The sequence below is a fragment of the Vibrio sp. AND4 genome (genome assembly GCF_000171815.1).
In the GTDB taxonomy this organism is placed as follows: Bacteria; Pseudomonadota; Gammaproteobacteria; order Enterobacterales; family Vibrionaceae; genus Vibrio.
The window spans coordinates 115,344-346,029 of the sequence record NZ_ABGR01000001.1 but is presented as its reverse complement, the minus strand read 5'-3'; the positions used below and the strand labels follow the sequence as shown (position 1 = coordinate 346,029).

Below are 230,686 nucleotides of genomic sequence, written 5' to 3'. Positions count from 1 at the left end.
CCCGTTTGTGCTTGCTGCTTAAAGATGGCGCTATTGCGTAAACTTTGCGTAATGATGCCACCCGTCAAACCAAAGCGTGTATCGTTAACCGTAGCAATCGCCTCATCGAGGTCAGACACACGAATGACACTCGCCATTGGTGCGAATACTTCTTCTTGATTCACTTCCCAGCTATTCTGCGTATTAAGGAACAGGGTTGGTGACATGTAATAGCCTTCGTATTGCAGATTTAAACGCTCTCCACCAAAACCAAGCTCAGCACCACATTGGCGAGCCCGTTCTATCCACTCGAAGTTAGCTTTTAATTGATTACCATCGACGACAGGCCCCATGAAAACCCCCTCTTCTAATGCGTGGCCAATTTTGAGCTGACTCATGCGCTTAATCAGCGCTTCAACGTACGCATCGTGAATCCCGTCCATAACCACTAGACGGGACGAGGCAGTACACTTCTGTCCAGCCCCAGAGAAAGAGCCCGCAATTGTCGCCTCAACGGCTATTTGGATATCAGCATCATCAGCAACGACAAGCGCATTTTTGCTGCCCATTTCTAGTTGGCAACGTACGAAGTTCGGTGCCGTTGCTGCTGCAACTTTACGTCCGGTATCCACAGAACCAGTAAAGCTCACGCCGTTCACATCTTTAGAGTGAATTAGAGTATTTCCAACGTGAGAACCACTGCCTAACACCAAGTTAAATGTGCCTGCTGGTAAACCCTGACGGTGGATAATCTCTGTTAGCGCAACTGCACTCGCTGGTGTTAAATTCGCCGGTTTCCAAACCACGCTGTTACCAAACGCAAGCGCTGGCGCGATTTTCCAAGCGGCGGTTGCAGTTGGAAAGTTCCATGGAGAAATAATGGCGACGACGCCAACGGCTTCACGAGTTACCTCTACGGAAACGCCTGGACGGACAGAAGCCGCGTTATCACCAATTTGACGCAATACTTCAGCCGCAAAATATTGGAAAAATTGACCAGCACGGTAGATCTCACCTCGACCTTCAGCAAATGGCTTGCCTTCTTCGCGTGAAAGCAGTGTACCTAGCTCGTCACAACGAGCGATTAACTCATCACCAATCGCTTGTAATACCGATTGTTTACGCTCAATTGGTGTTTTTTCCCATTCAGGCTGCGAGGCTTTCGCTGCCAAAATAGCTTGTTCGACTTGTGCTTCACTCGCCTGAGCAAAATCACCTAAATTTTCACTGATGTCTGAAGGGTTAATATTCGTAATAGTGTTAACACCAGATTGCCACTCACCAGCAATATAGAGGGATTTTTCTGCTTGAACATTATTTATAAAAGTCATTGTTCTGTCCTTGTTCTTCTTAAAGCCGAGTGGCCTTTCACCAACTCATACGTCTCACTGAATTAACTAAATTTGGTTGCGTGTTTTTACTCTTTAATCGGTCTGACTCGCTGAGGCGTATACCACAAACTCCACCAACATTTCCTCACGAGCGAGGCCTGCAACAACCATGGCGGCACGATTGGGATAAGGTGCTGAGAAATACTCGGCATACACCTGATTTACCGTCTGTAGATATTCTCGATCCGTTACGTAGATCAATACCTGTAAAACCGAATCAAGAGACTCGCCTGCGCATTCAAGCGTGTGAACCAGGTTATTAAAGGTTTGGCGTGTTTGTGCCTCAATGCCTCCTTCAACCACTGCGCCAGTGTCATCAATTGGAATTTGCGCTGTGTATAATGTGCCATTGTTAACAACGGCCCATTCCAGTGGTGCTTTAGAAGCGAACAGTGATGTCTTCACTGGGTGTTTTTTCGTCGTAGTAGTCAAATGCCTTCAACCTTTGTTATCAGCTTGTTTAAATATAGTTAAATACTGCACATTGACAGACGATAAATCTAACGGTAAATTTTTTACATTTGATAAATAAAATCTATCATTTTAGACAAAATCAGGTAAATAAAGGGATGACAGGGGTTAGGTCATGAGCATAAAGCTTCAACAATTAAAGCATTTTGTGATGGTGGTCGAGGAAGGTGGTTTTCGAGCAGCATCGCATAGAGCAAATCGTTCACAAGCGGCACTTTCGACGTCAATTAAAGAATTGGAAAAAAATCTCGGTCAAATACTGTTTGAAACCGGCAATAAATCTAATCTCACGCCCTTTGGTGAAATCTGTTTGCCCAAGATCGTCCAGTTTCTCAACATCTATGACATGCTAGATAACGACTTAAAAGCCGCCGCCGCTGGCCAGCAAGGCCGCGTACGAATTGCCAGCGTCCCCTCTGTCGCAGCCAAGCTGATCCCAAGTGTTTTAGGCGCATTTTGCGAGCAGTACCCGAACGTAGAAGTCAGCCTAATTGATGACAATGCAGCAGGGGTCGAGGCTCGCTTGCTATCTGGCGAAGTTGATTTGGCCCTCGGCAATCCCTCACATTTAGATGAGAGGGGGATTGAATTTACCCCTTTAATGTCCGATCCCATTGGTGTGGTATGTTTGAAAGACAATCCTATTGCTCAGGCGTCTGAAGGGATTGAGTGGCACACTTTACTAGAGCAACCCTTTATTCGAAACGGGACTTGCACCCTACTCGATCCCACGCCTGCGCGCACGCTCAGCGATCAAGCATTGTATTCTGTTGAGAACATCACATCTTTGTTCTCTGTCTTAACGCTCGGTATTGGCGTGACAACACTACCGAAACTGGCATTCCCGACCAATGAAACCCGCTTAGTTTGGCTCCCTTTGATCGATCCGCCTTTGGAAAGACAAGTGGGTATTTTTACTCTGACGGATAGAACGATTTCCCCTCAAGCAAAAGCGTTTCATGACCTGTGTGTCCAATATTTGAAGCATCAACAAGAAGTGAAAACCGACTAGGTACTCTTGGTAATCAGCAAAGCCCCTAATTCACGAAGTATTAGAGGCTTTTAACCTGCCATATCGTGTTACTTTCTGCGCTTGTAAACCACACAAAAGTTACCGCGCTTAGTACGGCACTTGGAGCAGCGTTCGCAATCCACCTCAGCACGGTTACCGTCTTTCCAACGCTTGATCAATTTCGGTTCTGCCAGCAGTGGACGAGAAAGCGCAAAGAATTGAATCTTGGTATTTTCAGCCAACTCTTCAATCGCACCAAAGTCGTTTAAACCACCCACGGTAATGACTGGTACATTCACATCTTGGCTGATCACTTGGCCATATTCGTGAAAATAGCCTTCGTCTTGTAGCGTGTAACCGTCAAAAGATTCACCTACCATGGTACTTGCGTTGCCATGAATATTGCCTGATATGACGATCGCGTCTACGCCGATTTCTTCAAGTTTTTTAGATATGATGCGCGTCTCATCAAACGTTAAGCCACCATCAAAAAACTCCGACGCTGTCAGCTTCACTAGAATTGGGAAATCTTCACCGACTAACTTACGTGTTTCAGAATAGATCTCCACAAGGAAACGCATACGATTTTCTATGCAGCCACCATATTGGTCATCACGGCGGTTGTAATATGGACTTAAGAACTGGTTGATCAGGTATGTGTGCGCCGCATGGACTTCTACGCCATCAAAACCAGCATCTTGTGCACGTTTGCTTGCTAGTGCGAATGCCTTAACGATGTAGTCAATCTCGCCTTGAGTCATCGCTTTGCCTTCCGTTTTGGTGCCGCGCTCTGACACTTCACTTGGTGCAAAAATTACCCGTTCGCCTACGTTGAAGGTCGTTTTTGTGCCGCCGTATGCGATCTGCATGACGATCTTGGAATCGTTCTCATGGACAAGGTCAGTCAACTTTTGGTATTCATCAATGAAAGAGTCATTATAGATCCCCATCATACCCGCATTCGGCTTCTCTTCTTCTACGATGTTTGCGTAGCCAGTAACAATCAGACCTACTTCACCTTTAGCAAGTTCTTCATAAATATCGTACAACTTCTCGGTCATATGACCATCTTCCGTTGCCATGTTTTCCCACGTTGCACTGCGTATAAAGCGGTTCTTTAATATCATGTTGCCAATGCGGCCTTCTGAAAACAAAATGCTCAAGTCCAGTCCTCTTAATTGGTTCTATTTATCACTGACGAACAGCAACAAAAAAGGAACAGCGACACACAAAGCATGGCTGTTCCTTTTTGAATTTTTGTTCAGTGCAATGATCGACGCGAACCTTATCGCTGAAACTATGGTAAAACCTTAATCTGGATTAACCTTTAGTGAGATAAATTACCGATTTATCATTCATTGCTTTTTTAGTCAGCATAACTAATGATGATATCAATCGTTCACTCAGCTAACTTTCTTCTAATGAATAAACGGCAGTGGAATCAACTCTAAACCAAGTACCCCACTGATGCCCATGACCACCAGTAACGACATCTTAAACACCGATTTAGACCATTGAACATAATTGTTGTAATCCACTTTTTGGAACGTCACGCGAGTCCACATAAAACATACCGCCGCCGAAACCGCTAAGTACTGGTAACCTGCTTCACCCACCATAAACAACCCAATGGCGACCAGACTAAAAGCAACCACGTATGCTTTCATATGTTGATGCGCTTTAGTAATCCCCTCTTTAACTGGAAGAACAGGAATGCCTGCATCACGGTAATCTTGCATGCGGAACATCGCAATCGCATAGGAATGCGGCATCTGCCACAGACAGAACATGATGAACAGCAATATTGCTTCCAAGCTGATGTAGTTGGTCAGCGCAAGATAACCCACCAGAGGCGGTACTGCGCCAGAAAGACTGCCCACTAAGGTACCGTAAACCGAATTCCGCTTGTACCACATGGTGTAGAAGAAAACATAAAAAATGTAACCCAAGAGTACAACCACGGCAGAGAGCGGATTGACCATTTGAAATAGCATCACAGTGCCGATAAACAGCAATATCAAAGCGTAAACAAAGGCCGCATCTGTGCTGATGTTACCCATCACTAATTCACGATTTTGTGTGCGCTTCATCTTTTGATCAATATCGCGGTCAAAAATGTTATTCACCACGCATCCTGATGCAATCACCAGACCTACGCCAACTAACGTTGCGAGTAGCAACAAAAAGTTAGCGGGTTCCGATTTTGCGGCGAGAAAGAATCCCGCCGCAACAGAAATCAGGTTGCCGAAAATGATGCCCGGTTTAGTAATAGACAAATATTTTTTCAGCATACCTTAGCCTACAACTTCATGTTGACGTTCATGTTGTAGATAATCCAAATCGAACCTGCGATAAGAATCAAAACCACAATGGCGGTGAACATCAGTGAAACGAAGTTCCACTGGCCTTCTGGCGTTTTCACTTCCATATGCAGGAAGTACTTAAAATGCACGAAGATCTGAACAAGTGCACAACCAAACAGCACAACATAAGTCGCGGCATCTGGCAGTACTTTCGCCCACACACAGTAGAAAGGAATCACCGTCAGGATCAGCGACGCAATGAAGCCTTTTACGTAATCAGAAGCACCGGTATCTAGATGGCTTTCCATTACATAACCCCCAGTAAGTAAACGATGGTGAATACGCAAATCCAAACGATGTCTAGAAAGTGCCAGAACAAGCTTAGACACTGGAATCGCATCGACATGTTGTCGTTCAGGCCCTTAGTTGATAGCTGGTGGTAACCCACTGCCAGCCAGATCAAACCAAAGGTCACGTGCAGACCGTGAGTACCCACCAGAGTAAAGAATGCCGACAGGAACGCACTTTCTTGCGGTCCGTAACCTTCTTCAATGAGGTGATGGAACTCATACACTTCCATACAGATAAAGCCAAGCCCAAGCAAGAAGGTGACTTTTAACCAACGTTTTAGGCCTGCGACATCTTTGCGCTTCATTGCAATCATGCCAAAGCCAAACGTGATACTACTAAACAGTAGCAACATGGTTTCTACAAATACGAACGGCAGTTCAAAGATATCTTTACCTGTTGGGCCCGCGATAGAGCCACTTTCAAGTACTGCGTAGGTTGCAAACAAGGTCGCAAACAATACACAGTCACTCATTAGGTAAACCCAGAAACCAAACAACTTGTTGCCGGCCGAGTCATGATGATGATCGTGGTCGTGAGCGGCTACATTAGCTTGCATACGTCACCTCCAGATCGTCTTTTTTCTCGTTGTCTTTCACTTCGTTTTTCTTCGCTTCTTCAAGTTGAGCTCGACGCTCCGCTTCAATCGCTTTGATTTCTTCAACTTCAACGTAGTAATCCACATCGTCGTTGTAGCTGTGTTGAATACAAGTCACGATGATGCCAACAAAACTTGCTGCTGCAAGCCACCAGATGTACCAAATCATCGCGAAACCAAACACTAATGCCCATGCAGATACGTAGATACCTGTTGGTGTGTTCTTCGGCATATGGATACGCTCGTATTCCACTTCTTTGGTTGGATCGAATTCGCCACTCTGTTTTTGGTACCAGAACCCATCTAGAACATCGCCTTTTGGTAGATGCGCGAAGTTGTAGAACGGCGGTGGTGAAGACGTCGCCCACTCGAAAGTACGACCGCCCCACGGGTCACCCGTTAGGTCACGGTTTTGCTCACGGTCACGAACACTCACGTAGATTTGAATGAACTGACAAGCCACGCCAAGCGCAATCACTGCCGTGCCTGCTGCGGCAACCGCCAACAGTGGGAAGTACTCTGGGTTAAGATCTTGGCTGAGACGACGCGTCATGCCCATAAAGCCCAGCGCATAAAGTGGTAGGAACGCCATTAGGAAACCGACAATCCAGCAAATGAATGCGCGCTTGCCCCATGCTTCATTCATGGTGAAGCCAGTTGCTTTCGGGAACCAGTAAGTGATTGCTGCGAAACAACCGAATACCACACCACCGATGATTACGTTATGGAAGTGCGCAATCAGGAACACTGAGTTGTGCAGAACAAAGTCTGCGCCCGGTACTGCCATCAGAACGCCCGTCATACCACCTACAGAGAAGGTAATAAGGAAGCCAACCGTCCACATCATTGGGGTGGTAAAGCGGATTCGGCCTTTGTACATGGTGAATAGCCAATTGAAGATCTTCACCCCGGTCGGGATAGAGATAATCATGGTGGCGATGCCGAAGAACGCATTCACATTCGCACCTGAGCCCATGGTGAAGAAGTGATGCAGCCAAACGACAAACGCCAAAATCGTAATCACGATGGTTGCCCATACTAGCGAGGTGTAACCAAACAGTTTCTTGCGTGAGAAGGTTGCGGTTACTTCAGAGAACACACCAAAGATAGGCAAGATCAAGATGTAGACTTCTGGGTGACCCCATGCCCAAATCAAGTTAACGTACATCATAACGTTGCCACCAAGATCATTGGTGAAGAAGTGCGTGCCGATGTAGCGGTCCAACGTCAGTAGCGCGATGGTTACCGTTAGGATTGGGAATGAAATAATGATCAGGATATTGGCACACAGGGATGCCCAGGTGAACACGGGCATCTTCATCATTGGCATCGACGGTGTACGCATGCGCAAGATGGTTGCAAAGAAGTTCACGCCCGTCAGCGTAGTTCCCACACCAGATATTTGCAGCGCCCATATCCAATAATCCACCCCGACTCCGGGGCTGGCTTCAATACCGGACAGCGGCGGATACGCCAACCACCCCGTGCGACCAAACTCACCCAAGCCAAGTGACATGTTGGTTAAGATCACCCCCACCACAAACAACCAAAAACTCAAGTTGTTTAAGTAAGGGAACGCCACATCTCGCGCACCAATTTGCAGCGGTACGATGATGTTCATCAAACCAATCACCAATGGCATTGCCACGAAGAAAATCATGATCACGCCGTGGGCAGTAAAGATTTGGTCGTAGTGGTGTGGTGGTAAATAACCGCTCTCACCTGCCGCAGAAAGCAGCTGCTGGCTACGCATCATGACCGCATCAGCAAAGCCACGAATCAACATCACCATTGCGACGGCGATGTACATAAAGCCTAATTTTTTGTGGTCTACTGAAGTAAACCATTCATTCCATAAGTATTGCCACTTACCCGCTTTGGTTATCGCCGTAACGACAGCCAAGCCAACAATCGCGATCATCGTTAGAGTGATGACAATAATCGGCTCGTGATAAGGGATTGATTCAAGTGTTAATCTTCCAAACATTGCGATTATCCTAGATTTTCCGGCAAACAGTTCATTGAACCCGGATGCTGGGTCACGACGTCGGTGAACAAAAATGGTGGAACGCTAGAAAACAGCTTCACCGGCTCTGCTACTGTTGGTGATGCAAGTGAGCGGAATTGCTCCCAGTCTTCAATGCGATCTGGGCTGGCTTTCACTTGTTGCACCCAGTTTAGGAATGCCGTGCGATCTTCCATTGCCGCTGCGGTGAACTTCATTTGCGAGAAGCCCTTACCGCTGTAGTTAGAAGCAAAACCTTTGTAATCACCAGTGTGATTTGCAATTAGGTTCAACTTGGTCACCATGCCCGGCATTGCGTAAATCTGTGTTCCCAAGCGTGGGATGAAGAACGCGTTCATGATGTTGTCCGAGGTCAATTTGAACTGAACCGGAACATCTTTAGGAAATGCCACGTAGTTAACCGTCGCAATGTTTTCTTCTGGGTAAATGAATAACCATTTCCAGTCGAGCGACACCACTTCGATGGTGATCGGTTTGACATCACTTTCGATTGGCTTAGATGGCTCTAACTCATGAGTAGAGCGCCAAGTGATGGCGGCGAGAATCGCAATGATGATGATTGGAATAGTCCATACCACCACTTCGATCTTGGTCGAATGTGACCAATCCGGCGCGTATTCCTCGCCTGTATTTGACTCACGGTAGCGGTAGGCAAAATAGATTGTCATAAGAATCACAGGAATCACGACAATCAGCATCAGCAAAAGAGCGGTGATGATCAGCTCTTTTTCCTGAACACCAATACTACCTTTGGGGTCAAGTAAAGCAGAGTTACACCCTGAGAGCATAAGGATGGTCACCACCAAACTTATTCTCGATAAGATGCGCGTATATCTTGAAGCTTCCATTAACTTTCTCGATGGTTAGCCAACATCAGAGCAAGCCCTGTTATTGGTTGTCTTTGTCATTAGAATATTTTTGTATTGAGCTTGTGCAGCAGTGGACTTCTCAGTGGGTGGGCATCAAGTTGTTGATGGTTAAAACCACACTAACAACGTGATTTTATTGTTACACTTTGAAATACATTGTTACATTGAGGCGCATTATGCGGAGGTGAAAAGAAAAGCTCATTAGCCACAAATGAAAACTAATGTTTCATTTGTGAAAAAACAACATTGATAAATGAATAACAACATAGATGCACACTGTTAGTCTAATAATTAATATATTCCATTACATTCAATAACTTAAAAAGAGATAGCAAGGAATGAAATCAGATGAGTGTGCTACGCTAAAATGTGGGCTACATTAGAAATCACGAATTAAGCAAAGCGTGACCAGTATCATAGTTATGAATTCACATACTATTTACATGGCATTTAATCAACTTGTGGAATAACCAATCAAGAATAATATGAACCTTGGTCAGCTTTTTATTTACATTCTTATCCCTCCATCCACTTCAAGTACTCGCCCTGTAAAATAGTCGTTTTCGAAAATATATTTAACTGCGTGAGCGATCTCGCTTGTCTCCCCCATCCTACCCACGGGTATCATCTTTTGTAATCGATCTATGGCTTCTGGTTTCATTTGCTCGGCCATGGCGGTTTTTATTACACCGGGTGCAATCGCCGCAGCACGGATACCGTATCTGGAAAGCTCCCTTGCCCATGTTGTTGCCATGGTTGCAACGGCAGCCTTCGAAGCAGAGTAATTGGTTTGTCCAATATTGCCTGCTCTCGCCACACTGGAAATATTGATAATTGCGCCTTTCGAGCCACTCTCGATCATTTTGACTGCCGCTTCTCGACCGCACAAGAAAGTGCCAGTAACATTGACGTTCATTACTAGGTTGAACTGCTCAAGCGACATCTTGGTGATCTCACCGTCTTTGGCTTTGACTAACAACCCATCGCGCAATACACCAGCATTGTTGACTAAGCCATTAAGCTGCCCAAAATCTTGCGTAATCTGATCAAAGGTACTTTCCACTTCAGATTCGTTGGTTATATCCAGCTGGTAAATCAACGCCTTAGCACTGAGCATTTGGCATTGCTGCCGGGTATTTAAAAGCCCAGTCTCGTTGACATCAAGCAAAGCTAAATCTGCTCCTGCCTGAGCTAGGCTTATCGCCATCATCTGACCAAGTCCCTGACCCGCTCCTGTGATTGCAATAACACTGTTTCTTAAATCCATTTATTTACTCCATGACTTCCATGCTTAAACGCTTGATAGGAATCTCGCTTTTAGCCCTTCTGGTTCTTATAGAATTCAAACAAGCTTGAGAAATCGAGTTCTGCATTTCCACTGGCATTATGAAAGGCATATAGATTACGCGCCAAGGACCCCATTGGGACTGAAGAGTGGGTTTGCAGTGCCGCGTCCAAACCCAAACCAAGATCTTTCAGCATGAGCTTACTCATAAAACCAGGGTTGTATTGATGACTAGCCGGTGCAGAATCCATTACCCCGGGACAGGGGTTATAAAGCTCCAGCGCCCAGTTTCGGCCCGAGCTTTGCAACATGATGTTAGACAACACTTTTGGGTCGAGTCCGTGGTCGATACCTAGATTTAGCGCTTCACAGGTTCCCGACATTAAAATACCTAACATCAGGTTGTTACAGATCTTCGCCATCTGCCCATCACCCGCTTTACCAGCATGAAACACGTTCTTACCCATATATCGCAAAATCGCATTCGCTTTGGAGAACGCTTCATCCGAACCACCAACAATAAAAGTCAGCGTGGCAGCTTTCGCACCCGCCACACCACCAGATACCGGAGAGTCAACAAACAACAAACCTTTGTTTTGTGCCTCGCTTGCTACCAGACGTGCGGAATCGGGATCAATAGTCGAGCAATCAATCAGCAGAGTATTGTTCTTCACCAAACTGAGCAGACCGGCACCACAGCGTAAATCCCCCAAATACACATCTCTAACGTGCGCTCCTGCTGGTAGCATGGTGATGACTGTTCCTGCGCCATCTACCGCTTCTGCTAATGTAGTGGCAACCACCGCGCCAAACGGTTCGAGTTGCCTGGCGGCATTATCCTCCACATCAAACACTTGAACGCGAAACCCTGATGCCAATAGGTTTTGTGCCATTGGACTGCCCATGTTGCCCAAGCCAATAAATGCAATGGTACTCATGTTGTTTCTCCTTAATGACCTAGCCCTGCAAGCGGATGTGCCTCTTCTGACCAGAGCGAGGTGAATAACGTATCGATCACACTTTCATCCACCTCGCTGACGCTGTTAAACATCCATCTCGGATTACCGTCTTTATCAACTAATCGAGAACGCACACCCTCTTCAAATTCCCCAAGCAGTGCACTGCGGACCGATAAGCTAAGCTCCAGACGAAAACAATCTGCTAATGATAAACGGTGGTACTCCTTAACTTGTCTAAAACAAATATGCGCCGTGATCGGACTGCCTGAAACAAAAGACTTCTGTGCATTTTCGAGCCATTGGGTACTGCCTTCCATCGCTTGAATACGTTGAGCAATCTGATTTAGGTTCGTACCTCTGCACGCTTGTTTAATCTGATTGACATAAGGACAAATTTCCGTGATCGGCTTGCTATCGATAACTTGGTCTTCCATCAATTGAAGCAGACCACTCACCAGCGATTTTGCATCAGCGGAATCCCATTCAACTCGTTTTAATTCCTCGAGTAACACTGGATATTGCTCTTCCAACAGCAACCACTCTGCCAAACCAATAGTGACAGCGTCACTTGAATTAACTATTGCACCAGTGAGTCCGAGAAACAAACCCACTTCTGGGTCGATTTGGCTTAAGAACCAAGTGCCACCCACATCTGGGTAAAGCCCGATATTGATCTCTGGCATCGCAAGACGAGATTTCGGTGTGACAACCCTGTGGCTGGTTCCCATGAATAGCCCCATGCCACCGCCCATCACAATGCCCTCGCCCCAGCCGATAATTGGCTTTTGATAGGTATGAATCAGATAATCGCATTCGTATTCAAGCGAGAAGTAGTTGGAGCAGAATTCCGCAGTTTCCTCTTTGGTCTTGTCGTGCATGACGTGATACATGGTTCGCACATCTCCCCCAGCACAAAAGGCTTTTTCACCCGCTCCATTGAGGATGACACAAACCAAGTCAGGGTTATCTTGCCATTCGATAAGCTGATCGTTGAGTTCTGCTAACATGTCGTAAGTCAACGCGTTCAATGAGGCCGTGTTGTCTAACGTCGCGATGCCAATTCGGTGCACACCGTCTAAGCAATCTATTTCGCTGATGGTTACTTTCCCTGCCATGCAACCTCCTATTGATTCTTCCAGTTGGGTTGGCGTTTTTCTAAGAAGGCTCGAACCCCTTCGGTTTGATCTTCGGTATCAAACAAGTCTAGGAACAATTCTCGCTCTTTAATCAAACCATGTTTGAGTGGCGCTGAGCGCATGTTTTGAATAAGCGCTTTACATGCGGTTACCGAGGAAGGCGATTGATTAGCCACCGATTCTGCAAGTTTGATGGCTTTATTAAGTGCTCCACCTTTTGACACCACTTCTTCTGCGAGTCCGAGTTCTCTTGCCTGCGCGGCTCCGACTTGTTCACCACACAATATGATGCGTTTCGCCCATCCCTCACCCACTAATGCAGTCAGGTTTTGTGTACCACCAGCACAAGGCAATAAGCCGACTTTTGCTTCCGGCAGTGCCAGCACAGCTTGTTCTTCCACCACACGAATGTCACACGCCAAGGCGACTTCTAACCCCCCTCCCATGGCGTATCCATTAATGGCAGCAATCGACACGCCCCGAAATGCCGAGAGCGTTTCAAAAGCTTCACCGAAAAGGCGTGCCATCGATAGTGCAACCGCTTTATCACCATCGGCGAACAACTTGAGGTCTGCACCCGCAGAGAAAAACTTCTCACCATTCCCCGTTAGCACTAAGGCGTATACGTCTTTGTTATCGTTTAATGCCAGCACCAATTCTTTCAATGCCGTTAAGCTTTCTGACGTCCAAGTATTGGCGGGGGGATTGTTCATGGTCACCACCGCTACATGATTGTTGATGGTGTGTTGGATCGCTTGTTGTTGTGCTAATGACATATCTTTGAGTCCTTTCTCGATGAAAATGACTTGGCCCTGTTAATAAACGAATTTGTGTGGGCACATTTATAGCAATGAAGATTCTTCTGCGAGCAATCGACGCGCGATGATCAAGCGCATAATCTCGTTGGTGCCTTCCAAGATTTGGTGCACTCGAACATCTCGGAAGTGGCGCTCCAAAGGGTATTCTTTGATGTAGCCATAGCCACCGTAAAGTTGCAGTGCTTGGTCACAGACTTGAAAGCCGACATCGGTTGCAAAGCGTTTTGCCATCGCACAATAAGTCGTGGCATCTGGGTCACCTCGGTCTAACTTGCTTGCAGCGTAACGCACCAGTTGGCGAGCAGCGACCAGCTCGGTTGCCATGTCTGCCAGCTTGAATTGCAAGGCTTGGAATTGGGCTAATGATTTACCGAACTGGTTACGCTCTTGCATATACTGCGCCGCTTGATTTAACGCTTGTTGAGCCGTACCGACAGAGCAGGTAGCAATGTTGATGCGCCCGCCATCCAAACCTTTCATGGCAAACACAAATCCTTGCCCTTCTTCTCCGAGCAAATGTGACGCAGCGATAGAAACATTGTCGAAAGTTACCGCGCGTGTCGGCTGACTGTTCCAGCCCATTTTCGGCTCTTTACGTCCGTAGCTAATCCCGTCTGCATCGGCCGGGACAACAAATGCAGATACGCCTTTCGCACCCGCATCGCCGGTTCTCGCCATTACGACTAAAACGTCAGTCTCGCCCGCGCCAGATATAAAAGTTTTGCCGCCATTGAGTATGTAGTTGTCGCCTTGCCTAGTCGCAGAAGTCGTCAGCGAGGCCGCGTCAGAACCCGCGTTGGGCTCAGTCAAACAGTAGGACCCGAGAAATTCACCCGTAATCAGTTTAGGACAAAACGCATCTTTTACTTCATCGGTCGCAAAGCTCGCTACCATCCAAGTCACCATGTTATGAATGGTCATAAATGCGGTGGTCGACGTGCACCCCATGGAGAGATGCTCAAAGATGATAGATGCATCCAAACGGCTTAAGCCCAAACCGCCTTGCTGTTCAGGAGTGTAAAGGCTTAAGAAACCGAGCTCTCCCGCCTCTTTTAAAACGTCCTTTGGAAAGATTTGTTTCTCGTCCCATTCCGCCGCCATTGGCGCTAAACGCTCTGCAGCAAACTGCTGAGCAGTGTCGACAAACATACGTTGTTCTTCATTGAGTTCAAAATCCATATGAGCTCCTTACTTCGTTAGCGCAGGTTAATGGTGAGGTTTGGGCCGGATAGGATATCGTCATCAAACCAACGAGCCGTCACGGTTTTGGTTTCGGTGTAGAAGCGCACCGCTTGTTTGCCGTAGGCGTGTAAATCACCGTAAAAGCTGCCGCGCCACCCCGTAAAAGAGAAAAATGGTAAAGGCACCGGGATAGGAACGTTAACGCCGACTTGTCCAACTTGAATCTCATGTTGATACTTTCTCGCCGCCGCACCACTCGCAGTAAAAATAGAGGTACCGTTTCCGTATGGATTGCGATTCACGAGCTCAATCGCTTCTGGTAAAGTATCGACCTCAATACAGACCAAAACTGGGCCGAAGATTTCTTGGGTGTAAATCGACATCTCGGTGGTGACGCCGCTGAACAAGGTTGGACCGACCCAGTTACCTTCTGGGAAGCCTTCCACTTCACATTGTCTACCATCAAGTTCACATACCGCCCCTTGTTGTTTGCCTTCTTCAATCAAACCGATCACACGCTGTTTTGCTTGTGCACTGATCAAAGGACCATACGCGGCATTCTCATCATCCCAAGCACCCGGATGCACTTTCGCCATTTCTTGCTTTAAATCGGCAATCCATTCTTTCGAACTGCCTACAAACACAGCGACGGATATCGCCATACAACGTTGCCCTGCTGCACCAACTGAAGAACCAACTAGGTTATTCACCACTTGGTTTTTGTTTGCATCTGGCATGATCACCATGTGATTTTTCGCCCCAGCAAAGGCTTGAACACGTTTGAAGTTTTGCGTGGCTGTGGTGTAGATGTACTGTGCTACGGGGACAGAGCCCACAAAAGAAACCGCTTGAATATCGGGGTGTTTCAATAGAAAATCGACCTGCTCTTTTCGACCGTGCACAATTTGCAAAACGCCTTTCGGTGCGCCAGCCTCTTCAAACAGCTCAGCCAAACGAATGGACGTCAGCGGTACTTGTTCGGATGGCTTAAGAACAAAAGTATTCCCGCTCGCAATCGCAATTGGGAACATCCAGAGAGGGATCATGGCGGGGAAGTTAAATGGTGTGATACCACAACACACGCCAAGCGGCTGAATGAGCGAGTAGCTATCGATATCTGTCGCAACATTCTCAACGGTTTCCCCCATCATATTGCTGGCAATATTGGCGGCTTGTTCGACAACTTCAATACCACGCCAAACATCCCCTTTCGCATCGATGAAGATCTTACCCGTTTCGTGAGAAAGCAGCGTCGCCAATTCATCGTGATGTTCTTTGAGCAGATGCTGGTAGCGCAGCATTAAGCGCGCACGTTCAGACACAGCGACGTCTTTCCAACAGTCAAAGGTGGCTTTTGCACTTTCAATTGCCGCCTTCATCTCTTGATTCGTGGCACATGGTAAGCGTGCAATCACATCCTTGGTGGCTGGGTTTGTTACGTCTAGCCAATCTGTCGCTAGAGATTCACGAAACTCACCGTTAATAAATAAGGGAACCGTGCGCATCATAATCGAGTCCTTCTTAACGTAATTTAAAGGGGTATTAATTTGTGCCAGCAATAAGAAAAAACAGTAACCGCTCTAGAATCTTCTAAAGTGGAATTTCGATACCAATAGCAGTGGCCTCACCACCCCCGATACAAAGTGACGCAATACCCCGCATCACTTTTTTGTTGTTCTTATCACCGTCGACACCGAGCAATTGCAGTTGGCGTAAGCTGTGAATTAGAGTGACTAGAATACGCGCGCCACTTGCGCCAATCGGATGACCAAGTGCGCATGCGCCGCCTTTGATGTTGACTTTATCTGTATCAATGCCCAACTGACGCACCGCGATTTGCGTCACAACGGCAAAGGCTTCGTTGATCTCCCAAAGGTCGACTTCGTCTATCGACCAATCGAGTTGAGATAACAGCTGTTCTATTGCGAATACGGGGGCAAGGGTGAATTCAGCGGGCTTTCTGGCGTGGGTGGAATGTCCTTTGATCACGGCTATGGGCAACAAGCCGCGATGCTGCGCAGCTTGTGAGTCCATCAATACCAAAGCCGCAGCGCCGTCGGATATTGCACTAGAATTCGCAGCGGTTACCGAGCCATTGTCATCGAACGCAGGTCTAAGTTGAGCGATCTTATCAAGCTTAATCGAACGAGGATGCTCATCGTAATCCAAAGTAGAGACGCTATGACGAGTCGTAATTTCTATTGGCGAGATTTCGTCATCAAACAAGCGTTGGTTCTGTGCTTCCAGCGCTCTTGTCGCGGATAAGGTCGCCCATTCATCCATTTGCTCCCGAGTAAACGCTAAGCGGTCGGCAACCTGCTGGGCATACACTCCCATCAAATGCCCTTCATACGCGTCTTGCAAGCCATCAAGAAACATATGATCGTGGGTGGTTTGATGCCCCATCCGCATGCCGTTGCGCGATCCTTTTAGTAGATACGGTGCGTTGGTCATGCTTTCCATTCCACCAGCCACGGCACTGCGGATACTGCCTGCTTTGATGAGGTCGTATGCCAGCATGACGCTCTTCATGCCCGACCCACACACTTTATTGATGGTGGTGCAGCCTATGTCATGAGGGAGGCCAGCACCCAGCGCCGCTTGTCTTGCTGGCGCTTGACCGCACCCCGCAGGCAATACGCAGCCCATGTAGACTTCATCGACTTGGTTAATTCTGCTGGCATCCATTGCTGCTTTGATCGCAAATGCCCCTAATTGAGGCGCTGAATACCCTTGCAATTGACCTTGAAAGCGCCCTATTGGCGTGCGCTTTGCACTGACAATCCAGATGTCGTTACCCATGATTTCGTCCTTTTGACGATAGCTCACAGCTTTGCAAATCACCCTTCTCACCAGCTACCACGAAGCTTTTACATAACGTGTGTTTTCACTCCAGCCTTTCATGAAGTCATGAATTTTCGCACTGTGATTTCTTGACGTTTACGTAAGCATAGCACTAACATTTACGTAAACGTAAACACACAAACAAATAACAATATAATTTTTTCTCCTGCTTTTTGCGAAGACCTTATTCAGGCCTTTTCAACAGAAGCTTAGCCGGACTTTAAGAAGCCAAAAATTTTCCAAGAGGGGCAAGCGAGTGGATATATACAAGATTAGTGATCTCGCCAAGGAGTTCGACATCACGACCCGAAGCATTCGTTTTTACGAAGATGTTGGGCTAATCGAGCCTGAACGGAGAGGCAACATTCGTGTTTATCAGCGCAGAGACAAGACTCGTCTCAAGTTGATTTTACGTGGCAAGCGCTTGGGTTTTTCGCTCGCTGAAATTCGAGAATTGTTTGAGCTTTACGACACTCATCAAAGCGATGGGCAATTACTGAAAATGCTGACCATCATCGATGAAAAACAAGCGCATTTACAACAGCAACTCGATGACATTAGCGTTGTAATGAAGGAATTGGAAACCGCTAAAGAACGATGTAAACAATCATTGAACAATAAAACGGTTAACAGCCAATAATGACAAACCAAAAGAAGTATTCAGCTATAAAAAACAATAAATTTCAAGCTCAAGCAGTGTAACTCGAACCTCATCAGTATTGATAACGACAGTACTTTCAACAGGGAGATGTTATGAAAAGCAGCTATACCCCACTCAACTTTGGGCTTGGAGAAACCATCGATATGCTTCGATACCACGTTAACGCGTTTGCGAGCGAGCATATTGCCCCTATCGCCGCAAATATCGACCGCGATAACCAATTCCCTAATCACTTATGGACTAAGCTCGGAGACATGGGCCTACTCGGCGTGACCGTCGACGAAGCAAATGGAGGTTCAGGTATGGGCTATCTTGCTCACGTTGTCGCGATGGAGGAAATCAGTCGAGCTTCGGCGTCCGTCGCGCTCAGTTACGGCGCGCATTCGAACCTTTGTGTGAACCAAATCTTTCGTAATGGCTCTCCTGTCCAACGTGAAAAGTACCTGCCCAAATTGATCGATGGTTCTCATGTTGGCGCACTCGCCATGAGTGAACCAAATTCAGGTTCCGACGTGGTCAGCATGCAGCTTCGCGCCGAAGACAAAGGCGACCACTTTTTAATGAACGGCAGTAAAATGTGGATCACTAACGGGCCCGATGCCGATACCATAGTGGTTTACGCGAAAACAAACCCAGAGGGCGGTTCTCATGGCATTAGCGCCTTCATCATTGAGCGAACATTTGATGGTTTTAGCCATGCGCAGAAACTCGACAAACTTGGCATGCGCGGCTCCAATACCTGCGAATTGGTGTTCAAAAATTGCCTAGTACCAAAAGAGAATCTCTTGGGAGAGTTAAACCGAGGCGTTGAAGTACTGATGAGCGGGTTGGATTATGAGCGCGTAGTATTAGCTGCAGGGCCCCTTGGTATCATGCAAGCGTGTCTGGACGAGGTCGTTCCATATGTTCATGACCGCAAACAGTTCGGCAAATCTATCGGTGAATTCCAATTGGTACAGGGAAAACTCGCCGATATGTACTCACGTATGAACGCTGCTAAAGCCTATGTTTATGCCGTCGCTGCCGCATGTGACCGAGGTGAATGCATGCGCAAAGACGCCGCTGGCGTGATCCTTTACAGCGCCGAACTTGCCACACAAATGTCGCTCGATGCCATACAAATCCTAGGCGGCAATGGCTACATCAACGAATACGCGACCGGGCGATTACTGCGCGACGCCAAACTGTATGAAATTGGCGCTGGCACCTCTGAAATTCGCCGCATGCTGATTGGGCGAGAGCTGTTCGAAGAATCTCGCTAACTCACTGACAAGGAAGTCACTATGGCAATTATCAAAAGTAAAGCCAAGCCAACCGGCGAGCTGTTCTTGTCAAACAAAACAGCCATGACTGAGTTGGTACAAAACCTGACTGCCAATATCCAAGCAATCAAACAAGGTGGCGGACAAAAAGCCATTGACCGCCAAAGACAAAAAGGAAAGCTGCCTGTTCGCGAACGCGTCCAACACCTGTTAGACGAAGGCAGCGAGTTTCTCGAAGTGGGGCTCTTTGCCGCTTGGAACGTCTACGAAGAATCAATCCCGTGCGCAGGTGTTGTCGCTGGTATTGGCACCATTGAAGGCATCCAATGCATGGTGATCGCCAATGACCCATCTGTAAAAGGTGGCACCTATTACCCACTTACCGTGAAAAAACATCTGCGTGCGCAAGAGATCGCTCAACGTTGTCAATTGCCTTGTGTCTATTTGGTGGACTCTGGTGGCGCAAACCTTCCTCACCAAGCCGATGTTTTTCCGGATAAAGAACACTTCGGACGGATCTTTTTCAACCAAGCCAGAATGTCGGCACAAGGCATACCCCAAGTTGCCGTTGTCATGGGCCTGTGTACCGCAGGCGGGGCCTATGTACCTGCCATGGCAGACGTTTCGATCATGGTCAAAGAACAAGGCACCATATTTTTAGCCGGACCACCACTGGTCAAAGCCGCAACTGGTGAAATTGTAACTGATGAAGAGTTAGGCGGGGCCGATGTGCATTGCCGCAAGTCTGGCGTTGCTGATTATTACGCGCAAAACGACCAGCATGCATTGCAACTCGCGCGTGAAGCCATCTCAAATACAAATCAGCCCACACCTATTCAAAGCGACAACCCCATCTTACCACCACGTTACGACGCCGAGGAAATGTACGGTATAGTCAACGCTAATCTGCGCCTCTCTTTTGATGTACGAGAGATCATTGCTCGTATCGTCGATGACTCAGACTTCGATGAGTTCAAAGCGCTTTACGGAAAAACGCTCGTATGTGGCTTTGCGCGAATCCAAGGCAGCCTGATCGGCATCGTGGCCAACAATGGCATCTTGTTTTCAGAATCTTCGCAAAAAGGCGCGCACTTTATTGAGCTGTGCGCCAAACGCAAGCTTCCCCTGCTCTTTTTGCAAAACATTACCGGCTTTATGGTCGGTAAAAAGTTTGAAGCGGAAGGCATCGCAAAACACGGGGCGAAGCTGGTAATGGCAGTCGCGTGCGCAGATGTCCCCAAGTTTACCGTGATTATTGGCGGCTCTTACGGTGCAGGCAACTACGGTATGTGCGGTCGTTCTTATGATCCCACCATGATGTGGATGTGGCCCAACGCTCGCATCTCAGTCATGGGCGGAGAGCAAGCCGCTGGGGTACTGACCCAAGTACGCCGAGAAGTGAAAAAACGTCGTAGTGAAGACTGGCCTGAAAAAGAAGAAAGTGCGTTTCGCGATTCTATCATAGACTTGTATGAGTCTCAGGGGCATCCCTATTACGCCAGCGCACGGTTGTGGGACGACGGTATTATTGACCCTAAAGAGACGCGCCATGTGTTAACTCTAGCTTTAAAAGCAGCGCGCACTGCGCCAATTCCTGACAGTAACTTTGGCATATTCAGAATGTAAAATTAAAGGACGCCGTATGAAGGGTCATCAACCGAGTATCACCCCCAACAACAAACGACAAGATGAAGTGCTTTGGAACGTCGATGAATCCGGCGTCGCAACGCTCACACTCAACCGCACAGAAAAACACAACGCGTTTGACGACTGTATGATTGATTTGCTGATCCACAGACTGGACTACCTTGCATTGCGTACTGACGTTCGATGTCTTGTGCTAAGGGGGAAAGGCAAACACTTTTCTTCTGGCGCGGATTTAAGCTGGATGCAATCCATGGTCAACAGCACCAGAAAACAAAATCTTGAAGACGCGCAAAACCTAGCGCGCTTAATGCTTACCTTGGATGCTTTCCCTCAACCAACTATTGCCGTTGTCCAAGGTTCTGCTTTCGGTGGCGCATTGGGCTTAGTCTGCTGTTGTGATATTGCCATCGCTGCGCACGATGCGAACTTTTGCTTGAGTGAGGTAAAACTTGGACTTGTTCCCGCAACTATCTCACCCTTTGTGATAAGAGCAATGGGCAACCGCCAAGCGCGTCGTTATATGCTCAGTGCAGAAGTAATTAACGCTGATCAAGCTGAGAAGTTTGGCATTGTGCATGAGGTGCACAAGCTGAATAACATTGAAACCGTCGTAGAAAACTTGATTGATTCGCTGTTACTTAATAGCCCAGACGCAATGCGAAAAACCAAAGCTCTGTGCCATCAATGCCACCAAAATCCAATTGATGGCCAACTTATCCAATACACTAGCCAACTGATCGCTGACATTCGCGTGTCACCGCAAGGGCAAGATGGCTTACATGCCTTTCTTGAAAAAAGAGAACCAGACTGGCTCATTAAGCCAGCTAAGGCCAAGCGATGAATTTGCCAAGCAAAGTCAATATCGTCGAGGTGGGCGCAAGGGACGGACTACAAAACGAATCAATGGTGTCCACGCAAGCGAAAATTCGCCTTATTGACCTGCTCTCTGAGACGGGGCTGAGTCATATCGAGGTTGGCTCTTTCGTCTCGCCAAAATGGGTGCCTCAGATGGCAGACTCTTTTGAAGTAATGAAGAACATCACCCGCCGCCCACAGATCGTTTATTCCGCTTTAACGCCCAACACACAAGGTTTCGAGAAAGCGTTAGAAGCTGGAGCCAACCAAGTCGCAATCTTCACCTCTGCATCGGAAGGGTTTTGCCAACGAAATATCAATTGCTCGATCGCGCAAAGCCTCACTCGCTTCGAACCTGTAATGGAGTTAGCCAAAAAACATCATATTATCGTACGTGGGTATCTGTCTTGCGTTGTAGATTGCCCGTACGAAGGGTCAACCAGACCAGAGCAAGTAGCGACCATCGCTTATCTGCTCAAGGAATTAGGATGCTATGAGGTTTCACTCGGTGACACCATAGGCACAGCAACACCTATTCGTGTCGCTAGAATGTTAGAAGCGGTGCAAACCAAAGTCCCGATAGACCAGCTCGCCGCACATTTTCACGATACATGGGGACAAGCGTTGGCAAATATATATCAAGCTTTAACCATGGGCATACTCACCATCGATAGCAGCGTAGCCGGTCTCGGAGGCTGTCCTTATGCTCACGGCGCATCGGGTAACGTAGCGACGGAAGACGTACTCTACCTGTGTAAAGGGTTAGGGATAGAAACTGGCGTCGACTTGACGATGCTTGCAAAAGCCGGATGGATGATTAGCCGAGAGTTAAACCGCCAGCCGAGCTCAAAAGTCTCGCTGGCGCTATCAGAACTCGTGGAAAAATAGGCAGATGATCTCGATTCAATGCTTGAAAAGCGTAACAAAACCAACTTCTGTCCAAATAATTAATAGTGTCCGCCGACTTCAATGATTTTAATTCGGTATGGTGATGGGTAGATAAATGTCACTCGGTCCTTTTGAGTTAAACGTATTGAGTAAACTGGATAAGTTTCAAACTTCACCCCTCTCAACTGCTCATAATGGGAGTCCCCAACGGCTATTGCTGCCTCTTTTGGCGAGTAAAGCCCGCTAACAATCATTCTGCGCCATTCATGATACTTTTTCATGCCGCACGAACCCACTTTAACGTGCCTACCTCTTTTAAAACGTGCTCTCTGGTTACTGTCATCAAACTCATACACCATTACAAAAACCCTTAAATTCAATTATTTACCAATCAAAGACTGAACAGTTTCAACTAATGCCAACGGCACTCAGACAAAACCACTCTAACGAAATAATGAATTTATTAATAATGATAAAATGTAAGGTAAATCCTACAAAGTAAAACAGTATTCACTTCATTTTCAATAGCAATATGGGCATTTATTAAACGAAACAATTTTATCAATAGTTAAATTGAAGGTTTAAGTACATATGTAATGTTTTGATTCTGTGATCGAACTTCCACAAACATCTTAATGTTCGTTTTTTCAAGTTCTCATAATCTTTCAACGCACTTGCTGAGTGCCATACACCGTTTTCAATTTCTCCTGTTCTTTTTAAAAACATCACATAAATAACCAAATCACATAGACCTTGCTGTTTTACAAACACGAAGAGCTAACCACCTATTTTCACTTTAGTTTTATTGTCATCGATTTTGTCCAATCCAAAGCATCGGCACGTATTAATATTAAATTCATAATTAAAGCGGCTCTTACATAGCGAATTAGCCATTACCTGCTTATTATTTAATGTATAAATACAAAAAATTAACACCTCAGGTAATAGAAAACGCATTTAATTTACTAGGAAACAGTGATGAGATTAAATAAAACCCATTGCATAATCGCGGCTTTCAAAATGGCTCTGGTTGCCGCTTTAGGCTTCTCTTCCTTCACTCTCGCGACGGAAAAAAACGTCGATAAACAGTTTGAGGTCGGCAAAGAGAAAGCAAAAGTATGTATGACATGCCATGGCGCTGACGGCATCTCAACCATTGACGCCTACCCAAATCTTCGCGGTCAAAACAAGACATATTTGATCTCGTCTTTGAAGGACTACAAAACTCGGGAGCGAACCAGTGGCCTTGCTGTGCTAATGCAACAGCAAGCTGACGCACTTACAGACCAAGATATCGAGGATATCTCTCATTACTACTCACTGCTCGGAAGTGAGACTTCACCAGCAGTTAACGAGCCCCAGCCTTAAACGAGGACTTTCCCTATGGAACAAGCAACTACTCAATACAACACCCAAGTTGTTAAGTATTTCGTGTTGGCATCGTTGGTTTGGGCTGTTGCAGGGATGATCATCGGCGTCATTCTCGCTGCGCAGTTGTACTGGCCTGCTCTCAACTTTGACTCGCAGTATTTTCAGTTTGGTCGCCTTAGACCGCTCCACACTTCTGGCGTGATATATGGCTTTGTCGTCAATATTCTAATGGGTACATCACTCTATATTGCTCAGCGTACTGGTCGATGTCGCCTTTTTAATCAGAGCCTATCCTGGATGGTGTTCTGGGGGTGGCAGTTGGTACTTCTGTTAGCACTGATAACCTTACCCGCAGGCTATACGACCTCAAAAGAATACGCCGAATTAGAGTGGCCTATCGACTTGCTGATTGTCTTAGTATGGGTGCTTTATGCGGTGCTTTTCTTTGGCACTATCGCCAAGCGCAAAGTGGATCATATCTTTGTAGCAAACTGGTTCTTTGCCGCCTTCATCATAGTGATCGCGATGATATTCGTCGTAAATAACTTGGCGATGCCAGTTTCGATGATGAAATCTTACTCAGTATTTGCTGGGGCTCAGGACGCGATAGTCCAATGGTGGTGGGGCCACAACGCAGTAGGTTTCTTGCTAACCGCTGGGGTGATCGGGATGAACTATTATTTTATTCCGAAAGCGGCTGACCGTCCGATATACTCTTATCGCTTATCTGTTATTCACTTTTGGGGCCTAGTCGGCTTTTACACTTGGGCCGGTACTCACCACCTCATTTACTCGTCGGTCCCTGTTTGGGTTCAGAATATAGGGATTATCATGTCACTTATTCTGTGGCTCCCGTCATGGGCTGGTGCTTTCAACAGTGCGATGACCCTTCTGCAAAACAAAACCAAGCTCAAGTCAGACTATATATGCCTGTTTTTCTTCTCTGCCATCCTTTATTACTGCTTAGCAACCTTTGAAGGGCCGTTGTTGGCGATCCGTTGGTTTAACATGATGGCCCATAATACCGAGTGGGTAATTGGTCACGTTCACTCCGGCGCATTAGGTTGGGTAGCCATGTCAGGCATAGCGGTTTTCTATTACTTTATTCCACGCCTGTGGAATAAAACAGAACTGTGGTCGAATCGACTCATCAAATGGCATTTCTGGCTTGCCCATGCAGGCGTCGCGATTTATGCCATCGCTCTTTGGGTTGCTGGCATTGGTGAGGGCTATATGTGGCTCACTCAAAACGAGAATGGTGAGCTGGTGTACAGTTTTGTTGAAGCAATGAACTTCAAAGCACCTTGGTTGTTCCTACGTTTCTTTGGTGGTGCACTGTTTGTACTCGGTTTATTCCTGATGGCTTTCAACCTCTACAAGACCGTGCGTTCACCGGCTGTACTCGTGGTGAAGGAGGCATAAAATGAGCAAAGACTTTACGCATTCGGTGGTTATCCTAATCATCACAACTTTCGTTGTTGCTGCCTTCTCCTTTGCGGTGTGGGTAGTGCCCAATATCCTGCGCACTGACGACATAGCCAAAGGTAGCTTAGCGAAGCCGTTAACCGCGCTTGAGCTTGCAGGTCGCGATATCTATATCAGTGAAGGTTGTCATGTGTGCCACACACAAATGGTTCGCCCACTAGAGCCAGAAATCAAACGCAACGGCCGCGCTAACAAGGAGTCTGATGACATTTACGAGTTTCCGAACTTATGGGGCTCTAAACGTACGGGCCCAGATCTGACCAATCTTGGTCGCAAATATTCAGACCAATGGCATGTGTTGCATTTAGTCAATCCACGCCAAGTTGTGCCGACATCTATCATGCCGTCGTACCCTTGGTTGTTTGAGCAGACATTATCTGGCAACGCTATTGGTAATAAAATGGAAACACTGCGCATGCTGGGCGTGCCCTACACTGACCAAGAAATATCTGATGCGCGTTTGCAAGTTCGTGGAAAAACTAAAGCTGAGGCTCTGATTCGTTATCTTCAAAGTCTTGGCCAAGACACAGCGCAGGAGGTGGCACAATGAGCACATTCTGGAACTGGTGGGCGATTGCCACCACCATTATCTTCTTCACATTGATGGTCGCAGTTGTCGTCAAATACTGGCGTAACAACCACAAAGCAGACCAAGACCATACTATTGCCACCTTCGACGGCATTGATGAAAAAGATGCACCACCACCCAAACTGCTGTTTGTAAGTTACGCTGTCGCGTTTTTGTTATCAGCGGGTTATTTAGTTTTATATCCGGGCTTAGGTGAGTGGAAAGGGTTAACGAATTACGACCAAAGTGATGACAAACTTAGCTCACCAACCACCACCCTAGATGAACAATTTAGTCGAGTCACAGACACTTCACTTAGTGCACTGGCGCAAAATATGGATATCGTGCGTTCTGGCCATATTCTTTTCAAAACCCATTGCGCAGCGTGCCATCAAGACAACGCTCAAGGCCAAAAACATTTTCCGAACCTAATTGATAACGAATGGATGTACGGTGGTGATGACGACGCCATCATTCATTCTATCGCAAAGGGCCGGAACGGTGCCATGCCGGGATGGGTTGAAGTCATGCGGAAAGACGAAGTTGACAAGGTGGCATACTACCTCGCCTCTCTCAATCAACGTCACAGTGACGTACCAGAAGTGAAGGTGGAGCTCGGAAAGACCTTGTTTGCTGAACATTGCTCCTCTTGCCATGGCGACGGTTCTATCGCAAATAAACAAACAGGTGTACCCGACTTATCAGACAATGTCTGGCTCCATGGCGGTAGTATTGAGGAGATCCAGCACACCATCAATTACGGATTAAACAACTTGATGCCAGCGTTTGAAAATCAACTCTCTGAACATGAGATCCTCGCACTTGGTGCCTACATTCGTAAAGCGGGCGAAAAGGAAAAGCTGAAACTTGCAGAGCTTGATGCTGAGGCCGTCAAACGTGGTGAGTATCTGGCTCATGCCGGAGACTGTGTGGCTTGTCATAGTGCGGAAGGTGGTGAACCCTTTGCGGGGGGGCTGCCGTTTGTCACCCCATTTGGCACCATATATTCTACTAACATCACCCCCCATGCCAGCGCAGGCATTGGCGAGTACAACTATTTTGATTTTCGCGATGCACTCGTGAAAGGCAAAGGCAAACACGGTTACCTGTACCCAGCAATGCCCTACACCTCCTATCAGTACCTAACGGAAGAAGATATAGAGGATTTGTGGGAGTTCATGCAATCTATCCCTTCGGTTGCTCGTCGTAACGACGAAAACCACATGATGTTCCCATCAAACATCCGCCTTGGTTTACTCGGTTGGAACATTGTCTTTATGGACACGGATCCAATCGACTACAGTTTACCAGACGAGCTTAAAGGTCAAGTCGATGATGTTGAGAAATGGCAAAAAGGCAAATACTGGGTAGCTGGCCTAGGGCACTGCTCTGAGTGTCACACGCCGCGTAACATTGCCCAAGCCCTGATACCGGAGCGAATCTTCCAAGGGAATCTGATCGACGGCTGGAATGCACCGGATATCACATCGACAGAGTTGTATGTTGACGGTTGGGACGAAAAAACACTCACGGACTTCTTGCACACCGGTCACTCAGATAAAGGAACTGCATTTGCTGGTATGGCTGATGTGGTCAAGAACAGTTTGAGCTTGATGACACGAGAAGACGTCGAATCTATGTCTTACTACCTACTCAATGGTGATGTGAACAACTTTATCGCTGTCGACGCTGTACCACTTGAGCCAAAAGGGTTCGATGATGCTGCCTACCAAGATCCGATATATACCGTCTACAAACAAACCTGTGGTGCTTGTCACGGCAACGATGGTAAAGGACGAGACCCAATTGCACCAACCTTATTGGACAACGGTATCATCATGCACAGCGATCCATTCAACACGATTGCGGTTACTGTCCGTGGCTTACAACCGACTTATATCGATCCAGAGCGTAATTTCATGCCGATGGCAAGCTTCGAGGACATCCTCTCTGATGCTCGTCTGGCAGAGCTGATTACCTTTGTACGTAAACACCTCGGAGACCAGCAAGAAGTTGTCACCGCTGCTGATGTGCAGGAGGTACGTGAAACATTAGAAGCCGCTGGATACGCAGGGGGGCTTCACACCACACCTGATATGTACGACAGACGAGACAATAACATTAATATCCGCTAGCTGTTTTTGAAGCTCAACGCGGTCAAGTGGAGTGGTGATTAATACAAGGTAGCAAAGTGACCTGATAACACTTTTCGCTGACAAAAAAGCCCTTTCCAACCGGAAAGGGCTTTATTTTTATTCCCAAAATGTCTGCCGTTTTACAGCAGTTCTACCGACTGTTGAGCGATAACCCACTCTTCATTGGTAGGAATCACTAGCGCTTTCGCACTGAGTAACTCAGATGTAGCAATAACACCTGCGTTACCAAATCGTGCCGCTTCATTGCCTTTCACATCTTCAACGAAACCCAGCAGTTTTAGGTTGCCAAGGATTTCACGACGAATTGGCATAGAGTTTTCACCGATACCGCCTGTGAATATGATGCCGTCGAATGAATCAAGAGCCGCAAGGTAAGACGCAATGTATTTAGACACGCGGTATGTGAAGACTTGGAATGCTAAAGCTGCGCCCTCATGGCCCTCTTCCATCGCTTCCAAAATACCGCGCGCATCACTTGTTAGGCCAGACACACCTAAAAAACCAGAAGCTTTGTTCAATGAGTTAAACACTTTTTCTTGAGACCAACCTTTCTTTAGAAGGTACTCAATGATGCCTGGGTCAAGGTCGCCACAACGTGTACCCATCATTAAACCAGACAGTGGCGTGAAGCCCATAGACGTATCGACAGATTCGCCGTTGTTGATTGCACAAACAGAAGCACCATTACCAAGGTGAACAGAGATGAAGCTCGATTTTTCAACTGGCTTGTTAATCATCTTCGCCGCTTCACGACTGACAAAATAGTGGCTAGTACCGTGAAAGCCGTAACGACGGATTCCAAAGTCTACGTAGAGTTCCTTCGCGATAGCACCTGTGAACGCGCGTTGAGGCATGGTTTGGTGGAATGCAGTGTCAAACACAGCAAACTGAGGAAGGCTTGGAAACGCTTCAATAGCCGCGCGTATACCGATAGCACCTGCAGGATTGTGAAGTGGCGCAAGATCCGCAAGCTTTTCGATTTCAGCAGTGACTTCTTCTGTAATTCGAACGGTTTGAGTAAACTTCTCACCACCGTGAACGATACGATGGCCAACAGCGACAATTTCTTGAGCCAGACCTAAGTCTTCGGTCAAACCAACCAGCTTACCAATCGCAATCTTATGATGGTTATCATCACCTTCGATTGCGATATCCTTTTTCTCACCGTTGAATTTCCAGCTCATACGAGCGTCTGATAGACCAAAGCATTCACCCAGACCACTTAGGACAGCATCGCCTGATTGGGAGTCGATGACTGCAAATTTTAGTGATGAGCTACCTGAGTTAATCACCAGTACGAACGAATTAGACATGAAATAGTTTCCTGTTGTGGAGCTGAGATTTTGTAGTTACGCTTGCGCGCTGAGTACTTTTTATTTGTGTCTTCTATTATTCAATAACTTTTGAATCTTTCAACTATTTTTAAGTATTAGTTATCTAATTGGACATTTTTTGTTGATCTACCACAAGTTTAGATTTTATTTGAAGACTAAAAAAAACATCTGCTCAAAAACAAACGTGTCTGGGTAGATAGTACTGTTGTTTTAGTTAACCGAGTGAACCATCACAAAGAAGCCTCCCCATATTCGACATGCATAAAAAAACCGAGCACTGGCTCGGTTTTTAAATCATCTAGTGGTTAAGCAATTATGCTTCTTGTGTGCGACGACCACGGCCGTGACCACGTTCACCACGGTATGCACCGCGGTTATCACCACCACGATTGCGGTCGAAACGACGTTCGCCACCCTCACGGTTGCCACGGTTACCACCCTCACGGTTACCACGGTAACCGCCGCCATCACGACGGCCACCTTCACGGCGACCACGAGACTCGCGGAAGTCATCGAAATCACATACGACAGCACCAACGTCTTTTTGACGAATACGTAGCTTGCTTAGCTTGTTTGCAGCATCTGAAGTCATCGCTTTAGGCAGCTGAACAAATGTGTGACCTTGCGCCAGTTTGATTGCACCGATAGACCCTTTGCCTAGGCCTAATTCGTTTGCAAGAGCACCAACGATGTCTTTAACTTGAACGCCTTGCTCACGACCAACTTGAAGCTGGTAAGTATCCCAATCTTGGTTGTTGTAGCTGCGACCGCCTTCACGACCACCTTCGCGGCCACCTTCACGACGATCTTTACGACGTTGCTTGTCACGCTCAATCGCTTCAACCATTGGGTCTTCACCAACATAAAATAGAGGGCGCTTGCCTTGCTGACGCTTAAGAAGCATTGCAGCTAGTGTCGCTGGTTCGATTTCTAGAGACGTTTGTAGCTTCTCTACAAGATCAACGAACTTGTCCAGTGCTTTATGTTCTTTCTCTGCTTCCAATTCGGCTGCAAGCTTGTTTAGACGAGCCTCGGCAACTTGGTCACGTAGAGGAAGTTGAATTTCTTCCATCGATGACTTAGTTACGCGCTCGATAGTACGAAGCATACGAATTTGGTTAGTACGAACTAGGAGGATAGCCTTACCTTTACGTCCAGCACGGCCAGTACGACCAATACGGTGGATGTAAGACTCAACATCAAATGGGATGTCGTAGTTAAATACGTGGTTGATACGAGGTACATCAAGACCACGAGCAACAACATCAGTCGCAACTAGAATGTCAATAACACCTTTTTTGATGTGATCAACTGTACGCTCACGTAGAGACTGAGGAATATCACCATGCAGTGCAGCAGCTTTAAAGCCACGAGCAGAAAGCCAATCTGCTAGACGTTCCGTATCTTGACGAGTACGTACGAATACAATTGATGCATCAGTTTCTTCGGTTTCAAGAAGACGAGACATAGCTTCATCTTTCTCTACGCCCTTCACTACCCAAAACTGTTGTTGAACTTTATCTACAGTGTGGTTTTTACCAGCAACGTCAACCGTTACAGGGCTACGTAGGAAGCGTTCACAAATGCTTTTTAGCATCGGAGGCATAGTTGCAGAGAACAGAACGCGTTGAGCTGAATCAGGAGAGTGCTCCATGATTGCAGTTACATCGTCCACGAAACCCATGTTTAGCATTTCGTCCGCTTCATCAAGTACGAAAGTTTTCACTTCGTCCAAGTGCAGGCGTTCACGGTTGATAAGATCTTGAACACGGCCAGGAGTACCAACAATAACGTGTGCACCGTTTTTCAGCGCACGCATTTGGTCTACGATAGAAGCACCACCGTAGATTTCTAGAACTTTAAGACCCTTGATGTTTTTACCAAGGTTTTTCATTTCAGCAGCAACCTGAATCGCTAGCTCACGTGTTGGAGCAAGTACGATAGCTTGAGGTTTGCGTTGATCAAGGTCTAACTTGTTTAGTAGAGGCAGAGAGAACGCTGCCGTTTTACCTGTACCTGTTTGAGCTTTACCTAGCGCGTCAGCACCTTCCAATAGGTGTGGAATTGCCGCAGCCTGAATTGGAGTTGGTGACACGAAACCCATTCCGTCTAGAGCAGAAAGGATAGAATCATTCAGAGATAAATCTCTGAATTGAATAACAGAATCTTGCATTGGGATCCTACTTAATTAAACAAAAAAACAGTCCCATATACTCTTCCAATTCGATACTGATCCATCCAGTTACTAATCCGTTCAGCAGGAGCTAGTACAGTACACAACCGCGATAAGCCATTAGGGACAACTAAGAGAGGCGGATTATTCCTTAAAAGCATAAAAAAAGCCAGAAAAAATTGAATTACATCACAATTTATTCTCAATAATGGCATTTTTTGCATAATATTCCACCTAACCCCCGATTCTCCGAAGAGAAAAGCACCAATAAGCTGTTTAATTCACCAATAATTCACAGCGAATTTCTGTGCTTTAGGTAGTAATAATAGCTCGCAATGATTATAGTGTGGACAATTCCATTGGTAAGTTAAGAAAAGATGTTTCAAGATAACCCGCTGCTAGCTCAGCTCAAGCAAAAAATCCAAGAAAACCTGCCTAAAAAAGAAGGCTCAATCAAAGCAACCGATAAAGGTTTCGGCTTCCTGGAAGTAGACAGTAAAACCAGCTTCTTCATTCCACCAGCGTACATGAAAAAATGCATGCACGGTGACCGAGTGGTTGCCATCATACGCACTGAAAACGAACGTGAAGTTGCCGAACCGCAAGAGCTGATTGAGCAAGCTGTGACTCGCTTTATTGGCCGAGTAAAAATGTTTAAAGGCAAGCTAAATGTCGTTCCTGATCACCCACAGCTTAAGAAGCTTTCTCTTAAAGCGAAACTGAAAAAAGGTCTAAAACCGGATGAGTTCGCAGAAGGTGACTGGGTTGTTGCTCATCTTATTCGCCACCCACTGAGCAGCGACAATGCTTTCTTAGTCGAGATTTCCGAGAAGATTACAGATTCAAACGACAAGATTGCACCATGGTGGGTAACGCTTGCGCAAAACGACCTACCAAACTCTGAGCCGGCAGGCATCGAGAACTGGGAGCTAAAAGATGATAGTGATCTAGAGCGAGCAGATATGACTCACGTTCCTTTTGTGACTATCGATGGTGAATCAACCAAAGACATGGATGATGCTCTTTACGCAAAGAAAACCGAATCTGGCGATTTTGAATTGACGATTGCAATCGCAGATCCAACGGCGTACATCACACCTGAAGACGATATGGACAAAGTCGCGCGTGAACGTGGCTACACTATCTATTTGCCGGGTCGTAACATCCCAATGCTGCCTCGAGACCTAGCAGATAACCTGTGCTCTCTAATCGAAGGTGAAGTCCGCCCTGCTATCTGTTGTAAAGTAACCGTAGATAAAGATGGTGTGATCGGTGATGACATCAATTTCTTCGCAGCAAACATCAAATCACATGCTCGCCTGGCATACAATCACGTTTCTGATTGGCTAGAAAATGGCAACTCAGAAGCATGGCAACCGTCAGAAGAAATCGCAACCATCGTTCGTGACCTATACGACTTCTCTCTTGCCCGTGCTGATTGGCGTGAAAAGAACGCGGTAGTGTTCCCAGATCGTCCTGACTACCGCTTTGAACTCAGTGAAGACAACGACGTTGTGGCAATTCACGCTGATATGCGTCGTAGCGCGAACCGTCTAGTTGAAGAATCCATGATCACGGCAAACATCTGTGCAGGCCGCACGTTACGCGATAAATTCGCAACTGGCGTATTCAATACACATGCAGGTTTCAAAGCAGAGAAAATCGAAGAAGTGGTTGAGCTAGTGAACCCAGAAAGCACGTTAGCGTTCACAGCCGAATCCATCGCAACACTAGATGGTTTTGCAGAACTTCGTCGCTGGTTAGGTACCCTAGACGCTTCATACCTAGATAACCGCATACGTAAATTCCAAACGTACAGTGAAGTGGGTAATCAACCCCTCCCTCACTACGCAATGGGCCTTGATATCTACGCGACTTGGACTTCACCGATTCGTAAATACGGTGACATGATCAACCACCGCATGCTAAAAGCCGTGATTTTGAACAAAGAACCCGTTCAAAAACCAGACAATGAAGTTGGCGAAGAACTCGCTCTGCACCGTAAACACCATAAAATAGCAGAACGAAACGTCTCTGACTGGCTATACGCTCGCACGCTTGCGGAAGAGCCAAGCAAGCAGACACGTTTCACAGGTGAAATTTTCGATATTAATCGTGCAGGCGCACGTGTCCGACTTCTCGAAAATGGCGCCGCTGCCTTTATTCCTGGTAGCTTGATCTTGAATAATAAAGAAAGAATTGAGTGTAATGGTGACAATGGTACTATTTCTGTCGATAAAGAAGTGGTATTCAAATTAGGTGACACATTGGAAATCGTTCTAGCGGACGTTAACCAAGAAAACCGTAGCATCGTTGCAAAGCCAACTCAGGTATTTGCTGATAAATCAGTGGCAAAAACAGAAGAAACGGTGAGCAAGTAATACCGATTGAATTTTAAAGGCGCTCATAAGAGCGCCTTTTTTATAAGTCATTCAAGAAAGACAAGAACAAATATGCCGAACATTGAGATCATGCGCTTTAATCACTTCGCTGCGCGCAAAAGTGAACGCTACACCGCCACTCACAATGGTTTATATATTGTTGAGGAAGGCTCACTTATCATTAGCCAACCATGTGGTGAGAAAATTGAATTAAATGCTGGAGACTTTATCCTTTACAACTCCACAGATCTGAGCAATGCCGAAGCCAAGCCCGGTCCATTTAGGGCGTTAGCTCTTGTGTTTGATACTGGCTTATTCGGCGAGTTTAAATCTGCACATTCAGGCATACCTGCAGAAACAAAAGAACGCCGCTTCTACCCTTTCTCTTCAAAAAGCCTTTCTCCTATCACCAAACTATTAGACGTGTTAATTGGATTAGCGGATTGCCATGCACCTCAATACGCTCAGGGTCATATTGCGCTTTCGCTACTCTCACTCATGAGCGAAGTTCAGCCGGACGTTCTATCTATTATTGATGACGCAAGCAGCCTTAATGCGTCACAGAAAGCGATTAAATACATAGAAAAGAATATCGAGAAAGACATCACGCTAGAGGTTTTAGCAACGCACATGAGCATGTCTATCGCGACCTTGAAACGTCGACTGGCAGCAGAAAACCTATCATTCTCGCAGATTTTGAAGGTCAAACGCATCAACCACGCAGCAACGCAACTGCGCTTATCGCGGAAATCCATTACTCAGATTGCGTTCGAATCAGGCTTTAAGAGTGCCGCACACTTCAGTACAGCATTTAAATCAATTTACAACGTGACACCAAAAGCGTTTCGAACCCAAGTTTCAAAGTGATAGTTTGTGACACTAAAAGCTCGTACTAAACGAAAGAAACTTATCACCCATTCATTGATATACAAAAAATGAGCGGAACAGGGAGCCTGTTAATCCCAGAAGCACGCTTGTGGATCGCTTTCTAGTTCAGCGAGTAGGATCTCAAGAGTTTCACTGTGAGGTAGCTTTTCATAAGGCACCCAAACCAGCTCTTCCTTATGATATATCGGCACGTAAAAGCGCCAAAGTTGGGTTCTTGTATCAAATAGAATCTTTGCAATGGGGTTGGTATATTCGCTGTGTTGAGAATCCAGTAAAAAGTGCGCGTGATAAAGCTCAACACCATTCTCTATTGGCTCATATAAGCACTTCCCTAACGCTTCTACTGGCAAATTGACATTTCGTCTAGCGCAAAGTGAATGAATCAACTTATGCAAGCGGCTGGTCGCCATTTGAGATACTGACATGAACCTACTCCTGATATGTTGTTCTTAGTATATACCCAAGTGCCAGAGAGAGAGGTAGAAATCACCTAACAGATACGCTCTCTAAAGCTCAGAATAGCACCCAACTTGATGCGTTGAAGCGAGCAGCATCACCCCTTCATTCCCCAACAAGTAAAAACCACTCGTCCCACTGTATTGATAGTCACTTGCTGAAAACGAGATCAATCGAACATTCAATATTCGTCTCAATCCACGTTCACAAAAGTGTAACCTAGAGGAAATATGATGAGCGCTGCTTTAAACCGTATTTGGAGTTCAATATGTTACGTCTCTCTGTGGCGGCCTCTGTGGCGGCCATACTCGCCATAGCCTGCTCTCTTCCTTCTGCTATGGCAAAAGAAGTAAATATTTCTGGTTCTACCTCTGTTGCCCGGGTGATGGATGTGCTGGCTGAAGAATATAATAAAACCCACCCTTCCGACTATATTGCTGTTCAAGGTATTGGCTCAAGCGCTGGCATCACAATGGTCAATAAAGGGGTCGTAGAGATTGGAATGAGCTCGCGATACTTAACAGAAAGTGAGAAAGGCGAAGACCTCAACGTATTTCCTATTGCTTACGATGGCCTAGCTGTTGTTGTTAACCTTAAGAACCCAGTTGCAAACCTCTCGGAACAACAACTCTATGATATCTATAAAGGTAAAATCAACAACTGGAAACAAGTCGGCGGCGCAGATAAGCCCATCGCAGTGGTAACACGTGAGGCTTCTTCAGGCTCGCGTTACAGCTTTGAAAGCTTACTAGGCCTGACTAAGATCATCAACGACCGTTTGGTATCGGATATCAACCCAAACAACTTAGTCGTCAACAGCAACAGCATGGTAAAAACCATAGTTAACCACAACCCACATGCTATCGGCTTTATCTCTGTCGGCTCAGTAGATCGCTCAATAAAAGCGATCCAGTTTGAAGGTACCGATCCCACCGCGAGTAATATCGCCAACCACAAGTACAGGCTGGCGCGTCCGTTTTTGGTTTTTTACAAAGTAGATGGATTGGGCAAAGCGGGTAAAGAGTTCGTCACATTCCTGAAATCAGCGCAAGGCCAAGAAGCCATTGCGGATTACGGCTACACACCAGTGAAAAGCTTTAATCAATAAAACGCAGACATAAAAGAAGAGAGCCGAATTTGCTCTCTTTTTTTGAAGTCTTTCAAATTAGAAATGCAACTGAATCACGGAAACCACGACAGCACCAGGGCGACGTACACCTTCGATTTCAACTTTGATTTCACGTTCGATCTCAAGGCCTTTCTTTATCGGCGTAATCTTAGTTAGCTTACTTGACGCGCGAACATTGTTGCCAGCTTTTACTGGGTATGGGAAACGTACTTGGTTCAAACCTAGATTTACGACCATTTTTGCAGTTGGAAACATTGGTTTTTCTGGATCAACGGAATCAGTCAGCTTAGGCAATAACGATAGTGTTAGGAAACCATGTGCAATCGTGGTTTTGAACGGCGATTCAGAAGCCGCACGCTCAGGATCTGTGTGGATCCATTGCATATCTTCAGTTACAGAACCGAATTGGTTAATACGCTCCTGCGATACATGAACCCAATCACCAACGTGGATGACTTCACCCACTTTGTCGCTTAGCTCATCGAATAGAACTTGCGCTTCGGGCTTAAGCACGATTGGCTCAGGCTGCGGGATTACCTCTTCGTTAACCGCTGGTTTCTTGTGATCACGCACATTAGAGAACAAGAAACTGCTTTGTGCTCGACCTAAGAAGTCACTCCAGTAATCGCGAAGCGTTGGAGACATCCAATTCATAAACTCTGATTGGTTAGCAGAAATCGAACCAACTTTGTCTTTAAATAGATTTGTGACTTTCATAAAAACCCTTAGATAAATTCAGCACAACTGGCTATACCAGTGAATTTTGAATTACTTCACAATACGTTGCAAACACTTTCGGGCGAACACCTGTTTACTCAAAGCCACTTATTCCATTTAAATCAACCAGATAACAATAAAACACTATTTTATTAAGCAAGCTCCGCATAAAGTAAAAACTCTATAAAACACAATTACACCAGACTTTTATTGTTTCACAATATCAATTTCATCTATAAGCATGTACATAAAACAACCAATCACTTCTTTTGCATCAAAACAATGCTTTACAACATTCTTGCCCATCCCTATCATACGCTCGTAAAGGAGAGATGGCTGAGTGGTCGAAAGCACCGGTCTTGAAAACCGGCAACCGTTAATAGCGGTTCTAGGGTTCAAATCCCTATCTCTCCGCCACATTTAAAAAGCCCGTTGAGAAATCAACGGGCTTTTTAGTATTTGAATGGTTTAAAGAGATTACCAAAATCCCCCCTTAAGCGAGGCCATGCAATCGGCCACATGCGGTAGCTCGTGAGAAATAGCTCTTGAGAACATCAAAAGATTCTCCGGATAACGCATATGCCTTTAAGAAGCTTGTGTGCGGGCGATCACTTCTTTATAAGGGAGTGGCTTGGCGTACAGGTAGCCTTGATGAATACGTACCCCTAGCGCCTGTAAGTGGTTTGCCTGCTCTTTTGTCTCTACGCCCTCTGCGATCAGACCAACGCCCAAGTCATTACCCAAACTGACAATTGCGTTTAGTACTGATGAGTTAACACTCTCGATCCCAATAGTGTCAACAAAGCACTTGTCGATCTTTAGGTAGTCAACTTTCATGTGTTGCAATACGGCTAAGGCGGTTTGCCCTGTACCAAAATCATCGATAAGCACCTGAATACCGTGTAATCGCAGATCTGCGATGTGCTGAATGGCGTTACTATCAATCAGCTGCCTCTCCGTAATTTCGATCCCTAACTCGACGTTAAACTGCTTCAATGTATGGTGAATCGTCTCTATTTTTTTCATGACATGAGACTCTGACAAACAACCGGCCGGAAGGTTGACGCCTAGATGTATTTTGTCTTCAAATTTAAGATTCGAGAAATCTTCACAAGCTCTATCTAATACCACTTCGGTCAGGCTTTCTACTAACCCCTTATCTTCGGCCATGGGTACAAATTCGTTCGGCGAGATCAAGCCCCTTAGCTTATGAGGCCATCGAACCAAAGCTTCATAGCCAAATATTTTTCCTGTATAAACATCAACTTGAGGTTGATAATAGAGATATAACTCACGCTTCTTGATGGCCTTTTTCAACTCGTATAACAAATGGCGCTGCGGATCGATAAGGCGACGTAAGAGGAAAATGAGGAAGTAGAAAACCAGTAAAACGGGAATAGAGGAGAATAGGTATGAAAAACGTTTTTGTTCAACGTAAAAGTCACTCGCTTCAATTAAGGATTGATAGTCGAACCTCTCAGAATGATTAAGTGCGATCTGGTTCTCACCACCTTTTGTCGAGTTAATAGGTGCAGAGGCATCGCCAACAAAAAGCGCTGTACGTTTTAGTCTGGGGTCATTACGGTAACCTATCGTTGTACCAAAATAGTTTCGGTCGATGATGGCGACCGCTTGGTATTCAGGTTGCGATTTGCTCGTGGTGCTCATGAACAAAACTTGATCAAGATAGCCATTCACGTGACCAAGTGACAGCTTATCCGAACGGTACATTTGGATGTAATCGTCCTTGGGACGGGATATCGCACCGAGCTTCGACGAACAAACAATTTGCTCACCTTTGATAATTAACATCTCATCAATATTACGTTCGAACATTAAGTTTTGTTGTAATGCTTCACAACGCTCAGGACGCAGCAGTGCAGTTCGACTTTCTGCATCAATCTGATGAAAAATTTCATCTGCGACTTGATTGATACCAATAAGGATTTGTTCAAGATTCCGTTGAATGCTCTGATTTGCCAAATAGAGCGACTCCGCCGCAACGAATAGTAATGGCAGAAAAAATATAATGGCTTTTTTCAAAAGCTCTTTATTTATCATTTATATATTGTCTCTTCTGATTAAAATCAAGTAGCGATAGAGCCACTATCAATCACTTGAGAGCTCATTTATAAAAACGGACACGCCAAGCTCATATCTTGAAGTCACTTGAGTACAGTATGGTTAACAAAACACCAAGTTGAAAAATAACAATGAATTATTATTAACTCTATTACTTCATATCCTGAGTGTATCAACTTTCTCTGCTTTCAGGGCTGTATTGAAAAAAAATTGACAAGAACTTATCTCGCATTCTGCTTGTTACCCCTGCCCCTCCATTTCATGTTCGTTATTCGAAGTTAACGCCTACCCCCTCATTTTGACCACATAAAAAAAGCGCCTCTTGATAGAAAAGCGCTTTTCGCAAATTGTATTGATTTAATAAATCGTTATCAGTTTGAAGAACGGCGTGCTTTTAAGCGTTTTACCATCGCTAGACGACGCTCTGCGGAACCCTGATCTGTTGCCGATTGGTTCGGGTTATTGCGTCGACCCTGACGGTTCTTAAACGCTGGCTTTGAATTTAACTTCTCGATGTAAGATTCACGCTGCTTTGGCTCGTAACCCGCAAGCTCGATACGGCGAATACGTTGTTGGATCAGATTTTCAACCTGTACAACGGTCAGTTCTTCTTCACGGTTAACAAACGATACCGCGTGTCCTTGTTTGCCCGCACGACCAGTACGGCCGATACGGTGAACATAGTCCTCTGCTAGAAACGGCATGTCATAATTCACCACGTGAGGCAGATCCTCAATATCTAGACCACGGGCAGCAACGTCGGTCGCGACCATCACGCGGGCCTTACCCGTTTTGAACTCTTCTAACGCGCGACGGCGAGCGCTTTGAGCACGATCACCGTGGCACACAACCGCTTTAATACCATCTAATTTAAGCTCTTTCACCACATCGTTTGCGGTTTCTTTGTAGTTCACGAACACCAAGACTTGCCTCCAGTTCTTGCGACCAATTAGCTCAGAAAGAAGCTCTGTCTTGCGTTCTTGATCCACTGGGTAAAGTACATGCGCAATAGTTTGTGCTGTCGTATTTGCGCGCTCTACCTCAATACGCTTTGGCTTGTGAAGGATATCTTTCGCCAGTAAATTTAACTGGCTAGATGTTGTTGCTGAGAACATCATAATTTGTGGATTTGTGTCCACGTCCAACATGATCTTACGAACCGCATGAATAAAGCCCATATCAAGAATACGATCTGCTTCATCGAAAACCAGAAAATCGATGTTTGCTACCGAAACATTACCTTGCTCGATGTGTTCTTCAAGACGACCAGGAGTCGCAACAAGGATATCGACACCACTCTCTAGTGCAGAGATCTGAGAAGACATTTTACGACCACCAAAGATCGCCGCAACCGAGAGATCTGTGTACTTAGTGTATGCTTTGATATTGTCTGCGATTTGCTCTGCGAGTTCACGTGTCGGGGCCATGACCAATGCACGTGCCGTTTTGCGAGATACGCTGCGACTGGACTCCAACAACTGTTGAATCATAGGTAAAGAGAATGCGGCAGTTTTACCCGTTCCCGTTTGCGCAGTTGCAAAGATATCAAAGCCTTTACGGGCCATTGGAATCGCCTTCTGTTGAATTGGCGTTAACTTCTCATAACCGCATTCTGCCAGAGCTTTAACCACTTCTGGCGCAAAACCTTGAGATGAAAATGACATTGAGCGTATTCCTTAAAAATCACTAAGTAGCTATAAAATTTAGCGGTGAACTATACCCGAATTCAAGTGACTTATCTCACTTTTTTCAGTATCTAATCCACTAAAAATGTCACATTGTTTCAAATTCCACACTAAGGTTATTTCTTATCAATTCATAAATTGGCATTGTATTACGTATTGTTTCGTAAAGCTTATCGCTTGATATATATCAAACTAATCATTCAGTTATAAATATAAACTTCACACATTCCATCAAAAAAAACAATCTAACATAGAGAATAGAATCATGAAAAAGTGTTTGCTGGCTCTCACACTCGTCTCTTTAAACTCTTTTGGCGCAAACGTTTCCGTCAGTTGGACAGGTGTCGTACCTCCCATCGCCCCAGTACCAAGTAATATTACTGTCGAACAAGAAACCGTCCACTATGAGCTTCATGGAAAACAGGTTAAGTTATCAGTTACTGATTTATTAGACGGTCCGATTATTATCACTGGTTCAGATATTCCGACATTAGCCTTAAACCTATAATTGTTTTTCTGAGGAGTGGAAGCTCTGTTCTTTTTCGTCACTTTAATTCTTACCCAGAACCTTCCTCCTATGAAATTTAAAGGTCACATGACGGTACGGACGTCAAGCTTTGAGGACGGAACTGTCTATGATTCCAGCACGACTATCATGATACGCTCAGAATTAAATTCATTGGCTGTATTGTAAAGACATAAAGCAGAATAGGCGCATTCAAAAAAGCCCAAGCACTTGCTTAGGCTTTGTTCTATGCCGATCGGCGTTGACTCTTAAATGCGGCAAAGTTTGAGTAAGATCGCCTCTAGCTGATCCCAAGGCATCAATTGTGAGTCGATGACTTCAAGACGCGATTCAAAACCCTCTAAGCTCATTTCGTTGACTGATACTACGCCATTGGCAACGTTAAACGCGTAACAGCCTTGATCGGTGTTCATCACTGCTTTTACCCTTTCAGCCGTCAGCTCAGACAGCATCGAAAACAATGCGTCAAAGTTGAAGGAGTATTCCGCACCAAACAACCAACCGCAGCTGTAATATCCCTGCCCTTTGTTCTCTTTACGAATGAAGGCTTCACCAGGGGGTAATTGAAATTGCGGCTCTTGATGGGCGTGATCATGGTGATGAGCTTCAATATGAGAAGATGCACTGCCGTATACACGTTCGATATCTAACACTTCTATCGGCAAATCACCATTGTGAATCAATTTACTGAACACTTTAGAAGGCGTTTGATCAGTCACCCAGTCGTTAAATACATCAATGTCGTGGCTTGTACACTGGTCAACTTTACTACCAATGACCACGTCTGCACTATCAAGCTGGTCGACAAAGTTAGCGTTAGAGAGAAACTTTTCGTTACTTAGATTACGCGGGTCCACCAACGCAATCGTCGCTTTAAGATCCACATACGGCAAGTATTGCTCAGAAGTGAGTGTCGCTATCACTTGCTTTGGATGGCCCAAGCCCGTCGGCTCGATCAGAAGACGATCCGGTTTTTGACGCAGCAAAGCGGTAATACCGACAGACATAGGTACACCCGCCGTGCAGCACATACAGCCACCCGGTACTTCTTTGATCATCGCACCTTGATCGGTCATCATCGCACCATCGATACCTATTTCACCAAACTCATTGACTAATACCGCCCAATTTTCATTTTCTGGTTTGTCTTTTAATAATTTCAGAATAGTTGTGGTTTTACCGACGCCCAAAAATCCCGTCAGTATATTAGTAGGTACTCGATGTGACATGTGTTTCTCCGACAAGCTTATGCTTTAGTGCTTTCTCAAAGTATACGGAGAACGTGACATGCTTCAACGATTTTTGTCTTGAGAGCCTTCGCCTTTGCGTTGTGATTCCGCTTCTGTTGGTTGCATTGGTTCTTGATAAGCTTGTTGAAAATAACCCAATACATCTCCATTGGTGACTCCAGAAAGGTGCATGCTAGTATGAATCACACAAATAAAGAATGCGACAATTGCTACAAGGATAGGAAACAGTCCGAGGGTATTTTCAAATTTTAATCCGATAATAGACAAAGCGAAAACAAACGCAGAAGAGAGTGCAATGAGCTTACTTCTATTGCTTTTCATAATAGTTCACCTTATTTGAACGAGAGACCAAATGAATCCGGGTTACTTCTCTACTTCAAAGCGCAATGCTACTCTTTTCAAACGCCACAAAATTTGAGCGACTTAACAGTACCGAGCATAATCATAGATCGGTGTAGTTGTGCACCCAATTCGCCCAGAGATGCTTGGGCGAATTCTGCTGTTAACAAATTTGACCAGCAGCAACCGCAATGTCAGATTCATGATCAATCGTTGCTTGAGCTAAGATCGCTAATCCTTCCACAATAACATCCAGCGACATGGTTGGCTGAATACCTAAAACGTTTTGCTCGGGTAGAAGAGGGATATGTACAAAGCCATGGCGAATTGTTCGATAACGTAAGTAATGCCCAATACCATAAAACAAGTGGTTACAAACGAATGTCCCCGCCGTATTTGAGACATGACATGGAATACTTACCTTTTGCAAAGCACGCGTTATTGCCTTAATGGGTAAAGTGGTAAAATACGCGTCTGGTGCGTCTGGGATAACTGGCTCGTCAATGGGCTGATTACCAGCGTTATCAGGAATACGAAAATCATCCACATTGATTGCCACACGCTCCGGCGTAATCGCAGCGCGCCCTGCCCCCTGGCCAACTGTAATTACAATGTCCGGTTGATACCGCTCTATCGCCCTCACCACCTTATCGATTGATTCGTAACGAACGACCGGCACTTGGCAAATAACCACTTCCCCACCATCGAGTTTCCTGCCATCAAGTCGCTTTACAGCTTCTAAAGCAGGGTTGATGGATTCCCCCCCAAATGGCTCAAAGCCTGCAATTAACACTTTCTTCATCGGACGCCGCTCTTAATAATATGACACCATGGTTGGGTTTTAAATTTACAACAGCATAGTGTCACAAATCTAAGTATTCTGTATCAAAATGGAGCACATCCCACATCACAACTGATATCAAGTCAATAACCTGTTGTTTGGTGTTCTTCTGCGTAAATCCTAACTTGGTTTCTAGCGGTAAGTTAGGTAGAGTACGCGACCATTAAATATCTGTAATTCGAAGAGGTTGAAGACAATGGATATTGATAATCACATTATCGAAACATTGGAAGAGCTGGAAGCATTCCTACACCTAATTGAAAGTGGCGCTCTCGGTCTTGATGGCGTCACTGGCGTAGCATTGGCAACGACCAATTCGGATAGACGTCCATTTGTGGCAGTAATGGATGACAAGCATCAATTGGTGCTTGGCCGTTGGGTTTCTCAACACGTTTACGAACATGGAAAAGACATCGTTCGAAACGGACCACAGCGTAAGCATTGATAGCGCATTTAAATGAAAAAAGCTCGCCTACATCGCGAGCTTTTTTATACCCTCAGCCAAGTGATACCATCTATCTTTATTATACTAGCTGACTCTCTTTGCCACTATTGTTCAAAAACAAGCTTGATTTATGATGAATTAGTACGACCAGCATAATCTGCAGCACAGAGATAAAGCGGCGTCATAAGCAAAAGGCCACCTTGTAACAAGGTGGCCTTTTTTAATTATATCGCCATATGAAGATAGGTATTTTTAAGTAACACTGCTTGGTTCATCGGCGAAATACTCGCTAGGTCCAAACCGCTACCAAAACCAATAATTCTAGACTCATTCTCATCTAGTGTGGCTTTCATTCTTCTGTAAGAACGAGGGCCAATTGCGACAAAATCGTTACAAACCGTTCCATCATAGAATGCTTTTCTACATATTAATCTATCGTCAATATCTAGTTCAAAAACAGCACTCTCTCTGATTGTATCGTACTCGACGCCACTGCTACTAACGGTAAATAGTTGGGCTTGACTCGACGTCCCACCGTGCAGTGGGGTAAATCTTATTATTAGGTGCGCAATATCCCCAGCCGCATAAAGCTCGACGCTATGGATGTTTTCCTCTTCCGTCAGCGGAGTCGAGTTAATTTTTTGGACTCTCCAGTTGTTAGTTGCTCGGTATAAATTCTTCTTGGTAGCAATTAAAAGTACCGTTTCGTTTTGATCATTGATTGCAGCAATATCTTGAATATCATTATCACCTTCTTCAAAGCCTTCCAGTTGATGTCGCGGACTTTCATCTAGACCATCTGTCATGTAGACTGCTGATTTATTGTAATCCAATTTGCACCAAAATAGTGCTCGTGATTTAGTAGCACCAAACAGGCTTGTTGACTCGACGGCGGCAATAACAGCCCTAACTTCGCTGCTAGGTGTCCAATCCATTTTGTTCTTAAAACCGTTTTCACATACTGCGTTATAGTCTTCATAACAAGCACGGTGATTATCAGGGTTAATGTAACCATCAAAGGAATATACAACACCATACCTATCTGGATTCATTGAGATAGAGACAGCTCGCGGGTATTCCATCCTTTCATCAAGCTCGTATGATTCATTATTTTCTGAATCCAGTTCTAACGTTTGCAAAGATGTATTTTTAAGGTAATAAAATCCTCTAGTGTCTTGTACAACCGTAAGAAACTTACCTATTTCATCAAACATATAACCGTGTTTCTTGACGACCTGGTTTGTAAATTCCTCAATTCTAGTATCTTCATATTCAGGTTTGGTTGCATCATAGACCCATCTTGCAATCATAAGGAGAGCAGTAACACCGAGCACAGCTAGGCCTACAGGCCCTGCAAATGCAGCTCCGATTAATGCTCCATACCCTGCAATCACTCCTACCGTCGATACAACAACATTGAGTGCTTCGAATACAATATCTACTGTATTCCCAGAATACCCGGCTTCAACCATAGCCGTGATGCCAAAACCTAAACTCACCAATGACAAGGCAAATGATGCTTTAGTGATAAATTTAGCTAAAGCGGATTGACTAAAGATTGCATCAGCGATTCGCGTTGTTAATCTAGAAATCACTTTGTTAGTGTTTGATACGCCCAACCAAAAATTTGCATAGTTTTTAAAGTACATCGTCCCTTTGGCTATCTGGGATGGTGCGTTTTTCGTCATGAACTTAGAAATAGCCTTAACAGCAGCGTAATAGCCAAGGCTGGCTGTCGTTTCAAACATCGCAACTCCTATGCCAAGGTTATCAGCAAAACCCATTTGCTTTTCATCAGACCCCGCAATAGCCCACGAGTAATGACTGGTTCCAACGATAAAAAGAAACATATTTAATATCGCAGAAGGAGCGTTTGTTCTCTTACCTTGCCTCATTATCATCTTAGTGATTCGGCTTTGAGCAAACGCTATGATCGGATCAGAACCTACGACACTCGCACTTTTGAAACTTTCTCTTGTTTGCAGCTTATCAGCGACTCCGTAGTCTTGGTAATTATTGTCATCAAACTCAGGATACGCAACCGTAATTCTATCGACACTTTCTTGACTATAAATACTTTGATCGGCATTCATAGATGTAAGGAAGTTAATAAAATCATCTTTGTTATTGACAGCAAAAAAATCATTCAAAAATAATTGAATATCATCGTTACTGCTGCTTCTAAGTAACTCAAGAGTTTCATTTATAGTATCTGTATTGTTTACTGCTGAGTACTCATCACCTTTTTGTCCCCATTTTGTGCTCAAACTTGCTGATAAAATGAAGGTTGTGTATATCGTATCTTCAAACCTTTTAAAACAATCATCTGACAACCCATTAGAATTTTGGCTATTCAAAATCTTCGCGGCACTCGCAAGGCTGAGCGTATTATTTTGATTATCTACATAGCTGCTATTCTCTATATTCATAGAGTCCATTCTTGCTTCTACTTTGTCATCTTGTAAAACAGATGAATATAAGTCTCTCACCCATTGTTCTGGATTACTTCTTTTGTAATCAGACAGTTTACTTGCTCCAGAGGTCGTAGCATGATCAACAGCTAGATTGTAAAAGTCGTTCATAAGATCTTGATATTCTGTAGACTCTTTCTCTTGCGATATGTTTTTTAGTATGCCGTACATATCCCATGAGTTAAGCTGGTGCCTCTCCTTACGAGGTAAAGCGTTTAACCTGCTTGCATCTTGATATGTGCTTTGTATCATTTGTGAGACATATTCTGGCATTATATCATTTAGATAATTCCGATGTTTATTAATGATTGAATAAACGTTCGAACCATTACCGCTATCTTGGAGGTTAAGAAGGCTGTCGTTATACTCCATGTCAGGGCCCATCCAGACTGCAATATAATGATAATTTGCATGGAATACAAACTTGATAGACTCAGTTAACAGTAAACTCGCTATGTATTGAACTTCATCAACAGGATCATCGAAACCTGCTGGTTCAACCCCATACTGATAAAGTGCGTCCGAATACTTTGTGTAAAAGTTAATTTTTTCTAACTCTTCTAAACTAAGGTCGCTTGATGATAGAGGCATGTCATTTACTGCAGAAAAAACCGTTTTAGGCACAAAAGCAGCACTTGCTGCAATAGTGATAGCGGATAGTGAAGAATATTTCAAAAACACTCTTTTTGTTGGATCAAATTTCTTACTTATAGTTTTATTAACCATGATAATGGAACCCTTAACTTTGTCTAAACTGAAGACATTCGCCAGAAAAATAACTCTATTGATAGATATATTCACAATTTAAATGACATATAGAAAAACCTTTTACATAAGTAATTAAAATTAGTAGCCATAAAATTATATATGTAAGTAAGGTATTACCAAAATTTCATTTATGCTTTTAATAATGAATATTAAATAAAATAAATAGAAGTGGTAATTTTATACAAAATACAAAAGTGATAGAAAGCGCAATAGGTTTACTTGTTTTTATTAACAATTATATCAAATGGGATATGCCATTTATTTTAATACTTTAGTTTAGGGCAGGCTTTAATGCCATTTGACATATTCCAAATTTAATTAGACAAATCGATATATCATACACTAACGCTTATGCAACAAAGGGATACTACGTTGTAATTCGCGATTCATGTAAATAGCGCAATAAAATGGAAAATCGTTATATTTATTATTATCGGTCGTTAACGTGGAAATCAGTATTTATAGAAAGGTGACCTGCTAAGCAGAAATCAAGGCTAATAAAGTTAAATCTCTCGACAAAGACATTTTGAACTTTATGAAACATGTCACACAAAAATAATTATAAACTAGTACCATCCATAAATATAATGCTTTTATGAACGAAGGATGGCTATGAGTGATATTAGAGATGAAATTGAAACATTAATGCAAACAGCTAAAGAGGTAACTGTTGCGATAGACGATACTAGAAAAAGTTTACCATTTATTGCTAGTCACCCTACTATTTACCATAATGGTAAATTTTATATTCTGTCTTCAGACCTAGCTAGACAAACCTATTACTACAAACTTGGATGTAAGACATCTGTTATAATTACCTCAGAGGCAACAATAAAAAACAACTTATTCTCAAGAAAAAGATTAACAATGGAATGTAATGTTAAAAATATTAACAAAAATAATGAAATTCGAAGTAAGTTTGATGAAAAACTTGGCATTTTTGCTTCTGGACTTTTTGATGTTGACGACTTTAAATTATTCGAGGTTACACCAGTCGAAGGGTTGTATTTTAGAGGTTTCGGCCGCGCATTTGAATTTTTTTCTGGTTGTATTGAAACAATACATGTCAAAGAACCCCATAAACCTAAGAAAGGCAATACAATGGCAAAAATTCTCAAGACAAGCTTGAAAGCCCAACAGACAAAGAAAATTGACTAATTCTATTGGTTGGTATGACTCTTTTGAGTGTTCAAACCCAAAAATCGGTCGTAACTGACGTTACGACCGATTATGAACACTAGGGAAGATCGTTAAGCTTGCTAAACGATCAGTGTCCCCAATAAAAATGACTGTCTCACTTATATTGCGGTTTGAAAATAAGTATTTTTAAGTAATTTTGCTTGGTCTATATTATCAATACTTGGTAGGTTTAAGCCGTTACCAAAGCCAATGATTGTAGTCTCAGCCTTATCATATACTGCTTTCATTCTTCGATAGCCATTAGGACCTACTACTACGAAATCATTGCAAAGAGTTGAGTTATAAAACGCAGCTCTACTTACCACGCTATCTTCCGTATTTAGTTGGAAGAACACACTTTCTTTGATCGTATAACGATCTTCACCACTACGACTAACGGTAAATAGTTGAGCCGGTCTAGACTTCCGAGAGTTCTTTTGGACATATCTCAATAAAAGGTGCACATTATTACCAGCTGCTAGAAGTTCGACACTCTGAATGGTACTTTCATTATTTGTCAAAGGACTGGTGTTGATCTTCGTTGCTCTGTAGCCCGAATCCACTCGGTACAAATTTTTCTTGGTCGCGATTAATAGCCCGATCTTTGTTTGACCGTTGATAGCAACAATATCTTGAATGTCTCCATCACCGACTTCAAATCCTTCCACTTTATATTTTGGGCTACGATGCAAACCGTCTGTCATGAAAGCCCCGGTTGAGCCACTCTTCAGTTTGCATAAAAATAGTGCTGCTGTATCGTTATAAGTGCTTGTTGATTCTACGGCTGCAATAACGGAAGCAATTTCTCGGCTACCACTCCATTTAAGTTTTTTATTGAAGCCCTTCGTAGACACCAAATTGTAATCTTGATAGCAAGCTTTTGCGTTATCTTTATTGATGTATCGTTCAAAAGAATACACGACACCATATCGAGACGAGCTATGTGAGACAGCGATCGCTCGCGGATTAGATATCGTATATTCCAGTTCAAGTGTTCCGTTGTCTTCTGAGTCCAATGCTAATGTTTGGAAGGATGTATTTTGAAGATAATCAAAACCTCGATTATCTTTTACAATCGAAAGAAACTTCCCATTCTCATCAAAAAGATACCCATTTGGTTCAATGACACTGTTGGTAAAGTCCCTAATTGGTGTAAAGTCGTACACTGGAAGCGTTGCATCATATATCCACTTGGCCAGCATAATGATAGCAGCGGCTGCAACTAAAGCTAGGCCTAGTGGTGCCGCAAATGCGGCGCCGGCGAGTGCCCCAAAACCTGCAATCACTCCCACAAACGATACGATAACGTTGAGCGTTTCAAATACGATATCTGCCGTTTCACCTGCATAACTAGTTTCGACCAAAGCATAAATAGCGAAACCTAAGCCTGCCAATGAGAGTAAGACAGATGCTTTGGTAATGAATTTAGCCACCGCAGTATTGCTAAAGATTGTATTCGCTATTCTAGCTGTTACTCTTGAAGTTGCTTCTTTACTGCTTGATAGTTTTAACCAAAAGTTTGCGTAGTTTCTAAAATATACATTCCCGCTTTGGATTTGGGACGGTATTTTTTTTGTCATAAATTTTGAAATAGCTTTAACAGCAGCATGATGAGTAATGCTGTTAAGCGTTTCAAACATCTGAGTTGCGATACCAAGTTTATCTGCAAAACCCTTTTGTTCTTCTTCACCACCCGCAATTGCCCAAGTGTAATGAGCCGTTGAGATGAGGAAAAGAAGAATATTTAATACCGCAGAAGGAGCGGTTGTGCCAGCGCCAGCAGACCTATAAATCTTCTTATTTAGGCGACTTGTGCCATATTTTATAATTTCATTTGTAACTGTAGTACTTGCACTGCGGATACTTCGTCTTCTCCGAAGTTTATCACTGTCATTGGCATTGTCATCGAATTCAGAATACAGATCTGTGAGGTATCTGACACTTTCTGTACTGTAAACACTTGTTTCAGAATTCATGCTAGTAAGTGTAGCTACAAAGTCTTTTTTATTGTGTTTACGAAAGAAGTTTTTCCAAAATTCCTGTATCTCAGGGTTACTGTCTTTTCTCAGTTTATCAATAGTTTCAGTTATTAGACGTCTATTGCTAACTGTTGAGTATTTGTCACCTGATTTTCCCCATTTTATACTCAAACTTGCTGCTAAGTAAAAAGTATTATATAGGGTATCTTCAAACTCCTTTTTGCTCTCAGCTGATAATTTACTTGAGCTGTTACTATTCAAAATCTTCATAGCACTCACAAGGCTAAGCGTATTATGTTGATTTGCCTCATAACGCTTATTTTCAATATGCATAGAGTCTATCCTGGCTTCTATTTTCGCATCCGCTAAAACAGAATTATGCAGCTCTTCCGCCCATTTACTTGCATCGGATGATTTATACTGAGCCAGTTTGTTCGCACCAGAGGATTTAGAAAAGTCGACAGCGATATTGCAAAGATCACTCATAAGAACTTGATATTTATGAGATTCTTCCTCTGATGAGATATTCTTAAGAATGCCATGCATATCCCAAGAGTTAAGCTGTAGCCTCTCATCACGTCTTAGCTTGCTTAAATTCGCTTTATTTTGGTATGTACCTTGTATCATTTGTGCGATGTACTCTGGCATGATTTCTCTTAAATAATCTTCATGCCTACGGACTACATCCCAAACGGTATCATGTTCATTCGAGAGAGAAAGAATTTTTTCGTTCGCACTTATTGCTGATCCCATCTGAGCAGCTATTCCACTGTGACTTATGCCGAAATAATACTTTATAGACTCGTTGAGCATTATGTTTGCCACATACTGTACTTCATCAATAGGTTTATCAAACTTCTTAGGATCAACCCCATAAAAATACAGTGCATCCGAGTATTCTGTGAAGAAGTTAATATTTTCTAACTCCTCTAAAGTAAGACTTTCTGATGATGACGTGTTATTTGTTGCAGCAAAAATTTTACTCGGCACAAAAGCGGCACTAGCAGCCACAGTAATAGCCGACAGCGAAGAATATTTTAGAAACACTCTTTTGGATGGATCGAATTCCTTACCTATCGTTTTATTATCCATAAAACTTAACCCTTAACTTTTTATTCTACATATAACTTGCCAAATACTGACACTATCATGACAATTATATTAATAATCAAAAACCAACAAATTTACCCTCTCAACTTTCACAAAGAAGGAAATAAGAAAAATTAAAAATTAGAAGATGTTTGATTACACCTTCTACTTTTTAGTATGCAGATAAATAAAACAAATAAAAGCCATCAATTCGCATTGATCACGCAAATGATAATAAGCGCAATAACTTTTAATGCTTTTATTGATATAACTATTATTAATAGATAGATATTATATTGGCTATGTTTCATAAATGAATATAGCAACATATTAATCTCAGAGGAGTGCATTATTTATTCAATAACAACAATTTCATCTCCGAACAGGATGTATTTAACAAAAATTTATAAAATGATATTTTAAATAACATTACCGCTACACTAATTAATTGTTGTAGTCTTGTATATAAGACTTACAACGGAATAAATTACTGAAAGTATTACAATAAAAATTCAGTAAGTAGTTAGTGCCTAAACTTATTGATTGATGAGATTTCGGCAACCTCTTGGTAACAAAAAACAAGGGAGTTTTATTTAGTCATACCAACGAGGCAAGCGATTACAACAAAAAACGAAATGTTGATATGGCTTTAAGGAAAGTGTGGAAATTACCACCAATAGAAAATAAGAGATGACTTGCCTATGGGACTGTAGGTATTAACACTCAGGCGTATTTTGAGATTTCTAGGCTCTTACGGGGGAGGGCTAAAAAGAGTCAGACATAGGCTCTGACTCTTTTGATTTAAGCCTACGGCCTTAGAGAAAAGGTAAAATATTCGAGTCGATCATTAAAGCAGCGACTCTGTCCTCTCTACAAACTTTTTCATCGCCTCGGTAAATGTCGTTATCCCGCTTTTCGCTTGAACTTGGATAACCTTGTAACCCATATTTTCCAACGCTTGGCGTTCTAACAAAACGGCACTGTCATTTTGCAGACTACCCACAGCAGGTTGATGAAGATAACACCCTTCTAACTGACCATCTTCGACTAGTTGGTGGTGTTTCAACGTATTAATATCGAAATTCATATGAAATCTTCTAATTCAAATTGGAGAATTTCCTCGTTCTTTACATTCGCTTTAGAGGCTTGACAACCGCATCTAAGCCTTCAATTTTCAGTGCTAAACACAGTTTTAACAATTCTCCTAGCTCACCTTGTGGAAAACCTTTTTTATCGAACCAGAGGAGGTATTCTTCGGGAAGGTCAATAAGTACGCGCCCTGAGTATTTGCCAAACGGCATTTGCGTTCGAGCAAGTTTGATTAAATTTTCTTTTTCTAACATTACACTTATGCCTATAAGTTTAGACTTTGCTTACATACCTATCGAAAGTAACAAATTATTGATCACGCCTCCAGTCAATAACATCTATTAGTTCCGATAAACTGCCGTTGAAGCTACTAAATTCTTGCAGCTTGCATGTCAGTTCATCAGTATAAAAACGGGTGACTTAAAGTGCCTCAAATATGATTTGATATGACACCTCTAAAGTTTGACGGCAGAGACTCTCCCCCCTCCATTTCGTGCTAAAGTACACCACAATTGGAAGATTACTACGAGGAACACAATGAAGTCACCTTGCCGCGCAGCCTGTAAAAACAACGGTGGGATCTGTTCAGGTTGTCACCGAACTGTGGAAGAGATCGTCCAGTGGAAAGATAAATCTGACGCCCAAAGAGACGCAATCATCGAGCAACTGGTTGGGAATAATACCACCCACTCCTGTCCTGAGTGTGGGACAAATGCGCATTGTGATATCGCAGCGGGAAAGAAGAGATGCTGGTGCTTTGATATTGAGGCCAGAGAGTTATCAAATTCAGAAGCGGGGCAAGTTTGTTTATGTCGGAGATGCTTGGAAAAAAAGCCAGTGGCCTAATGCATTGTACTTGTGCACAGACATTAGAGTATTACAGACTGGCTATTTTTGATGTTAGTTCTAGTCAAGATCAAAAGCTTGCGAATCGAACTTTTCTCCACCCATGACCGGGTGGTGTAATGTAGACTCAAGATTAACGAAATCCCGCCTTTTTATTCTTCAATCGCCAATGCGTCGCACTTCGAAGCGCAGATAAAGTCGTTCTCATGCAGGCCTTTAATAGAATGGCTCCACCACGTGAGGGTCACTTTGCCCCACTCTAACAAAATCGATGGGTGATGGAATTCATCTTCTGCAAGCTCAGCAATCTTGTTACTAAACGCCCATGCTTGTTTGAAGTTCTTAAACTTATAGACTTTCTCAAGTTGAGGAATCTCATCTCTCTCAATGATCTGCCAATTAGACAATTGCAGCAGTAAAGTCTGTTGTTCCTCTCTACTAAGTGCAATGGCATCGATATTACAAGCTTCGCATTTTTGTTCATTCAACATGAGCAGGTTCCTTTGGTTCAAAAAGTGGTGGAAGCAATCCGGCTTCAATCGCTAGATCGGCTTGTTTCAATAAATTCAGTTGGCTGATTTGGAAAAGCTGGGACAAATCCTCAATCACGTAGTATTTCGGCTGCATGATATCGATGCGATAAGGCGTTCTTAACACAGTTTGCAGATCGAATTCGCCTCTAATCGCGATGTCGCTTTCCAATGAATAGATGGTTTCTCCCGGAGATGAGAGGATACCGCCACCATAAATTTTGGTTTGATTACCTTCTCGGACCAAGCCGAACTCGACTGTAAACCAATATAGACGGGCAAGGTACCCTCGCTGCTTTGGTGTCGCAGCTTGTCCAAGCTGTCCGTAGTGCTCGGTAAAGGCGGCAAAATCAGGGTTGGTGAGCATGGCACAATGACCAAAAATCTCATGAAAGAAATCCGGCTCTTGTAGGTAATCAAACTCTTCTCGCGTTCTCAAAAACGTCGCGACTGGGAAGCGTTTATTGCCAAGCAAATTGAAGAAACGATCAAAGTCGATCAATGCTGGCACTGGCTCCACTTGCCAGCCCGTGGTTTCCATCAAAACACGATTGATTTCGGGCAGTTGTGCCACTCGGTCCTGGGGTAAATCAAGCAGCTTAAGTCCATGCAGATACGCGTCGCATGCACGGTCTTGAATCACGCTCATTTGTCTGGCTACCAAGTCGCGCCAAATGGCATCCTCTTCATGGCTCCATTCTACCCTTCCATCCTGATCGACGGGTTTTGAATGATACTGAGTCATTGCACATCTCCGTTAACAAATCCTTTACATTAAGCCTATCTACACTCTTTTCACCTTCCAATCCCGTGACCATTTTTCAATCAAAATTTAGGTGTAACATTTTCTTTACATTAACACTTAACACTTTGATATAACTGAAAAGCCACATTCAGTCATTGGTTTGACTTTGTTGAAGCTTCACTTCAGACTGAAAACGTTAAAACTTTGTTATAGAGGGAACTATGCGCGAGAGCAACAGAGTCTGGCAGCCGACGGAATATCGAATCGAGCAAGCCAATATTACGCAGTTTATCGAACACATTAATCGACAGGGTTTCGAGCTCAAAAACTACTCTGATTTGCACCAATGGTCTTTGGAGCACAACGAACATTTTTGGAAAGAGGTTTGGCAGTTTTGTGACTTGATTGGAACGCAAGGAAATACAATCAAAACGCAAGGTAAGAGCCGCTGGCAATCGCCTATGTCGAACCGTGATACCGTATGGTTCCCTCAAGCACAAGTTAATTATGCAGAGAACCTACTCAGCTTGGCAGAGAAACAAGCCAATGAGCTGGCAATTTGGTTCGAAAATGAACGTGGTGATAAACAGACCTACACATGGAAACAGCTGTGTAATGAGGTCTCTAGCGTTCAGCAATGGTTGGTAGAGTGCGGCATCAAGCAAGGTGATGTGGTTGCTAGCTATTTACCGCATATGCCACAAACCGTTATTGCCATGCTTGCTACCACCAGCTTAGGCGCGACTTGGACGTCGACCTCCCCTGATTTTGGCATAGAAAGCGTTATTGAGCGCTTTGGGCAAGTGAAGCCAAAAGTCCTATTCACCTGCGATGCTTATACTTTCAATGGCAAGATCTTCGATATGTCGGAGAAGAACCATCACATCGCAGATCATCTTGATGGGCTAAAACAAGTGTGTCAGATCGGTTACCTCAAACCTAATGTGTTTGATTGCGACGTTTGTACTCACGATTGGCAAAACATCATTAATCAGTATTCTCCTGCGCCCTTGCACTATACTCGCGTGGAATTCAATAGTCCGTTGTTTGTTCTTTATTCCTCTGGCACAACAGGTAAGCCTAAGTGCATCGTGCACTCTGTTGGCGGTACAATTCTTAATCACCTTAAAGAGCACCAGCTTCATTCAGACATTCAGCCAAAAGACCGCGTCTTTTACTATACAACTTGTGGTTGGATGATGTGGAACTGGCACGTGTCTGCCCTTGCAAGCGGCGCATGCTTGGTGATTTTCGATGGCGGCCCGGTTTACCCAACGCCTGACGTTTTGTGGGATTTAGCCCAGCGCGCCGAGGTGAGTCTCTTTGGTACTGCCGCCAAGTATCTAGAGGCGATAGAAAAAGCCGGACTGTCGCCAATCAAAGATTACTCACTCCCCGCTTTAAAAACGTTGTGCTCTACTGGCTCTGTGCTTTATCCAGAGCAATTTGATTACGTGTATCAACACATCAAGCAAGACCTTCACTTAGCTTCCATCTCTGGTGGAACTGATATCTGTGGTTGTTTTGTATTAGGTAACCCTATCTCATCTGTTTATCGTGGTGAGTGCCAGTACGCTGGCTTGGGTATTGATGTTCAAGTGTTCGACTCACAGGGTAAAAGCGTGAATGAACGGCGCGGAGAGCTCGTCTGCACGAACTCCATGCCTAACTTCCCTGTCGGCTTTTGGAACGATACAGGTGAACGCTACCACAGTGCCTATTGGGACAAGTTCGATAATATCTGGCACCACGGTGATGATGTAGAACGCTGCGCGAACGGTGGTCTCATTTTCTATGGTCGCAGTGATGCATTGTTGAACCCTGGCGGTGTGCGCATCGGTACTGCGGAAATTTATCAGCAAGTGAATGCTATTGAAGGTATTGTCGATTCTATCGCTGTAGGTAAAGAAGTCGATCGTAATGAGCAAATCTGGCTGTTTGTGCAAACCGCTTCGGGCATCTCGTTGGATGAAAGGCGAGTGGCAGAAATCAAATCGCGCCTCAAAACATCCTGCTCACCAAGGCATGTGCCAAGCCAAATATTCGCTATTAGCGACATTCCTAAAACGCGCTCAGGAAAGTTGGTAGAACTTGCGGTCAAACAGGTTATAAATGGCAAGGAAGTCGAGAACTTAGGTGCGATTGCTAACCCGGAAGTTTTAGAGGAAATTCAAAAACTCACCTTTGTCTAGCAAATCAAAGACAATAAAAAAGCGAGCTAACGAGCTCGCCTTCTCTCTGTTCTTTATCGGAGATTAACGGCGACCTACGCCCATTAACACTGACATTGTGTGACCGTCTGATGTAACTGCGAAGACTTTCTTCGTTTCTACCTCAGTAAAGCCTGCTTTGATAAGTGCGTTCTCAGATTTCGCTAGCGTGAAGCCTTCTTCTGCTGAATCGGCGATCCAGTCAAAATGAACGAAGTGACCGCCGGCGTTGAGTAGCGAGTGGGCAACCTCTAGAGACGTTTCGTAATCTTCGATAAATGCCAACACTGAGGAAGCGACCACTAGGTCAAACTGACCACGGAACGCAGGATGCTGTGCAACTAGACCACGCGTCAATGCGTCAACAACTGGTTCTACATTATCCAGCTCTTTTTTATCAAGCTCTTCAATCATGGCCTCCGATGCGTCTAGCGCCACAATTTCTTTTACTGACGGGGACAACAGTTGGCTTAGCTGCCCTGTACCACATCCAAAATCCAATACGTTAATGTCATCAAGCTGAGTAAGCTGCTTTAACTGTGTAAACACCGACTGAGCAAATTGTTCTGTTGCTGGGTTAGATTCCCAATTCTTTGCTAAGGCGTCCCAATCTTGCGCCATCGTGGCCTCCATGTTCACTTCTTGTCACACCCATAGATTACCGTAAAAACATCAAAACGCCATAGACTTATCTGGCGAATCCGTGTTTTTTTCTATAGTCTTTCTAGACGTTAGTACGGACATTCATCTACGTTATCGATTGTCATCATTTCCGTTTAGGTCCTCTTTAATCATGAACTTAACTCAAGTAGAAGCTTTTTGTACCATCGCTGAACACGGCTCCGTCTCAGAGGCCGCACGCCAACTCGACTGCAACCGTACTAAGCTCAGTATGGCCATTAAGGCGCTTGAAAAAGACTTGGATGTCGAGTTGTTCACTCGTACGGGTAATCAACTTACGCTGTCAGAAGCAGGAAAAGCCATCTTTAAAGACTGCGAAAGCCTTCTAGTAACAGCACAACGTATCAAAAAGACCTGCGCTCAAGTTTCCGACGGTTTTAGCGCTGAAGTCTGGGTTGCACGTGATGACTCTCTGCCCGACGAACTGTGGCAAGAGCTCTCTCATACACTCAACAATCGCTTTCCTTCCACCACATTCAACCTGATCCTCGCCTCCAGCGGTGACTTGGCGAACTTGGTCAGTACTCAGCAGGTCGATTTTGCATTTGGTGTCGATTACGAACGGGTCGATGACCCACACATTGTTTACAATCCACTTGGTAAAATCCGCTTGATGTCGGTATGCAGCTTTGACCACCAACTCAGTAAAATGCGCCGTGTGACAGACGAAGACTTACGTAACCAGATGCAAGCCTTGATGGTTTACTTGAACGAGAAAGATAATCCTGAGCTGCAACCCTTTTCGACTCGATACATTGGCTTCTCTAGTTTCGACTACATGTTGAATACCATTTTGGAAGAAGATGCGTGGGGCGTATTGCCGGAGCCACTAATCCGACACTATTTAAGACATCAAAAACTTGCAGTGATCAAACATACCTATGGTTTGACACAAGAAGACTACTGTATGTTCGTAACAAATGGACAGACAGAGCACCCCGCAATGAGTTGGCTCGCTGATAAGTTGAGCGAATATTTATTCGATTTCTAAACACATGGCAGTGAGCGTCAATTATATTGACAGTCAAAAACCAATCTAACTCACTGAAAAATAATTGTTTATCATAAAACTCTCTATTTATCGTTCAAATGTTACACAGTTTTAATTTGCTTAAATTTGCTCCGAGACAAAGAATGTAATGGTGTAATTATCTAAGGCATTCTTTATGTGTGACAGGACAAGCAACAATGAAAACCGTATTTTAACCTTCTCGGCACTTTTAGCGTCTGGGTTTGCTGTGGGAGGTATGGTTCTTGGCTTGCTTGTTGGATCAATCGTCATTATATTTGACGGTGTTTATTCTTTAGTCAGCCTGGTACTCACTTTACTCTCGCTGGCTGCTTCTTACTACATCAGCAAGCCTTCAAAGTCTTCTTTCCCCTTTGGCAAAGCCGTCCTTGAGCCCATCGTTATCGCTATTAAAGCAGCGGTTATTTTGATTGTTGTGGCCTTCTCATTATTCTCAGCGGTAACCGCGTTAATGTCTGGCGGCCGTGAGGTAGACGCTTCCATCGCGACCATCTTCGGTGTGGTTAACGTACTTGGTTGCGGCTACGCTTGGTGGTTTATGGCGAAGAAAAGTTGTCGTTTCTCATCTGGCCTTATCGAGGCCGAAAAAAAACAGTGGCAAATGGATACATTACTGAGCGTGGCGGTCACTGCAGGCTTCATCGCCGCATGGTCAGTATCATTAACGCCATACGCCCACTACGCAGTGTATGCAGACCCAATGATGATGGTATTAATGGGCTTTTACTTCCTTAAAGTACCCTTCGATATGTTAGTCAGTGCCCTACGTGAACTGCTAATGATGACTGCAAGCAAAGAGCTATGTCAGAGTGTTGGAAAAGACATTTCAGACATCGAAAAGGTGACTGATCATCAATTGAAACTGGCTGGTGTCACTAAGGTTGGCCAAGAGCTAAGAGTCAATGTGGACGTGCATGTTGATAACGACACGTTACAGCTTGACACCCTAGAAAACACTCGCAAGCAACTTACTAAGCGACTCTCAAAGCACAAATTCAAGCTTCAGCTCCAGTTGAACGTTGCCTATTAGAGCCCTACCATGGAAACATTCATGCTCAATCATGATCCGCTTCAACGTATTGTCAGCAAAAGTTCGCTATAAACCGTCCACGCTCACTATAAACCGTCTACTCTAGCTATAAAATAGTCTATCTTCGCTATTGCTACATTCTGTTTTCTGGCTGAAACAGTATTCACACTTGAGCGTCATGTGAGCACTGTCTGTTGCCCGTCAGCAGACAAGGATACACATAATCTAAACAGTGAAGAACACTATAAGGCATATTCGAAGTAAAGGAATCCAATCATGAAAAAAGTCGCTGTCATCTTGAGCGGTTCAGGCGTTTACGACGGTTCTGAGATCCACGAAGCCGTGTTAGCACTTTATGCCATAGAAAAAGCAGGGGCTAGTTGGCACTGCTTTGCGCCCAACATCAACCAACTTCACGTCATCAATCACCTGAATGGTGACGAAATGGATGAAACCCGTAACGTCTTGATCGAATCAGCTCGAATCGCACGTGGCAATATCGAGGATGTCGCCAGACTTAACGTGGATGAATACGATGCCCTCCTACTACCAGGCGGTTTTGGCGCCGCAAAAAACTTAACCGATTTCGCCATTTCGGGAGCAGAATGCTCGATTAATACTCACGTAGCACAAGCGTGTCGTGCATTTGCTCACGCGGGTAAACCAGCGGGTTATTTGTGCATTGCGCCAACTATCATCCCTATGATTTACGATCAAGGTGTGCAAGGCACCATTGGTAACGATGAAGCAACGGCTGCTGCGTTTGGTCATATGGGTGGAGAACACGTAAGCTGTCAGGTGGATCAAATCCATTTCGATGAACAACACAAGGTACTTTCCACACCAGCTTATATGTTAGCGGAGAATATCTCTCAAGCGGCGTCAGGCATTGAAAAACTGGTTGATAAGTTAGTCAAAATCGCCTGAACAGAAATCGTTTTCTAAAACACGCTACACCAACCTCGTTGACAGAAGACATATCAACGGGGTTTATACTCTCATCTCATTTCATCTAGAAGCGCACCAACACTCCCCTTCGCACTAAACGTTTATGTGACAAATGAATCATTTCCCATCTGTTAGTCAGGTTTGCAGCAATTCGCTGTTTAACAGGACTGGCATCACATTTCCTTACTCAAAGCTACCTCTAAGGGGGTAATCTTGTTCTAGATCAATCTCAACCAAGAATGGAATATGCAAAAGTAAATGACAAATTAAGAAAGATTATTAAAAATAACTGCGGAGCAATCCAATATGACAAGTGCATTTTTTATCCCTACCGTAAACCTAATGGGCGCTGGTTGTTTGAAAGACGCAACAGATAGCATTCAATCTCAAGGCTTTAAAAAAGGTTTAATTGTTACGGATAAGATTCTTAACCAAATCGGTGTAGTAAAGCAGGTTCAAGATCTCCTGGCAGAACGCGACGTGGAAACCGTTGTATTCGATGGCACTCAACCAAACCCTACCATCAGTAACGTTTCCGATGGTTTGGCGCTTCTGACAGACAACGACTGTGACTTCGTTATTTCTCTCGGTGGCGGATCACCACATGACTGTGCGAAAGGTATCGCACTTGTTGCTTCTAACGGCGGTAAAATCGCAGATTATGAGGGCGTAGATCAGTCTGCAAAACCAATGATGCCCCTTATTGCGATCAACACGACTGCGGGTACTGCATCTGAAATGACGCGTTTCTGTATCATCACTGACGAAGAACGTCACATTAAGATGGCCATCGTTGATAAGCACACAACACCACTTATCTCGGTCAACGATCCAGAGCTCATGTTGGTTAAACCGGCTTCGTTAACCGCAGCAACAGGTATGGATGCCCTAACACACGCCGTGGAAGCTTATGTATCTATCGCCGCAACACCCATCACTGATGCGGTAGCCATTAAAGCAATTGAACTTATCCAAGCTCACCTGCGCACTGCAGTGAAGAACGGTGAAGATCTAGAAGCTCGTGAGCAAATGGCATACGCACAGTTCATGGCGGGTATGGCGTTCAACAACGCGTCTCTAGGTTACGTGCACGCAATGGCACACCAACTAGGTGGTTTCTACGACCTTCCACACGGTGTTTGTAACGCGATTCTTCTACCTCACGTGCAGCGTTACAACGCGCAAGTATGTCCAGAGCGCCTACGTGATGTAGCGAAAGCAATGGGCGTAGATGTAGAAGGTATGTCAGCAGAACAAGGTGCGGCAGCAGCTATCGACGCTATCGTAACTCTAGCGAAAGATGTGGGCATCCCTGCAGGTATCAAGGAGCTTGGTGCGAAGCTAGAAGACATCCCAACACTCGCAGACAACGCACTGAAAGACGCTTGTGGTTTCACTAACCCTAAACAAGCCACTCACGAAGAAATCTCTAAGATTTTCGAAGAGGCGATGTAATATCGCTAACTAAATAACTCTCGATTACCTAATTCAATCCCCGATCTCGAATCGGGGATTTTTTACATTCTTATACCATCCATGCTCTGCAAAACCTTCTCTTTTGGTGTTAGCTTTTAAGCATTAACACGATTCATATTGGAAGGAACCATGAGAACGATTGCTGCTGCCCTACTCGCTTGTTTATCCTTTTCTACCAACGCTGCCGAATACCGCGCCAACGAAGTGGCGAATGGGTTGCAAATTCCTTGGGGAATTGAGTTTTTAGATAACCAACGCGTTATCGTCAATGAAAAAAACGGAACGGTTTCGCTGCTGGATATCACATCAGGCAAACTTCAAAAGCTATTTAACGTCCCCGATGTGAACACCAGTGGACAAGCTGGCTTATTAGATGTTGCTCTCGCACCGAATACCGATGCGCAAACCCCACTACTCTTTTTTACCTACAGCAAGCGCACGAGTAAAGGCAATACGGTGGCGTTAGCGACTGCGCAATTGCAAAACAATCAACTAGTGGGTTGGAAAGATCTCTTTATCGCTGATGCCATCACCGACACAGGGCGTCACTATGGCAGTCGACTTTCATTTGTTGATGACAAAGTTTACTTCTCAATCGGTGACCGTGGCGAACGCAATAATGGCCAAGACACTCAAACCCATGCTGGCAGTATTCTTCGTCTCAACCTTGATGGCTCGGTTCCGCAAGACAACCCTTTCAAGCCTTCCGAAGCTCGTCCTGAGCTATGGAGTTACGGACACCGCAACCCACAAGGTATGTTTTACGATGAAGCAACAAAACAGCTGTGGTCAATTGAACATGGACCACGCGGCGGTGATGAAATTAACCTGATCAAGAAAGGCGCGAACTACGGCTGGGCTAAAGTCTCTCATGGTAAAGAATATTGGGGGCCGTTGGACGTCGGTGAAGCTAAGTCGTTACCGGGAATGGAAGATCCAAAGCTAGTTTATATCCCTTCTATCGCACCAAGTAACATGATTTTGTACCGTGGCGACAAGTACCCAGAGTTGGATGGAAAAATCCTCGCCGGCGCATTGAAACTGACGCACATCAACGTGGTATCGATTGAGAATGGCAAGCTCACCGAAGCAAAAAGATTAATGGAGAATCTGGGTGAGCGAGTAAGAGATATAACCATCAGCCCCGATGGTTATCTCTACTTTTCTACTGACAGCGGCAAAATCTTTCGTCTTGAGGAGGAATAGTTTTCTCTGAAGACCGAGTCTGACAAAGCTGGCTCTTTAAACTTACTACCGCTGTTTTTGTGATACGTGGTTGATTTATCTTCGTACAATCTAGTCAGAATAATCTAGAATTTACAACAACCTAATGTTTTTTAAAACGATAAGTCGAATACACTGAACGAGGTCGTTATGATTCCATTCCCTTTGCAGCTTGAGAAAATTAAAGCCGTAGTGTTCGATTTAGACAACACGCTAGTGAGTTCTGATATGAACTTTAGCGAATTGCGTCGCAAGCTAAATTGTCCGCAAAATGAAGACCTGTTGGATTTTGTCGAAGCACTTGAGCCCCCTCATCATCGAGAGCACGCTCACAACGTTATATTTGATTACGAGATTTCTGATGCTGAGCAGTCTGCTTCAATGATTGGCTGCCATGAATTGCTCGCCTACTTACATCAAAATAAAATTAAAACCGCTATCGTGACGCGCAACTGCCAAATCGCCACGCAGCGCAAACTAGAGCACAACCAAATCTCAGTGGAACGAGTCATCACTCGCGAATGCTTCCCGCCCAAGCCAGACCCGTTGTCTCTGCAGGTATTGGCGAAAGAGTGGCGTTTGATGCCGGATGAAGTGCTTTATGTCGGCGATTACCTTTACGACTTACAGGCGGCGTATAACGCTCAGATGCCCTCTTGCCTTGTTCATCACGGTAATCAAGAAACCTTCAATGATTCAGCCTCGTTGGCGCTGAATGAACTCAGTAATTTATTGAGCCATTTCCAATCCTTACCGCGAACATAAAACACGAAAACAAAAAAGGGCACCAACGTGCCCCTTACTTATTCCCGATTGTTTAATACGATGCTTAGCCTTGTAGGTAAGCGTTCAGCATCCACATGAGTTTTTCTTGCTCACCAATGTAGTCACCCATCAATGCTGATGTACCTTCGTCATCGGCTTCAGCTGCGTTTTGTAGAATCTCACGCTGATTTCGAAGCAGAACACTAAAGCCTTGAACAAGACCCTGCACACACTCCTGACCAGAAGTCGCGTTTTGGTGCTCTTCGATTTCACTTGCTTCCAAGTAGTTGCTGAATGCGTGTGCCGGAGTGTGGCCCAATGTCAGAATACGCTCTGCAAGCTCGTCTATTTTGGTTTGCAGATCAGTGTAGATTTCTTCAAATTTCACGTGTAATTCGAAAAATTGCTGACCTTTGATATTCCAGTGGTAACCACGTGAGTTCATGTACAATACTTGGTAGTGCGCGAGCAACTGATTAAGTTGTTGTGCTAGTTGTGCTGATTGTTTGCTATCGAGACCAATTAGGCTTACTTGTTTGTTCATAATCTTGCTCCTGGAAGAATAATACCAACCGTAGAAAGGAAGAGACCTTTTAATGGGATTGGTGTAAAACTTAAACATTCTTTTGCAGTGTTTGCTGCCGATGGAGTTATATTACGACTTCACCTTGGCGAAGAAAATTTGGTTTTAACTATGGTTTAAATAGTCAAACCCAATCATCAAACCCCACCTAAAGTTACAGTGTAACCAAAAGCCTTTGCGTTCACGATAGCATTTTTAGTTATGCAAAATATGACAACTCTTGTCATTTATTTCGATGATTTGCAATTGACGCTCTAACATCAATAAATTCAAACAGCCATTGACTTAAAGAATCGATAGTAACATCTCCAATTCACAGCAAAAATCCTTTTGTCAATAATTCAACATCTGACACAGCCCACAAAAACACTTTGAAAAATTAATGATTATTCGCTCGATAAGCATCTCTTTGTTAACTTACTCGCAATTTTTTCGTGACTCAAAATTTTCGTTTTCGCCATGCCCTCTCAGTATAGAATTAACAAAATCGTTGAAATTGGCGACACCTTGCATCGTAGTGGTTGTGCGCCATACAAAGTAGAAAAATACACTCAGCACTATGCGCAAAAACATGGCGTTGATGTGATGATTCAAGCTACACCAACTGCCATCAACTATCAGTTTCCTGATGACAATAACGCGGTCATACTCAAACGTTTGAAGCCAGCATCAATTAACTTAAGTTTACTGGCAAACACTATCATTCGTATCAACCAACTAAGCAGTGAACCCGTACCTGAACCCGCAGGTTACCCCTCATGGGTCATTGCATTGGCCAACATGGGAATTCCTCCTGCATACTTAATGTTAGTCGGTAGTACCTTAGAAGCGGTAGGTTTTGCCTCTATTCTTGGCTTTATGGTCTGGGGGTGTCAGCAAGTTTGTCAATCAAGGCGTACCATTGCGGTCGAGTTTATTGCAGCTTTGTTCACTGGTATTATCGTGGCTTACCTTTCAAGTACAGGGGTCCCCATTCCTGTCTGGGCCTTGTGCATTGCTACCATTGTTCTGTTTGTCCCCGGGCTCTCTATCGCTAACTCACTTGAGTGCCTCGCGTTCAACGATTTGGTTTCGGGAACCAGTTTATTGGGGCAATGTGTTCTTACGCTAATCAAGCTTTTTATCGGCATTACCATGGGTCTTAATATCGGCGAAGCCATTTGGGGCCAAGCACAATCCATCGCCTATACCAATGAAGTTCCTATTTGGATGCACATTAGCGGCTTATTCATCATTTCATTTTGTCTTGGGGTGATCTTTAATGCGCGTATTATCGACGTTCTACTAGGCTTGCCCGTTGCCATACTGGGTATGTGGGGCCCCATCTATCTGGGGTTTGAGAGTGGATGGGTCGTCGGTACTTGGATCACAACGGTGCTAATAACCTTGTACGGCACTTGGATTGCAAAGAGGATGGAACTTACGGGCTCTATCTACATAGTTCAGGGGATCATTATTTTGGTTCCCGGCAGTCGAGTATTAGTGAGCGCTGGCCAAACCGTATTTGAACAATCAATCCTTCCCATTCCAAGCATCGGTTTATCTGCGCTGTTTATGTTCTCAGCTATCGTTGCTGGGCAAATCACAGCCTACTCCATATACTCACCGAAAATAGACAACTAAGGTACCAGCCTCAAACAAGAAAAAGCCCTATTCAAAATCCACATTGGTGAGAACTTTGAATAGGGCTCTTTGCCTCTATGCTTCACTTTCCGGTTGAAGCTGCCTTTACCTTTTTGCGCCTTCACAACTCGAGTCCTAAACAGTTTACTGGTGACAACGGCCTTCAATGCGTTATCTTTGATTTTACCTCTGCCAAATTCAGTATCCTGAACCAATTCCTTTGGCTGAAGGTGTGATGTTTTTCTCGCCATATTTCCTCCTACTATTAATGGTCGTACCAGATTGGACAACAAGTAGGGCAAATAGTCAACTTTGTGTAACAAATGAGATTATCGCTCACAAAAATGTCACATCGACATCATTTATTTGAAAAGTCATCAAAAGCAGACCGCGAAATCAGTGACTAGATACAAATATTTTGCCTTGAGAGGTCGATATATGTTGACTATAAGCGTAATTGACCTAGACTCTTAGGCGGCTAGAAAGAAAGTTCTTTGTTTTCACATTTCGTTGGATTACTCGTAACCCCTCGTCCTGTGGTACGCAATAGCAATTTATTTTTTCACGCTATAAGCGCCGATTAGGCGAGATTTACAGTAATAGATATTTAGGAAATAAACATGTCTCAGAAAACTACTGGTACAGTTAAGTGGTTCAACGAAACTAAAGGCTTCGGTTTCATTCAACAAGAAAACGGCCCTGACGTTTTCGCTCATTTCTCTGCAATCCAAGGTGACGGTTTCAAAACTCTTGCTGAAGGCCAGAAAGTAGAATTCGAAGTTACTCAAGGTCAAAAAGGTCCACAAGCTGAGAAAATCACTGTACTTTAAGCCTTTTAAGATTTTGATGGTAGCCAGCTTTTAGCTGGCTATTTTTTTGCCCTTCATTTACTGATACTAACAATGGCTTTAAAACCAACAATTTATAAATTTCGAATCGCGATCTCAGATATGAATTGCGATTACTACGACTCGAAAAATCTGACTATCGCCCTTCATCCTTCAGAAAAGCCGCAGCGTATGCTTGCACGAATTTTCGCTTACTGTATGAATGCACAAGGTGACCTTGAGTTCACTAAAGGCCTATCGACAACCGAAGAACCTGACTTGTGGAAAGTTGAGGACGATCAATCCATCACACATTGGATTGAGATTGGTGAACCGGAACCAGAGCGGATCAAGAAAGCGACTCGTTTAGCGAAACATGTAAAAGTATACACTTATAACACCAAAGCATCAGTTTGGTGGGATAAGATAGCTGGCAAATTTGGCATGCTTCCTGTAGAGGTGGCCAGCTTTGATTATGGTGCCCTAGACCTAGTAGCAAAGCATCTTGACCGAAGCACTACTCTATCTGTTATGATTACTGGTACCTCTATTTTCGTTGATATCAACGAACAACACCTCGAAGTGACGGTGAAGGAATTGCAAAGCAATGACGGCCCTTAACGAACTGCTCCAAGAAATGGGGTGCAAAAACATTCCCTTCATTGACAAGCACAAAGTGGCAAGGCGACGTTGGGTAGAAGAACAAGCGCCATTATTCATTAGAGTATGCGAAAACAAACCCGATAAAGCCCCTGTTCTTCACCTACTCGGTCTTTTGACTAAGTCTCACATCGAAACCAGTGCACTTTATGACCAGAACGCAGCATCCACTCACAGAATGCAGCAAGTCTTCAGTGACACATTAGGTGAAGAATACGCCAAGAAGTTTACCAACCAAACCGCAGAAGACCTTGCGCTGGTAGCGCATTTATGGCTCTACACCCAAGGCTACCTCAATATGGATTTTAGCCTCGCTCATGATCATGCAGAGCAAACTCAAAATACGCTACAACAAGAGTTGGTGACCAAGCGCATGGATTCAGATGCCTTTCGTACTGACTTAATGCAAAGCTTTTACCTCGGAAAGAAAGCAACCCCCAAAAAAACAAGTGGTCTATTGAGTTGGATAAAAAGTCTATTCCCCATGTAAAACATATGGTTTTATAAAAACTTAACACCTGATAGACTGTGCTTTTGATGCCACGGCTTTTATCATTTCAGACTTAGGTATGTCAGTCCGTCGTATAAAACCCAAGTGCACTTATCCACTGAACACCAAGGGATCATTATGAAGTTTATCCGCTGGATTTTGGGAAAGATAATTCTACTTCTCAACGCAGTATTCTCACCTCGTGGGGTAAAACGCTCAGAAGAAGCACAGAAAAGCGTTGATGAAAAAGCAAAGACTTACGCACTGTACCAGTTTGAAGCTTGTCCTTTCTGTGTAAAAGTCCGTCGTGCTATGAAGCGTCAATCTGTCAATATCGAATTACGTGATGCGAAGAATGACCCGGTGCATCGTGAAGCGCTAGAGCAAGGTGGTGGCCGTGTGAAAGTCCCTTGCCTTCGCATTGAAAAAGATGGCGAGACGCAGTGGCTTTACGAATCTTCAGACATTGTTGCTTACATCGAAAAAGAATTTGCCTAGTTCCCCCTAAGAACATTGGCGGATGTAAAAGAGGCACCTAACTGGTGCCTCTTTTCTTTTACTTCATGATCTTTGGGTTCTATATCAATATCTTTATTTACTGACCGACAATCAGCATTAGCTCCACTCTACGATTGCATGCCTTACCACTTGCTGTTGCGTTACTGCACTGTGGCACATACTCACCAAATCCTCGTGAAAACACTCTCTGACGCGGCAAGCTGGTTTCAAGTAATTGCTTTTCAACTTCACGTGCACGTTTTTCGGATAAGGAGTCATTGAAGCTCGCTGCGCCCGCGCTGTCCGCGTGGCCGTTAACCACGACATCAATATCAGTTCGTTTGGCAAGATAGTGCCCTAGGCTTTGTATCCAACCCTGAGACTGTGCAGATAACCTTGAAGAGCCCGTTTGAAAGTGAACTTGCTCTTTCAAACGTACCATTAGATGTTCGCCATTGATGGTCTCATGGGCAATTTGATGCCTGTTTAAGAACCTCTCCAACGACATCATGCCGTCTGACTTTTTTTCCATCGAATTCTGAGCCTGAGTAACATAGCGTGGTGCTGCTGCGTATGACTTCGTGTAACCCCACTCTGGGTGTCTCAGCTCAGAATTAGTTCGAGGAGCAACATCTAACATATTGCCACCCGGAATCATATCCATATCTGGATTAATGCTGGAGCATCCGGCGAGTAAACCGCATGCAACTAAATACCAATGCTTCATATCATTACCAACGTAGAACGAACTCCTGAACACTGTGTCGGCTTAAATGGCTCAGACTTTAGAACTTCTCTGCCACTCAGTATCTCTATCCAACAAGCACCTATCGTGCCAACGGCCTGATTTGTGCTCGCATTTCTCCAACTCCGCTATTTACCCAAGAGGCAAAGCTAGCCTTTAAACAAACTAAACTCTTTTTATCAAGTGCTAACGGCTTGATTTATCCCATCATTGCTCTGTTTTGTCTAAACTTTCTTCGATTGTCTCACTTTAGTGTAACAAGCCGTATTAATGGTTTTCGTCGATAGGGTTAACCGATAAACTAACCACAATCCCACTAATTAGAGCCTTACCTATGTTTAAAAACATTTCAAAAATTGTTGCAGTCTTTGCCGCCATATTTGCCCTAACGGCTTGTGATAACGGCAATAGTCAGCCGCAACAGGGCAAACAATACGAAGTATTGCCAGTATCACTTACCGAATACAACCTTGCTCCTGTGACTGAAGCTTTTTCTCTCACTTGTGGTCACTGTCGTACAATGGAACAGTTTGTCCCTCAGATCGAATCCTTGACCAAGCAAAAAGTTGAGAAAGTGCATGTAACTTTTAATGAAAGTGCACAAGTCAGCGCAATGATTTTCTATACTGCTGCCATGCAGGTAAACGGCACACCAGACAAAGCGTTTATGGAAGAACTATTCGCTGCTGTTCAGATGGGAGCAGATGCAACAGCTGACGAACGCCAAGCTGCGGTTGAGAAAGCTTTCAATACTCGTGGTCTAGTAAGCCCATACCTACTAGACGAAGCGCAAAAAGCACAATTGCTTAAACTCGTCACCAAAGCTGAACAGATCACAACTCGTGGTCAAATCAACTCAGTCCCTGCCTTCATCGTAAACGGTAAGTACCAAGTGATCACTGGTGGTCACGAGACGGTTGAAGCAATGGCAGACACCATTGACTATCTGCTAAAACAACCAAAGTAAGATAAGGAGTTATTGTGTCTAAATTTCTTTTTCCTATCATTATTTTTGTCCTAGCGGCGTTCTTTATTTATCGCACTTGGACTAATCATAAGGTGGCAGACGAAAACTATGCTAAGGGTCAAGAATTCCTGCTGGAAAACAGCAAGAAGGAAGATGTAATTACGACAGAGAGCGGCCTACAATACCAAGTGCTTGAGAAAGGTACTGGTGACGTTCACCCAGCAGCAAACAGCAAAGTGAAAGTCCACTACCACGGTACACTCATCGACGGTACGATTTTCGATAGCTCTGTAGAGCGTGGCGAGCCAATAACATTCGGCCTAAATCAAGTAATAAAAGGCTGGCAAGAAGGCCTGCAGTACATGGTTGTAGGTGAGAAAATTCGCCTATTCGTACCGAGTACACTCGGCTACGGTAAGAGCGGTTCAGGGCCTATCCCACCAGCAAGTGTGCTGATTTTTGATGTGGAATTATTGGATATCCAATAGTCATTAACAATGCCATAAAACGCCGCATCAATCGCGGCGTTTTTATTGGTCACAAGTTTGGGGTCGAGAGCCGCTTCACGTTCGTTATTCACTGCACTAAGTATTCTGATTGCTTGGTATGCATTCAGTCAAGGTGTTGGACACATAGGAAATACGCCTTTTTAGGCTATGTGCATGCCAATTCTTCTATTTACCCCTCTCTGGTGGTAATTTATCAACCATCATTACAATCCTTATCGGGGTTCAGTTACTATGCTTAAAATTTCGAACTCTGTCACAATTCAAGATTGGGAAATTCAATTATTACCCATTAGAGCTCAAGGAAATGGTGGGCAGAACGTTAACAAGGTATCGTCCGCTATACATTTGCGCTTTGACATCAGCCATTCCAAACTGCCGGAGTTCTACAAAGAGCGACTTCTTGCCCTTTCTGACAGCCGGATATCCAAAGATGGTGTAGTTATCATTAAAGCGCAGCAATTTCGGACACAGGAGCAGAATAAACAAGACGCACTAAATCGATTGCAAGCGTTAATACAATCTGCAGGTCAACAAGAAAAGAAGCGTATAAAAACCAAGCCAACTCGCGCTTCACAACGTCGAAGACTTGATAGTAAAAACAAGCAAGCGACGAAAAAACAGCAACGCCAGAAAATGCTGTATTAATCAATGTCAGTGCTAGCCATTAGGAGCCTTTTGGGGTTTCATACTTTAGTCAACTATTCAGGAAAAAATTTATGACTATCAGGCACAAGCTCTACTCCCTTGGAGTAATTGCCATTTTGGGGATTGTGGCCCTACTGGGTACATCGTCACACTTCGCGAGTCAAAGCCAAGAACTCAATAACGCAGTTAAATTGGTTGGTGACCTCGAAATTCGTCTCCTTAACCTGCGCCGCAATGAGAAGGACTTCCTATTGCGCAGTAACATCAAATACCTCGATAAATTCAATGGTAACGTCGATAAGTTTGTGAATATTGAACAAGATCTGTCTGATATCCTCAACCGCTACGATCTGCCTTCTAGCCAACGTTTTAAACAAAACTTGATAGCTTATCAAAAAGGCTTCGAGAACCTTGTGGCGGCTTATGAACACTTTGGTCTCAACGCTGATAGCGGTCTATTAGCAGGCTTCGAACAAGCTTTGTCTGACGCTGAACAAGTGGCAAACCATCAGCAAGTAATAGCGTTGACTAAATTCGCGCAACGAGTTAGAGCCGGACAAATGGACGAAAGTCTAATACAAGACCTTTATGCACCAGTCTTAATTAAAAACGCACGACAGCTTGCAACTCAGAAACAGACCATTGGTGTCGCCTACAACAAAGGTCTACTGGGCGAAACTCGCGCCCTGTCGCACACAGTTGAAGAGCAATTTAAAACTTTCTCATCAGAATTGAGCAAGGCGGTTCATGCGCACAATGCACGAAACACCTTGGTGAAACAAATCATCACTGCAGTAGTCTTTGTGACTGTCGTTGCCTTGATTCTGCAAATTTCTCGCTCGATCAATACGCGTGTTAGCAGTTTACTAGTAACCATCAAAACCATCAGTGAAAGCAATGACATGGGCTTGCGTTCAACACTGACTGGCAAAGACGAACTGGCGGACATCAGCCACCATCTAAATGATCTATTGGATAAGCTTGAAACCTTGATCCATGGTTCGCAAGAAAAGTCAGCACAGCTATCTTCCAGCACGGGTAGCATGCACTCTGAGCTAGAGGGCGTGATGGAACAATTCCACGCGCAAGCTGATCATACCTCGTCAATGGCAACCGCAGTACAACAAATGGTCTCGACGATTGGCGAAATATCCGAAAGTACTTCGGTTGCCGTAGAAGGCGTTCATCAGGCGGCAAACAACGCAGAACAGGGTCGCGCAGTTGTGGAAACGACCGTGACGAACGTCGGCCAGCTAACTGGTATTCTTTCTAACAGCCAGCAGTCAATCGGCTCTCTAAATGAACACGTGGCGAAGATTGGCGGAGCAGTCAATATTATCCAAGACATTGCTGAACAAACCAACCTACTTGCACTAAACGCAGCCATTGAGGCAGCGCGAGCAGGTGAACAAGGCCGTGGCTTTGCCGTCGTAGCAGATGAAGTGCGCGCACTCGCAAGTCGAACTCATCAATCAACAGAAGAAATCACTCGCGTCGTGTCAGACATCCAAACGCAAATGTCGATGGTCGTTTCTGACATCGACCAATGTAACGAACAAGGCCAACAAACTCTGCATGCATCTGAGAAGTTAGATTCAAGCCTTCAGCAAATCATTGCAGACATGCACGCGATTCAAGGTAATTCAGAGCGCATCGCCTCTGCCATTGAGGAACAAGGCATCGTTATGAATCAAGTGAGCGATTCCATTACCGAATTGAACGTGATTTCAGAAAACAACATGCAATCAGCACAAAAGTGCCTGCATGAAGTTGATACCGTCTCTGCTCAAGCTCATGACATGGATGAAGCGGTTGCGAAATTTAAAACTCGCAGTTCGTAATCCAAATTTCTCTAGTCGCATTTAATACCAATCAATAGCCCGAAGTACTCTCATGCTTCGGGCTTTTTCTTTACCAATAGAGGAGCCAAATACTAATCACAATGAGTAATCAGAATTAGCACAAGGTTTTTGCTATTTTTTAAAGCTAAATACGTTATCATGCAGATAAGTTAAAGCTTTCGTCAGAGGATAAGTATGATTTCTAAATGGGAGAAACGTTTCTACCAGATGGCTGAACTTGTTGCGTCATGGAGTAAAGATCCTTCGACACAAGTTGGTGCAGTAATCACAAAACAAAACCGTATTGTTTCTGTTGGATTCAACGGCTATCCGCACGGCGTATCCGACAGCGTCGATACTGACGAGCGTGAACTGAAATACCTAAAAACACTCCATGCAGAAGAGAACGCCATTTTGTTTTCGAAACGTGACTTAGATGGTTGTGAGATTTGGGTTACTCACTTCCCTTGTCCAAACTGCGCGGCGAAAATTATCCAAACGGGGATTTCACGTGTAAGCTGCCCTGTACAATCTGATGATTTCTTATCTCGTTGGGGCGACAAAATCCAGGTCAGTCAGGACATGTTTGCTCAAGCTGGTGTAGAAGTAAACTGGCTGCCAATAGAGCAAATGGAAGAGAAAAGTGCACGTTGAACGCTTACTCTCCACTTTTAAACGTTAACAACGACATTTATGGTTAAACTCAGACCTAACCTAGTGTCTGGGTTTACATCTAAGCTCATGGCGATAACCTGTTTGCGTTCTCTTTGGCGAGTTCAACGCTCGCAACATGTAAAGTGGCACTCACATTAATGATTTGTTTTATCGGCAATTATTTCAATAAATCTTCAGCAAGCTCTCGCCATTCGCGGACCTTTCTATGGAAGTGCCGCCACTGTTTATCATTCATTGTTTGAGAAATATCCAAGATAAATTGATCCGTCAAAGCAATATTATGTTCGATATTTTTAGTCAGTTGATCACTATAATAGCTTTCTGGCTCAAATAAGAGTGTCATGAATACTTGCTGATAAACCACGCTGTTACTCTTATTTTCGAAAAGGTATTCGAGTTCTTGAATTATTGATGAGCGATAATCACGCCACAATACAGTATTTATGACAATAGCTTGAGAAAGCTGTTTAGCTCGTAATTGTTGTTGAACTGATAATTTACCAAGCCAATCTTCCATCCACTCTTCTGTATTCTCTAGGACAATTTCTCTAAGCTCTTGTTCCGTTTTCCCTGCATATTTTTCATTCCTTTTTTTGTAACGTTCTTTTACATTTTTAACAAACTCAGCTTGTTGTTGGCTACTAAGCTGCATGCTCAGCGAAAAGAGATCTGGTGCTACTTTTGAGACTAGGCGCTGATAGTGCCCTATCATTTGTTGTCTATTTAATTGCAATACGCCCAAAGTAACGGTGTCTTTATTGAGAGTTTCTAATTGTTTTAAGTGATCGATATATAAAGGTAATTCGTCTTTTTTATGCCAACCTGCTAACAATAATATACGCGCTTCAAGTAATGCCTCCTGGTCTCCATTTAACGAGACATAATCGTCCACATATTCAATCACGAGCCAGTCTAGATTACGATATAAGAACTTATTGGTACACCCAAGTAACACTAAAATGGATATCAATATACATCCATATCGGACTGCTTTATTAGGCACACTGTTTAATTCCATAACTGAACCATATTCCCTTTTCCACTGATTAAGTCCTATACTCATTCTAGATAACTCGTTATTACGGCAAAATATCGTCAGTCTAGTAAAGAGTATTGTCACTTATAGAGTATATAGAGCACGGAGGTCACTTCTTATCACGACTATCAGCAAAAAAGTGAGTGAGCACGCATTTTCAGAACAAATATTGAACTGCACACGCCAACTAAAATGGCATAAATATTGCTCGATTTTATTAATGATATTATTGAAACAACATCTGGACAGTTAATGGAGGAGTCGCATGGCTGCTGCTGAACAACTTGATACGAGTGTGAAGTATGAGATTCGTTATTTTGAAGAGGGAAAAATACACCGTATGAATGTCGTCGCGAAGGATAAAAGGGCGGCGCATCACTATTACTTGGAGTGCGGTAAATACGACAGTGATTTATACTCGATTCGCCCTGACAAATAAAACCGCCCATAATTGGGCGGTTTTTGCATATCGCATTTTGAAAGTCAGTCACTGATCCTTACTTCATTTCCCCAAACCGTTCTAAATAAAGTACCGTCGCTGCCGTGCGAGAAGGCATTTTTAGCTTCTTGAGTAAGCTCTTCATATGTACTTTGACGGTGGACTCTGAGATAAATAGATGCTCGGCAATTTCCTTATTTCTATAGCCACGTGAGACCTCTTTTAAGATCTGAGTCTCGCGGTCGGTCAGCGTATCGAATACGTTTTCTTGCCCTTTATTCGCGATAAGGTATTCTGCTATCGCTTGACTATATGCTTTATCCCCTTTGTGTGCCTGTTTGAGTAATCCGACCAATTCGTCTGGCTCCGTGTCCTTCAATAGGTAGCCATCCGCGCCACTCCGTACAATAGCAGTGATATCAGCAGGACTGTCGGATACGGTTAGAATAACGATTCGAGCATCACAACCATCCGTACGCAGAGCCTTCAGCGTATCTAGTCCAGACATGCCCTTCATGTTTAGATCGAGAAGCACAAGATCCAGATCAAGTCCATGCGCTTTGGCAACGGCATCCGCACCGCTGCTCGCCTCTGCCACCACTTCAAAGTCAGGTTCGAAACTAAGGAGCTGATGAACACCACGTCTCATGAGTGGGTGATCGTCCACCAGCATTACTTTACACACTGTCAATGTTTACTTCCTTACTGTGTTGAAATTCTAGTCTTACCATACAGCCGTCATTCTTTGCCGTTTCAATCTGCAACTCAGCACGCAACCTTTTCGCACGCTCTTGCATAATACTCATGCCATAATGATTTAATTTTTCATCTTGCTGCTCAAACCCTATACCATCATCCTTGACAGTGACGGTAACCTTCCCATCTGCGTCGAGGCATTGAATTTTTATATTGTTCGCCTGAGCATGCTTGATCGCATTTATCACCGCTTCTCTTATCAACTGTAGTAGATGAACCTGTTGGTGTGCATCTAATTCTGTTGAGGAGAGCTCATTGTGAAGTGAGATATTCGCTGCGGTTTGATCATCAAGCGTCGAAACCATCTCTTGCAGCGCCTGACCAAAGCTGCCTTCTTTTATTGTCAAACGGAATGTCGTCAAAAGCTCTCTTAACTGAGTGTATGCCGCCGATAATCCAGTATCCAATTCAGCAATCACTTGGTTGGTCTGTTCAATGGATTTGTCGCCCGGAATGTTACCCACACTTCTTTTGAGTAGTGATACTTGAATCTTCAAATATGAGAGCGCCTGAGCCAATGAATCATGTAACTCACGTGCGATAGTCGCGCGTTCTTCCATTAGAAGCAGTTGCTCTGCTTGTCGTTGTGCTTGGTTGTAATAAACTGCGCGAGATAATATTTGAACAAAGTTATCAATGACAGACTCATTTGGACATGGTAAGCCCGCTTTCCAATACAAATAACCCAAGTGTACACCGTCAATCATCAATGTTTTTGTATGACATTCACTGTCACATTGATGACCACACTCTTCCCCTTCAGTGAGTATCCAGTTTGGCTCGCCTATTTGAGATATTTCGAGCTTAGCAGCACGAATACCTTCCAAACTAGCAATATGCCGCAAGATCGCTTGGAAATTTTCTTGATGAATTCTTGAAGCCGTGAGCTCTCTCGATGAGTCGTACAATACCTGAAGCGATTGATTGGCGTGTCGCAGCTTACGAGTTTTCTCATCAACCGCTTGCTCCAAACCACGGTAGAGTTTACCAAGGTCACTTGCCATCCGATTGAAAGCAGTTGTCAAAATCCCCATTTCGTTATCACTCGAAACATTGAGTGATACATTAAACGATCGGTTTTGAATTTGTTCACTGGCTAATACCAGTGCACGGAGCGGCCGGACAACTTCTAGCCTCACAAAATGGACAACGAACATACTGACAAAAAGAATACCGCCTAACCCTATCCCCCCTACCCAAGCTAAGTTGATCAGCTTTTGTTCTGAATAGCCCTGCAACTTAAATACAAAAGTATCGATTTGTTGAACAAAACCAGCGACTAGCTCCTGGTATCTGTCTCTGTCTTGGCTATTTAACACTGATTTAAGTTCATGCCAACGAAGAATAAGTCGGTAATAGTCTTTAGTTATATCTTCTGGAACTGACCAATGTTGCAACGCCAACATCGAAGGGGAGTAAATAGACTGCTCAAATAAGTCAATATGTGAGGAAAAAGCCACAGACTCACTTTGCATATCATGGGCTAAACGATAGCTCTGCATTCGCATTGAGCCCGCAACGTTTACGGCTTCTGCATCATTAAGGCTTGACGCAAGAGTGAAGATAGCAAAACCAGTCGTCACCACTGAAAGAAGCAAAATCAACATCAGAGCAGATGCGATTGTGCGTGTTACTGATTTTTTCACATTTTTAAACAACTCTGAACTCCGCTCGTTTGAGAGGCATGCTTGTCTCGATATGTACAATAAAACACGCATTATCTTCCAACTTTACCAATATGTGATCACCTGCGTCTGCATTTATTGATCTAAAGCAACAAAGCCCCCCAATTACCCCCTAAGAGGTATTTATACATATACGTCAAAAACTACAATTTAATGTATAAAAATGACAATTTATGAATAACATTAAGTGCAGTGCTTGTTTAAGGCTTCAATCTCCGAGGTAATTAAGTGTTTGATATTTATAGAAGAAGACTTTTTTCACGCAAAACGCAATCGGACAGATCATCACCTCTTCCTTGGCTATCTCAGCCAATTCGATTCACAGAGGACTGCACTCGTTGTGGTAAATGCATCGAGAGCTGTGACACCAAGATTATAACCAAAAGTGATGGAGGCTTTCCCGCCGTCGATTTTTCTATTGATGAATGTACCTTTTGCTACAAATGCGCTGAGGCTTGCCCAGAACCGCTTTTTCTAACAAAAGAAGCTCCCCCTTGGCAGGTAAAGGCAAACATCAATGACAGCTGTTTAACAAAGCAAAATGTCGAATGCCGATGCTGTGGAGATCTGTGTGACTCGATAGCAATTAAGTTCAAATTGGAGCTGGGTAAAGTCGCACAACCCGATGTAGATCTGGATGAATGTAACGGCTGCGGTGCCTGTGTTTCAGTGTGCCCAACTTCATCCATCAATGTGAGCAATATAACAGCCTAGCCGTCAATAAACGGTGCGAAAGGCGATAAAACGAGAGAGATGTATGTCACTAAACGAAGTGCACATTTCGAGTCTGGTAGTTCATGTTCTGCCCAAACATCTTGCTGAGGTAAAAACCCAGATTGAAGCGTACGAAAACGCGGAAATCTATGGTGACAGTCCAGAAGGCAAAATCGTGGTGGTGCTAGAAACTGAGAACCAAGGTTTCATCACCGACACTATCGACTCGATTAATAATTTACCGAATGTCTTAAACACAGCACTGGTTTTTCACCAATTCGAAACTGGTTTTGAAGAAACCGAAGAAAAAGGCACTGGAACACAACATTCCCAAACCAAGGGTGAAGTATGAAAATGACAAGACGTGCGTTTGTGAAAGCAAACGCGGCTGCATCAGCGGCAGCCGTCGCAGGTATTACATTACCCGCTTCTGCTACAAATCTGATTGCGATCTCTGATCAGACAAAAATCACATGGGACAAGGCACCTTGTCGTTTCTGTGGTACAGGGTGTTCCGTTCTTGTTGGTACACAAAACGGAAAAGTAGTGGCAACCCAAGGCGATCCGGAAGCACCAGTGAACAAGGGCCTCAATTGTATAAAAGGTTACTTCCTTTCTAAGATAATGTACGGTCAAGACCGCCTAACTCAACCTCTTCTGCGAATGAAAGATGGCAAATACAGCAAAGACGGCGACTTCACTCCTGTATCTTGGGATACTGCCTTTGACATTATGGCGGAAAAGTGGAAAACATCTCTAGATAAGAAAGGTCCAACAAGCATAGGTATGTTTGGTTCGGGCCAATGGACAGTCATGGAGGGGTACGCAGCATCTAAAATGATGAAGGCGGGGTTCCGTTCTAACAACATTGACCCAAACGCTCGTCACTGTATGGCATCTGCGGTAGTCGGTTTCATGCGTGCATTTGGTATTGATGAACCGATGGGCTGCTATGATGACTTCGAGAACGCAGACGCTTTCGTTCTATGGGGTTCGAACATGGCAGAAATGCATCCAGTTCTATGGACTCGCATTACTGACCGACGCCTCAGCCACCCACACGTAAAAGTGAACGTACTTTCGACCTACTACCACCGATCATTTGAGTTAGCAGACCACGGCTACATTTTTACCCCTCAGTCTGACCTCGCAATCGCTAACTTCATTGCAAACTACATCATACAAAACGATGCGGTAAATTGGGATTTCGTGAATAAACACACCAATTTCGCTCAAGCAGATACCGATATAGGTTACGGCTTACGCGACGATGATCCGCTACAAAAAACCGCCAAGAACCCAAATTCTGGCAAGCTGACGTCTATCTCTTTTGAGGAGTACAAGAAGTCTGTAGCGCCATACACGGTAGAGAAAGCCTCCGAAATTTCCGGCGTAGAGAAAGAAAAACTGATCGAACTGGCGAAGCAATACGCGGACCCAAACACCAAAGTCATGTCGCTATGGACGATGGGGATGAACCAACATACTCGTGGCGTGTGGATGAACAACTTGGTTTACAACATCCACTTACTCACGGGGAAAATTTCCACTCCAGGTAACAGTCCATTCTCACTCACTGGTCAACCATCAGCGTGTGGCACAGCTCGAGAGGTTGGTACCTTCTCTCACCGCCTCCCAGCAGACATGGTGGTTGCCAACCCTAAACACCGCAAGATCGCAGAAAATATCTGGAAACTGCCAGAAGGCACTATCCCACCGAAACCCGGTTTCCACGCAGTACAACAAGATCGCATGCTCAATGATGGCGTATTGAACTGTTACTGGGTTCAATGCAACAACAACATGCAAGCGGGGCCGAATATTAATTCTGAACGCCTTCCTGGTTATCGTCACCCCGAAAACTTCATCGTTGTGTCTGACCCTTACCCAACGGCAACTGCCCAAGCTGCTGACCTCGTTCTTCCTACCGCGATGTGGATCGAGAAAGAAGGTGCTTACGGTAATGCAGAGCGTCGTACTCAAGCTTGGTATCAACAAGTAGAAACCATAGGCGATGCAAAATCTGACCTATGGCAGGTGATGGAGTTCTCAAAACGCTTCAAGATAGAAGAAGTGTGGCCAGAAGAGCTACTCGTAAAAGCACCGGAGTACCGCGGGAAGACGATGTACGACGTGCTGTTCAAAAACGGTCAAGTAGACAAATTTTCTATCGATGAAGCCCGTGAGCTGAACGACGATGCTCACCATTTTGGCTACTACGTACAGAAAGGTCTATTTGAAGAGTACGCCACCTTTGGTCGTGGTCATGGTCACGACTTGGCACCATACGATGTTTACCACACAGTCCGCGGTCTACGCTGGCCAGTTGTGGATGGTAAAGAGACACAATGGCGCTTTAAAGAAGGATCTGACCCATATGCAAAAGTAGGATCTGATTGGGACTTTTATGGCAATGCTGATGGTAAAGCGAGAATCATCTCTGCGCCATACGAAGCGCCACCAGAAGTACCTAACGACGAGTTCGACTTATGGCTGTGTACTGGCCGTGTTCTTGAGCACTGGCACACAGGTACTATGACTCGTCGTGTACCAGAACTTTACAAAGCGGTGCCTGACGCGGTGGTTTATATGCACCCTGCTGATGCGAAAAAACGTAACGTTCGTCGTGGTGAAGAAGTTCTGATTGCAAACAAACGTGGTGAAGTACGCGTTCGCGTTGAAACTCGCGGTCGTAATCGTCCGCCAGAGGGCTTGGTATTCGTACCTTTCTTTGATGCCCGTATTCTGATTAACAAATTGATACTTGATGCGACTGATCCACTGTCTAAACAAACAGATTTTAAAAAGTGCCCAGTCAAAATCACGAAAATCGCTTAACCGTCAAATAGCGAATGCAAGGGCCGTCTACTCGGCGGCCTAAAAAGAATTTACGCCATATGGCAGAGACGAAATGATGAAAAAATATCTTATCGCACTTTTATTTGTAAGTACTTTGGTAACAGGCATTGCAAAAGCTGAACTGGATAATCCTGGCGGCACAGGCGGTCTAGACTCGCTGCGTGGCAGTACACAACTCGAGGACACTCGCCCTGCTGATGACTTCAAAGACTTTCCGAAAGATCAAATCGTTGAAGGTAGCTATGTATACCAACCACCGCTTATTCCGCATAACATCCGAAACTACGAAGTGTCTTTAAACGCAAACAAATGCCTAGCATGCCACAGCTGGAAAAATGCGAAAGATGCAGGGGCGACCAAAATCAGCGTAACGCACTACATTAACCGTGAAGACGCGGTTCTGGCAGATATGTCACCACGTCGTTACTTCTGTTTACAATGTCACGTTCCACAAACAAATGGTCAACCACTCGTGGAAAATGAATTTAAGGCAGTCGATTCGCTTCAGTAATTGAAACGCGGATACTAAGAGGTTACTTATGAAAATAATTAAAGCGTTTTGGAAAAGACTGTCGAGTCCAAGTAAAGCCGCTGCTGGTATTGTTTTATTCCTAGGATTTGCGGGTGGTCTTCTGTTTTGGGGAGCATTCAACACGACGATGGAAGCGACCAACACAGAGGAATTCTGCTCAGGCTGTCACGCTCCGATCGTCGCTGAAATTCAAGAAACGATCCACTACTCGAACCGTTCTGGTGTTCGTGCGATTTGTTCAGACTGTCACGTACCGCATGAATGGACTGATAAAATCGTTCGTAAAGTTCAAGCATCTAAAGAGCTGTTTGCACACTTCGTAACGAAAACCATCGATACACCAGAGAAGTTCCAAGCACGTCGTGAGCACCTTGCCAAACGTGAGTGGGCGCGTATGAAGAAAAACGACTCTCTTGAATGTCGTAACTGTCATCAGTTCGATTACATGGACTACTCTCAGCAAGGTAAACGTGCCTCAGCGCAGCACTCTACAGCGTTGGCATCAGGCGACAAAACTTGTGTAGATTGTCACAAGGGTATCGCACATAAACTGCCTGACATGCACGGCGTTGAAGGCTGGCAATAAGGAGAAATACAGACAATGAGTAACCTTGAATCCTTTATCTGGCACTTCCTTGGATACAGTGCAATGCCAGTCATTATTCTTTCCGGCTTTATCGGCGTAGCAGCAATCTCTCTATGGCTACTCTCACTAGGCAAGGATAAAGAGGTCTAAACCACCTCAAACCAGTTGACATCTTGCCTATTTCGTTGACGGAAAACGCCAAGCATTTGCTTGGCGTTTTTCTTTATATCCTAGACAATCCTTACCACTAGGAGGCCTTAAAAGCTCCCCCTCTTAGTCACATTCAGAAACCCTCAAGTCTCCTTGCCTGCTTTACCCTCAAACATCACAAATAAAAAAGGCGACCATCAGTAGGCCGCCAAGTGATACTGCCGTGAGGAGCAGTTTAGGATTCTTTAATAGGCAAAACTTGCTTTACGTATTGACCAGGCGCTTCATCAATCACTGGGTTCTGCTCAGAACCAACAGGGAAAGGCTCAACTTGCTCTTCTGGGTTGAATTGCAACAGCCATTGATGCCAATGCATCCACCAAGAGCCTTCTTGATGATTCGCGTTGTTAAACCACTCATCTGCCGAGTCATCAAGGTTGTCGTTTAGCCAATAGCCGTATTTGTTTTTTGCAGGATGATTAACGATACCCGCTATGTGTCCCGACTCACCCAACACAAACGTCTTGTTTCCACCAGTTTTCAAAGCGCCTCGATAAGTGCCCTGCCACAATGCAATATGATCTTCCTTGGTAGAGACGAAATAACTTGGAACCTTAATCTTGTTCAGATCAATCCACACCCCACCGATCTTCACACCTTTGTCTTGGACTAGCTTGTTCTCTAGGTAGAGTTCTCGTAACAAGAAGTTATGACAAGCCGCACTTACGTTTGTACTGTCACTGTTCCAGTAAAGGAGGTCGAAGTCGACCGGACTTTTGCCTTTCAAGTAATTATCGACGTAATAATTCCAGTACAAGCTATTTTCACGTAACAAGCTAAACGTCACACTTAACGAGCGGCCATCCATGTAACCCTTAGCATTGTTCTGCACTTCAATCGCACTGATAATCGTATCGTTGATGTACGCCCCCACCTCTCCGGGTTGAGAAAAATCAAGCAGGGTAGTAAAGAAACTTGCTGACTTAATACGCTTCTTCATACGCTTGGCGGCATAATATGCCACAGTGCTCGCCAGAACCGTACCACCGATGCAATAACCCGCGGCATTGATCTGCTCTTGACCTGTAATGTCTTCAATTACAGTCACTGCCTTCACGACGCCTTCGGTTACATAGTCACCAAACTCAATACGAGCTTGGTCCTTACCTGGGTTGCGCCATGACATCATAAATACGCTGTGACCTTGCTCTAACATCCAACGAACCATCGAGTTCTTAGCCGTTAGATCTAGAATGTAGTACTTGTTAATGAAAGGTGGCACAACCAGTAGCGGTGTCGCATTGACTTTTTCGGTCAAAGGACGGTACTGAATCAACTCAAACAATTCATTTTGGAACACGACATCGCCAGCGGTCGTTGCAACGTCATCACCCACACGAAACGCATTGTTGTTGGTCATACGGACTTTGAGAATATCCGCGCTCGACTCCACATCTTCCTTTAATTTCTCTAACCCTGTCAGTAGATTCCCACCATTTTTCTCAAGGGTTAGCTTTAGCAGTTCAGGGTTGGTCGCGATAAAGTTTGAAGGAGAAAGTGCGTTGATGGCTTGGCGAGAGAAGAAGGTGATGCGCTCTTTGGTTTTCTCATCCAATCCTTCAATAGAATCGAGTGTGTCTAAGTAAGTTTTGCTGAATAACAAATAAGATTGTTTGATAAAACTGTACATGGCTTCTTGTTGCCAAGCTTCATTTGAGAAACGCTTGTCGCCATTTTCTGCTTTAATAATCTGTGTTTGATTGCCTGCTAGCGCCACATTCTGCCATATTTGAAGCTGTTGCTCCCACCACTCTGCTTGTAGTTTCAAGATTGCAGCTGGTTGGTTCGCCACTTGTTCGAAAAGCTTAGCTGTGTCCTCAAAGTTCACTTCTTGCATGGCCTTGTTCAAAGGGGAATTTGCGACTGTCTTGTTCGCTTCAAATTCATGCCACCACTGTTGATTGGTTTCCTGAAGCTTTACAAGATAGTCCGAAAAGAAGTGTTGAAACATACTCTTACTCCTATATTCGGAAAAACAACGCCGCCCCAAAATTAGGGCGGCGATAAGTTGACGTATTACGCAGGAGTAACCGTCTTTAGATTTTCCGAAGTCATTTTCTCAACGTCTTCTTTGAATTCTTTCGCAATGGTTTGCAGCTTATTACTATCATCCATCATCTGCTGAGAAAGTTTAGTCAGAACGCTAAGTTGCTGGCTGTTAAAGGCCGTAAGAGACGTCACGTCTCGAATTTCTGAAGCCGCTTTCATTTGATTTAGGCCGACTTCGCTGTAGGTACGGATTGCGTTCAATTGCAGTTCAGTAAGAACTTCGACGTTCTTTGTTACTAGTTTGTTGAATTTCAAGTACGGTTCAAGGTTCTTTTCAGTTTGATCGCTAAAAGTTTTAAAGAAATCAGTGTACATGGTTTATCTCCTAGAAAAATGTTTGTTTAAATAACTATTTAACTGCTTTTACAATCACAGCCGTGCCCATACCACCGCCCACGCAAAGTGAAGCAACACCGTATTGACCGTCTTGTTTGTTAAGTTCGTGCACTAAGGTAACCAAAATGCGGTTCCCCGACGCACCGAGTGGGTGACCCAATGCAATCGCGCCGCCATTAAAGTTGGCCTTATCATAAATTGAGCTCACTGGTACTTGGTTGGTCTCTGCCAGTTTTTGAATTACCCCTAGCGCTTGCGCGGCAAAGGCTTCATTCAATTCATAAACATCAATGTCGCTGATTTTCAGCTCGGCTTTTTGTAGCGCCTTGTTCACTGACTCCACAGGCCCAAGCCCCATAATCTTCGGATCCAAACCTGATTGAGCGTAGCTCACCACTTCAGCAATTGGCGTCAGACCGTGGGCTTGAACCGCACTTTCTGATGCTAAAATGATGGCACTTGCACCGTCGTTAATGCCTGACGCATTGCCTGCAGTTACTGTACCTTCGCGGTCAAACGCTGGGCGTAGCTTGCTCAAACCTTCTAGTGTCGCGTTTGCTTTTGGGTATTCATCGGTATCAAATACGAGGGTTTCACGACGTTGCTTGACTTCTACAGGAACAATTTCGTCTTTGAATTTGCCTGCTTCAATCGCTGCCACCGCTTTTTGCTGGCTTGATAGTGCATATTCGTCTTGTTGTTGACGCGATAAACCCGCTTCCTTAGCCACATTTTCTGCCGTTACGCCCATGTGATATTGGTTGTAAACATCCGTCAAACCGTCAGAAATAAGGAGATCTTTCAACTCCATGTTGCCCATTTTGTTACCGTCACGCACAGTACTTGGCACGATGAAAGGAATTTGTGACATGACCTCCACACCCGCAGCAACCACGACTTCTACATCGCCACTTCGGATATGAGAAACACCATCCATCACAGCCTTCATACCACTACCGCAGACCATATTGACACCGTAGGCAGGCACAGAATCTGGGATACCGGCATACATTGACGCTTGGCGGCCAACCCCCATACCTTGGCCGGCAGATACAACATTGCCTACTATCACTTCGTCAACCTTATCGGCTGGCAGTGATGCTGCCTCTAGGGCACCTTTTATTGCTATCGCAGCAAGATTGCCTGCCGAGGTATTTTTGAGGCTTCCACCAAACGCACCAATCGGAGTGCGCTTTGCAGCAACAATAAACACTTTTTCCATCATCAATACTCCTTTAGTGCATGTATAAGCCGCCATTCACCGACAAAGTCTCGCCAGTTATGTACGCGCCAGCATCGCTTGCCAAAAAACTCACTGAAGCAGCAATCTCTTCTGGTGTTGCTAAACGCTTCATTGGAATTTGATTCGTGATCGATTCGAGTACTTCTGGCTTCATCTGTTCAACCATGGGAGTTCCGGTGTATCCTGGTGCAATCACGTTGACAGTGACACCAGAGCGAGCTCCTTCATAAGCTAACGCTTTGGAGAAACCGATCATGCCTGCTTTCGCTGCCGAATAATTCACTTGTCCGAACTGGCCTTTGAGACCATTCACAGAAGAGATATTGATGATGCGACCACCACCTTTTTCGCACATTGCGGCAAAAAGCGGCTGCGTCACATTAAATAAGCTATTAAGATTAGTATTAATTACATCATTCCAAGCTTGAGCCATCATTTTTTTAAACACACCATCCCGTGTAATACCGGCATTGTTGACAACAACGTCTATTGTCCCTTCCTCCTCGAGAATAAGCGCCAGCTTCTCAGCACACTGAGCCGTGTCTGTTACGTCTAGTTCAAAAAGGCGCACCTGATCATTGGTAAACCCTTTTTCATTAAACCACTCCAACGCACACGCATGCTTGCCAGTAAAGTACGTTGCAATAACGCGGTAACCATCATTCACTAATTGAGAGGAAATTGCTGAACCAATCCCGCCTTTTGATCCAGTGATCAAAGCGACTTTCTTCATTAAGAGACTCCATTCTTAACAGCATTAAAAAAGCATAACAATAACTGGGAATTTACTCCGCCAACTGGCGAACTAATATATCGTTATAGCAGAGGACACTCTGCTACTGCTTATTTTAATTTAACCTAGAATTATTACATTTCAAATAAAAATATAATTCATTTACATAAGATTGATTTAGGTCTCATTCAGAATGAAATGTTATAAGAACGTTAATTTAATCTAAGTCACTGTTAACTGGAAATAAAAATAAAAACAAATCGGTCAGCTAGGAGAGAAATTTATTTCAAATCAGACACTTAAAAGGAAAGCTACAACGTTACATTTATAAGTACTTTGAGGAGACTTTCTCTTTTAACTAACAACCCGCAACTTTGTAACTAAATAAAATCTCTCACAATTTCCTACCACTAAATGTCAAATATATCATTTAATCATGCCAGCCTGTTTATCTTAACAATTAGAATAACCTTTATTGATAAATAAGAAATCTAGAAAAATAAATGATAATATCAAAAAACAACTTGTATTTTATAAATTCATAACAGTATAGATCATTTTCTAGCTTTATTATTTTTACGAATTCACATTAACATGTCGGAATTATTTACCTAGTATTACTTTTTAATTAAATAGCAGACTATTTTAACGGGAATAACGTTGGGTTTTTCTGAAGTGTGTCCAAGTGAGTTTAAGATGCAGAGTTCAGAGCGTTGTCATGGATTCGAGTTCTAAAAACCAAAGAGGGAATGGCAAGCTTTTTCTAAGTTGTTTGACGCTGTCATTGGCTCAATGGCATGCTCAGGGGAGAAACTGCATCAAGCACCTCTAGGGTACATTGCTATAGCATTGAACATCACTTTACACTATCTTTGACAACTAACTTACAAATTACATTATAAGCAATACCCATGAATGCCACTTTATTAAGCATGTTCATTCCTACATTCTTTTTTGTATCAATCACACCTGGTATGTGTATGACTCTTGCTTTAACGTTAGGAATGAGTATCGGGTATCGTCGAACCCTTTGGATGATGGCGGGTGAACTCGTCGGTGTGGCTCTGGTTTCGGTTTCTGCGGTAATAGGGATTGCTGCGATAATGCTGAGTTATCCGTGGCTATTTACTGCCCTTAAGTTGATTGGCAGTGGCTACCTTCTCTATCTTGGTGTTGAAATGTGGCGCTCACGAGGAAAACTGGCTATCAACCTTGAGAATATTGACATTCCGACCAATGGCAACTGGGATTTAGTCCTGCAAGGATTTGTTACCGCAATTGCGAACCCAAAAGGTTGGGCGTTTATGGTTTCGCTTCTGCCTCCTTTTATCGATCAAAATAAAGATCTTACCCCTCAACTCATCTTACTGATTTCAATTATTCTAACATTTGAGTTCATCTGCATGTCGCTTTACGCCACTGGTGGGAAAGGGTTAAAACGTATACTTGGGCAGTCTAAAAATGTCCGCTTGATGAACCGTATTGCTGGCACTTTGATGATGGGTGTGGGTGTTTGGTTATTGATGAGTTAGAGACATCCATTTGATAGAAGTTTTTAACAATGAAAAACATGTTTAGTCAATTGAAGCGAACCATCGCTGGTATATTGGATTTCAAAGCCCGCGTGTGGGTAGTAAACGTCTACGCTGGTAAACATAAGGGAGAATCTTATGTGGTCAATGAAGACAGCTTTACTGAGCCGCTACAGTGGATGAAAAACAAAGGCTACAAAGATTCAATGCTCACCAAAGTAGAATCCATGAAACACTCCCAGGTTATTGAGTTTGATTTGGGCTCAGTCAAACATCGACTGATGAGAGTCAAATAACGCCCTCTTCTGTTTTCTATCTCGTTTCTCCAGATAAAAAAGCGCCACTCAACTTGAGTGGCGCAAGCACTTTGACCTTACACACCGAGTACTATGGTGCAGTGTCGAGCTCTACGGGTAGATAGTGTTTTGGTTCTAGTTTCAACCATTCTGGAAGCATCGTACCAATAGAGATAGATGACCACGTACCTGACAGTACGCCGATAAACATCGCAGTCGAGAACCCAGCAAGTGCTGAGCCACCCATAATCCAAAGCGCGCTGACGGTGATCAAAGTCGTACCAGAAGTCACCATAGTGCGAGAGAACGTCGCCAATATCGCTTCATCATTAATCTGTTCTGTTTTCCAGTTTTGCCTCGCGACCAATAACTCACGTATACGGTCCGCGATAATGATCGAGTCGTTCAGCGAGTAACCAAGAATCGCTAGAATAGCCGCGAACACTGTTAGGTTAAATTCCATTTGTGTCATCGCAAAGAAACCAAGTACCAAGATCACATCGTGTGCAAGAGCGAACAACGAGCCACTCGCCAAGCGCCACTCAAAGCGGAAGCACAAGTAACCAAGGATAGTCAGAACAGAAATCAATAAAGCTAAACCGCCTTGGTCAAACAGATCTTGTCCTACTTGAGCACCTACAATGCTGTTGCTAACGACATCAACTTGATGTGATATCGGCGCAAGTACATCTGCAACACTTGGTAATGTATGGCCTTCCACTGGCGCAGAGTAACGAATTACCCAGCGACCTTCTTCACCTGACCGTGTGACTGACGTTGATTCACCAAGCTTAGGTTGAAGTGCATCAAGCAAATCTTGATTCGTTAACTGTGTATCGACTTTCACTTCAGTAACCATACCACCAGTGAAGTCAAGGCCTAGGTTAAGCCCTTTCATACCAAGAGCAACCAAAGCAATAATCGTTAGTACTACCGATACAGCAGTCGTGAAGTAACGAATCTTACGGATATTTTGTTTTAACATTTCGACCATGATTAAACCCTCACATCACGACGGCCATCACGGCCCCAAATTAAATTGATCATTGCACGAGAAGCAAATACGCCAGTAAACATACTGGTCATCAGACCTAAACCTAGCGTCAGCGCAAACCCTTGGATTGGACCATTACCAATTGCGTATAGAATCACTGCAGTAATCATGGTGGTGATGTTAGCATCAAGGATAGTTGCGAACGCGCTATCGAAGCCTAGGTCGATCGCTTGAGCGAAACTGCGACCTTCACGCATTTTATCTTTGATACGTTCAAAAATAATTACGTTGGTATCCACCGCCATACCGACAGTCAGAACCAAGCCTGCAATACCAGGTAGCGTTAGTACAGCCCCCGGAAGCAAAGCGATCAGCCCCAGTAAACAAAGCATGTTTGCACATAAGGCCACGTTCGCAACCCAACCAAGGCGACGGTACCAAAGCGCCATGAATGTCAACGTTAAACCCATACCGAGCGCTAGAGCTGCAAAACCGTTTTGGATGTTTTCCGCACCTAAAGAAGCACCAATTGTACGTTCTTCAACAATCGTCACTGGTGCGGTAAGTGAACCTGCACGTAAAAGCAAAGCAAGTTGTTGTGCCTCATCCATGCTGCCCGCACCTGTGATGCGGAATTGGCTACCAAGCTGAGACTGAATGGTTGCGACGCTAATGACACGCTCACTGCGCTCTGTCATACCACGTTCGTCAGTTTTGTACTCACGGTATACGGTCGCCATTGGTTTGCCGATGTGCGTTGCAGAAAAGTCACTCATCTTTTTACCACCCGCGTGGTCTAGAGAGATATTTACTTCGGACATACCCATTTTATCGACGCCAGCACGCGCGTTTATTATGTGCTCGCCTGTAAGTACTGGGCGTTTCGCTAAGGTAACTGTGCGTCCGTCGTTATCTTTCAAAACAAGATCTTGGCTGCTTTGCGCATGGCCGGCATCTTTGGCTTCATGGAAGGCAAGGCTTGCTGTTGCACCAATAACATTTTTCGCTTGTGCCGGATCTTGAACACCAGGAAGCTCGATTCGGATACTCTCTTTACCTTGTCGTTGAACTAGCGCTTCTGTAATACCCAGTTCTTCGATACGACCGCGCATGATCTTCAAGTTTTGTTGAAGAGTCGTGGTTTGGAATTCTTGAATATTTTGTTCACTCGGTTGAAGCTCAAACCCGCGATCTGAGCTTTTCGTTGTCCAACCAGGGTAGTTTTGATGGATAAACTGGCTCGCTGCTTTAAGGCCCGATTCATTCTCACTTTTGACTGCAATGTGGTTTTGCCCTTCTGCGCGAACTTGGACGCCACGAATACGCTCTTCACGAAGGTTTGCTTTGATCTCATCAACCAAAGCGTCACGTTGTTCTTCGAACGCTTTATCCACGTCCACATTGAGCAGGAATTGAACCCCACCACGAAGATCGAGGCCAAGTTTGATCGGGCTAAAACCCATTTCATTCAACCATTCAGGTGCAACGGAAACGTAAGAAAACGTGATACTGGCATCTTTATCTAGTTGTTCGTTGAGCAATGTACGCGCTTTACTCTGTGCATCTTCGCCATCAAAAACGATGGTTGTCTTACCGCCTTTCTCTATGAGTTTCGACGCAGAGATATGATGCGTTTTCAGCAATTGGTCAAGCTGAGCCAATGACATCGCACTTTCATGTTGGTCAGCAAACGTCACCTGAATAGCCGGTTGCTCACCAAACCAAGTCGGGATAGCGCTGAAGGTTAAAATGATAATGGTCGTTATAAGTACGACGTATTTCCATGCTGAAAAATGATTCAGCACTTTTCTGTTCTTTGTTGGTGTTTTCTTCATGTAAACATAATCCCTTCACTGGGTAGTGAAGTTTTAAATAAATTAGATTTAAGACACGACAATGACCTGAAAAATACGCAGGTAGTCGAATTTAAAGCGTTAACTGCGCTTTTGAAAAGTTGTCGTGTTAGGGCCGCACAAAGTGTGCAAATGATGATTTTTAAGCAGAGAGTTGGTTATTGAGTGCTACGTACATAGCGTTAGTTTCTTTCCAACCCGAGAGGCGATGATCGCTAGTGAAGTGATTAAACACAGATCTGGTTTGACGCCAACGGATGTTAATCAGGCTATAAGCAAAACCTACGTCAGCGTAAAAAGGCGCTTTTAAATCGCCAACGAAATCAATGTGTTCATCATCAACATTCCCACGGAGATGTGCTGTCCAACGTAGAGAACTAAAGATGGCTAACGAATCTCGGAAAACATAACTTTCAGAAATTGGAGACGGTGTGTTTTTCTCAGTAAATTCCGAAAAGTCCACCGACGCACCCGACGTAGGGTTGTTGCCGACTTTAAATGACAACAACTTAGAGAAATGAGGCAAAAAGGATTTCTGTTCTGTTTGCGCAGCCGAAACCTGCAGTGGCGATAAAGCCACGGCAAAAAGCAACAAAAACAGTTTTCTAACGAAAGTCCAAGGCATGATAGCTCACTTAATACAAAACAAGCCGAGTTCTTCAACTCAGCTTGCTGATAGTATTCCTAATGCTTATGCTTAACAACTAAAAAGTTATAAATCTCTGTTCTCAAACACGGAAGGCAATTGCTACGTAGGCCTAGCGATATTCACCGATAAAATATTTCGCCTTTATCGACATCTAGATAGATCTTGTTTTCTTGGTCTAACCCACCACAGTAGATGAAATATACATTGCGCTTCTTGTAGGTCACTGAGCGTACCCAACCGCCTAATTCGTCAAAATCACTTGGGTCACACGTCTCATCATCAAGCAACTGTTGAGTTTTGTTGCGGAACATGTCGAGGTGCGTTTTGAGATCGTCTGATTTTTGTAAGTAGCTGTCTAGGATTTCCAACCGCTCATTCTCTTCTATAATGGGCTCAGCATCAGACAATCCTTTAGAGTCGACCCATTCTGCCGTTTCTTCTCCACCCTCTTCATATACTATGTAATCCGACAATCTGAACCAACCATCAACTTTCTCAAGTACACTGACCTTCTCGCCTTTGTAGAGAGTATCAACAATTAAAGCTCGTTGTTTAGGCTTGTTACGTACATCAATACGTTGCTCAATGACATAATATTCGGTGATTTCAGGAACTGACTCGAGGTCCAAAATCGGTTTCGACGTTTTCTCTGGCTTATTCGGGTGTTGTGGTTCTTGTTTTTGCTCAACAACTGGCTCGCCTTTCTGCATAAAGAAAAAGTAATACCCAGCACCTGCCCCCCCGATAAGAAGCAATACGACAAATGCGATCAGAGCTTTCTTCATCTTCTATTCCTTTTCTTTATTTACAAAGTCGATGCACAACTATACTGACAGAAGGCACATAACTGATGCAAAACCATTATCGTGAAAGCAATGATAAATAAGTTAATATGGATATTATTACTACTGCCTCTTCCAACCATGGCGATCGCTCAATGCGATCACGCATCGTGGCATGCCAATCTTACCCAATTCAACCGCTTAGAGTCCAACTACAATCAACATGCAACTTTGTTTAATGAGAGGTTGAAAGAACACAACGAACATCAACTGTTCTCACAAACCTTCTCGATGGATGAGCTAGTCATTCTTTGGCAAACACCTTCCAATCAGGTCAGTTTAAAGAAGCAACTGGTCAAATCTAAAAAGCAACAGCAAGAATTTGTCAAAATGTGGCGTTCTATCAACGCTTTAATAGAGGATTCGCAAAATATCGCTAAAAAATGGAAGCAGGTTGTTTTCTTTTGCCAACAGAAGGGCTCCAAAGCGAATGAAATTTCAGCCCACTGGTATTTAACCAACACGCTCGAAATACTGGAAGAATACCGCATCCTAGCCCGAAAATATCTCACTCTAGCGAATCGACATGGCTGGGAAGTTAAAGTAATAAACTACATTACAAATGTATCCAATTAAACCTGCTCACATTGAAATGACGCCTTCGAACAAACGAGAAGCTTTCAAACAAACGAATAAACGTATAGAGACATAGATCACAATAATGCTTTACTTTCGACCAGTTTATGGGTAATTTAAGACCGTTAACAAAATTTAACATAAATCACATTTTAGCTGGAGATGATGCTAGAAAATGGCTATCAATCGATTAAGTAACATGGATTGTTCTAATACGACAAGAATCAAGTTTTTGTCAGTCATTAGACACGTTAAAAAATTTGGCTCAATCAGTGATTTGGAACTATGCAAAATCTTCGGTGAAACGATCTGGAGCGATGGAAGGGAATACCACTCAGCGGCTTTCTCATTCAAGGTTGACAGAAACACAGGCAGCTGTGAGATCTCAAAATATAAGTACCAATAAAGCTAAAAAGAATACTCTGACGGAGCCGGGAAACTGGCTCCGTTTTTTTAAAGTTCTTTGCTTTTGTGTTAAGTCGATGAGGTCACGCTCGGAATACCCCTCGATAAGTTAACGCATGCCACTGCAAGATTTGTAGTATCGTTAGGAAGCGAAAAGGAATATTGGCATTCTTTCTTCAACTTCCCACTTTTACCACTTTCACTCAAACGTTAAATTCGCTCTATCAAGAAACGGAGTTTGAAATCGACAAATGCCTCATGTAGCACATTCTCTTTGATTGGTTTCAGCAGTACATAGTTTGCACCTGCCGCCATGAATGCATCACTGGTCTCTTTCGCTGTATCTGCGGTACACGCGTAGATTGGTGTTCCAATCCGTAAGTTCTGACGAATTTCATGCGTTGTTTCAATACCACCCAAGTGAGGCAATTGATTGTCCATAAAGATAAGATCATAGGTGTTATCAGCTAAAAGCTTTATCGCTTCCAACCCATCTTTCGCCCAATCGACTTGCATCTTGTATTTCTTACAGAAAGCTTGCAGGATAAACGCGTTGGTATGATTATCTTCGACCAGAAGAACATTCAAGCACTTATCAAACAAAGCCTCTGGTTTGATACGTTGACTAACTTCTTGTGGTCTCAAGACTCGCTCGTGGTCTCTTACTGGAAGTGTAATGACAAATTTTGTCCCCATTCCCTTGCTACTACGAACTTTAACATCGCCATCTAACATATCGATAAGGTTCTTTACGATAGTTAAACCTAGGCCACTTCCACCATATTCACGAGTCGTTGTTGCTTCTTCTTGTACGAAAGGTTCAAACATTTGGTCGATCTTGTCGCTTTCTATACCGATACCAGTATCGGTCAGTGTCACCACCAACACGCTGTTCTCAGCACCATCGAGTTGCTCAAGCTCTGCACGCAGCCAGATTGAACCACTGGGTGTAAACTTGACGGCATTGCTCACCAAGTTAAACAGAATCTGATTAAGGCGAATTTGATCGGTAAATATTTCTACATTCGGGTTAAGGTTGTTTTCAATAACCAACTCAACACCTTTCTTAATGCAAGTTGGACGATAAATATTCTCTAATGTACACATCGTGTCGTTGAAAGAGAATGAATGCTTCTGAATGTTGAACTTACCCTGCTCTATCCTCGAGAAATCAAGAATATCATTCAAAACCGCAAGCAGATGCTCACCACTGTGACACAATACATCGATTTGATTTTTCTGCTCTTGCGTATTGACAGAGTCTTTTAATAATTGTGCAACACCCAAGATACCATTGATTGGTGTACGAATTTCGTGACTCATTTTAGCGAGGAAATCTGCTCGTGCTTGCGCCGATTTCTCTGCTTCTCTGCGTGCTACGTTACTCTGCTTCTCGGCTTCTATCAGCGTTGTAATATCTTGGCCTTGAACAATGATTCCACTGATATCGCCATCAACTCGGATTGGCGATAAGTTCCAACGGTAGATCTTATTACCAATCGGAACATTAACTCCTGTCAACGTAGCGCCTTGAGCCGCCATTTTAAGGTGTGGGATCAATTTGTCTTTGAAATCTTGAAACACCGGATGCATGATTTCGTGGCCGTCATCAATCGCCAGTTCTTTGCGCGCTGCTGGGTTCATCTGAATCAGTGCGCTCTCTTCAGACCAAACCATGATGGGTGATAATGCGAAGTTGAATAGGTCTCGGAACGATTTCTTCTGTGCTTCCAATTCTTCAAATGTACTTTCAAGGGTAGAGCCAATGTGATCGAACTCTTCGATATCCGAGCCACAAAAACGCTCAAACCCTTTCTCTTCACGCGCTGAGCGAGTGTAAGACATCAATGATTCTAACTGCGCCGCAACTTTGCTCTCAATCCATTCCCTGCTCATTAAAGCAATCATGATCATTCCGATGATCGATGCAAGCATAGCCAAAATGTGTTGGATTTGTAATGTCACTACACCTTGGTTACCTTGTGCTGTCAGTAAACAAAGTTCGGTCGTCACCCCGTTCACCACAATTGGCGTGTCGATCACAAGGAGGTTATCGAGTCTTTTATGTGACGTTCTTCGCTGTAAAATATCCGCAACATCGTAGGGTTCATCGCCAATCAAAGAATTGGCTAGGGGCACACCGTTGGCAATCAAAACAACGTTGTCGACATTACTTTCACTCTCAAGCTTTTCCATCAAAGCAAAGTTGTTGTCTAGCACAACGGCATTAAATGAGAAACCGAGCACCTCGCCAGTTTCAGGAACAACGATCGGTACACGTCTCACTAACATATGCCTAGTACCAACTGTGGTCATCACATTGATATAATACCAGTTATTACTGAAACTGACCTGACTGGTAAGGCTATCAAGGATAAGGTCATTCACCCCATAAAAGTGCGCATTTCCATCATCCCAAATGATGCCGTTGTGGTCAGTTAGAAAGCGAAACTCTGGTATATGTGAGGGGTCGCTTTGGTCAATGCTAAGGAAGAAAAAGTTGAGCAAGTCAGTATCACGATCGGTGTAAAAATCACGAACAACCTGACTCTTTGAATTACTGTCATGATGGATTTGAATCGCCGCAAAGTGGCTATCAAATATATTGTAGATCAGCGCAGAGGTTTGCTGTTTGGTTCTATCGACCTCTTGCCAAATAATTTGCTTGGAAAAGTAATAGCTCTGTATGAAAATCCCCAAAATAATTGGGGCAAGAACTAAAATGATGATCTTTGTTATCAGCGTCGCCAGTGAGCGACGCTTTTTTATGTTTGAACGCGTTGTCGTCATTAATTATCAGAATATCTAAATGCACGCTTTTTCAGCGCTTCGATTCTCTCCGGCGAGTCTGCTTTTGTTACGACTTCAAAGTCACCAGAAAATACGGTCGGTACTGGTTTGCCTTCCAAGTCCCACTTAATGGCCTCTGCCATTGCGATGCCTATATCATCATTTATTCTCATGACGGTGATGTCTAAATCACCTTTCTGGATAGCGTCAAGCTCAGCTGAGCCCCCACCCCAACCATTGATCATAATATCTTCCCGCCCAGCTTCAGCCAGTGCATCTACTGCACCTAACGCTACGTCGGTCGAACAAGCATAAATAAAGTCAATATCGGGATGCTTTTTTAAACTCGCCTTTGCAGTATCGTAGCCGGATTTTTTAGTGGCTTTTGTATAATACGCCGATTGCAGATCAAAGTTATTATCGCGGTTCACCTGCTGAATAAAAGTATCCCCCCTCACATCACTAATGTACCCCTCAGAGAAGTAGAGCACGCTGTAGTCTGTGTATTTTGGGAAGAACTTTCCGAATTCTGCTGCCAGCTCACGACTGCCTTCCGAGTGGTCAAATCCGACGTATAAAAACGGTTGATGCTTATCCCATTCACGAACTGGTGTAGTAATGTTTTGTAAGATCAATTTAGTATTCGTTGAGTCTAAAACGTGCTCTACAAATTTACGATGCCTTGTCGTGTCGAGAGTAAAAACCAAATAATCTGACTTACTCTTAAGTGCTTCCATTAATGACAAGCTTTGCTGCTTAATATCCGCATTCGGTCTTGTAAAAACTTGGTTAAGTTGGTAGTTGATATTCAACTTATCCAAACGTTTTTCAAATGCAGCTATGTTTCTTACCCAATAATCCGAAACTTGTTGGCCTGGGTAAACGACTGAAATTTTGAGTGGGCGCCTTAGCGGTTTCAACAATGGAATTGGCTTCTCTCTTACAACTTCCGATAAAGCATCTGTTAACTTTCGCTGTTCAGGGAATTCATTCAAAAACTCTTGATAACCCCAATAGCCATTCAAAACCTGTACTGCTTGAGATACCGGAGAAAAACCAATCACAGAAATCAGGGGAAATAGTAACGCTTTCTTCATCTATCGCTCTTTTTGTTTTTATCGAGCATGGAGCTGCTCTTCATGTTGCTTAGCTGAGTCATCCTTTGCCCGAATCACTTAACCTTCATCTCCATGACTTGCCCGCTTAAATGTGAATTGTTAATTTAAAGCTGATCGAGCATCAGCATATTATGTGGCACAAGCGTTCTAAATGATACCCAAAACCATTAATAATCCACGCATATGCAACAAAAAATAAACCACTATTTTAAGGTGGTTTATTTTTGCCAGACTGACGGTTCATTTAAAGGGGAAAAGAGGCGAGAAGATGATCACCTTCTGCTTTGAAAAAGACGAAGTGACGATAAACACTCTCATTTATTTATAATGATATGTGATAGATGGGCCTTCGCCCACCCGAATTACCGCGCTCCCTTGCACAAGTAATTCTTTTTTTGCCTTCGTTAACTGCTTAATAAAATATTCCACTCGCATTGCTATACTTTTGCTTTCAAAAGCACAGGACCACTCGAGCACAAGCGGCCCCTTTCCTTTGAGCGCTTTTGCACCTTTACCACTTTTGTGTTGGTTGAAGCGCCGCTGAACGTCGTTTGTTATCCCGCAATATAGGGCATTACGGTTGTTACGAATCAGATAAACACTCCAACGTTGCTCGGCAGTATCACTCATGAAAGCAAAGATTCAACCTGCTCTTTCAAAGCGGCAAGCTCTTCACGTAACTCAGCGACTTCTTGCTCAAGCTGTGTAATACGCTCTGAACCAGCAGAGGATGGCACAACAGTCGTTACCACTGGTTCACTTATGTCTACCTCACCGCAGAACAAATGCATGTATCGAGATTCACGCTTGCCAGCTTCACGAGGCAGTTTGACCACAAGCGGGCCTTTTCCATCACTAGCAAGATCCTCTAATACGTTTTCGACTTCTTTAACATCATTGAAAGTTGCAAGGCGATTGGTACGAGTACGGATCTCTCCGGGCGTTTGTGCACCGCGAAGTAACATGCAGCACACGATACCTTTTTCTTGTTCCGTTAGCTTTAAGTCACCAAACTCAGTATTGCAGAATCGATGTTGGTATTTGCTGACACGACTGTTAAAGCTACTTTCGTCGCTCACTAAACGGCGTTCGATCAACGCATCAACCGCATCCAGTACATCCGCTTCGTCTAGTGACATTACCGGTTCTCGATTACTCTTTTGGTTACAAGCGTTGGTCAATGCGTTAAGGCTAAGTGGATACTGCTCTGGGGTCGTCACTTCTTTTTCGATTAAGCAGCCAATTACTCGTGCTTCAATTGCCGTTAGCTCAACTTTCATAATGCATTTCCTTATTATTGTTGCATTTGAATTTGGGTATCAGCCTAAAGCATAGCGCATGGACCTGACACCCTTTGCGAATCGGGTTAGGTCTTAATGCTCTGAGAGAATCGACACTTTGGTCATCTTCCCATTCTCATCAATCATCATTATCTTTGAACGGTTCAGTTCAACTTCGGTGATTTCGAGTTGCGTCCTCGCCGCCACATATGCGGCTTTGAGCTTCGTTGCCATAGAGTCGTCATGGGATTCGACATCTTGGTTTTCGACTCGCTCCGCAATAGTTCCAGAGTTCATTTCGAGCTTCATATCTTTATCTTGAATGCTATCGATAATATAGCGAAGGCCCCAGCATGACAACGAGTCCCTGCGTTCAAGTGAGCAACATTCACGCTTTTAATGTGCGATTGTAAATTACAGATAAAAATTGGTGGATAAACGTTCAACCTTGCCACGCGTTTGATCTAAAGACTGTTATGCCATGAGATGTTGTGCTTTAATCGGTTAAGATATTCACAAATTAGGAAAGGGAACCATGAGTAGCGTATTTGAAATCGTTAACCAAGCTCGTCGTAAAAACAAACTAAAACGTGAGTTGCTTGATAACGAGAAAAAAGTTCGTGACAACCGTAAGCGTGTAGATCTGCTAGAAAATCTAATGGACTACATAAAACCTGAAATGACTCACGACGAGATCGTTGCAATCATCAAAAACATGAAAGCTGACTACGAAGACCGCGTTGACGATCACATCATCAAGAGTGCAGAAATCTCTAAAGCACGCCGTGACATCAGCCGTCGTATCCGTGAGCTAACAGAAGAAGACAAGCAAACTAGCGGTAAAAAATAAGCCGACTTAGTTGCCATATTCAACCCCGAGCAAGCGCGCCTTGCTCGGGGTTTCTTTTTGTCTCTTTGTTGTACAGTGTGTACAATAAACAAAATTTCCGTTCCAAAAACACCCATATTTTGTATGTCTTCTACTTCTTCTAATGCCCAACCGACGTTAGCGAAACAACTCTTTACAATGACTTGGCCAATGCTGTTTGGCGTTCTGTCATTAATGAGCTTCCAATTGGTTGATAGTGCGTTCATTGGCCAACTTGGTGTCCTTCCCCTTGCAGCACAGGGTTTCACTCTTCCCCTTCAAATGGTGGTGATTGGTATTCAAGTTGGCTTAGGCATCGCGACCACAGCGGTCATCTCAAAAGCACTCGGCGCAAACAACGCTCGCTATGCTAAGCAGCTAGGAGGCCTAGTGCTCATGATTGGCTCTGTTGGTGTTGCGGTCTTTGGCCTGCTTATTTGGCTGCTGCGCTACCCTATCCTCTCTCTATTAAGCGCACCAGATTCAGTTATGCCCATCATCGATAGCTATTGGCCTTGGTGGCTATTGAGTTCATGGGTAGGTGCGGTACTGTATTTCTATTACAGTATCTGCCGAGCCAATGGCAACACCATGCTGCCTGGCACCATGATGATGGTCACCAGTGGTGTGAACTTAGTGCTCGACCCACTGTTTATCTTCACTTTCGATCTCGGTATCAACGGTGCCGCTATTGCGACAGTGATTGCTTTTGGCTTCGGAATTTTAGTAGTGGCTCCTCGCGTTCAGAGGAATCATTGGGCTAGCTTCGAATGGCACGATTTGAATGTGGTTAAGAGCGTTACATCCATCGGCAATATCATGGGGCCAGCGATGATCAGCCAACTGTTGCCACCACTTTCTTCGATGTTGGCAACCAAGCTACTTGCGGGCTTTGGTACTGCTGCCGTCGCTGCTTGGGCTTTGGGATCTCGCTACGAATTCTTTGCCATCGTTTCGGTATTAGCGTTAACCATGTCTATGCCGCCAATGGTGGGTCGATTACTGGGTGCGAAAAACTACGCTAACATTCAATCGCTGGTTTCTATCGCGGTGAAATTTGTTCTTGGCTTCCAGCTTCTCATCGCCATCATCACCTTTGTCGCTTCCGATCCACTTGCTCTGCTTATGACCAGTGATGCTGAAGTGACCAGTGTGCTTGAAATGCATTTGATGATTGTACCTATCAGCTTAGGCTCGCTGGGCGTGTGTATGTTGATGGTGTCGATCTGTAATGCTTTAGGTAAGTCGTACACAGCGCTAACCATCTCCGCACTACGACTATTTTTGTTCTTCCTTCCGTGCCTTTGGATTGGCGCCCAAATGGGAGGTATTAAAGGGCTGCTTATTGGCGCTTGCCTAGGTAACCTCATGGCAGGTATCGCTGCTTATTTAACATACCGTAAAACCATTCATAAGCTCATTTCTGCTGAAGCTGCGGCTTAAGAGAGTCACATAAAACAAAGCCCTCACGATGAGGGCTTTGTTCTTTAGAGCATCTAGCATGATGCTTTTTTAAAGCTTTAAAAAAGCAAGCGCCTAGTTTAGTGCGACTTTATCTGCAGGAAATACAACGCCTGTTTGTCTTCTTACCTCAGTTAGCACTTTCGCGACCGTCAATGAACGTTGCTTCATTTGAGGCGCAATCGAACCCAATTTCAGTTGCTTAGCAAATGCCTGCGCTTCATAGAACATGTGGTTCTCTTCTTGAGGTAACGTGAGTACTTCTTTGTCCTCACCACGCAAAATGCGCTCAACACCACGCCCCGTAGCAATCATATCCACCAGTACACTCCCTTGCTCACCTTGGAATTCACTTGGGGTCAGTGAATCGCTCACTTTCGAGTGCAGTAGGTTCACGTTAAAGCCATCGTAAGCGAGCGTCACGCTGCCACAACCATCAACGCCGGAAGGCAGAACATGAGCACTTGCTTGTACGCTATTAGGCTCTCCAAACAACTCAACGGCAGAACCAACGCAGTAGTAACCAATGTCCATGATGGAGCCATTGGAAAACTCAGGATTGAAAGTGTTTGGATTCTCACCATTTAGATATTTCTGATAGCGAGAAGAGTACTGACAGTAGCTGATCGTAGCATGACGAAGAGGCGCGATCGTCGGTAGACTGTCTTTTAATACTTGGAAATTCGGAGTGTATGGCGACATGAAGCCTTCAAACAACACGACATTATTTTCTTCAGCCGTTTGAAACATCGCCTGAGCAAGAGAATAATTTGATGCCATCGGCTTTTCACAGATCACGTGCTTGCCCGCTTTGAGCATCTGCACTGCCTGAGGCGCATGAAATGAATTTGGGCTCGCGATGTATACTGCATCAACGCTTTCATCCGCCCCTAAAGCATCGAGGTTATCGTAATAAGCTTCTGCGTTGTAAGGTAAGCCAAATTCGCGTGCGTTCTCTACATCACGAGAGTAGACGGCATGAAGACAAAACTCTTTGGTCTGAATCGCCGCTTCAACAAATTGTTGAGAGATCCAGTTCGTCCCGATCACAGCAAGTTTGAACATATTACTTCCTTTTCTTTATCGTTCTGGAAGCCGTAAGGAGTCCGGCTCGCAGACACGATTTAAGCAAGCTTTCGTTCATTAAACAACTCAAACTCTAGATTCGGTTAGTAAATATCAATACCCCCATTAAAACAGGGATTTATAGCGATAGAAATGTGATAACTCGCAAAGTTTTGTAGTATTTATTTCAAACAAATTTGGTTCAATCAGCTCATGCCAAGGATGAACATCGATACATCAAAAAATGGCGAAATATACTTACGTTTTAAGTTTTAAATTCGATAAGCATCACATTGCTTAGCGATAATCTAAACATTTTACACATATTATTTTGACATTGACCATTATTGTCACGAAATAAGGTTTGCAGATAGACAAAGTCAACCCCTGTAAAACACTCATTTAGTCAAGCCATTCAGCTAAAAAAGTGACGATTTGCCACCGTTTTAACTGATTTTATTTTCCTAGCAGAATAAGGTATCTGACCATACAATTCGCCCACAAGTCGATTACAAAGTAATTACAATCACCCTCGCTTCACGCTCTACCGCTGAGGTACCAGCCAAAAGTAAGGTCAGTCGCCCCAAAACGTGAAAGGTCCAAAACAACAATGAGTCCAGAGAAATATCTTCAAGACTGGCAAACCAGCCAAACGATTGCTGAATCTATCTCCCCTCTTATTGGTAAGTTGTATCGTCAAAAAGGAATCGAAGTGGTTCTGTTTGGTAAAACACTTATCAACGCAACAACCATCGACATTCTTAAAACTCACAAAATTGCAAAACGTTACACTGGAAACGCTCTCTCTCTTGAGCAAACTATGCCAATTATCCAAGCGCTTTGCGAAATGAGCATTTCATCCTGTCGCGTTGATGTTGGACAGGTTGCTGATATATATTGGAAAAATCATGAGGACTCGGCCGCACTCAGTGACTTTTTACACACTGCACTCCAAGGTGCTCGTGACGCCGATTCTTCTCTAGCGGCCCGTGATGTGGTTCTCTATGGTTTCGGTCGCATTGGTCGTCTACTCACTCGACTACTGATTGAAAAGAGTGGTCCGGGTTACCCGCTTCGCTTACGTGCTATCGTAGTGCGCGGTGGCAAAAAAGGCGATCTTGAAAAACGTGCGAGCTTACTACGTCGTGATTCAGTTCATGGACAGTTCAACGGTAGTATCGTGATTGATGAAGAGCGTAAAGCGCTAATCGTGAATGGTAACTACATTCAAATTATTTACGCAAACAGCCCAACTGATGTGGACTACTCGATTTACGGCATCAACAATGCATTAGTTGTTGATAACACGGGTGTTTGGCGCGATACCGAAGGTCTTAGCCAACACGTAGCCTGTAATGGTGCAGAGAAAGTACTGCTTACTGCACCTGGGAAAGGTGACATCAAGAACGTGGTATTTGGTGTCAATGAATCTGTGATCAGAGAAGATGATACCATCATCTCTGCCGCAAGCTGCACGACTAACGCCATCACGCCGGTTCTCAAAGCACTTAACGACAAGTATGGCGTGCTTTCTGGACACATTGAGACGGTGCACTCTTACACGAACGATCAAAACCTAATCGACAACTTCCACTCAGGCGATCGTCGTGGTCGCAGCGCTTCATTGAACATGGTTCTGACATCAACTGGCGCAGCAAAAGCGGTAGCAAAAGCACTTCCAGAACTTGCTGGTAAACTTACAGGCAACGCAATTCGTGTACCGACTCCAAACGTATCTATGGCGGTGGCGAACCTAAACTTAAGTGAAGATGTAGACCGCGATTCACTGAACGAGTACTTACGCGAAATGGCGTTGAACTCGGAGCTTTCTGCGCAAATCGATTACACAGATTCGACAGAAATTGTATCAAGCGACCTAGTGGGCTCTCGCCATGCAGGTGTGGTCGACGGTCAAGCAACGATAGCTCAAGACAAACGCTGTGTACTGTACATCTGGTACGACAACGAATTTGGTTACAGCTGCCAAGTTGTACACTGTATGGAGCAAATGATGGGTGTTCGTTACCAAACATTCCCGCAATAAGGCGAACTTTGCTCCACAACGTTAACCACAATGCGTAACGAGCGACACTCCAGCATTTGTTCTAAATAATAAGCGCCTTGCGCATTACTAATATACTTCCCCGCTTTACGCCTGATGACCCTCAGGCGTTTTTTTGTTTTAAGACGCTTTGACATTCCTCAGACAAATCGATGCGAAATTGAACGGTATATTCATGTTTCGTTCATATTCAAAATCGTAGTATGAACCTATAGATTGAAAGAGAGGTCATGGTTATGAATCGAATTATTGTTACTGCATTAGCACTGGTTACTGGCTTTTTTACTTTGGTATTTAGCCTAATCATGGCGATTCCATTGACCATCGCAGCCCTAATCACGGGTAAACGTATTGAAAAACATGTAAGACAAATGCAACAAGAAATGCATCAAGAGTATAAATTCAATACAGGTAGGTCCGACGCGATTGAAGGCGAGTTTGAAGAGGTTCGTCGCTAACGTTTCTGAAGGTTCCACACTCCCCCTATGTTCCTGAGCAACCTTCTTTGCTGACATCCTACCTCGTTAAGAGTTAGGATGTTTTTTTGTCTGTCATATACAAGAAAGGCTACCATCTCGGTAGCCTTTCTGCTTTTTATACAATGCGTTCGACTTGGTTAAATCGTCACAACTACTCGCACTGCCAGTAGCATTAAAACGATACCGGATAATCGGTCAATCAGTACCGCTTTTGAGCGAATACGGTCCACAACGCGCGAGTTAGACAATACCAATGTGATGAAGGTGTACCACAAGCCATCAACAACAAATGGTGTCGCGACGATGATCATTTGGTTACTTAGATCGTTACCCAGCGCCACAAATTGACTGAATAGTGCGATGAAGAACAGCGCAATTTTCGGGCTTAGAATTGAAATAAGGAAGCCTTCTCGCGCCGATTGTAAAACCGTCATTTCTTCACCGGATTCTAACTTCGCCGCAACCCCACCTTTTGAGCGCAGTGCATTGAAGCCAAGATACGCTAAGTAAGCTGCACCAGCCAAGCTAATCGTCTTAAATAGCAATGGACTTTGTTGCAGCACTACCGCCAAACCTATCAAGGTGATGAACGCATAAATGCCGATACCAAACGCATGTGCCCATGCGGTAGCGAGACCATTCAATCGACCACCAGCCAACGAGTGCTTAGCGACAATCGCTAAACTCGGACCTGGTGACATTGCCCCTAATAAACACACGGTAAAAAGTGATAACCAAACGGTTAATGTCATAAGAATCTCCCCCAAATGACACCATCTGTATCAAGGATATATGTATAGTTAGAAATCATTGTTTGCGTTTACGTCCCAGAAGTTGATGAAGAAGTCTTCCTCAGTCATTTTACAAACTTGCTCCCCGTGGTATTGAAAAACTCCGTTAACACCGTATGTGTCATCACATTTCGAAGCTCTGGATAACTTTGGATATAGTCTCGAATCTCATTCAAACGGGCGATATTCGGTACTTCAACAAACAGCATCATATCGGTTTCACCACTGATAGCATGACACCATTTCACACCGTCGATTTTGTAAAGGTCATTGGCATAGTTATCGCAGTGATGGCTCGAATCTGACATATCAAATTTCAGAGCCATATAAGCACAAATCGTCGATTCTTCAGATGTCGCAATATCAGCATGATAGCCCAAAATCACTCGATCATTTTCAAGCTTTTTGATCCTCGCTGTCACTGCTGAGCGTGACAAACTGACTTGCTCTGCGATTTCAGTAATAGAGAGGCGAGCATTTTGCCGCAATAGGTCTATGATCTGGCGATCAAATTTGTTCATAACACCACCACGCTTTCCATAATCTCGCCATTTTACTCAATTCCAACTTATTGAAAACCGACAATTTGCGCTTTATCCACAAAACAACCGTCATTTTGGCGGTCGACAACATCATTTTGAAAACGAGAATTTCGCTATTCTATCGCACAAAACACATCGACGTTTAGAGGTCTTCATGGAACAACTGAAGAAAGACATTACTCTGTTATCAGGCATTGCTCAGCTCTCCACTACTCTCTTGGGAACGGGGCTTTTTATGATCCCAGCAATTGCTGCTGGCATCAGCGAAAACTTTTCGCTCTGGGCATGGATCATATTATTCATTGCAATCTGTCCTATCGCTTTGACTTTCGCACAATTGGGCAAGCGATACCCAAGTGCAGGTGGTACCGCATTTTTTGTACGCAAAGCCTTCAATCGCAAACTAGAAACTAGCGTAGCTTGGCTATTTGTCAGCGTGATCCCGGTTGCCTTACCGGCTGGTGTCACCTTAGCTTCAAGCTTTTTACAACAGTTATTACCGGACTCGATAAATAACCTCCTACTCGTTCAAATCATTGTTGTCAGCTTATTAATCGCCGTTAACCTTCTTGGCACTAAATCATCAGGCCGCTTACAAACCCTTATTGCGCTGAGTATATTTGCTTTGGTCGCCGCTTTTCTATGGCGGGGAAACGTGGGATCTACTGATTTAGTGATGCCTGTGCTTACGATGGATTCAACCCACTCAATCGGTGCTGCACTGGGGGTCATGTTTTGGTGCTTCGTCGGAATAGAAGCCTTCGCCCATATGGGAGAAGAGTTTAAAAATCCTCAACGGGACTTCCCAATAGCAATAATCGTCGGCTGCTTTATCGCAGGCATTACCTATTGGGCTTGCTCTGTCGTGATATTAAAGTTCGGTGCTTACGGCAGTGCGGAGTTCGACAGTGCATCGATTCCTTGGTTAAGCGCGCATCTTTTTGGTGATCATGCTAAATGGCTTATCAGCGTCATCGGCTTTTCAGCCTGTTTCGCCAGCGTGAACCTGTATACTCAAAGTCTGTCCAGAATGGTTTGGGCGCAAGCTAGGGAGCACACACCAACAAGTGCAATCGCTCAGGTATCGGAGAGAGGCGTACCAGCAAATGCCACATTAATCGTCGGCGCTGTCTTACTTGTCTCTTGTGTTATTGGCTCACTATCCGGATTGGATTTAGAATTTTTCCTTAAGCTCGCCAATGGTATTTTTGTTCTGGTTTATCTACTGGCAATGCTTGCGGCCTACAAATTATTGCATGGCAAAGGGAAGATCCTCGCCGCAATTTCACTTGTGTTGTGTACCGCTGTTTTCATCTGTTTGGGTTGGTCAATGTTGTACGCACTTAGCATCTTTACCGTATTGTGCTTACCATGGAAGCAATGGCGTAAAAAAGCCCTAATCGCATAATTAAACAGCAAACTACGGCAGCTATTCAAATCATCTGAATAGCTGCTTAGTGAGTTCATCAATACCCTCTGAGCTATTTTTCCAATCGAGCCGCGTATTGTCTGGGGGTTAAGCCGCGATGTTTTTTAAACATACGATTAAAGCTGGCCACGTTGGTGTAACCGAGACGTGTGGCTATGTCTTCAATACTGACGTTTTTGCCCAATAAACTTGATGCTATATTGCTTAATACATATCCAGAGACTGTCGAAAAATTAAGACCTAGCTTGCGCAAGCGGCGCTGAAACTGTTGCTCTGAAAGCCCGAGTAAGGACGAAACACGATCCAACATTGGTAACCCGTAATGACTACTGTAACTTACTACTTCATAAATCACTTTCAGTTCATCTTCGGGATCGGGCATGTTAAGTAAATCATCCAGATCAGAGAACCTCATCGCCAAACGGTTCTGCTCACGATGACTGACTTGGGATGAAGCAAGACGCTCATCTCCCAAAATCCATATTTCGGTTTTCGGCTGACTCCACTCAACCTCACAGCCAAAGTATTCTTCGTACGGTTTACCATTTTTTCTCGCGCCTGAAATCATCACACGCAACGGCTTATAATCTTGCCCCAAAAATTCACGCAAAATCTTGGTCATAAATATCGCGCAGCGGATACTGTCATGTACTTTAACTGAAATTTCCACATACGGGTTGTGGTAAGTCCATTTGATGATTTTTCCTGACTGTTCACCCGCAAGAAAAGCGCCAGACTGAAGGTTACTTACCCCGTAGTTCACACGTCGAATAGTACTGGCGAGATCATTTCCTGAATATAACCAACGCCCGACCGGACCCAGTTTTTGCAGCTCTATTCCACGACTCAAATTTAACACGCAATCTGGGTCATCAGTCAGCTGTTCCACACGCCGATACCAGTCTGAAGCCGCGCTCATCGGTATCAACGTCATTGGGTTACGAAACACCGAAGCCGGAATGCCAAGCTCTTCGGAGCTCAAATTATACTTAGATAACGCGAGGTTATGCATATTTAAAATACCCATAGCACGAATAAACCGAACCGCTCTCATAACTTATCACATCAATTTTAGTCTTCTGATGATTGAATCTGTCACAAACTTTCATCTATTTCAATTCCCGATCACAATACAAAACCAGTTTGATAGAGGAGTGTTCAATGAGCTTAGTAAAAGTCCCATTTGTCGAAACCGGTGCAGATACAGCGCTACATATTGTCGCTGCCTTCGTGTTAATCGCAAGCGTCACCGCCGTGTGTTACGGCTTTTGGAAAATCCATGAGTTGCCAATTAATAAAGCGCACAGCAAAGGCAACCATCAGATAGGGCTCATCACCGCCCTAACCTGGATAGGATTTGTCTGGCATTGGGTATGGGTTCTAGCGGTAATTTGTGCATTCGTTGATATGGAAAAAGCCATCATTAATCTGCGCGACACATGGAGAAGTACCCCACAAACAGACACACAAAAGGAGGCATAATGTTAGAAGGTTTAGCCGTTTGGACACTCTTCATCTACCTGCTCCGATTAGTCGGTATGCCTTGGAATAATGCGACTAAATTATTTGCTTACCTCGGTGGTTTTGGTTGGCTGATGTTCATATGGGTAGGTTTGATTAACTTCACACCGATGGATTTATCTGGCGGTTCCGTCGTACAGTCACCACATATTCAAATGCGCCCAGATTCACCCAATGTAAAAGGTAAGGTAGAGCATATTTATATCAAACCCAATCAGCAGGTTGAAAAAGGACAACTCATTTACGAACTCGACCCGACGCAATATAACATCGCATTAAATAAAGCCAATGTGTCGGAAGATTCTGCTCGAGTAGCGCTCTTAGCAGCACAAGGGGATATCGAGATCGAAAAGGTTAACCACCAAGCTCTGATACAAGATCTTGAAACCTCAAAGAGTCAACTGGAAACGGAGAAAGTTGACTACAAGCTCCAAAAAAAAATGCTGGACCGCTATTTAGAGCAAAACCGAGTGGTAAAGAACACCATTACGGAAAGCGATATCGACAAACAATCTAGTGCTGTAGATATGGCTTCCCAGAAGGTGTTAACACTTGAGTCTCAGATTAAGAAGAAACGAGTCGATATCTCCCGCGCCAAATTGGCCATTCATAAAGCGGAACTCACGGTTGAAACCAAACAGGCGGAGCTTCGTCAGGCTCAAGAGCAAGTTGCAAAGGCACAATGGGATTTGGACAGTACAAAAGTTTATGCTCCAGCAGATGGCTTTGTGACAAATTTCATCTTGCGCGAAGGTCAACGTGTTTCCATGATGCCGCGTATCAACATGTACACTAACGAAAAGTACGTTTTAATGCGCGTGAATCACCAAGCCATTCGTAACGTCAAGCCGGGCCAACCCGCAGAGTTTTCCTCTTCGGTTTACCCTGGCAAGATTTTCGCTGCTACTGTTGAGGGTATTGTTGAAGCGACAGGAGAATCACAAAGTAATTTACTTGGTCTCGATGACTCTGTGCGTGCCACCACTGGCAAGAACGTCAAGAATAAGCACCACTTTGTTCGCCTTAAGATTGATGAACCTGAAGGCTATGATATCCCTGTCGGCTCTGTTGGCTTAGCGTGGGTAAGCGGTGACAAGCCCATTGAGTTTTTAGATTTCTTGGATGTGATCCGCGGCATCATCATCCGCATGAAGTCTCAATTGTATTTCTTCTACTCGATATAACCCCCAAACCGCCAGTTAAACTGGCGGTTTTCTTTTCGTTTGTATTCGAACACCTTGTTTTCCCGTATAACAGCTAGTTAGTGTAAAACGGAGAAAATTCATGTCAGTCAAGGAAAAAAGCCTGCCCACTCATCGCATCTCAAGATTAAGCAAGTTCGCTTCTCTTGCAACCCGTGTTGCTGGTAATGTGATTATTGAAGGCACCAAACAAATCGCCAAAGGGAATACACCTAAAGCAAAAGATCTGTTACTAACACCACAAAACGTAGCTCGTTTAACCGACCAACTCGCACACTTGCGTGGTGCTGCAATGAAGCTTGGTCAAATGCTCTCGATGGATGCTGGTGATGTGTTAGAACCTGAACTCGCAGAGGTTCTTTCACGACTTCGTTCCAACGCAGATCCAATGCCAGCAAAACAATTAAATCAGGTAATGGAAAACTCGCTTGGGGCTAATTGGAAAGCAGAGTTTCTCTCTTTTAATTTCAAACCAATCGCCAGTGCTTCAATAGGGCAAGTACACCAAGCCTACAGTGATGCAGGCGAGAATCTGGCAGTAAAAGTGCAGTATCCCGGCATAAGGAAAAGCATTGATAGCGATGTCGATAACGTGGGGACACTGCTAAAAATCGTTGGATTGATTCCCGAATCTGTCGATTACAAAGGATTGTTGGACGAAGCAAAAAAGCAACTTCATGATGAGGCCGATTACGCGCGAGAAGCGCAATTTGCCATTCATTATAACGAAGCTTTGAAGGGCCACCCTGTTTTTGTCGTGCCAATAATTTATACTGAAAGCTGCTCAGAATCTGTGCTCGCCATGACGTTCATTGATGGTATTCCTATTGAGGAAATCGAACATTATGACCAAAGTACACGAGACTTCGTTATGCACAATTTACTTGAATTACTGTTCAAAGAATTGTTCGATTTCAAAATGGTGCAAACTGATCCCAACTTCGCTAACTATTTATACATCGAGGATACCCGTCAAATCGGCTTATTAGATTTTGGGGCAACACGGACATACAGCGAACGATTTAGCACTGGATATCGTCAAGCTTTTACATCCGTGATAAACAACAACGAGCAAGGATTGAGCGACGCGCTTGAGCAGATTGGATTCTTCAGCCAAACTATTTTGCCAGAGCAGCGCCAAGCGATTCTTAACCTAGTAAAAATGGCATGTGAACCTATGTTAGTTGATGAGCCTTACGACTTCAAAGCCAGTGGATTAGCTCAGAAACTCCGCGAGGCTGGCACGGTTTTAAGTATGGAACAAGATTACTGGCACACACCACCAGCAGATGCCCTATTCCTACACAGAAAAATTGGTGGAATGTACCTGCTTGCTGCTCGCATTGGTGCAAAAGTAAACATTCGTAGGTTAGTCAGACCTTACCTAAATATTATTGTCGAATAGACTATTGTTTTTCTGTCACTTTCGAGTACCTTGATCGCGTCCTATAAGAATAATCTGACAGTCGGGGTGCTCGGTGAGTAAGTTTCAAGACCTCTCCACTCTAATCGAACAAATTGTCCAAGTAGACGAAGTGGATCAAGTTACCGCTTTGAATGATTCCATCGAATGCGGTCTCGAGCCCGGTGCCATCGCACTGATCCTTGAGGCGTTCCCCATCGATGATCGCGTACGCTTGTGGCGCGCATTACCAATGGAACTGCACATCGATGTGCTGACCGAAATGCGTGCCGAAGTACGTCTTTCTATCATTGAAGCGCTTTCCGAGGTTGAGCTGAAACTAACCTTAGCCAAGCTAGATAATTTATCCCTGATTGAATGGGCGGATTCTCTGCCCGAAGACTTCATAAATGAAGCATTAGAACTGATTGAGAAAGATGAGCTCGATCTCTATGACCAAGCAAACGAATATGAAGACATAGAACTGGGCCGTTGGGCTGAACGAAAAGTCATCACCCTGCCTTATACTATTTCCGTAGGTAAAGCTCGACGTTTGATGGAGCGTTACAGTTACGATACACCTCAACAGGTATATTTGATCAACCGTAAAAAACAGTTTCGTGGTGTGGTCAACTATTACGAGATTTTGCGCAGCGAATCGGACATAAGGTTAAGCACACTAACCATTCATGCCGTTACCGTTCTTGATGGTAAGATGGAACTGGCTGAAGCCGTTGAAGCATTAGAACATAGTCCACTTCCCTCTTTACCCGTTATCGATTCCGATCAGACCTTAATTGGTGAAGTAGATTGGCAATTTGCACTCAGCACACAACGTGAAATATACGAAGCACGATTAATGGCTGGTACCGGTATGGATGAAGGCGATGACTTATTCGCGCCAATACTAAAAAGCTCACAAAAACGTGGAGTGTGGTTGGGTATCAACTTACTCACAGCGATCTTGGCATCTGTGACTATTGGCTTATTTGAAGATGTGATTTCACAAGTGGTCGCACTTGCTGTTCTGATGCCGATTGTGGCTTCAATGGGGGGAATTGCCGGAAGCCAAACACTCACACTCATGGTTCGTGCTATGGCATTAAACCAAATCACGCCCGGTAACCGCTTTGCTCTACTCAAAAATGAACTGGGTATTGGCACTCTCAACGCCTTACTTTGGGCACTCATCATCGGTGGGTTAGCTGGGCTTTGGTTCCAATCTCATGTGTTGGGTGCCACCATTGCACTCGCAATCATCGTCAATATTGTAACTGCGGCTTTATTCGGTGTTGTTATTCCTATTGTTCTAGGCAAGCTCAAGCTTGATCCCGCGCTTGCAGGTTCTGTCATCCTAACCACGGTAACCGACGTTGTTGGCTTCTTTGCCTTCTTGGGCACGGCGAGCGTAGTCATGTTGTGAACCAATTGACCTCATTAATCAATTAGTTATTAGCATTATAACCAATTGTTGCATTATGCAATTGCAATTTGCAACAAGTAGCAAAAATTACGCAACTTTTATCACAAAAACCGTGTTTTTCCCCAAATTAAAAGTTGGCATACTAACTGCATTATTGATGTTGACCCTTCTTAAGCCGAGGGTCACCTAGCCAACTGACGTTGTTAGTGAACTTAATTTTGTTCACAAATATATAAACCAGTCGCACCTCTTGCGGTTGGTTTTTTTTTGCCTACTGCATTCAGCCTCGGTAACTATTCTTACTTCTGAGTAGGTAGTCACACCGTTCTTTGTGAATAGGACTTTCACTGGATGGACACTCCCTCGCTCATGTATGAGCGATCGTTCGATATCTGCACTATTAGTTTATTGACCTAGTCTTACTGATGATTTGAGTCCCTGAGCCCATTTCTTATTATAAAAAGGCTTCCTGGAATTATTTTTCCTCTTAGTTTGAACATGGCGAATCAACTTAAATTTTAACAAACATAAAAGCAAACAAATTACAATACTCAAACTTTAAAAAGCCGTCGTTTAGCCAAATACTTTCAGTTGAATTCTCACAATGTAGACAGTTTCGATAATATATATTTGCACTAACTCCCAACAAACATTAAAATCACTGCGCTTTGTAATGAAAACTTACAAACTAACCCTATATAGATTCATCGCTAACAACGTCAAAATTAGTACTCATATAATATAAAATATAACCAATAAAAGGGTCAGTATCAGTGCTGACCCTTTTCTTTTCCTCACCCAAATGAAGTTACTGACTAGAAAGCTGAACTTTTGATAAGCAAGCGGCCTGTCTGATCACTTTTAATTCTCACAAAACAAGCCGCCCCAAATCAAACAGCGCCCAATATTAAACAGTACGCACCAGCAAAAAGATTCAAACTGATGCAACTCACGACTTTAGTTTTGGCATCGTTAAAACCACTCGCCAACGAACGGAATTCACAGTACTATCTTGATTCCGAATACTCATTTGAGTATCGGGGTTTTACTTCCGGCCTTTTCGGTTGGATTCAATGTTCTCAGGGCGGGGCGAAATTCCCCACCGGCGGTATACTCTTTTGAGTAAGCCCGCGAGCGCTCGATTAGATCGAGGTCAGCAGATCTGGTGAGATGCCAGAGCCGACGGTTACAGTCCGGATGAAAGAGAATAAGAAAACATCAGCCGTTTTCTCAACATTCTTTGTTGATGAGCTCTGGTGGAGTTCTTTTTTGGATCGCATTTTTATTGCGTGAGCTTGTGCCATTTTGTGGTAGGTAGCTTATCACGTGCACAGAATGTGACGATCCCTCATACCGCCCTGATTCTGGTGATATTTAGGAGTTAACCATGAATCAGTCATCACTACTTGCCGAATTTGGCGACCCAATTACTCGCGTTGAAAACGCACTTATCGCACTTAAAGAAGGCCGTGGCGTGCTTCTTCTCGATGATGAAGATCGTGAAAACGAAGGCGACATCATTTATTCCGTAGAGCACCTTACTAATGAGCAAATGGCTCTGATGATCCGAGAATGCAGCGGCATTGTTTGCCTGTGTCTGACCGATGTACAAGCGGACAAATTGGAACTGCCACCAATGGTTGTGAACAACAACAGCGCAAACCAAACTGCTTTCACGGTTTCTATTGAAGCAAAACATGGCGTAACGACTGGCGTTTCTGCCGCTGACCGCGTAACAACCATCAAAACAGCAGCAAACCCAAATGCAAAACCAGATGACTTGGCTCGTCCTGGTCACGTCTTCCCATTACGCGCACGCCCAGGTGGTGTGATGGCACGCCGTGGCCACACAGAAGGCACTATCGACCTAATGCAAATGGCCGGTCTACAGCCTGCTGGCGTCCTATGTGAAGTGACAAACCCAGATGGCACCATGGCAAAATCGCCTGAGATCATAGCTTTTAGCCGCTTGCACAATATGCCAGTATTGACCATCGAAGATATGGTTGCCTACCGTAATCAGTTTGATTTAAAACTCGCATAATCAACACGCGACGTCTACGACTAAAAGCCGCTGAAATCCGCGGTTTTTTGATCGGTTTGATTCCTTTTCTAGTAGTTATACTTAAAAAAAGGAATCATCACCATGAAGGAAATCACTCGCAGCACACTTTTTGCAACACTACTCTCCATCAACTCTCTTGCTTTAGCATCGAGCTGCCCAGATATTTTGCAAGGCAAGCAACGACTTCTCAACTCAACAGAAGTAATATCGCTATGCGATGCCTTCAAAGGCAAAACTTTGTTAGTTGTAAACACCGCTAGTCAATGTGGATTTACCCCCCAATTCAATCAATTAGAACTGCTGTATCAAACGTACAAAAATCAAAATTTTACCGTTTTGGGTTTCCCGAGTAATGACTTTCGTCAAGACAGGGGTAGCGAAGAGAAAACGGCAAAGATTTGCTACCTCGATTACGGTGTCACCTTCCCCATGATGGCTCGTACGTCTGTTATTGGTGAGAATGCAAATCCTGTCTTTGCAGAGATTAGTAAACAAGCCGGTATTATTCCGAAATGGAACTTTTACAAATTCCTAATTAACAGCCAAGGTGAAATCGTTGCGACCTTCCCAAGCTCAACCTCTCCAACAAGTACTACGCTTACCAACATGATTGAAAAACAACTATAACGGGGACGGCTATGGCTACCACTCGAATGACAATGCTGCAGTTGGGTTATTTAGGACTGCTACCATTTATGCTCAGCTTGACTCTCATCGCTACTGAGCGAAGCCTATTCAACTTATCAGGGGAACAGTTTTTTCTCGCCTACAGCGCGGTAATTTTAAGCTTTCTCTCCGGCGTACTTTGGGGCAATGCCATTGATCATTTTTATCATCGATTAAGTCGTAACACCCTAATACTAAGTAACCTATTTGTATTACTTGCTTGGGGAGCACTACTGCAGGGCAGCAAGCATTACGTCCTCGCAACGCTGTTACTCGCTGCTGGCTACATTGCGGTTTGGTATGCAGAAAAGCTGATCCGAAAAATAGAGAAAGAAACAGAACCCAAAGGTTACCAGACGATGCGACTCAAACTCACAGTGGGTGTGGTACTCATGCATGGTATGGTCTTGGTAGCACAATCTAGTCTTTCTACCGACCAGATCACGCAGCTTTAGAACCCATATCAATTAAAGTTTTTATTGTGATGTGTAACTCATCATGAACATCACCATAACTCAACCAGATAACTTAGCGGTTATGAACACTGGCTTGTTCTACCCAAATGCGATTTTTACGACCACTATGCACTGCGGGCGGCCCTTCGATAGAACATTAAAACATGTGAAAGTTATCTGATAAAAAGATAGCTCTCACCTTCTAGTAATTTACTCCCTAGTTTTATTGGCTTACAACTTATTGTTGCCAAATAACAACAGTGTTTTACCTAAAGTGCTATATATCAACAAAAGCCATTTCCTTAATATATATTCATCGCAGCGAGACATATGTTGTCAACTTGAGGTCTCACTCAAACACAAACGATTTAAAATATTAAGGACACAAAAGATGAAAAAGCTGATTGTAATTACAGGTGCAAGTTCTGGTATTGGTGAAGCGATTGCTCGCCGTCTAAGCGATGAAGGTCACCCACTTCTTCTCCTTGCTCGTCGCGCAGAACGATTAGAAGCTCTGAATCTTCCAAACACGTTATGTGAAAAGGTAGATGTAACAGACAAGTCTTCATTTGAAGCAGCAATTGCGAAAGCAGAAGAAAAATTTGGTCCAGCTGACGCACTTGTAAACAACGCGGGCGTGATGCTGCTTGGTCAAATCGATACACAAGACACATCAGAGTGGCAACGCATGTTCGACGTCAACGTTCTCGGCCTACTAAACGGCATGCAGTCTGTACTAGCACCAATGAAAGCCCGTAATAGTGGCACTATTATCAACATAAGCTCAATTGCAGGTAAGAAGACTTTCCCGGATCACGCCGCTTACTGTGGGACTAAATTTGCCGTACACGCTATTTCCGAAAACGTTCGCGAAGAGGTCGCGTCATACAACGTTCGTGTGACCACAATTGCACCAGGTGCGGTAGAAACAGAGCTGCTTTCTCACACCACATCACAAGATATCAAAGACGGTTACGGTGCATGGAAAGAAGACATGGGTGGTGTTCTTGCTCCTGACGACATTGCTCGTGCAGTTGTATTTGCGTACCAACAGCCGCAAAACGTTTGTATCCGTGAAATTGCACTAGCACCAACCAAACAACAACCGTAATATCGCAAATTTTTGACGAAGCAACACACAAAGCGGCTGATGGCCGCTTTTTTAGTCGTTGTCTGAGCGATGCTCTTGAATCATAGTAATCTCAGTCAATAAACGTTCCGAATTAACACAGAAAAATGCTTGTGCACAAGTCAAATAATTTTGTTTTCACTCCCCACAAGGCCTCTACAACTTTATCGTTAAAATCTATAAATCTCTTCTAACTCATCATCTTTATTGAAATCATTGATAAATTTGTTTAAGTTTCAGGAATCATTCCGACAAAGCACCTCACCATGATGAATACGCAAGATAACAAGCAATCCATTTTCATCGTCGAAGACGACCTTAAACTGCAAACTATGCTACGTGAATATTTCGTTGAGCAAGGATTTAACGTCCGCTGTATCGATAACGGAACCGATGCACCAGATGCAATCATCGAAACACAGCCTGACCTCGTATTACTTGATTTAATGCTGCCAGGCCAAGATGGACTGAGTGTATGTCGTCTAATTCGTGAGTGCTATAAAGGTAAGGTCTTGATGCTAACCGCAAGTGGTGATGATTTTGACCATGTCGCTGCGCTTGAAATTGGTGCCGATGATTTTGTCACCAAGCCAATCAAGCCCCGCGTCTTACTCGCGCGAATTCGAATGCTGTTACGTCGTAAAGAACCAACAAACGTAGACTCTGATACTTGTTTAGAAGTCGGTGTTTTATGTTTAAATCGCTTGCGAAAGGCTTGTACATTAAACCATGAACCGATCGCACTGACTGACGGTGAGTTTGACTTACTTTGGGTACTCTCAAGCCATCCTGAACAGCCTCTTTCTCGCGAGTGGCTAACTAAAACATTACGTGGTATCGAGTACGACGGCACCGACCGCACCATTGATAATCGTGTGGTGACACTTCGTAAAAAGTTAGGAGACACGACGACACCGCCTCAGAAAATCATTACCGTGCGTGGTAAAGGTTACTTGTTCATTCCTGATGCTTGGAATGCATAGTGAGACGTATTTATCTAGAGAGTTTTCTCGGTTTAATCATTCTTTTTGCCGCCAGCTTATTTGGATATGAGGTGATTGTTTATCAACTAAATACCGACTACGACTATTTGTTAGAAGAACACGAAGCTCAAGCGTTTCAAGAGCTTATCTATCCTATTTATCAGGAAAAAGGCAAAGAGTACACGATCAAACAACTAGAGAAATTTGCCACCTCTAGTCATATGCTTCTGATCGTAGAGGAAATAAAAAAGGTACCCCAAATAATACAACAAGTGTTTGATGAGGATCCATTCGTCAACACAGCCTTCGATGAAGAACGTAACTTATGGTTTCGGTTTGATCCCTCTTCACCTACCTTCAAGTTAAGTCAAAATCCCAATAGTCCCATCATTCAAGCGATCAACTTTGATGACAATATTGTTTGGCTTTTCTTTCTCGCAGGTTTTGCACTCTACTGCGTCCTACTCATTTGGTTTTTGAGCCGTCGTGTTCGGGAACTAGAGAAGGTCACATTCACCTTTGCCTCCGGCGATTTTAACGCTCGAGCAAATACGTCTAGTGCCAAATCTGTTGGCACACTGAATAAAAGCTTCAACCATATGGCCGACAAGGTATCGCGTCTCATCACTACCAATAGAATGCTGACCAATGCCGTCGCACATGAGCTTCGAACGCCAATCTTCCGCCTTCAATGGCAAGCAGACCTACTTGCTAGCAATTCACTTAGTGAGCAACAGCAAAAGTATGTCAAAGGTATTGTAGAAGACATTGATGAAATGGAGAGTATGGTTGAAGAGCTACTTTATTACGCCAAAATGGAGCGACCGAATGTCGAAATAGAGACATCCTCCGTTGCATTATCGATCTTTACTCAATCGCTTTTATCTGGATGGCAACGCGACACACCTCTTTCTATTAAGATTACTGATACCAGTTCGCCGAAAACGACCATTGATGTCGATCCACAATTGCTTAGACGCGCTCTAGATAACTTAATGCGAAATGCGATGCGCTACGCGAAGACTCAAATCGTATTGGAGCTCGTCGAAACTTCCGAAAAGCTATTCATTTGCATCCATGACGACGGTTGTGGCGTCGAAGAAAAACACTGGCCTCATTTATATGATGCCTTTTACAGTGCCGACCAATCACGCAACAAGAGCATCAGTGGCTGTGGTCTCGGGCTTGCGATCGTCAAGCAAATCATCGAATTACAAAAAGGAGAGGTGTCCGTTTCACACAGTCCATATGGCGGCGCATGCTTTACCATTAACTTCCCCAAATAAATTCACAGACTTATCAATAACTTAATTATCGCCCTTACAAAGGGCGACAATTCAATACAATAGATAGACATCTCTCCTCAATAAAACAATGTACATTTCTTTCGTTAATTTGCTGCAACAATGGATCAGCGCAGATATAAATCATTGCTTTTCCTCGCTATCTTCCGCAATAACGGCATATAAGTATCTTCACCCCCATTGTTGATGTGACCAATGCTGACCAAGCAGAACACGAACTTGAATTGTTCTTATACCAATGGCTAGTTAGAAAAAAGTCGTTAAGGCAGAAACAGTGAGAACGGAAGTAAAAATAGCGCTGATGCTATTGGTAGCACCAATCACTCAAGTGCTTGCTATACGCAAACGTCCAGCAAATAAAGCGATACCGTCTACGACCCAGGGTCCTAGCGTATAAATCCGCATCAAATTGACAAAATCTAGCGTCGGACGCTCCTTTTTCACAGTTATTTCACGTCCGAAGCAGTAGTTTTATATTTTCTCAATTCGATGCTCTTCTGTTATCTGAGGAGCTTTCTCACCGAGCATCCTCTTTTTTAGGCTAAGTAGTATAAAAGGTCATATTTTGAAACCAGGTAAAACAGGCATTCGCCGGATATTGGACGCCACCGGCTACTCATTTCAAGGATTGAAAGCAGCATGGATTCACGAAGCCGCTTTCAGACAAGAACTGGTACTTACACTCGTACTTTCTATCTGTGCATTCTTGCTTCCTGTGACCATGCTCGAACGAACATTGATGATCAGCAGCCTATTGCTCGTTGTCATCGTTGAATTACTTAACTCCGCCGTCGAAGCGGTTGTCGATCGTGTCAGCGATGACTGGCATGAGCTCAGTGGAAGGGCCAAAGACATAGGTTCTGCAGCCGTATTTGTTGCGCTTGTTCTTGCCCTATTTGTTTGGGCATCGATTCTAATTTAGTCACCCTGAGCAGAATTATCATGAAGACAATTGAATTCCCAACCAAAGGTCTCTCACACGTTACCTTTACACTTTTACTCGCTTTGTACTTTGCTCTTGTAGTAAACATCCCGATTTACGAACAGCTAGTACACATTTTCTCGAGTCTGGAGCAAGTGAAGATCGGTTTCATTATTACGATTCCAATCTTCTTTTTTGCAGCACTGAACTTCTTATTCAACCTATTTAGTTGGCCTTGGATAAGTAAGCCGTTTTTTATCTTGCTGCTGATCACCTCAAGCATGGTGAGTTACGCTGGCTACAACTACGGTATCCTCTTTGATACTGGCATGATCACCAACATTGCCGAGACGGACAGCAGTGAAGCCACCTCATACTTAAGTGCCTATTCGGTCATCTGGACAGTATTGATGGGTGTTATCCCGGCGTTTCTTGTTTTTAAGATAAAACTCAAACCTTTAGAGGGCAAGTGGCTTCGATTTACCCTGACTAAGGTGGCATCAATGCTGGCGTCGTTGGCTGTTATCGCAATGATTGCAAGCTTGTATTACCAAGATTATGCGTCTGTCGGTCGAAACAATAGCTACCTGAAAAAAGTCATCATCCCCACTCAGTTTGTTTATGCGATCTCTAGCTATGTCAAAGAGACCTATCTGACAACACCAGAGCCATATCGTGAAATAGGTTCGGATGCCAAACAATCCCAACAGGCTCTAGAGCAAGCGAAAGAGAAGCCAACGCTACTCGTCTTTGTGGTCGGTGAGACAGCACGTACCCAGAATTACCAAATCAACGGTTATGAACGTGAAACCAACCCATACACCAGTAAATTAGATATAATTTCGTTCCAAGACGTCTCTTCTTGCGGCACGGCGACCGCTGTCTCTGTACCTTGTATGTTCTCTCAACTGCCTCGCCGAGATTTTGAGCGGAGTAAAGCGGATAACCAAGATAATGCCTTGGAAATCATGCAGCGAGCGGGCATCGATTTACTGTGGAAAGAAAACGATGGTGGTGACAAAGGCGTTGCAAATAAGATCCATAAGATCGAAGTAGACCGCAGCCAGAAAAACGAATTGTGCAACGGCAGAACCTGTTATGACATGGCATTGTTAAACAACTTAGATGATCAAATCGAAAGTATGCAAGGCAACCGCATTGTTGCATTGCATTTAATTGGTAGCCATGGTCCTACGTATTTCCAACGCTACCCAAAAGACAAAGCGTTTTTCCAACCAGACTGTCCTCGTGCAGACATTGAAAACTGCAGCGTTGAGCAAATCGTTAACTCCTACGATAATACCATTCGCTACACAGACTTTGTCTTAGATAAAACCATTGCGAAATTAAAAGCATTGGAGGAGAAATACAATACCGCTCTGATCTACGTCTCTGATCACGGCGAATCTCTGGGCGAAAATGGCTTATTCTTACATGGCATGCCGTATGGCTTAGCTCCGGACTTTCAAAAACGTGTTCCTATGATGCTTTGGATGTCACCGGGCTTCAAACAAGCCAAACACATCAATGCTGATTGCTTAGCGCAAGAAGCCCAGAAAACGGAAACGCATTCGCACGATAATGTTTTCCACTCGTTGCTGGGTGTAATGGACATTGAAACCAATGCTTACGACGGAAAACTGGATATCTTTAAAACATGCAGAGCTTCTTAATCGGAGTTTGTAGGGCACCCTAATTTGTAGGACACCCTAAAGAGATAACATCTAATAAAGCCTGACCGCTGAAGTGAGTCAGGCTTTTTTATCATCGTTCTTCCTTCAGGAAATCGTTGCTTTCACGACGCTTTCCCAGACCAAGCACACTGCGGCCAATTTTATTGGTGCAATTGGCTTTTCATCCATACATTCTCATCAATGGTGGCTTATTTGAGATAAAGTGCCTCCATTCATCCTCTGTTAAGATTCGTGTGACATACTTAATGGGTCGTTATAAATCAAAAAGGGTTTTAAATGAGAACACTCGGCAACATCATCTGGTTTGTATTCGGTGGCGTATTCATGGGTTTGCTATGGTGGTTCTTCGGACTGCTAGCATTCATTAGTATCATAGGCATCCCATGGGGGCGCGCCTGTTTTGTAATGGGTAACTTCTCGTTCTTCCCATTCGGTAAAGAGGCCGTTTCGAGAGATGCATTGACCAATGAAATAGACATAGGCACAAGCCCACTTGGCTTTATAGGTAATGTGCTTTGGTTTGTATTTGCAGGTCTCTGGTTGGCAATCGGGCATGTGCTTTCAGCAGTGGCTTGCTTTGTCACCATTATCGGTATTCCGTTTGCACTTCAGCACTTAAAACTTGCCGTTATCTCTCTTGCTCCGATAGGAAAAACAGTGGTAACGACGGAAGAAGCCACTTTAGCTCGCTACAACAGTAACCGCTGATATCTTAACCCTTTGAGCGTCTGCCTCAAGGGGTTAATTCTCTCAAAAGTCCCTCTAAACCTTCCAAAAAAATTCTAATCGTCCGAGAACGAAAATTCGCTATACCATCTCGCTTAAATCAACAACCAATGACTCGAGAACCAAATGCACGGCGCCGATTTTTGCGTTCTGCGAGTACATAACGTCATCATTTTCTGATTTTTACTGAACGCGATCTTCACTTTTCTATGTTAATTCACCAGAATAGATAAGTTAAACTGGCTTGATTTACAGTTTGTTACAACAAACACAAGGTCTTTCATTCTTATGCCAAAAATGCTTTTGACGTGTAACAAGGATTCCTATGGTCAATAAAAAAGTGCTAGTTCTCTTTGCACACCCTTCGCCGCATCGCTCCGAAGTCAATGCCCCTCTTTTTGAGGCTGCTCAACAAATAGATGGCGTGACTTGTGTCGACCTATACGCCGAATACCCACACTTCAACATCAATATAGACCGAGAACAACAGCGTTTACGCGAGCATGACGTAGTCATTTTCCAGTTCCCATTGTACTGGTACTCAACTCCGTCCATTCTAAAAGAGTGGCAAGATCTCGTATTAGAATACGGATTTGCTTACGGTTCTGAAGGTATAGAACTGCAAGGAAAAACAATGCTCTGTGTACTATCTGCTGGCGGTAAAGAAGAAGCCTATAAAGCTGCAGGGTATAACCATTTTACGATTCGAGAATTGCTTGCACCTATCGAGCAAATGTCGGCACTCACAGGTATGCATTACATTGCGCCATTAGCCATGTTTGGCTCTCGAACCGCACGAGAAGAAAACCGCATCGCCCAACATCTTGAGCGTTACAAAACGCTGCTTAATGCGTTAGTCAGTGATGCACTCGATCTCAAAGCGGCGGCTTCACTCATCAAACTCAATAGCGCCCTCCCACAACTGGTTAAGGAAACATCATGACAGGGATATTTCTTCAAGCCTTTGTTTATCTCATTGCCGCTGTTATTGCCGTTCCTTTAGCAAAACGCTTGGGCTTAGGCTCAGTACTTGGTTATTTGATTGCCGGTGTGGTTATTGGCCCGATCATTGGCCTAGTTGGTGAAGAAACGACGACAATCCAACACTTTGCCGAGTTTGGTGTGGTGATGATGTTATTCCTCGTTGGTTTAGAGCTTGAACCCAAAATGCTGTGGGCAATGCGAAACCGCTTGATGGGGCTCGGAGGCCTTCAAGTAGGTGGTACAGCGGCACTGATCATGGCAATCGCGCTTTACTTTGATCAACCATGGACAATTGCGCTCGCGATCGGCTTAATTTTCGCGTTATCTTCTACCGCAATTGTCCTGCAAACCTTTAGTGAAAAAGGGCTGACCAAGACTGAAGGTGGTCAAAACGCGTTCTCAGTACTGCTTTTCCAAGATATCGCTGTTATTCCTATGCTGGCGTTTATCCCGCTATTAGCACTGCCTGAGCTCGTCGAGCAAGCGCAGTCTGCGGCTCAATCAGCCGCAGAACATCACGAAGAACTCAGCCTAGTCGCTGGCCTCCCTGGTTGGGCATATGGACTCGTAATTACTGCCTCTGTTGCCACCGTCGTTGTAGGCGGACACTTCTTAAGTCGTCCACTCTTCCGCTACGTGGCGAACTCCGGACTGCGTGAAATCTTCACTGCAACGGCATTAATGCTGGTGATCGGTATTGCAGCATTGATGAGCTTAGTTGGACTATCCCCTGCCTTGGGGACGTTCTTAGCTGGCGTGGTGTTAGCAAACAGTGAGTTCCGCCACGAGCTGGAATCTAATATTGAGCCATTTAAAGGCTTGTTGCTTGGGCTGTTCTTTATTACCGTTGGTGCGGGTATTGACTTCTCTGTACTGTTCAGTGACTTTGGGCTGATCATCGGATTAACGCTCTGCGTGATGGCACTGAAAGCAGCCATTCTGTTTACCCTCGCTCTCATCTTCCGTATAAAAGGTAGCAACCGCTGGCTATTTACGTTAAGTCTTGCGCAAGCTGGTGAGTTTGGCTTTGTCTTACTGAGTTTCTCAACGCAAAACCACGTGATTCCATTTGAGCTTTCACAAACTCTAGCACTGGTTGTGGCCATCTCAATGTTCCTAACGCCAGGGCTATTCATCCTGTTCGACAAAGTCATCCTTCCTCGCTTTGAGAGTGAGTCGAACGATCGTGAAAGTGATACGATTGAAGAGCAAGGCACGGTTATCATTGCTGGCATCGGTCGTTTTGGTCAAATAGTAAACCGCTTACTCGTATCTAATGGTGTAGATACAGTGGTTCTTGACCACCAGGCCAGTCAAATCGATAACATGCGTCAGATCGGTACACGAGCTTACTTCGGCGATGCCACTCGACCTGATATGCTTCATACGGCGGGTATTGAACACGCTTCAGCACTTGTGGTGGCGATTGACAACCAAGAAGCCAGTGTTGACTTAGTAAAGTACGTTAAGCACAGCTACCCGAATGTGACCATCATTGCTCGTGCATTCGATCGTGGTCATGGCTACCTGCTACGCCAGGCAGGTGCAGACATCATCGAATCGGAGACTTACCACTCTGCGCTGGAGATTGGTGGGCATGCGATGAAAACCATTGGCATGCACCCGTTCTACACTGAGCAACAGAAATCAACCTATCGACGCGTCGAATGCCATAAGTCTGACATGCTGTATGAAGCATGGGCCGATGACTCTGAGGGAGAACGTTATGATAACAACTTCCGTCAGCTATTTATTCACCTTGAAGAGAGGATGGCGGAAGAGATGCGCAGAGACCGTCATGACAAACTCTCTCGCTCAGAACGTGGTTGGACACCACCACCGAAAGGGTATGCGGATGACTTCAACGAAGAAAACGTTCAAGAGTTGAGCCCTTGTAAAGAGCAACCTCAATAAACGCCAAAACCTCCCACATCGGGAGGTTTTTTTGTGACAAATAGAGCCAAGCATGGAGTGAAATAATGCTAATTTTTTGACTTAAATGAACAACTAACAATGTTCATCTCAGTTTCTTCTTTTGTCATAGCGCTCTCTCCATCACTTCCCACATGAAATCACTTCTTCGATACGCGCTTCAATTGCCTGTATCGCTAATGTCACCGACATCGGAACATGGGCTTGAAAGGGATGCAATACATAGATAGGATTTGCTTCCGACGCTATCGCATTAGGTACAGGTTCGAGAAGCGGGTTCGATTTCAGCATAAAATCAGGCAGAACTCCAAAGCCTAGTCCCATTTCTAGAAGAGTCGCCACATCGAATACAGTATTTGCACGATGCGTTACTGAGTATTGCACTTGGTGATCTTGCCCATTCAGAGCAAAGTTATGGGCAATCGGTTCTATCTGCCAGTGTTGGGCGATATAAGAAGCACTTTCAATATCCGTATACGTCTCTTTGGCTCGACATAATACGTCGCAAAACTGCCCTACTTTTCGTTGTTTAATATTCGAATCACCAGACACCCCGACTCTCACCGCAAGATCAATACCCTGCTGAATAATATCAACATGCTTATCGTCGCTGACTAAATTTAAATGCACATCAGGGTACTGTACAAAAGCATCCGTTAAAGCAGGTAATATTATAGTACGCATCAACGCATTTGGTGCGGTAACGGTAATGGTTCCCATCGGGACTTGCTTTAACTCTGCCGCTTCTAACCACGCCTCTTCCGCCTGTTTTGTCATCTGCGCACATTGCTCATAAAAGCGTTCGCCTGCAGAAGTCAATGTTTGTCTCCTAGTTGTACGCTTGAGTAAACACATATCTAACTCTTGCTCAAGCTGCTTAAGGGCAGAGCTGAGCACCGACTTAGAGAGTTCCAACTTCTCTGCTGCTTTCGAGATTGAGCCACACTCCACAATATGAACGAACAGAGACATTAACCGCAGCTTATTCATCGCTTTCCTTATTGTTCTATTTAACAGAACACTCATTTCTGATTTGTTTGTTTTTAAGCTTTAATTCTAACCCTATGATAGCGACACAAACAAACACCAATCACAGGAAATTCACAGTGGCTCAATCAGCTTTAGAACGTGCACAAGCAGGTATCTCAAGGTGGCAAATCGCTTTTAACAATCAAGATGCTGCAGGTTGCGCAGCGCAGTACACTGAAGACTGCATTATGATAGCGAAACCATTTGGTACATTTGAAGGACGTGAAGCGATCCAAGGGTTTTGGCAACACATCATGGACCAAGGCTTCAACAGTGTCGATTACACAAACACTAAGTGGGAAAAAGACAGCGAAAATGGTTACATTCTTAAATCAGATTGGACAATGAACAAAGCGTTCGGCGTGGTACACAAAGAGCGATGGGAAGTTCAAGAAGATGGCCAAGCTCGCCTTACTTACGATGAGTTTGAAGTGCTTGGCGAGCGATAAGCATTAAGCATTAAGCATTAAGCATTAAACTATAGCAATAAAAATCCCCAAGTCATGTTGGGGATTTTTGTTTTTAGCAGAAATGATCGTTCTGTTTTACTTCAATTAAGCGAAGATAAAGGTGTAGAGGTAACCAGCCCCCATTGCCATACTTAGGATGACAAATAGGAAGGCGGCAATCATTTGGTTCTTAAAGATTGATTTCAGCAAAATCACCTCTGTAAGACTTGCACCTGCACTACCGATGATCAGTGCCATTACAGAACCAAGAGCCATCCCTTTTTGTACTAGTGCCGCACTTAGTGGAATAACGGCCTCTGCACGGATGTACAACGGAATACCAATGATTGCAGCGACTGGAATCGCGTACCATTTCGCTTCACCAGCGTATTCCGCAATAAGATCCGTAGGGATGAAGCCATAGATGAATGAACCAATCGCAATGCCCATCATTAGGTAAGGGAATACTTGTTTAAAGTCTTTCCATGTTGAGTGCCAAATACGTACCCAGCGGCTAGGCTCTTTTTCTTCCATGCTCGTCGCTGTTGCACTACCGTCAGTTGAACAGCAAGACACTTCCACTTTAAGCTCTGCTTTTGGAGCGTCACCACAACAAGATGTTTTCGTTACCACAGGTGCTGGCTCACTACAGCATGATGTTTTTACTGCAACTGGCGCAGGTTCACCACAAGCGCTGGTACCGCAGCTTGATACTGGTTTCGCTTGTTCTTTTTTCTTGCTTGAATCACCGCAAGATGTGCCGCATGAAGTACTCTCTACGGCTTCGTATGCCTCTGGTTTTACATAACGCTCAAAACCAAGCTTTTCAAGAACGTAACCTGCGACTACTGATACCGTCATTGCGATAGCAAAGTAGAATACTGCCACTTTCCAACCAAAGGTCACCACAAATAAGCCAATGATCACTGGATTAAGCAGTGGACTGGCAAATAGGAATACCATCATTGGTCCAAAACCCGCTCTTGCCCGCAATAAGCCTTTTAAGAAAGGGATCGTTGAGCAAGAACAAAATGGTGTGATCGACCCCAATAATGCGGCAATAAAGTAACCTTTGCCCTTTTTTGAGCTCAGGATTGATTGAATTTTCTCTGGCGTTAGGAAATCTTGTAATACACCCACAATATAGCTGATCGCTAAAAATAGGATGATGAGTTCGGCAGCGAGAAACGCAAACATATCAAGCGCTTCTTTGAACATATTCATGATCTCTGGATTCATATTAATTCTCCTACTGAAGTAATATCAGTAACATTAAACTCTCAAATGAAGTTGACATCTTCATTTCTGTATTCTTAGAATTATAGAAATAAAAAACAGTGCGTCAACCATTATATTTCGATAAGAGTCGAAATATAAATTTTAAACCTATTAATCAATGAATTAGATTTGTAATTTTTCTGGTTTGCTATTCATCCATACTTTCACTATCATCGAAACATAACTCTCTCCTGTCAATCCAAAGGTCGGTATGGAACTCGAAGCTATAGCAAAAGCACTTAAAGAACTCGGGCACCCTACCCGTTTATGTATCTATAAAGAGGTGGTCAAAGCAGGCTATGAAGGTATCGCAGTTGGTGGCGTACAAGATAAACTTGGCATTCCTGCTTCTACGCTTTCCCATCACATCTCGAGTCTTGCCTCGGCAGGCTTGATCAGTCAGCGCCGTGAAGGTCGCACTTTGTATTGTGTAGCGGAGTACGAATGCTTAGATACCGTGATTGGCTTCCTACGCAACGAGTGCTGCGTCAATGAAAACGGCTAACCTGCATCAATGAGTAGCATCACGCAGAAACCCCGAGGAGCAGATTAAGGAAATATCAATGGAGAGTGAAAAATAGGGGTAAAAAAAGCGCGATAGACGCGCTATTTTTTAAGTTCGGTATAGCACCTTTACAACGTGCCAACCGAATTTGGTTTTTACGAGGTGTGGAGTGAGCACCTCACCTGAGAAACAAACCTTATCAAACTGTGGCACCATCTGACCACGACGAAACTCACCTAAGTCACCACCCTTTTTACCAGATGGGCAAGTCGAATATTTCTTTGCCAATGTCTGGAATTTAGCCCCTTTCTTAAGTTGCTGGATAATGTCTTCAGCTTGTTCTTTGTGCTTTACAAGAATGTGCAAAGCAGCTGCTGTATTTGCCATGTGTCTGTCTCTCACTGTTTGGGTAGCGCAAGTTTACCTAATCGCTTCAATATCGCAATAATTTCTCAAATTTTACCATCTAGCACCAAAGTTTTAGGGCCAGCGAAAATAACTTGATAGGTAAGAATTAACCCTCGGACTTCCTTAATGTCACTTTTCTTTGCGCTATTTCCTAAAAAGCTCACTTTTCCCCGTCCTACGGTTGAAGCTCTCGCCTGATAAGATTAAATTAAATGCATAAGTCAGCAGTATCGAAAAGGCTATCTTCATGGCAAAAGTCGCGAGCAAAGCGAACCAGTCTCAAGGCATGTTGGTGTTTAAGCTCACCCTACAACAGAACTTCGCAATTGGCACACTTAAAGTCCGTGAGATTGTGCCTTACATGCCAACGACCAAGATTCCCCACTCACATCACCACGTTATTGGAACGGTAACAATTCGTAATTTGACAGTGCCAGTTATCGATATGGCTGCCGCGATTGGGTTTCGCCCTATTCAGGAGGAGGAATACCAAAAATGCTACTTGATTGTGACCGATTGCTTGAGAACCGTTGTGGCTTTCATGGTGAGAAATATCGAGAAGATCATTGAGTGTGATTGGAAGGCCATTGAGTCACCGCCTGTGAGTGCAGGTCACAATATCTTTGTTACGGGTATTACTCATTACAAAGAAAAGCTCGTTCAGATGTTGGACGTAGAACTTCTGCTTTCGAAGATCTACCCTCAATATGAAAATACCAAGATTCCAATGTTGACTGACGTAGAGCGTGAACGCCTAAAAACACTGAACATTCTTTTAGTGGATGACTCTTCTATCGCGCGTAAGCAGTTGTGTGATGCATTAGACCGCATCAACATCCCTTATCAAATTTGCAAAAACGGCGCTGATGCACTCAATTTAATGAAACGAGATGCTCAAGCCAACCGCCCAATTGATCTTCTGGTGAGTGATATTGAAATGCCAGGGTTAGATGGTTATGAACTTGCGTTTGAAGTTCAAAACGATCCCACGCTGAATCACTCTTATTGTATTCTTCACACATCTCTATCTAGCGAAATTTGTGTCGATCGCGCCCATCAAGTTGGCGCACATGAAGCATTAGAAAAGTTCAACGCAGGCGATTTGATCGAAGCAATGCTGCGCGGCGCAAAAGACCTAGAAATCAAAGCGATGGCCTCTTAATGATAATGATTTCGCCAAGTGCCGATAGTTACTACATTTCGCACAGACAGTGACTCAATTGTTAGAGACTGGCTATTTTGGCATTGTGTAGCTGCGAGACACAAACTCGCTTTCTTCGACTTGATACATGTGATTGATATAGGAAGCCAAACTGTAGAGGACGTTGGCAAGCAGGTTTGAGTAGCGAAATAGTATTGGGGCCGGTTGCTTCTCACCAGAGTGTTCAACGGCAACCAAGGCACGAACCACCTTCTTCGCTTGACAGCGACACAGGTGCAACTGGCTTGACGTTGGATGACCACCCGGAAGCACAAACCCTTTGAAGCCACCACCAATCTTTGCCTTGATCAAGTCATAGTCTGCTTTAAGCTCATCGACCTCTGTTTCCGTGATCGCTAGCTTGCCACGAATAGAACCATTAACATGATATATGTTTGGCTGCATCCGAGTCAGAATATCTCGGCTAAAGTCATCTAACTCCATCGACAACACAAATCCAATTCGGCTACATAGCTCATCTGCAGTAATCTCAAAATCACAGACCGGGCTGTCTTCATAGATAAATGGATAACAAATCTCGTCAAGTTTCTTGCTTACGGGCTTCATGCTCTTTCTCTGTGCTTTTGGTGAAATAAAAAGGGAGCCAGTATAACCTAACTCCCTTTGGGCAATCATTTATTAGAAAACCGCTTTTAATCTTTATTGATTTTCTTATGACCGACTTTAAGGTGCACAAAGTCAACCAAATCATCGCGCGAGACCTGGTAAGCCTGACCAAAACCTTTGACAAATAGTCCTTGCTCTACCTTCAAGTTGAACAAGACAAAGTCTTCTAATTGACTCAGGCCGTCGATAACTTCACCAAAGCGCTCTTTCATCTGGCCAACAACTTGTTGCCACATTTCAGTATCGCGCTCAACGACTTCCGCAACCGCATCAAACGTCAGACGTTTACGAGCAAACAGCTGTTTTGAAACGTCTTCATCTTCAATCATCATCAAAGATACGTTTGGATTATCGAGTAGATTGCGTGCGTGACGAGCTATCTGGGAAATAAGAACGAAATAACCTTCTTGATTTTGTACGTACGGTGCGTAACTTACGTTTGGGCGGCCTTGCACATCAACAGTTGCGAGTTGAATCGTGCGACGCTCTTGACGAAATTCCTTAATCTCTGGCCCTAGTCGACTTTGTAAACGTTCTTGTTTCACTTGCTGATCCATTTTGATACCTAACTTTAATTACTTTATTTTCCAAATTTGAAATCGAGTATTCTCGATAAGTCCGCGTTATCTACCCTGTCGGTTGATAGGTATCGCTTCATACACTATGTATCGGTGACTACTCAGATTAGAATCTATTTATTCAACTTCGCTTGCATGGCGCGAAATGCGGTAACTTGCTCTTCAATAAGTTCGCGTTTTTTATCGCGACCAAGGTAAATCTTGAAGATATTGCTACCACATTCAGAGAAGAAGCCGAAGTAGTGACTCTCACGCCCCTTAGAAATACGGCTTACTAACGCGACGTTTTTTACATTTTCCAGATTGAGGTGACCATGAAGCTCACCATTTTTGCCCATCAGGTTGTAGTAACCATGTGCGACTTTCCCCTTAGGGAAAGGCGCCATAACTTCGAAAATAGAACCAAAAGATTGAACAATCGTTGTAACCGGACCGAAGCCGACGAGCCCTTCGAGGATACTTTGGGCTTGGTCACCAGACGTCACTCCGACCATTTGTTTTGGTAGTGCCGCTACTACCTCAAATTCAGACACGCCAAGACGCTTAGCCATAGCACCTGAAAGAAGTTGAGGCTCTTGTTCCAGTAACGTTTCAACCTGTTGCTTAATGGATTCCATCATCTTATCTATTAACTCTATTTGACTGTCGATCTACGCTATTTACCTGTCTATCTAACTATTAGACACTTTTGTCATTTTGTCCTTCATCTCTTAAGTCAACGCCTCATTAAAGGCTTGAGCATGAGAAAAGCACCCGCGCTAACTGCAAGGGTTAGCACCAGACCAAGCTTTGAAGTTCACACAAATCCCATCACTCTATACGTAACTGATCGGACCGGGGCTATCACACCCGAGCATTGCACTGTTAAATTTTATAAATTCAAAACTCACAAAAACTCGCTCGTGGCCCATCACACAAGGCTTGAGACACATTTCAAAGAAGCTATAATGATCATAAATTCACCGTAATGATAATGCAATTAATAATTGATCTCATTTTCTTTTCGAGTGATAATCTTTCTAGTTGATAATGATTCCTACTTCCGAGGTTTAGCAGTGAACGTGAGAAGATATGCCATCGCAGGAAGTGCTTCTGTCGTGCTGCACGCTGCGCTTCTTTTTTTCTCCCAAGAAACGAAGGTATTCGCGATGTCAGCTGGCGTTCCGATCAGCTCAGTTAGCTTGAATTTAGTTTCAGCGCCAATGCCGCCGCAGACACAACCAACCCCACAAGACGTCGTAGACGAGAAACTGCCGAAAACGAACAAAAAACTGGAACCAAAACCAGTACCTAAGCCAACCAAAAAAGCGGTCAAGAAACCGGTGGTGAAAAAAGAAGCGGTTAAGAAAAACACAGCGAAAAAGAAGCCAAAGCCCGTTAAAAAAACGCCCACTCCAAAGTCGGTCGCAAAAAAACAGCCGCAGCCAAAAGAAAAAGTGGCAGATAACGTCGCTAAAAAGCCTGTTCAACATCAACAAACGGCAACTGCAAGCCAATCAAAAGGGGCAAGCACGCAACCTGTCATGATTGATCAACCAACCTATGTATCTAGACCAATTCAGCCTATTTACCCGCGTTCAGCTCTTAAACGCGGTATTGAAGGCGTTGCCCTTTATGAAGTGTGGTTGGATGAAAACGGCAACCAAATCAAACAAGTACTTATCGAATCATCAGGCGCTCAGATGCTCGACGTCTCTGCCCTACGTGCCATCAAACAATGGCAATTCTCTCCCCATATTTCTGGTGGGCAAAAAGTCGCCCATCGGGTTCAAATCCCAGTTCGCTTTAAATTGGATGGATAATGGAACAGCTACAACATTTACAAACCCAGTTTGGCCTAATGACTTGGCCTCTAATTATTTGCTCAGCACTGACCGTTATGATCATTGCGGAGAGACTTTTTCATGTATTCATAAGCTTAGGGGTTGGCAAACACGCAATTCGTCAAAAGTTGACCAATCTTGATCCAACCAATAATAAAGACATCGAGGCCCTTGCCGATGAACTTTCTGACAAGCGCCCGTTGCTGTATCGGGGCGTTGCTATGTTGCTTGCTCACCATTCTTTTTCTAAGTCATTACGTGAGGATGCTGCTGGCATTTGGCTACAAGAGAAACGACACCAATTACACTCGGGTCTTCGTTTACTGACATTAATCGGTGTGATCAGCCCGCTAATTGGTCTTCTAGGTACGGTGCTTGGCTTGATAGACATGTTTAAAGGCATTGCTTCTTCTACCGGTAACATAACACCAAACGACCTAGCTGATGGTTTAGGCCTTGCAATGCGCACAACGGCTGCGGGTTTAATCATCGCACTGCCTGCAATATCTGGGGCGCAGCTGATTGGCCTTTGGGCTGATCGTGTCATCGCTAAGCTTGAACATACACTAAATTATGTCAACCTTTGGCTTGAAGGCATCTCTCTACAGCATGTATCTCCAGAGAAAAACCCATCTATTACCAAGATAGCAAGTCCATCCAAGGTTAAGTTGTCATGATTCAGGCCCCCAAAAATAGCGATAGCCAAGGTTTGACTCCGGATCTTACTCCTTTGTTAGACATCATTTTTATTGTGATGGTTTTCCTAATGCTGACCGCCGCAGTAAAACTTGACTCACTTGATGTCAACCTACCGAGTACTGACTCCCAAGCAGTGTCTGAGGTAGACAAGCAATCCATTACAGTAAACATCCTTGAAGAAGCGCCACACTGGGCGATCAACGGTAAGGCCTACATTGACTGGGAAAACTTCACGATAGCGCTAATAGAAGAGAGTAAATCAACCGATAAACCCATTGTTATTGGCGCGGAGAAAACCGCCGATATTCAATCGCTAGTAAAGCTTCTTGGCTTTTTGCAAGAAAATGGAATACAAGCGACTCAATTGCTCACTGAAGAGTCGCAGTAAAAAACTCAAGATTGAGAAAAGACTAATGAACAAAACATTTTCGCCTATTCGTACTGCTCTTACCCTTACCGTCGTTATGCTGGCAAGCACAAACCTTTTTGCCCGTGAAGCGCCATCACCTGAGCGCGTTGTTAGTGCTGGAAGTGCGGTAACAGAACTGATCATCGCTCTTGATGCGATAGAAACTCTTGTTGCCGTTGATGTAACCAGTCAACTGCCAGAGGATGTGGTACTGCCTGATGTCGGCTACCATCGACGCTTGTCAGCAGAAGGTTTGCTTGCATTAAGCCCGACCAAAGTAATTGGTTCTGACGAGATGGGGCCAAACACAACGTTAGCTCAATTAAGGTCTGCAGGTATTGACGTAGAGGTGGTAAACACGGAAGCAAATGTCGAAGGTTTGGTCACTCGTATCGACCAAATTGCCACTATCATGCATCGAAAAGAACGCGCAACCGCACTAAAAAATCAAGTTAAAAAGCAAGTAGAAGCCTTGAAGGGCAACCAACCAACGACAGGCGACAAGAAGAAAGTCCTTTTTCTGCTGATCCATGAGGGTCGTGCTGCCAATGTCGCCGGCTCTGAAACGACACCAGACGCAATCATTCAGTTAGCCGGAGGTAAAAACCCAGCAGCAGGTAAAATTTCTTCCTATAAGCCCTTATCTACAGAAGCCATGGTAGAAATGCAACCAGATATGATCCTTGTAAGTGGCCGCAGTTACCAAACTATGGGGGGAGCGGATGCTATTTTGAAAGCCATGCCTTTGCTTGCTGCAACACCGGCTGGAATAAAGAAAAATATCATCACTATTGATGGCCATGCCCTTGTTGGTGGCCTTGGTCTTCAAAGTCTTTCTGAAGCTAAGCGCCTCAACGAACTGCTGTACCCTTAGAGAAATTTAATGTTGTTAAGACGTATCCCTTTATCGACTACCTTACTTGCGCTGTCTGCCATTTTGGTCTTTATCGCAGTAGCGTCCATAACCGTAGGTCCAATGAATATCAGCTTCTCAGACAGCTTGAGTAGCTTAATTGGTGCAGGTTCTGACCTTGCTCCTCATATTCAGTTAGTCATCAACGAAATCCGACTTCCTCGTACTATTCTATGTATGTTTATCGGAGCAATTCTCGCTATTTGCGGCGTTGTCATGCAGGGGCTATTTCGTAATCCACTTGCCGAGCCGGGCATCATCGGGGTCTCTGCTGGTGCAGCGCTTGGTGGTGCATTTGCGATCGTCGTATTTGCTGACGTTAGTCAAAACTACCCGGCACTAGTAAACTTAGCAGCGCTGCCTTTTTTCGCCTTCTTGGGTGGCGCGATCACAACCTTGTTGGTTTACTGGTTAGGCACGAGCAAGTTTGGTACCTCTGTGACTATCATGTTACTCGCGGGGGTCGCGATCACCGCCCTTTCTGGTGCAGCGATCAATTTTATGAACTTTATCGCTGACGACCAAATGCTCCGTGATTTAACACTTTGGTCCATGGGTTCATTAGCAGGGGCAAACTGGTCAGGAATTGGTTTAGCTGCCGCAGCACTTGCGTTGCTGATGTTCTGGTTCCAGAAAAAAGCCATGTCGTTAAATGCACTGCTGTTGGGTGAACCGGAGGCAAGGCACCTTGGTGTTCCCGTTCAAAAACTCAAACGACAGCTCATTCTTCTATCGGCGATAGGGGTCGGTATCACAGTAAGCATAAGTGGTGCGATTGGCTTTATCGGCCTAGTGATCCCTCACCTAGGTCGCATGCTTGCTGGTCCCGATCATCGTACGCTGCTGCCTATTTCTGCATTGATGGGAGCCTTGCTTCTTACTGCAGCTGATATGTTTGCTCGTGTTGTGGTTGCTCCTGCAGAGCTCCCTGTAGGCATCATCACTGCCCTGATAGGTACCCCCTTCTTTATCTACTTACTGTTCCAACAAAAAGGGAAGAGCCTTTAATGAACGACATCGTTTTGTCTGGCAGAAATATTTCAATGAGATACGGAAACCAAGTCGTACTAGACGATATCAGCATTGATATTCGTGCAGGAGAAGTAACCGCTTTGTTAGGCCCTAATGGCGCAGGTAAAAGTACTTTGTTGAAGCTGCTGTGCGGTGAAGTTCCCTCTCACAATGACATCCAGTTCTTTGGTAAGCAGAAAAACGACTGGGAGCCAGCAGAGAGTGCGAGACACGTTGCGATGCTACCTCAGCATAGTACGCTAACGTTTCCTTTCTTAGCGAGAGAAGTGGTTGAACTGGGCGCTATTCCTCTTTCTATTACTCATAGAGAAACATCTGAATTAGCGCTTCACTATATGGCTAAAACGGATGTGCTGCATTTAGCCGATAGACTCTACCCCGCCTTATCTGGCGGTGAAAAGCAGCGTTTACACCTCGCACGTGTGCTAACCCAATTGCACCAATCAAATGATAGAAAGATCCTAATGTTGGACGAGCCGACGTCAGCATTAGATTTGGCCCACCAGCACAACACGCTCAATATCGCTCGTGAGGCTGCTAAAAAGAATAATGCTGCGGTGATTATCGTACTGCACGATCTAAACTTAGCTTCGCAATACTCAGACCGTTTGGTTTTACTGCATGATGGTAAGCTCGTTTGCGATGATACGCCATGGAAAGTACTCACTCCTGAGCGCATTGCGCAGGTTTATGGCTATCGTTCTATCGTAACCAAACACCCTACTCTCGATTTTCCGCAAGTCCACGCGGCAGCATAAAGAGAAAGCTTCTGGCTTGCGTATCCATCACGTCACGCAAAAATAGCAAATCACGCGAAAACAAATCACGCGAAAACAAAAAGCCCCACAGCGGTTGCGGGGCTTTCTTATTATTTTCATTAAATGTTTTCGTGTTATTTGCTCATTTGAATTAACGAACGGCCAATCAACCACTCCAACTCTTTATCGCTCCCTGTTCCAAATTGACTATCAGCCATTTTGTACAGACGATCAATGCCGTTTGCCGCAAACTCATGTGCACTTTCTGTAGTGACAATATGGTGGAACAACAAACGTAAAATCGCTAGGAATTCCGTATCTTCTATAGCCTTAATCCAACTATTAGAAAACGCCTCCAGACCTTTATCAAATTCTAGATGCTCGACGAACATTTTGAAGATGCGACCGTCTAGCGCGGCGGTAAAGTCCGTTTTCTTAGGAAAATGGTGACTAATACCTGTACGCGACACACCAGTCTGTTGACTTAATGTGGTGTAAGACATTTTGTCATAACCAAGTCTCAGAAGCTGATCAACAACGGCATCCATTATCTTCTGGATAGTGATTTCGGTATCTTCTTTACTACGCTTTGGCATATTTTAAGCTCTTCTCTTTGTAAATCCATCTAACTCACTATTAAATGAGACCAGAATGAAAATCATCCTTAGCGTCATGAACTGTATGTTCTTGACATAAAAATTAAGGCAGCAATCAAAACTAAACTGCACTGCGTAACGTGCAATTGTAGTAACATTTATATCAGTAAATGTGACTCAAAATATGGCGAAAAGTCCACTCCATCAAAACTTTACACCAATCTATTCGTCTCAAATATTTACTGGCCAAGAATGATAATTATGTAAAAATAATTAATCTGGAAATAGTCTTATAAAATAAGCACCAGTTCAACTAACCTGACAAAATTCTCTCAAATATATAGGTTAATTGACATTAAATATTGATACATATCACACTAATTTTATTAAGTAAATTCTAATAAATTTAATTAAACCTCATTAACAACATAACATACCGCGCTTTTTTTATCCAAAATCATTCATTTTTGTAGATAGAGATCAAATACCTGATAGAATACCCTTAGTTTTTATAAGAGGATTCGTTATGAGTACTGAATTAGAACAAAACCAAGTATGTGAAACTTGTGGTTGCGCTGGTGAAATGGGTTTTATCATCAAAGAAGGTGATGATGTGGCCGATGTAACGATTTTCGCAGAAACTAAAGCAGTGTTAGAAACTGAGTTGGCGAAATACATCGAAATGGCAACGGCAGTATGTCCTGCCGTCGAGTACAATGTTTCAGAGCTAACAGAGGAATCGAGAGAGCTAACGGCCCGATTTAAGTTTGAAGTCAGTGCAGAAAAGCTGATATTTGAGCTTAAGACTCGCTCTCTGGCGCGTTAATCAGGATATTTCATCCGATGGTCAATGTTCCATTGTAAATAGGTAAAGCGAGTATATAGCTCGCTTTTTTGAACAACTTTCACCGTTGCTATTTTTTATCTTGTTGAAGCACAACCCACTTCAGGGCACTATTATTTTCAAAGTCATTCTCGTCAGTGCACATAAGTAGCACACCCTCGACATTTAACACGGCACCGAATGTGTATGCTTTGTCTTCGTAGTAGCAAATGCGCTGCCCCAGTTTTCCGTTGGCGATAACTAATGCTTGGGTATCTGGCGTGCTGTAAATTTTCGCTATTACCACACTTGGAAACGCCAACGCGGTACTTGCTACCAAAAATGCAATCGACTTTAAATTCATGAATATTTTCCTTAATCAAGCCCTAATATCTTAACAAAGATGCGTATTGAGTTCTTGGCTGCATCTCATATTCTTATTGAATGTCGATGTAGCGACGAGAGACGCTTTACGTTATTCTTTGCATGATTTTATCAACCGTTGTGATGGTCATGCGCATTCTCACCCTCTTTCTCGCTCTGACGACTTTCTCTACCACTATCGCCGCCTATGAGCTTAATTATTATGCCAAGTTCGGACATACCGACAACTACGGCAATATCGACCTGCGTAATAAACCCTATACTTCAATCCCTAGCGGTTTGCTCGTTAAGGGAAACCTCAATATCTCACAGACACCAATTACTAAACTTCCTAAGGGGCTAGACATACGAGGCAGCCTCGAAGCAACAAACAGTGCCCTCAAGACGGTAAGACCTGGTATTAAAATTAAAGGTTACGCAAACTTACTTGGCAGTAAAATTGATCGCTGGCCGAATGGTGTCAAACTGGGTGGCTATTTAAATCTTACCGATACGCAGCTGATAAGTTTACCTGCAAGACTGAGAGTAAAAGGGGATTTAAGCGTCATCCGAACACCGTTAAAAGAACTTCCAGAAGGCTTAGTGGTGGATGGTAACCTTTATATAGGCGGCTCAAAGCTCACGGCATTTCCTGACACCATGACAGTGAAAGGCAATATTTTCTTGGGAGGGAATAGAGTGACAAAATGGCCAACAAACTTAACCTTGGGTGGCGCGGTTGCACCTTAAGATAGGAATATTTCCAAAGACACTCAATTTAATGGTATGAACTCAGCATAACAAGAGGAACAGAGGTAGAATCTAACAATAATGCACGCCTGAGATAAATTCCGATGAAACCTTGCCCCTCGCTGTTAATGTCCACCACCTTGGCGTAATGGACACTACGGGATTACTCTTGGTTGTTTACTGGGTTTGCATAACTGGCAACTAAATAGCTATGTGCACCAACTGGCAACTGTTCAAGCTTCTGTTGCAACTCAGTTTTTACCGATTCAGTAATTGATTGATCTTCGCGACCTGCAGCCAGCAAGTTGATTGGGAAGACACGGTAATTATTGTGGATTTGGCGATCGATTTCATTCGCTAACTCATCCGGCGTTGCGAACTCTTGATCTATTACATCACCAAATGCAACATGCACTTTGCCTTTGTAGCCTACAATGCCTTGAATGATGCTTTCAATGTCTTCAAACTCACCTTTCCTATAGCTGCCATTTTCTGCTTTTTCATACAGTTCTTTGGCTTTTGCAATGTCACAAGGATCATTTTGATAAGCGATAGACACCGGCACAATCTTGAGTGAACGCGTGTATTCACCAAAGCTAATTTTTTGTTTACGCCCTTCTACATGAAACATTTTTAGGATTGCAGGATCGGTAAAATCATTGCCGTCTTTCGCACGACCTTCTTTTTGTGCAATCCAAATGGAGTTCCCAGTATCTAAAGAGTGCTTAATGTAACTAGACAATAAACTCAATGCTTTCATCATTTCACGCGGTGCTTTCGCTGAACGTTTCACGATAAAGCTCTTATTGAGTCGCATTAACTCAGTGGCACATGGCTTCTTAAGTAAGTTATCACCAATCGCAATTCTTACGGTTCGATGCTCCGTTTGATGTAAACCGAAATTCACCAGCGCAGGATCCATCGCGATATCACGGTGATTGGAAACAAACAAGTAAGACGTATTCTTATCCAATTTGTCCAAGCCCGAAAACGTCACTCCGTCGGTGGTTCGATTTAGCGTATCTTGAAGGTATTTCTTAACCTCTAACTGTATCGATTCCACAGAATCCAGTTTACTCCACTTCGCTTTTAAGTAGACACGGATAATAGGACTCATAAGTGTTTTGAACCACGCAGCTCTGTTTTCAAAGCGATGGTCTAAAATCGCACTGATGAATTCATCGTCTTTGATCAGGCGGTCCAGCGCTGCTGGAATTTCTTCGTCGTTGTATGGACGGATTTCAATATAGGGATCAGTATTGGCAGTCATTATTTAATTCATTTCAAAAAAAGCTTGCACATCTTACGCATTGTTTCGCCAAGCCGCAGCATTTCAGACCATACTTTTAACATGGTCATACCAGTAACATTATCATTCCTATTAGTAAAAAACTCTGTTACCCGGTTGGCAATTTAGAGGTTTAGCGTTACCCTTAGCGCCTCAAGAACTCTGGTATCCACAATGAACTACGCAATAGAATTTCACGACGCTAATTACCCTTTTCTTAATGTTGCTGCGCGTAAAAAGGCACTAAAACATAGCTTACTATCCGTAGTAGAAGGTTTGGCGCTCATTAAACTGGGTAAACATGAGTATGCCATTGAACCGGGGCAGCACTTCTGGATTCCTCAGGGATGTTTGAGCGCACTCACCTTTTTACCCAACACACGAGTAACTCGTTGTGCTTTTTCTGTGCGTTTAACTGACGTATTTCCTCAACAAGCAGGCTACGTGGAGCCATCGGCTTTACTGTCAGCGCTTATTGAAAAATTAGTAACGACCAAAGCACGCAGTGAACATCAATTGAATTTACTAGCGGTTGTTCGGCACGAAGTACTGACGCTAAAACCCGCACTGACTCGCTCAGCTCTAACCGATTCCATTAACCAATGGACACCGGGTTGTGAGTCACGAGTTTCTATCGAACTTTGTTTGGTTCTGACAATGAGAGAAGCACGTAAGATGAAGCTTTCTGGTAAGAAACAATCAGAAATAGTGGCCAAATTATTCGACAACAATTTGGGGGAATACGAGCAGCTATGCTTCCTTGTGTTCGGAGAAGCACTTTAAGTAGTGCAATCAATGGGAAGAAAACGACCGAGCACCTTTACGTGCTTTTAGCATTGAGTCATTTTAAAACGGAACTTCAATCTGCATCATCCAATCAGCATCGTAGTATTCATGCCAACGATAATCAAAACGCATTCTTGGTTCACCATCTTGCTTATCCCCAAAACCAACACTGAACATCAAACCATGATTTTTTAGCCACTCTTCAGCGCTCATTTTCTCTTCTTCTTCACGCAACTCCTCTGGCATCCAAAGCCCTAAACCAAAATAGCTGTTCTCAAGATTTTGAGTGAGAACGGGCGTGTCTTCCGACCGAATTGCCCACTGTTCCCAGTAACTATGTTCCCAGTGACTGCTTATTGGACTTTCCACTGATTTGCCAGTGATATACCAGTCGCGAGTGTCGATACCAAGAATGCTAATGCTATCAAAAGTATCCTCGCAGATTTGCATGGTGTTATCTGCAAATACGACGGACCGATCAGGCAAATAGTGACATGCAGCGTGAGCTTGTGTTGCTACGAGCAGCGCACATGTACTAGATACCACAATTTTAACCATGAAAAGCCTGACCTCTCGTATTCAAATTATGCTTACTTGTATAAACCTTCACTTCGCAATAGTTCACCAACACCTGATGTTGTGAACGAGCTGACGTCTTTTCCTTTTGCCAGTGCATCGCGAATGTCCGTACTTCTAATTTTGACCCTCTCGGGACACGCCATTACAGTCCAACGCTCCATAATCTCATCTGCTCTATAAAATTTAGCAAATTTAAAGAAATTATCAGGGCCAATGACGAAAGTTATGTCGGCATGCGTGTAGATTTCTTGAGTTTTTTCCAATAGTTCAAAAGTGGTGACACTTTGTCCCGGTTGGTGTAAAGCTTGCTCAGCGTCTGATCGTTGAACATTAGAAAGCCCCAAGTCACTAATAAAGGCATCAACCAGTTTGCACCGTATTGGATAATCCAACATATCTTTGCCCCAAGCGTGTGCAATGCTTGGTTCCAGAAGCACAAGATCAAAGTGACTCAGTGACTCAATGACACTCTTGTGGCCCAAGCTTGGAGGGTTAAATGCGCTGCCAAAAACGGCAAGTTTTTTCATATCTAATGATTACCCGGTTAAAGAGAGTTTTCTAATCCAATGGATTCGGTATGATACTACTAATCTTTAGCGCTTTTTGACACCAATGCGACGTTTATTGATATCAAATGACCATTTTCTCATCATTTGTGAACGATAAACCTCTCAAGCAGTATGAATCTAATATATCTGAGCGATCACTGTACCCAAATAAGCCTGAGACTTGTGATTTGACGAGGGTGTCTTGGTTTAAAGTTGCTTCGGTGTAATACTATTTGTGTCAAACCTATTTGTAGGAAAAGGAAACCTAAATGGAACAATCCATCCGCGATGAAATGCGAGTACTCCCCTCTATCGACTCACATTTCGAAATTGAACGCCGCGTCGCTTTTATTAAACGCAAATTGCAAAATGCTGGCTGCAAGGCTCTTGTTCTTGGTATCAGCGGCGGCGTTGACTCAACAACGTGTGGTCGTTTGGCACAGCTGGCCGTGGACCAACTCAATGAAGAAACTGGCGACACTAAGTACCAATTTATCGCCGTCCGCCTGCCTTACGGTGAGCAAAAGGATGAAGACGAAGCGCAGCTTGCGCTGGACTTTATCCAGCCAACACATTCAGTATCGGTTAACATCAAAGCTGGTGTAGATGGTCTTCATGGCGCTTCTCACGTCGCATTGCAAGGCTCTGGGCTTCTGCCAACTGATGCCGCAAAAGTTGATTTCGTCAAAGGCAACGTAAAAGCACGTGCTCGCATGGTGGCTCAATATGAAATCGCTGGATACGTCGGTGGCCTCGTTCTTGGTACTGACCACTCAGCAGAAAACATCACCGGTTTTTACACCAAGTTTGGTGACGGTGCATGCGACATGGCCCCACTGTTTGGCTTAAGTAAACGCCAAGTTCGTGAAGTTGCGGCAACACTCGGTGCGCCTGAGCAGCTTGTAAAGAAAGTACCAACCGCAGACTTGGAAGAACTTGCGCCACAAAAAGCTGACGAAGACGCACTGAGCCTAACTTACGATCAGATCGATGACTTCCTAGAGGGCAAACCTGTATCTCAAGAGGTAAGCGACCGTCTTGTAGCTATCTACAAAATGACTCAGCACAAACGTCAACCAATCCCAACGATCTATGACTAAATTACGCTGTTAGTCAGTGTGGGTCGATTGTGAAATCACTCTGCACCAGATAAGAAAGACGCCGCTCAATTCGCGGCGTTTTCATTGAGTAATGATTGGTATGACGATTTAATCTTTGAGTGTTACGTCTGTTTGTGGAATAGCGCAACATGCTAATACTTTACCCATCGCTCGTTCTTCTGCACTTAGCGCCGGCAAGTCCGGATGATCAACCAGCCCTGATTCCAATTGAACCTCACAAGCGCCGCACAAGCCGGCACGACAACTGTTAGTGATATGCTTACCTGCATTTTCAACTTGCTCAAGTAACGTTTGTTGGTTATTGCCCATCCACTTAACGCCGTTAAACTCAATCTCAACACTTTTCTCTGGCTTGGCTGCTGCCATCGCAACGCCAAATGCTTCTTGATGGTAATTGCCTTCTGGAAGCCCTTTCTTTAGCAGTAGGTTTTTCGCCTTTTGCATAAAACCATCAGGACCACAGACAAACACTTGGCGGTGTTCCACATCCTTGATTTGCTTGATATGAGATAAACTGACACGCCCTTTCAGGCCAAACCAATCAATTGAAGGCTGGGTTAAACATATTTTCACATCTAAGCCCGGATTCTGACGTTTTAATTCATTTAGCTCATCTTTACACGGGATATCAATCTCACTACTGCATTGATGGTAGAACACCACGTCATCAAGTTGATTGTGATCCGCTAAGTACCGAACCATAGATAGCATTGGCGTGACGCCGCTACCAGCAGACATCAAGAGCAAAGGTTGCACAGCGTGCGCTTTTAGATGAAATTGACCATCGGGTGTTTCGGCTTCTAAAACATCCCCTATTTGCAGGTTATCAAGTAAAGCGTTGGATACGCGCCCACCAGAAACACGCTTGACGGAAATTGCGTAACGGCCTGGGCGGGATGGACTTGAAGAGAGCGTGTAACGACGCCCAATGGTCTGCCCATCAACCTCCACTACAATAGGAAGATGCTGCCCCGGCAGATATGTCGGCAATTGTCCCTCTCTTGGCTCAAGCCATAAGGTAACAAAGTCACGCGCGATCTCCTCCCGTTCAACGCAGGTCAACGTCATTCGTTTGGGAGAATTGTCAGGGTAGAACTCTGGTTCCTTGTATTCCAAAACCTCAACATGGTCACCTGAACGGATAATACCTTGGTTAAGGGCAACAAGATTTTGACCAAAAAACACGCCGCCACGCTCATTTGCACGGAACTCTTGCAGTGTTTTAAGTGGTTCTTTACTTTCTCGAAAAGTGCCTCGCTGGGTATTAACCGTGGTGAGAATACAACGCTCACAAGGCTTCACTGATTCAAACTCGACTTCACCAATACGAATGCGTTTCCATGTATCTTCTTCAAATGGCGTGGTATCAGAAACGACTAGGTTGGTTCGAAATTGGTCCATTGAGTGCTGTTCAGCACTTCTGCGGTTCAGCTCCTCCAGTGATGCTTCGCTGATAACGAGTACTGGATAACCATCGGCAAAGCTGACGTTGTGACCCAACTTGTCTCTTACACGATTTGATTGCTCGCCCGTGAAAAGCAACTCAACACGAAGTCCCAATACTTTACTGAACCAATCATCCGCCTCGTCAGTGGTGGTGTAGGCCGTAAAACTGTCTTTCCAGACCGTTGCGGGTGCTTCCTGCATTTTGAAGTCTTGATAGCGGATCGTTAATGGCTCTTCCCCAAGGCTGGTAAACACCACACCATCTGGCAACAACGCTGATTTAATCGTCACCATTTGCGGGAATTTTCGTGCCGTCACCATTGAACCATCTGACGTCGCAATCATAAATCGACGATCAAAACTTAGCCCTTGTTTTTCTACCCAAGCCGAAGATAAGCTGACACCTCCGACAGATTTCACTGGAAAAACATTTATTTGGGACAACACTGATTGCGACATAACCTACTTCCTACAGGTACTTTTTAATGGTTCTACTATCATATCTCCATAAGCTTGGTGACCCAAACCCAAGTAGGTAAAAAGCGTAAATTTATACGTGTTACATCGATAAGTCTTCATTACCCGTCTCTCACAATATGTGTCAGTGAATCACATTTTGTGAATAACCGCCTAGAAATTTGCACAGTATTGACGGAATCAAGATTGCCCCGGCCTGGTATAGAGCACATAATTCGCCCCCGTTTTTAGCACTAATAAATAACCTATCCGGAGCATAGACCATGGATAATGATAAACTGATCCTCATTCTACTTTGTATCTTCCTTCCACCAGTGGCGGTTTACATGAAAAAAGGTCTAGAAAAAGACTTCTTCATTAACCTGATCCTGACTTTCTTCTTCTTCCTACCGGGCACAATTCACGCGCTTTGGTTGACAGTTAAGTAACTAACTGAGCTCCCACCGTAAAGAAATGTGAGAAATGGGGTGAAATGGAACAACAATTCCACTATCATCCTGTCGCCTAAGCGCAAGCGTTTGCTCTTGAGGTAAATGCAGCGTTTAGGCTCCAAGCATAATTTTTTAATGGTGGGAGCAATTAATGACAACACTGACTATAACTCGTCCTGACGATTGGCACGTTCACTTACGCGATGGTGAAGTTCTCAAAGATACCGTTCGCGATATAAGCCGTTACAACGGTCGTGCACTGATCATGCCAAACACCGTCCCACCCGTGACCAATACTGAAATGGCACTCGCCTATCGAGACCGAATCCTTGCTGAGCAACATGGCGAGCAATTTGAGCCTCTCATGGCGCTATACCTTACCGACAACACCACACCAGACGAAATTCGTGCGGCCAAAGCAACAGGCAAAATCGTTGCTGCAAAACTCTACCCAGCAGGCGCAACCACCAATTCTGATTCTGGCGTAACCGACGCAAAGAACATCTACCACGTATTCGAGGCGATGGAAGAAGTTGGTATGCTGCTTTTGGTGCATGGTGAAGTGACTCATAACCATGTTGATATCTTCGACCGTGAGAAGGAATTCCTGGACACGGTTCTTGCTCCTATCGTCAACGACTTCCCTAACCTAAAAATCGTTCTAGAACACATCACAACGACCGATGCTGCAAATTTCGTTAAGAGCGCATCTGATAACGTTGCAGCAACCATTACTGCTCACCACCTGCTGTTTAACCGTAACCACATGCTTGTGGGCGGTATTAAGCCACATTTCTACTGTCTACCGATTCTTAAGCGTAATACCCACCAGCAAGCGCTTATTGAGGCAGCAACGAGCGGCAGCAGCAAGTTCTTTTTAGGTACAGATTCAGCACCACACGCAAAAGGCGCAAAAGAGTCGGCTTGTGGCTGCGCAGGTTCTTATACAGCACACGCTGCATTAGAATTGTACGCAGAAGTGTTTGAGAAAGCCGGCAAACTGGAAAATCTAGAAGCGTTTGCAAGCTTAAATGGACCAGATTTTTACGGAATAGCTCGTAATACAGACAGCGTAACCCTAGAAAAAGCATCTTGGGACGTACCAGAGACAATGCCATTTGGTAACGACATCGTTGTACCTATTCGCGCAAATGAAAAGATTGAGTGGGAAGTGAAGTAATCACCTTCGCGAAATGAAAAGGGCATGCCACTATATTCGATATAAGAAGGCATGCCCCTTTGTTTTGGTTTCTATAAACCTCGAGAGTGCAGTCTAGTGTCTGTTGAGTCGTTATTTACCACGAACCTTCTCTATCACACTCCAAACAGCGACCACAACCAAGCCAGCAATCACGCCAATCACCCCATTGAGCAATATCGGCACGATCGCCGTCGCAAGGGTATGACCATGGAAGCCCATGATAATGGGTTCGATCAAGTGATGAATGGCAGGCACGTTATGCACAATAATACCGCCCCCCACTAGGAACATCGCAGCAGTTCCCACAACCGTCAGCGTCTTCATTAATTTAGGGGCAAACGCGACAAGAACACCCCCTAACCACGCCTTTAGACCTTTGCCATTTGATGTGCGCTCAAAATAGAAGCCGAGATCATCAAGCTTAACGATACCTGCAACTAAACCGTACACACCAATTGTCATTAGCACTGCGATAAAACTCACCACTAGGACTTGAGTGACGATACTCGACCCCGTCACCGTCCCCAGGGCAATGACGATTATTTCTGCAGAGAGGATAAAGTCTGTACGAATCGCGCCAGCCACTTTTCTTTTTTCGTATTCTTCTACCGATTCACCGACGTTGACCTGCTCCTCTTTCTCTTCATGCTGGTGCGCATGAGGAAAGAGTTTTTCTAAAATCTTCTCCGCTCCTTCAAAGCAGAGAAACAAACCACCAATTAAGAGCAATGGCATAATCAGCCATGGAATAAAAGCACTGATTAACAGCGCTGAAGGTACTAAAATCAGCTTGTTCTTGAGCGATCCTTTGGCTACCGCCCACACCACTGGAATTTCGCGTTCTGCCACAACACCCGACACCTGTTGCGCATTGAGTGCCAAATCGTCACCCAGTACACCTGCCGTTTTTTTTGCCGCCACCTTAGACATCAAAGCAACATCATCCAATACAGCAGCAATGTCATCCAACAGTGTTAGTAAACTTGCTCCAGCCATTTATTTGCCTCTTTTATGGGATTGAATAAGTAACAGAATGTAACACTATTAAATCACTCAGCAAAGTTATGATTTAACAAAGAATAAAACCACAAATCGTGTTTTCTGTTGCCGTCGCTTTTAGAGAAGACTAGTCTTGTCTTATCTTTCAAGCACTCAAAAGAAGAGTATAGATGAAAAGCAGATACACTTACCCAATCGGTACCCTAGGCCAGCCATGGGGAGAAGCAGAACGTAAAGCTTGGTGCATGCAACGTGAGGTAAAACGTAGCTACCAACAAGAAGTGGTCACTAAAATCGATGCCCTACAAGCACGTTTTGATGTTGATCAATATGGCGTACTTTCTTACGACGAAGCACGCTTCCCTCTATTTTGTATTAAGACTCGCAACTGGGACGCTGCCAAGCCTGTTGTTTTGGTTACAGGTGGCGTTCATGGCTACGAGACAAGTGGCGTTCACGGTGCGTTGAAGTTTGTTGAAACACAAGCAGAGCGTTATGCGGAGCACTTTAATATTGTGGTTGCACCCTGTGTAAGCCCTTGGGGCTATGAAGTCATTAATCGCTGGAATCCAAATGCAATTGACCCAAATCGCTCTTTCTATGCAGACAGCCCAGCGGAAGAATCAGCCAACTTAATCAATCTCGTTTCAACATTAGGTGATGTTCTGATGCACATCGACCTACATGAAACCACTGATAGCGATGAGACCGAATTCCGCCCTGCACTTGCCGCGCGTGATGGTGTTGAATACATCGAAGGCATAATCCCTGACGGTTTCTACACAGTAGGTGACACGGAAAACCCGCAACCAGACTTCCAAAAAGCCGTCATTGAATCCGTCGCAAAAGTGACTCACATAGCACCAGCAGACGACCAGGGTGAGATCATCGGCTCACCAGTGGTACAGTTTGGTGTGATTAATTACCCAATGGTGAAACTAGGCCTATGTGGCGGCGTCACCAACTGTACTTACGGCACCACAACAGAAGTTTACCCAGACAGCCCGAAAGTCACAGACGAAGAGTGCAACGACGCTCAAGTGGCTGCTATTATCGGCGGTTTAGACTACGTCCTGACTCAACTAAAGTAGGCGATTCTTGTATTGCTCCGGTGTGATGCCGGAGTATTTCTTGAACATGGCAATAAAAGGACTAGCCTGGTTGTAACCCAACGTCAGTGCCACTTCTTTGACTGTCTGCCCTTTTCTTAATAACTCCATCGAATACAAATAGCGTACTCTGAGTCGCCACTCTGTAAAGCTCATCCCCAATTCGCTTTGGCAATGGCGAGCTAACGTGCGCTCTGTGGTGTGAACTCTCTCAGCCCAATCTCCCAAACTGATTTCATCGGTTGGAGCTTGCTCTACCGCTTTTAAGATAGGCGCTAAATACTTGTTGTCCGTTGTTGGTAAGAAGTGATGCTCAACTTCTTGTTTGCCTAATTGATCCAGCAAGACTTGAACAAGGCGCGTATCCTCTTCGCTTTTAGCGACATTGATATCACGCTGACGAAAGTCTTCCACAACGGCCGAAACAATGGGGGTGACTTTGATCAAACTGGTTTTGGATGGGAAGTTCTGAGTCAATTTAGGATCGATGTTTAAAGAGCAATACTCCAATGGTTTACGGTTATAACTGGTATGACGAATACCTGCAGGCACCCATATCGCGAGATGAGGTGGTGCTAAGAAACGCGTGTCTTCCGCATTGATTTCCAGAATGCCGCCACTGATCAACTGAACCTGCCCCCATGGATGACTGTGAACACGAGTTTCCGTATTCGACAGGAAAGCCTCAAAATTCATAAAGAAATCTGATGGTGCAATGTCAATTGATAATGATGGGTGAATAATCCTCTTGCTCTTTTGCAAATTTGTCTTCCTATCGCTTACGATGTCTTTCAAGAGATACATTCCATTATAAAGACCTGTCAAACTGGCGCCATTCATTATTCCGCAAAGAGGTCTCCATGGTATATTTGCTCCCATTTTTTACTGTCATGATTTGGGGTGGGAATTCCATCGTAAATAAAATGGCTGCAAGTGCCATCGAGCCAAGTGCCATGAGCTTCTACCGTTGGTTTCTCGCTATGGTTATTCTGACGCCATTCTGCTTGCCCGCAGTGATTAAACAACGTCATGTTATTCGCCCATACCTCGCGAAGTTAGCATTCCTGGCGCTGTTAGGCATGGTACTAAACCAATCCCTAGGGTATTACGCAGGCTTGACGACAACCGCTTCTAATATGGCGCTGATTACCTCTCTCGTCCCTTTGTTCAGTGTTTTCTTAAGTGTGCCTTTATTGGGTAAGTCGATTTCCATGTTAAGCGTGGCAGGTGGTGTAATTTCATTAGGCGGTTTGGCGTTTATGCTGGGTCACGGTGACATCGCCTACTTCTTGCATCAAGATATAACGCAAGGTGACAGCCTAATGCTTCTGGCTGCACTCAGTTATGCGATTTACTGTGTGTTGCTGAAACGCTGGAAGATGCCTTTCAACAGCATGACATTGGTATATATGCAGGGCTTTTTCACACTGATCATGCTGACCCCCTTGTGGCTGAGCAGCGAGCAACTTCTACCAAGCCAAAGCGCGTTACCTTTGATTGCCTATGCTGGTATTGCTGCGTCTATTTTTGCGCCCTTAATGTGGGTGAAAGCGATTGATTTAATTGGAGCTGATTCAAGCGCGATGTTTATGAACCTGATGCCGGTCGTATCTGTTGCTCTCGCTTCGTCCATGCTCGGTGAGGAAGTGCATGTTTACCATATCATCGGCGGCATGTTGGTGATCTCTGGCGTTATCTTATCGCAAATTAAGGTTCGCAAAAAAGCTCAAGCACCAAGTCCTGATTTACCACCAGCAACATTGTAATTTAAACGCTAAACCACAGCATCCACTGTGGTTTAGCGGTCTAAAATCTGTAACAACGGAGAAAGAAATGACAGATAATGGGTGGTCACAATGTCATGATTCTGTCATCCACTTCATACACGACTCTAATTGTCATAAATATTTCACTTTGGTTTGATTAAATCCTCCTTCAATTTTTGGCATTGAACAGAGTTCGTATCTTGAAATTAAAAGAGACCACATTAAGCGAACCCACGTTGACTAATTTAAAAGCGGTCGAATATCAGTGGGTACGCACCATGTATGTAGAGGGTTATAAAGAGGACGAAATTAACCACTACATTCAAACCTGTTTTGGTGGTGATAACACATTTGCCGATCTTTTCCGACGCGTCGCATTACAGCAAGAGAGTTTGTACACACTGCTCCAATATGTTGGCTGTGCACCTTCTAGCCGTGAGTTTTGACCGACGATCTGTGCGTAACGCCAAAATAGCCTGATATCACGGATCGGCAGCCAAACCAGAGTGATAATATCGATGCTAAAAACAAAGACGACCATATGGTCGCCCTCTCGTTGTTATTCTTTCTCTCTCAAAAACCAATAGAGATTACCCTTTCACCCCACCAGCCGTCAGACCACCGACCAACCAACGTTGTGCGAGTAAGAATACGATTGTAATTGGTAGTGCAGATAGTACTGCTGCTGCTGCGAAGTCACCCCATAGATAGTTTTGAGGATATAAGTACTGCTGCATACCAACGGCTAAAGTGTAAGAGTCAACATCAGAAAGTAATAGAGATGCGACTGGTACCTCACCAACAACGCCGATAAATGACAGGATAAACACTACGGCAAGAATCGGCACGGATAGTGGCAGTAATACCAACCGGAAAGCTTGCCACGGCGTTGCGCCATCCAATGCTGCGGCTTCTTCTAACGAGTTATCAATCGTCTCAAAATAGCCTTTAATCGTCCAAACGTGCAACGCGATACCCCCCAAGTAGGAGAAGATCAGACCACCATGGGTGTTCAAGCCAAGGAAAGGAATGTACTGCCCTAGCTTGTCAAACAATGCGTACAAAGCCACCAGAGCGAGCACTGCTGGGAACATTTGAAAAATCATCATCGCTTTCAAAATGGTATTTTTGCCTTTGAAACGCAAACGAGCAAACGCGTATGCCGATGTGGTAGACAAGGCCACAATAAGAATTGAGGTAATTCCAGCAACTTTTACCGAATTCCAGAGCCAAGTCAGTACCGGGAATGGAGGAGGGGTGACCGATCCATCTGCATTTGTTACCGAGAAGCCTAATGCAAGCTTCCAGTGTTCTAGCGATGGGTTGTCAGGAATCAAGCTCCCCGTCGCAAAGTTACCCTCACGGAATGAAATCGCAATGATCATCAATAGTGGAAAAATGATAAGTGACAGGAAAGCCCAAAGAGCAATATGGGTCGCCCAGACTCGGTACTTTAAAGATTTACCTTGCACAATAGCCATGGTCGTTGCTCCTTAGTCCTGAGATAGCTTGGTGAAACGAAGGTTCAGCAGTGCTAGCGCGCCAACCAACAGGAAGATAAGCGTTGCAATTGCACTTGCGAGACCGAAGTCCTGACCACCTGCCCCTTCAAATGCAATACGGTACGTGTAACTCACAAGTAGATCAGTGTAGCCCGCTGGCTCAGAGGTACCAATCATGTTTGGACCACCGCCAGTCAATAGCTGAATCATAACGAAGTTGTTAAAGTTAAACGCAAAGCTCGCAATCAGTAGTGGAGTCAAAGGTTTAATCATCATTGGTAAAGTCACTTTAGTGAAATTCTGAACAAAATTCGCACCATCAATGGCGGAGGCTTCGTAAAGGTCGTCTGGAATCGCTTTTAGAAGGCCCATACACAAAATCATCATGTAAGGGAAACCAAGCCAAGTGTTCACAATCATCACCATGGTCTTGGCTAATAATGGGTCAGAGAACCAAGATGGACTGATGCCAAAGATGGCGTTTAATACCATGTTGATTTCGCCAAAACTTTGGTTGAAGAGACCTTTAAAGATCAGGATTGAGATAAATGCCGGAACCGCATAAGGCAGAATCAGCAGCACTCGATAAACTGCGCGGCCCTTAAGCTCCTCCCACTGAACCACACTCGCAAGAACCAAACCAATCACTAACGTGAACATAACCGTCAGAATTGAGAATACAACCGTCCAAATGAAAATACTGATGAAAGGTTCTTTAATGCCATCATCTTTCCAAACGCGCTCAAAGTTGCCAGTACCGATGTTTACAACGAAACCAGGAGAAACCGTATCACCAACAAACTGACCGATTTCATCTACTGGCTGGTAATAACCTAAGTCCATATTTGGACGCAGTAGCTCTTGCGTGCGATTATTGAATATTGATTCACCATCGTCTTGAAGCGTGTACAGTGGAACCACTGCTGCGAACTTTCGTAAACCGCTCATACGAATGTCATCACCACTCGGAAGATGCAGGTCAACACCACTCAGGGCACTACGATTCTTAACGATGATTTTGATTGGCTCTTTTTCACCTTTAATTTCAGTGATAGGCGCGAGATCAAGATCCGTTGCCGAGAAGCCATCGAGTTGGAAGACCGGTGTGGCCAGTAGTTCGTCGCCTTTTTTGACGACAATCTGGTGACCTTGTTCTGTCTTATACAAAGTGAACGGGAAGCTTTCACCACTTTGATAAGTTCTGTTTAACAGTACAGTCTGTGCACGATCTAAAGAAAGCTGGTTTTTCGCACTGTAATTAGTAAACGCTAGACCAACGGTATACGCCAAAGGAAATAGGATGAATAAAATCATCCCAGCAATACCAGGGTAGATATATCGGTGAGCATAAGCTTTCTTACTACCAAAAACGTATAGCGCCAAAGCAGTGAGAATGATAGTAAGTAATGCAAACGCAATCTCACCGCGAGAATACATTAAAATCGTTGCGTAGCCGTTAATAATGCCGACTGTGCCCAATAGTGCCCATTTTGTGAACACTTTTTTGCTGCTTGGTAGGCTGGCTTCTGGTGCTGTCATAGCATCTGTATCTTGAACTGACTGCATAGGGAACCTGCTAGCGAGTATAGGGGAAACATGAAAAAGTAAGGAGGAGTCTCCCCCTCCTTAGAATGGTATTACTGAATTATTTAGTCATTTGTTTTTCAGCGTCTGCTAGAGCCGCATCGACCGTTTGACGACCGTCAACAACGTTGATGATAGCGTTCTTAGTCGCTCCCCAAAATGCATTCATTTGCGGAATGTTTGGCATGATTTCGCCGTTCATCGCGTTGTCCATCGTCGCGGCAATACGAGTGTCTGAATCAAGCTCTTTTTGGAACGAGTTAAGGGCAACGGCACCAAGTGGCTTGTCGTTGTTAACCATGCGTAGACCATCATTAGTTAGCAGGTAGTTTTCAATGAACTCTACCGCTAGGTCTTTATTCGGAGACGCAGTACTGATACCAGCAGTGAGCACTCCAACAAACGGTTTAGAAGACTGGCCTTGGAACTTAGGTAATGTTGTTACACCGTAGTTGATGCCAGATTTTTCGATGTTGCCCCAAGACCATGGACCGTTGATAGTCATGGCTGCAGTGCCTTGGTTAAACGCAGACTCAGAGACCGAGTAATCCATATCTGCTGAGATTACACCTTTATCTACTAGTCCTTTCACGAAGCTCATCGCGTCTTTCACGCCCTCTTTTGCGACACCTGCATCCTTGATGTCGTAACCTTGAGTTGTGTATTTAAACGCGTAGCCACCATCAGCTGCCATTAACGGCCAAGTAAAGTAAGGTTCTTTTAGATTCCACATGATCGCAGACTTGCCATCTTGCTTGAGTTTTGCATCCAGCGCTGCCACTTCTTCCCACGTCTTAGGTGGTGTTGGGACAAGATCTTTGTTGTAGATTAAAGATAGAGACTCAACCGCTACAGGGTAACCGATCAGTTTGCCATCGTAACGCACCGCATCCCATGCGAAATCAACAATACCTGCTTGGATTTCTTTAGAAGGTTTAACTTCAGCAAGTAACCCTGATTCTGCGTAGCCACCAAAACGGTCGTGAGCCCAGAATACGATGTCAGGACCATCACCTGTCGCTGCAGTTTGAGGGAACTTGTCTTGAAGGCCGTCTGGGTGAGCCACTGTGACTTTAATACCAGTGTCTTCTTCAAACTTCTTACCCACCTCTGCAAGACCGTTGTAACCCTTGTCGCCATTGATCCAAATGGTCAGTTGTCCTTCTTCGATGGCAGCATTCGCACCAAAAGAACCTAAACCGATAAGGCTACTAAGTGCTACAGCGCTCAATTTTTTCATGTTCGTATCCTTTTATATTTTTGATGTAGGGCTCGTCCAGTGAGGTTCAGCCGTATTTCGACAGCTATCATCTGAAATTATCGATTGCCTCTCATCCTCCTATTCTCTACGCCCTCGCAAGTATGGCGTATTTTCGTGATCTGAATCGCCAAGGGTCAGCGACTAAAATCACAAAATGAAGACTTCTTGTGATCGGTTTCAACTTTAAGCCGTTAAATTATGTGATTTCTGCCCAACTCCACCTTTCCTCTCCCCTTACTACTCCTCCCCACCTACTCCCCCTGCAATAATTTCGATGAGGAGGATGTAGCAATGAACACAATCTTAGAAACTGCATTCGTCCAAAGCATGGATGGTAGGAACCCTTTCTAATCATTAACTATCCTATCGATAAAATATTTATTGGTTTTTGATTGCCTGGCGAGTCAAAAAATATGATTGGTGTTGTTTGTGGTAATTTCTTCACGGGGGAAACACCACCAATCATGTGGGGGAGAGTGACTCGTATTAGGCCATGGGGGTAGTGCTCAGTTCAGGAAATTTACAGCACTACCCTATTTTCTCAACAATACCAAATACTTAACGAATCCTTATGTCACTGCTCGCTAGATAATTCATATTATGATGAGCGGTGAATAATAACAATTGATCGAGGACGAACTGCATGGCCAGTGTCACGTTAAAAAATGTTTGTAAAGCTTATGGCGACGTACTGATTTCTAAGAACGTAGACCTAGAGATCAACGAGGGCGAATTCGTTGTATTCGTCGGCCCATCCGGCTGTGGTAAATCTACCTTGCTGCGTTGTATTGCTGGCCTTGAGGATATTACCTCAGGTGATTTGTATATCGGCAACCAGCGGATGAATGACGTAGAGCCATCCAAACGTGGTGTTGGTATGGTGTTCCAGTCTTACGCGCTTTACCCACATCTAAATCTTTATGACAACATGTCGTTTGGTCTCAAGCTGGCGAAAGCGGACAAAGCAGAAATCGACAAGCGTGTTGAACACGCAGCAGAAATCCTACAGCTAGGCCACCTTTTGGAGCGTCAACCAAAGGCACTTTCTGGTGGCCAACGCCAGCGTGTTGCTATCGGTCGTACACTCGTGTCTCAACCAGATGTCTTCCTTCTTGATGAACCACTATCAAACTTGGATGCGGCATTGCGTGTAAACATGCGAGCGCAAATCACAAGGTTACAACGCCAGCTCGGCTGTACCATGATTTATGTCACTCACGATCAGGTCGAGGCCATGACAATGGCTGACAAGATTGTGGTGCTAGACGGCGGTTATGTTTCACAAGTTGGTAAACCATTGGAGCTTTACCACTATCCACAAAACCGCTTTGTTGCTGGCTTTATTGGCTCACCAAAGATGAACTTCATGAGTGTGTTCATAGATGAAGTTGAAGCAGAACGCGTAAAAGTGCAGCTTTCTAACGGCGTTTCTTTCTGGATCCCAGTAGATGGCACGACAGTGAGCCGTGGTGATCGCATGTCTCTTGGCGTTCGCCCTGAGCACCTAATTGAAGCAGCAGACGCTGATGCTTCAATTGACGGTGAAGTGATGATCGTTGAGAAACTGGGTAACGAGACTCAGGTCTACCTCAACCTTGAAGGTGCAGATGCTGACGTTATTTACCGCCAACCAGATACATTGCAAGTTGAGCCTGGCGACAAGTTGAAGATTGGCATTCCAGCACATCGTTGTCACCTATTCCACAGCGACGGCCGAGCATGCCGACGACTACACAAAGAAAACGGCATAGATTTCGAGTAAAACGAGTTTCCCTTGTGATGACCATCAATCCCTCTTCCAAGAGGGATTTTTTATTTCTGAAACTAATGTATTAACCCCTAATCCTCGGAAATAATTAGCTAGAACATAAGAAAATTAAAACAATAGTTTCCTCTCTATCCTACACAGCTAATACTTTTATTCCTACTTCCTAAGCAAGTACTAAGTTTTTCCTAAACTCGCATTATTCACCACTGGTCTAAATTTCATTCTTATTTCCACTTACCCAAACAGGGCAAGTTTTTAAACTTGTTGCAGAAATCTGACGGGTCAAACCCAATCCATTTCACACATATGCCTAATAATACAAAACGTTAATAACACGGACATTGAGGTATCACACTCAATGGCGGTAGCGTGTCCACAGGGAAATTTAAGTTATGAAACACAAAGGACTTATTCGCTCGCATGAGGTGGAATTTGCTTTTTTGTACCGCCTAATTGATCTTGTTGTCATTGTGTCATTGATGTTGCTACTCGCAATGAATGGGATAAGTACTTCGAATGAACTAATCACTTCGATTGAGAAAGACTATGTGATTTTATCGTTCGTAGCTAGCCTCTCATTTTTGGTCATGGCAGAAAGTGGCGATCTATATCGTTCTTGGCGTACCAGTTCTTTCAAGGAACAAATCTTCATTACGAGCTTATCTTGGCTGGTTACCTGTACATTCCTATTTCTAATTTTGTATTTGTCTCATGTCCATCAGATGTTTGATAAGAACATTTTAGTAATGTGGTTAATTTTAACCCCCATTTTATTAGCTTCTTGGAGAATCATCTTCAGATTCGCTTTAGCCTACATGCGTAAACTGGGCTACAACACCAGAACCGCAATTATCATTGGTCAAACTGAACATGGCATTACACTTGCGAAAGAACTTGAAAACCATACCGAACATGGTGTGCTTTTTGATGGTTTCTATGATGAACGAGCTGTAGATCGTCTGCCAAAATCCAAATACACAATCAAAGGTGGTGTCAGTCTTGCACTCGAGCGAGCAAAACGCGGCGAAGTCGATTACGTGTATATCGCAATGCCGATGCACGCCAATGAGAGAATCACTTTGTTCCTCAACCAATTCTCAGATACCACGGCGAACACTTACCTGATACCGGATTTTTTTACTTATAACTTGCTGCATTCTCGATGGGATCAAATCGGGCCGGTCCAAACTTTAAGTGTGTTTGATACGCCTTTTGCTGGAATCTCCTCTTGGATAAAGCGCTTAGAAGATATCCTGCTATCTAGCATTATTCTTCTCATCATTTCTCCCGCTTTACTCGCTATTGCAATCGGTATCAAAACAACATCAAAAGGGCCCGTTATATTCAAGCAAGCACGTTATGGCTTGGATGGTCGAAGAATTGCAGTATGGAAATTTCGTTCAATGACAACCATGGAACAAGGCAATAACGTAAAACAAGCCACCAAAAACGACCCTAGAATCACACCATTTGGTGGGTTTCTACGACGCACATCTCTTGATGAATTGCCTCAGTTTTTTAACGTGTTACAGGGCACTATGTCTATTGTTGGCCCCCGCCCTCATGCCGTGTCACATAACGAAGAATATCGCCAGATCGTCGATCGCTATATGCTTCGCCACAAAGTAAAACCGGGCATCACTGGTTGGGCACAAATCAATGGCTACCGTGGTGAGACAGATACGCTCGACAAGATGGAAAAGCGTGTCGAATTCGATCTAGATTACATCCATCAGTGGTCAGTTTGGATGGATATCAAGATAATTTTTTTGACCATTTTCAAGGGGTTTACGGGTTCCAATGCGTACTGAGAGCCTTACGATGAAAGCTTCCATATTAGCCGTCGTGTTTGCGATGGGGTCAGCAACAACTCTGGCTGAGCCGATGGCGTATAAAACCGAGTCTGGAATTGAGTTCATTCCTTCTTTAGGCCTGTTCTACGAGGGTGATGACAACATCAACAAAGCTGAGCGTGAGGAAAACCTAGAGTCGACCAATATTTGGGGTGTAGAGCCAGCCCTATTAGCTAAGATTGAACGCAATCAATACCGAGCAAACTTACTGTATAAATTAAGTGCTGGTTTCTCCTCAGATGGTCAAAATGATTACGATGATCACTCATTTCAATTTACTAACTTTTTCGAGTTTAACCGCCGTAATCGATTGGTTGTCGACTACCGATTTCGCGCTCAGCATGAAGAAAAAGGGGAAGAGTTCACTGAAGGGCGAGGCAATTTGCAAAACGACCCTGTTGAGTTTTATCGCAACGACCTGAGAACAAACTACGTGTTCGGCTCAAATGGGGCAAAAGGTAGGTTGGAGCTGGGAATTGGTTACCATGACAAAACATACCAAAACTATCGCGAAGGACTATCAGGAAAGCCTGACGCAAAAACCAAATATAACGATTTTCGCTCGCCCAATGTCCACTTTGAGTTTTATCTTAGAGCAACACCAAGGACCTACTGGTTGGTGGGAACTCAACAAACCAAGACCGATTACCTGTCAGACAAACCTTCTGTTGCATCTAAAGACAATTACTCCGGGTTCTACTACACAGGTGCGCAGTGGGAAGTCACAGGGAAAACCAAAGGCATCATGCGCTTGGGTTATCAAATCAAAGATTTCGACAGCCACCAACGTCAAACCTTTAATGGATTAAGCTGGGATATTGGCTTGGAGTGGCAACCTCAAGAGCAATCTCTGATCACACTCAAGACCACTCAATCGGCAGTAAGCCCTGATCAAGAGGGCGATTACGACTTACAAACTCAATACATCATCGATCTTAAACACGACTGGAATAGCTACCTAGCGACACGCTTTAAAACGGTATATCAACAAGATGTCTATACGGGCATCACTCGTAATGAAGATCGGTATGCGATCTCAGCGGGACTTGATTACCAAATAAAGCGTTGGATCTTATTGCAAGCGGATTGGCGCTTTCAAAATAAAGATTCCAACTGGCAAGGCTATAGCTTCGAGCAAAACATCTGGTCCCTTAGTGCTCAATTTTCTTTGTAACAAGGAATAAGAATGAACTTACTAGCAAGGTTATTTGGTTTGGTATTTGTGCTACTCAGCACGCCTTCTTTTGCCAGCGCCAACGAACAAGATTACTTACTCGATAAAGGTGACACCATCTCGGTTCAGGTCTACGGTGAGGAAGATCTCTCCATAAAAAACATCCTGATCACCTCAGATGGCTTTTTTGATTATCCCTACCTAGGACGAATTAAAGCCATCCAAAAAACACCAAAACAGCTTCAGTACGAGATTGAAACAGGGCTCAAAGGCGACTATCTCATCAACCCAAAAGTCATGGTGACAATCAATAGATTTCGGCTTTTCTATGTAAACGGTGAAGTCAGACAACCCGGCGGATTCGAATATCAACCTGGATTGACGATTGAAAAATCCATTGCGTTAGCGGGCGGTTTAACTGATAGAGCATCTCGTAATAGCATCAACCTCACTCAACACACAACAGGTAAAACGATCGAAAGCGTCAGTATGCATCGCTCTGTAGAACCAGGCGACATTGTATTTATCGACCAGAGCTTCTTCTAATGACAGGCAATTCAATGAACGCAAATCATTCTATTCAAGCACCTTCTAACCATGTCCCATTAATTCGTTTTGGGCATTATTTTAGAACTCTCAAGAAAAATTGGTTGAGCATATTAGCGTTCACCATCATCTTCTCCCTAACCTGTACTTGGTATATCTACTCAAAGAAATCAGTTTATCAAGGCACGGCTACCCTGCTTATTCAAGAAGAGCAGAAAAGTGCGCTTTCTATTGAGGAAGTGTACGGTGTTGACACCACAAAAAAAGAGTATTTTCAAACTCAAATCTCGATTCTCAAGTCCAACCATATCGCAGATAAAGTGATTACGAAATTGGATCTTGTTCGTAATCCAGAGTTCACTCGCCCAAGCGGCATTAAGAAAAAAATCGATGAGATCAAAGCGATTCCTTTCGTACAAGACCTCCTGAATGTCGCACCTAACCCAAAGGAAACATCGCAACACACAAAGCCTTATTATCAAGCACTTCAGGTCTTCAGGGAAAAACTTGATATTGAGCCCGTACGCAATACACAGCTGGTCAAAATCCACTTTCGCTCTACTGATCGACAGTTAGCCACAACCGTTGCCAACGCTGTGGGCCAAGCTTATATTGATGCCAATTTTGAGGCGAAGTTGACAGTGACACAAAATGCGACAACTTGGCTCACCGATAACTCACAAAAGCTAGAGGAACGATTAAAAGCATCCGAGCAGGCACTACAAGATTTTTTAATGCAAGAGGGATTAATCGATATCAATGGTATCGATGACATCTATGCCAATGAGCTTGAGGAACTAAAAAGCAAACTCAACGCTGCGGTAAACAACAGCATTGAGGCGCAAACATTAATTCAGATGCTCAAGCGTAAATCTGCACAAAACATTGATAGCTTATTGTCAATTGATGAATTTGCCAACCAAGCCCAAATCCGTGATTTAAAAATGTCAGAAGCTCAAGCAGAAAAAAACCTATCTGAGCTTTCTCAACGTTACGGCCCAAAGCACGACCTGATGATTCAGGCCAAGGCACAATTAAAGTCTATCCAAGCTAGAACTGAAAAGCTTATTCGAGAGATTTCATTCAACAAGCAGCAAGACTTGCTCGCAGCGAAAGCGCAAGAAGACATGCTAAGGGCAGAACTGAATAGAAAAATATCCGACTTCCAGATGCTAGGCTCGCAAAAGGCCCGATACGAACAACTCAAGCGCGAAGTTGAATCAAACACAGAGCTTTATGAAGCCTTCTTAAATCGTGAAAAAGAAACCAATGCCACTAGTGATTATAAGAACGTTACCGCTCGGTTTACTGATCCTGCAATTGAACCTCTGTTCCCTATCGCTCCACAACGTATGAAGCTTGTACTCATTGCAACATTGTTTGGTTTTGCGATTGCTTGCGCACTAGTGATCGTCCTTGAGACACTTCGCGATGTGATCCGCACCTCTTCAGATGTCCAAGAGAAGCTCGGGGTAATCTGCTTAGGTACCATTCCAAAAGTAAAAAATCGAGCTCTTTGCCAAAAAGGCATTTCCTACTCAGCTTACTTTGACAAAGATGAAAAGACGTTTGGTGAGGCCTGCCGCTCTGTTAGAACCTCCTTACTAATAAGGCTTACGGATTCTAAGCAGAAGATACTGCCATTTACTTCAGCCATCCCAGAAGAAGGAAAAACATCAACCAGTATTAATATGGCCGTCTCATTCTCGTCAATGGAGAAGGTGCTACTGATTGATTGTGATCTACGCAAACCATCGTTAGCAAAGCGATTTAATCTGCCAGAATCCAACTCAGGCTTAACCAATATCCTTACGATGGATACCCCTCTAAGCGAATGCATCATCAGAAGCGAAGAGGCAAACTTAGATATACTTCCTGCGGGTATTATTCCACCAAACCCACAGGAACTATTGTCATCTGATCGTTTCGAAGCCCTGCTTGAACAGCTCAAAGGTCGATACGATCGCATCATCATCGATACCCCACCTCTGCTCTCCGTCAGTGATGCACTAATCCTTGGTCAAAAAGCCAATGGATTGATAACGGTTATTCGCTCAGAGTCAACAAAAACAGAGCTGGTTAATTTGGCGTTATCTAAACAGATCCAACATTCGATACCCTCTCTTGGGGTTCTTATCACTCAGGCGAAATCTAAGGAAGTAGAAACACGTTATGTCCCAAAATACGCCTACTAATCAAAGCATGCAGTGGTATCAGTTGCTAAAGAGCCAAGAGCGCCCCGTCCTCATCTACCAAATGGGAAAAGTGGGATCGAGTGCATTGGAAAAATCCATTCCGAATTCGATTCACTTACATGACCTGATGTCGATACAAGCGAGTAAACAAATTTCACCCGTTCGCGCTCAACTGCACAAACCCGTTACGAATCAGATAAAACGCGTACTCAAACGAACCATCATGTGTCGCATGCTTAAACGTAAGCAGCAGGTTCGTATTATCTCTTTGGTGCGCGAGCCCGTTGGTAGAAACATCTCTATGTTCTTTCAGTCACTGCCATTTTGGATGGCCGATAAATACCTCAAAGATGACAGTGCAGTGCGTTCTGAACGCCCGCAGTTACTCCATGAAGCGTTTGAAGAACATGTGAACCATCAATACCCATTAGAGTGGTTTGATAATGAAATCAAAGCACTGACAGGCATTGATGTTTTTGCTAAGCCCTTTGATCAAGCAGTGGGTCACCAAACATACCAAAACCGCAACTTTTCACTCATGGTTATTCGTATCGACAAACTCGACCAATCACAACAAGCCATCAGTGAATTTCTACAACAAGAGGTGGCTGTTGTTCACGACAACCAAGCCGACAACAAGTGGTATTCCCCTCTGATCAAAGAGTTTAAAAATTCATACCAGCCAAAGCCTGAGTTTGTCGAGGAGATGCTGTCATCAAAACTGACCAAGCATTTCTTTGCTGAGCCTGAAATCGAAAAGTTCAAACAAAAGTATCTAGCGACTGAGTCATGAAGAAGAAAATACTGCATATTATCAATGACCTATCAAAAAATGGCGGCGCGCAGAAGTTTCTCGTCGACTTGGTTATGGAACATTCATCAGAGTATGAAATTAAAATCCTCGTACTTTGCGATGACAACGATTATTTGGCGCAACTCACCTCGAATGGTATCGAATGCTTTAATTGGCCGTCCCTGACGCCTAAACAGAAGTGGTCTTTACTACGCTGGCCAGATCTCGTGCATGGACACTTGTACCCGTCTATCTATTTGGCATTGCTTGCCGTTGGTAAAAAACGCATACAAACCGAGCACTGCACTCACAACCGCCGCCGTGACTACCCGTTATTTAAGTTTATGGAATACCTGCTTTATCGTGGTCACAATCTTACGGTCAGCATCAGTGAAAAAGTCCAAGAAGAACTGATCAAGTTCATGCCTCGCTTTAAGCATAAATACCACGTAGTACACAATGGTGTCGACCTTACCCGCTTCCCTCTTACAACAAAAAGAGGTAGCCAGCTTATGGAAAAAACCGCCATAAAAATAGGTATGGTGGGCCGTCTTCATCAGCATAAAGACCATGAGACTTTAATCCGTGCAATTGCCCTTCTTCCCGCTAATTATCAGCTTCACCTAGCAGGTGACGGAGACAAGAGAAACGATCTGGAAGCACTTTGCCAACAACTCAATGTTACTGAGCGCGTTCAGTTTCATGGTTTAGTGTCCGATATCCCCACTTTTCTGTCTGGCTTAGACGTGTACATTCAATCATCACATGTCGAAGGATTTGGTCTAGCGGCGGTCGAAGCAATGGCAGCAGGATTGCCGGTGCTCTCTTCAGACGTACCGGGGTTAGATGAAGTCATAGGCAATGATGAATATATGTTCACCGCGGGAAAATCAGAGCAACTCGCAGACAAGATCTCTCAACTATGCACCGCCGTCGATCTTTATGATAAAGCAAGCGCATACGCAGTGAATCGTGCCAAGTTATACACCATCAATAAATTCCGAGACGGGTACTATGGACTCTACCAACAACTCTGCGCCAGCAAGTAACTTTGTATCGCTATTCGCAGCCATAACTCTCGCACTGTTTTTTGCTCCAATAAAAATAGAGGTTGGAGGCCTTGAGTTAGCATTGTCAGACATCGCGAGCTTACTGTCGTTGGTTTTTGTTGCACTGGTTATTCTTGAAAGAAAAGCGCAAAAGCTGCTCCATCCTTATATTGGTTTTTTGCTGCTATTTACCACTTATATCTTTATCAATGGCCTGATAAATCGCGTTTCGCTCATGCCTTTAGTCATTGAAACTGTCCAATGGGTAGCAATTCTTGGTTTACTCGGCTTGTTGTATGCCTATGGCACATTCGATGATGAACGCGTGATGGTTTATCTTACTTATTGTTTATTGGTGGTATGTAGCCTAGTCGCTACATGGCACTTCGCACAAGGTTATCACAGCGGCTTCAAATTACTCGGGGTGAGCAAGTACGCATTCGGCGTTTTGTGCTCCCTACTCTATCTCTATCGTGATCGTATCCGGGCGTTTCCTCTCTTGATGCTGTTCGCCTTCGTACTTTTAGTTTTGTCTCAGGAAAGAAAGGCCTTACTTGGTTTCTGTTTACTCGTCGTAATCGATAGGTTATTTATTAGGCGGCTGATACAGAATACGCTGAGCGAGACTTACACGTGGACACTTTTTTTCACTGGTGTCCTGATTGTCCTGGCTGCCGTTTCTACAACACTTTATGTCGGCTTTGATCAACTTGCCGACAAATTGGAAATCACCCATGAAGACATCCTCTTCGCCAATCAAAGTGAAGCGCGTTGGGTTTCCAATTTACACCGTAAATTACTATTGGCAAACGGCTTGGATATCTTACTTGAGCATCCTATTTTAGGTGTCGGGGCAAAGATGCTACCCAGCTATATGATCGACTATTTCAATTATGAAGAATTAGCCATTTATACCCATAATTTTATACTCGACACCTCGATAGAATATGGCTTACTTGGCATTACTTTACTGTTTGGTGGCTACTTCCTATTCATGAAGGCTTGCTTCAAAAAATTGAAAAAAAACAAAAAAAGCCTATTACTCTCTATTTACGCACTGAGTATGGTGTTTTTTGTCGCCGTCAATACCACCATCATTTTAATACTTTTACTGCCCGTCATGATCAGCAAAAAGTAACATCAAAATCGTCATGCCATGTATCTGAAGTAATCTAATCATCGCCATCAATCCGACTTATCAAATTAAACTCACCATCACAGCAACGATGCGGAACAAAGAAATTTAAAAATCAAAGGTAGAATAAATGAAATATTCAATCTCTCGACAATTCAAAAAAAACCGAGAACTTCAAGCGGACAATTTTGTGTTGGTCTATCAAATGGGCAAAGTGGGATCATCATCTATCGAGCACACACTTGGCGAGAGAAAGATTCCAAGCTATCACATCCACACCTTTGATGATCATGAGGAGTTCCACATGTATCACAACAAAAAGGACGTAAGTAAATTTTTTGATTTTAAGAACCGTACTATGTACCGTCTCGTGCTCAATAGACGTAGACGCATTCTACAAAAGCGAGCACATATCAAAATCGTTACCCTAGTCCGAGACCCTATCGCAACCGTGTTTTCACGTTTTTTCCAAGACTTACACCTTCAATTTATTGAAGGGAAAAAGAACGAATCCATTCATCGTGATATAGATGTGACCTACAAACATTTAGAGCACTGCTTCAATACTCACATCAACCTAAATTACTTTGCCAACTGGTTTGACAATGAACTTAAACATAACTTTGGCATCGACATCCTTCGGCAAGATATTGATAATAAACAGCCTTTTTATACATTCAATAACCAACGAACCAGCGTTATGCTGATCAAATGTGAACAACTTAGCTCTCTCGACCAAGAGATTGGTGCGTTTCTTCAGCTCGACGATTTCGCCCTTAAAAACAGTAATGAAGCTAAGAACAAATGGTATGCCATTATTCACCAATACTTTAAAGAACATTACGACTTCTCCAAACTTTTCTACATGTATGATCTTCCTTTATATCGCCATGTTTACTCAGAACAAGAGCGTGAAGCGTTTAAAAATAAATGGAAACAAACACCAGGGACGCAGTCATCATGAAAAAAGTACTGCATGTTACTGAAGCCTTCGGTGGGGGGGTTCAAACCGCGCTATACAGTTATGTCCATTCATCACGTTTAGAACCTTATAGGCACTCACTGCTTGCACGCGCGCGATCTAATGATATGACAAAGGAATCGAGCAACCATCTTTTTAGTCAGACAAAATGGGTTGATGGCAATCTGCTCCAGTTTATGAAAGACGCTAATGCATTTATTGCTGAGCTCAAACCTGATGTGGTTCATTTACACTCAAGCAAAGCCGGCTTTCTCGGTCGCTTTTTAAAGCTTGGCGGTGCACGATTAGTTTATACACCTCATTGTTATGCTTTTGAACGTGAGGACATTTCCGGCTTAGCTAAAAAGCTCTACAAAACGTTAGAAAAAATAGCCATCAGTAGGATTGATGTGGTGGCAGGATGCAGTCAGCGCGAGTGTGATTTAGCCATCAGCATAGGTGCCAAACGTGCTAACTTGCTCAACAATTACGTGACGTATGAAAGTGTAGAACGCGCAGAGAACTCAGAAAATACCGCACTAAAACTTGTGCTACTTGGCCGCATATCACCTCAAAAAGATCCTCAGTTTTTACTGGATACATTACGTTATATCGACTCAGAAAAAATAACACGAAAATTTGATATCACTTGGATTGGAGGCGGCGACACAGAGTTTGAAAACCAGCTACGCTCACAAGGTATCACAGTCACTGGAATGATTCCTCGCGATGAGGTTGTTAATCGACTCAAAGATGCGGATTTGTATCTGCATACTGCCGCTTGGGAAGGCATGCCTCTCACCATCCTTGAGGCCGCAAAATTACATTTACCCATGATCATTCGCTCCATTGGCGCCACCAAAGAGCTTAATTACCCTTTCTTAGCACAAGATCCCCAAGAAATGGCAAGACAGATGATTCACTGTATCAACCACTATAACGACATCGAGTTCTATCAATATACAATGGAACTCAATGATGCGTTTAGCGAAGATAAACAACGCCTAGCGCTCAACAGCATTTATTGCTAGAGGATCAAATGCTTTCACATCTACGAAAAAAGCGCGCTGTCACTCAAAACGGCGAGCAAAGCCTGTTTTCTCTCAGCTTACAAACCGCAGTGACTCGTGTTTTAAGTGTCGGCTTTACATTTCTTTTGACACTCATCGTTTCTCGATCGGTCAATACATCAACATCTGGACAATTTTTCTTTTTGTTCAACCTCGCTTACCTCACTGCCATTGTATCTCAGTTAGGATTTGATGTTTCGCTTGTCAAGTACAACGCTATTGGTTTCTCTCATAAAAATAGCGAAGAACAAAGCAACAACTACCGTATCGCACTCACAAGAAGCTTACTTTTTAGCCTAATAGCATGCTCCGTTATCTACCTCGCCTACTATTTTTTTCCAAAACACGTCAATACAACTGGCGTGTCCAGTGTTGCATTCGCACTTGCTTTGTTGTCGATTCCGTTACTCGTTATTGGACAAATAAACAGCCGGGCATTGCAAGCCTCAAGAAGAATCATACCCTCTTTATTTGCATTGCAACTTGGGGTTAGCTCTCTAATGGTCATGCTGGTATTGGTCGCTCAGAAAGCGTATTCAATAAATACTGATCTCCTAATGGTCTTGCTCGTCATCGCAACGGGGATTATCGCACTCCAATCTACGATCAAATGGCTCAACTCTGACCAGTATAGCCATGGTAAAACTAAGCAAAATGCTGAGCTAGTCGATTGTGCAAAACAAGTCTGGCTTGGCAGCATCTTTTCCAATTTGGTTCAGTGGGGAAGTTTGGTTATTGCGGGCTTCTTTCTTACGACTTCTGATCTTGGCTTACTCGCCGCGGCACAACGTACCTCGTTACTTATCGGTTTTGTGTTAGTCACGATTAACTTTGTCGCCGCTCCCATGTTTGCGTCGCTTTATAAGGAAGGAAAAATAGACCAACTGCGTAAGCTAAGTCGCTTAGCATGTCGCGCAAATATTGCTGCTGCAATGATTCCAGTCTTTGTGTGCGTCGTATTCCCTGAGTTCGTGATGCAACTGTTCGGAAACGAGTTTGTCACTGCAGCCCCCTTACTGGTAGTGCTGTCACTGGGGCAATTAGTCAATGTGACAACAGGTTCTGTGGGTTTTCTATTGATTATGAGTGGCAATGAAAGGACCATGAAATACATCACCATAATATCAAGCATCCTCTCCCTCACTTTGCTTGTGACACTGTCTCATTGGTACGGCGTGTTGGGTGCAGCTTGGGCAATGGCGGTTGGTTTAGCAATTCAAAACTTAGCTGCGCTCTATTACGTGAAACGTTATCTTGGTTTTTTTCCAGTAGGGTAGATATGAAACATACAATTGCACGAATTAGCCTCATTGGAGTGCTATTTCTTACTATTTTTTTATCGCTGTGGAAGAGTACCCACATCAATCATGCCATGTATCAGCAACTAGAGAATTACGTTGGCGGCTCAAGCACATTCCATTTTACCTTTAGCCTTCTGATTGGTTTTCTGGCGGTATTTAACTTTCCGAAATGGAAGACAGCAACAAGGTTGGATATGTTTGGTCTCCGCCTGTTGATTATTTTGTTGTGTATTGTTTCTCTCGAAGAATTTAGCCAACTCTTGATCCCCTCTCGCACTTTCAGCTTTGAAGATTTGAGTACCAATTGGATAGGTATCATCTCTGGCTATTTTTTTGCTAAGTTGATAACGCTCTTTTCTAATCCGTAACACGTTGAATTTAAGGTACATCGTAAATTTAAGATAATGAGATACGCCTGCTGAGGGCAGGCATATCCTTCTTTTACTCTATCGGGTACCTCCGCATATTTTTACTCTTTTCCAACCGGGAGATATACTTCTAATTCCAAAACATCACTACGAGTATCGGTTATGTCCTCACATCCAACGAAAATCACCTTCTTCGAATTCTTAACACCACTTATCACCGCGGGCAAAAAGACCATCACAATCCGTGATGAATCAGAAAGTCACTATGTGCCAAACACCGAAGTAGAAGTGTTCACGCTAGAAACCGACCGCAAGGTCTGTAATATTAAAATCCTATCTGTCGCACCACTGCGGTTTGATGATATTAATGAGTTCCACGCAGAGCAAGAAGCGATGGAACTGCCGAAACTTAAGGCACTTATCCGCGAAATCTACCCGAACATTGATGAGCTTTATGTTATCGATTATGAGCTGATCAAGTAGAGACGACTGCTCACTACAAGGCGCATAATGAATCGACGGACTTTCTATGGCTAAATTAATAATCACCAACCTGAACCAAATCGTTTAAGTTTCTGTCTATTTCCGATTCAGTTGAGATAGACAGAAATTATTCATATTAGCCATATCCAAATGCCATCTTTAATCCATACGATAAATAATGCCATTTGACACAAAGACATTGTTTAACAACAACTTAAATCATAGGTGATGTCTATCACACCAATTGATAATAACCATTTTTTTCTACTCAATTGCAGCGCTATTCTCCTCACATGACTTTTCGATATGCATCTAATAATCGATTCATTATCACTATTGCAAGGAAACTCAAATGAGTAAGAAGCTGACGACAGCAGCAGGTTGTCCTGTTGCACATAACCAAAATGTTATGACCGCGGGCCCTCGTGGACCTCAATTATTACAAGACGTTTGGTTCCTCGAGAAACTCGCTCATTTTGATCGTGAAGTGATCCCAGAACGTCGCATGCACGCAAAAGGCTCTGGTGCTTACGGCACGTTCACTGTCACTCACGACATTACCAAATATACTCGTGCTAAGATCTTCTCTGATATCGGAAAAAAAACTGAACTCTTCGCACGATTTACTACCGTAGCTGGCGAGCGCGGAGCTGCTGACGCAGAACGTGACATCCGTGGCTTCGCGCTAAAATTCTACACAGAAGAAGGTAACTGGGATTTGGTTGGGAACAACACGCCAGTCTTCTTCTTACGTGATCCACTAAAATTCCCTGACCTAAACCACGCGGTAAAACGTGATCCACGCACTAATATGCGCAGCGCGACCAACAACTGGGACTTTTGGACATCACTACCAGAAGCGTTTCACCAAGTGACGATTGTAATGAGCGATCGTGGTATCCCAGCTTCTTACCGTCACATGCATGGTTTTGGTAGTCATACCTTCAGCTTTATCAACGCCGAAAACGAGCGTTACTGGGTTAAATTCCACTTTAAAACTCAGCAAGGCATCAAAAACCTAACTGACCAAGAAGCAGAAGCCATCGTAGGTAAAGACCGCGAGAGCCATCACCGTGACCTTTACGAAGCCATTGAACGTCAGGACTTCCCTAAATGGAAGATGTACGTACAGATCATGCCTGAATTAGAAGCGGATGAAGTCAACTTCAACCCATTCGATCTAACAAAAGTATGGTCTCAAAAAGACTACCCATTGATCCCTGTCGGTGAATTTGAGCTAAACCGTAACCCAGAAAACTTCTACGCAGAAGTTGAGCAATCAGCGTTCAACCCAGCAGCGATTGTACCGGGTATCGGCTTCTCTCCAGATAAAATGTTACAAGGTCGTTTGTTCGCCTACGGCGATGCTCAGCGTTACCGACTTGGTGTGAACCACCATCAAATCCCAGTAAACGCACCGCGCTGCCCTGTTCACAGCTACCACCGTGATGGCGCAATGCGCGTTGATGGTAACTTTGGTTCCACACTAGGTTATGAGCCAAACTACCAACAAGAATGGGCAGAGCAACCCGATTACTCTGAACCACCACTGCGTATTGATGGTAATGCTGATCACTTCGATCATCGTGCAGATGAGGACTACTTCAGCCAAGCGGGTGACCTATTCCGTCTGATGAACGAAGAACAACGTCACACTCTGTTCGACAACACAGCTCGCGCAATGAATGCTGTGCCAGAGTTCATCAAACAGCGTCACGTTCAGCACGCTTACCAAGCAGACGAAGCGTACGGAAAAGGTCTAGAGATGGCACTAGGCCTAAATAACTAGGCTTCAATAACTGGACTTCAAAAAGCAATCGAGACGGCAATAAGCACTTTGCAAACAAGTCTTCTGCAATAACTCCTCAGCAACAATTCATCTGCGTTGAACGGACATAAAAAAGGAGGTGATCTAAAGCACCTCCGATTATTGACGATTCCCACCTACGAAGGTGGGTTCGTCAACAATATGAGTCTTCGCAAACGCATGGGGCTCACTAGCAGAAAGCCTTAATTATATGGTTAAGGTATTTTTTTCGCCCGTAGCAGCGCTACGGCATTGAGCATCGCATCTTTAGTACTGACATCCAACACCTTCATTTTTCTGAATCGCTGTGGTTCTTTGATGGCCACATCGTGAGCGAAGATAACAAACCTCGCCTTGGCGATATCTTTGTCAGTGATCCGGTTAATGATGCCGTTCGCACCTTGCGTTTCGACCTTTATCTTAATGCCTAACGCACAGGCAGCTTTCTCTAGTGACTTCGCCGCTAAAAAGGTATGAGCTACGCCAGATGGGCAAGATGTCACGGCAAGAATATCTGCGTCGCCCTCGCCCTTTACAGACGTGTAAGCTTGAGATTGCCCAACCAAACTATCGTCTTCTTTGACCGTCTTCTTAAGCGCAATAACGATCAGTGCAGTGGTAAACGAGCCTGCGAGCGTACCGGCAATGTAGCCAATCTTGCCGTCCACAACTGGCAATACAACCCAGCCCCCCCATGGAGCGTGGTTAACCACATGGAACATAAACCCCATCACGTTCCCGACAATACCACCAGCAACAATCGCAGGTAGGACGCGAGCTGGGTCACTGGCAGCAAAAGGGATCGCACCTTCACTGATACCAATCATCCCCATGATACCCGCCGCCTTGCCTGCTTCACGTTCTTCACGTTTAAACTTACTTGGCGATAAAAAAGTGGCTAAGGCCATGCCGAGAGGCGGAGTACAAATTGCGATACCGACGCCACCCATTAGCCATGGCTGTGTATTGACTTGAGTCTGAGCAAACAAGGTCGCCACTTTGTTAATGGGACCGCCCATATCAAACGCCGTCATTGCGCCCAATACAGTGCCCAACATCACTTTGCCGGAACCCGCCATACCAGTAAGCACGTCATTCATGGCCGTCACGGCGCTGGCAATTGGTGAGCCGATCACCCACATAACTGCACCGCAGGTAATAAACGTGCCAACCAAAGGATAGATGAAGATCGAGCCAAGCGAACTCATGCTGTCCGGCAACCGAAGTTTCTTCAGTGACCAAACCACAAAACCTGCAAAAAAACCGACAACAATCGCGCCCAAGAAACCCGTGTTGTAGTGGCTAACCGCAATCCATGAACCTATCATGCCTGGAGCAAGACCCGGCTTATCAGAAATCGAGTAGGCAATGTAACCGCCCAATATCGCCGTAAATAGCGTCAAACCCGCAATACCCATCTCGGCAATATCAGCCAGAATGCCTTCTTGTGGAACACCACCGCGACCCGAGATCATCACAGAAAGAGACAACAACACGCCACCTGCGACAATAAACGGAATCATGTGAGAAGTGCCGAACAGTAAGTGCTCTTTCATTCTGCTTAGCTTTTGCGCCCAAGGACTGGAGGGTTCAGACGTAAACTCCATAGGGTCTATGCCAGAGGTATTCATGTTCGATTGAATATCTGTAAGTAACTCACGCGCGTCGTCCACCGACTCCGCTGCTTTTAACTTATTGACGAAACCGTCTTCAATGATTTTGGTGGAAATTTGTGCCAAGACTTCGATGTGGTGATGGTCATCCCCATCCGGAGAAGCCAGCATGAAAAATACGTCAGACAGTTCACCGTCTTCTGCACCATAATCTATACCTTTTCGGCTGATACCCACTGCAACGGCAGGTTTAGCAACCGCATAACTTTTTGCGTGTGGAATAGCAATCCCCTCGTCAAAGCCGGTATTACCAATTTCTTCTCGTTTCCAAATGTCCGCCAAGAACTGACTTTTGTTATTGAGCTTGCCCGCCACATCCAATAATTCGACGAGCTCTTTGAGCGCTTCATCTTTAGTTCGTGCTTGCAAATCCAAGCAAATGGTTTCCGGCTCGATAAGGTTTGTTATGTCCATTGTTTATACCTTGCAATGTTCACGCTCTTGAGTCATGAGTTATTTGTCCCGTCTATGACTGTGTGAAGAGTAACCGGGACTTTTTATTTTCAATACAGGACAAAAAGTGCATTAACTGGATTAATGTAACATGAGATTTAAACTGTGATAGAGCTCTTGCGATTATCTGCTTTCCATCCGGCCACTATGCTAAAATCCACAAAAAATGAAATGGATACAACATGAAAATCGTAGCGGTGACAGCGTGCCCTACAGGCATTGCTCATACTTATATGGCAGCGGATGCGCTAATGAAAGCCGCGCCTAAGCATAACGTACAAATTAAGGTCGAAACACAGGGCGCGATGGGTATTGAGAATCAGCTCACTCCCCACGATATTGCTCAAGCGGATCGCGTCTTAATCGTATCCGATATCGAGATTGAACAGCCTGTCCGCTTTGAAAGCACCAACAAAGTCCAAATCCCTATTGAAGATGTGTTACTCAATGTTGATAAAGTGTTCCTTGTACACTGTCGATGATACTCTTTACTGATGAACGAATACCAGATCACCTTTTTTGTCGACGATATTAATGCCAGCGCTCATGTCGCACAGCCTCTTAATCGCGCCGTCAAAAAATTCAAAAGCACCCTACACATCATCAACATAACCCAAAACCGCGTCGCTGAGCTCACCAAGTCAGTCGCGGTTTTGCAGGTCGGCTTACAGCAAGGCGACCTATGCCAAATCACGGCTATTGGTATTGATGCCGAACTGGCCTGTTTCGTTATCAAAGACATCATTGCCGAGAGCTACACCGTTGTGGGTTCTCACATCAACTACGAGTTTTCAAACCAACTAGCAACACGACTTCCTCAAATCTGCCCACCTTGTGAAATTACATGCCATTACGCCAAAGCACATACAGCGCTTACCAAATTTGAGTGCTTGAAAGGACTAGCCCAGCTTATTCATCCAATTCACCCAGACGAACTCATTCTTGCCTTTGTCAAGCGTGAAGAGCGCTCTTCGACCACAGTGACACCGGGAATTGCTCTACCCCACGTCATGTTCGAGGGTGTAGACCACATTTCTATTGCGGTGATCGCCAATGAAATCCCGATGGATTGGGCATCCCAAATGGGAGAAGTACGTCTGGCTATAGCACTAGTAATGCCAGCGAAACCCACACGCGAGCACATCATCGCGGCAACGAACTTAACTCGTAACTTACTGACTGACCAGATGGCCGAGCGTTTACTGCTAACAAAAAGCAGCGTCGACATACAAGCACTCCTGATGTACGCCATGTCTAGGCTGATTGCTTAGTTCGCTTCCGTTCTAGATTGAACCGCGATACTGCGTTGGCGTTCTGCCCGTACGGTTCTTAAATACTCGGCAAAAGTAGTTCACATCTTTGAATCCGCAACGCACAGACACCTCATTCAACTTAAAATTGTATTTCTTAAGCATAAATTTCGCGCGGTCGACTCGTACCCAACTAATGTAATCGGCTAACGTCATGTGACCTTGCTGACGGAACAAACGTGACAAATGGTTAGAAGAAATGCTGAACCTCGACGCAATGCTGTCACGTGTGATTGGACGGTGGAAGTTCTCTTGAATGTAGATACAAATGCCCTGGTAAAGATCTTGTACTCGATTGTGCGTCTGCGTCTCAATAGGTGCGTCTAGCATCGACTTGGCGTATTGCAGCAAAGCTTGCAGCAACAACTCATCCATTGGTTTCTTATTACACTCACGAGCCAATGAGCTCAGGGCTTCCAAGATATTATCAATGGCAAAGCCAGAGCGAGTTTGAATACTGTGTTTTTGGATATCATAAAAGTTCTCTTCACCTTTACGTTTGGATACGAGACTCAAACCTAATTGACGGCGACCAAACAGAATACTCAATACCGAACAGTCCGTATCCCAGTCCGGTTTATTCCAACAGTTGGGCGGAATAAATATCGCATCCCCCATCTTCGCCACAACATGCGTTACTTTGCGATCATGACTTTCCATTTCATTAATATATTCACCTGACAAAACCAACTCTAATCGAGGGAAGTTAACCTGATAGCTAAATTCAGGTGGTGTATGAAAATCCCCAGCAAACCATATATTGTGGAATGGTTCTCGCTCGCTTAATACTGGTGAAATCAAATCATGAAAAATCATTTTAACTACTCTTAAATACACAGCCATGATGCTATACCTATAGATATACACCCTACTGGATTTTTGTGCTGCCGAGCAAAGTCACACTTTCACTTTAAGGTTACAAAAATCCAGTCAATACATCAATTATCCAGTCTCAAAAATCATCAACATAGGTTTCAAACCCCTATATAATAAAGAGATTACATCTTTGCATGTATCTTTCTTCAGCTTTTAAACAATGCCACAAGTATGCAGTAACTCAATCTAGTGGGCGATCAACATCACACTCTAGATGGGCAGTTACAATCGTCCAGTAAATGCATTTTTTCTTCACTACTGTCTCTGCTTGGTTAATTTCAAAATACCCCTGAAATAAAAATTATATTTATAGGGGTTCGACTATGATCACCAAACTAATAAATGAAGACTTGATTAAGCTTGATCTCCAAGCGACTTCAAAAGAAGACGTATTTAAAGAACTGGTTGCAGTTCTCCATGCCCAAGGCCGTATTTCAAACCAAGTTCAATTTCTTGCAGATATAAAAGCACGTGAAGAACTAGATAACACCGGATTTGAGAACGGCGTTGCTATCCCACATGCGAAAAGTGCAGCGGTCATTGAGCCAGCGGTTGTGATCGGCGTAAGCAAATCAGGGATCGAATACGGCGCTGAAGACGGGTTACCTTCAAAACTGTTCTTCATGATCGCTTCTCCTGACGGTGGTGATAACCACCACATCGAAGTACTTGCAGAGCTGTCTTCAAAACTGATTGAAGATGGCTTCATTGATGCGTTCTTGAGCGCTGCAAACGGCCAAGATGCACTCGCACTCCTGCTCGCTAAAGAAGAACTGCAATCGATGACGGATGCCCCAGCTAATAAAGGTTTCATCATTGGTGTTACTGGTTGTCCTGCTGGCGTTGCGCACACTTACCTAGCGGCAGAAGCACTAGAAAAAGGTGCGGCGGCGATGGGTTACGAAATCAAGGTCGAAACGAACGGTTCAATCGGTGTAAAAAACAGCCCAACCGCAGAAGAAATCGAACGCGCAGACGCAATCATTGTGGCGTGTGACAAACAAGTCGACATGAACCGCTTTTCGGGCAAACGCGTGGTTAAAACCAACGTAAAAGCCCCTATTCGCGATGCTCAAAATCTGATTAACGAAGCGTTAAGCGCGCCAGCATACCAAGTAAGAACAAGCAGCAATGCACAAGCGTCTGTTGCAAGTAAAGCCTCTCAGGCTCGCTCTGATCTATACCGCTACTTGATGAACGGCGTATCACACATGATCCCATTTGTCGTAACGGGTGGTCTGTTGATTGCCCTTGCTCTTGCAGTTGGCGGGCAGCCAAGTGAAGCCGGTATGGCAATTCCTGAAGGCAGCATGTGGAACCAAATCCTCAACGTGGGTGTGGTTGCCTTCACGCTGATGATCCCAATCCTAGCCGGTTACATTGCCTACGCGATTGCTGACCGTCCAGCTCTAGCTCCTGGCTTAATCGGTGGTTGGATTGCAAACAACGGATCTTTCTACGGCGCAGAAGCAGGTACGGGCTTTATAGGAGCTATCATCGCAGGCCTGCTTGTGGGTTACTTCGTGAAGTGGATTACGTCGATTAACTTCCACAAATTCATCCAACCTTTGGTGCCAATCATGATTGCGCCAATCACAGGTTCGTTATTCATCGCTGGTCTTTTCATCTTCGTTATCGGCGCGCCAATCGCAAGCCTAATGGACGGTCTGACTGCGCTACTCACCAGCTTGAGCACAGGTAACGTGGTTCTATTGGGTATCGTACTTGGTGGTATGGCTGGCTTCGATATGGGTGGTCCATTCAACAAGGTCGCATTCCTATTCTCTGTGGGCATGATTGCGAGCGGTCAAACTCAATTCATGGGTGCGATGGCATGTGCAATTCCAGTTGCCCCTCTAGGTATGGCACTGGCAACGGCACTGGGTCGTAAGTTCGACCTGTTCGAAGAATCAGAAACCGAAGCGGGTAAAGCAGCAGGCGCAATGGGTCTGGTTGGTATCTCTGAAGGCGCGATTCCGTTCGCAGCGCAAGATCCAATGTCAGTGATTCCAGCAAACGTATTTGGCTCAATGGTGGCGGCAGTCATGGCGTTCTCATTCGGCATCACCAACAGTGTTGCTCACGGCGGTCCAGTTGTCGCTCTACTTGGCGCGATGAACCACCCAATACTTGCTGTGATTTGTATGGCAACTGGCGCAGTGGTTACCGCAGTAACGTGTGTCACTCTGAAAAAAGTGCGCAAAGCAAAAATGGTGCAAGCAGCCGCTTAATCCCCCTACCCCAAATGGCTCCTATGGCTTGGGCAATGTCGCCCAAGCCATGATTTTCTCTCATGGTGACACTCTATGTCTGATTTAACGATGTCCGATACGCAAACGATTCAAACTCAAGCTAAGCATCCGATGTTTTTCCTGATGAACAACGTGATTCAAAACTACGCTTGGGGCAGTACTACTTCTGTTAACCAACTGTTTGGCATTGAAAACCCAGCGGGCGAACCACAAGCAGAAGTATGGATGGGTGCGCATCCAAACGGTTGCTCATTGGTGATGGTAAACGGTAAAGCAACAAAACTCTCTTCACTGATTGCTCAAGATATGAGTGCCTTTCTAGGTGAAGAAGTCACCAACCGTTTTGGTGAGCTTCCATACCTGTTTAAAGTGCTTGCCGCTGAGAAAGCGCTGTCGATTCAGGTTCACCCAAACAAACAACAAGCAGAGCTAGGCTTTGCACTGGAAGAAAAACAAGGCATTCCCCTTACTGCTGCAAACCGTAACTACAAAGATCCAAACCACAAACCTGAGTTGGTTTACGCGCTAACCGAATACCAGGCGATGAATGGCTTCCGCCCATCCAGTGAAATCATCAGCTTCTTCTCTGAGCTGGCGATTCCTGAGCTGCAAGGCTTGGTGGATGACCTTATCGCAAACCAAACGCCAACGGGCTTGGCGAGCTTCTTCTCGGGTCTACTGTCACTAGAGGGCGAACAGAAAGAGATGGCGTTGACGGTGCTATTGGCTCAAGCTCGCATCACCGACCTACCCCTATTCAACCTCATTCTTGAGCTAGAGAAGCAATACCCTGGCGATATTGGTTTGTTTGCGCCACTGATGCTGAATATGATTACCCTACAACCGGGCGATGCCATGTTCTTAGATGCAGAAACGCCACACGCTTACTTGAAAGGGACAGGTCTTGAGATCATGGCGAACTCAGACAACGTACTGCGCGCAGGTCTGACACCAAAATACATGGACGTGAAAGAGCTTGTTGCATGCACACGTTTCAACGAGAAGCCGTTCGACAGCCTATTGCTTGCACCGAATGAAATCGACGATATGTTGGAGTACCCAATTCCTGTAGACGATTTCAAATTCGCCATCGTTAAGCAAGCTAACCAGCGTATTCTCGAAGTTCAAACCGCCGAGATTCTTATGCCTCTGGATACCAAGCTTGTGCTAACTCACGCTAACGGCGAAACATGCGTAGTTGAAAAAGGACAATCAGTTTTCATCCCAGCTTACGCAAAACAGATAACGTTGGATTGTGAAGGTCGTGTTGCGCGGGCTTACAGCTAATAGCTATTGGTCAAACGTCATCGGCAAGCGTTAATTGCCAATCATTAATCGAAAATACTCATTGCAAAGAATTATTTACAGGGTCAACAATGCCGCTCACTTTAAGTGAACGGCATAAGGGCTCTAAATCAACTATTGATTTTTAGCGACCGCTTTGATCAGTACTGATGTATCCATACGACCTAAACCATCGCGCTGAAGCGCCGCGTATTGCTTATCGACTCTCTTAGTGAGTGGAAGATCTAAACCCACTCGCTCAGCCTCTTGTAGACAGAAGCCTAGATCTTTACGCATCCAATCGATTGCGAAGCCAAAATCGAATTTGCCTTCTGCCATGGTATTTGCACGGTTCTCCATCTGCCATGAGCCCGCCGCACCATGTTTCAGTGTTTCAACTACTTGAGCAATGTCCAAACCTGATTTTTGTGCCAATAACAAAGCTTCACTCAAACCTTGCAGAACACCACCAATACAGATTTGGTTTACCATTTTACAACGTTGACCTTGACCATTTTCACCGAGAAGCGTCACTTGTTTCGCATAGACGCCCATTACTGGTGAAACGCGTTCGAAGATAGTCTGCTCTCCACCACACATGATGGTTAGCACACCATTTTCTGCTCCAGCTTGACCACCGGAAACTGGCGCGTCAATAAAGTGGTTACCGTATTTATCACACGCTTTGGTCAGTTCAACCGCCAGATCCGCAGAAGTCGTCGTGTGATCCACCAACACTGCGTCTGCTTTTAGACCAGCAAGAATGCCTTCATCACCATACACAACGCTGCGTACGTCATCATCGTTGCCTACACAAACAAACACAATATCGCAATTTTCCGAGGCCTCACGAGGCGTATCACATGCCTTACCTTGGTACTCTTTCACCCATTTGTCGGCTTTTGCACTTGTGCGATTGTATACTTTAGTATCAAAGCCCGCTCGACTTAAGTAACCTGCCATAGGGTAGCCCATCACACCCAGACCAATAAACGCTACTTTTAGTTTTGCCACTGCCAGCCTCCCATTCTTCCAATATCATTTATGTTTTGAAATATGTTACTAGAGAACATTAGGCATTAGTACCCACAATAAATCACTCTTTGTAATAATGAACAGCTAACATAGACTAGGGCTCAACAGCTTGAGCCCTAGTTGGATAACCGTAAATCTAGGGACGTTTTATGCTTTTGTCCCTAAGAATCGGAATACCAAATCTATTTGAAATCGTTCCCACTACCGCTGGTAAACCTTTGACGTTGTCGCTTATATCGAACGACTGACATTTGCTACCAAGGTCAAATTCTAGGTCAATATATTCACCCACTTCATCTATTGTATACGTTATGAAACCGGGACAATTTTGTTGTATTCTACCAATTCGCAGTGACTGTTTTGATTTAAGTTCGTATGTTTTGCCAAGCCCGTTATCGTTTAGCGAGCTCAGTTTAAACTCTGGATCAAACCAAACAATGTTATAGAAAACACGCAGAGGCGGATCTGTACTAACATCCATTTCACTCTTTTGCGCTTCAAAGCGGAGAGTAACGTGCGTTTCATCTTGCGCTACCACATTCCAATGACGCTCAGCTGGTGTTACGTTAAGCGTAGAGATCTCGGTGCCACCATTACCTTTTTTACTCAGCGTCAGCGTTCTAGAAGCTACGTTTTCTGCTGTAACAGTCATCTGTATTCTGCCGTCAGGTCCTGTCGGGCTGCCTTTCTTTGGCTTAATATCATCACCGGCATCACTTGATGTTAAAATCACCCAGAGGGAAGAAACAGGGTTGTTGTTTTCATCAACAACTTTAATATTAACTTCGTTAGGTGTACTGCCTGATGGATACATCTTTGGCACTTCCATCTCTCCGACAGCTGTCTCTTGGTCACCGATAAAAGTCACTGGTTGGCTTGTCAACGTGGAGTCTTTATCTTCATCATCAACCACCACAAATTTATATGTGCCGGTGCTGATTGATGAAAGCGACACCTCTTGTACATGATCCGATATCTTATTTTTTTCTACTTCTACTTCATTGTTTGTTAGATCACTTGCATCGGCAGCTTTGATAGTAAACTCGCCATCCTTCTTCGGCATTGTAACCCTACCCACAACTTGCTTTTCACCGTTTGCAACGACATTACGAGTTGTCAATTGGAGATACATATAAGGGTTTAGCGTGCAAGCTACATAATATGATTGCCTTTTATTGTATGGCTCGACCGTCCCATCAACTAGGTTATAACCCTCAACGGAGTCACCACTCTGCACCAGGTAAGGCTGCTGCTTAGGCCACTTTTTTAATTCCTTATCTTTGCTATCAAAAAGCGTCTGCATTTCATAGATTGAAGGCAAGCTGCCCAGGGTATCGCAATAGGTTTTTGCTGTCGACTCATCGTAGCCTGCAACGGTATTTTTAGCGTTGTCATCCCAAACAGCAAATACGTTGAAGCCCTCAGAGGAGGCTGATGTATAAGTAATTGGAGCGATAAATGCGTAGTCTGGATCTTTAATATCAATATCAGTCCAGGCCCTTTCGGTGTCTTTAGCCATTACCTTTATTCTGATAAGGCCAGGAGCATATCCACCATAGTGATCAGCGATAATGTAACTGACTATGTGTTCCCCAACATCAGAAGCGGAAAATTGAAAGGCTTTGTTAGTTACCGAGTCTGGATCGGTGAGAGTGACTTCGGCAGTAAAACTTTGTACGCTGATAAGTTGCCATTCTTGCCCATCGGGATCCTTGATGTCTAATCCAGATAAATTAGAAAGATCAATGGTTTCTTCGTCGTTCATATAGATTGGGTCAATGGCATTCTGTGAGAACCATTTTCCATTGATGTTTTTGACTGTTCTTTTTCTGTCACCATTGCTGCCTTCATTAACGTTACCTATATGTTCGTACTCGTTATAAAGCTTTACATTAGCCAAACAATCCCTTCGAGCAGTAAAAGTACGCCCATCATATTCCGCCCCTATTGGCAGACGTATATGATTGATATAATTATGGTCTTCCTCTATAAAAAGTATATCTTGATAAGTATCAATAACTTGGTTTGCAAACCCAGTTGGACCTAACGTAGAACCATTATCAATACCAAAGTCAATTGGTGTCCCTATTTTATCGAATGAATCAGGGTAAAAGCTATAGTCATAGCTCCGCGGTTCAATCTCAGGAGCCTGATTAATTACCTCGGACACCGTGACGTAAATAACCCCCATTACACTTTGCTGTGAATTGGCAGAATCTTTCAGTACATAAACAATACGATTCCAACCCGATAAGGTTGGTGGCTTGAAGGTAATTGTGTTGTCTGCCCCTGTTGCTTTTCCTAGGTTGGACTCTTGGCCTTGTACTTCAATATTATCTTTGTCGAGAGAATAAGAGTTTTCCCAATTCGCGCCTAATAGAACCTCTAAGTCAAAATCGACAGGACCAGAGTCTAGAGTAATTGCATCTGACAAAGGTGGCAGAGTCGGTTCTTCAGCTTCAGTTGATAAAACATTTAGCGTCCCAACAGCTCTTAAGCCGTTTGATTGCGCCACGGTATATTTAAAATCACAAAATGTACTATTTGCAATATCAACATTGACACCTAAACCACTGATACTCGGCGTCCCGCACTCAGTATGTTTACCATCATTGTTGATAGAAGTAATGCGAACATTATCACCACGAATAAACGGTGTTAAGTCGACGAAGGTACTTTTATTAGGCTCCACGGTACTAAAACCGTCCATAACGATCATCGACGAGTCAGGTGATGGCGGTCTAGCAGGAGGGGCTGCATTATCTTTTGTGTCACCACCGCAGCCAACCATGAGCACTGCACATGCTAAAATACCAATACGGAAAACCGACATTGAAGAGTACATCATAACCTCTCTCATAAAAGTAAAGCTCACTAAATACGGGCTTCAAAAAACAATATAAAGGATCCTGTGTAAGTTCCGCCCTTAAACTCTGACTCGGAAATGTTATCAAAGTCGACTTTAAATTGAGCAGTCGCCTCTGTTTTATCCGTAGCATCTATGATTAATCTATCGCTGGTGTCGATCATAGGTTTTCCATCGACGATCACTCGTTTGTCCCTATCACAGCCTCTTGTACAGGTCACATTGTATTTAATTTTTTTGTTTGTCGTGCTTGATTTCAAACTGAAAACCCCACCTTTCGGAGGATATAGACCAACCCAGATACCATCAGTGAAATACCCTGTCGCCTTTACGGTATAAGTTGTTTCAGCTTTAACGAGTAGCGGGAAGTCATACTCTACTTTCATATTGTCATCCCCAGATACACTGATGCTATTAAGGAAGCTAGGGTTATAGTCAATATATACTCGCAAAGAAAAAACCAAGGTATAGCGAATACGTGTACCGTTTCTCACATAATCATATTGCGCTGATACTGGTAAAACACCAACATACCTACCCTTAGTTGCACCCGCATTTTTAAATGATGTCACCCATTCAGACTTGTTAATTTTAGACAGGTAGGGACGATAGTGTGTAATTGGACTTACTTGAGATTTAAGAGTAATGCGCTTTTCACCTGCTCCGGTGCCAATTACCGTCACTTCATTTCCTGACACAGTGGCTGTCGCTTCCCCCAACACATCGTCAGAAACGGTACCGACGCTTGATAATCGGTAAATGATTCCTTGCACATCAATTGGTAAGTTTACTTGTTTCCCACCATGAGACACCTTTATTGTTTGACGGCCAACTTTTGTCACCCCTCCTGGAATAACCTTATCTGCAACAGGCAAATGTACAGGAATGTCCCAATAACTCGGTGCTTGACCATCTGCGACTGAATCTAAAGATAGCCAATAGAGATCTTGCCCTGTTGCTTTTGCCGAAAACTCAGAAGCTGAAGTAGCACGGCAAATAAAAATAGCGGTCAGCACAAAAGGCAAGAGATAGCGACAACGAGGCATCATTTAATGCCTCTCACTTTCAACCACCTGCTCAGGCTTCAATGTAAGTGCTGTCTTATAAGTGTATTTATGTGTACTTAAGTTAACATTAATCTTTTTTGCACTTTTCATTTTATCTGATAATTGAATAGGCAAATTACGTCCTGATAGTACGTAAGAAACGCTAGTACATGACTCACGTTCATCCTCTAAAGTGTCATCTGCACAAGTATCCAAAACAGCACGCAAGTATGTCCCACCATTATTCTTTATACGTACACCACCGTTTTGGTACTGTATTCGATAGTTTAGAGGCTTATCTTCCTCAGCCGGCACTATCACTACAGGGGCAAAGCCCATAGCAATGCTTACAGAGTGAGAAACTGGCTCTCCCTCAGCAAAGTAAGGAGTCGGAATGATAGAAAGCTGGTAAGCATGATCTTGTTTCGACAAGCTACCTTTAGACGCCACATGTTCGACAGTAAAAAGCTTAGACAAACTTGGCTCAATGACGGCCCTTGCTGGACGTACTAGCAAACTCCACTTGTCAATATTCTCCCGAGAATAAGGTACTTTAACAACCTCTCCATCTTTTACGTGAAGCTCCGAAATACCCACTTTTATAAATTCTCGGTATGATGAGTTACTCGACACCTTAAATTCTGTCTTTCCCTTCTCTGTAAAATTCAACATGCTATCGATTCCAATCGCACTACAGAAAAAAGGCAACAAACCACCAATTAATATAATTAATTCTCTCATAATATTCTCGAAGTCAATGATTCTGAAAAACAAACCCTCATGAAAACACAGGCGTTACTGCACTTTATTTTCACTGAAGAATAGCTCGATTTACGCTTCTCCAGTAAAGTTTCACTTGCTGCTTTCCGTTTTAATACATAGCGCCGTTATAAAGCTAATTACAGCCTCAACTAAGTAACGAACACACTAAAACCTTTTACACATTCCGACATCCTTATAGCTTTACCTGAGAGCCACAAGAATATTGACTAATTATTCCCCGTGTAATCTTTACAGGAGGCTTTAATAAATTTATCACCGATTTGCTTTGGGTTAAAATTACAGTTTAGATTACCCGACATTAAATGAAACGATAAGTTTGGTCGATAATTAACGCGAAACACACCATCATCAGACAATAGTTCTACATTTTTACATCCTTGACCAAAACACTGCACCATTTTAATTGCGTCTCCTTGAGCGTCACTCAGAACAAAGATTTGTGAGTTAAGTGGCACTATCTGGCTCTCTAATCGATGATAGGTACCTGGCATCACAAACAATTCGCTCTTTTTAGTGCTGGCCTCAATATTTTTAGAATCCGTGTCGAGTGCAAATGTTGTGTTAGTGTATATTGGCAGGTTGATCAATTTTTCTTGTCCTATGGATAGCGTATCACTGTACCAAGGGCTGCCATTTCTCAAAGCACTGTAGTTTATTTCTGCGTCTGGTGATTCCATATTCTCATCCTGCCAACTCGGTGCCAACTCGATAAAAGCTTGACCTTTTTGCGATGTAAACTTGACGCCAGACTTAGAAACCACTTGCGTACCTGACATACTGCCTGATAAATAATTATTACCATGGGAATCGATGCTACCATATGCGTCATAGTTGAGTGTCGTGTCTTCCCCTACCACGGATACCGAGGCGTTTAAATCATCTTCAGAATGATCATTGTTCCGAACTTCCAAGCGTGGGGTAGCACGCCAATTTTGACTATCGTAGGTATAACTGGTATCCGCATACGTCTGTGTATCCTCACTGCCGTTAAAGTCCACGCCAATACGGGTTTGGATATTACTCCCAAATCTGCGATTCCAAGAGATACCTGTTGAATAACGATCAAAATCTCCTTCATTCGAGCTAAATGATGCATTGACGCTTAGATCGCCTCCCAAAAAAGGGCGTGACAAAATGAGGCTAACATTATCGCTTGAAGTTTGTCCCAGAAAAAAATGTTCCGTTTTATTACGATAGTAGTAGAGATACGCTTGGTTATTCGCCCATGCCCCCGAAACACTCGCACTATACTCTTTAAAGCTATTATTTCCGTACAGTATTCGAGCGATATCTTTAGGGCCATCAGAGCTTTCACTATCGAGTTGACGAATACTAAAACTGAATGGATTTAAACTTAGCAGACCAGACTGATAGACATCGCCTGTTGAGAAATAGTCCGCCGTGTATTGCAATTGGATACGTTCACTTACGGCTAACTTTGTTCCAACATTCCATTGCATCGTCTCGCCATTACTAAGCACCCCAGAACCTAAAAGCAATGTTTCCGACACACGGTAGGTTCCAAGAACTCGCGCATAATCTCGATGTATTTTTCCCACAGCAAGTCTATCCAAATCGCTACTATCATCGCTTGGCTTGTCAAAACGGCCAATATCTAAACGATAATCCCAACCTCCAACAGGCAGATCAAAGGTAGAAAGGTTCACGACTTTTCGCTGCTCTTCATATGCAACATCATTACCTTGCATCAAACGCAAGGTGATTAAATAATTTCCCTGTGGCAGTTCATCATAGCGAATAGACTGCTCTCCTGGGTTGACGACTTTGGTAAATAACAACCTTTCGCCTTTATACACTTCCAGTCGCCCCCCCTGTGGAGCAAAGAAGGTTAAACGCTGTAATGAGGCCTCTCCTCCCTTCACCAAATTAGATGATCGAGCAAATGTGGCACTAAAGCCTGAGAGATCCGCATCATTAACCAAAAAGTCAGTACTATTTAAGTCAAAAAGATCTGAGTCCTGATAACCTACTAGGAAACGTTTTTCTGCTTTCTCGAAGCTGTATATCGAATGATAAAGATCGAAGGAACTCTCTCCGTTAATGCTTTGATATTGGGAGTCAATCGAAGCATATCCTACTGGCAGGCCAATCTGCGTATCATTTCGCCAAGAAAAGCTACCCGTGCCCTGATTAGAATACGCGTAAAGGCTTGACCAGTTAACTAATGCCGTTTCTGAATGCATAGGCTCATAGTATTCTCGCTCTTCATATACACGGTTAAACATTTCAGATGACACAAAGATACGAAGCCGCTTAGCCTCATAATCAAAAATAAACTCAGCTTGTCCCGGAACATCATCAGGCATACAACTGCTAAGTTCACTACCACAATTTGGATTGGCATTGATCCCAGCTTCCAGATGCTCAATAATTTCTGCAACTACTTTTTCTGATAAATTCTGGCTCAGTAGGAATTTTTTCAAAGGTGCAACTGAAGAAGCGCTTTGAGGTAGTTGGAAGGTATCATAGCTGATATTTGCCAAAAGCGACTCATGCTCGGCCAAGCCCTGAACTGAAACATCGATGAGTTCTAAACGAGGTTCGAAAAAATCGGCAAATTCAGCCGGATATTGAGCTGCAAAAACAAACGATGAAAGCCAAAATATCGCAGTACAAAAAATAAATCTCATACTCATATAACTACATTTTCAACTTGGACTCTTAACGTGCCAAAACATTTTTTCGTAGCCACTTTACTTTGCTCAAGACGAGCAAAAGTTAGCGTCATTTGATATTTGTCAGATGAACCAGAAAACTGCAGACCATCTTCCGGCCACTCAGATCCATTCAGGGTAACATCGACGTTGTAATCTTGCCCATCACAAGTATGGGTTGACTCTATCAAGCTAAGGCGGTAGCCAACGTCTTTGCCACTTGTAGATACAATATCAAATGGAATATTCAAAGATTTAAACGCCTTCTTTTGAGAGGAATACAAGGTCGTAAAAATCTGTTGGTCAGCATGAATTTCGATTAGATCTGTTTGACTGCCCTCAATAACAACATATGGGCGAAAATAATGATCGATGCTAGCGCAAAAAACCAAATCACTAGCAAGAGCGAAAGCCAAACCTACCCCTATATAGAGTAATTTCATCCTAAACCTCTTAAATTCACAGAGGGCATATCCCTCTGTGAATGCTTGATTTAGATTATATAGTGTCTGTTGATATCGCAACCATGGCCATGACTGTAATATTGTCATTGGCGTTAGCTTGTGTAAAGGAAGAACCAGGAGCGCCTGACTTTGTGACCTTCACATCAGCGACTTGATTTGCTGTGAATTCTTGGGGAGTAAGTTTTGATAGTGTTTGACTATCCGCCTGAATAGCAAAATAATCAACAGAACTGTCTGGACTACCGTCAATGAGCACTTTCAAGTCATTCAATGCTAGTTTATAGCTGATTCCTTCTATATCTGTTGTCGGCTCAAAGGTACCGACATTGCCAACGTCTTTTACGACTTTAAATGAAAAAGCACTCGAACTTTTTAAAGATATCTCCCCATTTTTATTTTCAAACTGCAATCTACCATTATCTTTTACAGTAAGTTCATTATCACCGTCTGGTGTCACTATCCAGTAACCAGTTTCTATCTTATCTGCAATAGGTACAATACCAGACCATTGAAAAGTTACAGCACCAACATCTTTAGCGAGGGCTTGAGCCGAATTAATGACACCAATAGATGCAACCATACTCATCAAAGCTAATGTTTTTTTCATTTTATATTAATTCCAATTTGATAGACAATCTTTCAATAATTTTTATTAATGGATAGCGTCATTCATTATTATGAATTTGAAATCAAACTAATGCTAAAAAAGCAAATCTATCCAATTGGGTGAAATGTAATGCATAGCTAATAAAAGGGTCAAGATTTTTTCTAGCTGACCAACTAATTTGAGAATTTTCTTACTTTTTATTATTCATCGTTAGGCACATATATACTTAAGTGATAACCACTGAATGGCCAGTATGGATAGAAAAAACAAATAATAACAATAATTTAAATTAAATTTTTAATTTTAAAATCAGACAGATAGAACAAAGGTCCAACCTGATAGTTAGACCTTTCTTAGCGGTTTGACTAGGCTTATTTGAGCCTCTAAGCGTTTGTTACTCGGCGGAAATCGCAGCAGAACGAGATTTGAATAATTTCTTTGGAGCCTTGGTTAGCAAAATACCGATCATAAGCGGGAGCATTAATAAAATAGACTGATCAGAGAGCATTTCTCCATTAACATATGCGGACAAAAATAATGCGACCAAAGGAAAAATCAGAAAACAAATTGAAGCTTGAAACGGCGTCGATACCTGACCAAGTTTGAAGTAAGCGACAATGCCACCAACACTTGCCACAAAGCCAAGGTAAACCACCGCCAACACTGAGTCGTAAGTGAACGCCGATACATTCACTTGCTCAAGCACTGCTGATAAAGCAAAGAGTAACAGAGAAGCGATAAGGCAAGGCAGCGCATTATAAGTAAGCACCTGAATATCCTTGCAGTGCTTTTGAACCAGTACATACATCACCGCATGCATCGCCACCGCTAGCGCCAATGACAACGTACCCAGTAGGTAGTCTTCCCCACCAAGTTGCATCTCGTTCCCCAAAATCAGACATAGGCTTACCACTGCTGTTAATAGGCCGAACACTTGGTGACGCGCTAAACGAAGCCCCAAAAACAAACCTGACATTAACATCACCGCTACAGGCATATTAGCGAAGATGATCGATGCAAGGCCCGATGAGATGTACTGCTCTCCGTAAATCATCAAAGTAAACGGTAAAGCAAAGTACATAACAGCAACGATAAGGATCCAGTGACGTTTACCTTTCGGGAACATCAAAGGTTGTTTGAATGTTTTTGCCATAATAAACAGCAATGGTGCAGCAAGGAAAAAGCGCATACCTGTTGCAAGTACAGGAGGAATGGAGTGCAAAGCTACTTCCATCGCAAACCAAGTTGTTCCCCAGATCAGACACACAGATAAAAAGAGCAAAAATATGAAGGACTTTGAATTCATGATGACAACTTCTTTTAATTATTGAATATTTACTGGTTTGTATCACCAGATTGACGTGTCACATTCTAAGATCTTCTGCCGAGAAACTTTTTGCTATTTGCACAGCAACTTCTCTCTTGATGGATAAATTTTTCTACTAAAAAGCAAATATGTAGTAATTTTTTTTAGTATTTAAACATTAATTAATTAGATCTTTTTAATTTGGATATTTTTCATCGTTTAAAACAAAGAGCCAAGCACAAGATTAAAGACGCTTGGTGTAGAGGTATGTGTTGTTCGGGTCGCCGTACTAACCATTCAATCACCCTAAAGGGCAAGTTGTGTGATGAAAAACAATGAATGTTAAACTAATTGCATATATAGTTAGTTCTGCAATCCTTAACGCTCTGACTGAGCTTCGCCCTAGCCTGAGCCAATGCAGACTAGGGCATTTTTTTAAGTATCCATAAATGCCCAATTAACTTCAGGAGAGGCAATAGTGTCAGAAGCCACAGTAGTTTCAACAAACCAAAGCACATAACACTGGCATCGAGTCGAGATCAAAAACGACCCACTCTATTGCCAAGCTTTTGGGCATAACCAGTTGCTTAATCAAAACATGCTCTCCAAACTCAATTTTCTAAATATAAAGATCATATCTTTATAATTGGGTGTCGAATCCAGATTTGGAATGGCTTACATTCAAACCAACAAACCAAATCATTCTCTCTAGATCTAAATTTCGCAGTGACATGGCCAAATAAGCGAGGCCGATAAAAATCACCAGAAAGTAAAAAATGCACCAGTCATCAACTGGTGCATAATGCGAGATTAGATTTGATTCAGGGTCTTCCCCCTAATTCCGTAGGCTATAGAGAGTCAAAGCCAACTTCAGCCTCGGTATAGCCCTTTCTTTCAGAGTTGTAGTCTATGGAAACATTAAGACGACCTGATAAATCACCTTCTGCTGCATAAGCAGGGCAAGTAGCAACATGCGAAAGGTAGGCTGTCTCTGTAGGCTTCATAAAATAGTAAATTTGCTGTAACTCACATTTGCCTACGATCATACCAGATGCCTGAAGACTCGCTCTTTGCTGATGAAAGTTTGGAGCAGCATCTAAAAGAGAATTTGGCGTTAGCGTGTAAATATGAGTCTTGTAACGGTCGGTAAACTCATTACCAGCTTTATACAATTGGCGACTCATATCGTAAACGATATTTAGGTGCCACTGAGCAATTTCGGACTCATCAGTCACCTGCTCACCAGGCTTCGAATACATACAAGTGATTTGACTGTGTGGCGTTTCCGTATTTTGATTAGCTCTGTGGTTCCTCTTGATAGACTTGACGCCACAACGATGCAGCGTAAAACCCGACGACGCCATACGTTCATGAACTTGATGGGTAGATTCAAATTTTGTATGCACACCTTCAGGAGTACTACTGGTGATATCGAGTGAATTGTTGGCTTGAGCTTGTAGGCCAAAACCAGCGATGAAGATGACAGCAATGTTTCTATTTTTCATAGTAATGTTCCATTCTCCTCGTTAGATTCGAGTGGAAAACTAACTCACCAAACCAATATGAGACAAGTTTGATATTTGAATTTGTGATATTAGGCTCATATGCAAGTGCAAAACTGACTACTTTATCAGATAAATTCCTTTTTATTCATATAATTAACATCAACTTACCTTTAGAAAACTCAGTATCAGATTGCCTTTTAAGCTGAACTTACATTTAAACTTTATTTTGTTTTCAAAGTCTATTCATACCAACTAAAAAAGGAAGGGAAAACGACACCTCCCTCTCTCTACAAGCAAAAAAAACGACACCAATGTAGATATCGGTGGGGTAAGGTCGCAAGGGACAGAGCAGTTCCGCTAGACCCTGTCGCGAACACCCTTTTCGCGAAGCTTCAAACTACCTCGCTAAAGGCAACGCGGCTTGGTTATAAAAGGACAGAACGGTCACCAAACGTAGCGCGACTGTTCTGCACTTATCTCAAAGTAATAGGACTACTTCTCGGAGAACTGGCTTGTTACATCTTTATATCTCAATTCTGCTTCCATGCTTATCACCTGAGGTGTTTTCAACCCTTTCAAAGCTTGGGGTATATTGACCTTAGTGATTTCCGGGTTTAAATACGTTCTAAAATAATAGTCTCTGTTTTGTGTATCAGCGACTGAAGTCCAGACAGTGTAATCGGTAAAGACACCATCCTCAGAGCTCTCACGAACCAACCCTTTGGGAATATCGAACGCATTTAGAATATGGAACGCACGAAAAACCGCTTCATCTGCATGTTTAGAGGGAAGAGACGCAGTGACAAAGCTTGCCGCTCGAACAAACCGACTCGGGGAAGTGTAGTCTCCTGGCAAGCCAATCATGCCAGAGCCTTGGCTTACGCTAGAGTATGTCACACCATTAATCTCTGTTGGCGTCACATTTTCTGTGGAAAGGCCTAAATACTGGCTGACGTTGATCAAATGCCAATCGTAGCTTGGCGGGTTGGTCACGACACCGATCTCATTATCAAAAATAGTCAACCCAGCCTTGGAGTACTCAATCACCACTGAGTTACCTTTTGCATCGCTGACTGCGTAATGAAGCGGTGCAAAACCGTTTATTTCTTCAATATGCGTGCCGACAACAGATATTTTCTGTAGGCCTTCTTTCATCTCTTCTACTGTTGCGAAGTTGGCAAGAATGTAATTTCCCAACTCCTCACTTGATACTGCAACAGATTGATTTTCCTTTGTTAGTGCTTCGAACTCCGCAAAACCAGCGAAGTAGAAAGCGCCAAAATAAAGTCCTTTTTCATTCATGCCATCGAGAACAATGCTTCGACCCAAGGCGTTTGCGCCACCAAAGCCGTACTTCGATTTGTATTCAAGACCAGTTTTATTCTTATCACCTGAGAGAGATTTAATCTCAGTCCCCGCGGGAACCATTACGATGTCAGATTTGATGTCAAACCCAAATTCCATTGTTCGTGCTGGTATTGTCGCTCCATCTTGAGCTTGGAGAATAATCCCTGTACACGCCAGAGTTGGCAGAGATATACCCATGCTAAGGGCGAGTAATGTGCGGCAAAGTTTCATATAATTTCCTTTTTTAGTCCTTATAGAGTATACATAGCAAACTCAAAACCGCACTTATCCTGACCATATAATGACAATACTCAATAAGTTCTCACTGCTAAACTGCACCAATCACGGTAAGCAAGTGATCAGAACCAGCGTTTTAACACGCTTGAATGACCCGTCATTCACCACTATGGCTATAGCTAGAAAAATAAATAATCGAATCAAACATAGAGTGAAAGATAAACGACCGATATTTCAATCAAAAAAGCCACCACTTTCCAGTGATGGCTCCGTTTCATCAATATTTATCTATCCTAATTAACGAGGATCAAGACCTAGCTTTTGTAGCACTAATTTAAAGTTATCACGGCGCTCGCTTACATTGTGAACTTCACCAGTCGAACATTTTAAATCAGGGCAACCACGGTTAACGATACCTGAAACGCCATCAATAAATTGAGAACCTTGTAGACCACTATCCACATATTTTTTCAGCTCATTGTAGTAGTTCCAGTCTGCGTATTGACCACCTTCATCATTGTACGTCTGTACTGATGATACCCAATAAAACAGACCTGCAATCCATTTGATCTCTCTGTTCTCTTCTGAGCTACAAATCAGGCCTGGGTTAGAACAGAAATCCAACTCTGCATACAGAGGATTCTCAGGTGGTGCTTCAACCGTCACTCCGTCAATCGTCTTACCGATAGTTGATGGATCAACGTGTGAACGACCTAAATAGTGGTTTAGTGTGCCAAAATTCTGACGACCTGTGGTTTGAATTACACCACGGCCCCACCAACCACAGCCTTCTACAGTTTCTTGGCTGCTACCATCCCAAACAAAGTGACCCGCTTCTTGGTCAACGTAGACTCTACACGTATCACGCTCCCACACTTGCTTAGAGGTATCGACACTCTCAGGGTTGTCATTACAGTGTCCACTGTTCGTCCAACGCCCTACTGCACCATTAACCAATAGGCCGCGTTCTTCAAGTACTGCGTCAGGAGCAGCAAACACTGGCGCTGGTGCACCGTACCATTTCGCGTGTGTTAGCGCGCTCACTTCCATTTTATTATCACGAGGACAAGAGTAAGCGTGATCCAAACCAGACACTGGGTTTACACCGTAATCTGCGTATTTCTGCTCAAGTTGACCACAGCTTGCCGTCATCGGGTAATCCGTTGGTGCACCGTATTTTACTTCAGACCAGTTATTTTCATCACACGCATTGTAACGAATAGTCTCTTGCATACTTTGCGCAAGGAATGCTGCAATCGCCACTTTTGCATATTTAATGTTGGTTGCATCATCAACCTCATCGTCCATCAGCCAATACTTGTTGCCCGCCACACCTATGTTGTGCATTGCGTTCAAGCCATCTAGGAAATCATTCCACTTGTAAACTGTTGAAGGAACCCATTGAGACCCCGGAGTTTGATACAGGAAGGCTTCGTTATCCATGACACTTGCAGCGTTTGTCAGCTCTTGGTTTAGTGCCTCAATGCGAGTCAGTGAACCTTTCTCTAACTCTTCACCTACATAGTACAGCGGTACTTTCGCCGTCTGGTATTGTTCAATCTTACTGGTTAATTCCTGAGAATCTTGATCAAACATCAATGCAAATACGTTGCTGTAAGCCGCTTTACGGACTTGTTGCTCGCTTTGCGTATTCCCCATGAAGTAGTTTACCGTTTGCTCTGCTGGCATGTTTGTAAGCATCGCTGGTGCATCAACGTAATCGGTTACCTGCTTGATGTACTCAAGTGCGTTATGCCACTGCTCGCTCGTTAGTGCCGCCGTCTCACTCGACTTGGTGAAGGCAACAAAGTCTGCTTTATTTTCGGAGTCCGCTTTGTACAGCTCAAAGCTATTAAGCAAATCAGCGGAGAAGACTGAAGCTTTATCCCATACGGATTGACGACCAGAATGTGAATCGTAAGCAAATTCACCTATGCTCAGTGACCAACCAAATGTTGCCTGAGGTGCAAGAGCAGTGAATATCAAGTTATGAGCATGTGCCCAACCTTTAACATCATCACTCAGTGCATTGATCGCATCAATATTGATATTACTACCCGTGATATCAATAGCACTTGTTAACGCTTGCTTAACTGCAACCGTCCCCAATGACTCGCCCTTGTCTCGTGTTGCAAGGTCTAGAACATTGGATTGAATAACGATCGATGCCGAACCTGCATTATTCGCTTGCTCTATTACAGATATGAACGCACGCGTTAGCTGTTCTACGTCTGCTAATACCTCTGCACTGCTTGTCTCGACTGCCAATGTACTTGGTGCTTGAGTTGATGGGCTAGCCACAACGAATGTATTTGGCCAACCAGCAACTTCAAGACGTACAGGATCCATTGGGTTGCGCAATGATAGCGCTGGTGCGGTTCCCGGCGCAGTACCGTCACAATTCAAATGCAGTAGCCATGATTCGTCACTACCCGGAACACTCTGCGTCCAGTGAGATGCCGAGTAAGCAATGTTTTTGTGAACCATGATGTCACCACCAACCGCGTGATCACCATTAGTCCAATCTGGATACACATTAAATTCGGCACATAGACCGCCCGGAGGCGTTGGAGTGCCTACCTCTTCCACGGTGATTTTCACACGTGCTGTTGCCGTAAGGTTTTCGGCATCCGTTGCAACCGCTTCTAGCGTGACATCACCCAATTGAGAAGCAGTCCAATCACAAGAGTATTGGCTCGTCGTTGATGCATCAAACTCACAAATTTGCTGGTTGTTTGCTTTCACAATGACGCGAGACAAATCATCATCCGCATCCGTCGCTCTGACAGAAACCGTTACTGTCTCGTCTTTTTCAAACTGAGTCCCGTTTGCAGGAGAAGAGAAGCTCACTTCCGGGCTTACAAAGCTAGATTCGGCCTCAACAGCTACTGCAATCGTGCTCTCCTCTACCAGTTTGCTGTTTTGATCTAGCACCACGACTTTTAACGCCGCATTACCCACTTCGCTTGGCGTCCAAGGCTGCGAATAGGTGCTTTGATTGGCAGTGATGCTATGTTGACCTAGCTTGCGCTCATTCGCCCAAAATTCTATCGTTGAAATCAACTCACCATCTACGCGCGCTGTAATTGTCATTGCCTGATCAACAGTCAGCTTTTGGCCTTGTGTTGGTGTAACAAAAGTGAGTTCATTTACCTCAGGAACCAAGGGTGGCTCAACCTGCTTTTCTTTAACTGTGATGCTCACTGCCTGTTCTTGCGTGAGACCAGAAGTGTCTTCCACCATTGCTGTAATCGTGTGCGAACCTAAACCAACTGACGCCCAGTTCGCTTGGAACGGCGCTTGTGTTACGCGTGCAACTTGAACGCCATCAGCGAAGAAAGTCACCGCTTTAACACTCGTATTGGTCGCTTTAACGTTAGCAAGTATAGTAACAACTTGCCCTTCTTCAAATTCGGCACCGTTTGTCGGTGATGCCAACTGAATCGAGAGCTCTGGTTCACCCACTTCACCATCATCCGCAATTAGACGGATCGTGTTTTGCAGTAAAGTGAGGTCTAAAACGCCACTGACACCCAGCGTAAGTTCGATACTTTCACCTGCTGGAAGCTGTGTCTTGATCCAACTACCGCTGTCAAAAGCAAGGGTAAGCGTATTTTCAAAGACATTCCCGCTCTCATTGCTTGTAAAAGCCATACCAGGGTAGCTCACACTTGTTGCAGCCCAAGCAGGAGCTGCCATTGACAGGTTTGAGTCAAATATAACCTTGGCATCACGCAGCTCTATCGATTCAGAACCATCATTTGTCAGTGTCACTTTATAAGTGTTCCACCATTGGCTTTCAGAACCAACAACCGTGGCTTCGCTCACAACTCCAGCTTGTGCGGTAGGCAGTCCCATACCTATCGCAAGTGCTAAAACACTCGGCATGAAATTTAATACATTCTTTTTCATAATTAATAGCTTATATAATCTACAGTAGGAGAATTGTCATTATAGGCATGAACTTTTTTTGCAGCGCAGCGGACGGATGTAACAAAAAGTAACACCATTTTTGCATAAAATTTCGTCAATAGTTTAGCGATTTCACTCGTCAAATTGATGACAGCGTATTCATTGATAATATGAACGATTTATACTGGGACTCTAGTTCAAATTATATAAATGGCATTGCTTTATTGATAGATTTATTTATTCGTATCGATAAATAACTTTTGGTTGCATTTGTGATGGTATTGTGAATGTAAGTGGGTTTGCATTACAAATTAAAGATTATTGAAATATTTACTTACAACTAGTTGAAATTGCCACCAGAGATATAGCAACTCTTGCATTATTAAACTTCGTCACATCAGAGTTCCACATTACAAATACTTAATAATTTGACCACAAAAATAAGCCAGCCAAATGATCATCCTAATTAAAGTTGAGGTATTATGTTGCTGAACAACGTCAATATAGGTGTCAAGGCTCGTTTTTTTAGACAAAATATTCGGCAATGTTTGGATGAATTGAATCTAGGTGCAACCTAACAATCAAAAATGGAGAGTATTGAATGTCTTTACGTTTATTAGCAGCGGTTATTGCCATATCAGGCGCGAGTTTTGGTGCGCAAGCAAGTACAGGATGTGAAGTGTCCGTTGATGCCAACGACATGATGAAGTTTTCTGTTGAAACACTGAGCGTTCCGGCGACTTGTAAAGAGGTGACACTCACGCTAAACCACACTGGTAAGTTAGCCGCAGAGACAATGGGTCATAACGTTGTGATCACAGACACGGCCAACTTGCAAGCTGTGGGTACAGACGGGATGTCTGCTGGCCTTGAGAACAATTACGTGAAACCAAATGACGAGCGTGTTTATGCATCCACCAAAGTTGTAGGCGGCGGTGAAAGCACTTCTATTACCTTCAGCACTGATAAGATGAGTAAGGAAGGGGATTATTCATTCTTCTGTTCTTTCCCTGGCCACTGGGCAATCATGAAAGGTAAGTTTGAATTAATATAATGCCGTCGGTCTCTGTATCAGTTGGTAACAGAGTGGTCTGAGAAAAGGTCAACTGAACAACTCAAACATGGGAAGCTCTTGCTTCCCTCATGCCACACTCCTTCTAGTTAAGATATTCGAGTTAATGATTTAGCGAGGGGCATAAAGACGTTTTCGATGCTAGTACTCGATTCATCGTTATTAGAGAAACATAATTAAGCTACAGCAAGTCTAGATTAAGCCAATTGCAGTAGCAGCGACACAATTGTGCACTGGCCCATTGGCCTAATGCTTAGAGGCAATTGTTACCGCAAGACTTACCTGGCTCCGTCCATGATATAAATCATGCTCAATTTTCCGAATTCAGCGGAAATCGCTGCTCATAAAGCGACATAAAGTCTTTACGGATCAGTTGCTCTAGGTGGTTTGCTTTATCTGTAGGACAAAAGATCATGATATGCACAATTTGCTCGCCATTGATATTGCTTGAGATATGGATGTGCGGCTCTGCCCCAGGCAGATCGACACCCGCATGCTTTTCGATCATTGCATTGTAGCGGTGAGCAACATCAGAAAAATAGCGGCAATGTTCATCAATCTTATCGGTCACTAACGGCAAAAGTGGGTAGAGATTAACGAAGTCTTTCACCACTATAGAAAAGTCATGGTAAACGTAACGTTTCATGAAGTTGAGGTTCTTCACTGGATAGGTGAAAAACATGCTGTTGGGCAACGTCGCCGTTTTCCCCGTAAAATGGTATTGCCCATGATGTAGGTCGATTTCTTGAATTACCGTTGCCATCATATTGTGCTCAATGACTTCACCACATAATTTGCCGACTTCAATCCAATCACCAATGCGGAATGAACGCGAACTGGCGCGTTGAATGGACCCGGTGAAACACAAAATGATCTCTTTAGAAGCCACCACTATCGCGACGGCAATCGCTGTTACGCTAAGAGCGAATTCGCTAATTTCTGATTTCCATAGGATAAACAACAAGAGCAACGTAGTGGCAAATGCGCCATTTTTTGTTCTCGACATCCAGCTACGTTGTTCTTCTGTAATAAAGGCGTCATCGCCGCGGATTTGAGACAGAATAAAGCGACGCAGAATAACGATAAACAGTAAGATTAATACGGAAAATAAAATTTTGTGCGTGAGGAGAAAATCGATAGCTAGCTGTACTTTTTCCATCACCTGACTCCCTGTTCGGTTTGGATAGGTTGACCTTTCACGCTAAATATCACTGAGACAACAGATAGCTAGCTGACTAAAAAGCAACCTTACCAAATTATTCGGTCAGTTACCCACTTCACTTTCTTTAAATACGATAAAGGCACGACGGTTTAATGCATTCGCTTGTGGGGAGACTTCGTTAATCACAGGTTGAAGTTCACCAAATGCTTTTACTTCCCACGCAAACTGCGATGGATCGAGTTTCGTTTTGAGGTACGCCACCACATTTTGTGCTCGGCGCTCAGCCAGTTGCTCATTATAAGATAGCGCGCCAACCTGGTCAGTATGACCAGCCACCATAATGCTACCTTCCAAACCTTGCAGTTTCGCGATGAAATCATCTAATTGCGAGAGCTCTTCTGGTTTTAGTTCCGAATTGTCGAAGTCGAAGTGCGGTGTCATCGCCATGTAAATTTTACGCTCAGGTTTTGGTGGCTCACAGAAAGGCATTTCTTCGTATTTCTTCGCCTCTTCAAACATCGCATAAGCGCGGCGATTTTCAGCTCGAGCCTGATCCGACTCTCCTAAAACAAGCGGCTGTGACTCACCAAAATGCTTCACTTCCCAATCGTATTGATCTAGGTCGAGTTGTTGCTCTAGGTACGCTTTTACCGATTCAGCACGGCGCATAGACAGCTTCTCGTTATATTCGTCAGAGCCTTTAAAATCAGTGTGACCAACAATCGTGATGCGCCCACTCAAGCCTTGAATATCACGGATGAACGCATCTAGGCTTGCCGCATCAGCTTCACGAATGACGGATTCATCGAAGTCGAAATGCTCGGCAACCGCAATATGTATTTCACGCTGCGGTGCTAAACATTCACTGATCAGAAACTTGGAGACATTGACATCGGCAAACTTTTCTCGGTTCTCTTGGCTTACATACGCATCCGCCGAACAACCTACCAATATTGCCCCTGCGATCATGCCGCTTAACAAACGAATCGTCGTTTTCATATCGCCCTCTTATAACTTACCAACTAGGTTAATGAACACACCAGATGCATCGTAATCATCGTCATTCGCTAGGTTGCTATCAAAGCCTGAAAAGTTGTAACCCACGCCGACTTTGAAGTTATCACTCAAGTGCTTATTGACAGAAACCAGTGCACCTTGTTCAAGTTCATCGTACGTAGTATCCGTCTTCCAATGATACTCACTCGTTACGTCCCAATCTTTCATTACGCTATAAGAGGCACTCAAGCCATATAGCGAAATTTTGCTATCAACCGGAATATCCTCATCCGACTGACGAGTAAAGATTTCGTGCTTATTCTTAAAGGCATATTTCGCCCCTAAATCCCAGTGCGCGTCTAGCGAGTAGATACCTTCAACTTCGATAATTTGGCTCTCTTCATCTGTATAATCCACGTCGCGATCAAGCTGATCGAAATCCACCAAATAGGTGTAGCGTGTTAACAAGTTCAAACGATCGTTGTAGATTGGTCTATATGCTAAACCTGCCGTTGACTCAATAAAGCGAGCCAGTACCCTATCACTCGATTTACTCTCCGAGCGCGAATAGTTGAATTTGCCAAATAAGGTATACTCTTCCGTTAAATGATGCGTATAACGGTTAGTTGTCGCCCATTGGTCGATGTGTTTTTTATCTGGTTCTGCTGAGTCATCGGTCTTATCGACTCGGTATTCAACTTTATTTTTAAACAGCACATCATCAACATCAATTGACGTACTCACACTGACCGCTTGCCGCTCAGTGGTAATCTTCTGTTCGTCTTCAATTTCGCCTTTTTGGTAGCTGATGCCCATGTCAATATCGTCGGTCATGTCGTAACCGAAGCCAAATGAATCAATACGACCTTTACCGTTGTCCTCATCAACAAATTGGTTTTCTTGGTAAAAATCAACGCTCGAAGTTAGATCTGCACGTTGACCAACTATCACATTATTTTTGTCTTCGTATGTATCATCGACATAAGTTAAGTAAGTGCTGTAATCTTGAGTTACGTCGTACGTCACACTCGCTTCTGCCGTATCACCGCGATCACCGGTTGTGTATTCCGCACCAACCACGAAGTCATCCAGAATGCGGGTTTCGCCGCCTAAAGTGACGCTGTCATCCTCATCATATTTCTCACTCTGCCCCACGGTTTTCTGACCTTTGACGTACACGTTGTTATCGCTGTCCCAGATATAGTCAGCACGCAAGCCAGCTAAGGTACCCTTACCTTTTTCATTTTGATTATTTAGCTCTTCAACTTGTTTACCAGCGGCCGAGACCTTGATGTTCTTAGTGACTTTAACTTGAGTTTCTAATTCTGCTTGTTGAGTATCGGTTTGTAAGTCACCATCTGATTCTCGTTCTTCATCTGAAGTAAAACGCGTTTTTACGGCAACACGATCGGTCGCTTGAAAACGAACTTCGGTACCGTAAGACTCTTGCTCTAAATCGTCATCTTGGCTAGCAAAACTATAATCTGCATCTTTGGATTTGTACCAAGCTTTTACGTCATTACCCACAGCGGAAAAGATGTTCGGTGCGACATCGTACAAGTTCATCACCCCTTTCACTTGGTAGATATCACCTTCACGCTGTTTCTCATCACTTCCGATTTGAGCAAAGCTCAAACCGCCATCAGAAGAGACGGAGTTGGAATCAGTTTGGCGTCCTTTACTGTGTCCAAATTCAGCTTTCAAATACGTACCCTCTGATGCACGCAGAGTTAAGTCCGTACCATACGCTTCGTAGTCTTGATTGTCTTTTTCTTCAGTTTGGTAATTTGCCCCCACCCCTACGTAGTCATTTACCCAACCTTTCACACGACCACCAGCAGTCATTGAGTCAAGCGCATCACTGCCTTGAGGGACATATTCATAATCAACCGCTAGATAGTTCTCGTTTCCCGAACCAGATGATTCGTTGAGCACGCTTCCGAAGTTTTCTGCAATGATGTTATTCAGCGGTTTCGTCAAAATTATGCGGCCTTGGTACGGGTCAATTTCGTAGTCACGACCTGATTGCAGTGGCATTTCCTGCTGCGTAATGCCGCTATCTTGGTCAACAACTTTCACCATTACCTTGTCACTGCCTGGCACCACTTCACCATGTTGCAAGAAGTACAGCGAACCACCAGTACCTTCAAATTCATCATGGCCAAATAAAGAATCCGATTCAGCAGCAAACCCGACAACATTAAGACGGTCTTCACCAAACTTGGTCGTAGAGCGAGATCGGTAATCACCTTTTAAACCGTATAAACTTCGGTTGTAATCATTATTATCAGTACCGGTGATACCTGTGTTGTAGTTACCCCACAAGACATTGGATTTATCGTACTCAACGTTAAGGTAAACCTTACCCTTGGTGTTCACTACTTTTTCGATATTGGCGCTGTCACCATAGTTGCCGTAAAACATCTCATCGTCGTCTTCTAGAATGTCGAATACGCTGGATGAATCAGAAGCAAACGGGTGCTTAAACATGTCCCGTACGTCGCTCTCTTTTGTATCGAAGTGAGTGGTAACTCTGAGTTTGTCACCGAACTTACCCTGACCAAAGTAGGCTAAACGACCTTGATTGTAGATGTCATCTTGATATTGGTCATCAACGGCCAACGCCGCCGAGTTACCCGTCACTTTATTTTTACCAATGTAAAAATCCGCAAGGCCAGCTTGCACCCAGTACTCATCAGGAATACGCACGTAAAGTTGGTAGCGACGTTCTTCACCGCTATCGAATACAACACGAGTTGGGAATAAGTAGGCATCTGCTGGCAGATATTGCTCTCCGTATAGCTCGCCGTCTTCCACATCAAATTCGTCTTCACCGATAACAACTTTATCGACACCTTTGAGTCCCGTCCCCATAAATCTTGCCAAACCCGCTGAGGTTGGGATGTTATGACGCATCAGCTCAGCTTTACCCAGTTTGCGGCTTAGTTTTGCTTCCCCCTCATTCTTATCAATATCGACTTCAGAATCCGGCTCAACAAGGTCAATCACACCAACCGTTGTCACGTCCATGTTACCCTGTTTATCAAAGGCCTTAAGCCTAAATAGAAGCTGAGTATTTGATTCGAATTGATAGTTTTTATCCGTCTTACCATCCCAAACAATATTGAAATCGTTAGCAAATTGTTGGCCTTCTACGACCGCTAATGGGTCGACCAAGCCACGATCACCACCTCGGAAAACTTCCAACTGATAATGGTCAACGTAGTAGCTGAAGTTGGTTGTGACGGCAAAACTCATTTCTTGAATTGGCTTGCCATCTTTTACTTCAATATCACTGCTAATACTCAGATCAAGTACGGGGTCAAAACGCATAATATCGCGGCTTACCCATATTGCACCTTGATCTAAGTAGATACGAGAGTTATCCGTTTGTTTGTGCGCTTTTACTTCAATTCCTAATGCATCACCATCCAGTTTCTCCAATTGGCTGGTGTCTTTCGCGTACGAAAGCATCGGTAACGTAGCCGCGATACACATTGTTAGTTTTGATTGTCTAAATTTAATCATAATAATCCTGCTTAACCACTTGAGAAATTGGCTGGAACTCGCCCAGCCAGTGTCCACACTCAGAACGGTTAATTGTCCTCACGGCTTTGAATACTGAAGTTAAGTTTTGTCAGTTTGTTTGGTGTAATTCGGCGTACTTTCGGGTTCTCACTGATTACCTTCATACCTGTTGGTAGAGAGTCTGTGTCGACTTTGACCAAGAACTGCTTACCTTTTTTATTCAATACCCACTGATCTGGAACATGGTACCGACCATATTGGTCTGTCTCGATAATGATGCCCTCGACAGTCAACAATCGAACACCCGGGATACCATCTTCGTAAAGCCCTTTGTTCTCGACAATGATTTCCCATAAGTACCTATCACCATCTCGGTAGAGGTTTCTCATCACATCGATATTCTCTGCCGACAGACCTTTCTTTTTGTCCCCTTTATTCTTGGTGATCACATTGCCCTGCTTATCGAATTCGATACGTGTGCCGTTATCAGTAGTTACCTTCAAAGGGAAACCTTGACGAGTTCGCGTATTGAATTGGAACACCACTTTATTACTGTGTTCGAGAGTGCGGTTACGTGATAGACCGTACAACTCATCGACGTCATACCCTTCATCCAAACTTGACGTCACGACATCATGACCTTGGTGTTTTTGTTTCACGTCTGTAAGTTGGGTTTCGACACCATCTTGAGTCATGAAAGTGGAGTTCGGAATATAATCGCCTGCGGCTAGGTCAACATCGATACAAATGTCATCGGCAGTTGCATCCGCTTGGAAACCGTCTCCGTTGTGATCTTCAAACACCTTACCGATGATCGAAGCGGTATCGAATAGCTTGTCTGGCATCACTTCAACCTTCGCACTGGCCAGATTCGACTTCACTACGTAATTGGTCGAAGTGCTGTGTGACGTGGAGTTGTGTGCCGAACGACTGTCAGCAGTTTTCGTTTCTGCCCATGCGGTATTGGTGTATACGCCAAACGTTGCGCCTACACTCACCCGCATTAGATAACGAATACGTACGGCATCTGCGGTTTTCGCATCGTCCTTACCGTAAATATTCATGTCGCCCACGTCGAATAACAGTTGATTGGTCTTCGTTGGCTCTGCCTTGACTCGGATGTCATCGGTTGTGTCAAATATGCCATCTTCGCCGCTGATGACCATTTCAGTAGAGTCTGGTATGTAAGCGAAACCACCAGGGTAACGGTCTGCCAAACGAACCCCCGTAAATGGGTTGTCGTTTTCGTTGGAGATAACGATTTCATACTCCACTACATCACCGACGCTGGCTTCTGATTTACTCACTGCCTTGGTCACTTTCAGCTCACCTTCGTTGTAGGCTTGCTTTTTAACCTTAATCGTGACATTTGCCGAAGCGACTTCACCCGTCGACGCGGTTGAGGTAAACACGTTGGTGAAGGTATCATCAATGCCTTGATTGATTTCACCCGTCACTACGATTTCATATTCATTGCCCTGGTATGCCTTCATGGTGCGATTTGAATCAACATTGCTATCTGAATCAACTGAAATCACAACGCCAGACTTGAGCTCGGTAATGGTTGCTTTCCACGTGGTGAATAGTGGATTTCCATTGTTACCAACAAGCTTATCGATTTCATCCAACAAATTGACGCTATCTGCATCCGCAGAACCTCGGTTGGTCGCCGTCATTGTGAAAGTAATTTCATCATCGTCGTTCGTGTATTCGGCTTTATCCGCTACCTTGGTCACCGACAAAATGATAGGTAGTGGGTTGATGGTTACGAAGTCATCCGCCAATACATCACTTTCTGATTTGTTGTAAGCAAAAGCGTGGTTGGTGATTTCTCCCATCGCATCGGCGTTCACCACACCTGTTATTACAATCTCTAACCTATCGTTGGGAGCAATAATCACATGACTATTCACATCAAGATTTTCGCCCTGAATCTGCGGTAAAACTCGAGTGCGATCATCGCTGTATGAGCTTGTCATACTCCAACTGGTGAACGCTGCTGCCTCGGTGTCCTGAACCGTATTTACCTTCAACTCAGAGATAAGGTCCTTAAGAACGATCTCCTCACTAAATGAGCCTGATTCATTACTTAACACTACATGGTAGGTAACGTTTTCACCCGGACGGTAGAACTCATTATCGACGTTTTTTTCGAGCTTGATCGACTCTGGCATCGCCAATAGCGTTGCCGTCGCCTCTTGAGTTTCAGCGCGGAATAATGCATTTGCCGTATTCTCAATCTCTCCCGTCGCGTATTGATTCACCAAACCAGTAATAACAAACTCCACCTCATCATTCGCCGCTATCGTCAGCGTTGAATCGATGTCCTCGCCTGCGCTCGGAATGTTATTAATATCAGTATCTTGGCTGCCCTTATTGATCTCGATTCGCCAAGTATCAAACGCTTTTACAGTCATACCATCCAAACGAACCACGTCGAGGTCACTGATGGCATCTTTCACTTCTACGCCTGTCGCTGGAACGGTTCCCTCATTCTTTACTTTGACACGGAATGTCGCTTCTTTGCCTGGGACATAGTACTGAGTGTCAGCCGTTTTCTCGATTGAGATACCCTGTGATTGAGGTTGAATGGTCGCGCTCGATTGTTGCGTGACGCCATTCAAATCTGCCGTGGCAATGTTGGTGATCTTACTTGCCGCCAATGGGTTTGTTTTTGCTGTAATCTTGAAGTCCACAATATCATGCGGCGCGATATCGATTACCGAACGGATATCATGGTCGTCAACTGGCATTGGTGTGATCGTCGTACGGCTATCCTTGGTTGTCACCTCGATCTTCCAACTCACGAAAGCACTTTCGTTTACGCCATGAATATTGGTCGCTTTAATGCCCGATAAGATGTCATCAAGCTCAATATTGTTATCGAAACCTTCGGTACCGTTGTATACACGAACATGGAACACGGCATCTTCGCCCGGGATGTAGTTCGGTGACTCTGCCGTTTTCTCGATCCGGACCTCTTCAGGCAAAGCCTCCAGTATTGCGGTCGCCTCTGTATTAGCGCCACCAAAGTCAACAGTCGCGGTGTTAACGATGTCGGCTACCGCACTGCTATTTACTGTTCCTGTGATGGCAAACTCAACTGTATCGCCTGGTGCAATATCAAGGCTGGTAGAAACGTCTCCATTTGGACCAGGCACAGTTTCAATGATTGTTCGCGGATTACCTTTGGATGTGACTATCGTCCAATCGTTAAATGCGGGCTCTGTCGCTCCACCCGATGTTTCTACTTCAAGTGAAGAAATGACATCTTCTACTTTTACACCATCAGCAAAACCGGAACCATTATTGGTCACTTTTACTCGGAAGGTAGATAACTCGCCTGGATGGTAATAACGCTCATCAGTGGTTTTCTCCAGAACGATATCACCCGGAAACGGTGTCAGCGTGGCACTTGCCATCCTGTCTTTACTGTTAAAGTTCAAGCTTGCTTGATTAACAATATCCCCCGTCGCTTCTGGATTCACCAAGCCAATAACGTTAAGAGTGATGGTGTCGTTTGGCGCAAGATCGATGTTGTAATCAATGTCTTTATTCACAACCAAAGCATTGGCGTCAACCGTGGTCAGTGGATTACCCGCTTCATATTCAACCCTCCATTGCAAGAAAGCTTGATCTACAGAGCCATCGATGGTGCCTACGGTCAGCGCACCAATTTGATCTCTCAAGTTGATATCATTGGCGTAACTATTTCCTTCGTTAACAATTTTTAGGGTGTAACCTGCCAATTGATTTGGGCTGTAAAACTCATCTATTGGCTCCTTGGTAAAGGTTAAATCCGGGATCTTCTCGATACTGATCGCCTCAGCGGTTTTGGTCTCGCCATTGTAGATCACCTTCACTTTGTTGATGACGTCACCCACCACTGCTGAGTCCAGTTCTCCTTCAGCCGTAATAGTCACCACATCATTTGGGCCTATGTCTAGGCTGCCATCCAAAAACTCATCAGTTGTCGATGGGAACTTGGTATCCCCTGTTTTTGAAGTCGCCTGGAAAGAGACCGTTCCGGGTACAAACGCTTTTATAGGAGCGCCGCTAATGTCGGTCGACGTGATGTCATTGATCAAATCCTTGACGGTGACGTCACTTGCCCAATTGGCTGTCGTATTCTTAATCTTGATTGTGTACGTCAGTATATCGCCCGATTCGTATTGGCTCTTATCAACCTTTTTGTCGACGGTGAGATCGGCCACTGCCGCCACATAAGTCGCGTCTGCCGTTTGCGTACCATTTGAATCACTCACTTCAACCACGTTAGTAATGTCACCAACAAGATCCTCTTTTACGACACCTTCAACATGGAGCTTTACTGTGTGACCTGGGTGAATGTTGTAACGTACCTGATAACCATTGTCGCCTGTCACCTCAGAACCCATAATTTCTTGAGTCAGAGTTGGATCTGTACCCTCTACAGTCACTTCTGTTGCTGACCAGAGATCAAAAGCACGTGCAGGGAAGGCTCCACCTGCTTTTTCTGCACGAATTGTTCTCGAAAGGTCTGAAATCGTTACATCGTTCGCATAACCTGCACCCGTGTTTTTCACCTCAACGTCGTAGCCAATGGTTTCGCCCGGATGGTAAATCGCTGAAGTGCTTGAGGTAACTTTCGAAACAGTAAGTGTGCCCGGTTCTGGGAAGATGAACTTTTCATTTAAGTTATACGTTTTTTTATCGATACTTACGTTGTTTGTGAATTTACCAACTGCATCATTACGAACCACACCTTCAATCTCAATTTGAACGATGGAGTACACCCCCCCTGTTTTTGCTCCTAGTTTAATATTGTTACTGATTGTAGGGCTTGAGGTACCTTCAAGTGCGTCCAACTCACTGATATCCGTTGCACCGTTACCATCACTAATAACTTCTGCATTGATAGTCCATGAATCCAGAGCTGGTTGATAGGTTCCGTCTGCTGTTTCTACCGTATAGCTACCAATTAAGTCCTCAACAGCAACGACTTGGTTACTCGTTGTTTCGTTCCTTATTTGTATCTTGTACTTAACCGTTGAACCAGGAGTGTAGGTAGGTGTACTTGTTGATTTCTGAGCAATGATGTCAGAATCACCTTGCTCTAGCCTTACTTCATTACTGTTCACTCCGTTAATTGATGCCACGTTGACGATGTCATCCAAAGCATCAAAAGCAACAGTACCATTCAGTCCAAAAACCACTTCATCACCCGGCATCAAATCAAACGTCGCATCGAGAGGAACAGGACCTTCGTACTGACCTGAGATATCAAAGCGTGAAGCGTTTGGTGCAGAAATGATTGCAGAGCTGTAGTCAGAAAACGCCAATGTTGGTGTTACTGCCTCGGTATAGATTTCGTTTAATTTATCGACGATAGATACATCGTTCGCTATGCTTTCACCGTCGTTTTTCACTGAAATTCGGTACTGAACTTGGCCACTCGGATTGTAATGACACCCCGCTCCATCGTCAGATGGGAAAGTGCAAGTGTTAGTATCCGACGTAGTATTGATAACTTGTTTACTAAAAGTCAGGACAGGAGCAACCGGCGGTATCACATCTGTTGTATCACTGTGATTACCCGCTTTCCCCGTATTACCATCAATATCCCCCACCGCGTTAGGGCGAACTTTACCTTTAACGGTAAACTCAATGCCTTCCTCTGGAGCAAGATCAACGGATAGATCAAGGTCATCGCTCGCATCGTAAGGTTCGATGTAGGTATCCTGTGTTCCCGTCGTACCATCTGAAGTAAAAACATGGGAAATTTCGGTCTTTGAAAACGCCGGCTCTATTGCTCCGCCGATTACCTCAACATGCACATTGGAGAGCAGATCGTGGATATCTGTATTGTCATTCCACACTGGTTCGGTATTGTTCACCTTAAATTTGTAGATGACTTCATCTTCAGGTTTGTAGGTATCACCGGATACATAAGATTTACCACCGATAGAGACAATTTCTTTGCTCACCATCAGGTTGCTGGCCTCTGGTTGAACTTTTGAATTTTTGAAGCCTTTAGCATTGTATTTCGGTGTCACTGAAATTTGTTCGAGCGCATCTTCGCGGATCTGAGATTCCATGACAAAGTCAATCCAACCACCCGGGGCAATTGATAGCGTCGCAATATCGATGTCCTCGTTCTTACCCCCTATGTAACCATCAATCAGCGTAGTTGCTTCACCCGAGGTAGTTGCAGTAACTTTCCATCCGTGTTGTTCAAAAGCAGCAAGGGTATGCGTATCAAGCTCACCTGCTGCGTCTTGCGCGACTCGCACTTTAACTTTAGAGAAAAACTCTTGGAGAGATTTATTATACTCCAAGCCCTTACCTGTATTCTCCAGACGCAAGTGGTAAACGATCTTCTCACCATCAAGCGTATGGTTGTAAGTTGTCTTCTCTTTGCTCGGAGTAAATGCCGTATCCGAATAAGCTTTGTGCGTTTTAGCGATACTTGCAGGCAGCATATTGACTGGCTTTGATTCTATGCGGTGATTTTCACCAACATATGCAACGTTAAGGATCTTCCCTACCGCCTTTTCACTGACCTTCGCTTTGATCGTATATTTAACAAAAGTGTCGCCTGTTTCGGTTTTTTTTGCTGCCAAGTTAAACTTGGTATCGATGTCTTTATTTCTACTGACAGAACCCGCGTTACTAACACCACTCGAATCAACGCTGGAGACAATGGTCCATGAGTCAAACGCGCGGCCCTTCCCATCGAAATACTCCGTCTGGATTTTACTGATTTCATCTTTAATTGGCATCTGACTGATGTGGGCATTGTTTGAGTTCTTCAGCAAGATCTCATATTCGATGTAACCACCAGGCGTGTAGCCGCCCTCTAATTCACTGGTTCCATCCTGATCGTAGAATTTAGTAACACGTTTAGAGAAGTCATACTTAGCCGCAGACGCTTTGCTCTCAGCGCTCACTCTGTCGCCGTCAACATTAAGCACATTCACAATTTGACCAATGGCGTTGCTATTCACATTGGCTGTCACCGCGTACTCTATCTTAGTATGAGGTGGGATCGATGCATGAGTATTGATATTTAAATTATCAGCAATGCTTCCATCGAGATCGAGGATCGCTTTGCTGCTGCCATTCAAAATGCGTTTTTCTATCGTCCAACCTGAATCAAATGCTTGACCACTTTTACCGCCCACAAGATCAACCATGATGGTAGACATTTGATCTTTAACAGGAATGTTGTATGCACTACCGTCACTGTCATTTTCAATTATTAATCGGTAATCGAGTGGGCTCCCCGGTTGGTAATTTGCTTGATCTACTGTTTTACTGAACAATAGATGGTAGGGTTTTGGAATAACAGTGATGCCGCCAATCGTGATCGTGCCAGCAGCATCTTCGCGAACAATGCCCTCGACTTGGTAAGTTACAGAGTCACCACCAGCAACATCGATTCTCGTAACAATATTTTGGTTATTTTCAACCGTGCCGTCCAACTTGCCATCCGTCGTACCACGACCACCGTTGTTATCGTTTTTACTAACATCAACAGTAAAGCCTTTATCAAATGGTGTACCTTTACTGCCATCTAAAAGCTGAGTAGTCACACTCGTAATATTTTCGTTCACTGCATGGTTATTTGCATAGCCTGAATGAGAAGAGATGGTGACTTGATAGGTAAGCTGATCGCCCGGAGAGTAGTATTTAGACTCCACTCCGTTAACCAAGAGTTTTCTGACAACATCACTGCCGGGGTCAGCGCGCTCCATTTCGTAGTGCGACACATGAGACTTTTCGGATACTTTACCAAAATCACGATACACATAAGCATCGTTTTTAAGTTTGTTATTCAGGCTTCCCATTGGCCCCAGGGAACCAACGACGTTATCTTTAACACGTGCCTTGATTCGGAAAGTACGAATTTCATCAGGCTCAAGTGTCATCGTGTTAGACACACCCGCCAGTGGGTAGATGAAATTTTCTTTAGTCTTATCGTGGAAACCTGCCCCATCACCATAATCAAACTGCCAGTACTCAAATGGCTGCTGGTTTGGGAAATCTGCGAAATGAGAGTCTTTTTTGTTAGCGAGTACCGATTTAATATCATTTAACAAATCGACAACTGTGAGACCAGTTTCTGTGTTGGCGCCGTTGTTTTGAATTCGAATTTCATAGGTCACATCATCGCCAGGTATAAAGCGGACTTTATCAGCGGTCTTCAGAATAGAAACGTTGAGTGAATCATCGATACTCTTGCCGATTTGCGCCGACGATGATTGATTCAGATTCGTCGCTGGGTCATGTATCTCTGCAGTATTGGATATTTCATCTTGGACATAATTACTTTTCACCTTGCCTCGAATGGTGTAAACAACGGAACCGTTCGCCCCATTAACTTGAGGATCAAGATCTATATAGCTATTGATATTGTCATCATCTTGGAAACCAGATTTTTCTCCTGCATAACTGCCCGTTTTGAAAGGAGAGTTATTCGAGTCAGTAGAAGCAGAAATTTTCCACTCTGAGAATGCGTCTAACTCTTTAATTTTATCACTCACGTGCACTTCATTGGCATAACCAGGCCCCATGTTCAAAATAGTCACCTTGAAGGTGACCCATTGGCCTGGAACAAATAAATTATTAGGCGTGGTCTTAACAACAATAACCTTAGGGTCGAGGGGGAAAACTACAGCCGAGTCAGACGCTGAACTTTGCATGTTTGAGTCCGACGTCTGTATTTTCGCTGTGTTTTCAAATCGAGTAAAAAGAATTTCATCTTCATTAGTACGATCAATTTGTGCAACAATCGTATACAAAACTTCGACGTTTGGCGGGATCTGAGCTGTTGTATGTAGGTCTGTACTGTCGGCAAACGTGCCGACGTTAGTATAAGTCGCGTTACCATTGAGTACAGGATCATCAGAGATAATATCGGCGCTAATCGTCCAAGATTTGAATACGGCTTTCTTTTTACCATCCGGCTCTAAAACCTCTGCGGTAATCTTTGATAATAAATCCTTCACCCCCACGTTTGTCGCATAGCCGTTTTCTTTGTCATTCTTTAGGCTGATTTGATAAGTCACCTCAGTATCACGCTTTGAGTATCCGGTGTGATCACCATGAAAATCTTTATCGGTGTTAGTCTTAACTCGCTGATTAAGCTCAATAGCAAAGTCTCGTGGATCGGAGCCTCTGTCTGCATAGACAGAGCCATCAACTTGTACTTGATTTGAAATGTGACCATTTGCAAGGGGATTTGTCTTAGCAACGATGGTGTATTCGATATGAGAGTGAGGCTCAAGGGTCGCGCTAACTTCTAAATTATCGGGAGAACTCACCTCGCCTGAGATACCAGTATCAGAAAACGGTGCAGGATCACCATTTTCCTTTTCAGCCACGGCCGTAATTGTCCAGCTGGAATATGCTGGGATTTCATCGCCGTAAATGTTTATTGTTTTTATTGAGTCAAGCTTATCCAACACCTTAACTTGGTCAGCATACCCTTTACCATTATTCGTTACCTTAATCGTATAAGTTAACTCCTGACCCGAGGAGTAAAAACGACTATCGACATCCTTAGTTACAAGTAAGTTATCGTCTGGTGTTTCAACACCAGAACCATCCTCTGTCACGTTATCGTCGGAACAACCCACCATGTCATTATCAAGAATTAAGCCTGTGCTGCTATCATTGGTTCTTGCAGTAAGTCTGTACTTAATAGTTTGACCCGGTGCTATGTCCGGCGTAAGCGAAATTGGACTTGACGTCCAAGCTTTGTAGTTAAAAGATCCCGGATCTGAACCAATCGAATCTTGACCCGAAATGACTTCAACTTTCCACTCTTTAAAAGCCTGACCAACTCCTGTTCCCCCTACTTGATCAGTCTGGGTACAGGTCAGGTTATCTTGAACTAACACATTGTTGGCAAAATATTTTGATGAGTCATTTTTTACGGCAATTTCGTATTCAATAATATCACCGGGTATATACTCCGAAGCAGAAGTTGTTTTAGAAATTGAGATTTCTGAGTCAGTGGCACCCAATACTTTTTCTGCTTTAACCGTATCGGAAATAGTTGCCCTCTCGACCAAACTTCCAGTTTCATTCGTTACTAAAGCAGTAAAACCTTGCAAGGTACCAATCGTGATCGGCGCTAAAGTTGCTTTAATTTGGTAGGTGATCGACTCATCCGGATAGAGAGAAACAGTATCATCAAAGTCGGCATCCGTTTGTGAACTGCCGTTGTAGTCTGAGTGTGAGTGAGCTCCGATGTCTGAAACCTCGATATTCCAAGTAGTGAATGGATTCCCATCTACATCGGCGCTGTTGTTTTCAGGCTTTAAATCGTTAGCGAGGCCAAGGTTACTAATAACCTGTTCAATGTTCTGTTTTACATGATAATTATGAGCAATTGCGCCACCTTTATTGCTCACCGTCAATTCAAGAATAAACGGATGATTAATCAAGTATGGTTTCTTCGTTTTCAGCTTGTGCTCAAGTTCGATTACAGGCGCAGCCGGAGGGGTTGAGAGCGCATTACTGATAACCGTTCCAGCGCGGGTGGTAGCTGTTGCCTCAGTGTTAATATTGGAAACAAGATCCGATGCAACCGTCGCTTGGATAGTGTAGGTGATATGACCACCAACAGAGAGCTCTGCGCCAGCAACCGATAAATCTCCGCTAGTTGCAAAATTACCCGCATCACTGCCGGAGGAAGCGACTGCGCTGATTGTAACCTTACTAAAAGTATCACCTGACGAATTATCAATCCTTTGCCCTACGATAGATGCAAAAACTTGCTTAATATCTAACCCTTTTACGGCATAACTGCCAGTATTAGTTGCAGTCAAAGAATAAGTGAGTGTGCCACCGACGTTATATTCTCCCGGATCTACTGAAGCTTCGAGAGTGTAATCGTATTCGGCAGGCGTCAGAGTGACCTTATCATTATCTTTAAAAGTGGTTTCTGTACCAGAAACCATTCCTTTTACTTCTGAACCGCCCAAAGTAATGTTACCCCTAGCCTTGCCAGAAACCCTTGCCTCAATGTTATAAGTAACATAACCCTGTGGGGGAAGCTCAGCTCCACTCACATCCAGATTACTATCACTAACAGCATACGAGCCCGGGGTGGCGCCCAGCGAATGGGTGTCCGAAACGGTCAAACTGCTGAAAACTCTGTCCGAACCAGACATCACATCCCAAATGGCATTCTTTACTGATACATCACGGACTGTGCGTTTTGTTGTATTCTTGACTTTAACAGTGTACGTAATGGTGGCCTCATTTTCGTAAGACAACCCAGAAGTTGGACTGGAAAAGATCTGAATTTCATCTGCAGCGAAAGCTTGAACAGAGAATAAAGCCATCAGCGAGAATAAGGCTAGGTAACGTTGGACAATTGACACAATACTTCCCTAAATCATACAAAATATTAATGACTGGCTGACCATGACAAAATCCAAAATAAAGTCAAAAATCAGACGTCATATTATTGACGACGGAATATTGACGCCACTTCCTTTGTATTTGTCAGGGTTGTGTGTTTTTTCGCCCATAACTTGTCAAAACTTATTGACCGCCTGTAATGTCTTGTATTTGAAACACTTAACCTCTTGAAAAAACCAATTAATTCTTCGAAGGATTCACAACGTTTTTCCTTGTCTTAATATGATTTTTGAGGAGGAGAAGTGGTATTAAAGTGAGCAAATTTTTCGCACCATCCACATTTTTCATCTTCGGCTTCATTTGTTTGAAACTAATTTGTGTTTCTACAAAAATCGAAGAAAAACACTTTTTATTCCTGAACTAGCTCGGACACACCTTGGAAAGCATTAGGTCAGACTTTGCACTTCACCCCGGTTTAAAAAATCGCCATAAATAAGCTTGGTGCGGTTTCAATACTCAAAAAAAAAGCCGACACAATGTCGGCTTCTCGTATTCTCAATGCATATTTTAGTCTTCTCGGAATGCGCGATTCATGCTTTCCGTTAAGGGTTTAACCAAATAGCTCAGCGGTGTCCTGGGTTCAGACAAAATCAGCACCTCTGCATTCATACCAGAAGTCAAGCTGTACTTGGCGACGTCCTCTTGCGATAAAGCGATGCGAGCGAGATAAAAGTCATCTTGATTCCGTTCAGACAACTTATCTGCCGAGACAGTTAATACCGTTCCTTCCAAAGGTGCTAGTGTTCTTGCATTCAAGGCAGTTAAGCGGATCTGGGCATGTTGCCCTGACGTAATCAAATCGATATCTTGGGGACTAACTCGAGCCTCAACCAGCAAATTGTCATCTTGCGGAACCAGCTCAAGCAAGGTTTCTCCTGAACCAATAACGCCATTTTCGGTAAACACCTGCATATTAACGATCCGACCGGAAATGGGGGCGACAATACTGGTACGTGCAACGATGTCTTTTGCCGAGCGGTACTCCTCCCGAATAGAAACCATTTCTTTCTTGGTATTGCGTAAATCCTCGACAATGTCATTAAGTCTTTCTAGCTGTAGCTCCTCAATTTTTGCTTGATTTTCATCTAACCGCTTACTTACGGTGAGCGACTGGCGATCAAGTTGACTCAACGTGCTTCTCACTTCTGCTGAGAGACGCTTTAACTGCAATAATGTCGACTTCCCAGAAAAGCCTTTCTGCACCAATGCTTGGTTACTGGCTATCTCTTCTTCAATAAACTTCAAACGTTCTCGCTCGATGATCTTCGTTTCACTGAGATTATCCAACTCTAAGTGTGCGCCAGATATACTTTTCGCAATGATGTTTAACTTGCTGCCGAAAAAGCGCTTCCTCGCAGCAAAGATCTTACTTTGAACCAACTTTGCTTCTGCAACAATTTCTGTATTTTGAATGGTCTCAAGATCCTTTGCCCAGTGGATTTCTGAAAACTCCTCTAGCTCCGCATTCAAACGATTTTCTTTAGCTATCGTATGAATATATTGGCCACTGAGGGCGTCAAGTTTCGCATTAGCTTGCCGCTTTGAAAGCTGAAGAAGCAATTGCCCTTTCTTAACTAAGTCGCCCTCTTGAACATAGATCTTTTCAATAATACCACCTTCCAAATGTTGAATTTCTTGGTTCTGACTTAATACAGATAAGTCACCGTAAGCAATAGCGGCACTCTCCAATTTAGCGGTTGCAGCCCAGTAACCTAAACCGCCGAGAAATAGGGTTAGCGCTAACACACCAAGTAAAATAGGACCTTTCAATCGCAGTTCTGAAGAGGGCAAAAAACGAAATACTTGTTCTGCTGCAAATTCATTAACGGCTGGCAGTTGATTGCTCATTTCTCACCCTCGGTATATCTGTTCTTTCTTCACCCATCAAACGCTTCAACACATCATCTCGCGCACCAAATAACTTGACTCGCCCGTTGGCTAAATACAAAAGTTTATCCATTTGCCTCAACGTACTTGGGTTATGCGCAATCACAATCACGGTAGATCCTCGAGCCTTCAGGTGTGCTATCACACGTTGATATGACGCTTCCCCCTCTCCGTCTAGATTTGCATTTGCTTCATCAAACACAACAATAGAAGGCTCACCGTACACTGCCCTCGCCAAGGCAATACGCTGCCTCTCTCCACCAGATAAACCGCGGCCGTTTTCCCCAATGACAAAATCATAACCTCTATTTTTCTTTAGGATCAGTTCATGGCACCCAGCCAGTTGAGCAGCTTGAATCACTTTTGCAGAGCCTTCATCTTTGAAACGAGCAATATTTTCTCGAATGGTCCCAGCAAACAATTCCACTTCCTGTGCTAGATAACCAAAGTGAGCCCCTCTATCTTCTGATGCCCATGTCGATACTTCCATACCATCTAGGGTAACTTTGCCAGCTAAAGGTTTTAGATTCCCAAGTAACAGTCTGGCAAACGTTGATTTTCCCGTTCCAGAGGGCCCAATCACACCCAAAGATACACCGGATGGAATCGACAACGATATTGCAGACAAAACAGGCTCTGTTTCGTCTGGGTGGCGATAAACTAGCCCTGCCAGTTCATAGTGACCTTTTGGACGAGGTAAAGGCATATCAGATTCATCTTGTTTTACGGTCCGATCAATCACCCGCAAACGCCGATAAGCATTCCAAGCGGACATTGCGCTACGCCATGTACCTATCGCTTGCTCCATTGGAGATAAAGCACGACTCATTAAAATGGAGCTGGCGATCATCGCACCAGCGGTGATCTCGTGTTGGATGACCAGCCAAGCACCACCTCCTAGCAAGCATATCTGAAGGGAGCCACGCACGAGCTTCGAAAAATTAGCGAGGTAAATCGACTTACCTGTAACACGCCGCTCAAGTTGATTGGATTCATTAACACGGGAATACCAACCCTCCAAAAATGCATTCATCATCCCCATCGCTATAATTGAGTTCGCATTTTGAGTCGCCACCTCTGCGTGGTTGATATGGTCTATCGACCGAACTTCACTTTCTTGCATTATTTTGCGAGTCACAAACTCATTAATCACGCCCAAACCAAACAAGACAATTGAACCCCCTAACGCAATATGCCCCAAAACAGGGTGAAGAAAATAAACGAAAAGTATAAAAGCAGGGGTCCACGGGGCATCGAGTAAAGGGTACAGTGCTTGGCTACTAAGAAAGCTTTTGATATTTTGGATATCCCTCAAAACTTGAGATGTATAACTTTTGCCCATGTGTACCCGATGTTGAATACTTCGTTTAAGCATAAATACCGAAAGTTTAGAATCTACCCAATAACCAAAAGACTTACTCATCTGGGCTCGTGCGATATCAATCAGCGACATTGTCAAAAGCGCAGCAAGGACAATCACTGTCAATAAAAATAGGGTATCTAGAGAGTAAGAGGAGATAACGCGGTTGTACACTTGCAGCATGTACAGAGGAATAGAAAGCACTAATAAATTTATAAAAAAACTAAAACCAATCAGTAGACCTGTTAGAATGCATAGTTTTTGTTTCACTTCTTTGAAAACCGTATTTTGCACGATTACTTCCACATATTGTAATATTTAGGCACTAGACCGACTAGCGCCCGATACTAAGACTCAGATAATGAATAATTCACTGCCATAGGTATTAATGTCTGCTTGCGTAACACCAATCAATTTGACCGTCAGATCTACGCCATCCGTAAAGACAGCATTACCTTTGGCATCATAGCTGAAGGTTAAATCGGAGAATGATGTCACAGCATCACTGATGATGTGCAGAGAATCTTCACCGATTGTAAAATCAACCACTTTAGCTTCACCATGCCCTTTAAACTTATCGGTAAAAATAAACTTATCTGCACCAGAGCCAACAACCAGAATGTTATCGCCAGAGCCAGCAACAAGTACATCTTCACCGACGCCACCATTGAGCTTGTTGTCACCCAGTAATCCCAACAGCAAATCATTACCAGTACCGCCACCGAGGTAATCGTTACCGGTCCCAGCCATTAAAATATCATCACCAGCCCCTCCTGTTAGGCGATCATCACCTGAACCACCAACCATTAAGTCATCACCACCACCACCTACGAATACATCATTACCACCGAAACCAACAAAAACATCATTACCACCATCGAAGTCAGCAATTTCGTCACTTCCCCTATTACCTAGATGCGTGTCATTCCTGATCATTCTAAATCCCTCTGGCTTTCTTATTTGAATAGACTTATATACTCCACGCCTGATAAAGACTGCTCCAAGCGTAGAAAGTCTAATAAACAAAGTGTGTAGAGCAAGTTTGAATAAGGGATGATATTTTCGTCAGATTCCAATGCTAAATAATCCACATTTGGTACTTTAATGGGTAACAATTTTTAAATAATGTTAAACCTAGCACTAAAGCACTAAAGCACTAAAGGTTTCTTTTCGCCCATCTAGTTGCTTGCGTTCTATTTTTAACTTCAATCTTTCTGAAAATATTATATAGGTGTGACTTTATAGTATGCTCACTTATAAATAATGAATCTGCAATTTCAATATTAGATCCACCCTCTTTAAGCATTTTTAGAACTTGAATTTCTCTACGTGTCAACTCCACTTCTGTCGCGGGCTCAATCATTGACTGTAGCTCTTTTCCTTTGTAATAAGTAAGAAGCTGATCCAATAGACGGCGTGGCAACCAATTATCACCACTGACGATCGCGGTCAGACCTTGACATAACTTATCCATTGAATCGCTGGGACCAAATATACCTTTGACATGAGGCCAAGATGCAAGCTCTTCTGTCTCTAGCTCATAGCCTAGATTCAACATAATCGTGCCAATGACTTTCCCACTATCTCTGAGATAAACTAAAGTATCGGACGGAATGTCTATTGAAAAGTCTACTAACAAGAAATACTGCTCAGGGATCAGTTCATGATAACTCAAGTTTTTACTATCTATGATGGTTATATTTGTTTCTGTTTTCTTAGAAAGCACCTCCTTAAAGTTTTCACTCTGTAGGCTTTGCTGAGTTATCATTAGGATTGTTGGTAGGCCCTTATACTTATATTTTTCCATAGCGTTTCTCATACTTTCACTGACATCAAATTAGTAATTAATAATTATCGCTGAACACTTAATCTAATAACTAAGTGCTAGGTGATAGAGTAGAGATACTTACTACTTTTTTGAATTTTAATTTCAAAAAACAGAATCAAAAAAAAGCATTTCTCAAAAAAGAAACACTTTTTATTAAACAAACTAATTGAGTAAACATTCAGAAAGTTTTACTGACATTAATCATAATATTTATATTGTTTATATTACTGGCGATACAACTGGAAGATTTTCTTTTGCCCAAATTAATGCTTGTACTCTATTTTTGACATCAATCTTTTTAAATATGTTGTGGAGGTGTGTTTTGACCGTGTTTTCACTCACAAGTAGTTGGTCAGCGATCTGTTGATTTGAAGCCCCCGATGATAAGAGCGTGATGATTTGCTGTTCTCTTTTTGTCAAAATTTCACGGAGGGGCTTACTAGTTGGTCTACCGTGTCGACGTAAGTGAGTAATATATTGCTGAGAGAACTTCCGGCTGAACCACATATCACCCTGTAGCACTTTGCCTATTCCAGCTTGTAACTTACTAATACCATCTGAAGTGTAAAAAATCCCTGCCAACGATGGCCAACCAAACAGCTCGTCCGTTGTGATTGATTTATCACAGTTAATAAGGACTTCTGTCGTGTCTTTCAGGCCCGTTTCTTTAAACTCCATATAACGAGAGAAGAGGTCATCTGACATTACACTGTAATCTAACAGTATCGCATCGACTGAACTAACAGGTTTTGGTCGAGTATCGAGATTTTCAGGATAGATCAATTGAACATTGATATTGAGTCTAGTCTCTAACACATCTTTCAACAACGAAGACTGTAAGCTGTCTTCCGTAATTAAGATCACTTCCCTAGAATTTTGATGCTCCATCTTGCTCGATGCCCTTTAGTCATTTTAAGTGAAATAAGGAATAGACTTAGTTAGAGAGGCACTATTGTCAAGTATGAAAAATAGTAGTAGGCAACACTAAAGCATTGATTTAATTATCAATAATACATAGAGAAATGAAAGGCACAAAAAAGGGAGTATGAAACTCCCTTTTAACTAATGCACTGGAACTGAATTTTTCTGATTAAACTGGCCAAAGTACTGCTCAAGGATTTCTGGTGTCAGCTTTCCTTCAGCTTCTAACTTCTTGAGCTCAGCTGCAATTTGCTTTTGCTCTTCGAGCGATGGCAGTTTCACTTCCGGTTCTTGAGATACTTCCTGCGAGATCTGCTCGAGTTCTTTTTCGAAATCATTCATGGCACTTACCTAAATATAGAGTCGTTAAACTTGTAAATTAAGACCATTCTATCCAACTCTATAGTTTGAAGCTACCAACCATCTTATCGAGACGAGATGATAGCGCTTGCAGATCTCGACTAGCACCAGCCAGTTCCTCTGCAGTGGCCGTTGTTATCTCGTTGATCGCATTAATCTCCTCGATATTCTGGTTGATGGTATGAACGACCGTAGATTGCTCTTCTGTTGCCGTAGCAACCTGAGTATTACGATCTGAAATATCCGCAATACGTTCAGAGATATTCATCAAAACAACAACAGCCTCATCGGTCGATGCCACACCCTCAAACGTCACCGTTTTTCCCGCTTCCATCGCTGTCACTGCGTCGTGTGCGTCACTTTGAAGTTGATTGATCATCCGCTGAATCTCTTCTGTAGAATCCGCAGTTCGCGACGCTAGGGTACGTACTTCATCCGCAACCACGGCAAAACCTCGGCCTTGTTCACCCGCGCGGGCTGCTTCAATCGCTGCGTTAAGCGCCAATAGGTTAGTTTGCTCAGAAATATCGCGAATCACATCCAGGATAGATCCAATATCTTTAGTTGTTGCTGCTAACTGGCCTACAACCATGCTTGTCGTTTCCACATCACCGGCAAGACGGCTAATCACCTCTTTTGCTTGTGTTACCACTTGGCGACCAGTCCGCGTATTATCAGACGCTTGGTTAGCAGTATCTGCTGCTGTGGCTGCATTTGAAGCAATCTCACCGATCGTTGCGCCCATTTGGTTAATGGCTGTCACGACCTGAATAGTCTGGTCACGTTGTTCTTGGCTATTATCATGCGTTGAGCTTGCTTTGCTTGAAACACTGTCTGCGGCTTGACTTAAAGCCCCGCTGGTTAATGACACCTCTTTCATGGTTGCATGAATTTTATCAATAAAGCCATTAAAGCCTTTTGATAGCTGAGCGACCTCATCGTTACCTTTGATTTCAATGCGCTGAGTCAGATCGCCCTCACCTTCGCCAAGATCAGAAAAGCGATCTGCAATTTGGCGAATTGGGTTGGTAATGCTGTTTGCAAGAAGAACACCCATCGCGATGAAGATTAACGCAACAATTGCTGTTGTGAACAACATTCTCTCTGCGGTCGCATCTAGATCAGCGAATACCTCGTCTACTGGTACAACACCAATGACAAACCAATCCATTGAAGGCACATATAAACTTGAAACAAACATCTCTTGTCCTTCAAACTCAGTAGTGACTAAGTTGAATTGTCTTTTATCCATTAACAGAGAAGCTTCTCGACCAAACAATTGGTTGATGGAGCTTTGATTCTTGCCTTGCTCGCGATGGATCTGGATATCACCCTTACTGTTGGTTAGGAAAACGTAGCCTGTTTTCTCAATTTTAAAACCATTTAACAACGACATCATATCGTCCATTGATTTGGACAGACCCGACATTGAAATGCCATTTACATTTTGATAATTGGCGAACATTTTTACTTCGCCGTTTGCTTCTTGGAAGACGCTCACCGAAGTATCTTGACCAGAAGAGGTAAAATCAAAGAACCAAGCATCTTGCGATCGATTAAGCTGACGCAGGAAACCATTTTGGTTCCAATAATGGGCACTTTGCCGATTAGCGACAGACGCATCGTTTAATCGGTATTGGGATTTGACATTATTAAGTTGGCGAACAAGTTGCGCCTCTACTGACGAGGTCCGGTCTGCCTCAGACAGTGCTGCAACAACAAATTCGTTCGTCGCCAATTGTTTCGCAGCTTGCTGCATTTGTACTACTTCACGATCGATCTCCGTATTGATTTGCTGCAACATCGCAGGCAATTCAATATCAATGAGGCGATGGCTTAATACCTCTCTGGCGTGATGGTGAGCCATCACCCCCACAATAATGGTTGATGCAAGCACGGCAAACGTAATACCGAGTACAACCTTTTGTTTGATACTCAAAGAGCTAAGTTTCAACATATCTGGACCTATAAAAGAATCACTAATTATCCGCATTTCGAATAAATACAACCTTGCACATATGATCTAACTATGTGCCGCATGACACCTTTATCGGCTTTGCCCTACAAAACTAGAGAAAATTCTTACATTTTTACACAAACATTTATTGATCGATTATTTAGCCTACGACTTTACCTCCTAAAGACCGCCTAAAACGACCGTCATCGCGATTTAATACGCCTAAATCGGCATCACTCCAAGAATGACCATACTTATCTTGTCGATATCTAAAGTTTCTACAGGACGAAACGCGATAGCGATGAGGGCATACTCAACCAATGGTTGAAGCGAACAATGGTTGAAGCGAGCAACGGATTAAACTCTGTATACCCAACACTCCAGATGCCCATTTATGAGTATGAATGTGGTACTAATTGCCCCCTGAATGGAATTCAGTCGCGCTAGGGGCTTGTAATACATCGCAATAACCCAATATTGGAAAGATAAATTGCATATGTGTGTTGGAACTTTTCTCATACCGGAAGTGACCAATACTCCAAACAAGAAACATATGGATACTAGAGAGTCCAAAAATGCACAAAACAAACTTCGAAACTCTTCAAAGTTATTTAGAATCTCAGATCATTGGTCAGCATGATCTGGTTAAACAGCTCCTTATTGCTCTACTTGCCGATGGGCACATCTTGGTTGAGGGCCCTCCGGGGTTGGCTAAGACTCGCGCAGTAAAATCTCTTTCTGATTGTGTAGAGGGTGATTTCCACCGTATTCAGTTCACTCCCGACTTACTACCTGCAGATTTGACTGGCACTGACATCTTTCGTCCCGAAACGGGAGAGTTTACATTCCAATCAGGTCCAATTTTTAACTCACTGATCTTAGCCGATGAGATCAACCGTGCACCTGCGAAAGTACAAGCGGCAATGCTCGAAGCAATGGCAGAAAAGCAAGTGACCGCAGGACGAAACACTTACGCACTGCCAGAACTGTTCTTGGTGATGGCAACGCAAAACCCAATAGAACAAGAAGGGACCTACCCACTGCCCGAAGCCCAGCTCGACCGTTTCTTGCTGCACCTGGATGTAGATTACCCAGATGCGGAGCATGAACTGGCGATCTTACGTATCAATCGAGGTGAGGCAAAAGGCGAAGCGAAAATAGAACGCCCAAGACTGAGCCAAGAGGACATCTTCACTGCACGTAAAGAAGTACTCAACATCCATATGGCTGACGCGATTGAGCAATACATTGTTCGTCTTGTAATGGCAACTCGACAGCCCGGCGATTACGACTCGGAACTGGCGAAATGGCTATCAATGGGCGTCAGTCCACGTGCCACCATCGCTCTTGACCGTTGTGCCCGTGCTCATGCTTGGCTCGCAGGTCGTGACTTCGTTTCACCAGAAGATGTTCAAGCCATGGCTTACCCTGTACTCCGCCATCGTCTACTGCTCAGCTATCACGCCCAAGCAGAAGGCATTACCGCAAATCAGGTTATCGACAAGCTCCTTAACCTTGTAGGTAGCGCATAACTTAGGTAGGTGACATGTCTGCATCATATGCATTACCACCTCATGCTAATGGGGTAACATTAACCCTTGAAGAACTGCTTCAGTACCGCACTCAATCGATTCGTTGGTTACCACCAGCGCAGAGTATTTGGTCACAAATGAGCGGCAGCCATACTAGCCGTCAAAAGGGACGTGGTATGGATTTCATGGAAGTGCGCCAATACCAAGCGGGTGATGATATTCGTAGTATCGACTGGCGAGTCACGGCTCGAACGGGAAAAGCACACACCAAGTTATTTGCAGAAGACAAAGAACAAGCGGTGATCTTATACATCGACTTGAGTCCAAGCATGCACTTTGGTTCACAATACGTGTTGAAGTCCGTTCAAATGGCACACTTTGCTAGCGTCATGATTTGGCTAACTTTAGCCAAAAAAGACCGCATTGGTGCCGTGATTGACAATGGTCGTCAGTGTCTTGAATTTCGTCCTTCCTCCTTACAAAGCCAAGGGCTGAGAATTCTTAACGCAATAGTAAACACTCACAATCAATTGCTTAACGATCTACAAACTGACAGCGCACGTACCTTGCCATATATAAGTGTAATTGAAACACTGCATAATCTTGCACCAAAAGGCAGTGAGATCATTCTATTGAGTGACTTTGCTCAAATTGAAGAAAAAGCGCTGATTCAATTGCGTCAAATAAAGCAACACAACAGCGTTCGTGCAGTACAATTCTATGACCCACTAGAGCGAGGCGAAACCGATTTTCGAGGACAAGCGAAGGCATCCGATGGTTATCGAAGTCAATGGTTTAACTTTGGTTCAAAAGGACAGCGTCAGGAGTTGGAATCTCACTTTGTTGAACATCAACAAGCGCTTAAACAACAGTGTCATTCTATGGCCATTCCGTTTAACAGCCTATCGAGCGGATTACCGCTGGTTCAGCAGTTAAGCTAACGACAGTAACACAATACAAATCACTCAAGCAGTAATTATAATGACAACGAATAATCAAAGCCTAAACCTTGAACCATTAATCCTACCGAATGCACCAGATTGGTACCCACTCGCTTGGGGATGGTGGGCTGTTCTGGGCGGTGTCATTCTTTCCATCTTTATGATCTTACTCTGTATAAGATGGCGTTCAAAACGTCTTATCGCTAAGAAGACCGCATTAAAACTGTTGAGCAATCCGCTCACACCACACACGCCGTCTTCTGCATTGGAGGTTCTCCGTCAAGTCGCTTTAAGTTACTTCCCTCGGGAAGAAATCGCGCCATTAACAGGCTCTGCTTGGTATGAGTTTCTTGATAGCTACACCAAAGAGACTCGGTTTATTGATAAACAACAACAGTGGCAAGCGGCGCTGTATCAGAAATCCAGTCACGAGCAATATCAAGACCTGATTGATGATTGTTCATTCTGGATTGCAACCGCATTACCACCGAAGAAAAAGGTAAAAACTCGTGACTGAGGCACCGCTCTTTTCGAGTCTCTCTCCATGGTTGAACGTTGAGTTCGTCTGGTGGTGGGCATTATCGTTATTGCCCCTACCTTGGCTGATTTATAAATTCTTCCCAGAAGAGACTCAGCAAGCTGAAATTAAACTGGCCTACTTGCCAAACAATAAGCATGCCAGCAAGCCAAAACAGATCGTACAAAAAGCCCTGTCTACTGGCGTATGGATGCTGTTGGTTATCGCTTGTGCCCGCCCTGTTTGGTATGGCGACCCGGTTGAGTTCCAACCCAAATACCGTGACATGATGTTATTGGTCGACTTATCTGGCTCTATGCAAAAAGAAGACATGAACGACAACGGCGAGTACATAGATCGCTTAACCGCCGTCAAAAGAGTCTTATCTGACTTCGTAGAAAAACGCCAAGGTGATCGCTTGGGTGTGGTTCTATTTGGTGATCATGCTTATCTACAAACACCGTTAACCGCTGATCGCAGAACCGTTATGCAACAAATCAATCAAGCTGTAATTGGCTTGGTTGGTGAACGTACGGCGATTGGTGATGGTATCGGACTGGGTACCAAAACCTTTGTAGATAGTGACGCACCACAACGTGTGATGATCTTACTCAGTGATGGCAGTAATACTGCAGGTGTGCTCGAACCACTTGAAGCCACTGAAATCGCCCAAAAATACAATGCGACCATTTACACCGTAGGTGTGGGAGCTGGCGAAATGATGGTAAAAGACTTCTTCATGACGCGTAAAGTCAATACCGCCTCGGATCTTGATGAGCAAACGCTGACCAAGATTGCTGAGATGACAGGTGGCAAATACTTCCGAGCGCGTGATGCCAAAGAACTTGAAGCGATCTACGATACCATTAATCAGCTGGAGCCAGTTTCTAGCGATACTCAAACTTGGCGTCCCCAATCGGAATGGTTCCCTTATCCATTGGGAGCGTCACTGATACTTTCCGTGTTTCTATTTGTTTTAAGGAGAAAGCATGGCTGAGTTTACTTTCTTACATCCCTATTGGTTACTCGGCTTGCTCGCTATCCCGGCTTTCCTTGCTGTTAACAGCCAATACGCAACCAAAAAATCATCATTGATCGCACCTCATTTGGCTAAGATGCTTGGTCACTCAGTGAAAACCAAGCACTACTTCACTCTTTGGGGGTTAGCATGGGCAATCGCTTGTGTTGCTCTAGCAGGGCCAAGTTGGCAATCCAACACGCGCCCAAGTTTTCAACTCAGCCAAAACCGAGTGTTAGTGCTGGATATGTCGCGCTCAATGTACGCAACGGATGTCAAACCAAATCGCCTTTCACAAACGCGTTATAAGGCCTTAGACTTATTGCCAAAATGGAAAGAAGGTTCGACAGGTCTGATTGCTTATGCGGGAGATGCTTATACGCTCAGCCCACTGACGACTGACTCCAACACGCTTGCTGGCATCATCGAAAACTTGTCGCCTGAGTTAATGCCCTATCAAGGTTCTAACTTACCATCGGCTATTGAAACTGCACTTGGTCAATTTAATCAAGCTGGAATCAATCAGGGTGATATTATTGTACTCGCAGATGATTTGGATGAATCTGAACTGTCTCGATCACTTGCAATCCTCAATGGTAAAGATATTCGTGTGTCAGT

At 44.0% G+C, this 230,686-nt stretch carries 202 protein-coding genes, 1 tRNA gene, 1 pseudogene and 1 riboswitch (2 of these 205 only partly in view); of the genes and pseudogenes, 108 read left to right on the top strand and 96 right to left on the bottom strand.

The genetic code is table 11. The annotated features are described in order from the left end of the window. On the bottom strand, window positions 1–1,310 hold the 5' portion of the coding sequence (locus AND4_RS01485) for an aldehyde dehydrogenase family protein (RefSeq protein ID WP_009841104.1). It extends 151 nt beyond the left edge of the window; the window shows 1,310 of its 1,461 coding nt (coding positions 1–1,310); it begins with the start codon at window positions 1,308–1,310; its stop codon lies beyond the left edge, outside the window. Window positions 1,311–1,403: 93 nt separating this feature from the next. Beyond that, window positions 1,404–1,802, bottom strand: coding sequence for a RidA family protein (locus AND4_RS01480; RefSeq protein ID WP_043991387.1), 399 nt, complete (start codon window positions 1,800–1,802; stop codon window positions 1,404–1,406). A 154-nt stretch (window positions 1,803–1,956) separates the two neighbouring features. On the opposite strand from AND4_RS01480, the gene AND4_RS01475 reads away from it, so the two are divergent. Further along, complete coding sequence (locus AND4_RS01475) at window positions 1,957–2,853, top strand: LysR family transcriptional regulator (RefSeq protein ID WP_009841102.1); 897 nt, start codon at window positions 1,957–1,959, stop codon at window positions 2,851–2,853. A 68-nt stretch (window positions 2,854–2,921) separates the two neighbouring features. Here the strand turns inward: AND4_RS01475 and AND4_RS01470 are convergent, their stop codons facing one another. From AND4_RS01470 to AND4_RS01410, 13 genes are all read right to left on the bottom strand, one after another. Beyond that, window positions 2,922–4,016 (bottom strand): NADH:flavin oxidoreductase, encoded by a 1,095-nt coding sequence (locus tag AND4_RS01470; protein ID WP_009841101.1) that lies wholly within the window; start codon window positions 4,014–4,016, stop codon window positions 2,922–2,924. 255 nt (window positions 4,017–4,271) lie between these two features. After that, complete coding sequence (cyoE, locus tag AND4_RS01465) at window positions 4,272–5,144, bottom strand: heme o synthase (protein ID WP_009841099.1); 873 nt, start codon at window positions 5,142–5,144, stop codon at window positions 4,272–4,274. Window positions 5,145–5,152: 8 nt separating this feature from the next. Continuing rightward, the gene (gene cyoD, locus AND4_RS01460) at window positions 5,153–5,464 is read right to left on the bottom strand and encodes a cytochrome o ubiquinol oxidase subunit IV (protein WP_009841098.1); all 312 of its coding nucleotides are present in this window, start codon (window positions 5,462–5,464) and stop codon (window positions 5,153–5,155) included. After that, window positions 5,464–6,063, bottom strand: coding sequence for a cytochrome o ubiquinol oxidase subunit III (gene cyoC / locus AND4_RS01455; RefSeq protein WP_005431496.1), 600 nt, complete (start codon window positions 6,061–6,063; stop codon window positions 5,464–5,466). Before cyoC ends, cyoD begins: the two co-directional genes overlap by 1 nt. Next, entirely contained in the window at window positions 6,053–8,089 is a 2,037-nt protein-coding gene (cyoB, locus tag AND4_RS01450; protein ID WP_009841097.1) for a cytochrome o ubiquinol oxidase subunit I, read from the bottom strand. The genes cyoC and cyoB overlap by 11 nt, the downstream gene beginning before the upstream one ends. Before the next feature lie 5 nt (window positions 8,090–8,094). Further along, on the bottom strand, window positions 8,095–8,976 hold the full coding sequence (gene cyoA / locus AND4_RS01445) for a ubiquinol oxidase subunit II (protein ID WP_083796251.1): 882 nt from the start codon (window positions 8,974–8,976) through the stop codon (window positions 8,095–8,097). 529 nt (window positions 8,977–9,505) lie between these two features. Further along, complete coding sequence (locus AND4_RS01440; RefSeq protein WP_009841095.1) at window positions 9,506–10,264, bottom strand: SDR family oxidoreductase; 759 nt, start codon at window positions 10,262–10,264, stop codon at window positions 9,506–9,508. A gap of 50 nt (window positions 10,265–10,314) precedes the next feature. After that, window positions 10,315–11,220, bottom strand: coding sequence for a 3-hydroxyisobutyrate dehydrogenase (mmsB, locus tag AND4_RS01435; protein ID WP_009841094.1), 906 nt, complete (start codon window positions 11,218–11,220; stop codon window positions 10,315–10,317). Between the two features lie 11 nt (window positions 11,221–11,231). Then, entirely contained in the window at window positions 11,232–12,356 is a 1,125-nt protein-coding gene (locus tag AND4_RS01430) for an enoyl-CoA hydratase/isomerase family protein (protein WP_009841093.1), read from the bottom strand. A gap of 8 nt (window positions 12,357–12,364) precedes the next feature. Beyond that, window positions 12,365–13,153, bottom strand: coding sequence for an enoyl-CoA hydratase (locus AND4_RS01425; protein ID WP_009841092.1), 789 nt, complete (start codon window positions 13,151–13,153; stop codon window positions 12,365–12,367). A 66-nt stretch (window positions 13,154–13,219) separates the two neighbouring features. Then, a complete protein-coding gene (locus tag AND4_RS01420; RefSeq protein ID WP_009841091.1) occupies window positions 13,220–14,374 on the bottom strand; it encodes an acyl-CoA dehydrogenase family protein in 1,155 nt (384 codons plus the stop codon). A gap of 17 nt (window positions 14,375–14,391) precedes the next feature. Further along, the gene (locus AND4_RS01415; RefSeq protein ID WP_009841090.1) at window positions 14,392–15,885 is read right to left on the bottom strand and encodes a CoA-acylating methylmalonate-semialdehyde dehydrogenase; all 1,494 of its coding nucleotides are present in this window, start codon (window positions 15,883–15,885) and stop codon (window positions 14,392–14,394) included. An 82-nt stretch (window positions 15,886–15,967) separates the two neighbouring features. Beyond that, window positions 15,968–17,179: a thiolase family protein gene (locus AND4_RS01410; protein ID WP_043991386.1), complete on the bottom strand. Its 1,212-nt coding sequence runs from the start codon at window positions 17,177–17,179 to the stop codon at window positions 15,968–15,970. A gap of 298 nt (window positions 17,180–17,477) precedes the next feature. On the opposite strand from AND4_RS01410, the gene AND4_RS01405 reads away from it, so the two are divergent. The 5 genes from AND4_RS01405 to AND4_RS01385 all read left to right on the top strand — a co-directional run bounded on the left by AND4_RS01405 (window position 17,478) and on the right by AND4_RS01385 (window position 22,534). Next, window positions 17,478–17,861 carry a MerR family DNA-binding transcriptional regulator gene (locus tag AND4_RS01405; RefSeq protein WP_009841088.1) on the top strand — a complete coding sequence of 128 codons (384 nt, stop codon included), beginning with the start codon at window positions 17,478–17,480 and terminating at the stop codon, window positions 17,859–17,861. Between the two features lie 113 nt (window positions 17,862–17,974). Further along, window positions 17,975–19,144 (top strand): isovaleryl-CoA dehydrogenase, encoded by a 1,170-nt coding sequence (locus tag AND4_RS01400; RefSeq protein WP_009841087.1) that lies wholly within the window; start codon window positions 17,975–17,977, stop codon window positions 19,142–19,144. A 21-nt stretch (window positions 19,145–19,165) separates the two neighbouring features. After that, window positions 19,166–20,770, top strand: a complete 1,605-nt coding sequence (locus AND4_RS01395; protein ID WP_009841086.1) for a carboxyl transferase domain-containing protein — start codon at window positions 19,166–19,168, stop codon at window positions 20,768–20,770. Between the two features lie 16 nt (window positions 20,771–20,786). Further along, the gene (locus AND4_RS01390; protein WP_009841085.1) at window positions 20,787–21,632 is read left to right on the top strand and encodes an enoyl-CoA hydratase-related protein; all 846 of its coding nucleotides are present in this window, start codon (window positions 20,787–20,789) and stop codon (window positions 21,630–21,632) included. Further along, entirely contained in the window at window positions 21,629–22,534 is a 906-nt protein-coding gene (locus tag AND4_RS01385; RefSeq protein ID WP_009841084.1) for a hydroxymethylglutaryl-CoA lyase, read from the top strand. The genes AND4_RS01390 and AND4_RS01385 overlap by 4 nt, the downstream gene beginning before the upstream one ends. Before the next feature lie 59 nt (window positions 22,535–22,593). Here the strand turns inward: AND4_RS01385 and AND4_RS01380 are convergent, their stop codons facing one another. Continuing rightward, window positions 22,594–22,815 (bottom strand): hypothetical protein, encoded by a 222-nt coding sequence (locus AND4_RS01380; RefSeq protein ID WP_241210224.1) that lies wholly within the window; start codon window positions 22,813–22,815, stop codon window positions 22,594–22,596. 697 nt (window positions 22,816–23,512) lie between these two features. On the opposite strand from AND4_RS01380, the gene AND4_RS01375 reads away from it, so the two are divergent. The 4 genes from AND4_RS01375 to AND4_RS01360 are packed head-to-tail and all read left to right on the top strand — an operon-like array spanning window position 23,513 to window position 28,093. Then, complete coding sequence (locus AND4_RS01375) at window positions 23,513–23,902, top strand: cytochrome c (protein WP_009841081.1); 390 nt, start codon at window positions 23,513–23,515, stop codon at window positions 23,900–23,902. A gap of 15 nt (window positions 23,903–23,917) precedes the next feature. After that, entirely contained in the window at window positions 23,918–25,327 is a 1,410-nt protein-coding gene (gene ccoN / locus AND4_RS01370) for a cytochrome-c oxidase, cbb3-type subunit I (RefSeq protein WP_009841080.1), read from the top strand. A gap of 1 nt (window position 25,328) precedes the next feature. After that, window positions 25,329–25,940, top strand: a complete 612-nt coding sequence (locus AND4_RS01365) for a cbb3-type cytochrome c oxidase subunit II (protein ID WP_009841079.1) — start codon at window positions 25,329–25,331, stop codon at window positions 25,938–25,940. Beyond that, a complete protein-coding gene (locus AND4_RS01360; RefSeq protein ID WP_009841078.1) occupies window positions 25,937–28,093 on the top strand; it encodes a cytochrome c in 2,157 nt (718 codons plus the stop codon). The genes AND4_RS01365 and AND4_RS01360 overlap by 4 nt, the downstream gene beginning before the upstream one ends. A 140-nt stretch (window positions 28,094–28,233) precedes the next feature. On the opposite strand, the gene AND4_RS01355 is transcribed toward AND4_RS01360, so the two are convergent. Beyond that, entirely contained in the window at window positions 28,234–29,427 is a 1,194-nt protein-coding gene (locus tag AND4_RS01355; RefSeq protein ID WP_009841077.1) for an acetate/propionate family kinase, read from the bottom strand. A 334-nt stretch (window positions 29,428–29,761) separates the two neighbouring features. Next, window positions 29,762–31,621 carry a DEAD/DEAH box helicase gene (locus AND4_RS01350; protein ID WP_009841076.1) on the bottom strand — a complete coding sequence of 620 codons (1,860 nt, stop codon included), beginning with the start codon at window positions 31,619–31,621 and terminating at the stop codon, window positions 29,762–29,764. Between the two features lie 377 nt (window positions 31,622–31,998). On the opposite strand from AND4_RS01350, the gene rnb reads away from it, so the two are divergent. After that, a complete protein-coding gene (gene rnb / locus AND4_RS01345; protein ID WP_009841075.1) occupies window positions 31,999–34,002 on the top strand; it encodes an exoribonuclease II in 2,004 nt (667 codons plus the stop codon). Between the two features lie 72 nt (window positions 34,003–34,074). Beyond that, the gene (locus AND4_RS01340; RefSeq protein ID WP_009841074.1) at window positions 34,075–34,869 is read left to right on the top strand and encodes an AraC family transcriptional regulator; all 795 of its coding nucleotides are present in this window, start codon (window positions 34,075–34,077) and stop codon (window positions 34,867–34,869) included. An 89-nt stretch (window positions 34,870–34,958) separates the two neighbouring features. Here the strand turns inward: AND4_RS01340 and AND4_RS01335 are convergent, their stop codons facing one another. Next, window positions 34,959–35,315 (bottom strand): DUF3024 domain-containing protein, encoded by a 357-nt coding sequence (locus AND4_RS01335; RefSeq protein WP_009841073.1) that lies wholly within the window; start codon window positions 35,313–35,315, stop codon window positions 34,959–34,961. A 299-nt stretch (window positions 35,316–35,614) separates the two neighbouring features. Here AND4_RS01335 and AND4_RS01330 point away from each other — a divergent pair, with 299 nt between their 5' ends. Beyond that, complete coding sequence (locus AND4_RS01330; protein WP_009841072.1) at window positions 35,615–36,454, top strand: phosphate ABC transporter substrate-binding protein; 840 nt, start codon at window positions 35,615–35,617, stop codon at window positions 36,452–36,454. A 57-nt stretch (window positions 36,455–36,511) separates the two neighbouring features. Here the strand turns inward: AND4_RS01330 and AND4_RS01325 are convergent, their stop codons facing one another. Further along, on the bottom strand, window positions 36,512–37,192 hold the full coding sequence (locus AND4_RS01325) for a MaoC family dehydratase (RefSeq protein ID WP_009841071.1): 681 nt from the start codon (window positions 37,190–37,192) through the stop codon (window positions 36,512–36,514). Between the two features lie 326 nt (window positions 37,193–37,518). Between AND4_RS01325 and AND4_RS01320 the strand changes: the two genes are divergently transcribed. Continuing rightward, a tRNA-Ser gene (locus AND4_RS01320) sits at window positions 37,519–37,609 on the top strand. A 168-nt stretch (window positions 37,610–37,777) separates the two neighbouring features. Here the strand turns inward: AND4_RS01320 and AND4_RS01315 are convergent. Then, entirely contained in the window at window positions 37,778–39,253 is a 1,476-nt protein-coding gene (locus AND4_RS01315; protein ID WP_009841069.1) for an EAL domain-containing protein, read from the bottom strand. A gap of 392 nt (window positions 39,254–39,645) precedes the next feature. Then, a complete protein-coding gene (locus AND4_RS01310; protein WP_009841068.1) occupies window positions 39,646–40,938 on the bottom strand; it encodes a DEAD/DEAH box helicase in 1,293 nt (430 codons plus the stop codon). Window positions 40,939–41,224: 286 nt separating this feature from the next. Between AND4_RS01310 and AND4_RS01305 the strand changes: the two genes are divergently transcribed. Further along, window positions 41,225–41,467, top strand: coding sequence for a hypothetical protein (locus AND4_RS01305; RefSeq protein ID WP_009841067.1), 243 nt, complete (start codon window positions 41,225–41,227; stop codon window positions 41,465–41,467). A gap of 266 nt (window positions 41,468–41,733) precedes the next feature. Here the strand turns inward: AND4_RS01305 and AND4_RS01300 are convergent, their stop codons facing one another. The 3 genes from AND4_RS01300 to pcp all read right to left on the bottom strand — a co-directional run bounded on the left by AND4_RS01300 (window position 41,734) and on the right by pcp (window position 43,876). After that, window positions 41,734–42,714: a GTP-binding protein gene (locus tag AND4_RS01300; RefSeq protein WP_009841066.1), complete on the bottom strand. Its 981-nt coding sequence runs from the start codon at window positions 42,712–42,714 to the stop codon at window positions 41,734–41,736. A gap of 63 nt (window positions 42,715–42,777) precedes the next feature. Further along, entirely contained in the window at window positions 42,778–43,056 is a 279-nt protein-coding gene (locus AND4_RS01295) for a hypothetical protein (protein WP_009841065.1), read from the bottom strand. 181 nt (window positions 43,057–43,237) lie between these two features. Further along, the gene (pcp, locus tag AND4_RS01290; protein WP_009841064.1) at window positions 43,238–43,876 is read right to left on the bottom strand and encodes a pyroglutamyl-peptidase I; all 639 of its coding nucleotides are present in this window, start codon (window positions 43,874–43,876) and stop codon (window positions 43,238–43,240) included. Window positions 43,877–44,111: 235 nt separating this feature from the next. On the opposite strand from pcp, the gene AND4_RS01285 reads away from it, so the two are divergent. After that, window positions 44,112–44,360 carry a hypothetical protein gene (locus AND4_RS01285; protein ID WP_009841063.1) on the top strand — a complete coding sequence of 83 codons (249 nt, stop codon included), beginning with the start codon at window positions 44,112–44,114 and terminating at the stop codon, window positions 44,358–44,360. A gap of 224 nt (window positions 44,361–44,584) precedes the next feature. Here AND4_RS01285 and AND4_RS01280 read toward each other — a convergent pair whose 3' ends face one another. Beyond that, window positions 44,585–47,557, bottom strand: a complete 2,973-nt coding sequence (locus AND4_RS01280; protein WP_043991411.1) for a hypothetical protein — start codon at window positions 47,555–47,557, stop codon at window positions 44,585–44,587. 654 nt (window positions 47,558–48,211) lie between these two features. Here AND4_RS01280 and AND4_RS20350 point away from each other — a divergent pair. Continuing rightward, window positions 48,212–48,757, top strand: a complete 546-nt coding sequence (locus AND4_RS20350) for a hypothetical protein (RefSeq protein WP_009841060.1) — start codon at window positions 48,212–48,214, stop codon at window positions 48,755–48,757. A gap of 140 nt (window positions 48,758–48,897) precedes the next feature. On the opposite strand, the gene AND4_RS01270 is transcribed toward AND4_RS20350, so the two are convergent. The 3 genes from AND4_RS01270 to AND4_RS01260 form a co-directional block, all read right to left on the bottom strand. Next, entirely contained in the window at window positions 48,898–51,849 is a 2,952-nt protein-coding gene (locus AND4_RS01270) for a hypothetical protein (RefSeq protein ID WP_009841059.1), read from the bottom strand. An 844-nt stretch (window positions 51,850–52,693) separates the two neighbouring features. Beyond that, on the bottom strand, window positions 52,694–52,933 hold the full coding sequence (locus AND4_RS01265; protein ID WP_009841058.1) for a hypothetical protein: 240 nt from the start codon (window positions 52,931–52,933) through the stop codon (window positions 52,694–52,696). Window positions 52,934–52,973: 40 nt separating this feature from the next. Continuing rightward, window positions 52,974–53,189 carry a DUF3820 family protein gene (locus AND4_RS01260; RefSeq protein ID WP_009841057.1) on the bottom strand — a complete coding sequence of 72 codons (216 nt, stop codon included), beginning with the start codon at window positions 53,187–53,189 and terminating at the stop codon, window positions 52,974–52,976. A gap of 283 nt (window positions 53,190–53,472) precedes the next feature. Here AND4_RS01260 and AND4_RS01255 point away from each other — a divergent pair, with 283 nt between their 5' ends. Next, complete coding sequence (locus AND4_RS01255) at window positions 53,473–53,781, top strand: cysteine-rich CWC family protein (RefSeq protein WP_009841056.1); 309 nt, start codon at window positions 53,473–53,475, stop codon at window positions 53,779–53,781. A 152-nt stretch (window positions 53,782–53,933) separates the two neighbouring features. Here AND4_RS01255 and AND4_RS01250 read toward each other — a convergent pair whose 3' ends face one another. Further along, on the bottom strand, window positions 53,934–54,272 hold the full coding sequence (locus tag AND4_RS01250; RefSeq protein ID WP_009841055.1) for a 4a-hydroxytetrahydrobiopterin dehydratase: 339 nt from the start codon (window positions 54,270–54,272) through the stop codon (window positions 53,934–53,936). Then, the gene (gene phhA / locus AND4_RS01245) at window positions 54,262–55,056 is read right to left on the bottom strand and encodes a phenylalanine 4-monooxygenase (protein WP_009841054.1); all 795 of its coding nucleotides are present in this window, start codon (window positions 55,054–55,056) and stop codon (window positions 54,262–54,264) included. Before phhA ends, AND4_RS01250 begins: the two co-directional genes overlap by 11 nt. 221 nt (window positions 55,057–55,277) lie before the next feature. On the opposite strand from phhA, the gene AND4_RS01240 reads away from it, so the two are divergent. Beyond that, entirely contained in the window at window positions 55,278–57,248 is a 1,971-nt protein-coding gene (locus AND4_RS01240; RefSeq protein WP_009841053.1) for an acetoacetate--CoA ligase, read from the top strand. 63 nt (window positions 57,249–57,311) lie between these two features. On the opposite strand, the gene AND4_RS01235 is transcribed toward AND4_RS01240, so the two are convergent. Beyond that, a complete protein-coding gene (locus tag AND4_RS01235; protein ID WP_043991385.1) occupies window positions 57,312–57,887 on the bottom strand; it encodes a class I SAM-dependent methyltransferase in 576 nt (191 codons plus the stop codon). 172 nt (window positions 57,888–58,059) lie between these two features. Between AND4_RS01235 and AND4_RS01230 the strand changes: the two genes are divergently transcribed. From AND4_RS01230 to AND4_RS01205, 6 genes are all read left to right on the top strand, one after another. After that, window positions 58,060–58,938 (top strand): LysR family transcriptional regulator, encoded by an 879-nt coding sequence (locus AND4_RS01230; RefSeq protein ID WP_009841051.1) that lies wholly within the window; start codon window positions 58,060–58,062, stop codon window positions 58,936–58,938. A gap of 175 nt (window positions 58,939–59,113) precedes the next feature. Then, window positions 59,114–60,007: a cation diffusion facilitator family transporter gene (locus tag AND4_RS01225; RefSeq protein ID WP_009841050.1), complete on the top strand. Its 894-nt coding sequence runs from the start codon at window positions 59,114–59,116 to the stop codon at window positions 60,005–60,007. A 276-nt stretch (window positions 60,008–60,283) separates the two neighbouring features. Further along, entirely contained in the window at window positions 60,284–60,934 is a 651-nt protein-coding gene (elbB, locus tag AND4_RS01220) for an isoprenoid biosynthesis glyoxalase ElbB (RefSeq protein ID WP_009841049.1), read from the top strand. Between the two features lie 327 nt (window positions 60,935–61,261). After that, on the top strand, window positions 61,262–62,410 hold the full coding sequence (gene yiaY / locus AND4_RS01215; RefSeq protein WP_009841048.1) for an L-threonine dehydrogenase: 1,149 nt from the start codon (window positions 61,262–61,264) through the stop codon (window positions 62,408–62,410). A gap of 150 nt (window positions 62,411–62,560) precedes the next feature. Further along, complete coding sequence (locus AND4_RS01210) at window positions 62,561–63,637, top strand: PQQ-dependent sugar dehydrogenase (RefSeq protein WP_009841047.1); 1,077 nt, start codon at window positions 62,561–62,563, stop codon at window positions 63,635–63,637. A 168-nt stretch (window positions 63,638–63,805) separates the two neighbouring features. After that, a complete protein-coding gene (locus tag AND4_RS01205; RefSeq protein ID WP_009841046.1) occupies window positions 63,806–64,420 on the top strand; it encodes an HAD family hydrolase in 615 nt (204 codons plus the stop codon). Between the two features lie 64 nt (window positions 64,421–64,484). On the opposite strand, the gene AND4_RS01200 is transcribed toward AND4_RS01205, so the two are convergent. Next, the gene (locus tag AND4_RS01200; RefSeq protein ID WP_009841045.1) at window positions 64,485–64,964 is read right to left on the bottom strand and encodes a Dps family protein; all 480 of its coding nucleotides are present in this window, start codon (window positions 64,962–64,964) and stop codon (window positions 64,485–64,487) included. 498 nt (window positions 64,965–65,462) lie between these two features. Here AND4_RS01200 and AND4_RS01195 point away from each other — a divergent pair, with 498 nt between their 5' ends. Continuing rightward, window positions 65,463–66,626, top strand: a complete 1,164-nt coding sequence (locus tag AND4_RS01195) for a threonine/serine exporter family protein (RefSeq protein WP_009841044.1) — start codon at window positions 65,463–65,465, stop codon at window positions 66,624–66,626. Here the strand turns inward: AND4_RS01195 and AND4_RS01190 are convergent. Beyond that, complete coding sequence (locus tag AND4_RS01190) at window positions 66,623–66,877, bottom strand: ribosome alternative rescue factor ArfA (RefSeq protein ID WP_009841043.1); 255 nt, start codon at window positions 66,875–66,877, stop codon at window positions 66,623–66,625. The genes AND4_RS01195 and AND4_RS01190 overlap by 4 nt on opposite strands. 369 nt (window positions 66,878–67,246) lie before the next feature. Here AND4_RS01190 and AND4_RS01185 point away from each other — a divergent pair, with 369 nt between their 5' ends. The 4 genes from AND4_RS01185 to AND4_RS01170 all read left to right on the top strand — a co-directional run bounded on the left by AND4_RS01185 (window position 67,247) and on the right by AND4_RS01170 (window position 69,101). After that, a complete protein-coding gene (locus AND4_RS01185) occupies window positions 67,247–67,456 on the top strand; it encodes a cold-shock protein (RefSeq protein WP_009841042.1) in 210 nt (69 codons plus the stop codon). A 72-nt stretch (window positions 67,457–67,528) separates the two neighbouring features. Further along, the gene (locus AND4_RS01180) at window positions 67,529–68,074 is read left to right on the top strand and encodes a YaeQ family protein (RefSeq protein ID WP_009841041.1); all 546 of its coding nucleotides are present in this window, start codon (window positions 67,529–67,531) and stop codon (window positions 68,072–68,074) included. Further along, window positions 68,061–68,603 (top strand): hypothetical protein, encoded by a 543-nt coding sequence (locus AND4_RS01175; protein WP_009841040.1) that lies wholly within the window; start codon window positions 68,061–68,063, stop codon window positions 68,601–68,603. The genes AND4_RS01180 and AND4_RS01175 overlap by 14 nt, the downstream gene beginning before the upstream one ends. 138 nt (window positions 68,604–68,741) lie before the next feature. Beyond that, the gene (locus AND4_RS01170) at window positions 68,742–69,101 is read left to right on the top strand and encodes a glutaredoxin (protein WP_009841039.1); all 360 of its coding nucleotides are present in this window, start codon (window positions 68,742–68,744) and stop codon (window positions 69,099–69,101) included. A gap of 97 nt (window positions 69,102–69,198) precedes the next feature. On the opposite strand, the gene AND4_RS01165 is transcribed toward AND4_RS01170, so the two are convergent. Further along, on the bottom strand, window positions 69,199–69,828 hold the full coding sequence (locus AND4_RS01165) for an OmpA family protein (protein ID WP_009841038.1): 630 nt from the start codon (window positions 69,826–69,828) through the stop codon (window positions 69,199–69,201). A gap of 352 nt (window positions 69,829–70,180) precedes the next feature. Between AND4_RS01165 and AND4_RS01160 the strand changes: the two genes are divergently transcribed. The 5 genes from AND4_RS01160 to AND4_RS01140 all read left to right on the top strand — a co-directional run bounded on the left by AND4_RS01160 (window position 70,181) and on the right by AND4_RS01140 (window position 74,462). Further along, entirely contained in the window at window positions 70,181–70,813 is a 633-nt protein-coding gene (locus AND4_RS01160; RefSeq protein WP_009841037.1) for a thiol:disulfide interchange protein DsbA/DsbL, read from the top strand. Between the two features lie 14 nt (window positions 70,814–70,827). After that, window positions 70,828–71,301: an FKBP-type peptidyl-prolyl cis-trans isomerase gene (locus AND4_RS01155; protein WP_009841036.1), complete on the top strand. Its 474-nt coding sequence runs from the start codon at window positions 70,828–70,830 to the stop codon at window positions 71,299–71,301. Between the two features lie 252 nt (window positions 71,302–71,553). Beyond that, window positions 71,554–71,967 carry an alternative ribosome rescue aminoacyl-tRNA hydrolase ArfB gene (arfB, locus tag AND4_RS01150; RefSeq protein WP_009841034.1) on the top strand — a complete coding sequence of 138 codons (414 nt, stop codon included), beginning with the start codon at window positions 71,554–71,556 and terminating at the stop codon, window positions 71,965–71,967. A 71-nt stretch (window positions 71,968–72,038) separates the two neighbouring features. Next, on the top strand, window positions 72,039–73,808 hold the full coding sequence (locus tag AND4_RS01145; RefSeq protein WP_009841033.1) for a methyl-accepting chemotaxis protein: 1,770 nt from the start codon (window positions 72,039–72,041) through the stop codon (window positions 73,806–73,808). A gap of 195 nt (window positions 73,809–74,003) precedes the next feature. Continuing rightward, entirely contained in the window at window positions 74,004–74,462 is a 459-nt protein-coding gene (locus AND4_RS01140) for a cytidine/deoxycytidylate deaminase family protein (protein ID WP_009841032.1), read from the top strand. Window positions 74,463–74,640: 178 nt separating this feature from the next. On the opposite strand, the gene AND4_RS01135 is transcribed toward AND4_RS01140, so the two are convergent. Next, window positions 74,641–75,501 carry a DUF6279 family lipoprotein gene (locus tag AND4_RS01135; protein ID WP_043991410.1) on the bottom strand — a complete coding sequence of 287 codons (861 nt, stop codon included), beginning with the start codon at window positions 75,499–75,501 and terminating at the stop codon, window positions 74,641–74,643. 283 nt (window positions 75,502–75,784) lie between these two features. On the opposite strand from AND4_RS01135, the gene AND4_RS01130 reads away from it, so the two are divergent. Then, window positions 75,785–75,958: a hypothetical protein gene (locus tag AND4_RS01130; protein ID WP_009841030.1), complete on the top strand. Its 174-nt coding sequence runs from the start codon at window positions 75,785–75,787 to the stop codon at window positions 75,956–75,958. A gap of 58 nt (window positions 75,959–76,016) precedes the next feature. On the opposite strand, the gene AND4_RS01125 is transcribed toward AND4_RS01130, so the two are convergent. Continuing rightward, window positions 76,017–76,631, bottom strand: a complete 615-nt coding sequence (locus AND4_RS01125) for a response regulator (RefSeq protein ID WP_043991384.1) — start codon at window positions 76,629–76,631, stop codon at window positions 76,017–76,019. Between the two features lie 4 nt (window positions 76,632–76,635). After that, a complete protein-coding gene (gene narQ, locus AND4_RS01120) occupies window positions 76,636–78,372 on the bottom strand; it encodes a nitrate/nitrite two-component system sensor histidine kinase NarQ (RefSeq protein ID WP_009841028.1) in 1,737 nt (578 codons plus the stop codon). Window positions 78,373–78,627: 255 nt separating this feature from the next. Here narQ and napF point away from each other — a divergent pair, with 255 nt between their 5' ends. The 6 genes from napF (at window position 78,628) to AND4_RS19345 (ending at window position 83,240) form a co-directional block, all read left to right on the top strand. Next, window positions 78,628–79,113: a ferredoxin-type protein NapF gene (gene napF / locus AND4_RS19350; protein WP_009841027.1), complete on the top strand. Its 486-nt coding sequence runs from the start codon at window positions 78,628–78,630 to the stop codon at window positions 79,111–79,113. A gap of 43 nt (window positions 79,114–79,156) precedes the next feature. Next, window positions 79,157–79,465 carry a chaperone NapD gene (locus tag AND4_RS01115; RefSeq protein ID WP_009841026.1) on the top strand — a complete coding sequence of 103 codons (309 nt, stop codon included), beginning with the start codon at window positions 79,157–79,159 and terminating at the stop codon, window positions 79,463–79,465. After that, window positions 79,462–81,951, top strand: coding sequence for a periplasmic nitrate reductase subunit alpha (napA, locus tag AND4_RS01110; protein ID WP_009841025.1), 2,490 nt, complete (start codon window positions 79,462–79,464; stop codon window positions 81,949–81,951). The genes AND4_RS01115 and napA overlap by 4 nt, the downstream gene beginning before the upstream one ends. A 76-nt stretch (window positions 81,952–82,027) precedes the next feature. Further along, window positions 82,028–82,483, top strand: coding sequence for a nitrate reductase cytochrome c-type subunit (locus tag AND4_RS01105; protein ID WP_009841024.1), 456 nt, complete (start codon window positions 82,028–82,030; stop codon window positions 82,481–82,483). A 28-nt stretch (window positions 82,484–82,511) separates the two neighbouring features. After that, a complete protein-coding gene (locus tag AND4_RS01100; protein ID WP_009841023.1) occupies window positions 82,512–83,090 on the top strand; it encodes a NapC/NirT family cytochrome c in 579 nt (192 codons plus the stop codon). A gap of 15 nt (window positions 83,091–83,105) precedes the next feature. Further along, a complete protein-coding gene (locus AND4_RS19345; protein ID WP_009841022.1) occupies window positions 83,106–83,240 on the top strand; it encodes a TIGR02808 family protein in 135 nt (44 codons plus the stop codon). 235 nt (window positions 83,241–83,475) lie between these two features. Here AND4_RS19345 and phaC read toward each other — a convergent pair whose 3' ends face one another. The 4 genes from phaC to AND4_RS01080 form a co-directional block, all read right to left on the bottom strand. Next, the gene (gene phaC / locus AND4_RS01095; RefSeq protein WP_009841021.1) at window positions 83,476–85,251 is read right to left on the bottom strand and encodes a class I poly(R)-hydroxyalkanoic acid synthase; all 1,776 of its coding nucleotides are present in this window, start codon (window positions 85,249–85,251) and stop codon (window positions 83,476–83,478) included. Window positions 85,252–85,316: 65 nt separating this feature from the next. Next, window positions 85,317–85,664: a phasin family protein gene (locus AND4_RS01090; protein ID WP_009841020.1), complete on the bottom strand. Its 348-nt coding sequence runs from the start codon at window positions 85,662–85,664 to the stop codon at window positions 85,317–85,319. Window positions 85,665–85,698: 34 nt separating this feature from the next. Then, a complete protein-coding gene (locus AND4_RS01085; RefSeq protein ID WP_009841019.1) occupies window positions 85,699–86,907 on the bottom strand; it encodes an acetyl-CoA C-acetyltransferase in 1,209 nt (402 codons plus the stop codon). 13 nt (window positions 86,908–86,920) lie between these two features. Continuing rightward, a complete protein-coding gene (locus AND4_RS01080; protein ID WP_009841018.1) occupies window positions 86,921–87,661 on the bottom strand; it encodes an SDR family oxidoreductase in 741 nt (246 codons plus the stop codon). Between the two features lie 911 nt (window positions 87,662–88,572). Between AND4_RS01080 and AND4_RS01075 the strand changes: the two genes are divergently transcribed. Both AND4_RS01075 and AND4_RS01070 read left to right on the top strand, forming a co-directional pair. Beyond that, a complete protein-coding gene (locus tag AND4_RS01075) occupies window positions 88,573–89,193 on the top strand; it encodes a LysE family translocator (protein WP_009841017.1) in 621 nt (206 codons plus the stop codon). A 29-nt stretch (window positions 89,194–89,222) separates the two neighbouring features. Then, window positions 89,223–89,489 (top strand): hypothetical protein, encoded by a 267-nt coding sequence (locus tag AND4_RS01070; RefSeq protein WP_009841016.1) that lies wholly within the window; start codon window positions 89,223–89,225, stop codon window positions 89,487–89,489. A gap of 91 nt (window positions 89,490–89,580) precedes the next feature. Here the strand turns inward: AND4_RS01070 and secF are convergent, their stop codons facing one another. From secF to AND4_RS01050, 4 genes are all read right to left on the bottom strand, one after another. Then, a complete protein-coding gene (gene secF / locus AND4_RS01065) occupies window positions 89,581–90,483 on the bottom strand; it encodes a protein translocase subunit SecF (RefSeq protein WP_009841015.1) in 903 nt (300 codons plus the stop codon). Window positions 90,484–90,485: 2 nt separating this feature from the next. Next, window positions 90,486–92,318 (bottom strand): protein translocase subunit SecD, encoded by a 1,833-nt coding sequence (gene secD / locus AND4_RS01060; RefSeq protein ID WP_009841014.1) that lies wholly within the window; start codon window positions 92,316–92,318, stop codon window positions 90,486–90,488. Window positions 92,319–92,478: 160 nt separating this feature from the next. Further along, complete coding sequence (locus AND4_RS01055) at window positions 92,479–92,961, bottom strand: hypothetical protein (RefSeq protein ID WP_009841013.1); 483 nt, start codon at window positions 92,959–92,961, stop codon at window positions 92,479–92,481. A 143-nt stretch (window positions 92,962–93,104) separates the two neighbouring features. Then, window positions 93,105–93,770, bottom strand: a complete 666-nt coding sequence (locus AND4_RS01050) for an SH3 domain-containing protein (protein ID WP_009841012.1) — start codon at window positions 93,768–93,770, stop codon at window positions 93,105–93,107. Between the two features lie 90 nt (window positions 93,771–93,860). Between AND4_RS01050 and AND4_RS01045 the strand changes: the two genes are divergently transcribed. Both AND4_RS01045 and AND4_RS20560 read left to right on the top strand, forming a co-directional pair. After that, window positions 93,861–94,403: a hypothetical protein gene (locus AND4_RS01045; RefSeq protein ID WP_009841011.1), complete on the top strand. Its 543-nt coding sequence runs from the start codon at window positions 93,861–93,863 to the stop codon at window positions 94,401–94,403. A 175-nt stretch (window positions 94,404–94,578) separates the two neighbouring features. Next, window positions 94,579–94,809, top strand: coding sequence for a hypothetical protein (locus AND4_RS20560; RefSeq protein WP_083796250.1), 231 nt, complete (start codon window positions 94,579–94,581; stop codon window positions 94,807–94,809). A gap of 209 nt (window positions 94,810–95,018) precedes the next feature. On the opposite strand, the gene luxQ is transcribed toward AND4_RS20560, so the two are convergent. The 5 genes from luxQ to AND4_RS01020 form a co-directional block, all read right to left on the bottom strand. Next, window positions 95,019–97,598 carry a quorum-sensing autoinducer 2 sensor kinase/phosphatase LuxQ gene (gene luxQ / locus AND4_RS01040; protein ID WP_009841010.1) on the bottom strand — a complete coding sequence of 860 codons (2,580 nt, stop codon included), beginning with the start codon at window positions 97,596–97,598 and terminating at the stop codon, window positions 95,019–95,021. Continuing rightward, window positions 97,598–98,695: an autoinducer 2-binding periplasmic protein LuxP gene (locus AND4_RS01035; protein WP_009841009.1), complete on the bottom strand. Its 1,098-nt coding sequence runs from the start codon at window positions 98,693–98,695 to the stop codon at window positions 97,598–97,600. The genes luxQ and AND4_RS01035 overlap by 1 nt, the downstream gene beginning before the upstream one ends. A gap of 339 nt (window positions 98,696–99,034) precedes the next feature. Then, window positions 99,035–99,346 carry a GIY-YIG nuclease family protein gene (locus AND4_RS01030; RefSeq protein WP_009841008.1) on the bottom strand — a complete coding sequence of 104 codons (312 nt, stop codon included), beginning with the start codon at window positions 99,344–99,346 and terminating at the stop codon, window positions 99,035–99,037. Continuing rightward, the gene (locus tag AND4_RS01025) at window positions 99,343–99,996 is read right to left on the bottom strand and encodes a YceH family protein (RefSeq protein ID WP_009841007.1); all 654 of its coding nucleotides are present in this window, start codon (window positions 99,994–99,996) and stop codon (window positions 99,343–99,345) included. Before AND4_RS01025 ends, AND4_RS01030 begins: the two co-directional genes overlap by 4 nt. Before the next feature lie 93 nt (window positions 99,997–100,089). Next, complete coding sequence (locus AND4_RS01020; RefSeq protein WP_241210223.1) at window positions 100,090–100,293, bottom strand: hypothetical protein; 204 nt, start codon at window positions 100,291–100,293, stop codon at window positions 100,090–100,092. Between the two features lie 238 nt (window positions 100,294–100,531). Here AND4_RS01020 and AND4_RS01015 point away from each other — a divergent pair, with 238 nt between their 5' ends. Together AND4_RS01015 and AND4_RS01010 are read left to right on the top strand one after the other, a co-directional pair. After that, window positions 100,532–100,846, top strand: coding sequence for a DUF496 family protein (locus AND4_RS01015; RefSeq protein ID WP_009841005.1), 315 nt, complete (start codon window positions 100,532–100,534; stop codon window positions 100,844–100,846). Between the two features lie 123 nt (window positions 100,847–100,969). Further along, entirely contained in the window at window positions 100,970–102,307 is a 1,338-nt protein-coding gene (locus tag AND4_RS01010) for an MATE family efflux transporter (protein ID WP_043991383.1), read from the top strand. A 93-nt stretch (window positions 102,308–102,400) separates the two neighbouring features. On the opposite strand, the gene AND4_RS01005 is transcribed toward AND4_RS01010, so the two are convergent. Continuing rightward, a complete protein-coding gene (locus AND4_RS01005) occupies window positions 102,401–103,390 on the bottom strand; it encodes a Gfo/Idh/MocA family oxidoreductase (RefSeq protein WP_009841003.1) in 990 nt (329 codons plus the stop codon). A gap of 610 nt (window positions 103,391–104,000) precedes the next feature. On the opposite strand from AND4_RS01005, the gene AND4_RS01000 reads away from it, so the two are divergent. After that, window positions 104,001–105,434, top strand: a complete 1,434-nt coding sequence (locus tag AND4_RS01000) for a glyceraldehyde-3-phosphate dehydrogenase (RefSeq protein WP_009841002.1) — start codon at window positions 104,001–104,003, stop codon at window positions 105,432–105,434. A 254-nt stretch (window positions 105,435–105,688) separates the two neighbouring features. Beyond that, window positions 105,689–105,910, top strand: a complete 222-nt coding sequence (locus tag AND4_RS00995; RefSeq protein ID WP_043991409.1) for a hypothetical protein — start codon at window positions 105,689–105,691, stop codon at window positions 105,908–105,910. Between the two features lie 158 nt (window positions 105,911–106,068). Here AND4_RS00995 and AND4_RS00990 read toward each other — a convergent pair whose 3' ends face one another. Continuing rightward, window positions 106,069–106,683 carry a LysE family translocator gene (locus tag AND4_RS00990; RefSeq protein ID WP_009841000.1) on the bottom strand — a complete coding sequence of 205 codons (615 nt, stop codon included), beginning with the start codon at window positions 106,681–106,683 and terminating at the stop codon, window positions 106,069–106,071. A 104-nt stretch (window positions 106,684–106,787) separates the two neighbouring features. Beyond that, a complete protein-coding gene (locus AND4_RS00985) occupies window positions 106,788–107,243 on the bottom strand; it encodes an Lrp/AsnC family transcriptional regulator (protein WP_009840999.1) in 456 nt (151 codons plus the stop codon). Window positions 107,244–107,418: 175 nt separating this feature from the next. Here AND4_RS00985 and yjeH point away from each other — a divergent pair, with 175 nt between their 5' ends. Further along, on the top strand, window positions 107,419–108,672 hold the full coding sequence (gene yjeH, locus AND4_RS00980; protein WP_009840998.1) for an L-methionine/branched-chain amino acid transporter: 1,254 nt from the start codon (window positions 107,419–107,421) through the stop codon (window positions 108,670–108,672). A 73-nt stretch (window positions 108,673–108,745) separates the two neighbouring features. On the opposite strand, the gene AND4_RS00975 is transcribed toward yjeH, so the two are convergent. Continuing rightward, the gene (locus AND4_RS00975; protein WP_043991382.1) at window positions 108,746–109,747 is read right to left on the bottom strand and encodes an AraC family transcriptional regulator; all 1,002 of its coding nucleotides are present in this window, start codon (window positions 109,745–109,747) and stop codon (window positions 108,746–108,748) included. Window positions 109,748–109,854: 107 nt separating this feature from the next. On the opposite strand from AND4_RS00975, the gene AND4_RS00970 reads away from it, so the two are divergent. From AND4_RS00970 to AND4_RS00900, 15 genes are all read left to right on the top strand, one after another. Beyond that, complete coding sequence (locus AND4_RS00970) at window positions 109,855–110,175, top strand: MFS transporter (protein WP_009840996.1); 321 nt, start codon at window positions 109,855–109,857, stop codon at window positions 110,173–110,175. Then, window positions 110,175–111,398, top strand: coding sequence for a biotin/lipoyl-binding protein (locus AND4_RS00965; protein WP_009840995.1), 1,224 nt, complete (start codon window positions 110,175–110,177; stop codon window positions 111,396–111,398). Before AND4_RS00970 ends, AND4_RS00965 begins: the two co-directional genes overlap by 1 nt. A gap of 100 nt (window positions 111,399–111,498) precedes the next feature. Further along, on the top strand, window positions 111,499–112,821 hold the full coding sequence (locus tag AND4_RS00960) for an AarF/ABC1/UbiB kinase family protein (protein ID WP_009840994.1): 1,323 nt from the start codon (window positions 111,499–111,501) through the stop codon (window positions 112,819–112,821). Between the two features lie 73 nt (window positions 112,822–112,894). Further along, complete coding sequence (locus AND4_RS00955; RefSeq protein ID WP_009840993.1) at window positions 112,895–114,241, top strand: magnesium transporter; 1,347 nt, start codon at window positions 112,895–112,897, stop codon at window positions 114,239–114,241. Window positions 114,242–115,312: 1,071 nt separating this feature from the next. Further along, a riboswitch (FMN riboswitch) is annotated at window positions 115,313–115,454 on the top strand. 174 nt (window positions 115,455–115,628) lie between these two features. Further along, the gene (ribB, locus tag AND4_RS00950) at window positions 115,629–116,285 is read left to right on the top strand and encodes a 3,4-dihydroxy-2-butanone-4-phosphate synthase (protein WP_009840992.1); all 657 of its coding nucleotides are present in this window, start codon (window positions 115,629–115,631) and stop codon (window positions 116,283–116,285) included. Between the two features lie 102 nt (window positions 116,286–116,387). Beyond that, window positions 116,388–116,933, top strand: a complete 546-nt coding sequence (locus AND4_RS00945; RefSeq protein ID WP_009840991.1) for a glutathione peroxidase — start codon at window positions 116,388–116,390, stop codon at window positions 116,931–116,933. Window positions 116,934–116,944: 11 nt separating this feature from the next. Then, window positions 116,945–117,427 carry a DUF3429 domain-containing protein gene (locus tag AND4_RS00940; RefSeq protein ID WP_009840990.1) on the top strand — a complete coding sequence of 161 codons (483 nt, stop codon included), beginning with the start codon at window positions 116,945–116,947 and terminating at the stop codon, window positions 117,425–117,427. A 391-nt stretch (window positions 117,428–117,818) separates the two neighbouring features. Beyond that, window positions 117,819–118,538, top strand: coding sequence for an SDR family oxidoreductase (locus tag AND4_RS00935; RefSeq protein WP_009840989.1), 720 nt, complete (start codon window positions 117,819–117,821; stop codon window positions 118,536–118,538). A 287-nt stretch (window positions 118,539–118,825) separates the two neighbouring features. Continuing rightward, window positions 118,826–119,539 carry a response regulator transcription factor gene (locus tag AND4_RS00930; RefSeq protein WP_043991408.1) on the top strand — a complete coding sequence of 238 codons (714 nt, stop codon included), beginning with the start codon at window positions 118,826–118,828 and terminating at the stop codon, window positions 119,537–119,539. Beyond that, the gene (locus AND4_RS00925) at window positions 119,539–120,825 is read left to right on the top strand and encodes an ATP-binding protein (protein ID WP_009840987.1); all 1,287 of its coding nucleotides are present in this window, start codon (window positions 119,539–119,541) and stop codon (window positions 120,823–120,825) included. Before AND4_RS00930 ends, AND4_RS00925 begins: the two co-directional genes overlap by 1 nt. A 583-nt stretch (window positions 120,826–121,408) precedes the next feature. Further along, window positions 121,409–121,765: a diacylglycerol kinase gene (locus AND4_RS00920; RefSeq protein WP_043991380.1), complete on the top strand. Its 357-nt coding sequence runs from the start codon at window positions 121,409–121,411 to the stop codon at window positions 121,763–121,765. Between the two features lie 20 nt (window positions 121,766–121,785). Beyond that, a complete protein-coding gene (locus tag AND4_RS00915; RefSeq protein ID WP_009840985.1) occupies window positions 121,786–123,438 on the top strand; it encodes a phosphoethanolamine--lipid A transferase in 1,653 nt (550 codons plus the stop codon). 297 nt (window positions 123,439–123,735) lie between these two features. Continuing rightward, window positions 123,736–124,167, top strand: coding sequence for a YccF domain-containing protein (locus AND4_RS00910; protein ID WP_009840984.1), 432 nt, complete (start codon window positions 123,736–123,738; stop codon window positions 124,165–124,167). A 343-nt stretch (window positions 124,168–124,510) separates the two neighbouring features. Continuing rightward, complete coding sequence (locus AND4_RS00905; RefSeq protein ID WP_009840983.1) at window positions 124,511–125,128, top strand: NAD(P)H-dependent oxidoreductase; 618 nt, start codon at window positions 124,511–124,513, stop codon at window positions 125,126–125,128. Continuing rightward, window positions 125,125–127,083: a monovalent cation:proton antiporter-2 (CPA2) family protein gene (locus AND4_RS00900; protein WP_009840982.1), complete on the top strand. Its 1,959-nt coding sequence runs from the start codon at window positions 125,125–125,127 to the stop codon at window positions 127,081–127,083. Before AND4_RS00905 ends, AND4_RS00900 begins: the two co-directional genes overlap by 4 nt. Window positions 127,084–127,224: 141 nt before the next feature. Here AND4_RS00900 and AND4_RS00895 read toward each other — a convergent pair whose 3' ends face one another. Further along, window positions 127,225–128,091, bottom strand: a complete 867-nt coding sequence (locus AND4_RS00895; protein WP_009840981.1) for a LysR family transcriptional regulator — start codon at window positions 128,089–128,091, stop codon at window positions 127,225–127,227. Between the two features lie 116 nt (window positions 128,092–128,207). Between AND4_RS00895 and AND4_RS00890 the strand changes: the two genes are divergently transcribed. Beyond that, window positions 128,208–128,579 (top strand): nuclear transport factor 2 family protein, encoded by a 372-nt coding sequence (locus tag AND4_RS00890; protein WP_009840980.1) that lies wholly within the window; start codon window positions 128,208–128,210, stop codon window positions 128,577–128,579. Between the two features lie 105 nt (window positions 128,580–128,684). On the opposite strand, the gene AND4_RS00885 is transcribed toward AND4_RS00890, so the two are convergent. Then, window positions 128,685–129,818: a permease gene (locus AND4_RS00885; RefSeq protein ID WP_009840979.1), complete on the bottom strand. Its 1,134-nt coding sequence runs from the start codon at window positions 129,816–129,818 to the stop codon at window positions 128,685–128,687. Window positions 129,819–130,068: 250 nt separating this feature from the next. Here AND4_RS00885 and AND4_RS00880 point away from each other — a divergent pair, with 250 nt between their 5' ends. Continuing rightward, a complete protein-coding gene (locus AND4_RS00880) occupies window positions 130,069–130,362 on the top strand; it encodes a metalloregulator ArsR/SmtB family transcription factor (RefSeq protein WP_009840978.1) in 294 nt (97 codons plus the stop codon). Window positions 130,363–130,470: 108 nt separating this feature from the next. Here the strand turns inward: AND4_RS00880 and ppiC are convergent, their stop codons facing one another. Further along, complete coding sequence (ppiC, locus tag AND4_RS00875) at window positions 130,471–130,749, bottom strand: peptidylprolyl isomerase PpiC (protein WP_009840977.1); 279 nt, start codon at window positions 130,747–130,749, stop codon at window positions 130,471–130,473. Window positions 130,750–131,017: 268 nt separating this feature from the next. On the opposite strand from ppiC, the gene AND4_RS00870 reads away from it, so the two are divergent. Beyond that, complete coding sequence (locus AND4_RS00870; protein ID WP_009840976.1) at window positions 131,018–131,932, top strand: chemotaxis protein; 915 nt, start codon at window positions 131,018–131,020, stop codon at window positions 131,930–131,932. Window positions 131,933–132,004: 72 nt separating this feature from the next. Here the strand turns inward: AND4_RS00870 and AND4_RS00865 are convergent, their stop codons facing one another. The 3 genes from AND4_RS00865 to hutX all read right to left on the bottom strand — a co-directional run bounded on the left by AND4_RS00865 (window position 132,005) and on the right by hutX (window position 133,793). Further along, a complete protein-coding gene (locus AND4_RS00865; protein WP_009840975.1) occupies window positions 132,005–132,538 on the bottom strand; it encodes an ATP:cob(I)alamin adenosyltransferase in 534 nt (177 codons plus the stop codon). An 86-nt stretch (window positions 132,539–132,624) separates the two neighbouring features. Next, on the bottom strand, window positions 132,625–133,155 hold the full coding sequence (gene hutZ / locus AND4_RS00860; protein ID WP_009840974.1) for a heme utilization protein HutZ: 531 nt from the start codon (window positions 133,153–133,155) through the stop codon (window positions 132,625–132,627). Window positions 133,156–133,289: 134 nt separating this feature from the next. After that, entirely contained in the window at window positions 133,290–133,793 is a 504-nt protein-coding gene (gene hutX / locus AND4_RS00855) for a heme utilization cystosolic carrier protein HutX (RefSeq protein WP_009840973.1), read from the bottom strand. Window positions 133,794–134,231: 438 nt separating this feature from the next. Between hutX and AND4_RS00850 the strand changes: the two genes are divergently transcribed. The 6 genes from AND4_RS00850 to AND4_RS00825 are packed head-to-tail and all read left to right on the top strand — an operon-like array spanning window position 134,232 to window position 138,810. After that, window positions 134,232–134,978, top strand: a complete 747-nt coding sequence (locus AND4_RS00850; protein WP_083796249.1) for an energy transducer TonB — start codon at window positions 134,232–134,234, stop codon at window positions 134,976–134,978. Further along, the gene (locus AND4_RS00845; RefSeq protein WP_009840971.1) at window positions 134,978–135,676 is read left to right on the top strand and encodes a MotA/TolQ/ExbB proton channel family protein; all 699 of its coding nucleotides are present in this window, start codon (window positions 134,978–134,980) and stop codon (window positions 135,674–135,676) included. Before AND4_RS00850 ends, AND4_RS00845 begins: the two co-directional genes overlap by 1 nt. Next, complete coding sequence (locus AND4_RS00840; RefSeq protein ID WP_009840970.1) at window positions 135,673–136,086, top strand: biopolymer transporter ExbD; 414 nt, start codon at window positions 135,673–135,675, stop codon at window positions 136,084–136,086. Before AND4_RS00845 ends, AND4_RS00840 begins: the two co-directional genes overlap by 4 nt. A gap of 25 nt (window positions 136,087–136,111) precedes the next feature. After that, window positions 136,112–136,981, top strand: a complete 870-nt coding sequence (locus AND4_RS00835; protein ID WP_009840969.1) for a hemin ABC transporter substrate-binding protein — start codon at window positions 136,112–136,114, stop codon at window positions 136,979–136,981. A gap of 9 nt (window positions 136,982–136,990) precedes the next feature. Beyond that, window positions 136,991–138,028, top strand: coding sequence for an iron ABC transporter permease (locus AND4_RS00830; protein ID WP_009840968.1), 1,038 nt, complete (start codon window positions 136,991–136,993; stop codon window positions 138,026–138,028). Beyond that, a complete protein-coding gene (locus tag AND4_RS00825; protein WP_009840967.1) occupies window positions 138,028–138,810 on the top strand; it encodes a heme ABC transporter ATP-binding protein in 783 nt (260 codons plus the stop codon). Before AND4_RS00830 ends, AND4_RS00825 begins: the two co-directional genes overlap by 1 nt. A gap of 134 nt (window positions 138,811–138,944) precedes the next feature. Here the strand turns inward: AND4_RS00825 and AND4_RS00820 are convergent, their stop codons facing one another. Beyond that, window positions 138,945–139,406 carry a TetR/AcrR family transcriptional regulator gene (locus AND4_RS00820; protein WP_009840966.1) on the bottom strand — a complete coding sequence of 154 codons (462 nt, stop codon included), beginning with the start codon at window positions 139,404–139,406 and terminating at the stop codon, window positions 138,945–138,947. A gap of 526 nt (window positions 139,407–139,932) precedes the next feature. On the opposite strand from AND4_RS00820, the gene AND4_RS00815 reads away from it, so the two are divergent. Next, window positions 139,933–140,232: a YfcZ/YiiS family protein gene (locus AND4_RS00815; protein WP_009840965.1), complete on the top strand. Its 300-nt coding sequence runs from the start codon at window positions 139,933–139,935 to the stop codon at window positions 140,230–140,232. 88 nt (window positions 140,233–140,320) lie between these two features. Here AND4_RS00815 and AND4_RS00810 read toward each other — a convergent pair whose 3' ends face one another. Next, window positions 140,321–140,593, bottom strand: coding sequence for a YnjH family protein (locus AND4_RS00810; protein WP_009840964.1), 273 nt, complete (start codon window positions 140,591–140,593; stop codon window positions 140,321–140,323). A gap of 149 nt (window positions 140,594–140,742) precedes the next feature. Between AND4_RS00810 and AND4_RS00805 the strand changes: the two genes are divergently transcribed. Further along, complete coding sequence (locus AND4_RS00805) at window positions 140,743–141,342, top strand: hypothetical protein (RefSeq protein WP_043991407.1); 600 nt, start codon at window positions 140,743–140,745, stop codon at window positions 141,340–141,342. 163 nt (window positions 141,343–141,505) lie between these two features. Here AND4_RS00805 and AND4_RS00800 read toward each other — a convergent pair whose 3' ends face one another. Next, window positions 141,506–142,612 (bottom strand): 1-acyl-sn-glycerol-3-phosphate acyltransferase, encoded by a 1,107-nt coding sequence (locus tag AND4_RS00800; protein ID WP_009840962.1) that lies wholly within the window; start codon window positions 142,610–142,612, stop codon window positions 141,506–141,508. Between the two features lie 192 nt (window positions 142,613–142,804). Between AND4_RS00800 and AND4_RS00795 the strand changes: the two genes are divergently transcribed. Continuing rightward, window positions 142,805–143,413 carry a hypothetical protein gene (locus tag AND4_RS00795; RefSeq protein ID WP_009840961.1) on the top strand — a complete coding sequence of 203 codons (609 nt, stop codon included), beginning with the start codon at window positions 142,805–142,807 and terminating at the stop codon, window positions 143,411–143,413. A 63-nt stretch (window positions 143,414–143,476) separates the two neighbouring features. Here the strand turns inward: AND4_RS00795 and AND4_RS00790 are convergent, their stop codons facing one another. Both AND4_RS00790 and AND4_RS00785 read right to left on the bottom strand, forming a co-directional pair. Further along, window positions 143,477–143,974: a hypothetical protein gene (locus AND4_RS00790; protein ID WP_009840960.1), complete on the bottom strand. Its 498-nt coding sequence runs from the start codon at window positions 143,972–143,974 to the stop codon at window positions 143,477–143,479. 32 nt (window positions 143,975–144,006) lie between these two features. Continuing rightward, entirely contained in the window at window positions 144,007–144,522 is a 516-nt protein-coding gene (locus AND4_RS00785; RefSeq protein WP_009840959.1) for a nicotinate-nicotinamide nucleotide adenylyltransferase, read from the bottom strand. A 290-nt stretch (window positions 144,523–144,812) separates the two neighbouring features. Between AND4_RS00785 and nadE the strand changes: the two genes are divergently transcribed. After that, entirely contained in the window at window positions 144,813–145,643 is an 831-nt protein-coding gene (nadE, locus tag AND4_RS00780; protein ID WP_009840958.1) for an ammonia-dependent NAD(+) synthetase, read from the top strand. Between the two features lie 108 nt (window positions 145,644–145,751). Here the strand turns inward: nadE and AND4_RS00775 are convergent, their stop codons facing one another. Beyond that, complete coding sequence (locus tag AND4_RS00775; protein WP_009840957.1) at window positions 145,752–147,569, bottom strand: hybrid-cluster NAD(P)-dependent oxidoreductase; 1,818 nt, start codon at window positions 147,567–147,569, stop codon at window positions 145,752–145,754. Window positions 147,570–147,850: 281 nt separating this feature from the next. Here AND4_RS00775 and AND4_RS19335 point away from each other — a divergent pair, with 281 nt between their 5' ends. Together AND4_RS19335 and pyrC are read left to right on the top strand one after the other, a co-directional pair. Continuing rightward, entirely contained in the window at window positions 147,851–148,015 is a 165-nt protein-coding gene (locus AND4_RS19335) for a YqaE/Pmp3 family membrane protein (RefSeq protein ID WP_009840956.1), read from the top strand. Window positions 148,016–148,169: 154 nt separating this feature from the next. After that, complete coding sequence (gene pyrC, locus AND4_RS00765) at window positions 148,170–149,198, top strand: dihydroorotase (RefSeq protein WP_009840955.1); 1,029 nt, start codon at window positions 148,170–148,172, stop codon at window positions 149,196–149,198. A gap of 111 nt (window positions 149,199–149,309) precedes the next feature. On the opposite strand, the gene AND4_RS00760 is transcribed toward pyrC, so the two are convergent. Next, a complete protein-coding gene (locus AND4_RS00760) occupies window positions 149,310–150,215 on the bottom strand; it encodes a DUF808 domain-containing protein (protein ID WP_009840954.1) in 906 nt (301 codons plus the stop codon). Between the two features lie 173 nt (window positions 150,216–150,388). Between AND4_RS00760 and AND4_RS00755 the strand changes: the two genes are divergently transcribed. Beyond that, complete coding sequence (locus tag AND4_RS00755) at window positions 150,389–151,309, top strand: M14 family metallocarboxypeptidase (RefSeq protein WP_009840953.1); 921 nt, start codon at window positions 150,389–150,391, stop codon at window positions 151,307–151,309. Here AND4_RS00755 and AND4_RS00750 read toward each other — a convergent pair. Further along, window positions 151,301–152,089 carry a helix-turn-helix transcriptional regulator gene (locus tag AND4_RS00750; RefSeq protein WP_083796258.1) on the bottom strand — a complete coding sequence of 263 codons (789 nt, stop codon included), beginning with the start codon at window positions 152,087–152,089 and terminating at the stop codon, window positions 151,301–151,303. The genes AND4_RS00755 and AND4_RS00750 overlap by 9 nt on opposite strands. Before the next feature lie 98 nt (window positions 152,090–152,187). Here AND4_RS00750 and AND4_RS00745 point away from each other — a divergent pair, with 98 nt between their 5' ends. Both AND4_RS00745 and AND4_RS00740 read left to right on the top strand, forming a co-directional pair. Continuing rightward, a complete protein-coding gene (locus AND4_RS00745; RefSeq protein WP_009840951.1) occupies window positions 152,188–153,093 on the top strand; it encodes a DMT family transporter in 906 nt (301 codons plus the stop codon). Between the two features lie 200 nt (window positions 153,094–153,293). After that, complete coding sequence (locus AND4_RS00740; protein WP_009840950.1) at window positions 153,294–153,539, top strand: hypothetical protein; 246 nt, start codon at window positions 153,294–153,296, stop codon at window positions 153,537–153,539. Window positions 153,540–153,683: 144 nt separating this feature from the next. Here the strand turns inward: AND4_RS00740 and malG are convergent, their stop codons facing one another. From malG to malE, 3 genes are all read right to left on the bottom strand, one after another. Continuing rightward, a complete protein-coding gene (gene malG, locus AND4_RS00735) occupies window positions 153,684–154,574 on the bottom strand; it encodes a maltose ABC transporter permease MalG (RefSeq protein WP_009840949.1) in 891 nt (296 codons plus the stop codon). A 12-nt stretch (window positions 154,575–154,586) separates the two neighbouring features. After that, window positions 154,587–156,161, bottom strand: a complete 1,575-nt coding sequence (gene malF, locus AND4_RS00730; protein WP_009840948.1) for a maltose ABC transporter permease MalF — start codon at window positions 156,159–156,161, stop codon at window positions 154,587–154,589. Between the two features lie 79 nt (window positions 156,162–156,240). Then, window positions 156,241–157,419 carry a maltose/maltodextrin ABC transporter substrate-binding protein MalE gene (malE, locus tag AND4_RS00725; RefSeq protein ID WP_009840947.1) on the bottom strand — a complete coding sequence of 393 codons (1,179 nt, stop codon included), beginning with the start codon at window positions 157,417–157,419 and terminating at the stop codon, window positions 156,241–156,243. A gap of 664 nt (window positions 157,420–158,083) precedes the next feature. On the opposite strand from malE, the gene malK reads away from it, so the two are divergent. From malK to AND4_RS00655, 14 genes and pseudogenes are all read left to right on the top strand, one after another. Beyond that, entirely contained in the window at window positions 158,084–159,202 is a 1,119-nt protein-coding gene (gene malK / locus AND4_RS00720) for a maltose/maltodextrin ABC transporter ATP-binding protein MalK (protein ID WP_009840946.1), read from the top strand. Window positions 159,203–159,600: 398 nt separating this feature from the next. Next, on the top strand, window positions 159,601–161,019 hold the full coding sequence (locus AND4_RS00715) for an undecaprenyl-phosphate glucose phosphotransferase (protein ID WP_009840945.1): 1,419 nt from the start codon (window positions 159,601–159,603) through the stop codon (window positions 161,017–161,019). Then, on the top strand, window positions 161,009–162,235 hold the full coding sequence (locus AND4_RS00710; protein ID WP_009840944.1) for an outer membrane beta-barrel protein: 1,227 nt from the start codon (window positions 161,009–161,011) through the stop codon (window positions 162,233–162,235). The genes AND4_RS00715 and AND4_RS00710 overlap by 11 nt, the downstream gene beginning before the upstream one ends. Window positions 162,236–162,247: 12 nt before the next feature. After that, window positions 162,248–162,781, top strand: a complete 534-nt coding sequence (locus tag AND4_RS00705) for a polysaccharide biosynthesis/export family protein (protein ID WP_009840943.1) — start codon at window positions 162,248–162,250, stop codon at window positions 162,779–162,781. Then, complete coding sequence (locus AND4_RS00700) at window positions 162,781–164,976, top strand: polysaccharide biosynthesis tyrosine autokinase (protein ID WP_009840942.1); 2,196 nt, start codon at window positions 162,781–162,783, stop codon at window positions 164,974–164,976. The genes AND4_RS00705 and AND4_RS00700 overlap by 1 nt, the downstream gene beginning before the upstream one ends. Beyond that, window positions 164,954–165,769 (top strand): putative capsular polysaccharide synthesis family protein, encoded by an 816-nt coding sequence (locus AND4_RS00695; protein ID WP_009840941.1) that lies wholly within the window; start codon window positions 164,954–164,956, stop codon window positions 165,767–165,769. Before AND4_RS00700 ends, AND4_RS00695 begins: the two co-directional genes overlap by 23 nt. Continuing rightward, window positions 165,766–166,818 carry a glycosyltransferase gene (locus AND4_RS00690; RefSeq protein WP_009840940.1) on the top strand — a complete coding sequence of 351 codons (1,053 nt, stop codon included), beginning with the start codon at window positions 165,766–165,768 and terminating at the stop codon, window positions 166,816–166,818. The genes AND4_RS00695 and AND4_RS00690 overlap by 4 nt, the downstream gene beginning before the upstream one ends. After that, window positions 166,784–167,953: pseudogene (locus AND4_RS00685) on the top strand (O-antigen ligase family protein); the annotation flags it as partial. The gene AND4_RS00690 and the pseudogene AND4_RS00685, both read left to right, overlap by 35 nt. 130 nt (window positions 167,954–168,083) lie before the next feature. Then, a complete protein-coding gene (locus AND4_RS00680) occupies window positions 168,084–168,917 on the top strand; it encodes a putative capsular polysaccharide synthesis family protein (protein WP_009840938.1) in 834 nt (277 codons plus the stop codon). Then, window positions 168,914–169,945: a glycosyltransferase gene (locus AND4_RS00675; protein WP_009840937.1), complete on the top strand. Its 1,032-nt coding sequence runs from the start codon at window positions 168,914–168,916 to the stop codon at window positions 169,943–169,945. Before AND4_RS00680 ends, AND4_RS00675 begins: the two co-directional genes overlap by 4 nt. A gap of 8 nt (window positions 169,946–169,953) precedes the next feature. Then, window positions 169,954–171,261, top strand: coding sequence for a polysaccharide biosynthesis C-terminal domain-containing protein (locus AND4_RS00670; RefSeq protein WP_009840936.1), 1,308 nt, complete (start codon window positions 169,954–169,956; stop codon window positions 171,259–171,261). 2 nt (window positions 171,262–171,263) lie between these two features. Then, window positions 171,264–171,653: a VanZ family protein gene (locus tag AND4_RS19325; protein WP_009840935.1), complete on the top strand. Its 390-nt coding sequence runs from the start codon at window positions 171,264–171,266 to the stop codon at window positions 171,651–171,653. A 162-nt stretch (window positions 171,654–171,815) separates the two neighbouring features. Then, complete coding sequence (gene yqfB / locus AND4_RS00660) at window positions 171,816–172,136, top strand: N(4)-acetylcytidine aminohydrolase (RefSeq protein ID WP_009840934.1); 321 nt, start codon at window positions 171,816–171,818, stop codon at window positions 172,134–172,136. Between the two features lie 352 nt (window positions 172,137–172,488). After that, a complete protein-coding gene (locus tag AND4_RS00655; protein WP_009840933.1) occupies window positions 172,489–173,925 on the top strand; it encodes a catalase in 1,437 nt (478 codons plus the stop codon). A gap of 233 nt (window positions 173,926–174,158) precedes the next feature. Here AND4_RS00655 and AND4_RS00650 read toward each other — a convergent pair whose 3' ends face one another. Then, complete coding sequence (locus tag AND4_RS00650; protein WP_009840932.1) at window positions 174,159–176,030, bottom strand: fructose-specific PTS transporter subunit EIIC; 1,872 nt, start codon at window positions 176,028–176,030, stop codon at window positions 174,159–174,161. A 221-nt stretch (window positions 176,031–176,251) separates the two neighbouring features. Here AND4_RS00650 and AND4_RS00645 point away from each other — a divergent pair, with 221 nt between their 5' ends. Further along, window positions 176,252–176,551, top strand: coding sequence for a PTS fructose transporter subunit IIB (locus AND4_RS00645; protein WP_009840931.1), 300 nt, complete (start codon window positions 176,252–176,254; stop codon window positions 176,549–176,551). A 12-nt stretch (window positions 176,552–176,563) separates the two neighbouring features. After that, window positions 176,564–177,340: a PTS sugar transporter subunit IIA gene (locus tag AND4_RS00640; RefSeq protein WP_009840930.1), complete on the top strand. Its 777-nt coding sequence runs from the start codon at window positions 176,564–176,566 to the stop codon at window positions 177,338–177,340. A 12-nt stretch (window positions 177,341–177,352) separates the two neighbouring features. On the opposite strand, the gene AND4_RS00635 is transcribed toward AND4_RS00640, so the two are convergent. Continuing rightward, on the bottom strand, window positions 177,353–178,195 hold the full coding sequence (locus AND4_RS00635) for an AraC family transcriptional regulator (RefSeq protein WP_009840929.1): 843 nt from the start codon (window positions 178,193–178,195) through the stop codon (window positions 177,353–177,355). Window positions 178,196–178,578: 383 nt separating this feature from the next. On the opposite strand from AND4_RS00635, the gene AND4_RS00630 reads away from it, so the two are divergent. Both AND4_RS00630 and manA read left to right on the top strand, forming a co-directional pair. After that, complete coding sequence (locus tag AND4_RS00630) at window positions 178,579–180,486, top strand: fructose-specific PTS transporter subunit EIIC (RefSeq protein WP_009840928.1); 1,908 nt, start codon at window positions 178,579–178,581, stop codon at window positions 180,484–180,486. A 75-nt stretch (window positions 180,487–180,561) separates the two neighbouring features. Further along, entirely contained in the window at window positions 180,562–181,794 is a 1,233-nt protein-coding gene (manA, locus tag AND4_RS00625) for a mannose-6-phosphate isomerase, class I (RefSeq protein ID WP_009840927.1), read from the top strand. Window positions 181,795–181,926: 132 nt separating this feature from the next. On the opposite strand, the gene AND4_RS00620 is transcribed toward manA, so the two are convergent. The 11 genes from AND4_RS00620 to AND4_RS00570 form a co-directional block, all read right to left on the bottom strand. Beyond that, window positions 181,927–182,805, bottom strand: a complete 879-nt coding sequence (locus AND4_RS00620; protein ID WP_009840926.1) for an NAD(P)-dependent oxidoreductase — start codon at window positions 182,803–182,805, stop codon at window positions 181,927–181,929. A 157-nt stretch (window positions 182,806–182,962) separates the two neighbouring features. Then, the gene (locus AND4_RS00615; RefSeq protein WP_009840925.1) at window positions 182,963–185,674 is read right to left on the bottom strand and encodes an Ig-like domain-containing protein; all 2,712 of its coding nucleotides are present in this window, start codon (window positions 185,672–185,674) and stop codon (window positions 182,963–182,965) included. Between the two features lie 26 nt (window positions 185,675–185,700). Next, window positions 185,701–186,741, bottom strand: a complete 1,041-nt coding sequence (locus AND4_RS00610; RefSeq protein ID WP_009840924.1) for a hypothetical protein — start codon at window positions 186,739–186,741, stop codon at window positions 185,701–185,703. Further along, window positions 186,742–187,479, bottom strand: a complete 738-nt coding sequence (locus tag AND4_RS00605) for a hypothetical protein (RefSeq protein ID WP_009840923.1) — start codon at window positions 187,477–187,479, stop codon at window positions 186,742–186,744. Between the two features lie 248 nt (window positions 187,480–187,727). Further along, a complete protein-coding gene (locus AND4_RS00600) occupies window positions 187,728–190,178 on the bottom strand; it encodes a TcfC E-set like domain-containing protein (protein ID WP_009840922.1) in 2,451 nt (816 codons plus the stop codon). Further along, the gene (locus AND4_RS00595) at window positions 190,175–190,639 is read right to left on the bottom strand and encodes a hypothetical protein (RefSeq protein ID WP_009840921.1); all 465 of its coding nucleotides are present in this window, start codon (window positions 190,637–190,639) and stop codon (window positions 190,175–190,177) included. Before AND4_RS00595 ends, AND4_RS00600 begins: the two co-directional genes overlap by 4 nt. Window positions 190,640–190,694: 55 nt before the next feature. Beyond that, a complete protein-coding gene (locus AND4_RS00590) occupies window positions 190,695–191,267 on the bottom strand; it encodes a hypothetical protein (protein WP_009840920.1) in 573 nt (190 codons plus the stop codon). A gap of 394 nt (window positions 191,268–191,661) precedes the next feature. Beyond that, entirely contained in the window at window positions 191,662–192,573 is a 912-nt protein-coding gene (locus tag AND4_RS00585; RefSeq protein WP_009840919.1) for a DMT family transporter, read from the bottom strand. 848 nt (window positions 192,574–193,421) lie between these two features. After that, window positions 193,422–194,078 (bottom strand): hypothetical protein, encoded by a 657-nt coding sequence (locus AND4_RS00580; protein ID WP_009840918.1) that lies wholly within the window; start codon window positions 194,076–194,078, stop codon window positions 193,422–193,424. Between the two features lie 492 nt (window positions 194,079–194,570). Then, the gene (locus tag AND4_RS00575; RefSeq protein WP_009840917.1) at window positions 194,571–195,656 is read right to left on the bottom strand and encodes a choloylglycine hydrolase family protein; all 1,086 of its coding nucleotides are present in this window, start codon (window positions 195,654–195,656) and stop codon (window positions 194,571–194,573) included. A 303-nt stretch (window positions 195,657–195,959) separates the two neighbouring features. After that, on the bottom strand, window positions 195,960–199,574 hold the full coding sequence (locus tag AND4_RS00570) for an Ig-like domain-containing protein (protein WP_009840916.1): 3,615 nt from the start codon (window positions 199,572–199,574) through the stop codon (window positions 195,960–195,962). A gap of 601 nt (window positions 199,575–200,175) precedes the next feature. Here AND4_RS00570 and azu point away from each other — a divergent pair. After that, entirely contained in the window at window positions 200,176–200,628 is a 453-nt protein-coding gene (gene azu, locus AND4_RS00565) for an azurin (protein WP_009840915.1), read from the top strand. Between the two features lie 328 nt (window positions 200,629–200,956). On the opposite strand, the gene AND4_RS00560 is transcribed toward azu, so the two are convergent. The 11 genes from AND4_RS00560 to AND4_RS00510 form a co-directional block, all read right to left on the bottom strand. Continuing rightward, on the bottom strand, window positions 200,957–201,805 hold the full coding sequence (locus AND4_RS00560; protein WP_009840914.1) for a mechanosensitive ion channel family protein: 849 nt from the start codon (window positions 201,803–201,805) through the stop codon (window positions 200,957–200,959). 105 nt (window positions 201,806–201,910) lie between these two features. Then, window positions 201,911–202,807 (bottom strand): OmpA family protein, encoded by an 897-nt coding sequence (locus tag AND4_RS00555; RefSeq protein ID WP_009840913.1) that lies wholly within the window; start codon window positions 202,805–202,807, stop codon window positions 201,911–201,913. Between the two features lie 9 nt (window positions 202,808–202,816). Continuing rightward, a complete protein-coding gene (locus tag AND4_RS00550) occupies window positions 202,817–206,332 on the bottom strand; it encodes a hypothetical protein (RefSeq protein ID WP_009840912.1) in 3,516 nt (1,171 codons plus the stop codon). Window positions 206,333–206,400: 68 nt separating this feature from the next. Continuing rightward, complete coding sequence (locus AND4_RS00545; RefSeq protein ID WP_043991403.1) at window positions 206,401–217,494, bottom strand: DUF11 domain-containing protein; 11,094 nt, start codon at window positions 217,492–217,494, stop codon at window positions 206,401–206,403. A 760-nt stretch (window positions 217,495–218,254) separates the two neighbouring features. Next, entirely contained in the window at window positions 218,255–219,595 is a 1,341-nt protein-coding gene (locus tag AND4_RS00540; RefSeq protein ID WP_009840910.1) for an HlyD family type I secretion periplasmic adaptor subunit, read from the bottom strand. After that, entirely contained in the window at window positions 219,570–221,288 is a 1,719-nt protein-coding gene (locus AND4_RS00535) for a type I secretion system permease/ATPase (protein ID WP_009840909.1), read from the bottom strand. Before AND4_RS00535 ends, AND4_RS00540 begins: the two co-directional genes overlap by 26 nt. A gap of 60 nt (window positions 221,289–221,348) precedes the next feature. After that, a complete protein-coding gene (locus AND4_RS00530) occupies window positions 221,349–221,930 on the bottom strand; it encodes a calcium-binding protein (protein WP_009840908.1) in 582 nt (193 codons plus the stop codon). 220 nt (window positions 221,931–222,150) lie between these two features. Then, the gene (locus AND4_RS00525) at window positions 222,151–222,813 is read right to left on the bottom strand and encodes a LuxR C-terminal-related transcriptional regulator (RefSeq protein WP_086026761.1); all 663 of its coding nucleotides are present in this window, start codon (window positions 222,811–222,813) and stop codon (window positions 222,151–222,153) included. 228 nt (window positions 222,814–223,041) lie between these two features. Further along, window positions 223,042–223,710, bottom strand: coding sequence for a LuxR C-terminal-related transcriptional regulator (locus AND4_RS00520; protein ID WP_009840906.1), 669 nt, complete (start codon window positions 223,708–223,710; stop codon window positions 223,042–223,044). Window positions 223,711–223,884: 174 nt separating this feature from the next. Beyond that, window positions 223,885–224,085, bottom strand: a complete 201-nt coding sequence (locus tag AND4_RS00515) for a chromosome segregation ATPase (protein ID WP_009840905.1) — start codon at window positions 224,083–224,085, stop codon at window positions 223,885–223,887. 58 nt (window positions 224,086–224,143) lie between these two features. After that, window positions 224,144–226,060 carry a methyl-accepting chemotaxis protein gene (locus AND4_RS00510; RefSeq protein WP_009840904.1) on the bottom strand — a complete coding sequence of 639 codons (1,917 nt, stop codon included), beginning with the start codon at window positions 226,058–226,060 and terminating at the stop codon, window positions 224,144–224,146. 575 nt (window positions 226,061–226,635) lie between these two features. Here AND4_RS00510 and AND4_RS00505 point away from each other — a divergent pair. The 5 genes in view from AND4_RS00505 to AND4_RS00485 are tightly spaced (at most 40 nt apart) and all read left to right on the top strand, a layout consistent with a single transcriptional unit that may run on beyond the window. Further along, window positions 226,636–227,592: a MoxR family ATPase gene (locus AND4_RS00505; protein ID WP_009840903.1), complete on the top strand. Its 957-nt coding sequence runs from the start codon at window positions 226,636–226,638 to the stop codon at window positions 227,590–227,592. A 14-nt stretch (window positions 227,593–227,606) separates the two neighbouring features. Continuing rightward, the gene (locus AND4_RS00500) at window positions 227,607–228,533 is read left to right on the top strand and encodes a DUF58 domain-containing protein (protein WP_009840902.1); all 927 of its coding nucleotides are present in this window, start codon (window positions 227,607–227,609) and stop codon (window positions 228,531–228,533) included. Window positions 228,534–228,573: 40 nt separating this feature from the next. Continuing rightward, the gene (locus tag AND4_RS00495; protein ID WP_009840901.1) at window positions 228,574–229,050 is read left to right on the top strand and encodes a DUF4381 domain-containing protein; all 477 of its coding nucleotides are present in this window, start codon (window positions 228,574–228,576) and stop codon (window positions 229,048–229,050) included. Then, complete coding sequence (locus tag AND4_RS00490) at window positions 229,043–230,047, top strand: VWA domain-containing protein (protein ID WP_009840900.1); 1,005 nt, start codon at window positions 229,043–229,045, stop codon at window positions 230,045–230,047. The genes AND4_RS00495 and AND4_RS00490 overlap by 8 nt, the downstream gene beginning before the upstream one ends. Continuing rightward, window positions 230,040–230,686, top strand: the 5' portion of a protein-coding gene (locus AND4_RS00485) for a VWA domain-containing protein (protein WP_009840899.1). Its footprint extends 1,270 nt past the window's final position; the window shows 647 of its 1,917 coding nt (coding positions 1–647); its start codon is at window positions 230,040–230,042; the stop codon falls past the right edge of the window. Before AND4_RS00490 ends, AND4_RS00485 begins: the two co-directional genes overlap by 8 nt.

Excerpts from the sequence above, each read along its gene's own strand:
- AND4_RS01475 (WP_009841102.1), top strand. The coding sequence starts at position 1,957 with ATGAGCATAAAGCTTCAACAATTAAAGCATTTTGTGATGGTGGTCGAG.
- cyoE (WP_009841099.1), bottom strand. The coding sequence starts at position 5,144 with ATGCTGAAAAAATATTTGTCTATTACTAAACCGGGCATCATTTTCGGC.
- cyoD (WP_009841098.1), bottom strand. The coding sequence starts at position 5,464 with ATGGAAAGCCATCTAGATACCGGTGCTTCTGATTACGTAAAAGGCTTC.
- cyoC (WP_005431496.1), bottom strand. The coding sequence starts at position 6,063 with ATGCAAGCTAATGTAGCCGCTCACGACCACGATCATCATCATGACTCG.
- cyoB (WP_009841097.1), bottom strand. The coding sequence starts at position 8,089 with ATGTTTGGAAGATTAACACTTGAATCAATCCCTTATCACGAGCCGATT.
- cyoA (WP_083796251.1), bottom strand. The coding sequence starts at position 8,976 with ATGGAAGCTTCAAGATATACGCGCATCTTATCGAGAATAAGTTTGGTG.
- AND4_RS01440 (WP_009841095.1), bottom strand. The coding sequence starts at position 10,264 with ATGGATTTAAGAAACAGTGTTATTGCAATCACAGGAGCGGGTCAGGGA.
- mmsB (WP_009841094.1), bottom strand. The coding sequence starts at position 11,220 with ATGAGTACCATTGCATTTATTGGCTTGGGCAACATGGGCAGTCCAATG.
- AND4_RS01430 (WP_009841093.1), bottom strand. The coding sequence starts at position 12,356 with ATGGCAGGGAAAGTAACCATCAGCGAAATAGATTGCTTAGACGGTGTG.
- AND4_RS01425 (WP_009841092.1), bottom strand. The coding sequence starts at position 13,153 with ATGTCATTAGCACAACAACAAGCGATCCAACACACCATCAACAATCAT.
- AND4_RS01420 (WP_009841091.1), bottom strand. The coding sequence starts at position 14,374 with ATGGATTTTGAACTCAATGAAGAACAACGTATGTTTGTCGACACTGCT.
- AND4_RS01415 (WP_009841090.1), bottom strand. The coding sequence starts at position 15,885 with ATGATGCGCACGGTTCCCTTATTTATTAACGGTGAGTTTCGTGAATCT.
- AND4_RS01410 (WP_043991386.1), bottom strand. The coding sequence starts at position 17,179 with ATGGGTAACGACATCTGGATTGTCAGTGCAAAGCGCACGCCAATAGGG.
- AND4_RS01400 (WP_009841087.1), top strand. The coding sequence starts at position 17,975 with ATGAAAAGCAGCTATACCCCACTCAACTTTGGGCTTGGAGAAACCATC.
- AND4_RS01395 (WP_009841086.1), top strand. The coding sequence starts at position 19,166 with ATGGCAATTATCAAAAGTAAAGCCAAGCCAACCGGCGAGCTGTTCTTG.
- AND4_RS01390 (WP_009841085.1), top strand. The coding sequence starts at position 20,787 with ATGAAGGGTCATCAACCGAGTATCACCCCCAACAACAAACGACAAGAT.
- AND4_RS01385 (WP_009841084.1), top strand. The coding sequence starts at position 21,629 with ATGAATTTGCCAAGCAAAGTCAATATCGTCGAGGTGGGCGCAAGGGAC.
- AND4_RS01380 (WP_241210224.1), bottom strand. The coding sequence starts at position 22,815 with ATGAAAAAGTATCATGAATGGCGCAGAATGATTGTTAGCGGGCTTTAC.
- AND4_RS01375 (WP_009841081.1), top strand. The coding sequence starts at position 23,513 with ATGAGATTAAATAAAACCCATTGCATAATCGCGGCTTTCAAAATGGCT.
- ccoN (WP_009841080.1), top strand. The coding sequence starts at position 23,918 with ATGGAACAAGCAACTACTCAATACAACACCCAAGTTGTTAAGTATTTC.
- AND4_RS01365 (WP_009841079.1), top strand. The coding sequence starts at position 25,329 with ATGAGCAAAGACTTTACGCATTCGGTGGTTATCCTAATCATCACAACT.
- AND4_RS01360 (WP_009841078.1), top strand. The coding sequence starts at position 25,937 with ATGAGCACATTCTGGAACTGGTGGGCGATTGCCACCACCATTATCTTC.
- AND4_RS01355 (WP_009841077.1), bottom strand. The coding sequence starts at position 29,427 with ATGTCTAATTCGTTCGTACTGGTGATTAACTCAGGTAGCTCATCACTA.
- AND4_RS01350 (WP_009841076.1), bottom strand. The coding sequence starts at position 31,621 with ATGCAAGATTCTGTTATTCAATTCAGAGATTTATCTCTGAATGATTCT.
- rnb (WP_009841075.1), top strand. The coding sequence starts at position 31,999 with ATGTTTCAAGATAACCCGCTGCTAGCTCAGCTCAAGCAAAAAATCCAA.
- AND4_RS01340 (WP_009841074.1), top strand. The coding sequence starts at position 34,075 with ATGCCGAACATTGAGATCATGCGCTTTAATCACTTCGCTGCGCGCAAA.
- AND4_RS01335 (WP_009841073.1), bottom strand. The coding sequence starts at position 35,315 with ATGTCAGTATCTCAAATGGCGACCAGCCGCTTGCATAAGTTGATTCAT.
- AND4_RS01330 (WP_009841072.1), top strand. The coding sequence starts at position 35,615 with ATGTTACGTCTCTCTGTGGCGGCCTCTGTGGCGGCCATACTCGCCATA.
- AND4_RS01325 (WP_009841071.1), bottom strand. The coding sequence starts at position 37,192 with ATGAAAGTCACAAATCTATTTAAAGACAAAGTTGGTTCGATTTCTGCT.
- AND4_RS01315 (WP_009841069.1), bottom strand. The coding sequence starts at position 39,253 with ATGATAAATAAAGAGCTTTTGAAAAAAGCCATTATATTTTTTCTGCCA.
- AND4_RS01310 (WP_009841068.1), bottom strand. The coding sequence starts at position 40,938 with ATGTCATTTTCATCTCAAGGTTTTGCGCCAGAAGTGGTTAAAGCTCTG.
- AND4_RS01305 (WP_009841067.1), top strand. The coding sequence starts at position 41,225 with ATGAAAAAGTGTTTGCTGGCTCTCACACTCGTCTCTTTAAACTCTTTT.
- AND4_RS01300 (WP_009841066.1), bottom strand. The coding sequence starts at position 42,714 with ATGTCACATCGAGTACCTACTAATATACTGACGGGATTTTTGGGCGTC.
- AND4_RS01295 (WP_009841065.1), bottom strand. The coding sequence starts at position 43,056 with ATGAAAAGCAATAGAAGTAAGCTCATTGCACTCTCTTCTGCGTTTGTT.
- pcp (WP_009841064.1), bottom strand. The coding sequence starts at position 43,876 with ATGAAGAAAGTGTTAATTGCAGGCTTTGAGCCATTTGGGGGGGAATCC.
- AND4_RS01285 (WP_009841063.1), top strand. The coding sequence starts at position 44,112 with ATGGATATTGATAATCACATTATCGAAACATTGGAAGAGCTGGAAGCA.
- AND4_RS01280 (WP_043991411.1), bottom strand. The coding sequence starts at position 47,557 with ATGGTTAATAAAACTATAAGTAAGAAATTTGATCCAACAAAAAGAGTG.
- AND4_RS20350 (WP_009841060.1), top strand. The coding sequence starts at position 48,212 with ATGAGTGATATTAGAGATGAAATTGAAACATTAATGCAAACAGCTAAA.
- AND4_RS01270 (WP_009841059.1), bottom strand. The coding sequence starts at position 51,849 with ATGGATAATAAAACGATAGGTAAGGAATTCGATCCATCCAAAAGAGTG.
- AND4_RS01265 (WP_009841058.1), bottom strand. The coding sequence starts at position 52,933 with ATGAATTTCGATATTAATACGTTGAAACACCACCAACTAGTCGAAGAT.
- AND4_RS01260 (WP_009841057.1), bottom strand. The coding sequence starts at position 53,189 with ATGTTAGAAAAAGAAAATTTAATCAAACTTGCTCGAACGCAAATGCCG.
- AND4_RS01255 (WP_009841056.1), top strand. The coding sequence starts at position 53,473 with ATGAAGTCACCTTGCCGCGCAGCCTGTAAAAACAACGGTGGGATCTGT.
- AND4_RS01250 (WP_009841055.1), bottom strand. The coding sequence starts at position 54,272 with ATGTTGAATGAACAAAAATGCGAAGCTTGTAATATCGATGCCATTGCA.
- phhA (WP_009841054.1), bottom strand. The coding sequence starts at position 55,056 with ATGACTCAGTATCATTCAAAACCCGTCGATCAGGATGGAAGGGTAGAA.
- AND4_RS01240 (WP_009841053.1), top strand. The coding sequence starts at position 55,278 with ATGCGCGAGAGCAACAGAGTCTGGCAGCCGACGGAATATCGAATCGAG.
- AND4_RS01235 (WP_043991385.1), bottom strand. The coding sequence starts at position 57,887 with ATGGCGCAAGATTGGGACGCCTTAGCAAAGAATTGGGAATCTAACCCA.
- AND4_RS01230 (WP_009841051.1), top strand. The coding sequence starts at position 58,060 with ATGAACTTAACTCAAGTAGAAGCTTTTTGTACCATCGCTGAACACGGC.
- AND4_RS01225 (WP_009841050.1), top strand. The coding sequence starts at position 59,114 with ATGTGTGACAGGACAAGCAACAATGAAAACCGTATTTTAACCTTCTCG.
- elbB (WP_009841049.1), top strand. The coding sequence starts at position 60,284 with ATGAAAAAAGTCGCTGTCATCTTGAGCGGTTCAGGCGTTTACGACGGT.
- yiaY (WP_009841048.1), top strand. The coding sequence starts at position 61,262 with ATGACAAGTGCATTTTTTATCCCTACCGTAAACCTAATGGGCGCTGGT.
- AND4_RS01210 (WP_009841047.1), top strand. The coding sequence starts at position 62,561 with ATGAGAACGATTGCTGCTGCCCTACTCGCTTGTTTATCCTTTTCTACC.
- AND4_RS01205 (WP_009841046.1), top strand. The coding sequence starts at position 63,806 with ATGATTCCATTCCCTTTGCAGCTTGAGAAAATTAAAGCCGTAGTGTTC.
- AND4_RS01200 (WP_009841045.1), bottom strand. The coding sequence starts at position 64,964 with ATGAACAAACAAGTAAGCCTAATTGGTCTCGATAGCAAACAATCAGCA.
- AND4_RS01195 (WP_009841044.1), top strand. The coding sequence starts at position 65,463 with ATGCCCTCTCAGTATAGAATTAACAAAATCGTTGAAATTGGCGACACC.
- AND4_RS01190 (WP_009841043.1), bottom strand. The coding sequence starts at position 66,877 with ATGGCGAGAAAAACATCACACCTTCAGCCAAAGGAATTGGTTCAGGAT.
- AND4_RS01185 (WP_009841042.1), top strand. The coding sequence starts at position 67,247 with ATGTCTCAGAAAACTACTGGTACAGTTAAGTGGTTCAACGAAACTAAA.
- AND4_RS01180 (WP_009841041.1), top strand. The coding sequence starts at position 67,529 with ATGGCTTTAAAACCAACAATTTATAAATTTCGAATCGCGATCTCAGAT.
- AND4_RS01175 (WP_009841040.1), top strand. The coding sequence starts at position 68,061 with ATGACGGCCCTTAACGAACTGCTCCAAGAAATGGGGTGCAAAAACATT.
- AND4_RS01170 (WP_009841039.1), top strand. The coding sequence starts at position 68,742 with ATGAAGTTTATCCGCTGGATTTTGGGAAAGATAATTCTACTTCTCAAC.
- AND4_RS01165 (WP_009841038.1), bottom strand. The coding sequence starts at position 69,828 with ATGAAGCATTGGTATTTAGTTGCATGCGGTTTACTCGCCGGATGCTCC.
- AND4_RS01160 (WP_009841037.1), top strand. The coding sequence starts at position 70,181 with ATGTTTAAAAACATTTCAAAAATTGTTGCAGTCTTTGCCGCCATATTT.
- arfB (WP_009841034.1), top strand. The coding sequence starts at position 71,554 with ATGCTTAAAATTTCGAACTCTGTCACAATTCAAGATTGGGAAATTCAA.
- AND4_RS01145 (WP_009841033.1), top strand. The coding sequence starts at position 72,039 with ATGACTATCAGGCACAAGCTCTACTCCCTTGGAGTAATTGCCATTTTG.
- AND4_RS01140 (WP_009841032.1), top strand. The coding sequence starts at position 74,004 with ATGATTTCTAAATGGGAGAAACGTTTCTACCAGATGGCTGAACTTGTT.
- AND4_RS01135 (WP_043991410.1), bottom strand. The coding sequence starts at position 75,501 with ATGGAATTAAACAGTGTGCCTAATAAAGCAGTCCGATATGGATGTATA.
- AND4_RS01130 (WP_009841030.1), top strand. The coding sequence starts at position 75,785 with ATGGCTGCTGCTGAACAACTTGATACGAGTGTGAAGTATGAGATTCGT.
- AND4_RS01125 (WP_043991384.1), bottom strand. The coding sequence starts at position 76,631 with ATGCTGGTGGACGATCACCCACTCATGAGACGTGGTGTTCATCAGCTC.
- AND4_RS01115 (WP_009841026.1), top strand. The coding sequence starts at position 79,157 with ATGTCACTAAACGAAGTGCACATTTCGAGTCTGGTAGTTCATGTTCTG.
- napA (WP_009841025.1), top strand. The coding sequence starts at position 79,462 with ATGAAAATGACAAGACGTGCGTTTGTGAAAGCAAACGCGGCTGCATCA.
- AND4_RS01105 (WP_009841024.1), top strand. The coding sequence starts at position 82,028 with ATGAAAAAATATCTTATCGCACTTTTATTTGTAAGTACTTTGGTAACA.
- AND4_RS01100 (WP_009841023.1), top strand. The coding sequence starts at position 82,512 with ATGAAAATAATTAAAGCGTTTTGGAAAAGACTGTCGAGTCCAAGTAAA.
- AND4_RS19345 (WP_009841022.1), top strand. The coding sequence starts at position 83,106 with ATGAGTAACCTTGAATCCTTTATCTGGCACTTCCTTGGATACAGTGCA.
- phaC (WP_009841021.1), bottom strand. The coding sequence starts at position 85,251 with ATGTTTCAACACTTCTTTTCGGACTATCTTGTAAAGCTTCAGGAAACC.
- AND4_RS01090 (WP_009841020.1), bottom strand. The coding sequence starts at position 85,664 with ATGTACACTGATTTCTTTAAAACTTTTAGCGATCAAACTGAAAAGAAC.
- AND4_RS01085 (WP_009841019.1), bottom strand. The coding sequence starts at position 86,907 with ATGGAAAAAGTGTTTATTGTTGCTGCAAAGCGCACTCCGATTGGTGCG.
- AND4_RS01080 (WP_009841018.1), bottom strand. The coding sequence starts at position 87,661 with ATGAAGAAAGTCGCTTTGATCACTGGATCAAAAGGCGGGATTGGTTCA.
- AND4_RS01075 (WP_009841017.1), top strand. The coding sequence starts at position 88,573 with ATGAATGCCACTTTATTAAGCATGTTCATTCCTACATTCTTTTTTGTA.
- AND4_RS01070 (WP_009841016.1), top strand. The coding sequence starts at position 89,223 with ATGAAAAACATGTTTAGTCAATTGAAGCGAACCATCGCTGGTATATTG.
- secF (WP_009841015.1), bottom strand. The coding sequence starts at position 90,483 with ATGGTCGAAATGTTAAAACAAAATATCCGTAAGATTCGTTACTTCACG.
- secD (WP_009841014.1), bottom strand. The coding sequence starts at position 92,318 with ATGAAGAAAACACCAACAAAGAACAGAAAAGTGCTGAATCATTTTTCA.
- AND4_RS01055 (WP_009841013.1), bottom strand. The coding sequence starts at position 92,961 with ATGCCTTGGACTTTCGTTAGAAAACTGTTTTTGTTGCTTTTTGCCGTG.
- AND4_RS01050 (WP_009841012.1), bottom strand. The coding sequence starts at position 93,770 with ATGAAGAAAGCTCTGATCGCATTTGTCGTATTGCTTCTTATCGGGGGG.
- AND4_RS01045 (WP_009841011.1), top strand. The coding sequence starts at position 93,861 with ATGATAAATAAGTTAATATGGATATTATTACTACTGCCTCTTCCAACC.
- AND4_RS20560 (WP_083796250.1), top strand. The coding sequence starts at position 94,579 with ATGGCTATCAATCGATTAAGTAACATGGATTGTTCTAATACGACAAGA.
- luxQ (WP_009841010.1), bottom strand. The coding sequence starts at position 97,598 with ATGACGACAACGCGTTCAAACATAAAAAAGCGTCGCTCACTGGCGACG.
- AND4_RS01035 (WP_009841009.1), bottom strand. The coding sequence starts at position 98,695 with ATGAAGAAAGCGTTACTATTTCCCCTGATTTCTGTGATTGGTTTTTCT.
- AND4_RS01030 (WP_009841008.1), bottom strand. The coding sequence starts at position 99,346 with ATGAGTGATACTGCCGAGCAACGTTGGAGTGTTTATCTGATTCGTAAC.
- AND4_RS01025 (WP_009841007.1), bottom strand. The coding sequence starts at position 99,996 with ATGAAAGTTGAGCTAACGGCAATTGAAGCACGAGTAATTGGCTGCTTA.
- AND4_RS01020 (WP_241210223.1), bottom strand. The coding sequence starts at position 100,293 with ATGAACTCTGGAACTATTGCGGAGCGAGTCGAAAACCAAGATGTCGAA.
- AND4_RS01015 (WP_009841005.1), top strand. The coding sequence starts at position 100,532 with ATGAGTAGCGTATTTGAAATCGTTAACCAAGCTCGTCGTAAAAACAAA.
- AND4_RS01010 (WP_043991383.1), top strand. The coding sequence starts at position 100,970 with ATGTCTTCTACTTCTTCTAATGCCCAACCGACGTTAGCGAAACAACTC.
- AND4_RS01005 (WP_009841003.1), bottom strand. The coding sequence starts at position 103,390 with ATGTTCAAACTTGCTGTGATCGGGACGAACTGGATCTCTCAACAATTT.
- AND4_RS01000 (WP_009841002.1), top strand. The coding sequence starts at position 104,001 with ATGAGTCCAGAGAAATATCTTCAAGACTGGCAAACCAGCCAAACGATT.
- AND4_RS00995 (WP_043991409.1), top strand. The coding sequence starts at position 105,689 with ATGAATCGAATTATTGTTACTGCATTAGCACTGGTTACTGGCTTTTTT.
- AND4_RS00990 (WP_009841000.1), bottom strand. The coding sequence starts at position 106,683 with ATGACATTAACCGTTTGGTTATCACTTTTTACCGTGTGTTTATTAGGG.
- AND4_RS00985 (WP_009840999.1), bottom strand. The coding sequence starts at position 107,243 with ATGAACAAATTTGATCGCCAGATCATAGACCTATTGCGGCAAAATGCT.
- yjeH (WP_009840998.1), top strand. The coding sequence starts at position 107,419 with ATGGAACAACTGAAGAAAGACATTACTCTGTTATCAGGCATTGCTCAG.
- AND4_RS00975 (WP_043991382.1), bottom strand. The coding sequence starts at position 109,747 with ATGAGAGCGGTTCGGTTTATTCGTGCTATGGGTATTTTAAATATGCAT.
- AND4_RS00970 (WP_009840996.1), top strand. The coding sequence starts at position 109,855 with ATGAGCTTAGTAAAAGTCCCATTTGTCGAAACCGGTGCAGATACAGCG.
- AND4_RS00965 (WP_009840995.1), top strand. The coding sequence starts at position 110,175 with ATGTTAGAAGGTTTAGCCGTTTGGACACTCTTCATCTACCTGCTCCGA.
- AND4_RS00960 (WP_009840994.1), top strand. The coding sequence starts at position 111,499 with ATGTCAGTCAAGGAAAAAAGCCTGCCCACTCATCGCATCTCAAGATTA.
- ribB (WP_009840992.1), top strand. The coding sequence starts at position 115,629 with ATGAATCAGTCATCACTACTTGCCGAATTTGGCGACCCAATTACTCGC.
- AND4_RS00945 (WP_009840991.1), top strand. The coding sequence starts at position 116,388 with ATGAAGGAAATCACTCGCAGCACACTTTTTGCAACACTACTCTCCATC.
- AND4_RS00940 (WP_009840990.1), top strand. The coding sequence starts at position 116,945 with ATGGCTACCACTCGAATGACAATGCTGCAGTTGGGTTATTTAGGACTG.
- AND4_RS00935 (WP_009840989.1), top strand. The coding sequence starts at position 117,819 with ATGAAAAAGCTGATTGTAATTACAGGTGCAAGTTCTGGTATTGGTGAA.
- AND4_RS00930 (WP_043991408.1), top strand. The coding sequence starts at position 118,826 with ATGAATACGCAAGATAACAAGCAATCCATTTTCATCGTCGAAGACGAC.
- AND4_RS00915 (WP_009840985.1), top strand. The coding sequence starts at position 121,786 with ATGAAGACAATTGAATTCCCAACCAAAGGTCTCTCACACGTTACCTTT.
- AND4_RS00910 (WP_009840984.1), top strand. The coding sequence starts at position 123,736 with ATGAGAACACTCGGCAACATCATCTGGTTTGTATTCGGTGGCGTATTC.
- AND4_RS00905 (WP_009840983.1), top strand. The coding sequence starts at position 124,511 with ATGGTCAATAAAAAAGTGCTAGTTCTCTTTGCACACCCTTCGCCGCAT.
- AND4_RS00900 (WP_009840982.1), top strand. The coding sequence starts at position 125,125 with ATGACAGGGATATTTCTTCAAGCCTTTGTTTATCTCATTGCCGCTGTT.
- AND4_RS00895 (WP_009840981.1), bottom strand. The coding sequence starts at position 128,091 with ATGAATAAGCTGCGGTTAATGTCTCTGTTCGTTCATATTGTGGAGTGT.
- AND4_RS00885 (WP_009840979.1), bottom strand. The coding sequence starts at position 129,818 with ATGAATCCAGAGATCATGAATATGTTCAAAGAAGCGCTTGATATGTTT.
- AND4_RS00880 (WP_009840978.1), top strand. The coding sequence starts at position 130,069 with ATGGAACTCGAAGCTATAGCAAAAGCACTTAAAGAACTCGGGCACCCT.
- ppiC (WP_009840977.1), bottom strand. The coding sequence starts at position 130,749 with ATGGCAAATACAGCAGCTGCTTTGCACATTCTTGTAAAGCACAAAGAA.
- AND4_RS00870 (WP_009840976.1), top strand. The coding sequence starts at position 131,018 with ATGGCAAAAGTCGCGAGCAAAGCGAACCAGTCTCAAGGCATGTTGGTG.
- AND4_RS00865 (WP_009840975.1), bottom strand. The coding sequence starts at position 132,538 with ATGAAGCCCGTAAGCAAGAAACTTGACGAGATTTGTTATCCATTTATC.
- hutZ (WP_009840974.1), bottom strand. The coding sequence starts at position 133,155 with ATGGATCAGCAAGTGAAACAAGAACGTTTACAAAGTCGACTAGGGCCA.
- hutX (WP_009840973.1), bottom strand. The coding sequence starts at position 133,793 with ATGGAATCCATTAAGCAACAGGTTGAAACGTTACTGGAACAAGAGCCT.
- AND4_RS00845 (WP_009840971.1), top strand. The coding sequence starts at position 134,978 with ATGGAACAGCTACAACATTTACAAACCCAGTTTGGCCTAATGACTTGG.
- AND4_RS00840 (WP_009840970.1), top strand. The coding sequence starts at position 135,673 with ATGATTCAGGCCCCCAAAAATAGCGATAGCCAAGGTTTGACTCCGGAT.
- AND4_RS00835 (WP_009840969.1), top strand. The coding sequence starts at position 136,112 with ATGAACAAAACATTTTCGCCTATTCGTACTGCTCTTACCCTTACCGTC.
- AND4_RS00830 (WP_009840968.1), top strand. The coding sequence starts at position 136,991 with ATGTTGTTAAGACGTATCCCTTTATCGACTACCTTACTTGCGCTGTCT.
- AND4_RS00825 (WP_009840967.1), top strand. The coding sequence starts at position 138,028 with ATGAACGACATCGTTTTGTCTGGCAGAAATATTTCAATGAGATACGGA.
- AND4_RS00820 (WP_009840966.1), bottom strand. The coding sequence starts at position 139,406 with ATGCCAAAGCGTAGTAAAGAAGATACCGAAATCACTATCCAGAAGATA.
- AND4_RS00815 (WP_009840965.1), top strand. The coding sequence starts at position 139,933 with ATGAGTACTGAATTAGAACAAAACCAAGTATGTGAAACTTGTGGTTGC.
- AND4_RS00810 (WP_009840964.1), bottom strand. The coding sequence starts at position 140,593 with ATGAATTTAAAGTCGATTGCATTTTTGGTAGCAAGTACCGCGTTGGCG.
- AND4_RS00805 (WP_043991407.1), top strand. The coding sequence starts at position 140,743 with ATGCGCATTCTCACCCTCTTTCTCGCTCTGACGACTTTCTCTACCACT.
- AND4_RS00800 (WP_009840962.1), bottom strand. The coding sequence starts at position 142,612 with ATGACTGCCAATACTGATCCCTATATTGAAATCCGTCCATACAACGAC.
- AND4_RS00795 (WP_009840961.1), top strand. The coding sequence starts at position 142,805 with ATGAACTACGCAATAGAATTTCACGACGCTAATTACCCTTTTCTTAAT.
- AND4_RS00790 (WP_009840960.1), bottom strand. The coding sequence starts at position 143,974 with ATGGTTAAAATTGTGGTATCTAGTACATGTGCGCTGCTCGTAGCAACA.
- AND4_RS00785 (WP_009840959.1), bottom strand. The coding sequence starts at position 144,522 with ATGAAAAAACTTGCCGTTTTTGGCAGCGCATTTAACCCTCCAAGCTTG.
- nadE (WP_009840958.1), top strand. The coding sequence starts at position 144,813 with ATGGAACAATCCATCCGCGATGAAATGCGAGTACTCCCCTCTATCGAC.
- AND4_RS00775 (WP_009840957.1), bottom strand. The coding sequence starts at position 147,569 with ATGTCGCAATCAGTGTTGTCCCAAATAAATGTTTTTCCAGTGAAATCT.
- AND4_RS19335 (WP_009840956.1), top strand. The coding sequence starts at position 147,851 with ATGGATAATGATAAACTGATCCTCATTCTACTTTGTATCTTCCTTCCA.
- pyrC (WP_009840955.1), top strand. The coding sequence starts at position 148,170 with ATGACAACACTGACTATAACTCGTCCTGACGATTGGCACGTTCACTTA.
- AND4_RS00760 (WP_009840954.1), bottom strand. The coding sequence starts at position 150,215 with ATGGCTGGAGCAAGTTTACTAACACTGTTGGATGACATTGCTGCTGTA.
- AND4_RS00755 (WP_009840953.1), top strand. The coding sequence starts at position 150,389 with ATGAAAAGCAGATACACTTACCCAATCGGTACCCTAGGCCAGCCATGG.
- AND4_RS00745 (WP_009840951.1), top strand. The coding sequence starts at position 152,188 with ATGGTATATTTGCTCCCATTTTTTACTGTCATGATTTGGGGTGGGAAT.
- malG (WP_009840949.1), bottom strand. The coding sequence starts at position 154,574 with ATGGCTATTGTGCAAGGTAAATCTTTAAAGTACCGAGTCTGGGCGACC.
- malF (WP_009840948.1), bottom strand. The coding sequence starts at position 156,161 with ATGCAGTCAGTTCAAGATACAGATGCTATGACAGCACCAGAAGCCAGC.
- malE (WP_009840947.1), bottom strand. The coding sequence starts at position 157,419 with ATGAAAAAATTGAGCGCTGTAGCACTTAGTAGCCTTATCGGTTTAGGT.
- malK (WP_009840946.1), top strand. The coding sequence starts at position 158,084 with ATGGCCAGTGTCACGTTAAAAAATGTTTGTAAAGCTTATGGCGACGTA.
- AND4_RS00715 (WP_009840945.1), top strand. The coding sequence starts at position 159,601 with ATGAAACACAAAGGACTTATTCGCTCGCATGAGGTGGAATTTGCTTTT.
- AND4_RS00710 (WP_009840944.1), top strand. The coding sequence starts at position 161,009 with ATGCGTACTGAGAGCCTTACGATGAAAGCTTCCATATTAGCCGTCGTG.
- AND4_RS00705 (WP_009840943.1), top strand. The coding sequence starts at position 162,248 with ATGAACTTACTAGCAAGGTTATTTGGTTTGGTATTTGTGCTACTCAGC.
- AND4_RS00700 (WP_009840942.1), top strand. The coding sequence starts at position 162,781 with ATGACAGGCAATTCAATGAACGCAAATCATTCTATTCAAGCACCTTCT.
- AND4_RS00695 (WP_009840941.1), top strand. The coding sequence starts at position 164,954 with ATGTCCCAAAATACGCCTACTAATCAAAGCATGCAGTGGTATCAGTTG.
- AND4_RS00690 (WP_009840940.1), top strand. The coding sequence starts at position 165,766 with ATGAAGAAGAAAATACTGCATATTATCAATGACCTATCAAAAAATGGC.
- AND4_RS00680 (WP_009840938.1), top strand. The coding sequence starts at position 168,084 with ATGAAATATTCAATCTCTCGACAATTCAAAAAAAACCGAGAACTTCAA.
- AND4_RS00675 (WP_009840937.1), top strand. The coding sequence starts at position 168,914 with ATGAAAAAAGTACTGCATGTTACTGAAGCCTTCGGTGGGGGGGTTCAA.
- AND4_RS00670 (WP_009840936.1), top strand. The coding sequence starts at position 169,954 with ATGCTTTCACATCTACGAAAAAAGCGCGCTGTCACTCAAAACGGCGAG.
- AND4_RS19325 (WP_009840935.1), top strand. The coding sequence starts at position 171,264 with ATGAAACATACAATTGCACGAATTAGCCTCATTGGAGTGCTATTTCTT.
- yqfB (WP_009840934.1), top strand. The coding sequence starts at position 171,816 with ATGTCCTCACATCCAACGAAAATCACCTTCTTCGAATTCTTAACACCA.
- AND4_RS00655 (WP_009840933.1), top strand. The coding sequence starts at position 172,489 with ATGAGTAAGAAGCTGACGACAGCAGCAGGTTGTCCTGTTGCACATAAC.
- AND4_RS00650 (WP_009840932.1), bottom strand. The coding sequence starts at position 176,030 with ATGGACATAACAAACCTTATCGAGCCGGAAACCATTTGCTTGGATTTG.
- AND4_RS00645 (WP_009840931.1), top strand. The coding sequence starts at position 176,252 with ATGAAAATCGTAGCGGTGACAGCGTGCCCTACAGGCATTGCTCATACT.
- AND4_RS00640 (WP_009840930.1), top strand. The coding sequence starts at position 176,564 with ATGAACGAATACCAGATCACCTTTTTTGTCGACGATATTAATGCCAGC.
- AND4_RS00635 (WP_009840929.1), bottom strand. The coding sequence starts at position 178,195 with ATGATTTTTCATGATTTGATTTCACCAGTATTAAGCGAGCGAGAACCA.
- AND4_RS00630 (WP_009840928.1), top strand. The coding sequence starts at position 178,579 with ATGATCACCAAACTAATAAATGAAGACTTGATTAAGCTTGATCTCCAA.
- manA (WP_009840927.1), top strand. The coding sequence starts at position 180,562 with ATGTCTGATTTAACGATGTCCGATACGCAAACGATTCAAACTCAAGCT.
- AND4_RS00615 (WP_009840925.1), bottom strand. The coding sequence starts at position 185,674 with ATGATGTACTCTTCAATGTCGGTTTTCCGTATTGGTATTTTAGCATGT.
- AND4_RS00610 (WP_009840924.1), bottom strand. The coding sequence starts at position 186,741 with ATGATGCCTCGTTGTCGCTATCTCTTGCCTTTTGTGCTGACCGCTATT.
- AND4_RS00605 (WP_009840923.1), bottom strand. The coding sequence starts at position 187,479 with ATGAGAGAATTAATTATATTAATTGGTGGTTTGTTGCCTTTTTTCTGT.
- AND4_RS00600 (WP_009840922.1), bottom strand. The coding sequence starts at position 190,178 with ATGAGTATGAGATTTATTTTTTGTACTGCGATATTTTGGCTTTCATCG.
- AND4_RS00595 (WP_009840921.1), bottom strand. The coding sequence starts at position 190,639 with ATGAAATTACTCTATATAGGGGTAGGTTTGGCTTTCGCTCTTGCTAGT.
- AND4_RS00590 (WP_009840920.1), bottom strand. The coding sequence starts at position 191,267 with ATGAAAAAAACATTAGCTTTGATGAGTATGGTTGCATCTATTGGTGTC.
- AND4_RS00585 (WP_009840919.1), bottom strand. The coding sequence starts at position 192,573 with ATGAATTCAAAGTCCTTCATATTTTTGCTCTTTTTATCTGTGTGTCTG.
- AND4_RS00580 (WP_009840918.1), bottom strand. The coding sequence starts at position 194,078 with ATGAAAAATAGAAACATTGCTGTCATCTTCATCGCTGGTTTTGGCCTA.
- AND4_RS00575 (WP_009840917.1), bottom strand. The coding sequence starts at position 195,656 with ATGAAACTTTGCCGCACATTACTCGCCCTTAGCATGGGTATATCTCTG.
- AND4_RS00570 (WP_009840916.1), bottom strand. The coding sequence starts at position 199,574 with ATGAAAAAGAATGTATTAAATTTCATGCCGAGTGTTTTAGCACTTGCG.
- azu (WP_009840915.1), top strand. The coding sequence starts at position 200,176 with ATGTCTTTACGTTTATTAGCAGCGGTTATTGCCATATCAGGCGCGAGT.
- AND4_RS00560 (WP_009840914.1), bottom strand. The coding sequence starts at position 201,805 with ATGGAAAAAGTACAGCTAGCTATCGATTTTCTCCTCACGCACAAAATT.
- AND4_RS00555 (WP_009840913.1), bottom strand. The coding sequence starts at position 202,807 with ATGAAAACGACGATTCGTTTGTTAAGCGGCATGATCGCAGGGGCAATA.
- AND4_RS00550 (WP_009840912.1), bottom strand. The coding sequence starts at position 206,332 with ATGATTAAATTTAGACAATCAAAACTAACAATGTGTATCGCGGCTACG.
- AND4_RS00545 (WP_043991403.1), bottom strand. The coding sequence starts at position 217,494 with ATGTCTGGTTCGGACAGAGTTTTCAGCAGTTTGACCGTTTCGGACACC.
- AND4_RS00540 (WP_009840910.1), bottom strand. The coding sequence starts at position 219,595 with ATGAGCAATCAACTGCCAGCCGTTAATGAATTTGCAGCAGAACAAGTA.
- AND4_RS00530 (WP_009840908.1), bottom strand. The coding sequence starts at position 221,930 with ATGATCAGGAATGACACGCATCTAGGTAATAGGGGAAGTGACGAAATT.
- AND4_RS00525 (WP_086026761.1), bottom strand. The coding sequence starts at position 222,813 with ATGAGAAACGCTATGGAAAAATATAAGTATAAGGGCCTACCAACAATC.
- AND4_RS00520 (WP_009840906.1), bottom strand. The coding sequence starts at position 223,710 with ATGGAGCATCAAAATTCTAGGGAAGTGATCTTAATTACGGAAGACAGC.
- AND4_RS00515 (WP_009840905.1), bottom strand. The coding sequence starts at position 224,085 with ATGAATGATTTCGAAAAAGAACTCGAGCAGATCTCGCAGGAAGTATCT.
- AND4_RS00510 (WP_009840904.1), bottom strand. The coding sequence starts at position 226,060 with ATGTTGAAACTTAGCTCTTTGAGTATCAAACAAAAGGTTGTACTCGGT.
- AND4_RS00505 (WP_009840903.1), top strand. The coding sequence starts at position 226,636 with ATGCACAAAACAAACTTCGAAACTCTTCAAAGTTATTTAGAATCTCAG.
- AND4_RS00500 (WP_009840902.1), top strand. The coding sequence starts at position 227,607 with ATGTCTGCATCATATGCATTACCACCTCATGCTAATGGGGTAACATTA.
- AND4_RS00495 (WP_009840901.1), top strand. The coding sequence starts at position 228,574 with ATGACAACGAATAATCAAAGCCTAAACCTTGAACCATTAATCCTACCG.